At 69.6% G+C, this 168,507-nt stretch carries 156 protein-coding genes, 6 tRNA genes and 2 pseudogenes (1 of these 164 running past the window's edge); 61 read left to right on the top strand and 103 right to left on the bottom strand.

Features of this window, described 5'->3' with window-relative positions; genetic code table 11:
- Positions 1-158 precede the first annotated feature (158 nt).
- Together ASD66_RS19205 and ASD66_RS19200 are read right to left on the bottom strand one after the other, a co-directional pair.
- Positions 159-677, bottom strand: coding sequence for a hypothetical protein (locus ASD66_RS19205; RefSeq protein ID WP_056891893.1), 519 nt, complete (start codon positions 675-677; stop codon positions 159-161).
- A gap of 31 nt (positions 678-708) precedes the next feature.
- The gene (locus tag ASD66_RS19200) at positions 709-1,902 is read right to left on the bottom strand and encodes a trans-sulfuration enzyme family protein (protein WP_056891892.1); all 1,194 of its coding nucleotides are present in this window, start codon (positions 1,900-1,902) and stop codon (positions 709-711) included.
- A gap of 113 nt (positions 1,903-2,015) precedes the next feature.
- Here ASD66_RS19200 and ASD66_RS19195 point away from each other — a divergent pair, with 113 nt between their 5' ends.
- A complete protein-coding gene (locus ASD66_RS19195; RefSeq protein ID WP_056891891.1) occupies positions 2,016-2,489 on the top strand; it encodes an Lrp/AsnC family transcriptional regulator in 474 nt (157 codons plus the stop codon).
- Between the two features lie 35 nt (positions 2,490-2,524).
- Here ASD66_RS19195 and ASD66_RS19190 read toward each other — a convergent pair whose 3' ends face one another.
- Positions 2,525-4,687 carry a DEAD/DEAH box helicase gene (locus ASD66_RS19190; protein ID WP_056682202.1) on the bottom strand — a complete coding sequence of 721 codons (2,163 nt, stop codon included), beginning with the start codon at positions 4,685-4,687 and terminating at the stop codon, positions 2,525-2,527.
- 415 nt (positions 4,688-5,102) lie between these two features.
- On the opposite strand from ASD66_RS19190, the gene ASD66_RS19185 reads away from it, so the two are divergent.
- Together ASD66_RS19185 and ASD66_RS19180 are read left to right on the top strand one after the other, a co-directional pair.
- Complete coding sequence (locus tag ASD66_RS19185) at positions 5,103-6,860, top strand: FAD-dependent monooxygenase (protein WP_056891890.1); 1,758 nt, start codon at positions 5,103-5,105, stop codon at positions 6,858-6,860.
- An 80-nt stretch (positions 6,861-6,940) separates the two neighbouring features.
- A complete protein-coding gene (locus ASD66_RS19180) occupies positions 6,941-8,506 on the top strand; it encodes a peptide chain release factor 3 (RefSeq protein ID WP_082599613.1) in 1,566 nt (521 codons plus the stop codon).
- Here ASD66_RS19180 and ASD66_RS19175 read toward each other — a convergent pair.
- Positions 8,472-9,347 carry a CHAD domain-containing protein gene (locus tag ASD66_RS19175; protein ID WP_056682212.1) on the bottom strand — a complete coding sequence of 292 codons (876 nt, stop codon included), beginning with the start codon at positions 9,345-9,347 and terminating at the stop codon, positions 8,472-8,474. The two genes, ASD66_RS19180 and ASD66_RS19175, sit on opposite strands and share 35 nt — an antisense overlap.
- Before the next feature lie 66 nt (positions 9,348-9,413).
- Here ASD66_RS19175 and ASD66_RS19170 point away from each other — a divergent pair, with 66 nt between their 5' ends.
- The 3 genes from ASD66_RS19170 to ASD66_RS19160 all read left to right on the top strand — a co-directional run bounded on the left by ASD66_RS19170 (position 9,414) and on the right by ASD66_RS19160 (position 14,323).
- Entirely contained in the window at positions 9,414-10,310 is an 897-nt protein-coding gene (locus ASD66_RS19170) for a LysR substrate-binding domain-containing protein (RefSeq protein ID WP_056891888.1), read from the top strand.
- 84 nt (positions 10,311-10,394) lie between these two features.
- Positions 10,395-13,043: a pyruvate dehydrogenase (acetyl-transferring), homodimeric type gene (gene aceE, locus ASD66_RS19165; RefSeq protein WP_056682218.1), complete on the top strand. Its 2,649-nt coding sequence runs from the start codon at positions 10,395-10,397 to the stop codon at positions 13,041-13,043.
- An 11-nt stretch (positions 13,044-13,054) separates the two neighbouring features.
- Positions 13,055-14,323, top strand: coding sequence for a 2-oxo acid dehydrogenase subunit E2 (locus ASD66_RS19160; RefSeq protein WP_056682221.1), 1,269 nt, complete (start codon positions 13,055-13,057; stop codon positions 14,321-14,323).
- Positions 14,324-14,333: 10 nt separating this feature from the next.
- Here the strand turns inward: ASD66_RS19160 and ASD66_RS19155 are convergent, their stop codons facing one another.
- Genes ASD66_RS19155 through ASD66_RS19130 form a run of 6 tightly spaced genes read right to left on the bottom strand, consistent with a single transcriptional unit; the run spans position 14,334 to position 18,700 of the window.
- On the bottom strand, positions 14,334-15,704 hold the full coding sequence (locus ASD66_RS19155) for a cryptochrome/photolyase family protein (protein WP_056682224.1): 1,371 nt from the start codon (positions 15,702-15,704) through the stop codon (positions 14,334-14,336).
- Positions 15,701-15,970: a sigma factor gene (locus ASD66_RS19150; protein WP_056682227.1), complete on the bottom strand. Its 270-nt coding sequence runs from the start codon at positions 15,968-15,970 to the stop codon at positions 15,701-15,703. Before ASD66_RS19150 ends, ASD66_RS19155 begins: the two co-directional genes overlap by 4 nt.
- On the bottom strand, positions 15,967-16,698 hold the full coding sequence (locus ASD66_RS19145; protein ID WP_082563829.1) for a CPBP family intramembrane glutamic endopeptidase: 732 nt from the start codon (positions 16,696-16,698) through the stop codon (positions 15,967-15,969). Before ASD66_RS19145 ends, ASD66_RS19150 begins: the two co-directional genes overlap by 4 nt.
- Positions 16,695-17,588, bottom strand: coding sequence for an NAD(P)H-binding protein (locus ASD66_RS19140; RefSeq protein ID WP_056682231.1), 894 nt, complete (start codon positions 17,586-17,588; stop codon positions 16,695-16,697). Before ASD66_RS19140 ends, ASD66_RS19145 begins: the two co-directional genes overlap by 4 nt.
- The gene (locus ASD66_RS19135; protein WP_056891887.1) at positions 17,581-18,453 is read right to left on the bottom strand and encodes an FHA domain-containing protein; all 873 of its coding nucleotides are present in this window, start codon (positions 18,451-18,453) and stop codon (positions 17,581-17,583) included. Before ASD66_RS19135 ends, ASD66_RS19140 begins: the two co-directional genes overlap by 8 nt.
- Before the next feature lies 1 nt (position 18,454).
- Positions 18,455-18,700, bottom strand: coding sequence for a hypothetical protein (locus ASD66_RS19130; RefSeq protein WP_056682237.1), 246 nt, complete (start codon positions 18,698-18,700; stop codon positions 18,455-18,457).
- An 82-nt stretch (positions 18,701-18,782) separates the two neighbouring features.
- Between ASD66_RS19130 and ASD66_RS19125 the strand changes: the two genes are divergently transcribed.
- Positions 18,783-19,631 (top strand): DICT sensory domain-containing protein, encoded by an 849-nt coding sequence (locus ASD66_RS19125; protein WP_056891886.1) that lies wholly within the window; start codon positions 18,783-18,785, stop codon positions 19,629-19,631.
- An 8-nt stretch (positions 19,632-19,639) separates the two neighbouring features.
- Here ASD66_RS19125 and ASD66_RS19120 read toward each other — a convergent pair whose 3' ends face one another.
- On the bottom strand, positions 19,640-20,275 hold the full coding sequence (locus ASD66_RS19120; RefSeq protein ID WP_056682242.1) for an isochorismatase family protein: 636 nt from the start codon (positions 20,273-20,275) through the stop codon (positions 19,640-19,642).
- A gap of 127 nt (positions 20,276-20,402) precedes the next feature.
- Between ASD66_RS19120 and ASD66_RS19115 the strand changes: the two genes are divergently transcribed.
- Both ASD66_RS19115 and ASD66_RS19110 read left to right on the top strand, forming a co-directional pair.
- Positions 20,403-20,852 (top strand): nuclear transport factor 2 family protein, encoded by a 450-nt coding sequence (locus tag ASD66_RS19115; protein WP_235530165.1) that lies wholly within the window; start codon positions 20,403-20,405, stop codon positions 20,850-20,852.
- 10 nt (positions 20,853-20,862) lie between these two features.
- Positions 20,863-22,560 carry an FAD-dependent oxidoreductase gene (locus tag ASD66_RS19110; protein ID WP_082563831.1) on the top strand — a complete coding sequence of 566 codons (1,698 nt, stop codon included), beginning with the start codon at positions 20,863-20,865 and terminating at the stop codon, positions 22,558-22,560.
- Here the strand turns inward: ASD66_RS19110 and ASD66_RS19105 are convergent.
- Complete coding sequence (locus ASD66_RS19105) at positions 22,532-22,849, bottom strand: GNAT family N-acetyltransferase (protein ID WP_056682251.1); 318 nt, start codon at positions 22,847-22,849, stop codon at positions 22,532-22,534. The two genes, ASD66_RS19110 and ASD66_RS19105, sit on opposite strands and share 29 nt — an antisense overlap.
- A 90-nt stretch (positions 22,850-22,939) precedes the next feature.
- On the bottom strand, positions 22,940-23,575 hold the full coding sequence (locus ASD66_RS19100; RefSeq protein ID WP_056684956.1) for an isochorismatase family protein: 636 nt from the start codon (positions 23,573-23,575) through the stop codon (positions 22,940-22,942).
- A gap of 125 nt (positions 23,576-23,700) precedes the next feature.
- Between ASD66_RS19100 and ASD66_RS19095 the strand changes: the two genes are divergently transcribed.
- On the top strand, positions 23,701-24,672 hold the full coding sequence (locus ASD66_RS19095; protein WP_056682265.1) for a GlxA family transcriptional regulator: 972 nt from the start codon (positions 23,701-23,703) through the stop codon (positions 24,670-24,672).
- A 100-nt stretch (positions 24,673-24,772) separates the two neighbouring features.
- Here the strand turns inward: ASD66_RS19095 and ASD66_RS19090 are convergent.
- The 7 genes from ASD66_RS19090 to ASD66_RS19060 form a co-directional block, all read right to left on the bottom strand.
- Positions 24,773-24,845 (bottom strand) — tRNA-Ala (locus tag ASD66_RS19090).
- A 67-nt stretch (positions 24,846-24,912) separates the two neighbouring features.
- Positions 24,913-25,752, bottom strand: a complete 840-nt coding sequence (locus ASD66_RS19085) for a hypothetical protein (protein ID WP_056682268.1) — start codon at positions 25,750-25,752, stop codon at positions 24,913-24,915.
- Between the two features lie 101 nt (positions 25,753-25,853).
- Positions 25,854-26,438, bottom strand: coding sequence for a GNAT family N-acetyltransferase (locus ASD66_RS19080; RefSeq protein ID WP_056682271.1), 585 nt, complete (start codon positions 26,436-26,438; stop codon positions 25,854-25,856).
- Positions 26,435-26,932 carry a molybdenum cofactor biosynthesis protein B gene (locus ASD66_RS19075; RefSeq protein ID WP_235530164.1) on the bottom strand — a complete coding sequence of 166 codons (498 nt, stop codon included), beginning with the start codon at positions 26,930-26,932 and terminating at the stop codon, positions 26,435-26,437. The genes ASD66_RS19080 and ASD66_RS19075 overlap by 4 nt, the downstream gene beginning before the upstream one ends.
- Entirely contained in the window at positions 26,929-27,399 is a 471-nt protein-coding gene (moaC, locus tag ASD66_RS19070) for a cyclic pyranopterin monophosphate synthase MoaC (RefSeq protein ID WP_056682275.1), read from the bottom strand. The genes ASD66_RS19075 and moaC overlap by 4 nt, the downstream gene beginning before the upstream one ends.
- On the bottom strand, positions 27,399-28,631 hold the full coding sequence (gene glp, locus ASD66_RS19065; RefSeq protein WP_056891885.1) for a gephyrin-like molybdotransferase Glp: 1,233 nt from the start codon (positions 28,629-28,631) through the stop codon (positions 27,399-27,401). The genes moaC and glp overlap by 1 nt, the downstream gene beginning before the upstream one ends.
- Positions 28,624-30,003 (bottom strand): UTP--glucose-1-phosphate uridylyltransferase, encoded by a 1,380-nt coding sequence (locus tag ASD66_RS19060; RefSeq protein WP_056682281.1) that lies wholly within the window; start codon positions 30,001-30,003, stop codon positions 28,624-28,626. The genes glp and ASD66_RS19060 overlap by 8 nt, the downstream gene beginning before the upstream one ends.
- Positions 30,004-30,062: 59 nt before the next feature.
- Here ASD66_RS19060 and ASD66_RS19055 point away from each other — a divergent pair, with 59 nt between their 5' ends.
- Positions 30,063-30,626 carry a 5-formyltetrahydrofolate cyclo-ligase gene (locus ASD66_RS19055; protein WP_056682282.1) on the top strand — a complete coding sequence of 188 codons (564 nt, stop codon included), beginning with the start codon at positions 30,063-30,065 and terminating at the stop codon, positions 30,624-30,626.
- Between the two features lie 4 nt (positions 30,627-30,630).
- Here the strand turns inward: ASD66_RS19055 and ASD66_RS19050 are convergent, their stop codons facing one another.
- A complete protein-coding gene (locus tag ASD66_RS19050; protein WP_056891884.1) occupies positions 30,631-33,204 on the bottom strand; it encodes a penicillin acylase family protein in 2,574 nt (857 codons plus the stop codon).
- Between the two features lie 58 nt (positions 33,205-33,262).
- Positions 33,263-33,628, bottom strand: coding sequence for an FmdB family zinc ribbon protein (locus tag ASD66_RS19045; protein WP_056682285.1), 366 nt, complete (start codon positions 33,626-33,628; stop codon positions 33,263-33,265).
- Between the two features lie 134 nt (positions 33,629-33,762).
- On the opposite strand from ASD66_RS19045, the gene ASD66_RS19040 reads away from it, so the two are divergent.
- Positions 33,763-34,428 carry an SAF domain-containing protein gene (locus tag ASD66_RS19040; RefSeq protein ID WP_056682287.1) on the top strand — a complete coding sequence of 222 codons (666 nt, stop codon included), beginning with the start codon at positions 33,763-33,765 and terminating at the stop codon, positions 34,426-34,428.
- A gap of 74 nt (positions 34,429-34,502) precedes the next feature.
- Positions 34,503-34,844: an MscL family protein gene (locus ASD66_RS19035; protein WP_056682289.1), complete on the top strand. Its 342-nt coding sequence runs from the start codon at positions 34,503-34,505 to the stop codon at positions 34,842-34,844.
- A gap of 88 nt (positions 34,845-34,932) precedes the next feature.
- Here the strand turns inward: ASD66_RS19035 and ASD66_RS19030 are convergent, their stop codons facing one another.
- A complete protein-coding gene (locus tag ASD66_RS19030) occupies positions 34,933-35,121 on the bottom strand; it encodes a hypothetical protein (protein WP_056682293.1) in 189 nt (62 codons plus the stop codon).
- 2 nt (positions 35,122-35,123) lie between these two features.
- Positions 35,124-36,326 (bottom strand): LCP family protein, encoded by a 1,203-nt coding sequence (locus ASD66_RS19025; protein WP_056682298.1) that lies wholly within the window; start codon positions 36,324-36,326, stop codon positions 35,124-35,126.
- Between the two features lie 140 nt (positions 36,327-36,466).
- Between ASD66_RS19025 and ASD66_RS19020 the strand changes: the two genes are divergently transcribed.
- Positions 36,467-36,539: transfer RNA gene (locus ASD66_RS19020), tRNA-Arg, on the top strand.
- A 58-nt stretch (positions 36,540-36,597) separates the two neighbouring features.
- Here ASD66_RS19020 and ASD66_RS19015 read toward each other — a convergent pair.
- The 3 genes from ASD66_RS19015 to ASD66_RS19005 form a co-directional block, all read right to left on the bottom strand.
- On the bottom strand, positions 36,598-37,965 hold the full coding sequence (locus ASD66_RS19015) for an MFS transporter (RefSeq protein WP_056682301.1): 1,368 nt from the start codon (positions 37,963-37,965) through the stop codon (positions 36,598-36,600).
- A 167-nt stretch (positions 37,966-38,132) separates the two neighbouring features.
- Entirely contained in the window at positions 38,133-38,897 is a 765-nt protein-coding gene (locus tag ASD66_RS19010; RefSeq protein ID WP_056682303.1) for a hypothetical protein, read from the bottom strand.
- 83 nt (positions 38,898-38,980) lie between these two features.
- Positions 38,981-40,153: a saccharopine dehydrogenase family protein gene (locus tag ASD66_RS19005; RefSeq protein WP_056682305.1), complete on the bottom strand. Its 1,173-nt coding sequence runs from the start codon at positions 40,151-40,153 to the stop codon at positions 38,981-38,983.
- A gap of 92 nt (positions 40,154-40,245) precedes the next feature.
- On the opposite strand from ASD66_RS19005, the gene ASD66_RS19000 reads away from it, so the two are divergent.
- Positions 40,246-40,515, top strand: coding sequence for a DUF2277 domain-containing protein (locus ASD66_RS19000; protein ID WP_056682311.1), 270 nt, complete (start codon positions 40,246-40,248; stop codon positions 40,513-40,515).
- On the top strand, positions 40,512-41,372 hold the full coding sequence (locus tag ASD66_RS18995; protein WP_056682313.1) for a Sir2 family NAD-dependent protein deacetylase: 861 nt from the start codon (positions 40,512-40,514) through the stop codon (positions 41,370-41,372). The genes ASD66_RS19000 and ASD66_RS18995 overlap by 4 nt, the downstream gene beginning before the upstream one ends.
- Here the strand turns inward: ASD66_RS18995 and ASD66_RS18990 are convergent.
- On the bottom strand, positions 41,359-42,045 hold the full coding sequence (locus ASD66_RS18990; RefSeq protein WP_056684961.1) for a metal-dependent transcriptional regulator: 687 nt from the start codon (positions 42,043-42,045) through the stop codon (positions 41,359-41,361). The two genes, ASD66_RS18995 and ASD66_RS18990, sit on opposite strands and share 14 nt — an antisense overlap.
- Before the next feature lie 127 nt (positions 42,046-42,172).
- On the opposite strand from ASD66_RS18990, the gene ASD66_RS18985 reads away from it, so the two are divergent.
- Complete coding sequence (locus ASD66_RS18985) at positions 42,173-42,964, top strand: hypothetical protein (protein WP_056682317.1); 792 nt, start codon at positions 42,173-42,175, stop codon at positions 42,962-42,964.
- Positions 42,961-44,571 carry a glycoside hydrolase family 13 protein gene (locus tag ASD66_RS18980; RefSeq protein ID WP_056891883.1) on the top strand — a complete coding sequence of 537 codons (1,611 nt, stop codon included), beginning with the start codon at positions 42,961-42,963 and terminating at the stop codon, positions 44,569-44,571. Before ASD66_RS18985 ends, ASD66_RS18980 begins: the two co-directional genes overlap by 4 nt.
- Positions 44,572-44,949: 378 nt before the next feature.
- Here the strand turns inward: ASD66_RS18980 and ASD66_RS18975 are convergent, their stop codons facing one another.
- The 5 genes from ASD66_RS18975 to pdxH form a co-directional block, all read right to left on the bottom strand.
- Positions 44,950-45,837, bottom strand: a complete 888-nt coding sequence (locus ASD66_RS18975; protein ID WP_056891882.1) for a hypothetical protein — start codon at positions 45,835-45,837, stop codon at positions 44,950-44,952.
- 235 nt (positions 45,838-46,072) lie between these two features.
- Positions 46,073-48,055 carry an ABC transporter ATP-binding protein gene (locus tag ASD66_RS18970; RefSeq protein WP_056891881.1) on the bottom strand — a complete coding sequence of 661 codons (1,983 nt, stop codon included), beginning with the start codon at positions 48,053-48,055 and terminating at the stop codon, positions 46,073-46,075.
- A complete protein-coding gene (locus ASD66_RS18965) occupies positions 48,052-49,785 on the bottom strand; it encodes an ABC transporter ATP-binding protein (protein WP_056891880.1) in 1,734 nt (577 codons plus the stop codon). Before ASD66_RS18965 ends, ASD66_RS18970 begins: the two co-directional genes overlap by 4 nt.
- Positions 49,785-50,402, bottom strand: coding sequence for a TetR/AcrR family transcriptional regulator (locus tag ASD66_RS18960; RefSeq protein ID WP_056891879.1), 618 nt, complete (start codon positions 50,400-50,402; stop codon positions 49,785-49,787). The genes ASD66_RS18965 and ASD66_RS18960 overlap by 1 nt, the downstream gene beginning before the upstream one ends.
- 88 nt (positions 50,403-50,490) lie before the next feature.
- Positions 50,491-51,123 (bottom strand): pyridoxamine 5'-phosphate oxidase, encoded by a 633-nt coding sequence (pdxH, locus tag ASD66_RS18955; protein ID WP_056682332.1) that lies wholly within the window; start codon positions 51,121-51,123, stop codon positions 50,491-50,493.
- Positions 51,124-51,249: 126 nt separating this feature from the next.
- On the opposite strand from pdxH, the gene ASD66_RS18950 reads away from it, so the two are divergent.
- Complete coding sequence (locus ASD66_RS18950) at positions 51,250-52,353, top strand: citrate synthase 2 (protein ID WP_056682336.1); 1,104 nt, start codon at positions 51,250-51,252, stop codon at positions 52,351-52,353.
- A gap of 17 nt (positions 52,354-52,370) precedes the next feature.
- Here the strand turns inward: ASD66_RS18950 and ASD66_RS18945 are convergent, their stop codons facing one another.
- The 5 genes from ASD66_RS18945 to ASD66_RS18925 all read right to left on the bottom strand — a co-directional run bounded on the left by ASD66_RS18945 (position 52,371) and on the right by ASD66_RS18925 (position 58,288).
- Entirely contained in the window at positions 52,371-52,670 is a 300-nt protein-coding gene (locus tag ASD66_RS18945) for a ribosomal protein L7/L12 (protein ID WP_056891878.1), read from the bottom strand.
- Between the two features lie 159 nt (positions 52,671-52,829).
- Complete coding sequence (locus tag ASD66_RS18940; RefSeq protein ID WP_156388793.1) at positions 52,830-53,426, bottom strand: class I SAM-dependent methyltransferase; 597 nt, start codon at positions 53,424-53,426, stop codon at positions 52,830-52,832.
- Between the two features lie 9 nt (positions 53,427-53,435).
- A complete protein-coding gene (locus ASD66_RS18935) occupies positions 53,436-54,110 on the bottom strand; it encodes a response regulator (protein WP_056682344.1) in 675 nt (224 codons plus the stop codon).
- On the bottom strand, positions 54,107-55,216 hold the full coding sequence (locus ASD66_RS18930) for a sensor histidine kinase (protein WP_056891877.1): 1,110 nt from the start codon (positions 55,214-55,216) through the stop codon (positions 54,107-54,109). The genes ASD66_RS18935 and ASD66_RS18930 overlap by 4 nt, the downstream gene beginning before the upstream one ends.
- An 87-nt stretch (positions 55,217-55,303) precedes the next feature.
- On the bottom strand, positions 55,304-58,288 hold the full coding sequence (locus ASD66_RS18925) for an AfsR/SARP family transcriptional regulator (RefSeq protein WP_162254295.1): 2,985 nt from the start codon (positions 58,286-58,288) through the stop codon (positions 55,304-55,306).
- 133 nt (positions 58,289-58,421) lie between these two features.
- On the opposite strand from ASD66_RS18925, the gene ASD66_RS18920 reads away from it, so the two are divergent.
- Positions 58,422-59,348, top strand: coding sequence for an ABC transporter ATP-binding protein (locus tag ASD66_RS18920; RefSeq protein ID WP_056891875.1), 927 nt, complete (start codon positions 58,422-58,424; stop codon positions 59,346-59,348).
- The gene (locus tag ASD66_RS18915; RefSeq protein WP_056891874.1) at positions 59,345-60,199 is read left to right on the top strand and encodes an ABC transporter permease subunit; all 855 of its coding nucleotides are present in this window, start codon (positions 59,345-59,347) and stop codon (positions 60,197-60,199) included. The genes ASD66_RS18920 and ASD66_RS18915 overlap by 4 nt, the downstream gene beginning before the upstream one ends.
- Positions 60,200-60,221: 22 nt before the next feature.
- Here ASD66_RS18915 and ASD66_RS18910 read toward each other — a convergent pair whose 3' ends face one another.
- Complete coding sequence (locus ASD66_RS18910; RefSeq protein ID WP_235530163.1) at positions 60,222-60,710, bottom strand: GNAT family N-acetyltransferase; 489 nt, start codon at positions 60,708-60,710, stop codon at positions 60,222-60,224.
- A gap of 106 nt (positions 60,711-60,816) precedes the next feature.
- On the opposite strand from ASD66_RS18910, the gene serC reads away from it, so the two are divergent.
- Positions 60,817-61,935 carry a phosphoserine transaminase gene (gene serC / locus ASD66_RS18905; RefSeq protein ID WP_056891873.1) on the top strand — a complete coding sequence of 373 codons (1,119 nt, stop codon included), beginning with the start codon at positions 60,817-60,819 and terminating at the stop codon, positions 61,933-61,935.
- 117 nt (positions 61,936-62,052) lie between these two features.
- Here the strand turns inward: serC and ASD66_RS18900 are convergent, their stop codons facing one another.
- The 6 genes from ASD66_RS18900 to ASD66_RS18875 all read right to left on the bottom strand — a co-directional run bounded on the left by ASD66_RS18900 (position 62,053) and on the right by ASD66_RS18875 (position 69,793).
- Positions 62,053-63,054, bottom strand: a complete 1,002-nt coding sequence (locus ASD66_RS18900) for a hypothetical protein (RefSeq protein WP_056891872.1) — start codon at positions 63,052-63,054, stop codon at positions 62,053-62,055.
- Entirely contained in the window at positions 63,054-64,265 is a 1,212-nt protein-coding gene (locus tag ASD66_RS18895) for a class I SAM-dependent methyltransferase (RefSeq protein WP_056891871.1), read from the bottom strand. Before ASD66_RS18895 ends, ASD66_RS18900 begins: the two co-directional genes overlap by 1 nt.
- 95 nt (positions 64,266-64,360) lie before the next feature.
- On the bottom strand, positions 64,361-67,144 hold the full coding sequence (locus tag ASD66_RS18890; protein WP_056891870.1) for an FAD-binding and (Fe-S)-binding domain-containing protein: 2,784 nt from the start codon (positions 67,142-67,144) through the stop codon (positions 64,361-64,363).
- A 10-nt stretch (positions 67,145-67,154) separates the two neighbouring features.
- Positions 67,155-67,643, bottom strand: coding sequence for a DUF1648 domain-containing protein (locus ASD66_RS18885; protein ID WP_056891869.1), 489 nt, complete (start codon positions 67,641-67,643; stop codon positions 67,155-67,157).
- On the bottom strand, positions 67,640-68,905 hold the full coding sequence (locus ASD66_RS18880; RefSeq protein ID WP_056891868.1) for a hydroxyacid-oxoacid transhydrogenase: 1,266 nt from the start codon (positions 68,903-68,905) through the stop codon (positions 67,640-67,642). The genes ASD66_RS18885 and ASD66_RS18880 overlap by 4 nt, the downstream gene beginning before the upstream one ends.
- Before the next feature lie 9 nt (positions 68,906-68,914).
- A complete protein-coding gene (locus ASD66_RS18875; protein ID WP_056891867.1) occupies positions 68,915-69,793 on the bottom strand; it encodes an NUDIX domain-containing protein in 879 nt (292 codons plus the stop codon).
- Between the two features lie 67 nt (positions 69,794-69,860).
- On the opposite strand from ASD66_RS18875, the gene ASD66_RS18870 reads away from it, so the two are divergent.
- Together ASD66_RS18870 and ASD66_RS18865 are read left to right on the top strand one after the other, a co-directional pair.
- Entirely contained in the window at positions 69,861-70,934 is a 1,074-nt protein-coding gene (locus tag ASD66_RS18870) for an acyltransferase family protein (protein ID WP_056891866.1), read from the top strand.
- On the top strand, positions 70,888-71,865 hold the full coding sequence (locus ASD66_RS18865) for an acyltransferase family protein (protein WP_162254294.1): 978 nt from the start codon (positions 70,888-70,890) through the stop codon (positions 71,863-71,865). Before ASD66_RS18870 ends, ASD66_RS18865 begins: the two co-directional genes overlap by 47 nt.
- 63 nt (positions 71,866-71,928) lie before the next feature.
- Here the strand turns inward: ASD66_RS18865 and ASD66_RS18860 are convergent, their stop codons facing one another.
- Complete coding sequence (locus tag ASD66_RS18860) at positions 71,929-72,720, bottom strand: lysophospholipid acyltransferase family protein (RefSeq protein WP_056891864.1); 792 nt, start codon at positions 72,718-72,720, stop codon at positions 71,929-71,931.
- Between the two features lie 67 nt (positions 72,721-72,787).
- Between ASD66_RS18860 and ASD66_RS18855 the strand changes: the two genes are divergently transcribed.
- Positions 72,788-73,285, top strand: coding sequence for a hypothetical protein (locus ASD66_RS18855; protein ID WP_056891863.1), 498 nt, complete (start codon positions 72,788-72,790; stop codon positions 73,283-73,285).
- A 72-nt stretch (positions 73,286-73,357) separates the two neighbouring features.
- Here the strand turns inward: ASD66_RS18855 and ASD66_RS18850 are convergent, their stop codons facing one another.
- From ASD66_RS18850 to ASD66_RS18745, 22 genes are all read right to left on the bottom strand, one after another.
- Entirely contained in the window at positions 73,358-77,182 is a 3,825-nt protein-coding gene (locus ASD66_RS18850) for a DNA-directed RNA polymerase subunit beta' (protein ID WP_056682399.1), read from the bottom strand.
- A gap of 148 nt (positions 77,183-77,330) precedes the next feature.
- Positions 77,331-80,879 carry a DNA-directed RNA polymerase subunit beta gene (rpoB, locus tag ASD66_RS18845; RefSeq protein WP_056682402.1) on the bottom strand — a complete coding sequence of 1,183 codons (3,549 nt, stop codon included), beginning with the start codon at positions 80,877-80,879 and terminating at the stop codon, positions 77,331-77,333.
- A gap of 222 nt (positions 80,880-81,101) precedes the next feature.
- A complete protein-coding gene (locus tag ASD66_RS18840) occupies positions 81,102-82,013 on the bottom strand; it encodes a J domain-containing protein (protein ID WP_056891862.1) in 912 nt (303 codons plus the stop codon).
- On the bottom strand, positions 82,010-82,573 hold the full coding sequence (locus tag ASD66_RS18835) for a hypothetical protein (protein WP_056682404.1): 564 nt from the start codon (positions 82,571-82,573) through the stop codon (positions 82,010-82,012). The genes ASD66_RS18840 and ASD66_RS18835 overlap by 4 nt, the downstream gene beginning before the upstream one ends.
- A complete protein-coding gene (locus ASD66_RS18830) occupies positions 82,570-83,853 on the bottom strand; it encodes an MCE family protein (RefSeq protein WP_056682408.1) in 1,284 nt (427 codons plus the stop codon). The genes ASD66_RS18835 and ASD66_RS18830 overlap by 4 nt, the downstream gene beginning before the upstream one ends.
- The gene (locus tag ASD66_RS18825; protein WP_200950128.1) at positions 83,850-85,211 is read right to left on the bottom strand and encodes an MCE family protein; all 1,362 of its coding nucleotides are present in this window, start codon (positions 85,209-85,211) and stop codon (positions 83,850-83,852) included. Before ASD66_RS18825 ends, ASD66_RS18830 begins: the two co-directional genes overlap by 4 nt.
- 8 nt (positions 85,212-85,219) lie before the next feature.
- Complete coding sequence (locus tag ASD66_RS18820; RefSeq protein ID WP_056682413.1) at positions 85,220-86,332, bottom strand: MCE family protein; 1,113 nt, start codon at positions 86,330-86,332, stop codon at positions 85,220-85,222.
- Position 86,333: 1 nt separating this feature from the next.
- Positions 86,334-87,299, bottom strand: coding sequence for an MCE family protein (locus tag ASD66_RS18815; RefSeq protein ID WP_056684974.1), 966 nt, complete (start codon positions 87,297-87,299; stop codon positions 86,334-86,336).
- A complete protein-coding gene (locus ASD66_RS18810) occupies positions 87,296-88,339 on the bottom strand; it encodes an MCE family protein (RefSeq protein WP_056682416.1) in 1,044 nt (347 codons plus the stop codon). Before ASD66_RS18810 ends, ASD66_RS18815 begins: the two co-directional genes overlap by 4 nt.
- Positions 88,336-89,610, bottom strand: a complete 1,275-nt coding sequence (locus ASD66_RS18805) for an MCE family protein (protein ID WP_056682418.1) — start codon at positions 89,608-89,610, stop codon at positions 88,336-88,338. The genes ASD66_RS18810 and ASD66_RS18805 overlap by 4 nt, the downstream gene beginning before the upstream one ends.
- Entirely contained in the window at positions 89,607-90,434 is an 828-nt protein-coding gene (locus ASD66_RS18800) for an MlaE family ABC transporter permease (RefSeq protein WP_056682421.1), read from the bottom strand. The genes ASD66_RS18805 and ASD66_RS18800 overlap by 4 nt, the downstream gene beginning before the upstream one ends.
- 4 nt (positions 90,435-90,438) lie before the next feature.
- A complete protein-coding gene (locus tag ASD66_RS18795) occupies positions 90,439-91,224 on the bottom strand; it encodes an MlaE family ABC transporter permease (protein ID WP_056682424.1) in 786 nt (261 codons plus the stop codon).
- Positions 91,225-91,240: 16 nt separating this feature from the next.
- Positions 91,241-92,197 (bottom strand): ABC transporter ATP-binding protein, encoded by a 957-nt coding sequence (locus ASD66_RS18790; protein WP_056682427.1) that lies wholly within the window; start codon positions 92,195-92,197, stop codon positions 91,241-91,243.
- A 285-nt stretch (positions 92,198-92,482) separates the two neighbouring features.
- Entirely contained in the window at positions 92,483-92,872 is a 390-nt protein-coding gene (gene rplL / locus ASD66_RS18785) for a 50S ribosomal protein L7/L12 (RefSeq protein ID WP_056682430.1), read from the bottom strand.
- A gap of 81 nt (positions 92,873-92,953) precedes the next feature.
- Positions 92,954-93,619, bottom strand: a complete 666-nt coding sequence (gene rplJ, locus ASD66_RS18780; RefSeq protein WP_056682433.1) for a 50S ribosomal protein L10 — start codon at positions 93,617-93,619, stop codon at positions 92,954-92,956.
- A 259-nt stretch (positions 93,620-93,878) separates the two neighbouring features.
- Positions 93,879-94,694: a hypothetical protein gene (locus ASD66_RS18775; protein ID WP_056891860.1), complete on the bottom strand. Its 816-nt coding sequence runs from the start codon at positions 94,692-94,694 to the stop codon at positions 93,879-93,881.
- Between the two features lie 90 nt (positions 94,695-94,784).
- Positions 94,785-95,621: a hypothetical protein gene (locus tag ASD66_RS18770; RefSeq protein WP_056682439.1), complete on the bottom strand. Its 837-nt coding sequence runs from the start codon at positions 95,619-95,621 to the stop codon at positions 94,785-94,787.
- Between the two features lie 163 nt (positions 95,622-95,784).
- Positions 95,785-96,504, bottom strand: a complete 720-nt coding sequence (gene rplA, locus ASD66_RS18765) for a 50S ribosomal protein L1 (RefSeq protein WP_056682441.1) — start codon at positions 96,502-96,504, stop codon at positions 95,785-95,787.
- A 92-nt stretch (positions 96,505-96,596) separates the two neighbouring features.
- The gene (gene rplK, locus ASD66_RS18760; RefSeq protein ID WP_056682444.1) at positions 96,597-97,025 is read right to left on the bottom strand and encodes a 50S ribosomal protein L11; all 429 of its coding nucleotides are present in this window, start codon (positions 97,023-97,025) and stop codon (positions 96,597-96,599) included.
- A gap of 340 nt (positions 97,026-97,365) precedes the next feature.
- Positions 97,366-98,268 (bottom strand): transcription termination/antitermination protein NusG, encoded by a 903-nt coding sequence (gene nusG / locus ASD66_RS18755; RefSeq protein ID WP_056682447.1) that lies wholly within the window; start codon positions 98,266-98,268, stop codon positions 97,366-97,368.
- A gap of 64 nt (positions 98,269-98,332) precedes the next feature.
- Complete coding sequence (gene secE / locus ASD66_RS18750) at positions 98,333-98,575, bottom strand: preprotein translocase subunit SecE (RefSeq protein ID WP_056684977.1); 243 nt, start codon at positions 98,573-98,575, stop codon at positions 98,333-98,335.
- Between the two features lie 54 nt (positions 98,576-98,629).
- Positions 98,630-98,702 (bottom strand) — tRNA-Trp (locus ASD66_RS18745).
- A gap of 148 nt (positions 98,703-98,850) precedes the next feature.
- Between ASD66_RS18745 and ASD66_RS18740 the strand changes: the two genes are divergently transcribed.
- Both ASD66_RS18740 and ASD66_RS18735 read left to right on the top strand, forming a co-directional pair.
- The gene (locus ASD66_RS18740; protein WP_056891859.1) at positions 98,851-100,143 is read left to right on the top strand and encodes an aminotransferase; all 1,293 of its coding nucleotides are present in this window, start codon (positions 98,851-98,853) and stop codon (positions 100,141-100,143) included.
- A 21-nt stretch (positions 100,144-100,164) separates the two neighbouring features.
- The gene (locus ASD66_RS18735; protein ID WP_056682453.1) at positions 100,165-101,205 is read left to right on the top strand and encodes an adenosine deaminase; all 1,041 of its coding nucleotides are present in this window, start codon (positions 100,165-100,167) and stop codon (positions 101,203-101,205) included.
- 101 nt (positions 101,206-101,306) lie between these two features.
- On the opposite strand, the gene ASD66_RS18730 is transcribed toward ASD66_RS18735, so the two are convergent.
- The 14 genes from ASD66_RS18730 to ASD66_RS18665 all read right to left on the bottom strand — a co-directional run bounded on the left by ASD66_RS18730 (position 101,307) and on the right by ASD66_RS18665 (position 110,625).
- Positions 101,307-102,329 carry a UDP-N-acetylmuramate dehydrogenase gene (locus tag ASD66_RS18730; RefSeq protein WP_056682457.1) on the bottom strand — a complete coding sequence of 341 codons (1,023 nt, stop codon included), beginning with the start codon at positions 102,327-102,329 and terminating at the stop codon, positions 101,307-101,309.
- Positions 102,322-102,708: a MaoC/PaaZ C-terminal domain-containing protein gene (locus tag ASD66_RS18725; RefSeq protein ID WP_056682460.1), complete on the bottom strand. Its 387-nt coding sequence runs from the start codon at positions 102,706-102,708 to the stop codon at positions 102,322-102,324. Before ASD66_RS18725 ends, ASD66_RS18730 begins: the two co-directional genes overlap by 8 nt.
- On the bottom strand, positions 102,705-103,106 hold the full coding sequence (locus ASD66_RS18720) for an FAS1-like dehydratase domain-containing protein (RefSeq protein ID WP_056682463.1): 402 nt from the start codon (positions 103,104-103,106) through the stop codon (positions 102,705-102,707). Before ASD66_RS18720 ends, ASD66_RS18725 begins: the two co-directional genes overlap by 4 nt.
- 110 nt (positions 103,107-103,216) lie before the next feature.
- A complete protein-coding gene (rpmG, locus tag ASD66_RS18715; RefSeq protein ID WP_056682466.1) occupies positions 103,217-103,387 on the bottom strand; it encodes a 50S ribosomal protein L33 in 171 nt (56 codons plus the stop codon).
- Between the two features lie 63 nt (positions 103,388-103,450).
- Positions 103,451-103,524: transfer RNA gene (locus tag ASD66_RS18710), tRNA-Met, on the bottom strand.
- 50 nt (positions 103,525-103,574) lie between these two features.
- Positions 103,575-103,647: transfer RNA gene (locus tag ASD66_RS18705), tRNA-Thr, on the bottom strand.
- A gap of 64 nt (positions 103,648-103,711) precedes the next feature.
- Positions 103,712-105,112 carry an amidase gene (locus tag ASD66_RS18700; protein ID WP_056682469.1) on the bottom strand — a complete coding sequence of 467 codons (1,401 nt, stop codon included), beginning with the start codon at positions 105,110-105,112 and terminating at the stop codon, positions 103,712-103,714.
- A gap of 28 nt (positions 105,113-105,140) precedes the next feature.
- Positions 105,141-105,848 carry an LrgB family protein gene (locus ASD66_RS18695; protein WP_200950127.1) on the bottom strand — a complete coding sequence of 236 codons (708 nt, stop codon included), beginning with the start codon at positions 105,846-105,848 and terminating at the stop codon, positions 105,141-105,143.
- Positions 105,845-106,195: a CidA/LrgA family protein gene (locus ASD66_RS18690; RefSeq protein WP_056684983.1), complete on the bottom strand. Its 351-nt coding sequence runs from the start codon at positions 106,193-106,195 to the stop codon at positions 105,845-105,847. The genes ASD66_RS18695 and ASD66_RS18690 overlap by 4 nt, the downstream gene beginning before the upstream one ends.
- A 42-nt stretch (positions 106,196-106,237) precedes the next feature.
- A complete protein-coding gene (locus tag ASD66_RS18685; protein WP_235530162.1) occupies positions 106,238-106,837 on the bottom strand; it encodes a flavin reductase family protein in 600 nt (199 codons plus the stop codon).
- Between the two features lie 15 nt (positions 106,838-106,852).
- Positions 106,853-107,452 carry a hypothetical protein gene (locus tag ASD66_RS18680; RefSeq protein WP_057295369.1) on the bottom strand — a complete coding sequence of 200 codons (600 nt, stop codon included), beginning with the start codon at positions 107,450-107,452 and terminating at the stop codon, positions 106,853-106,855.
- 80 nt (positions 107,453-107,532) lie between these two features.
- Positions 107,533-108,384 (bottom strand): catechol 1,2-dioxygenase, encoded by an 852-nt coding sequence (gene catA, locus ASD66_RS18675; RefSeq protein WP_056682479.1) that lies wholly within the window; start codon positions 108,382-108,384, stop codon positions 107,533-107,535.
- A gap of 10 nt (positions 108,385-108,394) precedes the next feature.
- Positions 108,395-109,978, bottom strand: a complete 1,584-nt coding sequence (locus ASD66_RS18670; protein ID WP_056682482.1) for a 4-hydroxyphenylacetate 3-hydroxylase family protein — start codon at positions 109,976-109,978, stop codon at positions 108,395-108,397.
- An 86-nt stretch (positions 109,979-110,064) separates the two neighbouring features.
- Positions 110,065-110,625, bottom strand: coding sequence for a flavin reductase family protein (locus tag ASD66_RS18665; RefSeq protein WP_056682485.1), 561 nt, complete (start codon positions 110,623-110,625; stop codon positions 110,065-110,067).
- 144 nt (positions 110,626-110,769) lie between these two features.
- Here ASD66_RS18665 and ASD66_RS18660 point away from each other — a divergent pair, with 144 nt between their 5' ends.
- The gene (locus ASD66_RS18660) at positions 110,770-111,600 is read left to right on the top strand and encodes an IclR family transcriptional regulator domain-containing protein (RefSeq protein ID WP_056682488.1); all 831 of its coding nucleotides are present in this window, start codon (positions 110,770-110,772) and stop codon (positions 111,598-111,600) included.
- Here the strand turns inward: ASD66_RS18660 and ASD66_RS18655 are convergent.
- Positions 111,597-112,496: a LysR substrate-binding domain-containing protein gene (locus ASD66_RS18655; RefSeq protein ID WP_056682491.1), complete on the bottom strand. Its 900-nt coding sequence runs from the start codon at positions 112,494-112,496 to the stop codon at positions 111,597-111,599. The two genes, ASD66_RS18660 and ASD66_RS18655, sit on opposite strands and share 4 nt — an antisense overlap.
- A gap of 79 nt (positions 112,497-112,575) precedes the next feature.
- Here ASD66_RS18655 and ASD66_RS18650 point away from each other — a divergent pair, with 79 nt between their 5' ends.
- The 5 genes and pseudogenes from ASD66_RS18650 (at position 112,576) to ASD66_RS18635 (ending at position 115,991) form a co-directional block, all read left to right on the top strand.
- Positions 112,576-113,802: an acetyl-CoA C-acetyltransferase gene (locus ASD66_RS18650; RefSeq protein ID WP_056682493.1), complete on the top strand. Its 1,227-nt coding sequence runs from the start codon at positions 112,576-112,578 to the stop codon at positions 113,800-113,802.
- Positions 113,799-114,569: a 3-oxoadipate enol-lactonase gene (gene pcaD, locus ASD66_RS18645; protein WP_056682496.1), complete on the top strand. Its 771-nt coding sequence runs from the start codon at positions 113,799-113,801 to the stop codon at positions 114,567-114,569. The genes ASD66_RS18650 and pcaD overlap by 4 nt, the downstream gene beginning before the upstream one ends.
- Positions 114,566-114,794, top strand: a pseudogene (locus ASD66_RS25395) (CoA-transferase); the annotation flags it as partial. The gene pcaD and the pseudogene ASD66_RS25395, both read left to right, overlap by 4 nt.
- Before the next feature lies 1 nt (position 114,795).
- A partial coding sequence (locus ASD66_RS18640; RefSeq protein ID WP_235530161.1) for a CoA transferase subunit A occupies positions 114,796-115,339 on the top strand: 544 nt, incomplete at its 5' end.
- Between the two features lies 1 nt (position 115,340).
- On the top strand, positions 115,341-115,991 hold the full coding sequence (locus ASD66_RS18635; protein ID WP_321163511.1) for a 3-oxoacid CoA-transferase subunit B: 651 nt from the start codon (positions 115,341-115,343) through the stop codon (positions 115,989-115,991).
- 537 nt (positions 115,992-116,528) lie between these two features.
- Here ASD66_RS18635 and catC read toward each other — a convergent pair.
- On the bottom strand, positions 116,529-116,813 hold the full coding sequence (gene catC / locus ASD66_RS18630) for a muconolactone Delta-isomerase (RefSeq protein WP_056682502.1): 285 nt from the start codon (positions 116,811-116,813) through the stop codon (positions 116,529-116,531).
- Positions 116,813-117,664 carry a catechol 1,2-dioxygenase gene (catA, locus tag ASD66_RS18625; protein WP_056682505.1) on the bottom strand — a complete coding sequence of 284 codons (852 nt, stop codon included), beginning with the start codon at positions 117,662-117,664 and terminating at the stop codon, positions 116,813-116,815. Before catA (ASD66_RS18625) ends, catC begins: the two co-directional genes overlap by 1 nt.
- Positions 117,665-117,929: 265 nt before the next feature.
- Between catA (ASD66_RS18625) and benA the strand changes: the two genes are divergently transcribed.
- The 5 genes from benA to ASD66_RS18600 are packed head-to-tail and all read left to right on the top strand — an operon-like array spanning position 117,930 to position 126,606.
- A complete protein-coding gene (gene benA / locus ASD66_RS18620; protein ID WP_056682508.1) occupies positions 117,930-119,312 on the top strand; it encodes a benzoate 1,2-dioxygenase large subunit in 1,383 nt (460 codons plus the stop codon).
- A gap of 11 nt (positions 119,313-119,323) precedes the next feature.
- Positions 119,324-119,842 carry a benzoate 1,2-dioxygenase small subunit gene (benB, locus tag ASD66_RS18615; protein WP_056682512.1) on the top strand — a complete coding sequence of 173 codons (519 nt, stop codon included), beginning with the start codon at positions 119,324-119,326 and terminating at the stop codon, positions 119,840-119,842.
- 11 nt (positions 119,843-119,853) lie between these two features.
- Positions 119,854-122,676 carry a benzoate 1,2-dioxygenase electron transfer component BenC gene (benC, locus tag ASD66_RS18610; protein WP_056682515.1) on the top strand — a complete coding sequence of 941 codons (2,823 nt, stop codon included), beginning with the start codon at positions 119,854-119,856 and terminating at the stop codon, positions 122,674-122,676.
- 19 nt (positions 122,677-122,695) lie between these two features.
- The gene (locus tag ASD66_RS18605; protein ID WP_082563838.1) at positions 122,696-125,374 is read left to right on the top strand and encodes a LuxR family transcriptional regulator; all 2,679 of its coding nucleotides are present in this window, start codon (positions 122,696-122,698) and stop codon (positions 125,372-125,374) included.
- A complete protein-coding gene (locus tag ASD66_RS18600; protein ID WP_056682525.1) occupies positions 125,371-126,606 on the top strand; it encodes a benzoate/H(+) symporter BenE family transporter in 1,236 nt (411 codons plus the stop codon). Before ASD66_RS18605 ends, ASD66_RS18600 begins: the two co-directional genes overlap by 4 nt.
- 11 nt (positions 126,607-126,617) lie before the next feature.
- On the opposite strand, the gene ASD66_RS18595 is transcribed toward ASD66_RS18600, so the two are convergent.
- Positions 126,618-127,721: a mandelate racemase/muconate lactonizing enzyme family protein gene (locus ASD66_RS18595; protein WP_056682528.1), complete on the bottom strand. Its 1,104-nt coding sequence runs from the start codon at positions 127,719-127,721 to the stop codon at positions 126,618-126,620.
- Positions 127,722-127,890: 169 nt separating this feature from the next.
- Between ASD66_RS18595 and ASD66_RS24555 the strand changes: the two genes are divergently transcribed.
- The 3 genes from ASD66_RS24555 to ASD66_RS18580 are packed head-to-tail and all read left to right on the top strand — an operon-like array spanning position 127,891 to position 129,544.
- A complete protein-coding gene (locus ASD66_RS24555; RefSeq protein WP_156388790.1) occupies positions 127,891-128,205 on the top strand; it encodes an ArsR/SmtB family transcription factor in 315 nt (104 codons plus the stop codon).
- Positions 128,202-129,179: a TIGR03086 family metal-binding protein gene (locus ASD66_RS18585; protein WP_056682534.1), complete on the top strand. Its 978-nt coding sequence runs from the start codon at positions 128,202-128,204 to the stop codon at positions 129,177-129,179. The genes ASD66_RS24555 and ASD66_RS18585 overlap by 4 nt, the downstream gene beginning before the upstream one ends.
- Before the next feature lie 29 nt (positions 129,180-129,208).
- Entirely contained in the window at positions 129,209-129,544 is a 336-nt protein-coding gene (locus tag ASD66_RS18580) for a YciI family protein (RefSeq protein ID WP_056682536.1), read from the top strand.
- A gap of 18 nt (positions 129,545-129,562) precedes the next feature.
- Here the strand turns inward: ASD66_RS18580 and ASD66_RS18575 are convergent, their stop codons facing one another.
- Entirely contained in the window at positions 129,563-130,558 is a 996-nt protein-coding gene (locus ASD66_RS18575; RefSeq protein ID WP_056682540.1) for a pirin family protein, read from the bottom strand.
- Between the two features lie 71 nt (positions 130,559-130,629).
- On the opposite strand from ASD66_RS18575, the gene ASD66_RS18570 reads away from it, so the two are divergent.
- The 4 genes from ASD66_RS18570 to fahA all read left to right on the top strand — a co-directional run bounded on the left by ASD66_RS18570 (position 130,630) and on the right by fahA (position 135,097).
- Positions 130,630-131,745: a glycosyltransferase gene (locus ASD66_RS18570; RefSeq protein ID WP_056891857.1), complete on the top strand. Its 1,116-nt coding sequence runs from the start codon at positions 130,630-130,632 to the stop codon at positions 131,743-131,745.
- A gap of 65 nt (positions 131,746-131,810) precedes the next feature.
- Positions 131,811-132,905 (top strand): N-ethylmaleimide reductase, encoded by a 1,095-nt coding sequence (nemA, locus tag ASD66_RS18565; protein WP_056682543.1) that lies wholly within the window; start codon positions 131,811-131,813, stop codon positions 132,903-132,905.
- 75 nt (positions 132,906-132,980) lie between these two features.
- Positions 132,981-133,877, top strand: a complete 897-nt coding sequence (locus ASD66_RS18560; RefSeq protein WP_082563839.1) for a hypothetical protein — start codon at positions 132,981-132,983, stop codon at positions 133,875-133,877.
- The gene (fahA, locus tag ASD66_RS18555) at positions 133,874-135,097 is read left to right on the top strand and encodes a fumarylacetoacetase (RefSeq protein ID WP_056682546.1); all 1,224 of its coding nucleotides are present in this window, start codon (positions 133,874-133,876) and stop codon (positions 135,095-135,097) included. Before ASD66_RS18560 ends, fahA begins: the two co-directional genes overlap by 4 nt.
- Before the next feature lie 282 nt (positions 135,098-135,379).
- Here the strand turns inward: fahA and kynA are convergent, their stop codons facing one another.
- Positions 135,380-136,249: a tryptophan 2,3-dioxygenase gene (gene kynA, locus ASD66_RS18550; protein ID WP_056682550.1), complete on the bottom strand. Its 870-nt coding sequence runs from the start codon at positions 136,247-136,249 to the stop codon at positions 135,380-135,382.
- Between the two features lie 57 nt (positions 136,250-136,306).
- Here kynA and ASD66_RS18545 point away from each other — a divergent pair, with 57 nt between their 5' ends.
- Positions 136,307-137,224, top strand: a complete 918-nt coding sequence (locus ASD66_RS18545) for a phosphodiesterase (RefSeq protein WP_056682553.1) — start codon at positions 136,307-136,309, stop codon at positions 137,222-137,224.
- On the opposite strand, the gene ASD66_RS18540 is transcribed toward ASD66_RS18545, so the two are convergent.
- The 3 genes from ASD66_RS18540 to ASD66_RS18530 all read right to left on the bottom strand — a co-directional run bounded on the left by ASD66_RS18540 (position 137,198) and on the right by ASD66_RS18530 (position 141,239).
- On the bottom strand, positions 137,198-138,370 hold the full coding sequence (locus ASD66_RS18540; protein WP_056891856.1) for a glycosyltransferase 87 family protein: 1,173 nt from the start codon (positions 138,368-138,370) through the stop codon (positions 137,198-137,200). The genes ASD66_RS18545 and ASD66_RS18540 overlap by 27 nt on opposite strands.
- On the bottom strand, positions 138,367-139,818 hold the full coding sequence (mptB, locus tag ASD66_RS18535; RefSeq protein WP_056682558.1) for a polyprenol phosphomannose-dependent alpha 1,6 mannosyltransferase MptB: 1,452 nt from the start codon (positions 139,816-139,818) through the stop codon (positions 138,367-138,369). The genes ASD66_RS18540 and mptB overlap by 4 nt, the downstream gene beginning before the upstream one ends.
- Positions 139,819-139,889: 71 nt before the next feature.
- The gene (locus ASD66_RS18530) at positions 139,890-141,239 is read right to left on the bottom strand and encodes an MFS transporter (RefSeq protein WP_056684996.1); all 1,350 of its coding nucleotides are present in this window, start codon (positions 141,237-141,239) and stop codon (positions 139,890-139,892) included.
- A gap of 128 nt (positions 141,240-141,367) precedes the next feature.
- Between ASD66_RS18530 and ASD66_RS18525 the strand changes: the two genes are divergently transcribed.
- Both ASD66_RS18525 and ASD66_RS18520 read left to right on the top strand, forming a co-directional pair.
- Positions 141,368-144,217: an FAD/NAD(P)-binding protein gene (locus tag ASD66_RS18525; protein ID WP_056682561.1), complete on the top strand. Its 2,850-nt coding sequence runs from the start codon at positions 141,368-141,370 to the stop codon at positions 144,215-144,217.
- 133 nt (positions 144,218-144,350) lie between these two features.
- A complete protein-coding gene (locus tag ASD66_RS18520) occupies positions 144,351-144,647 on the top strand; it encodes a hypothetical protein (protein ID WP_056891855.1) in 297 nt (98 codons plus the stop codon).
- Between the two features lie 144 nt (positions 144,648-144,791).
- On the opposite strand, the gene ASD66_RS18515 is transcribed toward ASD66_RS18520, so the two are convergent.
- Positions 144,792-144,874 (bottom strand) — tRNA-Tyr (locus ASD66_RS18515).
- Positions 144,875-144,985: 111 nt separating this feature from the next.
- Between ASD66_RS18515 and ASD66_RS18510 the strand changes: the two genes are divergently transcribed.
- From ASD66_RS18510 to ASD66_RS18475, 8 genes and pseudogenes are all read left to right on the top strand, one after another.
- Complete coding sequence (locus ASD66_RS18510; protein WP_056682569.1) at positions 144,986-145,477, top strand: YajQ family cyclic di-GMP-binding protein; 492 nt, start codon at positions 144,986-144,988, stop codon at positions 145,475-145,477.
- Between the two features lies 1 nt (position 145,478).
- The gene (locus ASD66_RS18505) at positions 145,479-145,949 is read left to right on the top strand and encodes an SRPBCC domain-containing protein (protein ID WP_056891854.1); all 471 of its coding nucleotides are present in this window, start codon (positions 145,479-145,481) and stop codon (positions 145,947-145,949) included.
- 70 nt (positions 145,950-146,019) lie between these two features.
- Positions 146,020-146,322 carry an urease subunit gamma gene (locus ASD66_RS18500; protein ID WP_056682576.1) on the top strand — a complete coding sequence of 101 codons (303 nt, stop codon included), beginning with the start codon at positions 146,020-146,022 and terminating at the stop codon, positions 146,320-146,322.
- Positions 146,319-146,594 (top strand): annotated as a pseudogene (gene ureB, locus ASD66_RS25725) (urease subunit beta); the annotation flags it as partial. The gene ASD66_RS18500 and the pseudogene ureB, both read left to right, overlap by 4 nt.
- A 188-nt stretch (positions 146,595-146,782) precedes the next feature.
- A complete protein-coding gene (locus ASD66_RS18490) occupies positions 146,783-148,492 on the top strand; it encodes an urease subunit alpha (protein WP_056891852.1) in 1,710 nt (569 codons plus the stop codon).
- A gap of 9 nt (positions 148,493-148,501) precedes the next feature.
- On the top strand, positions 148,502-149,170 hold the full coding sequence (locus ASD66_RS18485) for an urease accessory protein UreF (protein ID WP_056892334.1): 669 nt from the start codon (positions 148,502-148,504) through the stop codon (positions 149,168-149,170).
- The gene (ureG, locus tag ASD66_RS18480) at positions 149,160-149,888 is read left to right on the top strand and encodes an urease accessory protein UreG (RefSeq protein ID WP_056891851.1); all 729 of its coding nucleotides are present in this window, start codon (positions 149,160-149,162) and stop codon (positions 149,886-149,888) included. Before ASD66_RS18485 ends, ureG begins: the two co-directional genes overlap by 11 nt.
- Positions 149,885-150,634, top strand: coding sequence for an urease accessory protein UreD (locus ASD66_RS18475; protein ID WP_056682588.1), 750 nt, complete (start codon positions 149,885-149,887; stop codon positions 150,632-150,634). The genes ureG and ASD66_RS18475 overlap by 4 nt, the downstream gene beginning before the upstream one ends.
- 12 nt (positions 150,635-150,646) lie before the next feature.
- On the opposite strand, the gene ASD66_RS18470 is transcribed toward ASD66_RS18475, so the two are convergent.
- The 4 genes from ASD66_RS18470 to ASD66_RS18455 are packed head-to-tail and all read right to left on the bottom strand — an operon-like array spanning position 150,647 to position 154,344.
- Positions 150,647-151,630, bottom strand: coding sequence for a sulfate/molybdate ABC transporter ATP-binding protein (locus tag ASD66_RS18470; protein WP_056682591.1), 984 nt, complete (start codon positions 151,628-151,630; stop codon positions 150,647-150,649).
- A complete protein-coding gene (locus ASD66_RS18465) occupies positions 151,627-152,478 on the bottom strand; it encodes a sulfate ABC transporter permease (RefSeq protein ID WP_082599607.1) in 852 nt (283 codons plus the stop codon). The genes ASD66_RS18470 and ASD66_RS18465 overlap by 4 nt, the downstream gene beginning before the upstream one ends.
- Positions 152,471-153,259, bottom strand: coding sequence for a sulfate ABC transporter permease subunit CysT (cysT, locus tag ASD66_RS18460; RefSeq protein ID WP_057295413.1), 789 nt, complete (start codon positions 153,257-153,259; stop codon positions 152,471-152,473). Before cysT ends, ASD66_RS18465 begins: the two co-directional genes overlap by 8 nt.
- A 56-nt stretch (positions 153,260-153,315) precedes the next feature.
- A complete protein-coding gene (locus tag ASD66_RS18455; protein ID WP_056682597.1) occupies positions 153,316-154,344 on the bottom strand; it encodes an extracellular solute-binding protein in 1,029 nt (342 codons plus the stop codon).
- Positions 154,345-154,591: 247 nt separating this feature from the next.
- Between ASD66_RS18455 and ASD66_RS18450 the strand changes: the two genes are divergently transcribed.
- Positions 154,592-156,535: a 2-oxoacid:acceptor oxidoreductase subunit alpha gene (locus ASD66_RS18450; protein WP_414858580.1), complete on the top strand. Its 1,944-nt coding sequence runs from the start codon at positions 154,592-154,594 to the stop codon at positions 156,533-156,535.
- Positions 156,532-157,620 carry a 2-oxoacid:ferredoxin oxidoreductase subunit beta gene (locus ASD66_RS18445; protein ID WP_056891849.1) on the top strand — a complete coding sequence of 363 codons (1,089 nt, stop codon included), beginning with the start codon at positions 156,532-156,534 and terminating at the stop codon, positions 157,618-157,620. The genes ASD66_RS18450 and ASD66_RS18445 overlap by 4 nt, the downstream gene beginning before the upstream one ends.
- Before the next feature lie 199 nt (positions 157,621-157,819).
- Here the strand turns inward: ASD66_RS18445 and ASD66_RS18440 are convergent, their stop codons facing one another.
- The gene (locus tag ASD66_RS18440) at positions 157,820-158,641 is read right to left on the bottom strand and encodes a hypothetical protein (protein WP_056891848.1); all 822 of its coding nucleotides are present in this window, start codon (positions 158,639-158,641) and stop codon (positions 157,820-157,822) included.
- 115 nt (positions 158,642-158,756) lie between these two features.
- On the opposite strand from ASD66_RS18440, the gene rarD reads away from it, so the two are divergent.
- From rarD to paaK, 3 genes are all read left to right on the top strand, one after another.
- On the top strand, positions 158,757-159,680 hold the full coding sequence (gene rarD / locus ASD66_RS18435; RefSeq protein ID WP_056891847.1) for an EamA family transporter RarD: 924 nt from the start codon (positions 158,757-158,759) through the stop codon (positions 159,678-159,680).
- Positions 159,681-159,773: 93 nt separating this feature from the next.
- The gene (gene paaI / locus ASD66_RS18430; protein ID WP_235530160.1) at positions 159,774-160,202 is read left to right on the top strand and encodes a hydroxyphenylacetyl-CoA thioesterase PaaI; all 429 of its coding nucleotides are present in this window, start codon (positions 159,774-159,776) and stop codon (positions 160,200-160,202) included.
- Positions 160,199-161,467, top strand: a complete 1,269-nt coding sequence (gene paaK, locus ASD66_RS18425; RefSeq protein ID WP_200950126.1) for a phenylacetate--CoA ligase PaaK — start codon at positions 160,199-160,201, stop codon at positions 161,465-161,467. The genes paaI and paaK overlap by 4 nt, the downstream gene beginning before the upstream one ends.
- Before the next feature lie 6 nt (positions 161,468-161,473).
- On the opposite strand, the gene ASD66_RS18420 is transcribed toward paaK, so the two are convergent.
- The 6 genes from ASD66_RS18420 to ASD66_RS18395 all read right to left on the bottom strand — a co-directional run.
- Entirely contained in the window at positions 161,474-162,406 is a 933-nt protein-coding gene (locus tag ASD66_RS18420; RefSeq protein WP_082599681.1) for a polyprenyl synthetase family protein, read from the bottom strand.
- A 71-nt stretch (positions 162,407-162,477) separates the two neighbouring features.
- A complete protein-coding gene (gene nuoN / locus ASD66_RS18415) occupies positions 162,478-164,061 on the bottom strand; it encodes an NADH-quinone oxidoreductase subunit NuoN (RefSeq protein WP_056685007.1) in 1,584 nt (527 codons plus the stop codon).
- The gene (locus tag ASD66_RS18410) at positions 164,061-165,629 is read right to left on the bottom strand and encodes an NADH-quinone oxidoreductase subunit M (RefSeq protein ID WP_056891844.1); all 1,569 of its coding nucleotides are present in this window, start codon (positions 165,627-165,629) and stop codon (positions 164,061-164,063) included. The genes nuoN and ASD66_RS18410 overlap by 1 nt, the downstream gene beginning before the upstream one ends.
- Positions 165,626-167,560 carry an NADH-quinone oxidoreductase subunit L gene (gene nuoL / locus ASD66_RS18405; protein WP_082563841.1) on the bottom strand — a complete coding sequence of 645 codons (1,935 nt, stop codon included), beginning with the start codon at positions 167,558-167,560 and terminating at the stop codon, positions 165,626-165,628. Before nuoL ends, ASD66_RS18410 begins: the two co-directional genes overlap by 4 nt.
- Before the next feature lie 28 nt (positions 167,561-167,588).
- A complete protein-coding gene (nuoK, locus tag ASD66_RS18400; protein ID WP_056891843.1) occupies positions 167,589-167,888 on the bottom strand; it encodes an NADH-quinone oxidoreductase subunit NuoK in 300 nt (99 codons plus the stop codon).
- Positions 167,885-168,507: the 3' portion of an NADH-quinone oxidoreductase subunit J gene (locus ASD66_RS18395; RefSeq protein ID WP_056682620.1), read on the bottom strand. The gene runs 226 nt beyond the window's last position; 623 of the gene's 849 nt are visible here — the last part of the coding sequence; its start codon lies off the right edge, out of view; the stop codon is at positions 167,885-167,887. The genes nuoK and ASD66_RS18395 overlap by 4 nt, the downstream gene beginning before the upstream one ends.

Raw genomic sequence — 168,507 nt, 5'->3', positions numbered from 1 at the left:
GCGCGGTCGATCGTGGGTTGGTTTCGAGACAGGCGCTGGCGCGCCTTCCTCAACCAACGAAGCGGCAGCGCGGGCACCGCAGACCACGAGAGCGCAGCACGCCTTCCTCAGCCAACGATGAGCCTGGCGCGATCAGCTTGCGTCGAGGGCCAGCCGAGTCACGAGACGACAGCCGTGGCTTCACGCTGAAGCGAACCGACCGCGACGGCCGCGAACAGCACGAACCCGGCAGCGACGGCAGCCAGCGGTACGGCATCGTCGACGCCGGCCAACGAACTGGCCATGCCGGCCAGCGCGATCGCGATCAACACCAGGCCCAGCCTCGCGAAGAGCGGAAGCCTGAACGCCTGGGCGAACGGCACGAAGTGCGTGCCGACCACGAGCAACACCCAGGCCGGTACGAGCTCGGCGTGGCCGAGCTGACGCAGCACGGCGGCTCCGGCCGGGATGGCCACCAGCTCGCCCAGCACGCAGGTCCAGTAGATGCGCAGTGCCGCGGGTGTGGGTGTCGGCGGCGCGGCCGGCGTACGCACCACCAGCCAGGCGACCAGCACCACGAAGCAGGCCACTCCCACGACGCGCAGCGCCGTCGCGCCCGGCAGCTCTCCCGCGTTGGCGAGCACGAAGACCAGTCCCCCGCCGGCGCCGATGAGGCCGCCGATCTGTCGTCCGTTCATGCCGGCCAGTCAACAGGAGAGCAACAGAGCGTCAGCCGGCGGTCAACGGCACGCGATCGCGGGAGGCGCTGAGACCGCGGTCGAGGTCCTCCATCAGGTCCTCGACGTCCTCGAGGCCGACCGAGATCCGCACGAGGTTCGCCGAGGGGCGGGCCTCCGGCGCGACCGGGCGGTGGGTCAGGGCAGCGGGGTGCTGCACCAACGAGTCGACTCCGCCGAGGGAGACCGCGTGGGTGAAGAGGCGCGTGCGCGTGGTCAGCGCCTCCGCCGCCGCGAACCCGTCGCGCAGGGTGAGGCCGACCATCGCACCCGGCCCCCACATCTGGGTCTGCAACAGGTCGCGCGGGTCTCCGTCGGTCCCCGGGTAGTGGACGGTGTCCACGGCAGGGTGCTCGCCGAGCCACTGGGCGATGCGGGTCGCGCTGGCCTGCTGCGCCCGCATGCGGATCGGCAACGTGGTCAGCCCTCGGTGCAGCAGATAGGCGCCGAGGGGATGCAGCAGACCGCCGGTCACGGCCCGCACCCGACGCAGCGCCGAAGCGGTCTCCTGGCCGCACGCGATCACACCGGCGGTGACGTCGCCGTGTCCGCCGAGGTACTTCGTCGCAGAGTGCAGTGACATCGCCGCACCCAGCGTGATCGGGTTCTGCAGGATCGGCGTGGCGAAGGTGTTGTCGACCAGCACCGGCACGACACCGGCCTGTGCCACGACGTGGCGAATGTCCACGAGATCCAGCGTCGGGTTCGCCGGGGTCTCCAGGATCACCAGCGCCGTGTCCGTACGGATCGCGGCCTCGACGCCCTCTTCGGTGCAGAAGTCCACCTCCACGCCGAGCAGCCCGGAGTCGAGCAGGTGGTCCGTGCCGCCGTACAGGGGTCGTACGGCGACCACGTGTCGCCGCTCGCCGAACGCCGTGGCCGACAGGATCGCGGCGGTCATCGCGGCCATGCCCGAGGCGAACGCCACCGACTCCCCCGCGTGCTCGAGCTGGGCCAGGGCCTTCTCGAAGCGACCGACCGTCGGGTTCCACAGCCGGGAGTACACATGGCCGCCCTCGGCCAGCGGGTGGCCGCCGGTGGCCATCGACTCGTAGGCCGCGCCCCCGGACTCGATGTCCGGCAACGGGTAGGTGGAGGAGAGATCGAGAGGCAGGGCGTGCACACCGAGGTCGGTGAGATCGTCACGACCGCAGTGGACAGCGAGGGAGTCAGGGCGCAGGGACATGCCCCCACGATGGTGGATTCAGCAGCCAGCCTCCATTGATTCTGTCGAATCAGCGAACTGAGCGCCTAGATTGGCCAGAAGACTCAATCCACCCGCATCGGAGGGCAGCAGACTTGCCGAAAGCCCAAGGCGTCGGACTCGACGACACCGACCTCGAGATCCTGCGCGCGCTCTCCATCGATGCCCGCCTGACCAACAAGGCACTGGCGTCCCGGCTCGGGATCGCCGAGTCAACCTGCGCCTATCGGGTGCGCGCGCTGCGCGAGCGCGGCGTGATCCGCGGAACCAGCATCCAGCTCGACCTCGCCGCACTGGGCCGCCCGATCCAGGCGGTGATCAAGGTGCGCCTGGGCAGCCACAACCAGGCCCACGTGACCAAGCTGTACGCCGCACTCACCCGCGCGCCCGGCGTACTCCAGGCCTTTCACGTGGCCGGCGAGGACGACTTCCACCTGCACGTCGCCGTCGAGAGCGCCCAGGCATTGCGCGACCTGGTGCTCGAGCACGTGACCGTGCACCAGGTCGTCCGCCAGACGGAGACCCAGCTGGTCTTCGAGCTGCGCGAGGGCGCCGGCGTGCTGGGCTGATCAGCCCAGGCGCCCCAATCAGCCCAGCACCCCGATCAGCCCAGGCGCTCCAACTCGTCGGTGAGCAGGGCGACCAAGGCCTCGAGCTGCACGTCGGACGAGTCGGCGATCTCCTCGTCGGACCCGTCGAGCGCACGCGCAGCCAGTCCTGCCTTGCTGTCGATCAGCTCGGCGATCTTGGTGTCGAGGGTCTGCGAGGCGATGATCCGCCACGCGGTGACCGGCTCGGCCTGGCCGATGCGGTGGATCCGGTCGATCGCCTGGGTCTGCTCGGCGTCGGTCCACGACAGCTCGGCCAGCACCATGTTGGAGGCGACCTGGAGGTTCAACCCGACACCGGCAGCAGTCAGCGAGCACACCACGATCGCGACGTCGGGATCGTTGATGAACGCGTCGATGTTCTTCTGCCGCTCACGCGGAGTCTGGTCGCCACGGATCGAGGCGTAGCGGATGTCGCGCTTGGCGAAGGTCTCCTGCGCCACATCCATCACGTCGATGTGCTTGGCGAAGAAGACCACCTTGCCGACGTTGCGGGCAAGCTGGGCGGCGTAGTCGGCGGCGAGACCAGCCTTGGCCTGGCCGATCCGGCGCATCATCGTGAAGACGTTCTCGCCCGAGCTGTTGTCGCTGTTGTCCTCGCGCTCCCACGTCGCGACGCGGCGTACGAGCTCGTGGTCGATGCCCTCGACGGTGACGCCGGACGTGCGGGTCTCGAGCGCGGTCTGGTAGCGCTTGAGCAGGCGCTTGGCCAGCTTGCGCTCGGAGTCGCGGATCGAGCGACCGAGGGCGTCGTCGAGCTCGACGGGCAGGTCGGCGACCCGGCGGGCGGGAATGTCGGAGGCGACGTCGACCTTGCGGCGACGCACGATGCCCTGGTCGATCACGGCCGCGCGGGCCGCGGCATAGAAGCCGGAGTCGACCGGCGAGAGACCGGTCTCCTCGAGGGCGGCCATCAGGCCGGGCCGCGGCTTCTTGTCGTCGATCCAGCCGAGGAACTGCCAGATCGCGCGGAAGTCCTCGATGTCGTTGATCAGCGGAGTGCCGGTCAGCGCCATCATCAGCGGTCGCGGCGTACGGGCTCGGATGCGGTCGGCAATCTCGAGCGCGTGCTGCGAGCGCTGTGACGACTTGTTCTTGATGAAGTGCGCCTCGTCGATGACCATGCCGCGGAAGCCGAAGTCGCCGAGCCAGCCGACGTGCCGGTCGAGCACCTCGTAGTTCACGATCACGATGTCGGCGAAGCCGTCGATCGTGTCGCCGTCGCCGTGGATCACGGTGGTGGGGCGCTTCGGCGTCCAGATCTCGGCCTCGCGGGCCCAGTTGGTCTTCACGACCGACGGCACGACGACCAGCAGCGGATAGGCCTCGGCGGCCTGCGCGGCGAGCAACGCCTGCGCGGTCTTGCCCAGGCCCGGCTCGTCGGCGAGCAGGAACGTGCGGTGGCCCTCGGCGGCAGCGGCGACGACCTCACCCTGGTGGTGCATGAGCTCCATGCCGCTGGCGGTCTTGAGCGTGCTCGGCTCCGGCAGGTCCATGCAGGACGAGGCGCCGCCGTACTCGAAGGACCGGAAGAGCGGGCCGAGCAGCTCCCACGACGCGAGGCGGTGCGTCTTCGGCGTCACGGGCGCGGGGGTGGAGAAGTCGGGAACGAGGAACGGGTTGGACAGCTGACGAGAGATCACGGACTGCGGCACGACACGGCGCTCTGTGTGCGCGCCGTTGGCCAGGGCCGGTTCCGGGGCCGCCACTTCCTCAGGGGGTACGTCGAGCCCGGCGGCCTCGAGCATCTCGCGCTTGAGGGCACGCGCCGCATCGGAGACCGAGGCCTCTTCGGTGAGCAGCTCGAGCAGTGAGGTGTCACGGGCCGTGGTCTTGGCGAGGATCGTGGCGATGCCGTCGAGGCGCTTGAGCTCGTCGGCTCGCTTGGCCTCGGTGGTCTCGGTGTCGGCCTTGATGCGGGCCCGCTCCTCACGCACCAGAAGCGCGACGACCTGGAACTTGGTGCGGTCAGGGCGCTGGACCGACCCCTTCTGCACCGCGATCTCGACCTCACGCACGGCGCGGGCGAGCACGGGGATGATCCCGTCGTTGTCGAGCGGTCGGTTGCGACGCTGGTTGTTGCGCTGACCGCCGCGCTGGTTGCTGCGCTGTGCGGTCCGCGTGTCACCGGTCTGGCGGCGCTGGCCTCGTCTTGCCAAGAATTCTCTCCTCTGGAGGGCCCGGGTCAGGGCGTGGAGGCCGGCTGTCGAGCAGCGCTCGGACGGCGAACAGGCCGGGGCCTGACGATCAGGCCGAGACCACCCGAGTCGATCCCGGCAATCTGCAGCCGGGGCAGTCGTTCCTGCGGCGCGTGATTCGGCGGCGCTTGATTCGAACCAGCAGAACCGAGGGGTTGGAAAACCTGACCTCTACGGCGCCCATTCTACGCACCGATCAGCGGGAACGGTGCATCCGGTGTCGACTGCTCGCTGCGCGGAGTCACCGATCCACCATTGATCAGTCGCTCATTCCATTATTTTCGAACATCTCTTGAATCTTCGCACGACGAATGTCATGCTCTGTGACAGGCATCACCGCCCCGCCCGCCCACTTGATCGCCCGAGGAGAACCGCCATGACAGAGCTCAACGCCATCGAGACCGACGTACTGGTCATCGGGGCCGGGCCCGCCGGCCTGGCCATGGCCGGCCTGCTCGCCGAGCTCGGGATCGACACCGTCACCGTCACGAAGTACGGCGGCACCGCGCACTCGCCCCGCGCGCACATCACCAACCAGCGCACGATGGAGGTCTTCCGCGACCTCGGCATCGAGGACGACGTGCGCGAGGTCGCCACCCCCAACGAGCTGATGGGCAACAACGTCTGGTCGACCAGCTTCACCGACCCCGAGATCGCCCGGCTCCTGACATGGGGCAGCGGCCCCGAACGACGCAGCGACTACGACCTGGCCAGCCCGAGCCAGATGTGCAACATCCCGCAGCACATCCTTGAGCCGGTCATGCTGCGCGGCGCGACCGGGCACGGCGCCGACGTCCGCTTCGACACCGAGCTCGTCGGCCTGACCCAGGACGCGGACGGCGTGACCGCGACCGTGAAGGATCGTGGCACCGGCGAGCAGCAGACCATCCGGGCGAAGTACGCCGTGGGCGCCGATGGTGGCCGCTCGACCGTGGCCGATCTGCTCGATTTCTCCATGGACGGCACGACCGGGCTCGGCGCCGCCGTGAACGTCTGGCTCGAGGCCGACCTGACGGCGTACACCGCGCACCGGCCCGGCACGCTCTACTGGATGTGCCAGCCGGGCAACGACTACTGGGTCGGCTCGGGCACCTGGATCTGCGTGAAGCCGTGGACCGAGTGGGTCATGCTCTACATGTACGACCCCGCCCAGGGCGAGCCGGACCTCTCCGAGGAAGCCGTGATCGCGCGGGCCCGCACCACCATCGGCAACCCGGACGTCGACATCAAGGTGAAGGCGATCAGCCAGTGGCAGATCAACCACGTCGTCGCCGAGACCTACCAGCAGGGTCGGGTCTTCCTCGCCGGTGACGCCGCACACCGACACCCGCCGGCGAACGGGCTGGGCACCAACACCTCGATCCAGGACTCCTTCAACCTCGCCTGGAAGCTGGCCTACGTGCTGCGCGGGCTGGCCGGCCCGGCACTGCTCGACACGTACGACGCGGAGCGCCAGCCGGTCGGCCGTCAGGTTGTCGACCGGGCGATGAAGAGCGTCGGCGACATGCTCCCGATCTCGCAGGCGCTCGGCTTCGCACCCGGTCAGAGCAGCGACGACGGCTGGAAGGCACTGGACGACCTGTTCCTCCCCGGGCCCGACGGCGAGGTCCGCCGCAGGGCCCTCGACGAGGCGGTCGCCTTGCAGAACTACCAGTTCAACTGCCACGGCGTGGAGCTCGACCAACACTACGAGTCCTCGGCCGTCGCCGACGATGACACTCCCTGGCCCACTCCGGACCGCGACCCCGAGCTCTTCCACCACCCGACCACACACCCCGGCGCGCGACTGCCGCACGCCTGGCTCGAGCACGAGGGGCGCCGGGTCTCCACGCTCGACCTCGTGGGCCACGGCGCCTTCACCCTGCTCACCGGCATCGGCGGAGAGGCGTGGGCGGACGCCGCCGCAAAGGCAGCCACCGAGCTCGGCGTACCCCTCAATGTGCGCACGCTCGGCCACCACTGCGAGTACGACGACGTGCTGGGTCGCTGGGCCGAGCTGCGCGAGGTCGAGGACACCGGCTGCCTCCTGGTCCGCCCCGACCACCACGTCGCCTGGCGCTCCACGCGGCTGACCGACGACCCGCAGGGCGACCTCGTCGCCGTACTCCGCCGGACGCTCGCGTCCGACGCCTGAGCGACCGGCGCCCCGGCGCGAAGGAGTCCGGAGGTTCTCCGAATGCCGTGGGACGGCGCCGCGGCCGGTAGATTCGCGGCGTGTCAGACAAGCGCCCCCGCCGTACCTTCGCCGTCATCAGCCACCCCGACGCCGGCAAGTCCACGCTCACCGAAGCCCTCGCCCTGCATGCGCGGGTGATCACCGAGGCCGGCGCCGTCCACGGCAAGGGCGGTCGCCGCGCCACGGTCTCGGACTGGATGGACATGGAGAAGGCCCGCGGCATCTCGATCACGTCCGCGGCCCTCCAGTTCGTCTACCGCGACCACGTCATCAACCTCGTCGACACCCCCGGCCACAGCGACTTCTCCGAGGACACCTACCGGGTGCTCTCCGCGGTCGACTCGGCAGTGATGCTGGTCGACGCCGGAAAGGGCCTCGAGCCGCAGACCCTCAAGCTGTTCAAGGTGTGCGCGCTGCGCGGCATCCCGGTGATCACGGTCATCAACAAGTGGGACCGTCCCGGGCTCTCCGCCCTCGAGCTGATGGACCTCATCGAGCAGCAGATCAAGCTGCGGCCCACGCCCCTGACCTGGCCGGTCGGCGAGGCGGGCGACTTCCGCGGCGTCCTGGACCGGCGTACGGGCGAGTTCGTGAAGTACACCCGTACGGCGGGTGGCGCCACGCGTGCCCCCGAGCGCCGGATGCCGCCGTCCGAGGTCGACGCGGCGGACGCCGACGTCTGGACCGACGCCGTGGAGGAGCACGAGCTGCTCGCCGCGGACGACGCCGACCACGACCAGGACCGCTTCCTGGCCGGGGAGACCACACCGGTCATGTTCGCCTCCGCGCTGCAGAACTTCGGGGTGGCCCAGCTGCTCGACCTGCTGCTCGACCTCGCCCCCGCACCGCACGTCACCGCCGGGGTCGACGGCTCGTTGCGACAGGTCGACGACGACTTCAGTGCCTTCGTGTTCAAGGTGCAGTCGGGCATGAACGCCGCCCACCGCGACCGGCTCGCCTACGCGCGCATCGTGTCCGGCGCCTTCGACCGCGGCATGGTCGTGACGCATGCGACCACGGGCAAGCCGTTCGCGACGAAATACGCCCAGGCGGTCTTCGGGCGCGAGGTGTCGTCCATCGAGCACGCCTACCCGGGCGACATCGTCGGGTTCGTCAACGCCCAGTCGCTGCGCGTCGGCGACACGGTGTACGTCGGCGACCCGATCGAGTACCCGCCGGTGCCGACGTTCGCCCCCGAGCACTTCATGACCGCGACCGCCAAGGACATCGGCCGCTACAAGCAGTTCCGCCGGGGCATCGAGCAGCTCGACCAAGAAGGCGTCGTCCAGGTGCTGCGCTCGGACCTGCGCGGCGACCAGAGCCCCGTGCTCGCCGCGGTCGGCCCCATGCAGTTCGAGGTCGTGCAGGAGCGCATGACCAACGAGTTCAACTCACCGATCCGGTTGTCGCGACTCGACTACCAGGTGGCTCGGCGCACCGACGCCGAGGGCGCGAAGGCCCTGGCCGGGGCACGGGGCTGCGAGGTGCTCCAGCGTTCCGACGGCACCTACCTGGCGATCTTCACCGACCAGTGGCGGGCCACCGCGACCGCCCGCGACAAGCCCGACGTCATGCTCGAGGCCTTGCCCGCCGGCGGAAGCTGACGCTCGGGCGCCGGGCCCGCAGCGAGTCGAGGGCCGGCCCGTACTGCTCGCGGGCTCGCTCGGCGCGGACCTGTTCGTGCACGAGCAGGCGCAGGAGGGCCAGTTCGGCGTCTCCGGCCAGCGTGGTCTCCGAGGCGAACTCCCGGAGGAGCTGCTGGCACCGCGCGCTGTCCTGGTGCTCACCCAGCGTCTTCTGCAGCCGCTTGGCCGCCGCCGCCAGATGGTCAGCCGGTGACCCGAAGACAGGTACGACGACCTCGGCCGCGTGGCGCAGCCGCTTGGTGGCCTTGCGCACCTCGTGCAGCAGCAGGTCGCGATCGGCGTCGGTGCGTGCACGACCCGCGGCCTTGGCGCGACGGGCGAGCCGCTTCCAGTCGCGGCGAACCCCCACTCCTAGGACGTCGTGGGCCGCGGCCTGCGCCTCCGGGGCCCACGGTGGCTCCTCGACCAAGGCGTCCAGGGCATCGAAGAGGTGGAGGCACGGCGGTGAGTCGAGCGCCTGTCTGACGTGTGCAATGCCTTCGTCGTGGCGCAGATCCAGGCGTGCCGCCAACTCCTGGGGTCCCAGCCCGGCCAACCGGTCACGCAACACCTCGGCGTCGCGCGCTTCGCCCAGCACTCCCGCAAGCCACTTCAGCTCGTCGCGCAGTGCCCGGGATGAGTCAGCCGTGAGCATCGGTCGGAACGTCGCGAGGGCACTGCGCAGACGCCTGGTGGTCACCCGCATCCTGTGCACGGCGTCCGGCTCGTCGGCCCGCACCGGGCCCCGGAGCTCACGAAGTTGCTGGACCTGTGTGCGGAGGTGGGGGTGCAGCACCTCGGCGGCCGAGAAGTGCCTCATGTCCGGAGGCTACTCGCGCCAGGTGTCCGGGAAGCCGTTCGATCCATGCACTGTCATCATGGGTGGATGGAGCTGGACACGATTCGCGCATTCCTGGCCGTGGCTGACGGCAGCACCGTGACCGAGACCGCCGAGCAGCTCCATCGCACGCAACCCGCGGTGTCCCGGGCGCTGGCCCGGCTCGAGCGCGAGGTGGGCACCCCGCTGCTGCAACGCGTCGGGCGCGGCCTGACGCTGACGCCGGCCGGCCGTGAGCTGGCCGGGCACGCCCGGGACACCCTCGACGCCTACGAGCGGGGCATGCGATCGGTGCAGGACATCACCGCACCGGACGGCGGCTTCGTCCCCCTCGCCTTCCTGCACACCCTGGGGACCTGGCTCGTCCCCGAGCTGATCCGTGGCTTCCGCGCCGAACGCCCGAACGTGCGGTTCGACCTGCGCCAGCACGGGGACGCGGGCCTGATCGACGACCTGTTCAACGGTGTCGTCGACCTCGCCATCACCGGTGATCGACCGCAGCTGAAGCAGCTAGAGAGCCGCCAGCTGTTCCAGGAGCCCCTGCGCCTCGTGGTGCCACCCGACCACCGACTCGCCTCTCGACGTACGGCGCGGCTCGGCGACGTCGCGCACGAGGAGTTCATCGTGCTGAAACGGGGATTCAGCCTGCGCTCGGTCACCGAGGACCTGTGCGCGCAGGTCGGGTTCACGCCACAGATCGGCTTCGAGGGCGAGGAGGTCGAGACCCTCCGGGGGCTGGTCTCGGCGGGCCTCGGAGTCGCCCTGCTGCCCGAGTCGCGCAGCGGCGCCGCGCCCATCGCGCCCTCCCTGCGCATCACCGACGTGCGCGCCTCACGAGAGATCGGTCTTGCCTGGGTCCGCGACCGCCACCTGCCGCCGGCGTCCGCGCAGTTCCGGGACCACGCGCTCCGCACCAGCTCGAAGATCCATGTGTCTGACGCATGAATTGATGTCCAACTAGGCATTAGACGCATTCCAGAACTGCCTTGAGGATGGTGGTGCACATCTCCATCGACCTGAGGACACGGGATGACAGACATCGACCCCGCCGAGACACAGGAATGGCGCGACGCACTCGCCGCCGTCCTGGAGTTCGAGGGCGAGGCGCGCAGCGAGTTCCTCCTGGACCAGGTCCTGGAGGAGGCGCAGCGCCTCGGCTCACGGGTGCCGTTCGTGGCCACGACGCCGTACGTCAACACCGTCGCGGCGAGTGACGAGCCGACCCACCCGGGCGACCGCGAGATCGAGCACAGCATCCGGTCCGTGATCCGCTGGAACGCGCTCGCGATGGTGCTCCGCGCCAACAAGGAGTCGACCGAGCTCGGCGGCCACCTCTCCAGCTTCCAGTCCGCCGCAACCCTCTACGACGTGGGCTTCCAGCACTTCTGGCACGCCGCGTCCGACGACCACGGCGGCGACCTGGTCTACGTCCAGGGCCACCTCTCCCCCGGCATCTACGCCCGTGCGTTCCTGGAGGGCCGGCTCACGGAGGCCCAGCTCGACAACTTCCGCCAGGAGACCGGCGGCGCCGGGCTCTCGTCGTACCCCCACCCGTGGCTGATGCCCGACTTCTGGCAGTTCCCCACCGTCTCCATGGGGCTGGGCCCGCTGATGGCGATCTACCAGGCACGCTTCCTGAAGTACCTGCACGCCCGCGGCCTGGCCGACACCGCCGACCGCAAGGTCTGGGCCTTCCTCGGGGACGGCGAGACCGACGAGCCCGAGTCGCTCGGCGCGATCTCCATGGCCGCCCGGGAGAAGCTCGACAACCTGGTCTTCGTGGTCAACTGCAACCTGCAGCGGCTCGACGGCCCGGTCCGCGGCAACGGCAAGATCATCCAGGAGCTCGAAGGCGTCTTCCGCGGCGCCGGGTGGAACGTCGTCAAGGTCATCTGGGGCTCGGGCTGGGACCAGCTCCTCGCCAAGGACACCACCGGTGCCCTCAAGCGACGGATGATGGAGTGCGTCGACGGCGAGTACCAGACGTTCAAGTCCAAGGACGGCGCCTACGTCCGCGAGCACTTCTTCGGTGCCGACCCCGAGCTCGCCCGGATGGTCGCGGACTGGACCGACGACGAGATCTGGCGCCTGACCCGCGGCGGGCACGACCCGCAGAAGGTGTACGCCGCCTACGCCGCCGCCAACGCCCACACCGGCTCTCCGACCGTGGTGCTGGCCAAGACGGTGAAGGGCTACGGCCTCGGCTCTGCTGGTGAGGGCCAGAACATCACGCACCAGGCGAAGAAGGTCGCCGAGCCCGCACTGCGCGCCTTCCGCGACCGCTTCTCGATCCCCGTCCCGGACGAGCAGCTCCCCGACCTCCCCTACGTCTCCTTCGAGGAAGGCTCCGTCGAGCACAAGTACCTGCACGCGCGCCGGCAGGAGCTCGGCGGCTATCTCCCCGAGCGGCGCCGCACCTCGACACCTCTGGAGGTCCCGGGTGTCGAGGCGTTCGCCGCCCAGACCGCCGGTTCGAAGGGCCGCGCGATCTCGACCACCATGGCCTTCGTCCAGGTGCTCACCAAGCTGCTGCGCGACAAGAACGTCGGCAACCGGGTCGTCCCGATCGTCCCCGACGAGGCACGCACCTTCGGCATGGAAGGCCTGTTCCGCCAGGTCGGGATCTTCTCGCAGGCCGGCCAGCTCTACACACCCGAGGACGCCGAGCAGCTGATGTTCTACAAGGAGGACATCAGCGGCCAGATCCTCCAGGAGGGCATCAACGAGGCCGGCGCCATGTCGTCGTGGATCGCCGCAGCGACGTCGTACTCCAGCAACGACACCCCGATGATCCCGTTCTACATCTACTACTCGATGTTCGGGTTCCAGCGCATCGGCGACCTCGCGTGGGCGGCCGGCGACATGCGCGCCCGCGGCTTCCTGCTCGGCGGGACCGCCGGGCGCACGACGCTCAACGGCGAGGGCCTGCAGCACGAGGACGGCCACAGCCACCTTCAGGCCGCGATGATCCCGAACTGCGTGGCCTACGACCCGACGTACGCGTTCGAGCTGGCGGTCATCGTCGCCGACGGGCTGCGGCGGATGTACGCCGAGCAGGAGGACGTCTTCTACTACCTCACGCTGATGAACGAGAACTACGAGCACCCGGCGATGCCCGAGGGTGTCACCGACGGGATCCTCAAGGGCCTCTACCGCCTGCAGCCCGGCAAGGGCCGCGGTGCCGCGAAGGTGAACCTCCTCGGTTCGGGCACCATCCTGCGCGAGGTGCTCGCCGCCGCCGACCTGCTGGCAGTCGACTTCAAGATCAAGGCCGACGTGTGGAGCGCACCCAGCTTCACCGAGCTGCGTCGCGACGGCCTGGCCACCGAGCGGTGGAACACCCTCCACCCGCTCGAGGAGCCGCGCATGTCGTACGTCGAGCAGTGCCTGGGAGACCGCAAGACCCCCGTGGTGGCGGCGACCGACTACATGAAGTCCTTCGCCGACCAGATCGCGCGCTTCGTCCCCGGCAGCTACACCGCACTGGGCACCGACGGGTTCGGCCGGTCCGACTACCGCCGCAACCTGCGCAGCCACTTCGAGGTGGACCGCCACCACATCACCGTCGCCGCACTCAGCAGCCTGGCAGCCGAAGGCATCGTCAGCAGGGACCTCGTCGCCCAGGCGATCGAGAAGTACGGCATCGACCCCAACCGGCCCGACCCGGCCCACGCGTGAGGACAGCAACGATGGAGATCAAGGTTCCCGACATCGGTGACTTCACCGACGTACCCGTCATCGAGCTCCTGGTCAGCCCCGGAGACGTCGTCCAGGCCGAGGACCCGCTCGTCACCCTGGAGACCGACAAGGCCACGATGGAGATCCCTTCCCCGGTCGCCGGCACGATCGTGTCGCTGTCGGTCAAGGTCGACGACCTGGTCAGCCGGGGCAGCGTGATCGCGATCGCCGAGACCGCCGAGGCCGGCCCGGAGACGGTCGAGACCCCCGAGACCCCCGAGGCCCCCGAGGCCGTCGAGACTCCCGAGCCCGTCGAGGTCCCCGAGACACCCACTCCGGCTGCCGTGCCCGCGCCGGTGGAACCCGCGCCGGCCGCGGACTCCGAGACCAGCGGCACCCTCCGTGCCACTCCCCTCGTACGCCGACTCGCCCGTGAGCTCACGGTCGACCTCGCGACTGTCACCGGCAGTGGCCCCGGACGCCGCGTGACGAAGCAGGACCTGCTCACCCACTACGAGCGCTCACTCGCGCCCTCGGCGGCGGGCTCGAGCGGCATCCCCGCCGTTCCGGAGGTCGACTTCTCGAAGTTCGGCCCGATCCGCACCGTGCCGCTCTCGCGGATCAAGAAGCTCTCGGGGCCCCACCTGCACCGCTCCTGGCTCAACGTCCCGCACGTCACCCACTCGGACGAGGCCGACATCACCGACCTCGACGCCTACCGCCGCGAGCTCGACGACACCGCGCGTGCCGAGGGATACCGCGTCACGCTCCTCAGCTTCCTGCTCAAGGCGGTGGCCGCGAGCCTGCGGAAGTTCCCGGAGGTCAACAGCTCGCTGGCCGGCGACGAGCTCGTGCTGAAGGACTACGTCCACATCGGTGTCGCGGTCGACACCCCTGACGGCCTCGTGGTGCCCGTCGTACGCGACGTGGACCGCAAGGGGGCGCTGGAGCTCAGCCGCGAGCTCGGGGACCTGTCCGCCCGGGCCCGGGAGGGCAAGCTCACCGCCGCCGACATGCAGGGCGCGACCTTCACGATCAGCAGCCTCGGTGGCATCGGCGGCACCGCCTTCACGCCCATCGTCAACGCCCCCGAGGTCGCCATCCTCGGCGTCGTGCGCTCGAAGATGGCGCCGGTCTGGGACGGCGAGGCCTTCGTGCCCCGACTGATGCTGCCACTGTGCCTGTCCTACGACCACCGTGTCATCGACGGCGCCCTGGCGGCCCGCTTCACCGCCCACCTCACGCAGCTCACTGCCGACGTGCGCCGCCTCGCGCTGTGAGTGGCTGCGCTCAACGGTCCCGGGCCTCGAGGAACCGGCGCCGACCCTCGGCCAGGTCGACGATCGGCTCCGGGTAGTCCAGCCGCGACCGGACCTCGTCGGGCAGCCTCCACGGCCGATGGACCGCACCGCCCTCGACGTCGGCGAGCTCCGGAACGTAGTGGCGCACGTAGTCGCCGTCCGGGTCGTGGCGGTCGGCCTGGGTCAGCGGGTTGAGCACCCGGTTGGGACGGCTGTCTGTTCCGGTGCCGGCCACCCACTGCCAGTTCAGCTGGTTGTTGGAGACCTCACCGTCCACGAGGTGGTGCAGGAAGTGCCGGGCACCTTCTCGCCAGTCGAGGTAGAGCGTCTTGGTCAGGAAGCTGCCCACGAGCAGTCGGGCCCGGTTGTGCATCCAGCCCTCTTCGCGCAGCTGCCGCATCGCCGCGTCGATGATGGGGAATCCGGTGCGCCCTTCCTGCCAGGCGCGCAGGTCGTCGGCGTCCTGGCGCCATCGGTCGCCGCGGTCGCGGTAGTCCGTGTGAGCGGCGTCGGGGCGGGCCGCCAGGACCTGCAGGTGGAAGTCGCGCCACGCCAGCTGGCGCACGAAAGCCTGCGCTCCCTGCGACCGTCCGGCGTTCGCCACCAGCTCGACCGGCGACACACAGCCGAAGTGCAGGTACGGCGACAGACGCGAGGTGGCATCGCCGGGAAGGTCGTCGTGCCGGTCCTCGTAGTCGGTGACCGACGAGTCCAGCCACGCACTCATCCGCCGACGCCCCGCCGTCTCACCGCCCACGGGCAGGTGACGGGCCAGCGAGTCGCCGGGGGAGAGCGTGTCGGCGGTCGGAATCCGTCCCCGCCGTACTCGTGGCGAGACGAGTCGGGGGCCCTGGCCCAGCACCGGACGAAGGGGCCGATCCGACCAGCGGCGGTGGTACGGCGTGAACACCGCGAAGTGATCGCTCTTGTCGGGGGTGACGACGCCGGGCGGTGACACCGTCAGGGTCTCGTCGTGCACGACCACGTCCACGGCGCTGCCGTCGACCGCGTTCCTCAGGCGCTCCAGGCGACGCTGTGCGTGCCGGCTCCAGTCGCCCGAGAGATGGACGCTGCTCGCACCGACCTCCCGCGCGAGCGCGGCGACTTCGTCGGCGGGGTCTCCGCGCCGTACGACCAGGCCGTCGGAACCACACCCCCGCAGCGACTCGTCCAGGTCGGACAGGGAGTCGGTCAGGAACGCCGCGCGGTTGGGAGCGAGGTACGTCGACCCGGCGATCGCATCGTCGAACACGAACAGCGGAAGCACGTGGTCGGCCTGGTCCGCGGCGGCCTGCAGTGTCGGGTTGTCGTGCACCCTCAGGTCGCGGGTGAAGAGCACGATGGCCGTTCGTGTCGTCATGGTCTCTCCTCATGGGTCTGTCGGGCCGACGACTGCACCAGGGACAACAACCAGGTGAGCGCCCGCTCGCGGGTCGGGTCGAATCGGGATGCGGACCGCCAGGCCGCGGCGTAGGCACCGAGCAGGAGGCTCTCGGCGCGTTCGACGTCCCCGGCCAGGCACCGGGCGAGCAGGTACGCCGGCGTGCACGTGGCGTCGTAGAACTCCGCGAAGGCGGCCCGGTCCGCGGAGCCCGCGCGGACGAGCAGGTCGCAGGTGGGCGTCATGACCGAGGCGCTCCTCCGGCCCTGCGGAACAGCGGCGGAAGGAACCGCACCATCAGGGCCGACCAGGCGACATGGGTCAGCGCGGATGCCTGCAGCCCGCCGGTGGCCCGGCGTTGCAGGCCGAACAGGGCGCCCATCACGCCCGCGGCCAGCACCAGCGCAGGGTTGCGGGTGCTGGCGGTCACGACGGAGTAGACCGCGGTGGACACGATGACCGGGTGGCTGTTGCTGGCCGAGTAGAGCGCACCGCGGAAGAAGACCTCTTCGGCGAGCCCGTTGGCCAGCGTGGTCGCCAGCACCAGCCCCTCCTGCCCTTCTTCGGCGAAGAGCAGCACCCGGGACACCGCACGGTCGAGCAAGGGGATGCGCCGGCTCACCAGGGTGGCGGCGTAGAAAAGGCAGAATGCGCCCGCGCCGGTCGCCACCGGAGTGACCAGCGGACGCCGGAGCCGGGTGTCCTGGCCCTCTATCCAGCCGAGGTGCAGGGGGCCGGAGAGGAGCCCGCCCGCGGTCCAGACCCCGGCCAGGCTGAGCGTCTCGACGTAGAACTCACGCGAGCCGGGCTTCGTCGAGAGTGAGCGTCCGAGCAGGGCACTCCCCACGACGAGGGTGCCGCCGACCACCCGTCTCCGTCGACGGCGCATCGCCGGGGTCTCTTCGTGGGTCTTCGGTACGACGTACGCGAGGTTCCGGGGCAGGCGGCCACGCAGTCGCTGCCATCGACTCATCGAGCGTCCCTCCGCTCGGCCAGGGCCCGCCGCACCGCCTGGTCGTACCCCAGCAGGTCACGCGGCACGAGCTCACGGATGCGGTGGTCCTGCACCACGACCTCGTTGGTCATCGAGTCGATCAGGTTGCGCCCGGCGGTGGTGTCCACATCGGTGACCAGCGTCAACCACAACGCGGAGAGTGCGGGGCTGAGCAGCGGGACGGGCAGGATCACCAGCGGCCGACCACGGATCGTCGCCACCCGACGCATCATGTCGGCGTAGCGGAGCACCTCCGGGCCCCCGATCTCGTAGGTCTCCCCGGCTGTCTCGGGGAGCTCCAGCACACCGACGAGATACCCGACCACGTCATCGACGGCAATCGGTTGGGTGCGCGTGGACACCCAACGTGGGGTGACCATCAGCGGCAGGTGGTCGACCAGCTGCCTGGTCATCTCCCACGAGAGGCCGCCGTGTCCGACCACGATGCCGGCCCGCAGGACCGTGACGGGAACCCCCGACTCACCGAGCAGGGACTCGACCTGGCGGCGACTGCGGAGATGCGCCGACAGGTCGTCGCCGTCGCTCCCCAGGCCGCCGAGGTAGACGATGCGACCGACACCGGCATCGGCACACGCCTTGCCGAACGCCCGCGCGGCCTCCGCGTCGAGTCGTTCGAAGTCGTCGGAGCCGAGGGAGTGCACCAGGTAGTAGGCGGCTGAGCAGCCGGCCAGGGCGTCGTGGAGGGAGGGCGCGTCGTGCACGTCGCCGGCGACCGGCTCACCCGCACCGTCGTACGCGTCCGGGCGGCGCGTCATCGCCCGGACCTCCACTCCCGTGGCGACCAGCGCGTCGACGAGCCGGCGTCCGACGAAGCCGGTCGCCCCGGCGACGAGGACCGGCTCAGTCATCGGGTCCCCTGTTGAGGACGTGGCGCGGCGGCTGGGGTCGCTGGTGCCCGAGCTCACCGCCGATGCGGCCGCCGTAGGGCCGGCCGTGGTCGGCGTACTCCTCGCGGGTGAAGACCAGCGTCCAGGCGCCGACCTGCAGGCGAGAGCCGGTCCGCAGGCGCTGGCGCTGCACGCGTGCGCCGTTGACCCGTACGTCGTCGGCGTGGGCGACGACGACGAACTCGTCCTCGTCGTCGTGCAGGACCTCGGCATGCAACGCGTGCAGCCCGTCGAGCCGGATGTCGCACTCGTCGCTGCCGCCGATGCTCGTGAGGGGCCCCCGGAGCCGGTGGTTCCGGCGCCTGCCCAAGGGGGCCCGGTCGTCGTTGCTGACCAGCACCAGACGGGGCTGCCCGCCCTTGGCCGGGTCGTGCGTGATCGTGACGCGCCGACGCGGCGGCCTCATGAACGTGGGGGCGATGGGCAGCAGGGTCCGGGGCGGCACGAGATCGCGGACGGGGAGCACGCCCTCTCCGTCGCCGGCAGCGAGCCGCGCCCGCCCGGGTGCGACCAGGCCCCGAACACTCCCGATGCGGATGTGCCGGGAACCGGTGAGGCGACGGTGCCACCACGGGACCCGCACCGCACCGAGGCTCAGCAGGATGCTGCTGCCCCGGGTCACGTCGATGACCAGGCCGCGCTTCGCCAGTCCGGCGGCGAGCGAGGCGAGCCCGACGGCGTCCGCCCGGGTGGCGAACGCCTCGGGATGATCGACCTCGAGACGGAGCCTGCTGCCCTCTCCGTGCAGTCGACCGTGCACCGTGCGCCCACCGGGCCGTTCGATCGTGAAGCCGAGGTCTGCCGCGATCTTCAGCCGGGTGGGCATGTCACGCCGATCGGAGGGACGCGTTGTCGTCGGTGGTCACCCGAAGCGTGCCGTTGAGCCGCCAGGTCGCCCGCGGGGCGTTGCTGCCGGTGTCGCGCGGGATCTCGACCAGCATGTCCTGGAACTCGTAGTTGATCGCGGCCTCGCGACCGGTGAGGAACGACCACATCCTCATGCCGAGGTCGGTCCAGTCGACCTCCTGGTCAGTGTTCTCGTCAGACCGTTGGGGGCGTTCGCTGGAGCTCATGATTACCTTCCCCATTCCTACACAGGTTCCTAAACACGTTGTTTAGGTTTATGCTCCAATGGTGCGCACAGGGAATGAGGAATTGCAAGACCTGCCGACCGGCTCCCTCACCATCGGGGAGCTGGCCCGACAGACGGGCCTCAGCCCCGCAACCCTGCGCATGTGGGAGGTCCGACACGGCTTCCCCACCGCCCGGAGACTGGCCAGCGGGCACCGGCGCTACGACCCCGGAACGGTCGAACGCGTGCGGGCGGTGCTGAACCGCCAGTCGGCCGGGGTCCGGCTCGAGGCCGCGATCGCCGACGTCGGAGAGCTGCCGAGAACCCCGTCGGTGCACGCCGCCCTGCGGGCCTCACATCCGCAGCTGACGACGCAGGTCCTGCGCAAGTCCACCCTGGTGGCGCTCTCCCACGCGATCGAGGACGAGCAGCTCGCCCGCGCCGACCATCCCGTGCTCTTCGGCTCCTTCCAGCGCGAGGCGCACCTGCGCAGCTCCCTGGCACGGTGGGAGGACCTGGCCCGGACGGCCCGGGCGACGTTCGCCTTCGCGGCGGGTCCGATCAGCGACCTCGACGGGGGTCGGATCGCCCACGTCCCCCTCACCGAAGACGCGCCGATGTGTCGCGAGTGGGCGCTGATCTGTGACGGCACCGCCCTGCCGGTGGCACTCTCCGCCTGGGAGCTCCCCGGCCAGGATGAGGTCGACGAGGGGAGCCGCAGGTTCGAGGCGATGTGGACGCTCGACCCCGTCGCAGTGCGCACCGCGGCACGCACCTGCGCCCGCCTCGCCGCAGACGCGGGAGTTCAGCCGGCCACGACGCTGGTCGACGAGCTGGCCGCTCCACCCCGCACCGACCACGGGGACCTGTCGGCCGCCAGCCGACTCTTCTCACGCATCGTGGCCTACATCGAGCAGGCCGCCCACCACTGAGGCTCCGGTCAGGCGAGACCGCGCCGCTGGCGCTCGGGGAAGTACCACCGCATCACCTGGCGCAGGTTGTCAGAGTCTGGCCGGGCCCAGTTGCGCATCAGCTCCGAGCCGAACGAGATCGCCGTCACCGGGTGCGCGCCGGCCGAGATCATCCGGTCGAACGCACGCTCGTGCGAGACGCGACTGACACCGCCCACCGCATCGGCGACCGGGTACACGTCGTAGCCCTCGGCCAGCATGTCGAGGGTCGGGAAGGTCAGGCACACCTCCGTCCAGAGCCCTGCGATCACCACCTTGCGGCGACCGGTGACCTCGATCGCCGCACGGAAGTCGGGATCCTCCCAGGCGTTCACACCGGTCCGGTCGAGCTCACTCACCCCCGGCAGCTCGTCGAGGATCACCTGACTGGTGCCCTGGTTCACGCCGAGGTCGACGCCGACGGTCGAGAGCACGACCGGGACGTCGTACAGCCGGGCCAGGCGAGCAAGTGCGACCACGTTGAGGTCGATCTCGTCCTTGGTCGTGGAGGTGATCGTGGAGTACTGCTCGGGCTGGTAGTCGATCAACACCACCACACAGTTCTGCGGCGTGAGCAGGTGGTCGGCACCAGGGTCCCGGATCGGTTCGGCTTCGGTCTTCGTCATGCGCCCCAAAGTAACACGCTCGCAGATTCCCTTATTTTCGAATATTTCTTGTTTGTGCGCACATCGAGTGCTACAACTGTGACCACGTTCACAGCCCAGCCCCCCTCCACCTCACGAAGGACAGACCATGCCCGAGACCACCAGCACGCCGATGACCCGCGACGACCGCAAGGCCGTGGCGGTGAGCTACTTCAAGCTCATGGACGCCGGGGAGTCGTTCCTCCACCTGTTCGACGAGAGCGCCTACGTCTACTTCCCCAAGCACGCAGCGGCCCGCGGGATCAAGGAGGTCGAGCAGCTCTTCGCCGACCTGTGGCCGATGTTCGCAGCCATCGTGCACGACAACGCCTACTTCAACTACGTCATCGAGAACGACATGGTCGTCGCCGAGGGCATGACGCACGGCGAGCTGGCCGACGGCAGCACCTGGCGCGGGGGTGTGGGCCTCGGGGGTCGCTTCTGCAACGTCTTCGAGATCCGCGACGGCAAGATCCAGCGACTGCACATCCACCTCGATCCCGACTACGTCGACGCCGACACCGCCCGCTACCCGTGGCTCGCCGCAGCCCAGGCCTGAGGGAGGCGTCGTGACGACCACGCAGACACCGAACCCGATCCCGCGCGAGTCCGCCCGCCCCACCGACCGCCTGGACTTCGACACGGTCACCGACGTGGTGGTCGTGGGTGGCGGGGGCGCGGGCCTGCCCACCGCCCTGTTCACCCGATGGGGCGGCGCCGAGGTGATCGTCCTCGAGAAGGCCGAGCAGGTCGGCGGCACCGCGCTCAAGGCGGCCTACTGGTACTGGGTGCCCGACAACGAGCCGATGCGCGCCGCTGGGCTGCACGACGACGAGACCGACTATCTGCGGTTCGTCGCCCGGCTCTCCTACCCCGCACGCTACGACGCCGGCAGCCCGACCTTCGGCCTGACCGACCTGGAGCTCCGCGGCCTGCGCGCCATCCACGAGAGCGCCTCTCCGGCGGCCGAACTGCTCAACGAACGCGGCGCCCTGCCCTACCGGCACGTGCCCGACGTCCCCGACTACCACTCCGAGCTGCCCGAGGACGTCGCCAACCGGGGACGCGTCCTGATCCACCGTGATGCCGCCGAGACCATGCACGACGGCGGCCGGGTCACCACGCGGAGCCTGGCCGAGGCCGCGGAGCGCGACGGTGTCGACATCCGCCTCCGTCATCGCGTCCAGCGTGCCGTCGTGCACGAGGGTCGCGTGGTCGGCGTCGAGGCCACGACCGCTGACGGCACGCCGGTCCGCATCGGCGCCCGCAAGGCGGTCGTCTTCACGAGCGGCGGCTTCACCCACGACGACGAGCTGCGTCGCAACCACCTGGCCCATCCGGTCTTCCCGGGGTGCGCCGCTCCGACGAACGAGGGCGACTTCCTCCGCATCGCCATGCCTCTGGGAGCACAGCCGCGCAACATGAATGCGGCGTGGATGTGCCCGCTGCCCCTGGAGAAGACCGTGGCCCGGCGTCCCGACCTCTCCGGGACGTTCACCATGGTCGGCGACTCGATGGTCATCGTGAACAAGGAGGGACGGCGCTTCGTCAACGAGAAGCTGCAGTACCACGAGATCGCTCAGAGCTTCTTCCGCTGGGACGGCGAGGCCGCGGAGTACCCGAACCTCGTCTCGGTGTGCGTGTGGGACCAGCGCACCGCCGAGACCGCCGGCAACGATCGGTTCGGAAGTGTCATCCCCGCGCCGGGATCGGAGGACACCGCCCACGTGATCGTGGGCGAGACGCTGGCGGACCTGGCCGAGCAGATCCGGCTCCGCTTCGAGAAGTACGCCGCCCACACCGGTGGCGCCCGCGTGGCCGACGACTTCCTGCCCACCCTGCGCAACACCCTCGAGACGTTCAACGCCGCTGCACACGCGGGCGAGGACGCCGAGTTCCACCGTGGCGAGCGCCCCATCCAGCACGTCTTCAACGGCGCGGTGCCCGACGACGACCACGGCGCGAACCCCACCATGTTCCCGATCAGCGACACCGGGCCCTACTACGCGACCCTGCTGACCGGCGGCACGCTCGACACCAAGGGCGGCCCTCAGGTGGACGAGGACGCGCGGGTCCTCGACGACTCCGGGGAGCCGATCCCCGGCCTGTACGGCGTCGGCAACTGCGTCGCGTCGTTCTCGGGCGGCTCCTACTGGGCCGGGGGCGCGACGCTCGGCCCGATCATCGCGTTCAGCTACCGTGCCGCCGCGTCGATCACCGGCTCGGTCGCCGACTCGGTCACTGGCGAGGCTGCGGCCAGTCGGTGATGTCGTCGTACTCCGGGTGGCGCTTGATCCACCCGGCGACGTACGGGCAGTGGGGGATGATCCGCTTGCCACGGGTCCGTACGTCGGCCAGGGCCGCAGAGACCAGCCGCGAGGCCAGGCCCTGGCCGCTGAACGCGTCGTCGATCTCGGTGTGCACGAAGTCGACATGCCCTTCGTCGGGCAGGCGGTACTGGGCGAACCCCGCGCGCACCTCCCCGACGTGGATCTCGTAGCGGTGCTTCTCGGGTGCGTCGTGGACGGTGATGTCCTGGTCGGTCGTCTCGGTCATCTCGGCCTCTCGTAGTCGGAGCTCAATCCTTGCCTCCATCCTCGTGGCTGTCACGCACCGAGGTCGAGGCGGCCGCCGAACCATCCAGGGCTAGGCCGAGAAGGCTGCGCGTCCCTGCACGGCCGACGTACCCAGATTGCTCTTGGGCAGGGGCGCACCGCTCTCGACGGCGGCGAGCCAGGCGTCGGTGGTGGCGACCGCGGCGAAATTGGAGTGCAGCAGGGTCAGCAGGGTCTCGTGGAGCCGCCGGGCCTCGACCTTGCCCTGCTCGTTGGCCAGGTGGATCGCACCCGTGGCGTCGGACAGCAGCTCCACCGAGAGACCCAGCTCCTCGGCCGCCACCGCGGTGGCGACGTCGCAGTTGTTGGTCATGAAGCCCACGACGGTGATGCTGTCCACGCCCTGCTCGGCCAGCCAGGATGCGACGTCGGTGCCGGCGAAGACGCTGGCGCAGCTCTTCGTCACCCGCTTCCACGACGCGGTGGCGCGCTTCTCGATCTCCGGGTGCAGCTGCCAGCTCGGGGAGCCCACGGCGAAGACGGGAGCACCCTCGGGGAGCTGGTGCTGGACCGCGACCACGGGCAGGCCCTGCTGCTCCGCGGCATCGATCGCGCGCACGATGTTGGCCAGCGACTCCTCACGCGGCGGGTACTGGATCTGCAGGATCCCCTCGAAGTACTCCTGCTGGACGTCGACGAGGATCAGCGCTCTGCGTGGTGCGGTCATCTCAACCTTCTCCTGGTTCCTCGGGTGCGTGAGCAGACGGCTCTGCTCGTGCACCCATCGTGTGTCTCGATGGTGCGCTACCGTGAGTGGCACAACTGACACACTTCGATGAGATTGGGCCAACCATGCGGATCGCCGTTCACGCCTTCGAAGGCATCACCATGTTTCACCTCGCCGCACCACTGCTCGTGTTCGGCGAGGTCACCCGCGCCGGCCTCGCCGACGACTGGACCACGACCGTGTGGACCGAGGACGGGACGGCGATCCGCACCGCCGAGGGGATCCTGATCGACGACGTCGCCGGGCCCTCCGCGATCGATGCCGACCTCCTCGTCTTCCCGTCGTGGCCGACCGACCTTCCCCCTGCCGACGAGCACCTCACCGACCGCATCCGAGCGGCGCATCGACACGGTGCCCGCGTCGCCGGCCTGTGCCTGGGCGCCTTCCCCGTGGCCGAGAGTGGCATCCTCGACGGCCGAGGTGCCTCGACCCACTGGAGCGCCGCCGCCAAGCTGGCCCGGCGGTTCCCCGCGATCGAGGTCAACGCCTCAGCGCTCTACCTCGACCACGGCGACGTCCTCACCTCCGCCGGCACCGCGTCGGCCATCGACGCCTGCCTGCACATCGTGCGCACCCACCTCGGCTCCACTGCCGCCGCCACCGTCGCCCGACACCTCGTCGTCGCACCCCACCGCGAGGGCGGTCAGGCCCAGTACGTCGAGCGACCGATCCCCGAGCCCGGAGGGGTGGGCCACCTGAGCCCCACCCTCGACTGGGCCCTGGCCCACCTCGACCAGGACCTCACCGTCGACACCCTGGCTGCCCACGCCCGGATGAGCCGGCGCAACTTCACCCGTCGCTTCAGCGAAGTCACCGGCACCACCCCCGCCACCTGGGTCCTGGCCCGACGCCTCGACGAGTCCCGACGACTCCTCGAGAGCACCACGTGGCCCATCGACCGCATCGCCCGCACCAGCGGGTTCCGCAGCGTCGTGACCTTCCGCCAGAACTTCACCGCGGCGTACTCCACCACACCGACGTCCTACCGTCAGCGGTTCGCGGATCCGCTCGGCCCGACGAAGGAGGTGCTGACGTAGGTCGCCACCGGGCTGCTTTCGGTGGCACGTGGTCGGCCACGGGAAAGACGAAAACCGCTCCTCCCGGCATCTCTGCAGGCGAGGAGCGGTTCTCAATCTGTGGAGCTGAGGGGATTCGAACCCCTGACCTTCTCATTGCGAACGAGACGCGCTACCAACTGCGCCACAGCCCCATCGCGTCGACGTACTCACGCGAGGAAAAAAGATATCACCAGCGTCCGGACGGTTCCGAATTGGGGATCAGGAGTTGACGGCCACCTTGCCGTCGCCCTGGTCGCGGTCGTCCCGCTCGGCCTTGTCCGCGGCGTCGGCCTCGCGGGCGATCGCAGCGTCCTCGTCGGTGCGACCCGAGGTCCAGGCCCCGGGCTCGCTCAGATTGATGGTGCGGACCGTGCGGCGTACGGCGGCGGGCTTGTTGACGTACGTCGGCAGGGTGACCGGCACCGGGTCCCAGAGCTCGGGGTCGATCGCGTTGATCGTGGCGGTCTCGGCCGAGGGTGCGACCTCGTCGAAGCCCTGGTCGTTGCGGTCCACGTCGTAGTCGGCCGGAAGGTCGTCGGCGTCGTCCTCGAGTGCCGCGTCCTCGACGGGCGCGTGCCCGAGGAGTACGGCGTCGGCGGCGATCTCGGACCGCACCATCAGGCGGCACAGCACGAGCCAGACCACCATCAGGCCGGCCGGTGCGGACTGCCACACCCAGCCGACCACACCGGCGGTGGCGACCGCGGCAACCGCGACGTTGAGGAAGAGCAGGATGCTGAACACGCGGCGACGGCGCGCGGTGGCCACCCGGGTGGCCTCGCGACGGGCGCGGATCTGGGCGGGCGTGGCACCCGGAGTCGACGCCGCCGCGCCCTTGACCGTCACCTCGGTGGCGTTGTCGGAGCGGCCGGGCTGGACAACCAGGCGTGCGCTGGAGCCGGTGACCGGCTCGCGGCGGGCCAGCACCCGCATCGTGTTCGAGAATCGCTCGACCGAGCGACTTCGCGACACCTCGTCGTGGTGTCGCAGGGCCTTGGGCAGCAGGTAGGCCGCCCAGGCAACGGCGAGGGCGACGAAGATGATTCCGGACAGTTCCACGCCTCAGAGGTTATGAGCCTTAGCGAACTGTGAGGCGGATGTCCATAGGTGTGTCGCAAAACAACTGGTGTGACGTGTGTGATTGGCCGGCGGGGAGACGCTCAGGACTCGAGCCGGCGGACCAGGCCACCGGGGCACTCCTCGGCGGTGATCGCGAACTGCCGGTGGTCGCGCCAGGCCCCGTCGATGTGCAGGAACCGCGGCGCATAGCCGACCTGCTGGATGCCGAGCTTCTCCACGACCCGCAGGGAGTTGGTGTTCTCCGGACGGATCGAGATCTCGATGCGGTGCAGCCCGGCCACCAGGAAGCAGTAGTCGATCGCCATCGCCACGGCCAGCGGGATCGCGCCGCGTCCGGCGAACCGCTGGTCGATCCAGTAGCCGATCGAGGCGAACTGCCCCGAGCCCCGGACGATGTTGCTGACGGTCACCTGGCCGGCGAACTCGCCGTCGACCTCGACGACGAACGGCATCGCCTCGTCGTCGCGGGCCAGCCTGGTGAGCCGCTTGACCATTCCCCGGAACGTGGCCGGTCGGGCCCGGGCGCCCGGCGGGACCGTCGCATCCCACGGCTTGAGCCACACGGCGTTGCGGTTGCGCGCATCGCGCCAGTCACGAGCATCGGACTGTTCGATCGGCCGCAGCGTCACCTCGCCGTGTTCCAAGGTGACGGGCCAATGGCTCATGTGTGGTCGCTTCCGATGATCTGCTCGACGGCGTGCCGCAGCAGGGGTTCGAGCACGGCCAGCCCATCCTTCACGCCGCCACGCGATCCGGGAAGGTTCACCACCAGGCAATTTCCCGAGACCCCGGCCAGGCCCCTTGAGAGGGCCGCGGTCGGCACGCCCTTGCCGACACCGTGCGCACGGATCGCCTCGGCGATGCCCGGCACCTCGCGGTCGAGGAGCGGGCGGGTCGCCTCGGGCGTGCGGTCGGTGGGCGTCAGTCCGGTGCCGCCGGTGGTCAGGACCACTCGCGCCCCGGCCTCCACTGCCGACCTGATGGCCTCGGCGACCGGATCACCGTCCGGTACGACGGACGGCTCGGAAACCGAGAATCCCCAACCCTGCAAGGCAGAAACGATCAGCGGGCCGGTCTCGTCGGCGTACACCCCGGCGGCGGCGCGGTTGGAGGCAACCACCACGGCGGCCCGCAGTGGCGGCGCCGGCGGAATGGTCAACGGGTCCACTCCCCCGACTTGCCACCGGACTTGGCCTCGATGCGCACGTCGGTGATCACCGCGCCCTTGTCGACGGCCTTGACCATGTCGATCACGGTCAGGGCAGCCACCGAGACCGCGGTCAGTGCCTCCATCTCGACGCCGGTGCGGTCGGTGGTGCGCACCGTGGCCCTGATGTCGACCGACGCGTCGCCGACGACCAGGTCGACCGTCACGCCCGAGATCGCCAGCGGATGGCACAACGGGATCAGCGACGGGGTCTGCTTGGCGCCCATGATGCCGGCCAGCCGGGCCACGCCGAGCGCGTCGCCCTTCGGCACGCCGTCGCCGCGCAACAGCGCCACGACGGCCGTGGAGACGAGCACCCGGCCCGAGGCGGTCGCCTCGCGCGCCGTGACCGCCTTCCCGGACACGTCGACCATGCGGGCCGCGCCGCTCTCGTCGACGTGGGTGAGCCGGTCGCCCATCAGAAGGCCTCGTCGAGCAGGAGCACCTCGACCGAGTCGCCGGGCTTGAGCGAGGTGACGTCGGCCGGCACGTTGATCAGGGCGTTGGACGCGGCCAGGTCGCCGAGCAGGTGCGAGCCGTGGCCGCCGACCGGCGTCACGACTCGGGCGTCGTAGTCGGCGCGCACGAACTGCTGGCGTCCCTCCGGCGAGGAGAGGCCATGGGTCAGCCGGGCGGTGCGCGTGGGCCGTTCGTACGGCGTACGCCCCTGCAGCTTGCGCAGTGCCGGCAGCACGAACACCTGGAACGAGATGTACGCCGACACCGGGTTGCCCGGCAACGTGAAGATCGGCACCTCGTCATCTCCGACGAGGCCGAAGCCCTGGGGCTTGCCGGGCTGCATCGCGACCTTGCCGAACCACATCGAACCCGTGTCGCGCAGGGCCTCCTTGACCACGTCGTAGTCGCCCTCGCTGACCCCACCGCTGGTGATCACCATGTCGGCGCGCACGAGCTGGTCCTGCAAGGCCTCGGTGAACCCGGCCGCGTCGTCGGGGACCGCACCGACGCGGAACGGGATGCCGCCGGCCTCGCGGACGGCCGCGGCCAGCATGAACGAGTTGGAGTCGTAGATCGAGTCGGGCGCCAGCGTCGCACCGGGGTCGCGCAGCTCGGTGCCGGTCGACATCACCACCACGCGGGGGCGTGGGCGGGCCTGCACCTCGGCACGACCGGCGGCGGCGAGCAGGCCGATGTGGCGCGGACCGAGCACGGTGCCCTCGGAGACCAGCACCTCGCCGGTCTCGACGTCCTCGCCGGCCCGCCGGATGTGCTCGCCCTCGCGCGGCGCCCGGGTGATCTGCACCTGGGCGACGCCCCGGTCGGTCCACTCGTAGGGCACCACGGCGTCGGCACCGTGCGGCACCGGCGCACCGGTCATGATCTTCACTGCCGTGCCGGGCGACAGGGCGACCAGCCGGGCCTGGCCGGCACCGATCTCGCCCACCACCGGCAGGTGGATGTGGTGGTCCTCGGCGGCGTCGGCGACGTCGTGGAACGCCACCGCGTAGCCGTCCATCGCGGAGTTGTCGAAGGGCGGCAGCTGCATCGGCGACGTGACGTCCTCGGCGATCGGCAGTCCGCCGGCGTCGAGCAGGGTCTGGCCGTAGACGCCCAGGGGCTCGATCGTGTCGAGGATGCGGGCAACGTGCTCACGCACGGGGATCGGCTGAGTCGAGAGGGGCTCAGCCATCGAGCACCGTCCCCGAGGCCACGCGCTGGGCACCCTTCTCCGCTGGCAGCTCCACCTCACCGGTCACCTTCACGTTGGACTCGAAGGTCCAGTCGCCGTCGATCTTCAACGACCCGGCGCCTCGCAGGGACGGCGCGCCCTGGGGGAACCGCTTGTCGAACTCGCCGACCAGTCGGTAGAACGACGGGTCGAGGGTGATCAGCGGGATGCGCTCACCGGCCTGCTCGAGCACGAAGTCGGAGCCGAGGTCGTAGACGTCGGAGCGCAGCACCAGCAGGTCGTCGGTGGTCTTCACCGGCACGAAGCGCTCGCGGCCCACCTCGATGGTGCGGGCCCCCTCGAACACCTCGATCGCGGCGCCCATCGCGGTCTCGACCTGGATCACCTCCGGCGACGTCTTGTCACCGGGGTCGACGTGCTTGATGTTGCGGATCAACGGCAGCCCCAGCACGCCGTGGCGCTCGGCCAGGGTCCGCTTCATCGCGGCCAGGTCGAACCACAGGTTGTTCGTGCTGGCGTAACGGTGCCGGTCGAGGTCGGCCAGCGCCGGTCGGTCGGACTCCAGGGTCTGCGCGGTCTCGCGGAGGATGATGCGTCCGTCTGCCTTGCGCCGGGCGAAGTGGCCACCCTTGCGGTCGGCGGCGGTGCGACGTACGGCCTCGATGGCGAAGGGGGCACCGGACTCGGCGAACCACCCGGCCACCCGCGCGTCGGGCACCGCGCCGAGGTTGTCGGAGTTGGAGACGAAGACCCGCTCGTAGCCGGCCTCGATCAGCTGGTCGAGCAGCCCGCTGCCGACCAGCGCGGTGTAGATGTCGCCGTGGCCGGGTGGGCACCACTCGAGGTCGGGGTTCTTCGGCCAGACAACCGGGGAGAGGTCCTTGGTCAGGAGCTTGGGCTCCTTGTTCTGCAGGAACTCCAGCGGCAGCCCCGGCACCGGGAGGTCCTCGTAGCGACCCAGCGCCGCCATGGTGTCCTCGGAGGTGCGGAAGCTGTTCATGAAGATCAGCGGCAGCGGCGCGCCGTACTCCTTGCGCAGCGAGAGGATCTGCCGACTGATGATGTCGAGGAACGACAGTCCGCGCCGCACGCACAGCAGCGACTTCGCACGGTCCATGCCCATCGAGGTGCCGAGGCCGCCGTTCAGCTTGATCACCGCCGTCGTGGCGATCGCCGCGGAGGCCGCGTCATCGGCGACGCTCACGTCGGCCAGCGACTCCATCTCCAGCGGCTCGATGGCGTCTTCAGGGATCATCCCCGTCTCACCCACCTCGAGCAGGCGGAAGTAGTGCGCGAAGACCTCACGAGCACCGGGCTCGATGTCTGCGTCGGCCATCTTGTCGAGTGCACGTCTCAGTGCGGAACTGCCCATGCCTTCGATCGTAGGCCGACCAGCGCCCGGGACAACAACCACGCCCTAACCTATGGGACATGACCGTCGCCAAGACCGCCCTGCGGGACCAGGTGGTCACCGCCCGCAACCGGCTGTCCCTGGCCGACGTGTCGGCCGGTGGAGTCGCCCTCGCGGAGCATCTCCTGGCCGCTCCGGAGGTACGCCGGGCGGCCAGCGTCGCGGCGTACGTCTCGATCGGCACCGAGCCGGGAACCGGACTGCTGCTCGACGGACTCGTCTCCGCCGGGAAGCGCGTGATCCTGCCGGTGCTGGCCCCCGACGACGACCTCGACTGGGCGGCGTACGACGGCTCACTTGAACAGGCCAGACGCGGGCTGCTCGAGCCGACCGGACCAAGACTGGGCCTGGATGCGATCGCCACGCCGGAGGTCGTGCTGGTGCCCGGACTGGCCGTGGGCCGCGACGGGATGCGCATGGGCCGGGGCGGCGGGTCCTACGACCGGGCACTGGCGCGGGTGCCGGTCGGCACGTTCGTCTGCGTGCTGCTCTACGACGACGAGCTGCGTGACCAGGTGCCCGTCGAGCCGCACGACCGACCCGTGACCGCGGCCGCCACACCCTCGGGCATCCGACGGTTCTGACGCGTCACGGCGGGGTGAGGGTGAGCGTGTGCTCCTCGGCCTCGTCGACGGCGTCCGGGCTGAACGCCCACGGAAGCGTGCGCCCCTCGACGTACAGCTCGGTCTGGTCGGTGTAGTTGGGGTGGAAGGCGTGGCCGGAGTTGCCGGTCAGGTTGATCCAGCGCGAGTCGTCGAAGTCGGCCAGCGAGACCACCATGCGCATCGACGGCGCGGAGGTGACCTCGTAGCCCTCCGCCGCGTCCCATGAGGTGGCGTTGACCAGCGAGCTGCCGCCGCCGACGCGGTAGTCGCGGTTGAACAGTGCCTCGACCGGGTCGATGCCGGAGGTGCCGAGGGTCTGGTTGCGCAGCTCGAGGCGGTGCAGCCGACCCCATTCCCAGTCGTGCGGGTCGCGCGCCATCAGCCGGATGATCTCGTCGCTGGCCTGCAGCATCGCCTTCCGCAGGATCTCGTCGCGGTCCTCGACGGTCCGGGTGCCGCGGTCGTCCCACCACGGGTTCGCCGGGTCCTCGAGCAGGTTCGAGACCACCGAGAACCAGCGACTGTCGCCGTCGGGGTGCAGGGACGTGCGCATCTCGTCGTGGAAGGTCAGCTCGAGCAGGTTGCGCCACACCACGTTGAAGTAGGCCGCGCCGGCGGACGTCGCACCCTGCACGTGGTTCCAGCGGGCGAGCACCTTCTGCCCGTCGCGTCGGTAGCCGCCGGGCAACCTGATGTCGAGCAGGTAGGGCACCAACACGTCGGCCAGCGCACTGCGGTCGTCGAGCTGGAGAGCGGTCATGTCGTCGATCGAGAGCTCGCCCTCGGCCTCGATCACGTCGCGGATCCGCTGCGACCGGTAGCCGCGGTCCCAGTCGTCGGTGAGGTACATCGGGTAGGAGTCGTCGACGACGGCCTGGTTCGCGGTCACCACGAACCCGTCCTTCGGGTCGTAGAGGGTGGGCAGCGCGTCGAACGGGATCGTCAGGCTGCTCCAGTCGTTCTCCCGCAGCCACCCGGCCACCGGCACGGAGCCGTCGTTGCCGGACTTGCGGATCGGGATGCGCCCCGGCGCCTGGTAGCCGATGTGGCCCTCACGGTCGGCGTAGACGAGGTTCTGCGCCGGTACGGCGAAGTCGGCTGCGGCGGCGCGGAACTCGTTCCAGTCCGAGGCCCGGTTGAGCTCGAGGATCGCGTCGGCCGTGGGCGCGGGATCGAGTGCCGTCCAGCGCAGCGCCACCGCGTAGCCGTTGCCACGGTCCTGGCCCTTCGGCGCCTCGGCGTTCGCCCCGACGGTGCTGAGCTCCTTCGACACGTCGGAGAGCAGTGGCCCGTGGTCGGTCTCCCGCACGGTCAGCTCGAAGTCCTCGCCGTCGTGCACCTTGATGGTCTCGGTGTGCGTCTTCAGCGGTCGGTAGCGGCCGTCGTACAACCAGGTGTTGCCGTCCAGCTTCTCGAGGTAGAGGTCGGTGACGTCGGGGCCCAGGTTCGTGAAGCCCCAGGCGATGTCGGCGTTGTGGCCGATCACCACGCCGGGCACGCCGGAGAAGCTGAAGCCGGACACCTCGAACGGGCAGGCCTCCGAGACGGTGCGGCAGTGCAGCCCGACCTGGTACCAGATGCCGGGGATGCTCGTGCCCAGGTGCGGGTCGTTGGCAAGCAGCGGCTTGCCGGTGCTCGAGTGCTCGCCGTCGACCACCCAACTGTTGCTGCCGATTCCCTCGCCCTTGCCGAGCAGCGCGGGCACGGCGTCCATGCCGCGTTGCGCGCTCGCCACGGCACGCACCTGTGCGGCGGTGTACGCCGGGCGGGCCGGGTTGCGGCTGCCCGGACGCGTGGCCTCCGGCTCGTAACGCCCGCCGACGAGGGCGCCCTGCCCGACGATCGGCGCATGCTTCTCGAAGTCGTACGGCGGGTAGAGCTCGTCGACCTGTTCGGGGGTGTGGTTGACCGAGAGCAGCACGCGCGAGATCTCGTCGTCCATGTTGCCGCGCAGGTCCCAGGCCATCGCCTTGAGCCAGGCCAGCGAGTCGACCGGGCTCCACTCCTCGAGGTGGTAGTCGAGCCCACCGGCGCGCAGGAGCGTGTATTCGAGGGAGATCTCCGACAGCGAGTGGTCCTCGAGGTAGGCGTTCACCCCGTCGGCGTACGCCTCGAGCGCGGCCCGGGTGTCGGGCTGCAACATCGCCAGCTCACGTTCGGCAACCCGGCGCCAGCCCATCGTGCGGATCGCCTTGTCCGTCTCGAGGGTGGTCTCGCCGAACATCTCCGAGAGGCGGCCGGCCGTGATGTGGCGGCGTACGTCCATCTCGTAGAAGCGGTCCTGGGCGTGCACGTAGCCCTGTGCCCGCATCAGGTCGGCCGTGGTGTCGGCGTAGATCTGTGGGATGCCGTGCTCGTCGCGGACGACCGTGACGTCACCCTCGAGGCCGGGCAGGGCGATCTCGCCGTCCATCTGGGGGAACGGCTTGCGCACCAGCACGACGCCGGTGACCAGGCTGGCGACCAGTGCCAGCACGAGAACCGCTGCGACGTACGACGCCCAGCGCGCGGCCCACGGCCATTGACGGAAGGTCGTCCAGCCCTGCCTGAGGTTCACGCTCGGCCCACTCCCGCCACGGCCCATTCCCACAGTGGCATTGTCCCCGTGGGGGTGCTCAGGAGCTGGAGGACGCGCTGGAGGTGGTGCTGCTGGACGAGCTGCTCGAACTGCTGGAGCTGCCCGAGTCCTTGGCGGACGAGCTGCCGGAGTCGCTGCTGCTGCTCGAGCTGCCCGACTCCTTGCTGCCGGAGTCCTTGCCGCCCGACTCCTTGCCGCCCGAGGACGGCAGCGACGAGCTCGACCCGCTTCGCGAGTCGGTGCGGTAGAAGCCGGAGCCCTTGAAGACCACGCCCACTGCGTTGAACACCTTGCGCAGGCGGCCTTCGCAGACCGGGCAGACGGTGAGCGCGTCGTCGCTGAACTTCTGGACCTGCTCGAAGGCGTGGTCGCACTCGGTGCAGGCGTACTGGTAGGTGGGCACGGGCTGGAAATCCTCCGGGAGAGCGGTGTGATCGGCTGGCACGCGGGCTGGCACTCGGCCGGGCCGACTGCCAATGGTACGACACCTGTGGAGAACCGATCCACGCTCGTCCGCGGCGACCTAGCCTCGCTGCCATGGCCAGCACACGCTCAGCTCCGTCCAGCCCCGACCTCCGCCGCCGCCTCGGCGACCTGCGCCACGGCGTGCGCCGGGCCGTCCTGGCCCGACGCCGCCTGCTCTGTGCCGTCTGTGTGGCCGGGGCGGTCTTCGCCGGCGTCCGCACGATGGCGCCGAGCCCCCCACCCACGGTCACGGTCACCGTCGCTGCGCGCGACCTGCCGGCCGGTGCCACCCTGTCCGCGGCCGACCTCACCACCGTCGACCTCCCTGCCGACTCCGCGCCCGACCGGGTGGCCAGCGCGTCGTACGCCGTGGGGCGCACGACCGCCGGTCCGGTGCGTCGCGGGGAGCCGGTCACCGACGTACGCCTGGTCGGCGCCGGCCTGCTCGACGGCTACCCCGGCATGGTCGCCGTGCCGGTGCGGGTGCCCGACGACGGGGCGGTCGCGCTGCTGCGTGTCGGTGACCGCATCGACCTGCTGGCCACCGACCAGCGCACGGGTGACACCGAGCGCGTCGGTGACGACGTGGCGGTGATCGCGCTGCCCGAGGAGGGTGCGCGGAGTGCCCGGATCGGCACGTCCGGTCGCCTGGTGGTCGTCGCCACGTCGACCAGCATGTCCGAAATTGTCGCTTCTGCTGCGGCGACGCGTTATCTCTCCGCCACGATTTCACGCTAGCGTGTTGCGCTGTCTAGTCCCCATATTGGGATTCCGGCGCCCTCGGGGGGCCGGATCAAGAAGGAGATAAATCAATGGATGGGTTCAAGAACTTCCTGCTCCGCGGGAACCTCGTCGAGATCGCCACCGGTCTGATCATGGCCCTGGCGTTCGCTGACGTCGTCAGCACTTTCACCAACTGGCTGACCAGCCTCCTCCCCGAGAGCGCCGAGGACGTCTTCAGCAACGAGCTGAACTCGTTCGGCGCCTTCCTCAACGCCGTCATCGCCTTCATCATCATGGGTGCCGTCGTCTACTTCTTCGTCGTGGTGCCCTACACGAAGGCCAAGGAGCGCTTCTTCCCGGGCGAGGCCGCCGGCCCGACCGAGGTCGACCTGCTCACGCAGATCCGCGACTCGCTCGCCACCAAGGCCTGAGTTCTCTTCACGCCTGAGTCAACGAGGCCCGACCCCTGGGAGGGGGCGGGCCTCGTTGCCATTTCAAGTCCCGTGAGATCGAACGCGGTCAGCCGTGGTGGGGAGGCACCTGGCTGCGGTACCAGTCGTCGGGCTTGCCGGACGAGTCCGCCCCGCGCTCGTCGCCGGTGGTCTCGGGCAGCACGTCACCGAAGATCGCGGCCAGGCGCTTGCGGCGCTGCCAGGCGGTCTCCTGTTCGGGAGCCGCCTCCTCCTCGGGTGGGTCCTGGGTAGCCATGATCAGGCGCAGAGGCCGTTGGCCTCGGCGGCCTCGGCCGCGTCGGTCTCCGCCTCGGTGGGCTCGGTCGCCTCGTCGGAGGGATCCGCGGACGGCGACTCGGTGGAGTCGGGGTCGGGCGTCGCGGTGGAACCCGGGCGCCGCGCGGCGGTGATCACGTCGGAGCTGAGCCGCTTGCTCAGCGGCTCGTCGAACTTCATCTTCTTCCAGAGCAGGTTCGCGTCCTCGGCCCAGACCAGGCGGTTCGGGTCGGGCTCGTAGAAGTCCCACGGCACGGTGATGAACTTGATGTTGTCGGTGCCGATGTTCTGGAACTGCTCGGCCAGGTTCTTGATCTTCACGACCGAACCGAGCCGCTGGTCGAGGGTGAGCGACTTGGTGGCCGCGTCGAGGAAGCTGAACAGGCGGTCAGGCCGGCCGAGGACGCCCTTGGAGCTGACCTTGTTCACCATCGCCGCGATGAAGGCCTGCTGGCGCTTCATCCGGCCGATGTCGCCGTTGTTGGAGATGTTGTGGCGGACGCGCACGTAGTTGAGCGCCTCCTGGCCCTCCAGCTCGCGGGTTCCGGCCTTGAGGTGGATGTTGCCGACGTCGTCGTCGACGTCCTCGGGAATGCAGACCTCGACGCCGTCGATGGCATCGACCATGTCCTTGAAGCCGTTGAAGTCGACGACGACGAAGTGGTCGATGCGCACTCCGGAGAGCTGCTCGAACTGGCGGATCGCACACGCCGGGCCGCCGTACGCGAACGCGGCGTTCCACATGTCGAAGCCCCCGGGGATCTCCTCCATGTCGTCGTCGTAGCAGGTCGGTCGCTCGACCATGGCGTCGCGCGGGAGGCTCACGCCGTACGCGAACTTCCGGTCGGCGGAGAGGTGCAGCACCATCGTGGTGTCCGAGCGCTGGCCACCACCGGTGAGGCCGTCGATGTTGTTGCCCGAGCCTTCACGGGAGTCGGACCCCATGACCATGATGTTCAAAGGCTTGCCGGACTTCTGCAGGTCAGCCTGGTCGGGTCGATCGTCGCCGAGCTGCTTGTCGACGTTGAGCACGTTGAGGTTCTCGTTGAGGTGCCGGTAGGTGTAGACCGCGAAGAGCCCGAACCCGAGGGTGAGGACGAGGATCCCGTATCCGAGCACGCTCAGCAGGCGATGCTTGTGCTCGGATTCGCCGCGGTGGCGGCCGGTCGGGTCGTCGTTGCTCACTCGAACTTCTCACTCGATGAATGGGGTGTCGTGCGCGGGCTGCGCCCGTTGAACGGTAATGCAGCCTCCCAAATTGTGCGGTTCAACCCTGAATCCGCCAAAACAACGACAATGGGGGCATGGCAGGATGTCTGCCGCCCGCCCCAGTAGCTCAGTGGATAGAGCAGCCGCCTCCTAAGCGAAAGGTCGCAAGTTCGACTCTTGCCTGGGGCACGTACGACGAGGGCCCGGCACCGGAATCGACTCCGGTGCCGGGCCCTCGTGCATCGCCTCAGGCCGGTACGGCGTCCCGGGCCACGGCAGCCTCTTCGTCGGGCGTGACCGCGGTCGACGTACGACCTCCGGCGACACCCCGCACGCAGAGCGTGACCACCGCGCCGACGACGCTGACCGCGGCGAACAGCTGGAACGCGGTGCTGCCGCCGACTCCGGCGCCGACCAGGATGCCGCCGATCACCGGGCCCACGATCCCGCCGAGGCGGCCGAACCCGGCACACCAGGCGACGCCCGCGGCACGGGCCGAGGTGGGGTAGTAGTTGGACACGAGTCCGTAGATCAGCACCTGGGTGCCGATGGACCCGACGCCGGCGACCGCAACGGCGGCCAGCAGCACGGTGAACGGCAGGTCGAACGGCATCAGGAGCAGCGCCACGGCGGCCAGCAGAAAGGTGGTCGCGACCACGCGCCGGGCGCCCTTGTGGTCGGCCACCCACGAGGCGATCAGCCCACCGACGATGGCGCCGAGGTTGAGCAGCAGCAGGAAGGCGAGCGCGTAGTCCTTGCCGTAGCCCTTGCCCTCCATGATCTGCGGGAGCCACGTGTTGAGGCCGTAGGTCAGCAGCAGGCCCGAGAAGCTCATCAGGCCGAGCAGGATGGTCGGCACCAGGTAGGGACGCGAGGCGAGCGCCGCGTAGCCGACCTTGTCGGCCTTGGTCGCCTGAGTGGCGGGAACGGTGCCGGCAGCCGGCAGGGCGACGCCGGTACGACGCGACACCGCGGCCGCCCGCTCGGTCTCACCGCGAGAGAGCAGCCAGAGCGGCGACTCCGGCAGCTTGGCCCAGGCCAACGGCAGCAGGAGGAGCACCGGCAGGGCACCGATCCAGAACAGGCCGCGCCAGCCGGCCACGTCGTCGAGCACGATGGCGGCCAGGGCGGCACAGACGCCGCCGGCCGGGATGCCGCTGTAGACGATCGCGTTGTAGCGGTTGCGCCGGTCGGCCGGAGCGAACTCCGCGACCAGGGCACCCACCGTGGCCACGAGCGCCCCGACTCCGATGCCGGTCAGGAAGCGACCGGCGCCGAAGGTGAAGATGCTGGTGGTCGTCGCGGTCAGCGCCATGCCGACCGAGAACCAGGCGATGTTCACGAGCATGATCCGGCGGCGGCCGACCAGGTCGCCGATGGCGCCCGCGGTCAGCGCACCCACGAGCACGCCGATCAGCGCCCAGCTACCGAGCGTGCCGGCCTGCTCGGGGGTGAGCGCACCGATCTGGCTCTTGTCGGCCAGCAGGGTGGGGACCACGGTGCCGTAGACGACCAGGTCGTAACCGTCGAAGAGCAGGGCCGCGAACGAGAGCCCGACCACCCAGTGGAGGGTACGGCTGCGGCGGGCTTCCGCAGAGGCTGAGGTGCTGGTCATGAGGGGACTCCGATTCAGGTCTTTTTCGGACATTCCCGTCACCCTGACAGCCCGTGGCGTGCGTCACACCGGGGCAATGCCTAGGGTTGACCACGGGCGCCTTTCAGCGCCCGCAGGTCTCAATCACCCCTGTTCGGGTCCTGGTCCCCACCCAGTGATCCGAGCCGTCACTTGATCGTGGTCTTGATCTCTCCCTCGGACTTCAGGTCGTGCTGGAGCTCGCCCTCGGCGTCGACCGGCGTGATGGTCACGTCGAAGGTGATGGGCGAGTTCTTCTGGTAGGCGAAGTTCTCGCCGAACGAGTAGGTCTCGCCGGTGCCGAACGTGTAGATGCCGCGCTCGTTGTAGCCGTCGGGGCCCAGGTCGTCCTGGTTGACACCCTGCGACTCGAAGACCGAGTCGTCGGTGTCGCTGTCCATCCCCTGCATCCACTTCCAGTCGTCGTAGCGCGCGCTGATCGAGACGCGGCTCGAGCCGAGGTCGATCGGGTCACCGTTGTTGGTGATCACGTAGTTGACGAAGATCAGGTCGTCACCCTTCTTCAGGATGGGCTTGTTCGTGTCGGGGTCGACGAAGTTGCCGTCGTCGGTCGCCTTCTCGTGGCCCACCTGGTAGACCGCGACGGTCACGTCGCCGACCTCGGCAGTGGTCAGCAGGTCGCCCGGCTTGGTGACCGGCAGCGCCCACGAGGGCAGGGAACCGGTCGAGCCGGCTTCCTCGGTGGTCGCCTCGGAGGGCTCCTCGGACGGCGTCTCCGAGGGAGTCTCGCTGGTCTCGTCGGTGGGCTCGTCGCTGCTCGGCTGCGCGGGTGAGTCGCTGGTCGAGGACTTGTCGTCGTCCTTGTCGTCGGACCCACAGGCGCTCAGTCCCAGCAGGGGGACGAGCACGGCGGCGACGACGGTGGTTCCGGCACGGAGGCGGCGGTTGCGCATGGGGGTAGTTCCTTCTCTGCGGGCCCTGGGTCAGGGTCTGGTGCCGACACCCTCCCCCACCGTCCCCGGGCGCAAACCGAGCCTCAACCAGTGATGGTCTCGAACCCCATTCCTGCGCTGCGCAGGCGGTCGAGCAGGCGGTCGCCCATGGCCACCGCCGGGGTCACCTGGCCCGCGGTCTCGGGGTTCTCGTCGAAGGCCAGGCACAGCGCCGACTCGGCGAGCATCTTCGAGGTCTCGGTGTAGCCGGGGTCGCCCCCGGAGACCCGCGTGTGCACGACCTCGCCGCCGGCCTCGCCGACGAAGTCGACGGTGAACCACGACTTGCGGCGTCGTCCTTCGGAGGGACCCTCCCCCTGCTTGACCTTGCCCTTCAGGAAGTTGCGCACCGGCCCGACCTGCGCGGCCGCCGCCAGCGCGGTGACCCCGACGGCCCCGCCCGCGGCGTAGCGCAGCGTCTTCGTGCCGGCGTAGTGCGAGTAGATGAACTTCGGGCCGTACGACGCCAGGGCCGCACCGCTGCGCTGCACCACCTGCGGGTCGATCGTCGGCAGCGGGAGGAGCCAGTAGCCGAGGAGCCTGTCGCGGTGCGGCTTGCCGGCCACGGCACGGCTCGACCGGCCTTCAGAGCGCCGTTCCTTGCGCCGACGCTCGGCGAAGGCGGCCTTCATCTGCCGGGCCCGCTCCATCGCACCGAGCGCGGAGTGGAAGGTGCCGCCGGAGAACGTCGCATTGCTGCGTACGACGCCCCGCACGTTCGCCGGCACGTCCGGCGGCAGGTGCCGCATCGTGTAGAAGACGCCGAGGTCGTGCGGGATCGAGTCGAAGCCGCAGCAGTGCACCAGGCGCGCACCCGAGGCGACCGCAGTGTCGTGGTGGGCCAGCCACATCCGGTCGACGAACTCGGGCTCGCCGGTGAGGTCCACGTAGTCGGTGCCCTTCTCTGCACACGCGGCGACCAGCGGCTCGCCGTACGCCAGGTAGGGGCCGACGGTGCTGATCACGACGCGGGCCCGGGCCGCCACCTCGCCCAGGGCGGCCGCATCGGCGGCGTCGGCGACGAGCAGCTCCATGACCTCGAGCCGCGGGTCGATCGCGACGAGGCGATCACGCACCGCCTCGAGCTTCGCCTTGCTGCGGCCGGCCAGGGCCCAGCGCAGGCGGGCCGGAGCGTGCCGCGCCAGATACTCGGCGGTGAGGCCTCCGGTGAACCCGGTGGCACCGAACAGGACGATGTCGAACTCGCGATCAGCCATGTCCACATCGTGCCCTAGAGCCGCAGCCTGGTTTCGAGTCGGTCGCAGAACGACCTCCTCAACCAGCGTGGGTCCGGCGTACCTTTGTGGGCATGTGCCGCAACATCCGACCCCTCAACAACTTCGAGCCGCCCGCCACTCCGGACGAGGTGACCGCCGCCGCGCTGCAGTACGTCCGCAAGGTCAGCGGGACCACCAAGCCGGCCCAGGCGAACCAGGCCGCCTTCGACGAGGCCGTGCACGAGATCGCCCACATCACCGCGCACCTGCTGGAGAAGCTGGTCACCAACGTCCCGCCGAAGAACCGCGAGGTGGAGGCCGAGAAGCGCAAGGCCCGTGCCGAGCTGAGATACGCCCGTTGACAGAGGCACCCGCGACGGAGGCGCTCGCGACGGAGGCCCTCGCCTTCCTCGCCGCGCGACCGCTCGTCGTCCTCACCGGGGCCGGGGTCTCCACGGACTCCGGCGTGCCCGACTACCGCGGCCCCGACTCCGTGGCGCGGACGCCGATGACCTACGGCGAGTTCGTCTCCGGCCCGCCGGCCCGACAGCGCTACTGGGCGCGCAGCCACGTCGGCTGGGGCCGCATGCACCACGCGCTGCCCAACGCCGGCCATCGCGCACTGGCCCTGCTCGAGGCCCGCGGCCGTGTCGACCTGCTGGTCACCCAGAACGTCGACGGCCTCCACGAGGCCGCCGGCAGCAACCCGATCGCCCTGCACGGCCGCATCTCCGACGTGATCTGCCTGTCCTGCCGCACGGTCAGCAGCCGGTCGGCGCTCCACGAACGGCTCGACCTGCTCAATCCCGGGTACGCCGACGCGCACGCCGACGTCGCGTCACGACCCGACGGGGACGTCGACCTCGACGACACGGCCGGCTTCGTCGTACCCGACTGCGAGGCGTGCGGCGGGGTGCTCAAGCCCGACGTGGTCTTCTTCGGCGAGAACGTGCCGGCCGCGCGGGTGCAGCGCTGCTACGACGCGGTCGAGGCCCTGGCAGAGCGCGACGGGGCGCTACTGGTGGCCGGCTCGTCCCTGACCGTGATGTCGGGCCTGCGGTTCGTCAAGCGGTCCGCGAAGCTCGGTGTGCCCGTGGTGATCGTGAACCGCGGGACGACCCGCGGCGACGACCTTGCGACGTACACGCTGCACGCCGGGACCAGTGAGTTCCTCGGTGCGCTCAGCGCTCGAAGCAGATCGGAGCTCAGAGACGCTTGACGAAGATGTGGTCGGCCGCCTCGGGGATGATCTCGGCGGTCTCGCCGCCCGAGCCGATCAGCACGCCGTCTTCGGTGGCGATCACCACGACGGTCTTGTCGGGCACGGCACCGACCCGGCGCAGCGCGCCCATCAGGTCTTCGTCCTTCTGCATCTCCTCGGAGATGCGGCGGATGTGCACCCGCGACTCGTCCGATCCGGCGACCGCTGAGAGCGACTCGACGCCCTCCATGAAGTCTTCGCCGACGCCGCTCTGGCCCAGCTCGTCGAGGCCCGGGATCGGGTTGCCGTACGGCGACTCGGTCGGGTGGCCCAACAGCTCGATCAGGCGGCGCTCGACGGTCTCGCTCATCACGTGCTCCCACCGGCAGGCCTCGGCGTGCACGAACTCCCAGTCGAGGCCGATCACGTCAGTGAGCAGCCGCTCGGCCAGGCGGTGCTTGCGCATCACGCGGGTGGCCAGGCGCAGGCCGTCGTCGGTGAGCTCGAGGTGGCGGTCGCCCTCGACGGTCAGCAGGCCGTCACGCTCCATGCGGGCCACGGTCTGGCTCACGGTGGGGCCGCTCTGGTGCAGGCGCTCGGCAATCCGCGCCCGCAACGGCACGATTCCCTCCTCCACGAGCTCGTAGATCGTGCGGAGGTACATCTCGGTGGTGTCGATCAGGTCGCTCACGTGCCCCATTGTTGCCTACCGGTGGGTGTTGCGTGAGCCCGGCACTACTGACTTGGCCCGGATCAGGCTACGTTCGACGTCGAGCAGCCACGACTGACGCACGAACACGCTTGGAGCGATCGACAAGATGTTGCACTTCCCCGCCACGGAGCTGACCATTCCCTCCCGGTTCTGCGGCCCGCCGAAGTCCGGGAACGGCGGTTGGAGCGCAGGCGCCCTCGCGGCGCTGGTCCAGCACGACTGCCCGGACAACCGGGCCGACCGGTGGCCGGTGATCGAGGTGACGCTGCGCCAGCCCCCTCCGCTCGACGCCGCGATGACCGTGGCCGGTGACGACGACGGCACGCTGGTGGCCTCCTTCGGTGGCCTGCCCGTGCTCTCCGCGCGGGTGCTCCCCGACGACACCCTCACCCCGGTCGAGCAGGTCTCCCCCGACGAGGCGCGCGCGGCCGAGGCGTCGTACGCCGGACTGCGCCAGCACCCGTTCCCGACCTGCTTCGCCTGCGGCACCGACCGCGCGGAGGGCGACGGCCTGCGCGTCTTCCCCGGCCCGGTCGGCGAGATCGACGGCCAGAGCCGGGTGGCCTCGACGTGGACCCCGCACCCCAGTGTTCAGGAGGACTACCACGAGTACGTCGACGAGCACGGCCGCGCCTCGCTCGGAGCCACCTGGGCCGCCCTGGACTGCATCGGTGCCTGGGCCGGAGACTTCGAGGATCGGGCCCTGGTGCTGGGCCGGATGACTGCCGCCGTCGACGCGCTGCCCGCGATCGGCGAGGAGCACGTCGTGGTCGGCCAGGCCCGGGGCACCGAGGGCCGCAAGACGTTCACCGCCAGCACGCTCTACGACGCCGACCGCCGCGTGGTGGCCCGCGCCGAGCACACCTGGATCGCGATCGACCCGGCCGACTTCTCGTGACCGACGAGGCCTGGTGGCGCCACGCCGTCTGCTACCAGGTCTACGTGCGCAGCTTCGCCGACAGCGACGGTGACGGCATCGGCGACCTGCCCGGCATCACCTCGCGGCTGCCCTACCTCGCCGAGCTGGGCGTCGACGCCGTGTGGATCACGCCGTTCTACACCTCGCCGCAGCACGACCACGGGTACGACGTGGCCGACTACCGCGACGTCGACCCGCTCTTCGGGAAGCTGGCCGACCTCGACACGCTGCTCGAGCAGGCGCATGCCCACGGCATCCGGGTGATCGTCGACCTCGTGCCGAACCACACCTCCGAGGACCACGAATGGTTCCGCGCGGCGCTGGCCGCCGGGCCGGGGAGTCCCGAGCGCGGCCGCTACCTGTTCCGCGACGGGCCGGACGCTGTGCCAGCCAACACTGTGCCGGCCAACGCTGTGCCGCCGAACACTGTGCCGCCGAACAACTGGGAGTCCGTCTTCGGCGGGTCGGCCTGGGCGCGGGTGCCGGACGGCCAGTGGTACCTCCACCTCTTCGACGCGACCCAGCCCGACCTCGACTGGCGCAACCCCGAGGTCCCCGCGATGTTCGAGGACGTGCTGCGCTTCTGGCTCGACCGCGGCGTCGACGGGTTCCGCATCGACGTGGCGCACGGCCTGTTCAAGGAGCCCGGGCTGCCCGACCAGCGGCTGACCGATGCCGAGCGCGAGGCCAACCTGGCCGCCGACCTGCTCGGGCCGCAGCACCCCGAGCACGAGCCGATGTGGGACCAGCCCGAGGTGCACGACGTCTACCGCGCGTGGCGGCGCATCCTCGACTCCTACCCCGACGACCGGATGGCCGTGGGCGAGGCGTGGACCCGGGACGCGGCCTCGTTGGCGCGCTACGTGCGGCCCGACGAGCTGCACCAGTCGTTCAACTTCCACTGGCTCTCGGCGGACTGGTCGGCACCGCAGTTCGCTGCCGTCATCACCGAGACCCTGGCCGCCGTCGCCCTCGTCGGCGGCTCGCCCACCTGGGTGCTGAGCAACCACGACGTGATCCGGCACGTCACCCGGTACGGCGGCGGCACCGTCGGCCTGGCCAGGGCGCGGGCCGCCACGATGACGATGCTGGCACTGCCCGGGTCGTCGTACATCTACCAGGGCGAGGAGCTCGGTCTCGAGGAGGTCGACGTCGACCGGGCGCACTGGCAGGACCCGCAGGCCCTGACCACCGGCAAGCCCGGTCGGGACGGGTGCCGGGTGCCGCTGCCGTGGTCGGGCGACGCCCCGCCGTTCGGCTTCGGACCCGGCTCCGACCAGCCGTGGATCCCCCAACCGGCCGGGTGGTCGTCGCTGACCGCCGAGGCCCAGGCCGAGGACGCGGAGTCGACGCTGGCGTTCTACCGGCGTGCCCTGAGCGCGCGGCGTACGTTCGCGACGACGGCCGGCGACCAGGTCGAGTTGCTCGACCTCGGCGCAAAGGTGCTCACGTTCCGTCGCGGTCCGGTCACCGCCGTCCTCAACTGCGGTACGACGACCGTCGCGATGCCCGACGGAACGGTGCTGCTGGCCAGTGGTCCCCTCGACGACGGGTTGCCGCCGGACACCGCCGCCTGGCTCGTGTGAAGAGGTTTTGCCGGACCCTCGAAAACCCCTTGTGAGGGCGGCCCCACAGTCGTACCTTTGCAGGACACGTGAAAGGAGGTGGTCCAGAAGATGCATTCTTACCGGACTTGTGAGGTGGCTGCCCGCTAGCAGCTTCCCTGCCGACAGGATTCACTGCGCAGCGTTGCAAGCGGCCAGCGAATTCAAGGCAGTCACCCGACCCGCAGGCGCTTCCGGACTTTTTGGTCCGCCGGAAGACGACGAGAAGGTCCCCTCGGGGAAACCGTTCGTCAACGCCTGCGGGTCGTTCCCATTTCCTGGCGTCGTACCCCTCCACCGGACCGGCCCGTCAACAACTGCGGCAGTTCACCCTCGACAGGGGAACTGCACGCTCGAGCGTCAGGCAGGGTGCCTGAACTGCCGTAGTTCTTCACACATGGCCACCACGTCTGCGAGCACCTCGCGCACGACGTCCGGGTGGAACATCACGTCGGACCAGGTGAACCGGACCACGACCCAGCGGTTGCGCACCAGCCGGGTGTAGCGATTGACGTCAGCCTCGAAGGCCCACTTGTCGCCGTGGTAACGCCACGACTCGGCCTCCACCACCAAGCGGAGTTCTTCGCTGCCTAGATCAACCTGGATGTACGGCAGGCAGGTCAGCTGCGGCGTCAGGCACAGGCCCATCTCGATCGTGATCGCGCGGAGCACCGACTCGAACGGGTTGGCGGCGCGCGCGTCGGCGAAGCGCGCCACCTTCAGCGCGGCCGGACGACCGCTGCGTGGCGCTGCCTGCGCCGCGGCGATCAGCTGGTCGTGGCTGATCCGGCCCGAACGCAGGGCAGAGTCGGCCACGGCCAGGGCGGCGTCGAACGGCAGGACCCGCGCGCAGTCGATCACCGTGCGCAACGGACTGGTGACACCGTTGCGCACCTCGTCGGGTGTGAGGTCGGCGTAGTGGACAGAGAGGTCGTGTCGGCGCGGGAGCGTGAGGTTGCGCCCTCGTGGCACGGTGACCATCGGTTTCTCGGGCGGCAGCTTCACCCGCCATCCCCAGTGCAGCGCAGCACTCAGGTGCGACACGACCCCGTTGACCCGAGCGGCACCGGCTGCAGCGGCCGGCACGGTGGGCAACGCGAAGCGTCCGCGGGTGAGCCTGACTATTGCCCCGGCCTCGACCGCTGCTGTGATCTGCCGATCGGTGAGGGCCCCGCGCAGCTCCGCAGAGCCGGCCAGACCGCCCCATTCGGTGAGCAGCTCGGCTGCCTTGGGGTCCGGTGCCGTCATGGGTCAAGCCTCGGATGCGTGGTCCAGCGGCGCAAACGGTTCTCCACAGGCCCGCCGCACGCTCGGCATACGGCGGCCGCGCTGCGCTCGCCGCCCGCCGGACGCCAGGTCGGCGTCGACAACTGCGGCAGTCCGCGCGCTGCAGCCCCGGTCCACGCCTGACCCGCCGTGGCGACCGCACCAACTGCCGCAGTTGTTCACGGCAGCCCGTCTGCCACCCAGCCCGATGCCTGCCTCAGGCGACTGGCGCCGCGAACTGCGACTGGTAGAGCGTGGCGTACGCGCCGTCGGCCTCGAGCAGCTCGTGGTGCGTGCCCTGCTCGACGATCGCGCCGTCCTCCATCACCAGGATCAGGTCGGCGTCGCGGATCGTGGAGAGTCGGTGGGCGATCACGAACGACGTCCGGTCACTGCGCAGGGCCGCCATCGCCTGCTGGAGCAACAGCTCGGTGCGGGTGTCGACCGAGCTGGTGGCCTCGTCGAGGATCAGCAGCGCCGGGTCGGAGACGAACGCTCGAGCGATGGTGATCAACTGGCGCTCACCGGCACTGATGTTGCCGCCGTCCTCGTCGATGACAGTGTCGTAGCCGTCGGGCAGCGAGTGCACGAAGCGGTCGACGAACGTGGCCCGGGCGGCCTCGAGGATCTCCTCCTCGGTCGCGTCGGGGCGGCCGTAGGCGATGTTGTCGCGGATCGTGCCCTCGAAGAGCCACGCGTCCTGCAGCACCATGCCGATCTGGTCGCGCAGCTCGGCGCGCGGCATCGCGGAGACGTCGACGCCGTCGAGCGTGATGCGCCCGCCGGTCACCTCGTAGAACCGCATCACCAGGTTGACCAGGGTGGTCTTCCCTGCGCCGGTCGGGCCGACGATCGCGACCGTCTGACCGGGCTGGGCGACCAGGCAGAGGTCCTCGATGAGTGGCTTGTCCTCGTCGTAGCGGAACGAGACACGGTCGAAGACGACCTCGCCGTGACGCTCGCCGGGGGCCGCCGGAGCGACCTGGCCGTCGGGGCGCTGCTCGTCTGCGTCGAGCAGCTCGAAGACCCGCTCGGCCGACGCGACACCCGACTGGAGCAGGTTCATCATTGACGCGACCGCGGTCAGCGGCTGGGTGAACTGGCGGGTGTACTGGATGAACGCCTGCACCTCACCCAGGCTCAGCGATCCGCTGGCCACCCGCAGGCCACCGACGACCGCGATCACCACGTAGTTGAGGTTCCCGATGAACATCATCAGCGGCATGATCAGCCCGCTGACGAACTGGGCCTTGAACGAGGCCTCGTAGAGCCGCTCGTTCTCCTCCTCGAAGCGCTGCTCGACCTCCTTCTGGCGGCCGAAGACCTTGACCAGGGCGTGGCCGGAGAAGGTCTCCTCGATGTGCGCGTTCAGCTTGCCGGTCAGCCGCCACTGGGCGATGAACTGGCTCTGCGATCGCTTCATGATGAGCGAGGTGGCGTACATCGAGATCGGCACCGAGACCAGCGCGATCAGCGCCAGCAGTGGCGAGATCCAGAACATCATCGAGATCACCGCGACGACCGTCAGCAACGAGGTGAGCAGCTGGCTCAGGGTCTGCTGCAGGGTCTGGCTGATGTTGTCGATGTCGTTGGTGACCCGGCTGAGCAGCTCGCCGCGGGGCTGGCGGTCGAAGTACTCCAACGGGAGCGCGTTGACCTTGTCCTCCACGTCGGAACGCATGTCCATGACCGTGCCCTGCACGACGTCGTTGAGCAGGAAGCCCTGGATGAACGACAGGATCGATGCGCCGGCGTACAGCCCGAGCACGATGAGCAGCACCGCACCGACGGCGCCGAAGTCGACGCCCTGGCCGGGCACGAAGTCCATCGACGCCATCATGTCGGCGAGCCGGTTGTCGCCGCGGTCGCGCGCCCCCTGCACGACCTGCTCCTGGGTCAGGCCGGCGTCGAACTGGTTGCCGAAGAGCCCGTCGAAGATGAGGTCGGTGGCGTGGCCGAGGATGCGCGGGCCCAGCGCGGTCAGCACGACACTGCCGATCGCCAGCACCACCAGGGCGATCGCCTTGACGCGGTACGGCGCGATGCGGCCGATCAGGCGCTTGGCGGAGGGCACGAAGGTCATCGCCTTCTGGCCGACCATGCCGCCGCCCATCGGGCCGCGCCCGGGGCCGGGGCCGGCCGTGATGCGCTCGGTCTCCTTGAGGGTGCCGCCCTTGTCGGTCTTCTCCGTCGTGCTCATGCTGCCTCCTCCGCCGTCAGCTGCGACTCGACGATCTCCTGGTACGTCGGGCAGTCGGCGAGCAACTCGTCATGGGTGCCGCGGCCGACGACGATGCCGTCCTCGAGCACGAGGATCAGGTCGGCGTCGCGGATCGTGGAGACCCGCTGGGCGACCAGGACCACCGTCGCGTTGCGGGTGACCGGCCTCAGTGCGGCGCGGAGCCGGGCGTCGGTGGCCAGGTCGAGGGCCGAGAAGGAGTCGTCGAAGAGGTAGATCTCCGGCTCCCGGATCAGCGCCCGGGCGATGGCCAGGCGTTGTCGCTGGCCGCCCGAGACGTTGGTGCCGCCCTGCGTGATCGGCGACTCGAGCCCCTCGGACATGGCTTCGACGAAGTCACGGCCCTGGGCGATCTCGAGCGCACGCCACAGCTCGTCGTCGGTGGCGTCGGGCTTGCCGTGGCGCAGGTTGCTGGCCACCGTGCCGGAGAACAGGAACGCCTGCTGCGGGACGAGCCCGATGCGGTGCCACAGCGACTCCGGGTCGAGGTCGCGCACGTCGACGCCGTCGACCTTCACGCTGCCGGTGGTGGCGTCGAAGAGCCGCGGCACCAGGTCGACCAGGGTCGACTTGCCGGAGCCGGTCGAGCCGATGACCGCGATGGTCTCGCCGGGCCGGGCCTCGAAGCTGACGTCCTGCAGGACCGGCTGCTCGGCGCCGGGATAGGTGAACCCGACTCCGTCGAGGACCAGGTGACCGGACTGATGCACCGAGATGACCGGCTGCGCGGGCGGCACGACGCTGGTGTCGGTGTCGAGCACCTCCGTGATCCGGTCGGCGCAGACCGCCGCGCGCGGGATCATCATCAGCATGAAGGTGCCCATCATCACCGACATCAGGATCTGCATCAGGTAGGACAGGAACGCGGTCAGGGCGCCGACCTCCATCTGACCGCTGTCGACGCGGTGTCCGCCGAACCACAGCACCGCGACGCTCGAGACGTTCACGATCAGCATCACCAGCGGGAACATCGTGGCCATCCAGCGGCCGGCCTTGACCGAGACGTCCGTCAGGTCGTCGTTGGCCTTCTGGAATCGGCGGGTCTCATAGGGCTCACGCACGAACGCGCGCACCACGCGGATGCCGGTGATCTGCTCGCGCAGCACCCGGTTGACGCCGTCGATGCGCTCCTGGACCAGCCGGAAGTTGGGCACCATGCGCGAGACCACCACGCCGACGGCCAGGAAGAGCGCGGGTACGACGATCGCGAGCAGCCACGACAGACCGAGGTCCTCGCGCATCGCCATCAGCACGCCGCCGACCATCATGATCGGCACGGCGACGGCCATGGTGCAGGTCATCAGCGCCAGCATCTGCACCTGCTGCACGTCGTTGGTGTTGCGGGTGATCAGCGAGGGCGCACCGAACTGCCCGACCTCGCGGCCGGAGAACGTGCCGACGCGGTGGAAGACGGCCGCGCGCAGGTCGCGGCCGAACGCCATCGCCGTACGCGCCGAGAACCAGACGGCGACCACGGAGCAGACGATCTGCACGAGCGAGACGCCGAGCATGATGCCTCCGACGCGCATGATGTAGCCCGTGTCTCCTTCGGCCACACCCTGGTCGATGATGTCGGCGTTGAGACTCGGCAGGAACAGCATCGCCACGGTCGAGATGAACTGGAGCGCGACCACGATCGCGATCCAACCCTTGTACGGCGCGAGATAGGTGCGCATGAGACGGAGCAACATCAGGCTTCCTCCCCGGGGAGCATGACTCCGCCGACGATGATGTCGGCGATCTGGTCGGACGTGAGATCGGCGTCGAGCTCCATGCCGGGATGGCGGGACCCGAAGACCAGGGAACGGAGGACGACCGCGGCGGTCGCGGGTGGCACGCGCATCTTGTCGGCGTACGGCGCGAAGAGCGTGGCCAGCATCTCGAGCAGGTCGCGGTTGGCGCGGACCAGGAACTCGGGTGGACGCGGCGGGTCATCGGGATCGGGGCGCGGGCCGTGCTTCATCAAGTAGGAGCGGACCGCGAACATCACCGTCAACGACCGCCGCATCTGGACGGCCAGGGACTCCGCGGCCCGGCGGACGCGCTCGTGGAGGTCGTCGGTGTCGGCCAGCATCGCGTCGAACTCCTCGCGCCCGTGGGAGGGGTTGATCGTCTCTTCGGCGACCGCCCACATCAGCTCGGTCTTGTCGGCGAAGACCCGGAAGATGGTGCCCTCGGCGACCCCGGCCGCCTCGGCGATCAGCCGGGTGCTCAGGTCTCCGCCGTGCTCGATGACCAGCGGCACGACGGCGTCGAGGATCGCCTGGCGTCGGTCCGCGGGCGACAGGGGTTTGGCGCGAGGAGTCACGCCGGAAAGAGTAAATGAGTGAGCACTCACTCACAAGTGTTTTTCACGTCGACCCGTCGTGAGTCCGACAGAACTCACGACGGGTCGATCAGGGGGCTAGGCGCTCACGGCGCCAGTGGTCCCCCGAACGGCGGTAGCGCCACCGGTCGTGCATGCGGTTCTCGCGTCCCTGCCAGAACTCGATCGACTCCGGCGCGACGACGTACCCGCCCCAGTGCTCGGGCACCTCGATCTCCCCCGGCATGCGCGCGGCCGCGTCGTCGTACCGCTCATGGAGGCCGGCCTCGGTGACCACCTGCGACTGCGGCGAGGCCCACGCGCCGAGCTGGGCTCCGCGCGGCCGGGTCGCGAAGTACGCCGCCACCTCGTCGCGTGGCAACAGCACCGCCGCGCCCTCGACACGGACCTGCCTCTGGAGCGCGTGCCATGGGAACAGGAGCGCGCACCGCGGGTTCGCTGCGAGGTCAGATCCCTTGTGGGACTGGAGATTGGTGAAGAAGCAGAAGCCTCGGGGGTCGAGCCCCTTCAAGAGGACGGTGCGCGCCGAGGGCTGCCCGTCGGCAGAGACGGTGGCCACCACCATCGCGTTCGGCTCGGGCAGGGTGCCTGCGTCGCCGTACCAGGAACGGAAGAGCTCGAGCGGGTCTTCGGGCAGGGCGCTCTCGACGATGCCGATGCGGGAGTACTCCTGGCGCTGCGTCGCCCACGGTGCTGATTCCACACCGCGAGCCTACGGGCGCACCGGCGGCCGCGGACCACGGGTCGAGACCCCGTTCTGTCGCTGCTTCGAGGCTGGGGGCAGAATGCAAAGGTCCGACACTGCAGCACGGCAAAGGAGCCACCCGTTATGACCGAGGTTCACCACGGCCTTGAGGGCGTCATCGCATTCGAGTCCGAGATCGCCGAACCCGACAAGGAAGGCTCCGCGCTCCGTTACCGCGGTGTCGACATCGAGGACATCGTCGGACGGGTCCCGTTCGAGAACGTCTGGGGCCTGCTGATCGACGGCTCCTACACCCCCGGCCTGCCGGCCGCCGAGCCCTACAACCTGCCGATCCACACCGGCGACGTGCGCGTCGACGTCCAGGCGGCCGTGGCGATGCTCGCGCCGGCCTTCGGCTTCGGCCAGACCTACGACATCTCCGACGAGCAGGCCCGCGAGGACCTCGCCCGCGTCGCGGTCATGGTGCTGTCGTACGCCGCCCAGTCGGCCCGCGGCCTGAACCAGCCCGTCGTACCCCAGAAGCTCGTCGACGAGGGCAGGACCCTCGCCGAGAAGTTCCTGATCCGCTGGAAGGGCGAGGCCGACCCCAAGCACGTCAAGGCGATCGACGCCTACTGGAGCTCGGCTGCCGAGCACGGCATGAACGCCTCCACCTTCACGGCCCGCGTGATCACCTCCACCGGCGCCGACGTGGCCGCCGCGTTCTCCGGCGCGATCGGCGCGATGAGCGGCCCGCTGCACGGCGGCGCCCCCTCGCGCGTGCTCGGCATGATCGCGGACGTCGAGGAGTCGGGCGACGCCACGGCGTACGTCAAGGGACTGCTCGACCGCGGCGAGCGACTGATGGGCTTCGGCCACCGCGTCTACCGCGCCGAGGACCCCCGCGCCCGCGTGCTGCGCCGCACGGCGAAGGAGCTCGACGCACCCCGCTACGCCGTCGCCGAGGCACTGGAGAAGGCCGCTCTGGCCGAGCTCCGCGAGCGTCGTCCCGACCGCGTGCTCGAGACGAACGTCGAGTTCTGGGCCGCCATCGTCCTCGACTTCGCCGAGGTCCCGGCGCCGATGTTCACCTCGATGTTCACCTGCGCCCGCACCGGCGGCTGGTCGGCGCACATCCTCGAGCAGAAGCGCACCGGGCGCCTGATCCGCCCGTCCGCGATCTACACCGGACCCGACCCGCGCCCGGCCGACTCGGTCGAGGGCTGGAACACCGACTGGGCCAAGTAACACCCGCCGACAGTCGCTCAGAGGGACTCGACCGCGTCCTTGGCCTCCTTGAGGCCGAGGCCGGTCTCCTCGCGATGGACCTTGATCGCCTGGATCTTCTTGCCCTCGATCGCCAACTGCCGGACGCGAGCCGAGATCGGTGTCCCCGTGGCATGCGGTGTGGAGGCGGTGGGCACCGTCGGGCCCATGACCTGGCTGATCTCGTGCTCGGAGATGCCCTGGTGGCGGGCGAGCAGCTCGACCAGCGCCTCGAGCCGGCCGATGCGGGCGCGCAGCGCCTCGATGTCCCGGGCGGATGCCGCGTTGAAGATTCCCATGACCGGCAGGCTAACCGCCGTCACGGGTCGTGGTGTGCCGTCCGACAGGCAAGTGGCCTCGATCGTGATCGTCGGCACGCTCAGCAGGGCGTGCGAGCACCCCGGTTGCCTGTCCTACGGTCCGCTCGCCCGTGGACAGCCGCGCGGGTCGCGCGTCGGTCAGCGGGTGCTGACCAGCAGGTAGCGCTCGTCGGTGATCTCCTTGCCCCACAGCACCGGGTCGGTCAGCGGGGTGATCTTGGCGCGCAGCCGGTGCACCCGCACGGCCTGCGAGGCCTCGTCGGCGGTCAGGCCCGCGCCGGTGGACCAGGACCCCTCGACCAGCACGAGGATGCCGCCCGGGCGGAGCAGGTCGCACCACCGCGCGATCGTCTCGACCGGGTCCTTCATCGCCCACAGCACGTGCCGGCTGAGCACGACGTCGTACGCCCGTCGCGCCAACGTCGGCGCACTCGCGTCGTCGACCGTGAACCTGGCGCTGACGCCGCGCTCACGGCCCTTGGCCTGCGCGCGGGCCACCATCGACGACGAGAAGTCGATGCCGTCGACCTGGTGGCCGCTCTCGGCGAGAAGCACCGACAGCGAGCCGGTGCCGCAACCGAGGTCGGCGATCTTCGACGGTTCGTCCGGGAGTACGCCGAGCAACAGCCGGCGCCACGCCTCCCTGGTGGCCGGGTCCCGAAGCCCGTGATCGGCCTCGTCGTCGAACGTGTCTGCTTCCGCATCCCAGAGTGCTGGGGTCTGTCCCGAGATCATGCGACGAATCTAACGGCTGGGTGGGGACTCCGGTGGTTCGAGGCCCGACTGGATCGCGAAGACGACGAGTTGGGCCCGGTCGCGCGCGTGCAGCTTCACCATCGCGCGGGACACGTGCGTGCGCACGGTGTCGGGGCTGACCACCAGCTCTTCGGCGATCTCCTGGTTGGACCTGCCGGTGGCCACCCACGCCACCATCTCGCGTTCCCGCTCGGTGAGCTGGCCGAGCTGCGGGTGCGGCGTACGGCGGGTCTGCGCGCCGGTGCCGAAGTGCTCGATCACCCGCCGCGTGACCGAAGGTGCGAGCAGGGAGCCGCCTTGGGCCACCACCCGGATCGCGTCGAGGAGGGCGGTCGGCTCGGCGTCCTTGAGCAGGAATCCGGAGGCGCCCAGGCGCAACGCCTCGAAGACGTACTCGTCGAGCTCGAACGTGGTCAGCATGACCATGCGCACGTCGGCCAGGTCGGCGTCCTGGCCGACGGAACGCAGCAGCTCGAGGCCGTCCATCACCGGCATCCGGATGTCGCAGAGCACCACGTCGGGCCGTTCGCGGCGGATCATCATCAGCGCGCCGCGACCGTCCTCGGCCTCGCCGACCAGCTCGAGGTCGTCCTCGCCGGCGACCAGGGTGCGCAGGCCGACCCGCACCAGTGCCTGGTCGTCGACCAGCGCGACGCGGATCATGCGCCCACCGGCAGCACGGCATGCACCCGGAAGCCCTGGTCGGTCGGGCCCGCCTCGAAGGTCCCGCCCAGGGCGGTCACCCGCTCGCGCATGCCCCGAAGACCCATGCCCTCATCGTGCACCACTCCCCCACGCCCGTCGTCGGAGATCGAGACCTCCAGTGCGTCGCCGGACCGCTCGAGGGCGACGCTCACCGTCGACGCGTCGGCGTGGCGCAGCACGTTGGTCAGCGACTCCTGCACGAGGGCGTAGGCCGCGGCGTCGACGTCGTCGGGCAGGTCGCCCGCGGTGTCGTTGACCCGCACGGTCGGGCCGGCCGCCTGCACCCGCTCGACCAGCGTCGACAGCTCCGCGAGCCCTCGACGCGGTGCGCGGGGCGCCGCGTCGCCAGTCAGCTGCGAGAGCTCGCTGCGCAGGGCGTCGAGCGACTCGCGGCTGGTGTCGCGGATCGCCTCGAGGGCCTCGCGTACGGCGGCCGGGTCCTTCTCGAGCACGTGCAACGCGACGCCGGCCTGCATCGCGATCACGGCCAGTCCGTGACCGACGCCGTCGTGCAGGTCCTGGGCCATCCGGAGCTGCTCCTCGGTGGCCGCGCGCTGCCTGTCGATGACCCGGGCCTCGTCGCGGGTGCGCACCGCGGTGGCGATCGACGCGGCGGCGGAGACCAGGGCCCCCACTCCGATCGACTGCCACATGCCGACGTCGAACTCGTCCCACCGGAGTCCACGGACCAGGAGCCCCGCCCACACCAGCACACCCGAGCCGAGCACCAGCGGCCACCACGCGCGGAAGCGGCGCCGCGTCGCGACCAGGAAGGCCGCCGCCACGACGGTGAAGAAGATCGGCCCGTTGTTGCCACCCACCGCGAAGTACACGCCGACCAGGAGCCCGTTGGCGACCACGGCCGACGGCCAGCGGTCGATCAGGAACAGCACGGCGGCCGAGAGCACGGCGAGCACGACGGCGGCAATGCCCCCCGCCAGCTCCGAGCCGGGGTGGAAGTCGCCACGCTCACCGAGGTTCACCGCGCCGGAGCCGCCGGTGACGATCACCAGGACAGGGACGAGCCACCACCGGCGCCAGAGCACGGACAACGTCGAGTTCATGCCCACGACGCTAGGGCAGTCGGGCGCGTTCGTCGTACGACCCGACGCGGTGGCGGCGTACGCAATCGCGCGTAGGCCGCCCTGCCGTCACTCTGCGAGCTCGGCACGGATGCGAGCCACCTCGCTGACCAGCCGGTCGTCCGACCCCTCGCACAGCGCAGCGGCCCGGTCCACCTCGACCAGTGCGCCGGCGCGGTCGCCGCGACGGTCCAGGTGCCGTGCCAGGTCGAGCCGCACGGTGACCTCGACGCGGGTCAGCCCGTTGGTGGATGCGTAGTCGACGGCCTCACGGCAGTAGGCAAGCCCGCCCGCCGGGTCCTCGCCGGACACCGCGCGCGCAAAGCCACGCAGGCACACGGCGACCGTCAGCACGTGTCCGGACATGTGGGCACCACGTAGGGCCGTGCGAAAGATCTCCTGCGCCTCGCGGAAGTCTCCCCGGGCATGCGCGATGTCGCCGAGGGTGGCCTGGGCATCCGCTTCGATCTCGTGGAACCCGTGGTCCGACGCAACCTTCGAGGCCTCCACTGCCAACGCGGTGGCGGCGTCGAGGTCGCCGGCCTCGTAGCGCAGGTCGGCCAGACTGTTCAGCCCCGTCGACAACTCCGCCCACAGCCCATCGGCGCGCGCTATCGACACCGACTCCGCGACCAGCTCACCCGGCCGGACCGTCTCGCCCTGTGCCTTCAGGATCGAGGCCAGGTTCGTGGCCTGAAGCGCAGTGCGCCTGCGCTCGCCGGCCGCCTCGAAGGCCGACCTCGAGCTCTCGGCAAGCCGGGCGGCCTCTCCCAGGTCACCACGCACGTAGGCCAACGCACCCAGGTTGCCCTCGAGCGCGGCTCGTCCGACGGGGTCGTGCGTGCGGTGCTCGTGGATGGCCAGGGAGCGCAGGAAGTGTTCCCTGGCGGAGCCCGGATCACCGCTGCGGGCCCGGTTGACCCCCAGGGACGACTCGGCCAGCGCCTCACTGCGTGGATCGCCGTGATCGCGCGCGATGTCTCGAGCGCGCCGATGCAACCGGTCGCCCTCCTCGATGCGCCCGTGGCTGCTGAGCAGATCGGAGAACGACTGGGCCAGCTCGACCACGCGATGGGCGTCGCTGGGTCCGACGTCATCGACGGCGGCCAGCACGTTCGGCAGCTCCCGCGCCATCCACGCCAGTGCCTCGGATCTCCCGGCGAACTCCGGGACCACAGGGTGCGGCTCACGGATCCGGGCCTTGCTGAACGTCTCGGCCGGCCGCAGCAGGTCGTCGGCCAAGGCAGCCCGGCGCGAGTAGTGGCCGAGCAACCTCGACCGCGCAGCCCGTCGGGCGTCGTCGGACTCGAGAAGGCGCGCTCCCTCACCGGCGTACGCGCGCAACAGGTCGTGTTGGAAGTAGCGCCTGGCCGGCGACTCGGTGATGAGGTGGGCGCGGAGCAGGACCGCAAGACTGCGGCGTACGTCGTTCGCGTCGCGATCGCTCAACGCGGCCAGGGCGTGGAGCCCCGCGTCCTTTCCCGGCAACATGCCGAAGTGGCGGAAGAGTCGCGCTGCCTCGGCGGGGAGCGACTCGTAGGACCACGAGAAGACCGCGCGTACGTCGGTCGCGGGGCCGTCGCCGGCATCGAGCAGATCCAGGCGGTCGTGTTCTCCTGAGAGTTCGGCGACAAGGGCGGCAACCTTGCGGTCGGGATGTGCGCGCACCTGCTCGGCGGCAATCCGCAGCGCCAGCGGAAGGCGCGCACACAGACGCACGAGCTCGGCGGCGGGCGCGGACTCTTCGCGCACTCGGTCGTCGGTCAGCTCAACGAGGAGATCCAGGGAGTCCTGGTCGTTGAGTGGCGGCAGGTCCACGGTCTGCGCACCCTCGCGAACGGCGAGACCGGTCAGGCTCTCACGACTCGTCACCAGCACACAGCAGCCCTGCGTCGCGGGCAGCAACGGGCGCACCTGATCAGCCGACCGCGCGTTGTCGAGCACGATCAGCAGGCGGCGACCGTCGACCATGCTCCGGAACAGGGCGGCTCGCTCGTCCTCGTCCTCGGAGAGGCCGGCCGTGTCGAAACCAAGGCCGCGCAGGAACACGCCCAGCACGTCGGCCGGCGCGGCAGGGTTGTCGGCGCTGAATCCGCGCAGGTCGTAGAACAGCTGGCCGTCGGGGTAGTCGGCGCGATGCTGGCGCGCCCACTGCACGGCGAAGGCGGTCTTGCCGACACCTGCGGTTCCGGTGATCACCCAAACACCAGCCTCATCGGTCTCACCCCACTGCTTGTCGAGCCGGGCGAGGTCCTGGTCACGCCCGAAGAGACGGGAGGCGCCAGCGGGCAGCTGCGCCGGCGTCGGCCGTGGCTTGGCCGGTGGCTCGGCCTCGTCGCCGGCGAGGATCCGGGCCTGCAGGTCGCGGAGGGCGGCACCCGGTTCGAGGCCGAGCTCCTCACCCAGGCTCGCGTGCGCAGCGGCGTACGCCCCGAGCGCGTCGGCCGGGCGCCCGGCAAGGTGCAGCGCCCGCATGAGCAAGAGCTGGAGGCCTTCGTCCAAGGGGTGTTCCCGAGCCGCCAGCTCCAGCTCGGGCAGCACCGCGCCGTGGTTTCCGAGGGCCAGGTCGGCCTCGGCCAGGGACTCCAGCACCATCAGGCGGCGAGCGCTCCAGCGCTGCAGCTCAGGTGCCAACGCCAGCTCCTCGACATCGGCCATCGGCGCCCCCCGCCACAGGTCGAGCGCCTCACGGGCATGTCTCGACACCGCCGCCGGATCTCCCTCGAGGGCCAGCACCCGGGCAGCCAGGTCGTCGAACCCCGCCACGTCGTACTCGTCACGCTCGACGCGCAGCCGGTATCCGAAGGTTTCGCGCGAGAGTCGCTCGGGATCGTCGAGCATCGCCCGCAGCCGGTGGGTCAGCACCTGCAGCCGGGCTGGGGTGCGGGCAGCGACATCGCCAGGCCAGAGCGCCTCGATCAGGAGGTCGTCGCGCACGGTCTGGTTCGCTCGGAGGAGCAACCAACCCAGCATGATCCGCTGCAGCCTTCCGGCAGGCGTCACGTCCTGGCCGTCGTCGAGAACTCGCAGAGGTCCGAGTGCCTCGAAGCGCATCTGCATCACTCCCGAGTTCGAATCGAGACTCAGCCTAGACCCGTGGGCCGCGGGTGCTGTACGCGTTTTTGCGTAGCGGGGCGCCTCTTCCGGGCTGACGCCGTACGGCGGGATCCACGGAAACCTCGAGGGCATGAACGAAAACGTGGTGGAGACACACGGGTTGACCAAGAGGTACGGCGACCGCCTGGCCGTCGACGGGGTCGACATGACCGTGAAGACAGGCGAGGTCTACGGCTTCCTCGGGCCCAACGGCGCGGGCAAGACGACGACCTTGCGCATGATGCTCGGCCTGATCCGGCCCACGGCCGGCTCGGCGAGTGTCCTGGGGCAGCCCGCCGGGCGTCCCGACGTGACCGCACGCATCGGCGCGCTGATCGAGGGGCCGGGCTTCTACCCCTACCTCTCCGGCCTCGACAACCTCCGGGTGATGGCCCGCTACCGCGGCCTTCCGGAGTCGGCGGCCGCCGCGGCCCTGGCCCGGGTCGACCTGGCCGACCGGGGTAGCGACAAGTTCAAGTCCTACTCCCTCGGAATGAAGCAGCGCCTCGGCGTTGCCTCGGCACTGATGGGCGACCCCGAGCTGATCATGCTCGACGAGCCGACCAACGGGCTCGACCCGGCGGGCATGGCCGACATGCGGTCGTTGATCGTCGAGCTGGCCCGCGGCGGGCAGACCGTGCTGCTCTCCAGCCACCTGCTGGACGAGGTGCAGGAGATCTGCGACCGGGTCGGCGTGATCAACAAGGGCCGGCTGCTGCGGGAGTCGACCGTGGCCGACCTGCGCGGCGGTGCCTCGCTCGTCGTACGCGGGTTCCCCGTCGACGCGACGCTCGCGGTGGCGATGGAGGTCGCCGGCGAGGACGCCGTCCACCTCGACGGGGAGGACGTGCTGCTCGATGTCGCACCCGATCGGGCCCCTGGTCTCACCCGGGCACTCGTGTCGCGCGGGGTCGACGTACACCGGATCGGGTCCACCGAACGGACCCTCGAGTCGGTCTTCTTCGAGATGACGGCCGACTCGCAACCCGACGAGAACGACATGGAGGCAGCGTCATGAACGCCCTGATCGCAAGCACCCGCGCAGAGGTCCTGCGCCTGCGGAAGTGGCCGGCGGTGTGGGTCACCATCGGCGCCTGGATGGCGCTGAGCCTGATGTTCGGCTACCTGTTCAACTACCTGTCCTACACGAGCGGGGACAGCAGCTTCAGCAACGAGGGTACGACGAAGGCGGCCCTGCTCGCGGAGATGATGCCGGCCAACGTGCCCGACGTCTTCGTGCAGGGAATGCCGATGTTCGGCGGGGCGCTGATGATGGTGCTCGGCGCGATCGTGGCCGGCAACGGCTACGGCTGGGGCACGTGGAAGACGGTCTTCACCCAGGGCCCGTCACGCACCTCGGTGATCGCCGGGTCGCTGGTCTCGGTGACCGTCGCCGTGCTCGGCGTGATGGTCGCGTCCCTGCTCCTCGACTTCGGCTGCTCGCTGGTGATCGCCGGCACCGAGGGACAGTCGGTCGTGTGGCCCTCCCTCGGCGCCATGGCGGAGTCCTTCGGGGCCGGGTTCCTGGTCCTCGAGATGTGGGCGCTGGCGGGCTTCGTGCTCGGCACCGTGGCTCGCGGACCGGCGCTGTCGGTCGGCCTGGGCCTGGTCTGGGCGCTGGTCATCGAGAACCTGCTGCGCGGCGTCGGGCAGCTGCTCTCGCCGGTCGACGCGTTCACCCAGGTGCTGCCCGGCACCGCGGCGGGCTCCCTGATCGGTTCGATCGTGGGCGTCGAGCGCGGAGGCGACGGCACGCCGGGTGTGCTGGACGTGCTCTCCGGGACGCAGGCGACATGGACCGTGCTGGCCTACGTGGTGGTGCTGCCGGTGATCGCCCTGTGGCTGGTACGGCGACGCGACGTCGTCTGAGGATCCGCTCCCCGGCGAATCGTCAGACCTGCTTGGCGAAACACCGTGAGATCGGCGAGTCCCGGTAGTAGCCGAAACCGTCGATGGGCGTGTAGCCCGAGGTCTCGTACAACGCGATGGCCTCGGGCTGACGCTCACCGGTCTCCAGGATCAGCACCTCGGCCCCGGCCTGCGCCGCCGTGGTCTCCAGATGGGCCAGCATCACCCGCGCCAGGCCGCGATGGCGAGCCCGCGGCACGACGAACATCCGCTTGATCTCGGCGGTGGTGCGCGACCCGAGCGCGAGTACGTCGTCCCGCCTGCGCCACGCACCCGAGGCCACCGGCTCGTCGTCCACGTAGCCCACGAAGAAGCTGCCGCCCGGCGGTTCGAACATGGCGGGGTCGAGTGGGGTGTCGTCGCGGCCGCCGTACCTCTCGACGTACTCGAGCTGCACGTCCTCGATCAGCCGCAGGGCGTCGCTGTGGCCGAAGCCGACCCGTGCGATGCGCAGGTCAGCGGATGCCGTCACCGTGTGGACTCCATTCGTCAGTGGCTTGAGCCGGATGACACAATAGGGCTTCGCTGACAGCGTGGTCAGGTAACTCACCCCTGAACGAAGATGAGGTTGTCCGATCGTGACCGACATCCAGATCCCCGCTGACCTGCTCCCCGCCGACGGACGCTTCGGCGCCGGGCCCTCCAAGATCCAGACCTCGCACCTCGACGCGCTCGCCGCCACCGGCGACAAGCTGCTCGGTACGTCGCACCGCCAGGCCCCGGTCAAGAACACCGTCGGCCGGGTGCGCGAGGGCCTCGCCGCACTGTTCGACCTGCCCGAGGGCCACGAGGTCGTGCTCGGCAACGGTGGCGCGACCGCCTTCTGGGACATCGCCACCTTCGGCCTGATCCGCGAGAAGAGCCAGCACCTCACCTTCGGTGAGTTCTCCTCCAAGTTCGCCAAGGCCGCCAAGCAGGCGCCGTGGCTGGCCGACCCGTCGGTGATCGAGGCCCCCACCGGTTCGCGTCCCGACGCGGTCGCCGAGGACGGCGTCGACGTCTATGCCTGGGCCCACAACGAGACCTCGACCGCGGTGATGGCTCCCGTCGTCCGCCCCGCGGGTGCCGCCGACGACGCGCTGGTGCTGGTCGACGCGACCTCCGGCGCCGGCGGCCTGCCGGTCGACCTCAACGAGGTCGACGCCTACTACTTCGCGCCGCAGAAGTGCTTCGCCTCCGACGGCGGCCTGTGGATCTCGATCATGTCGCCGGCCGCTCTCGAGCGGGCCGCGTCCATCGCGGCCAGCGGTCGCCACATCCCGGCGTTCTTCGACCTGCCCACCGCGATCGACAACTCCGCGAAGAACCAGACCTACAACACGCCGTCGGTCGCCACGTTGTTCCTGATGGCCGAGCAGCTGGACTGGATGAACGCCAACGGCGGCCTCAAGGGCATGGTCGAGCGCACCACCGCCTCGTCCGACGCGCTCTACGGCTGGGCCGAGAAGACGGCCTACACCACGCCGTACGTCGAGAACCCCGACCACCGCTCACTGGTGATCGGCACCATCGACTTCGACGACGCGATCGACGCGGCGGCGATCGCTGCGACCCTGCGGGCCAACGGCATCGTCGACACCGAGCCCTACCGCAAGCTGGGCCGCAACCAGCTCCGCATCGCGATGTACCCCGCGGTCGACCCGTCGGACGTCGAGAAGCTCACCGCCTGCATCGACCACGTCGTCGGCCAGCTCTGACCTCTCGATAGTCCCTGACGTTTCGGTCCTCGCATCTCGATAGTCCCTGACGTTTCGGTCCCTCCAAGGGCCGAAACGTCAGGGACTATCCCGGTTGTGGGGCCGAAACGTCAGGGACTATCTCGGTTTGAGGGAGCGGAGGAGTACGACGACCGCGGCGAGACCGAAGAGTCCGCCGACGGCCCAGGGCCAGACGTCGCGTTGGGAGTCCTCGTCGGAGTTGGCTGACGTCGTGTCGCCGTCCGACGCGCTGGCGTCCGGGGACGCGGTGCCCGACGCGCCGGCGTCCGGGGACGCGGCGCCCGAGGGGCTGGAGCCGGCGTCCATGGCCTCACGGATCGGCCGCGGCACGTCGACCCGCAGCACTTTGGCGTGGACGCCCTCCGAGCTCAGGTAGATGCGGTCGTCGGGGCCGACCGCGAGCCCTTCGCCCTGCTGTTGCGAGGGCAGCTCGAAGTCGCCGATCTCGCTCATCGTCGCGGTGTCGTAGACGTAGGCCTTGCCGTAGTTGCGCAGCACGAAGTGCAAGCCGTCGGGGAAGAACGCCCCGTCGGTGATCAGTCCCGAGGTCTCCCCCACGGGCTTGAAGACATTGCGGCCGGGCCCGAGAGTGGCCGGGGCCTCGAGGACCTGGCCGCCGAGGACTCCCTTGGTCACGGCGTAGAGCCGCCCGGTGACGGGGTGCACCATGAGCGTCTCGGCGTCCTCGGGACCGCCCTGCCAGGAGACTTCGTGGCGATCCGTCGAGGAGCCGTCGAACGGCACCCGCACGACGGCAAGGTCGTGCCGGCTGGCCCGGTTGTCGCCGATGTCGGCCACCCAGACCGCCTGCTCGCCGTCCGCGGCCGGGGCGATCGCCTCGACGTCCTTCGCGATGCCGGGGTAGTCACGTTGGGACGTGGTGGAGCAGTCGTCCGGATCGATGAAGAAGACCCTGGCCGTGTCGCCCGAGTCGTTCATCGTGATCATCGTGTCGGGGCGCACGACCAGCCCGCTGGACTCGTTGATCGCCGGGTCCTTGAACGAGCAGACCACGTCGGGCCTGGGCCCGGTGTCCGCGGCGGCGACACCCATGGCGAAGGGCGCGACGATGACCGCCGCCGCGAACCATCCCCGCATCAGACCTCCACCAGGTCGGCCAGCTTCGGGCGCACTCCCCAGGTCTCGGTCAGGTCGTCGTACTCCTTGCGCACGCTGCCGCCCTTGACCCGGCCGCCGGCACGCACCGCCCGCAGCAGCGTGTTGCGCGGTGTGTGCTGGCTCTCGACGAACTCGACGACGTCGACCTTGTAGCCGAGCACCCGCAGGATCGAGGCGCGCAACGCGTCGGTGAGGGTGTCGGCGAACCGCTCACGGAGGATGCCGTGCCGGGTCAGCATGGAGTACGGCGCGGGCGTGGGGTTGCGCCGCAGCTGGGCGGAGATGTCGTGGTGGCAGCACGGCGCGGCCAGCACCAGCGCGGCCTCCCAGTCGAGAGCCCTCGCCAGGGCCTCGTCGGTCGCGGTGTCACACGCATGCAGGGCGAGTACGACGTCGGGCCGTCGCTCCAGTGACGCACCCGCGATGGAGCCGACCACGAAGTCGGTCTCGTCAGAGATGCCCAGGCCCTCCGCGACGCCGCTGTTGTGGGTGGCCGACTGCTGCTTCACGTCGACGCCGGTGAGGTGCACCGGCAGCCCGCGGACGTGGCTGAGGTAGCGGTGTGCGGCGAAGGTCAGGTAGGCGTTGCCGCAGCCGAGGTCGACGATGCGCAACGGCTCGTCGGCGGTCGCCTTGCGCAGGGCGCCCTTGGCCACTGCGTCGGTGATCGAGGCGTCGAGCAGTCGCAGGAACTCCTCCACCTGTCGGTACTTGGCCTGACGGGTCGGCTTGATCCGGCCCTGGGCGTCGGAGATGCCGAGGGCCACCAGGACCGGGTCGTCCTCGGGGAGAAGCCGCTGCTTGGGCTTGTCGTGACCGCGCTCGGCCTCGACCTCGGCCTCACGTGCACTGGTGTGCACCATCGCCTCGAGCTTCTTGGTCACCCGGATCTGGTGCTGCTCGGTGGTGGTCTCGACGTGCCAGTTCGCGAACGGCTGGTCCAACAGGTCGTCGACCGCATCCCTCGCGGCGTCACCGGCGTGGTTGGAGGTGTGCGCCTGCGTGTCGTCGTACGCCGTGACCTGCAGGTGGCGGCCGGCCTTGAGGTCGACGTAGCGCAGCTCGACGCGCTTGAACTTCGTCTCCTGGCCGCGCTGGCGACCAGAGGCGACGGCCCGCACCAGGACGGTGTCGTCGAGCATCAGCCCGCGCATCCGCGCCAGGGCCCGCAGCAGGGGTTCGGCGGCCATCACTTCACCAGCGCGGCGACGACGACGACGAGCAGCAGCCCCACCAGCGCCACAGGGATGACAAGACGGCGGTAGCGGGGATTCATGCCCAGATCCTACGTCCGCGCCCCCGCGAGCAGCTCGGCCAGGTGCAGGGCGCGCACGCCGGCCAGGTCGTCGAGCTGCACCCGGCACGACATGCCGTCGGCCAGGACCACCGCCTCCGGACCCGCAGCGCGTACGGCGGGCAGCAGCGTGTGCTCGGCCACGGCCACCGACACCTCGTAGTGACCGCGTTCCACGCCGAAGTTGCCGGCCAGGCCACAACAGCCGCCCAACCTCGTGACGGTGGCGCCCGCCCGGCGCAACAGGGCCTCGTCGGCCTCCCATCCGAGCACGGACGCGTGGTGGCAGTGCGGTTGGGCGACGACCTCGACGCCGGTCAGGTCGGGCGGCGTCCAGTCGATCGAGGTGAGGAACTCGGCCAGGGTCCGCACGCCACCTGCCACCGCGGTCGTGCGCTCACCGGGCACCAGCTCGGTCGCGTCGCTGCGCAAGGAGGCCAGGCAGGACGGCTCGAGCCCGATCACGGGAACCCCTGACGCGACGTAGGGGTGCAGCGTCGAGACGGCGCGCGCCACGATCGTGCGGGCCGCGTCGAGCTGGCCGGTGGTGATCCAGGTCAGGCCGCAGCAGGCGGTCTCGTCGATGACCCGTACCCGCAGGCCCGCCGCCTCGAGGACCCGGATCGCGGCCAACCCCGACGAAGGTGAGAAGTGGTCGGTGAACGAGTCGGCCCAGAGCCACACGTCGGGGGCAGCGGTCTCCTTCGCCCGGGTCAGGCGACGCAGCGACGACCGGGCGAAGGTCGGGAGGCCGCGCCGTTGGTCCATGCCGGCGACGGCGCGGGCCAGGTTGGCCAGCGGCTTGACCCGCAGCGACGCGTTGAGCGCCGGCGCGGCCCGCGACGCGAGTCGCGCCCACCGTGGAAGGCGACCCAGCGTGTAGTGGCTGCGCGGCCGGCGCTTCCCCTTGAACTGCTGGTGGAGGACCTCCGACTTGTAGGTCGCCATGTCGACACCAGTCGGGCAGTCGCGGGCACATCCCTTGCAGGACAGGCAGAGGTCCAGCGCCTCGGAGACCGCCGGGTCCGCCAGCCCGTCCACCAGCGACCCGTCGAGCGCCTCCTGCAGCACCCGGGCGCGGCCCCTGGTCGAGTCCTTCTCGTCCCTCGTCGCCGTGTACGACGGGCACATCACGCCACCCGGTCCGGTGTTGTCGGCCAGGCACTTGCCGACGCCGGTGCACCGGTGCACCGCGTTGCCCAGGGACCCGTCGTCGTGCGCCAGCGCGAGCAGCGGACGCACCGGGGCGACCGGGCGACCCGGCCGGAGATCGGCGTCGACAGGTGCCGGGTCGACCAGCACTCCGGGGTTGAGCAGGTTGTCGGGATCGCAGATTCGCTTCGCCGCGATGAAGAGTGCGATCGAGTGCTCGTCGTACATCATCGGCAGCAGCTCGGAGCGGGCCCGCCCGTCGCCGTGCTCACCGCTGAGCGAGCCACCGTAACGGCGCAGCGCCGTCGCGCAGTCGGTGAGGAACGACCGGAAGCGCGCTCCCCCGTCGTCGAACTCGAAGTCGATCCGCACGTGCACGCAGCCGTCGCCGAAGTGGCCGTAGGGCACGCCGTCGAGCCCGTGCGCGCGCAGCAGCTCCTCGAAGTCGCGCAACCAGGCGCCCAGGTGCTCGGGCGGCACGGCGGCGTCCTCCCATCCCGAGTACGCCGGCCGGCCGAGGCTGCGCGCCGCCAGGCCGGCGCCGTCCTCGCGGATCCGCCACAGGGCGGCCTGTTCCGGCGGCGCGGTGACGACGCGGTGGTCGAGGGCGTCGGCTTTGCGAATCACCAACCCGGCAAGGGATTCGGCCTCACCTGACGACGCAGCACTGACCTCGACGAACAGCCAGCCGGCGCCCCTCGGCAGGTCGGGCACCGGACGCCCCGATGCCCTGACCACGTCGACGATGCGCGCGTCGAGGCCCTCGCAGGCGACCAGCGAGCGGCCACCGGCGGCGAGGATCGCCGGCACGACGTCGGCGGCCTCGACCATCGAGGGATAGCCCAGTGCCACCAGGACCGTGCTCGCCGGCTCGGGCACCAGCTCAACGGTGGCAGAGGCGATCAGCGCGAGGGTGCCCTCCGAGCCGACCAGGAAGCGATCGAGTCGGCGCCCCTTCTCGGGCAGCAGGTGCTCGAGCGAGTAGCCACTGACCTGGCGTCCGAACCTGCCGAACTCCGTGCGCACGTGGGCCATAGACGCGTCCACCAACGCGAAGAGGTCTGCTCCGACGGCACTGGCTCGCACGGTGTTGGAGGGCGCAGTCTTGACCGCCTCGCCGGTGCCGAACACCACGTCGAGGCCGGCCACGTTGTCCGACGTACGCCCGAAGCCCAGGGCCCGGGAGCCGCAGGCGTTGTTGCCGAGCATGCCGCCGATGGTGCAGCGGGTGTGGGTCGACGGGTCGGGGCCGTAGCGCAGCCCGAGAGGCGCCAACCGGCGCTGCAGCTGGGCGTGCACGACGCCCGGCTGCACGTGGGCCGTACGGGCCTCCGCATCGACGGAGATGATCCGGTTGAGGTGGCGCGACGTGTCGACGACGATGCCCGGCCCCACGGCGTTGCCGGCGATCGACGTACCGGCCCCGCGCATGGTCACCGACGTGCCGGCCTCGCGCGCGACCTCGAGGACGGCGGCCAGCTCGTCAGGGTGGCGGGGTCGTACGACGGCCTGCGGGACCACCCGGTAGAGCGAGGCGTCGGAGGAGTAGAGAGCGCGGTCCAGGGTCGAGTCGGACACGTCGGTCACGCCCCGCCGGCGGAGACCGGCCAGCACGTCGTTCATCCGGTCTCCCTCAAGGCCGCGGCGGCCGGTAGCGCCTGGTGTACATCAGGATGATGTGGCCGCCGACGGCGACGAGGAACACGACAAGGGCAATGACCCCCACGGTGCCCAGGGACGGCTGCGGGTCGTCGGCGACCTTGACCGTGATCAGCAGCATCACGGTCATCAACGTCATCACACAGCCACCGATCCAGGCCAGGTCGTTGCGGAGCATCCGGCGCAACGTGTCGGTGTTCTGCGGCTGCAACCAGAAGGACTTGTGCGGCACGTTGATGTGCTTCAGGGAGGCGCGGGGGAAGTGGTGCAGGCACAGCCCGAGTAGACCGGTGAGGACCAGACCGATCACGGCCATCGACAGCACGGCGATCCCGCGGCCCTGGAAGGCGTCTGCGTTGCCGTTCACGTCGAAGTGCACGGGAACCTCGTCGGGATACCTCACGGCGGCGAGTGCCACCGAGGCGAAGTAGGTCAGCACGCTCAGTCTGAAGAACCAGATCACCAGTGCTCCATGGAGTTCCGGAAGACGCCGGCGAGGTCGTCCCCGGTGACCTCACGGGGAGCCGTGGCCAGGAGTCGCTGCTGCTTGAGGGCGCCCGCGACGAGATCGTCGACGTCGCCGTCGGCGTACCCGACCTCCGCGAGGCCGCTGGGCAGGCCGATGTCGCGCATCAGCGCGGTGAGCACGTCGGGCAGCAGGGCCGGCGAGTCCGCGGCGGACGACGCCGGGTCGAGCAGTCGCGCGGCGTGCAGGTGGCGCTCGGGTGCGGCGTCGAAGGTGAACCGGAACGCCTCCGGAGCAGTGAGAGACACCGCCATGCCGTGCGGCACCATCGCCTCGTCCTGCGGGTAGCCCGCCGGGCGGTAGTCGCGCACCCGGCCGGCGATCGGATAGGCGTTGGCGTGGGGGATGTGCACCCCGGCGTTGCCGAAGCCCATGCCGGCGAACGTCGCAGCCAGGGCCATCTGCTCACGTGCGGGGGCGTCGGAGCCGTCGCGCACGGCGGCCCGGAACGCGCCGGCCAACAGGGACAGCGCCTTCTCCGACCACATGTCCGCGATCGGGTTCGCCCCGCAGTAGGGCACCCGCTCGCTGGCCTGCTTGGCCGGGAAGTCGGCGAACCAGCGCGCGGTGTAGCTCTCGAGCGCGTGGCAGAGGATGTCCATGCCCGCCGCGGCGGTCACCATCGCGGGCTGGGTCATGGTCAGGTCGGGGTCGACGACGGCCAGGGTGGGCCGCAGCCGCGGGTGGCTGATGCCGGTCTTCACCTTCAGCGACAGCACGTCGAGCACGCAGATCGTGGTGCTCTCGCTGCCGGTGCCGGTGGTGGTGGGTACGGCGACCAGCGGCTTCAGGGCATGTTCAGGGGCGAGGGCGCGACCGACCGGCGCGTTGATGTAGTCCATCAGCTCGCCCTCGTTGGTGCCCAGGAGGTTGACCGCCTTGGCGGTGTCGATGGCCGACCCGCCGCCGACCGCGACGTACGCGTCGAACGGACCCTCGGACCGGCCGAACTCGACGGCCCCGGCCAGGCTCTCGTCGGTCGGCTCGACGTGGGCGTCCTCGAAGACGACCACCTCGATGCCCGTGGCCGCGATCTGTTCGGCGATGCGGGCCGGGTGACCGGTGGCGGCCACGCCGGGATCGGTGACCAGCAGGACCCGGCGCGCGTCGTACGTCGCGAGGTCGTGGCCGATCTCCGCGGACGCCCCGCGGCCGAACTTGAGCCCTGGTGCGCCGTAGGTGAAGACCGTCTCCGTCATGCAGCCAACCTAACGGTCGAGCGACAAGGCGTGGCGCACGACGTCGAGCACCGGGACGGCACCGGACTCGACGTCGGCGACCGGCACCCAGGCCACCCGGTCGGTGGTGCCGTCGACCTCGACCACCCGGGGTTCTGCGTCGGCGGCGACGGTCGCGTCGAAGATGAGGTGGATGCCGTGGAAGTCCTCGTGGCGGCCGCTCGGAGCGGTCCCGCCGAACTGGACGTCGTGCACGTCGAGGACCGTGCCGGGCGTGCAGTCGACGCCGCACTCCTCCCGCACCTCGCGGACCAGGGCGTCGGCCGGGCGCTCTCCGTGGTCGATGCCGCCTCCGGGGAGGGTCCAGTGGCCGGTGTGGAAGGCCCTCTCCGAGAGGCGGGTCAGCAACACGGTGTCGGCGCGCCGGATCACGGCGTACGCCGCGACCCGCTGCAGCTGGAACGGCCGGTGCTCGGCGAGCGCCTCGTGCACGAGGGAGGTCACCGAGACAAACCCGCGGCGTACGTCGGCCAGCGGCACCCAGGCCGCCTCGACGGTCGACCCGTTGACCTCGACGACGTGCGGCTCGGGTGCGTCGGTGGGCACCCAGCCCTCGAAGACGATGCGCAGCGCGTGGTAGTCGGCCGGGCGTTCGCCGTGGGTGGCCTTCGGGTTGTGCAGCGAGTAGACCCGGGCCTCCTCCGAGACCGTGGCGTCGAGCCCGGCCTCCTCGTGGATCTCGCGGACGACCGCCTCGCGGGGGTCCTCACCGTGATCGAGCCCACCACCGGGGAGCGTCCACAGCGGCGCCTTCGAGATGCGCGGGGCGAGGCGGGAGAGGAGGATGCGGTCGTCCCTGAGGATCACGGCGTACGCCGCGACACGCTGACGTTTCGGAAGTCGACCCATGTGGCCCGACTGTAGTCGTGTGACACCTCGACTTGCGCGAGCGGCTCGTTTCGCTACGGTGAATCGAATGGCCCGCGACCCCTGGCTCGACAACGTCAAGTTCACCCTGGTTACCCTCGTGGTGATCGGGCACTCGCTGGGCCTCCTCGGAGCCACGGCTCTCGACCTGCAGGTCTACGACTTCATCTACTACTGGCACATCCCCGCGTTCGTGCTGCTGAGCGGCCATCTCTCGAAGGACTTCGAATGGGACCGACGGCACTTCTCGTCGTTGTTCACCACGATCGCGCTGCCCTACCTGATGTTCGAACCGGCACTGCTCTACTTCCGCCGCGAGATCGACCAGCCCGAGGACGGGCCGATGTGGCTCGAGCCACACTGGGCGATGTGGTACCTCTGCGTGCTCTTCTTCTGGCGTCTCGCCACGCCGTTGCTCAAGAGGCACTGGGTCGCCTGCCCCCTCGCGGTCGGTGTGTCGCTGCTGGGCGGGCTGTCCGACGAGCTGATCTTCTGCCTGCCCCGCATCCTGGGCCTGCTGCCGTTCTTCGTGCTCGGCCTGCACCTCAGGCGTGAGCACCTCAAGCTGCTCACCGCGTGGTGGGTCAAGCCCTTCGCCCTCGCCGCCCTGGTCTGGATCTTCCGGTTCAGCGCACACACCGACGAGTGGGCGAGGTCGGCGTTCCTCTACTACGACCAGGGCTACGAGGCGCTCGGCTTCAGCGACGGCGACGCGATGGTGATCCGCGCCAAGGTGATGGCGATCGGTCTCCTCGGCCTGGCCAGCGTCCTGGCCCTGATCCCACGCCGGGCCTCCGTGATCAGCACGATGGGCTCATCGACCCTGGTGGTCTACCTCTTCCACGGCTTCGTCGTCCGGTACGCCGACTACCGCGGCTGGGTCGAGCCCTACCTCGACAACCAGTGGCTGTCACTGACGTCGGTGATCGGCTCGGCCATCGCGCTCTCGCTGTTCCTCGCCGCGCCACCAGTGGCCCGTGTGCTCACGTGGATCGTCGATCCGGTGGGTTCAGTGCGTCGTCTACGGTATGTCGGTGGCTCGCGATCCCTGGCTCGACAACGTGAAGATGACACTGGTGACAGTCGTCGTGATCGGCCACGCGTTGGTGCTGGTTCTCCATGAGGAGCGCACCCCACAGCTCTACGACTTCATCTACTTCTGGCACATCCCGGCGTTCGTCCTGGTCACCGGCTACCTCTCCAGGAGCTTCGCCTGGACCCGGCCCAAGCTGTGGGCGCTCTTCTGCACGATCGTGGTGCCCTATCTGATCTTCGAGTGGGCGATGCTCACCTTCCGGCACCACTACGGCGACCACGACACCACCGAGACCACGATGTGGCTCGATCCGCACTGGCCGATGTGGTACCTCTCGGCCACGTTCCTGTGGCGGATGGCCACCCCGATCCTGGTCAAGCACTGGTCGGCCATCCCGTTGAGCGTGGTGGCCAGCCTGGCGATCGGCACCCAGGACGCCGAGTGGACGACGTACCTCGACCTGCAGCGCACGATCGGGTTCCTCCCGTTCTTCGTGCTCGGCCTGCACCTCCGCTCGAAGGACCTGCAGCGCGTGCGGGGGCGGTTCACGCCGATCCTGGGCCTGGCCGTGGTCGTGGGCCTCTACCAGCTGGCCGGCCACTCGTCCGAGTGGCTGGTCTCGCACGGCACCTGGCCCTCGCGCTGGCTGTGGTACTCCCACCCCTACGACAGCTTCGGGATCAGCACCGGCGACGCGATGTGGATCCGCTTCCGCATCCTCGTGCTGGGTGTGATCGGCACCTTCGCGGTGATGTCGCTGGTGCCGCGCGGGCGCAGCTGGTTCACCGCCATGGGGGCCGCGACGCTCGTGGTCTACCTCTTCCACGGCTTCGTCGTACGCCGGCTCGAGTACGCCGACTACACCGAGTGGGCAGACGACCACGGCTCCTGGACGATCTGGTTCACCATCGGCGTCGCCGTGCTGATCGCCCTGGTGCTGGCCGCGCCGCCGGTGGCCCGCCGGCTCACCTGGTTCGTCGATCCCATCGGCTCGATCCAGCGCGCCCGTTCCCGCTGACCCGTCGCCAGTTCCGATCGACCTGTCGCCAGTTTCGAGAACAAACGACGGGTCGATCAGAACTCACGACAGGTCGATCGGGCCCCAGGTGGGGCGCACGGCGCTGCGCGGCACCTCGTCGAGCCGGGCCGCCTCGGCCCGGTCGGGGGCATGACCGCCCAGGTGCGCGGGGTACCAGGGCGCGTACTCCCCCGGCCGCGGCCGGTGGTGCGGCAGCCGTTGCAGCTCCTCGAGCAACGACGTGAGCGTGGCACCCAGCCCGCGGGTCCACTCGGTGATCTCCTCCCCCGGTGCCACGGTCAGGGGCTCGCCGAACGAGACGTCGACCCGCCGTCCCCGCGTCCAGTCGGGAGGCGGCTCGCGGCCGTCGACGGGGCGGCCCACCGAGTAGATCCGCTGCGACCCCCACAGCGCCACCGGGACCACCGCGGCACCGGTCTCCCGGGCGAGTGACGCGACGCCGCGCATGAGGGGTCGCACCGTGTAGGAGTAGGAGATGCCGGCCTCGGGAAACGCGCACACCGCCTCACCGGCGCGCAGCAGTGTCCGCGCCCGCAGGTACGCACCGGCCGGCGCCGTGCGGTCCACCGGGACGTGCTGCATCTTCTCCATGAACCACCCCGCCCACGGCACGTTCCACACGTCGTGACGGCACATGAACCGGACGTAGGGCCGTCGCTCCACGGCCGCCTTCTGCACGAACACGAAGTCCGGGTAGGACACGTGCGTGCAGGCCAGCAGCACCGGACCCGACGTCGGCAGGTGAGCGGCACCCCGTGACTCCACGTGTACGTCGAGTGCCCGGAGCGCGCCACGCCCCAGCAGGTTGACCGCTGCGTGGATGCGGTCGCTCATGACGGGAAGCCTGCAACACGTGACGCGTGTGGCGGTTCAGATCCCTGCCGTGGGGAACACTCTGCGCATGACGACTCCGATTGCCGCGCTCCGCGTGATCATCCTGCCGATGATGCTGTTCCCGATCTTCCTGCTGATCGCGATCTGGTTCGTGACGCCCGACGACCGTTTCGCCGCCGTCAGCGACTCCACCCAGTTCGTGATGGCCGGCGTGATCGCATTCAGCGTCCTCGCCATCCAGTTCTTCGGCTACCGCGCGGCACCGAGCCCCGACGGGGCCAGCGCGTCGCAGGCGGCCGCTGACGGCGTCGTCCGGTTCCGGACGCTGACCTTCGTGCGTCACGCCCTGGCGGAGCTGCCGCTGATCGCCGGGTTGGCGATGACGTTCATCGACAGCGGCAACGGGATGGTCCCGTTCGTCCTCGGCTGCGTGGCGACACTGGGCCTCATGGTGTGGCACGTACTACCCAACGACTCCCAGATCGCCAAGGTCGCCGCGCAGCTGGAGTCACGGGGCGCGCGCGTCCCCCTGCGTGAGGCGATGTACGGCCAGCTCGTCCACTGACCGGTCCACGGAGAAAATGCCACGAGGGCCCCAGCCGGATCGGCTGGGGCCCTCGATGCTGACTACGTCGGATCAGTTCTGGTAGGAACCGAAGTCGAAGTCGTCCAGTGCGACGGCCTGGCCGCCGGTGCCACCGAACTCGTAGTCGTAGTTGTCGTAACCGGAGACCGAGTACGCCGCGGCGCGGGCCTCCTCGGTGGGCTCCACCCGGATGTTGCGGTACCGCTCGAGGCCGGTACCCGCCGGGATCAGCTTTCCGATGATCACGTTCTCCTTGAGACCACGCAGCGAGTCGCTGCGGCCGTTGATCGCGGCGTCGGTGAGCACTCGGGTGGTCTCCTGGAAGGAGGCCGCCGAGAGCCACGACTCCGTGGCCAGCGAGGCCTTGGTGATGCCCATCAGCTCGGGACGACCCGAAGCCGGCTTGCCACCCTCGGAGAGAACGCGGCGGTTCTCCTCCTCGAAGCGGACCCGGTCGACCAGGTCGGACGGCAGCAGGTTGGTCTCACCGGACTCGAGCACCGTGACCCGGCGCAGCATCTGCCGCACGATGATCTCGATGTGCTTGTCGTGGATCGACACGCCCTGGCTGCGGTACACGTTCTGCACCTCGTCGACCAGGTGCTGCTGGGCACGGCGGACACCGAGGATGCGCAGGACCTCCTTGGGGTCCTCCGTTCCCTGGGTGAACTTGTCGCCGACCTCGACGTGGTCGCCGTCGCTGACCAGCAGGCGCGAACGGCGGCTGACGGGGTACTCGATGACCTCGGAACCGTCGTCGGGCGTGACCACGATCTTGCGGGCCTTGTCACCGTCTTCGATGACCACACGACCGGCGACCTCGGAGATCGGGGCCAGACCCTTGGGGGTCCGGGCCTCGAAGAGCTCCACGACGCGGGGCAGACCCTGCGTGATGTCGTCGGCCGACGCCACACCACCGGTGTGGAAGGTACGCATGGTCAGCTGCGTGCCGGGCTCACCGATGGACTGGGCGGCGATGATGCCGACCGCCTCACCGATGTCGACCAGCTTGCCGGTGGCCAGCGAGCGGCCGTAGCACTTGGCGCAGGTGCCGGTGCGGGCGTCACAGGTCAGCACGGAGCGGACCTTGACCTCCACGATGCCGGCCGCGACCAGCTCCGCGATCTTGACGTCGCCGAGGTCTTCACCGGCGGCGGCGAGAACCTCGCCGGACTCCGGGTGGGTGACCTCGCCGGCCGAGGTGCGGGCGTACGCCGCGGTCTCGGCGTTCTCGTGCTTGATGACCGTGCCGTCGGACAGCTTCTCGCCGATCACCTTGGGCAGGCCGCGCTCGGTGCCGCAGTCGTCCTCACGGATGATGACGTCCTGCGAGACGTCCACCAGACGACGGGTCAGGTAGCCCGAGTCGGCGGTGCGGAGCGCGGTGTCGGCCAGACCCTTGCGGGCACCGTGGGTGGAGATGAAGTACTCCAGGACCGAGAGGCCCTCACGGAAGTTGGCCTTGATCGGCCGCGGGATGATGTCACCCTTCGGGTTGGCCACCAGGCCACGCATGGCGGCGACCTGACGGATCTGCATCATGTTTCCCGAGGCACCCGAGTCGACCATCATGTAGATCGGGTTGGACCGGTCGAAGTTCTTCTCCATCGCCTTGGCGACTTCGTTCGAGGCCTGGGTCCAGATCTCGATGAGCTCCTGGCGACGCTCGTCGTCGGTGACCAGACCACGCTCGAACTGCGTCTGCACCTTGGCGGCCTGCGTCTCGTAGCCCTCCAGGATGGAGGCCTTGTCGGCAGGCGTGGTGACGTCGTCGATGGAGACGGTCACACCGGAGCGGGTCGCCCAGTGGAAACCGGTGTCCTTGAGGGCGTCGAGCGACGCGGCCACCTCGACCTTGGTGTAGCGCTCGGCCAGGTCGTTGACGATCACGCCGAGCTGCTTCTTGCCCACCTCGTAGTTCACGAAGGCGTAGTCGGCCGGCAGCGCGTCGTTGAAGATCGAGCGACCCAGCGTGGTCTCGACGGACACGCCGTCGAGCCGCAGCGTGATCTTGCTCTGCAGCGTGATCTCGAGGCGGTCGAAGGCCATGATCGCCTCGGCCTGCGAGGAGAAGGCACGACCCTCGCCCGGCTGGCCGTCACGGTCGGTCGTCAGGAAGAACAGGCCGATGATCATGTCCTGGGTGGGCATGGTCACCGGACGGCCGTCCGACGGCTTGAGGATGTTGTTGGTCGAGAGCATCAGGATCCGCGCCTCGGCCTGGGCCTCGGCGGACAGCGGCAGGTGCACCGCCATCTGGTCACCGTCGAAGTCGGCGTTGAAGGCCGAGCAGACGAGCGGGTGGATCTGGATGGCCTTGCCCTCGATCAGCTGGGGCTCGAAGGCCTGGATGCCGAGGCGGTGCAGCGTGGGTGCACGGTTGAGCAGCACCGGGTGCTCGGTGATGACCTCTTCGAGGACGTCCCACACGACCGGGCGCGAACGCTCGACCATGCGCTTGGCGGACTTGATGTTCTGCGCGTGCGACAGGTCGACGAGGCGCTTCATCACGAACGGCTTGAAGAGCTCCAGCGCCATCTGCTTGGGCAGACCGCACTGGTGCAGCTTCAGCTGCGGACCCGACACGATGACCGAACGGCCCGAGTAGTCCACGCGCTTGCCGAGGAGGTTCTGACGGAAGCGACCCTGCTTGCCCTTGAGCATGTCGGAGAGCGACTTGAGCGGGCGGTTGCCCGGACCGGTCACCGGACGACCACGACGGCCGTTGTCGAACAGCGAGTCGACGGCCTCCTGGAGCATCCGCTTCTCGTTGTTGACGATGATCTCCGGGGCACCGAGGTCGAGCAGGCGCTTGAGCCGGTTGTTCCGGTTGATCACCCGGCGGTAGAGGTCGTTCAGGTCGGAGGTGGCGAAACGGCCACCGTCGAGCTGGACCATCGGGCGCAGGTCCGGCGGGATGACCGGAACGGCGTCGAGGACCATGCCGATCGGCTGGTTGCCGGTCTTGCGGAACGCGTCGACGACCTTGAGGCGCTTGAGGGCGCGGACCTTGCGCTGGCCCTTGCCGGTGGCAATGGTCTCGCGAAGGTTCTCGACCTCCTGGGCGATGTCGAAGTCCTGGAGGCGCTTCTGGATCGCCGTGGCGCCCATGTGGCCCTCGAAGTACTTGCCGAACCAGGTCTTCATCTCGCGGTAGAGCAGCTCGTCGCCCATGAGGTCCTGGACCTTCAGGGTCTTGAACGTGTTCCAGACCTCGTCGAGGCGGTCGATCTCGCGCTGCGCACGGTCGCGCAGCTGCTTCATCTCACGCTCGGCACCGTCGCGGACCTTGCGGCGCGCGTCGGCCTTGGCACCCTCGGCCTCGAGGGTGGCGAGGTCTTCCTCGAGCTTCTTGGAGCGGTCGTTGATCGAGGTGTCGCGACGACCCTCGAGGCGCTTGCGCTCGAGGTCGACCTTGCCCTCGAGCGAGGACAGGTCGTTGTGACGCGCGTCCTCGTCGACGGCGGTGATCATGTAGGCCGCGAAGTAGATGACCTTCTCGAGGTCCTTCGGGGCCAGGTCGAGCAGGTAGCCCAAGCGCGACGGAACGCCCTTGAAGTACCAGATGTGGGTGACCGGAGCGGCGAGTTCGATGTGGCCCATGCGCTCACGACGCACCTTGGAACGGGTGACCTCGACGCCACACCGCTCGCAGATGATGCCCTTGAAGCGGACCCGCTTGTACTTGCCGCAGTAGCACTCCCAGTCCCGGGTCGGGCCGAAGATCTTCTCGCAGAAGAGTCCGTCGCGCTCGGGCTTGAGGGTGCGGTAGTTGATGGTTTCCGGCTTCTTGACCTCACCGTGGCTCCACCCGCGGATCTCGTCCGCGGTGGCCAGGCCGATCTGAAGCTGGTCGAAGAAGTTAACGTCGAGCACTTTGGCTGCTTTCCTCGTTCTTCCGAAGTTCTTGAATGAAGGATGGGGACTGTGTCTCGATACGCCCTCGCCTAGCGGCTCGGGCTACTCGACAACCGAAAACTCGGTGATCGAGTAGCGCCGAGGGACGAGGCGCGTATCGAGATCATCAGACTTCTTCGACGGAGCTGGGCTCGCGACGGGACAGGTCGATGCCGAGCTCTTCGGCGGCACGGAAGACGTCTTCCTCCGCGTCGCGCAACTCGATCGACGAGCCGTCCTGGGACAGCACCTCGACGTTGAGGCAGAGCGACTGCATCTCCTTGACGAGAACCTTGAACGACTCGGGAATGCCGGAGTCGGGGATGTTCTCGCCCTTCACGATGGCCTCGTAGACCTTGACGCGACCGGGCACGTCGTCGGACTTGATCGTCAGCAGCTCCTGCAGGGCGTAGGCGGCGCCGTACGCCTCCATTGCCCAGACCTCCATCTCACCGAAGCGCTGGCCACCGAACTGGGCCTTACCGCCCAGCGGCTGCTGCGTGATCATCGAGTAGGGGCCGGTGCTGCGCGCGTGGATCTTGTCGTCCACGAGGTGGTGCAGCTTGAGGATGTACATGTAGCCGACCGAGACCGGGTCCGGGAACGGCTCGCCGGAGCGACCGTCGAACAGGTCCGCCTTGCCGTTCTCGCCGATCATCCGCACACCGTCACGGGTGGGCAGGGTCGAACCGAGCAGGCCGGTGATCTCGTCCTCGCGCGCACCGTCGAAGACCGGGGTCGCGACCTTGGTGTTCGGCTCGCCCTTCTCGGCGTGGATGTTGATCAGGCGCTGCTTCCAGTCGGAGTCAGCCGGGTCCTCGTGCAGGTTGAGGTCCCAACCCTGCTTGGCGAGCCAACCGAGGTGCAGCTCGAGGATCTGGCCGATGTTCATCCGTCGCGGGACACCCAGCGGGTTGAGCACGACGTCGACCGGGGTGCCGTCCTCCATGAACGGCATGTCCTCGATCGGCAGGATCTTCGCGATGACGCCCTTGTTGCCGTGACGGCCGGCGAGCTTGTCACCCACGGAGATCTTGCGCTTCTGGGCGACGTACACCCGAACCAGCTGGTTGACGCCGGGCGGGAGCTCGTCGCCGTCCTCGCGGTCGAAGACGCGCACGCCGATGACGGTTCCGGACTCACCGTGCGGGACCTTCATCGAGGTGTCGCGCACCTCGCGCGCCTTCTCACCGAAGATGGCGCGCAGCAGGCGCTCCTCCGGCGTCAGCTCGGTCTCGCCCTTGGGCGTGACCTTGCCGACGAGGATGTCACCGTTGGTGACCTCGGCGCCGATGCGGATGATGCCGCGCTCGTCGAGGTCGGCCAGCATCTCGTCGGAGACGTTCGGGATGTCCCGGGTGATCTCCTCCGGACCCAGCTTGGTGTCGCGGGCGTCGACCTCGTGCTCCTCGATGTGGATCGAGGTGAGGACGTCTTCCTGGACCAGGCGCTGGCTCAGGATGATGGCGTCCTCGTAGTTGTGGCCCTGCCACGGCATGAACGCCACGAGGAGGTTCGTGCCGAGCGCCATCTCGGCGTCGTCGGTGCACGGACCGTCGGCGATCGGCGAACCGGCGCGGCCGGTCAGCGGGTCGCGACCCTCGACCCGGTCACCCTCGGCAACCAGCGGGCGCTGGTTGATGCAGGTGCCCTGGTTGGAGCGGCGGAACTTCGCGAGGCGGTACGACGAGTAGGTGCCGTCGTCGTTCATGACCTCGATCAGGTCGGCCGACACGTCCTTGACCACACCACCCTTGTCGGCGGTGACGACGTCGCCGGCGTCGACGGCGGCACGGAGCTCCATGCCGGTTCCGACGATCGGCGAGTCGCTCCTGATCAGCGGCACGGCCTGGCGCTGCATGTTGGCGCCCATGAGCGCGCGGTTGGCGTCGTCGTGCTCGAGGAACGGGATCAGGGCCGTCGCGACCGACACCATCTGGCGCGGCGAGACGTCCATGTAGTCCACCTCGGCGGCGAGGATCTCGGAGACCTCACCGTGGCGCTGGCGGACCAGCACGCGCTCCTCGACGAACTTGTTCTTGCCGTCGAGCGGGGCGTTGGCCTGCGCGATGACGTACTTGTCCTCGTCGTCGGCGGTCAGGTAGTCGACCTTGTCGGTGACGACACCGTTCTCGACCTTGCGGTACGGCGTCTCGACGAACCCGAACGGGTTGATCCGGCCGTAGGAGGCCAGCGACCCGATCAGGCCGATGTTCGGGCCTTCCGGGGTCTCGATCGGGCACATGCGGCCGTAGTGCGAGGTGTGGACGTCGCGGACCTCCATGCCGGCACGGTCACGGGAGAGACCACCCGGGCCGAGCGCGGACAGACGGCGCTTGTGGGTCAGACCGGCGATCGGGTTGGTCTGGTCCATGAACTGCGAGAGCTGCGAGGTGCCGAAGAACTCCTTCAGCGCAGCCACCACGGGACGGATGTTGATCAGGGACTGCGGCGTGATGGCCTCGACGTCCTGGGTCGTCATCCGCTCGCGGACCACACGCTCCATGCGGGCCAGGCCCGTGCGGAGCTGGTTCTGGATCAGCTCGCCGACCGTGCGCATGCGACGGTTGCCGAAGTGGTCGATGTCGTCGGCGCGGACTTCCATGTCCTTGCCGTCGGCGTCGAGGAGGACCTCGCCGTCGCGGTTGGTCAGCTTGTCGTCGCCGTTGTGCAGGCGGACGATGTAGCGGATCGTGGCGACGATGTCGGAGATCGTCAGCGTCTGCTGGTCGAACGCCTCGGTCTGCGCCAGCTTCTTGTTGATCTTGTAGCGACCGACCTTGGCCAGGTCGTAGCGCTTGGGGTTGAAGTAGTAGTTGCGCAGCAGCGTCAGCGCAGCCTCACGCGTGGGCGGTTCGCCCGGGCGCAGCTTGCGGTAGATGTCGAGCAGCGCGTCGTCGGGACCCTGCGTGTTGTCCTTCTCCTCGGTCAGCACGATGGATTCGTACTGGCGGAGCTCGGCCATCACGGCGTCGTAGTCGTACTCCTCGCCGGTGTCCTCGGCGACGGCCACCAGGGCCTTGAGCAGGACGGTGACGTTCTGCTTGCGCTTGCGGTCGAGGCGTACGCCGACCAGGTCGCGCTTGTCGACCTCGAACTCGAGCCAGGCACCACGCGACGGGATCACCTTCGAGGTGAAGATGTCCTTGTCGGACGTCTTGTCGGCGGCGCGCTCGAAGTAGACACCGGGCGAACGAACCAGCTGCGAGACGACCACGCGCTCGGTGCCGTTGATGACGAAGGTGCCCTTGTCGGTCATCAGCGGGAACTCGCCCATGAAGACCGTCTGGCCCTTGATCTCACCGGTGTCGTTGTTGGTGAACTCGGCGGAGACGTAGAGGGGTGCGGAGTAGGTGAAGTCCTTCTCCTTGCACTCGTCGACGGTGTACTTCGGGTCGACGAACTCGGGGTTCTCGAACGACAGCGACATCGTCTCGGAGAAGTCCTCGATCGGCGAGATCTCCTCGAAGATCTCGGTCAGACCGGACTTCTTGGAGACGTCCTCGCCGGCGGCGATGCGGGCCTGGACGACCTGCTGCCACTTCTCGTTGCCGACCAGCCAGTCGAAGCTGTCGGTCTGGAGAGCCAGCAGTTGCGGGACCTCGAGGGGTTCGCTGATCTTTGCGAAGGAAATGCGACGGTGGTTGTTGCTTGCTGCGTTGCTGCGCGCGGCCAAGAGTGTGTCCTTCTACAGGTTCGCTCTGGTGGAGTGGCGCCGACCCACCACAAACCAGGCCACCGGGCAGGCAGGAAGCATTTGAGGGCAGGCGCAAAGAAGAAGCCTAGCCGAAATGGGCGCGCGACACAACACCGTGGTCTGTAGAACTTCGGACCCGCAGACACCTGCTCCGCAAGATCATGAACCGGCAACCGGCTCAGGTCAAGCACCACGCGTGTTTCAGGGGGTCGGCGTGGTGCTTCCGGGCGTCTTCGAGTCCGATTCGTCGGTGACCTTCTGCGGCTCCCAGAGGTCGAGGTCGGCGACCAGCCACTCGCCGTTCTTCTCCACCATCTGCACGGTCAGCGGCAGCGGCGGCAGCTCGGTCGAGACGTTGCGGTTGGTCGTCCTGCTCGACAGCACGACCACGATCTCGACCCGCTCGCCGTTGCCGGAGGCCCGGACCACCCCCGAGCCGAGCGACTCCGAGACCGCTGTGGCCTTGGTCTTCTCGAGGTTCGGCAGGATCGCGTCGTTCCAGAGCGTGTCGTACTCGTCACGGAAGTCGCCGGTCAACAGGCGCATCGCCGCGTCGTGGTCACGGTCGGGGTAGCGGTAGTCGTAGGTGAGCACCTTCGGCACGGCCGCCTCGGCGGCGGTGCGGGCGGCGGCCACGTTGCTCTCGACGTCGGGGTCGTCGTTGCCTCGCTGCAGCACGGCGGCTCCCGCGGCGGCAGCCAGGGTGGCGACCAGAAGCACCACCAGCAGCCAGTTGGGCACGTTCACATCGAGGCGCGAACCGCTCGCCTCGCGGGTGGCCTCCGGCTCGTCCGCCTCCGACCGGTCGTCGCGGTCGTCCTCGGCGGTCTCGTCCTCGGTGGTCTCGTCCTGGGCGGCCGGTACGGCGGTGACGGCTTCCGACTCGTCGAGTCCTTCCGGCTCCGCGGGCTCCTCCGGTTCCTCGGGTGCCAGCGTCTCGTCGTACGCCGCGCGCTGCTCGTCGTCGAGCAGCACCCCGGCGGCCTCGTTGTAGACCTTGAAGCGGCGGTCGGTCGGCTCGAGGGAGCCGATCGACTCCTTCCAGGCGGCGCGGATCTCGTCGGTGGTGGCGTCACGCCCGACGCCGAGTACGTCGTACCAGCTGGCGCTCACTGCGGCGCCCCCTGACCGGAGTCCTGGCCGGGAGCCTGCTCGGACCCGAACTCCTCGAAGTCGTCGACCAGCCAGGTGCCGTCGACGTTCTTCAGGCTTATCGACCACGCATAGGGCACCGCGTCGGGCTGCTTGCCTCCGCCGAGGCGGATGGTGAGCTCGCCGCCGACGATGACCGTGGCCGTGTCGTCGCTGAGCGACTCGACGGCCGTGCGATCGACAGTGGCCTTGCTGGCGGACTGGCCCTGGGCCACCGCCGGCTCGACGGCCGTGGTCGCCTTGTCGAAGTCGGTCTTGAAGCGCGTGGTGATCAACGGCGTGACCCGGTCGCGGTAGGCGGTCAGCTTCTTGTCCGCGTCGAGGTCACCGGCATCGAAGTTGAACGCCGCGAGCATGTACTCGCGGGCCTTCAGCATCACCTTGTCCCGGTCGTCCTGGGCGGACGGCTGGTCACTCTCGCGGTCGCGGAGTCCCACCGCCAGCCAGACCAGGGAAGCCACCAGCGCCAGCGCGAGCAGGCCGGCAACGACCAACCGCAGACGGGGGGACCTCGGCTTCACTCCGCGTTCTGGAGCGCGCTGAGCATCAACCACGTCCACGACTCCTTTCCCTTGCCACGAGGGGCAAGGCTACCGTCGGCGGTCAACGTGGCCGGCTTGTCCAGCCATTCGACGTTGCCGGTCTCCGAGTCGTAGGTCCCCACGACGGGTGCGTCGTAGCTCGCCGGCGCCCGGTGCAGGTTCTGCGCGCCACGGGCGTTGGACTTGTCGGCCGACTCGCGGCACCCGAGGGAGGTGTTGAGCGGGCGGTTCTTCTCACGGTCGAACGGGCTGTGCTTGTCGGCACCCTCGTAGCCGTTGTGGCAGATCTGGTGCGGGGTCAGGATCAGGCCGAAGTGGGCGTCGTAGCGGCCGGTCTCGGGGTCCTTGTCGACGACCGTGAAGCCGCTCTCGACGATGTAGGGGTAGATCGACAGGACGTGCTCGACCCCGTCGAGGTTCGCGACCACCACTTCACCGGTGGTGCGCAGGTTGTTGAGCAGCGAGGCGATGTCGACCTGGTTCTCCTCGATGAAGGTGCGCAGCTCGTTGGCGGTGCCCGAGCCGGTGTCGATGACGGTGCGCAGGTCCTTGTCGGAGCCGGCCAGCGTGGTGCTGAACAGCTGCAGGTTCTTCGAGAAGTTGCGGATCGCCGACGCCTTCGACAACTGGCCCGTCAACACCGTGTTGGCATCCTTGATGAGCGCCGTGGTGAGGTCGAAGTTCTCGTTGGCGGTCTCGATGAAGGAGTTCGAGGTGTCGATGATCTGGCCGAGGTCCTCGCCGGTGCCGTCGAAGGCCGTGCCCAGCTCACTGACCACGGTGCGGAGATCGTCCTGGTCGACGCTGTTCACGGTGGCCGAGAGGTCGCCGAGCAACTGGGCGGTCGGGATCGGCAGCCTGGTGTCGTTGCGGTCGATCTCGGAGTCATCCTTGAGGTAGGGACCCTCGTCGACCTTCGGCTGGAGCTCGACGTACTGCTCGCCGACGGCCGAGCGGTTGCCCACGAGCGCCAACGTGTCGGAGGGGATCTTGTCCCACTTGTTCTCGATGTCGAGGTGCACGTCAACCCCGTCGTCGGTGAGCACCATCTTCTCGACCCGGCCGATCGTGACACCCCGGTAGGAGACCTCGGCGCCGGCGAAGATGCCACCGGAGTCGTCGAAGTGCGCGACCACGGTGTAGCTGCGGTCGAAGAGGACCCGGTCGAGCCGTGCGTAGCGGGCCCCCACGAAGGAGACGCCCAGCAGCGTGATGATCACGAAGATCACGAGCTGCACCTTGGTCCGGCGAGTGATCATTCGGACACCCCCGGGAGCAGGACGCGCACGAGCGTCGGGTTGTAGACCTGCATGAGCTGGTCGAGGTTGGCGGTGCCGCGCAGTGACGGCGTGCCCGGCGCGGCGCGACCCAGGCCGAGGTTGTCGAGGCCGAGGCCGTCACCGACGGTGCCCAGGCCGAGGTCGGGAAGCCCGTTGAGGAGCTTGCAGACCGGGAGGTTCTGGTTGGCGGGCTTCTTGCACAGCCGCTGGAGCTTGAGCAGGTTCTCCGGCGTGCGCAGCACCTTCACGCAGGCCTTGCTGCTCAGGCTGCCGCTGGTCAGGCAGCTGAGCAGGTCGTTGACCACCACGGTCGGGTCGATCTCGGAGGGCACGAGCGTCGGAACGGGCAGCGCCATGGACCCGTCGAGTCGGATGTCGAGCTTGAGGGACAGGTTGACGTAGTCACCCATGTGCAGGTTCTTCGCCACCTGCGGGTCACGGCCCACGGACTCGTCGACGAACGGATAGGTCAACAGCACGCTGAAGGAGTTGGCCAGGTCGTCACCGGTCTTGGCGAGCTCGGTGAGCACCGGGTTCAGCTGCGTGAGGGCGTCGATCGTGGAGGCCTTGGACGCCTTGATCACCCGGGTCCCGACGTTGCCGAGCCTGGCGAGTGACTTGAGCATCTTGACCAGGTCTGAGCGCTGCTTGTCGATCGACACGAGGGCAGCCGGCAGCTCGTCGAGCGCCGTGGTGATCGACGCCTTCTGGTTGTTGGCCGTGATCGAGAGGCGGTTCAGGGACTCGATGGCCTTGACCACGTCGGCCTTGTTGTCGTCGAGCTGCTTCATGAACGTGCTCAGTGAGGTCAACACCGACCGGGCACTGTCCTCGCGGCCGGACAGCGCCTTGTTCAGCTCGGTGGAGATGGTCTTCAGCTGCGCCACGCCGCCGCCGTTGAGCACGAGGCTCAACGCGCCGAGGACCTCTTCGACCTCGGGGTTCCGGTTGGTGCTGGACTCGGAGATCTTGTCGCCGTCGCCGAGCTCCTCGGCCGCCGGGTCTGCGGGGGCCGCGAGCGAGACGAACTTCTCGCCCAGGAGGCTGGTCTGCCGGATCTCGGCCTCGGCGTTGGCCGGCAGGTTGACGTCCTTGCGCAACAGCATGGTGACCACTGCACGGTTGTCGTCCAGGGAGATGTCGGTGACCTTGCCGACGGTCACGTCGGCGACCTTCACAGTCGACTGGGGCACCAGGTCGAGGGCGTCGGGGAACGTGACGGTGACCTCGATCGGGTCGTCCCCGACGTCGGCGCCACCGGGCAGCGGCAGCTTCTGCACCGAGAAGCCGCAACTGGTCAGGGCGGCCATCGCCAGCACGCACAGGAGCGCGATCATGCGTCGCATCATCGGGCCACCTCCAGGAGTGCGGCGAAGGTCGGGTCGTCGACCGCTGCGGCGCCGTACGTGCCGGCACGCTTGGGGAGCAGTGCGTCGATCAGCTTGCAGAGCGTTCCGCTGGAGTCGCTCTGGCCGACGATCGAGCAGAGGAAGAGGCCCGGGTTGTTCTGCACCTCGTGGGCGGCGTTCTCCAGGTTGGCCGACGTGTCGAGGGTTCCCGAGCCGGGGTTGTAGGTCAGTCCGAGGTTGTTCAGCGCCACCGGTGCCGTCTTGAGGATCTCGTCGAGCTCCCCCCGGCGCTTGACCAGCGTCGTCGACACCTTGTTGAGGCCCTTGATGTTGCGGCTGAGCAGGGTCTTGTTGTCCTTGACGAAGGTCTGCACCTTGCCCAGGGCGGTCGCCAGGTTGGCCAGCGAGGTGGACAGCTCGTCACGCTCCCCCGCCAGCAGGTCGGAGACCGAGGACATCGACGCGTTGAAACGGCGCACGACCTTGTCGTTCTTGGCCAGTGTGTTGACGAACTTCTCGAGCTCCTCGGCGCTGCCGAACAGCTCGTCCTTGTTGTTGTCGAGCGTGCCGGTGAGCTTGCCGAGGTCCTTGATCGTCTTGTTGACCTGGGCTCCCTGGCCCTTGAAGTTGGCCGCCGTGGTGCTCAGCAGCTCGGTCAGCGCGCCGTCGCTGTTCGCGCCGTCGGGACCCAACGCCACGGTCAGGTCGTCGATGCTCTTGTAGATCTCGTCGAGCTCGAGCGGGGTCGAGGTCGACTCCACGTCGAGGACCGCGCCGTCCTTCAGCTTCGGGCCCTCCTTGTAGACCGGCGTCAGCTGCACGAAGCGGTCGCCGACCACGCTGGGCGAGACGATCACCGCCTTCGCGTCGGCGGGGATGTCGACCTCGGGGTCGTAGGAGATCTCCACCTTGACCGTCGTGCCGTTGGGAGTCACCGAGTCGACCTGACCGACCGGGATGCCCAGCACGCGTACGTCGGAGCCCTCGTAGACCGACACGGTGCGGGGGAACTCGGCGGTCAGGTGCTTGCGGTCGTCTTCGTTGAACATCACGAATGCAGCCGCCGCGAGCAGGACGAAGATGATTCCGGGAACGATGAAGCGCTTCATCTCAGTTGCCTCCCGGGAGCGGCGGCAGGTTCGTGATCGTCGTGTCGAACCACGGTCCGTTGCCGAGGGTGCTGGCGAAGTAGCGGTAGAACGGAGCCATCGTCCGCAGGCTCTCGTCGAGGTTGTCCTGGTTCTTCAGGAGCACCTTCACCACGGTGTCGAGGTTGGTCAGGGCCGGCTTCAGGTCGGCCTTGGACTGGTCGACCAACGCGGTCAGCTCCTGAGACATCGTCGACGTGGCCACGAGCAGGTTGTGGATCGCGTCGCGGCGCGACACCAGCGCCGTGAACAGCACCCGGGCGTCCTTCATCAGCTGGATGATGTCGTCGTCGCGGGAGCCGAGGACGCCGGAGACCTTGCGCAGGTTCTTCAGCAGGGTGTTGATCTGCTGGTCGCGCGCGGCGAGGTTCTCCGAGAGCGCCGAGACCCCGGTGAGGGCGGACTTGAACTCGTCGGGGGTGTTGCGGGTGAGCTCGGCGAGCGTGCCCAGTGAGGCCTTCAGCTGGTCGACGTCGATGGCGTCGGACCGATCGGCAAGGCCCTCGAACGCGTCGATCACGTCGTACGGCGAGTGCGTGCGGTCGATCGGGATCGTGTCGCCCTCGTCCATCTGGCCCGAGCCGGCCGGTTCGATCTCGAGGTACATCGCACCCAGCAACGTCTTGACCTTGATGGAAGCCTGGGACTCGGGTCCGAAGTCGACGTCGCCCTTGATGCGGAAGGAGACCTTGACGTGGTCGCCGTCGAGCTCGAGCTTGTCGACCTTGCCGACGCGGACGCCGGCAACCCGGACCTCGTCGTTGGCCTTGAGCCCCCCGGCTTCGGAGAAGGAGGCGTAGTAGGTGTCGCCACCGCCGATGATCGGCAGCTGGTCGGCCCGGAAGGCGAGCAGGATCATCGCGGCGATCACGGCCATGCTGACCGCCCCGATGATGACCGGGTTCTTCTCGCGGAACGGAGTGCTCATGGCAGCGAACACCTCGCGTTCTCGTTGCCCTTGCCCGGGAAGGAGACCGGGATCTCCTTCAGGGTGCCGATCTTGACCGTTCCGGTGAAGTTGCAGAGGTAGAAGTTGAACCAGGAGCCGTAGGTCGCCGTACGCCCGATCTTGGTGAGCTTGATCGGCAGCACCTGGAGGGCGCGGTCGAGCTCGGCGCGGTTCTTGGCCAGGTTGCCGGCGACCGTGCGCAGCTGCTTCACGTCGCTGACCAGCGGCCCGCGGACACCCTTGACCAGGTCGGCGGTCTCGACCGCCAGCGACGAGATGGAGTCGAGGGAGCCCAGGATCGCGTCCTTGTCCTTGGCCAGTCCGCCGACCAGGTTGCGCAGGTTGATGATCAGGCTGGACAGCTGCTCGTCGCGGTCACCGACGGTGACCAGCACCTCGTTGAGGTTGTCGATGAGGTCACCGATCACCTGGTCGCGGTCGGCCAGGGTCTGGGTCACCGATGCGGTGTGTCCCAGCAGCCCCTCGAGCGTGCCGCCCTCGCCCTGGAAGACCTGGATGATCTCGTAGGAGAGCTGGTTGATGTCCTGCGGGGAGAGCGCCTCGAAGAGCGGCTTGAAGCCGTTGAAGAGGACGGTGAGGTCGAGCGCCGGCTTGGTGCGCGAGACAGGGATGGTGTCGCCCTCGTCCATCTTGGTGCCGCCGTCACCCTGCTGGGCCAGGGAGATGTAGCGCTGCCCGACGAGGTTGCGGTAGCGGATCGTGGCGAACGTCGTGCTGGTGACGTCGGCCTCGTCGGCGACGCTGAAGGTGAGCACGGCGCGGGTGCGGTCCTTGATCTCGATGCCCTTCACGGTGCCCACCTTGACCCCCGCCACGCGGACGTCGTCGCCCTTGACCACGCCGGCGACGTTGGTGAACTCTGCTTTGTACTCGCGACTGGACTGGAAGGTGATGTTGCCGATCAGCACGGCCAGCATGCCGGTGGCGATCGCGGTGACGACCATGAAGACCACGAGCTTCCAGGTGGCCGATGCGGTGCGCTTGTCGAGGATGCTCATCGCAGCGACACCTCCGTCCCGCGGACCATCGGGCCCAGGAGGAGCGCGCCCAGGTCGGACGGCTCGGAGCCGTTCATGCCGGCCAGCATGCCGCGGATCAGGTCGGCCTCGGTGGCGCCACCAGGCGTGGCCGCCAGGGTCAGGCCGCCGGGAGCGACCCTGCGGGTGCCCTTGCCGGTGTCCTGCTCGACGCCGTCGTTGAAGTTGGGAAGGCTCTTCACCGGGTTCTTCTGGCTGTAGGGCGAGTCGGGCAGGGTGCCGCAGTAGGCACCGTTCTTGGCGCCGTTGACCGGGGTGTCCTGGGGGCCGTACTCGCGCGGGCTGTTCGGCAGCACCTCGAGGTTGACGTGCAGCACGAAGCCGCGGAAGGCCTCGGCCTGCGTCTTCCCTGCCTTGATGATGCCGGCGGTCATGCACGGGAACTCGGGTGCGTACTTGGCGATCACGCGCAGCTGCTGGGCGCTCAGCTCACCGACCCGGATGAGGTTCTCCTCGTTGGCGTCGAGGAACGCACCGGTCACCTCGGAGAAGCGCGAGACGTCGGAGAACAGCTTCTTGAGCTTGTCCTCGCGGGAGAGCAGCGTGTTGCCGGTCTTGACCGTGTTGCGCAACGTCGTCGCGATCTCGGGCAGCACGTCGGCGTACAGGTCGGAGGTGCGCGCGGTCAGTCGCAGGTCCTCGATGAGCGCCGGCAGTTGCGGGTTGATCCGCTTGAGGTAGCTGTCGAGGATCTCGAGGTTCTCGCCGATGCGGTCGCCACGACCCTCGAGGGCAGTGGCCAGCGCGGTCAGGGTCTTGTTGAGGTCGGCCGGCTCGACGGCACGCAGCAGCGGGTAGAGGTCGTTGAGGGTCTGCTCGACCTGCGCGGCGACCTTGGTCTGGGTGATCGTGGCACCGGCGCGGATGTGTTGCGCGTCCGGAGATCCTGGGACCTGGAGTGCGACGTACTTCTCGCCGAAGAGGGTCTTCGGCTCGATGCGCGCGGTCACGTTGGCCGGGATGGTGTCGACCTGGTCGGGGTAGAGGCCCAGGGTGAGGACGGCCCCGTCGGAGGTCGCCTTCATGTCGAGCACCTCGCCGACCTGGACGCCGCGGATCTTGACGTCGGCACGTGCCGGAAGCTGCAGGCCGACGTTGCTCGACTCGAGCGAGACCCGGTCGTAGTCGGTGAACTGCTTGGAGAAGATCGCCATCGTCAGCCACAGCCCACTGGCGATCAGGGCCAGGAAGAGCAGGCCGACGATCTTGGTGTGTCCCAGGATCCTGTTCATCCTGCCAACCTCACCGTCGTCGTGGTGCCCCAGATGGCCATCGAGAGGAACAGGTCGATCACGTTGATCGCCACGATGGAGGTGCGCACCGCGCGGCCCACGGAGACGCCCACGCCCGCGGGGCCGCCGCTCGCGTTGTAGCCGTGGTAGCAGTGGATCAGGATGACGACGATGGCGAAGACCATCACCTTGCCGAAGGACCAGAGCACGTCGCCCGGCGGGAGGAACTGGTTGAAGTAGTGGTCGTAGGTGCCCGGGCTCTGCCCGAAGAACGTGGTCAGCGTGAGCCGGGTGGCGAAGTACGACGACAGCAGCCCGACGACGTAGAGCGGGATGACCGCGATCAGGCCGCCGATGATGCGCGTCGTGACCAGGAACGGCAGGGACGGGATCGCCATGACCTCGAGGGCGTCGATCTCCTCCGAGATGCGCATGGCGCCGAGCTGTGCGGTGAAGCCGCAGCCGACGGTGGCGGCGAGGGCGATACCGGCGACCAGCGGCGCGATCTCACGGGTGTTGAAGTAGGCCGAGAGGAAACCGGAGAACGCGGCGGTGCCGATCTGGTTCAGGGCGGCATAGCCCTGGAGCCCGACCTCGGTGCCGGTGAAGAAGCACATCGCGAGGATGACGCCGACGGTGCCGCCGATGACCGCCAGGGCTCCCGATCCGAGGGTGACCTCGGCCAGGATCCGCAGGATCTCCTTCTTGTAGCGGCGCACCGTGCGCGGAGTCCAGGCCAGGGCGCGCAGGTAGAACCCCAGCTGCTGGCCCATTTCGTCGAGCATCTGCAGGGGGCGGCGGTAGGCGGCCTTCAGGTCTGCCATCGCGTCAGCCTGTCTTTGGTGGGACGAGTTGCATGTAGATCGCACTCATCACGAAGTTGACGACGAAGAGAAGCATGAACGTGATGACCACGGACTCGTTGACCGCGTCACCGACCCCCTTGGGGCCTCCCCCGGCGTTCATGCCCTTGTAGCAGGCCACGATCGCGGCGATCAGGCCGAAGACGAGTGCCTTGGCCATGCCCTGCCACAGGTCGGGCAGTTGTGCGAGCGCGGTGAAGCTCGCTAAATAGGCCCCCGGTGTGCCGTCCTGGAGGACCACGTTGAAGACGTAGCCCCCGATCACGCCGACCACCGAGACCAGGCCGTTGAGGAACACCGCGACCAGCATGCAGGCCAGCACGCGGGGCACCACGAGGCGCTGGATCGGGTCGATCCCGAGCACCATCATGGCGTCGAGCTCCTCGCGGATCTTGCGGGCGCCCAGGTCGGCCGCGATGGCCGACCCGCCGGCCCCGGCGATCAACAACGACGTCGCGATCGGCCCCGCCTCGCGTACGACGGCGAGGACCGCGGCCGAACCGGTGAACGACTGGGCGCCGAACTGCTTGATCAGGCCACCGACCTGGAGGGCGATGACCGCACCGAACGGGATCGCCACCAGGGCGGTCGGCACGATCGTCACTGATGCGATGAACCAGGCCTGCTGGAGGAACTCCCGCAGCTGGAAGGGTCGCCGGAACAACCCGCGCCCGACGTCGAGACCGAAGGCGAAGAGCTTGCCTGCGGTGCCGATCGGGGCGAGTGCCCGGGATGAGGTCAGTGACGACATGTGTGCGCGTGTCCGGTCAGGAGCCCGGGGCCAGGCCGGCGTTGGCGGACTCGAAGGATCCGGGCGGCGGGATGATGCCGTTCTCGCGGCACCATTCGCCACCGGGGCGCTGGCTGCGGCGCGGGATGCCGTTGGACGGCTCGAGCTGGAGCGGGATCGGGGGCAGCGGCGGCATCTCGATGCCCTCCTCCGCGGCCAGCTCGTCGGCGTCCTTCTCCTCGGACATGCCGATCGGGCCGACGGTCTGGGCGTTCAGGAACTGGCGGACCACCGGCTCCTCGGAGCTGAGCAGCATCTCGCGCGGGCCGAACATGGCCAGGTGCTTGTGGTAGAGCAGGCCGATGTTGTCGGGCACGGTGCGGGTGCTGTTGATGTCGTGGGTCACGATCAGGAACGTCGCGTCGATCTGCGCGTTCAGGTCGATGAAGAGCTGGTTGATGAACGAGGTGCGCACCGGGTCGAGGCCGGAGTCGGGCTCGTCGATGAGCAGGATCTCGGGGTCGAGCACCAGGGCCCGGGCCAGGCCGGCACGCTTGCGCATACCACCGGAGATCTCACCGGGGAGCTTGTCCTCGGCGCCGATCAGGCCGACGAGGTCCATCTTCTCCATGACGATGTTGCGGATCTCGGTCTCGTTCTTCTTCGTGTGTTCGCGCAACGGGAACGCCACGTTGTCGAAGAGGTTCATCGAGCCGAACATGGCGCCGTCTTGGAAGAGGACACCGAACAGCTTGCGGATCTCGTAGAGGTCCTTCTCGGAGCAGCTGGCGATGTCGGTGCCCTCGATGAGCACCGAGCCCTTGTCGGGCTTGAGGAGACCGATCAGGGTCTTCAGGAACACCGACTTGCCGGTTCCCGACGGACCGAGCATCACGGAGATCTCACCGGCAGGAATGGTCAGGGTGACGTCACCCCAGATCAGCTGCTTGCCGAATGACTTCGTGAGCTCTTCGACTCTGATGTCTACGCCCATGGCGTCTCTTCTCCCTCGTGCATAGCTGGACTGGCTCCGCGCTCGGCCCGACCGAACGCGAACTCCCATGCCCGCGCCGACTTCTCAGTAACAACGCGAGCGCTCCGAGTAAGTTACGGGGTTTCCCCGGTCGCGTCACTAGCTGCGCGAACCTTTCGCGCGTCGTCCGAGGGGTGAGTCGAAGACTGCGTCGAAATGACGAACGGGCGGGCACCCCCAAAAGGGGATACCCGCCCGTGCTGCGCCGAGGCGCAACGATTCATCGCACGCGTGAGCGTGCTGGAATCACTTGACCGTGACGGTGGCGCCGGCGCCTTCGAGGGCTTCCTTCGCCTTGTCCGCGGCAGCCTTGTCGACCTTCTCGAGGATGGCCTTGGGAGCCGACTCGACGAGGTCCTTGGCCTCCTTCAGACCGAGGGAGGTCAGCGCGCGGACCTCCTTGATGACGTTGATCTTCTTGTCACCAGCGGCCTCGAGGACCACGTCGAACTCGTCCTGCGCGGCGGCCTCGTCGCCACCAGCGGCGCCACCGGCGGCCGGGGCAGCGGCAACGGCGACCGGAGCAGCGGCGGTCACGCCGAAGGTCTCCTCGAACTGCTTCACGAACTCGGAGAGCTCGATGAGGGTCATTTCCTTGAACGCGTCGAGCAGCTCGTCAGTGCTGAGCTTCGCCATGATGGCGTTTCCTTTCGGTACTGGCCCGCCCGCGGATCATTGCGGAGGGCCGGGTTTCAGGTGGTGTACGTCGGCCTTGAATCAGGCGTCAGTGGACTCGGCGGCCTCTTCGGCAACCGGGGCTGCCTCGGTGGCCTCGTCGGAAGCAGGAGCTTCCTCGGCAACCGGGGCTTCCTCCGCAGTGCTTTCGGCCGGGGCGGGAGCACCGGCACCACCTGCGAGGATCGAGGGGTCCTGCTGCGCCTTGGCCTCGAGGGCGCCGGCGAGCCGGGCAGCCTGCGAGATGGGGGCGTTGAGCAGGTAGACGGCCTGGGAGAGCGAAGCGAGCATTGCGCCCGCCAGCTTGCCCATGAGGACCTCGCGCGACTCGAGATCGGCCAGCTTGGCGATCTCCTTCGCGTCGAGGAAGCCGCCGTCGAGCACGCCACCCTTGATGATCAGGGCGGGGTTCGCCTTGGCAAAGTCACGCAGACCCTTGGCCGCCTCGACGACGTCACCGCTGATGAAGGCGATGGCGGTCGGGCCGGCGAGGAGGTCGTCGAAGCCTTCGATGCCCACCTCGTTGGCGGCGATCTTGGCCAGCGTGTTCTTGACCACGGCGTAGTTGGCGTTCTCGCCGAGGGTGCGCCGCAATTCCTGCAGCTGCGCCACGGTGAGACCGCGGTAATCGGTCAGCACAGCACCAGCGGCGTTGTTGAACGAGTCAACGACCTCCGCAACGGCTGCTGCCTTGTCTGGCCGCGCCATGGGTCTCCTTCCGAACTACGTCGAAGAGACCACCGCACACTCCCGGGAAATGTCGAACGCCCCGGCGCAGGGCCAGGGCGTGTGTCGATCCGGAGATCGTGCTCTGTACCTGCGCTGGCCGTCCGCTTCGCGGAACCTTCGGTCACTCACCCGATCTCCCGGGCAACCGACCACCGGCGGTCTCTGGTTACGAACGTGAAGTCTAGGCCCGCGGGCGACAGCCACCAAATCGACTGACGCCGACGCGTCCGGGGCGGCCCTACTGCCGGGCGCCGGGTGGCGCCTGGGTGGTCACCTGACCCGCGGGCGGGGCGGCGATCTCGAGCTGCTGCCCGTAGTTGGAGTAGACCAGCGTCGTGGTCGCGGTCTTGCCCTCGACGGTGTAGGACGTCACGGCCTGGACCGGGCGGTTCTCCTTGTCGAGCCACATCTCCATCTGCACCGGCTGGGTGCCGTTCTCCACCCCCTCGTCGTCGAGGGCGGCGGCCTCGATGCCGACCTTGTAGTGCACGGCCGGCCCGGCGTCGGTGTTCTCCACCCCGACCACCTCGAAGGACTTGGGCTCACTCAGGCTGCCGAGGAACCGGTCGGGGTCCGCGAAGAGCAGCAGGTCCTCGAGCTCGGGACTGGCCGGCGCCTGCCACCACGGCTTGACCGAGCCGCGGATCCCCTTGACGTAGAACGTGCCGTCGACGTACACGCCGATCAGGCGGCCCTGCGCGCCCGGGAGGCTGATCCGGATCGCAGGTTCGGACGACGCGCCCGCGATGTCCTGGATCGACGGGGCCGCGGCCTGGCCGTCGACCTCCTGGACCGAGACCACCCGCCAGCTGTCAGCGGCCTTCTGGGCGGCGATCACCGTCGTGAAGAACTCCTCCGCGGGGACGGTGACGAAGCCTCCCGCGAGCTCCTGCGGCTCGTCGGCCACCGAGCTGGACCCGGAGTCCTCGGCCTTCTCCTTGTCGGCCTCGTCGCGGTTGTGACCGCTCACGATCAGCAGCAGCATCACCCCGACGACCAGGATGGCGGCGAGCGCCGCCTGGGCGGACAGGGAGCGGGAGAGCTGGCGAGACATGGCGCAAAGGCTACGTCTCCCCCTCCACGTCGGTGACGGGAGGGAGAGACGTAGCCCCAAGTCGCGGCCGGCCGAGGCCCGGCGAACGAATCAGCTCGTGGCGACTTCCGACGCGGCGGGCTCCTGGATGTCGACGGCCGTGCCGTAGTCGGAGTACAGGATCTCCGTCGAGGTCTTCTGGCCCTGGATGGTGATCTCCTGCGTCATCTTGACCGGCCGGTTCTCGGCGTCCACCCACATGTCGTAGGTGAGCTCCGGCGGCATGAGGTCCTTGATCTCCGCGGGGAGGCCGAGCTTCTCGACGTACGACGCCGAGTCGATCGTCACCACGTAGTGGTTGGCGGCGACACCGTCGACGTCCTCCTCACCGACCAGCTCGAACTTCTTCGGGTCCTCCATGATCGAGAGGGACTTCTTCGGGTCCGAGAACTCGAGGAGCTGGCCGAACGGGTTGTTCGGGTCCGAGGAGTCGATCTTCTGCCACTTGCCGGCGGTCGCGCCCGGCAGGCCGTCGCCCTTGAGGTACATGACGCCGTCGACGAGCACGGCCTCGAAAGCCTGGGCCGCGCCCGGCTCCGTGGTCACGTGCGACGCGGTCTTGCCGTCCTTGTAGGAGGCTTCCATGTTCATCGTGATGGTCTGGCCGGCCGCCGTCGTGGTGGTCGTTCCCTTGAACGTCTCGGCCGCGATCTGCGCGTCGATCACGGTCTCGTAGAACTCACCGGCCTCGAGCTCGGTCAGTTCGCCGCCGGTGGACTCGGTCTCTTCGTCAGAGTCGGTGGAGGCGTCGTCGCTGGGGTCGGCAGCCTGGCTGCTGGACTGCTTGGAGTCCTTGTCGTCCTTGTCGCCGTCGTCGGAGCAGCCGGCGAGCAGGAGGGTGGAGGCCAGGACCGCGGCGATCGCGGTGCGGGGCAACTTGATGGACATGGATGAGTCTCCTCGTCGTGGTGGGTTCGCCCGCGCAACCTACCCAGCCCCGCAGCCACGAAACACATCGCCTTCCGCCGGTTCAGATGACGACGGCCAAATGACGTCGGCCGGCCACCCCGCAGTGGGGTGGCCGGCCGGTGTCGTGCACGACAAACGCAGATCAGGCCTGTGCGTCGTCCTCGCCCGCAACGTTGCGGGTGCGGTTGGGGTCGACCTGGACGCCGGGGCCCATGGTCGTCGACAGCGTGACCTTCTTGATGTAGCGGCCCTTGGAGCTGGCCGGCTTGAGACGCAGCACCTCTTCGAGGGCGGCGGCGTAGTTCTCGGCCAGCTGGGCCTCGCCGAAGGAGGCCTTGCCGATGATGAAGTGGAGGTTCGCGTGGCGGTCCACGCGGAACTCGATCTTGCCGCCCTTGATGTCGGTGACGGCCTTGGCCACGTCGGGGGTGACAGTGCCGGTCTTCGGGTTCGGCATGAGGCCACGGGGGCCGAGCACGCGGCCGAGGCGACCGACCTTGCCCATCATGTCGGGGGTGGCGACGACGGCGTCGAAGTCGGTCCAGCCGCCGTTGACCTTCTCGATGAGCTCGTCGCCACCGACGATGTCGGCGCCGGCCTCACGGGCGGCCTCGGCCTTCTCCGCGTTCGCGAACACGAGGACGCGGGCGGTCTTGCCGGTGCCGTGGGGCAGGTTGACGGTGCCGCGCACCATCTGGTCGGCCTTGCGGGGGTCGACGCCGAGACGCATGACGACGTCCACGGTCTCGTCGAACTTCTTCTTGCTGCCGTTCTTGGCGATCTTGATCGCGGCCAGCGGGGCGTAGAGCTCGTCCTGGTCGAACGTCTCGGCCGCCGCGCGGTAGGTCTTGCTGCGCTGCATGGTGTTCTCGTTTCTTCGAAAGAGTGTGTGGTGCACGGGCCAGCGCGGCCCTGCCACGTGGTGCTCGGGTCAGACTGTCTGGGCGCTGAGGCTCAGGCGGTCTCGACGCCCATCGAACGGGCGGTGCCTTCGACGATCTTCATCGCTGCGTCGATGTCGTTGGCGTTGAGGTCGGGGAGCTTGGTCGTCGCGATCTCGCGGACCTGGTCCTTGGTCAGCTTGCCGACCTTCTCCTTGTGCGGGACGCCCGAGCCCTTCTTCAGGCCGGCGGCCTTCTTGATCAGCTCGGCGGCCGGAGGAGTCTTCGTGATGAACGTGAAGGAACGGTCCTCGTAGATGGTGATCTCGACGGGGATGACGTTGCCACGCATCGACTCGGTCTGCGCGTTGTAGGCCTTGCAGAAGTCCATGATGTTCACACCGTGGGGACCGAGAGCGGTACCCACCGGCGGAGCCGGAGTCGCTGCGCCAGCCTGCAGCTGCACCTTGACGAGTGCAGCAATCTTCTTCTTGGGAGGCATGTCTTTCTCTTTCTTCGTGTGGTCATGACGGGGATGGATCCCCTGCCACTGGTTACCTGTTGCCTGGACAACCGGACCATTGTGCTCCGGATGCCGGGTGCTTGTGAAATCGTGCTGCTCTTTGGGCCGTCGAGAAGCCGGCTCGTCCTCGGTGGTCGAGCGGCCGGCTCATCCCTCGGTGGTCGAGTAGGTCGCTCTGCGACCGTGTCGAGACCAGGCCGAAACCTCGATTCCTGCCCTGCGCCTCTCACCGGTGTCTCGACACGCGGTCGCGGCTTCGTGCCTCAGCCGCGCGCTCGCTCGACCCAGCTCGGATCTGAGAGGCGAGCGAGCTCGACTCTCAGACTCGCTGAATCTGGGAGAAGGAGAGCTCGACGGGGGTCTCGCGGCCGAAGATCTCGACGAGCGCCTTGACCCGCTGGGACTCGGCGTTGATCTCGGTGATCGTCGCGTGCAGCGTGGCGAACGGGCCGTCGACCACCATCACGGAGTCGCTGACGTCGAAGTCGGCGACCTCGACGGGCTTGCGGGAAGCAGCGGTGCTGCCGGCCTTCGGGGTGCCCCCACCGGACTCGGCCGCGGCGGCCTCGGCCTCGGCGGCAGCGACGACGGCCGGGGCCAGCATGCTCTCGACCTCGGCCATGCTCAGCGGGACCGGCTGGTGGCTGTGGCCGACGAAGCCGGTGACGGACGGCGTGTGGCGCACGGTCGACCAGGACTCGTCGGTGAGGTCCATGCGGACCAGGACGTAGCCGGGGAGCACGGTGCGCTTGACCAGCTTGCGCTGGCCGTTCTTGATCTCGGCAACCTCCTCGATGGGGACCACGATCTCGTGGATGTAGTCCTCCATGTTGAGGGAGATGATGCGGTTCTCGAGGTTCGCCTTCACCCTGTTCTCCATGCCGGAGTAGGTGTGGACGACGTACCAGTCGCCGGGCTTGGCCCAGAGCGCGCGGCGGAACTCCTCGAGGGGGTCCTCGTCGACTGCGTCCTCTTCGGTGGCGTCCTCTTCGACTGCGTCCTCGTCGGCCTGGCCCTCGAAGGCGGCTTCGGCATCTGCCTCGGCGTCGACCTCGGACTCGGCCTCGACGGCGTCCTCGGCGAGAACCTCGGCCTCGGCCTCGGTGTCGGCGGTTGCCTCGACCTCGAGGTCGCCCTCGCCGTCGTCGATGACCTCGACCTGCTCAACGGTCTCGTCGACCGCTGCTTCGTCGTACTGCTCCGACACGTGATGCTCCGTCATTTCGTAGTGCGTGGTGCGTGCCCGGCGGGGCCGCCCGACAGGTCAGGGCGGGCCGGGGGCGGCGCTATTCCTTGGTGTTGGTCGCGAGGATCTCGAAGATCAACTTGCCGAATCCGAGATCCAGCAGCGACACCAGCGTCATCAGCGCGATCACGAAGACCATGACCACGATGAAGTACGTGACCAGCTGCTCCTGGGTCGGCCAGACGACCTTGCGCAGCTCGGCGATGGCTTGGCGCACGAACGTGACTGGTCCGGTGCGCTCGTTCTCGTCGCCCGAGCCGCGAACTGCGTCGCTGTCCGCCACGTCCTCCACCTTCCGATTGCTGTCTGTTCGATTGTTCGGTGCTGCTTGATGTTGCAGGGCACGAGGGACTTGAACCCCCAACCTTCGGTTTTGGAGACCGATGCTCTGCCAGTTGAGCTAGTGCCCTCCGGTGGGCCCAGGCCTCGCCCGCCGACTTCGCGGCATGGCTGAGCATGGGTGGGATCACCAAAATGGGAGTCTACGGGGAACACCAAGGTGGCGTCCAAACCGGGTGCGCATCAACCCCATCCCCTCCCGCGTGAAAACATGGGGCCATGACCGAGGCGAACCAGACCGTCCAGCCCCTCGCGGAGCGCTCCCCCGAGCAGATCGCAACGTTCCTCGACGAACAGCGCGCGACGTACGAAGCGCTCAAGGCCGGCGGCCTGAAGCTCGACCTCACGCGCGGCAAGCCGGCCCCGGCGCAGCTCGACCTGTCCGACGGACTGCTCTCGCTGCCCCACGGCGTGAAGGACGCCGACGGCGTCGACACCCGCAACTACGGCGGACTGGCCGGCATCTCCGAACTGCGCGCGATGTTCGCCGAACTGCTGTGGGTGGAGCCCGAGCAGGTCGTCGCCGGCGGCAACTCCAGCCTCGTCATGATGCGCGAGGTCCTCACCGACCTGTGGCTCAAGGGCGGTGTCGACAGTGAGCGGCCGTGGGGTGCGGAGGAGAAGGTCACCTTCATCTGTCCCGTGCCCGGCTACGACCGCCACTTCACCCTGCTCGACTGGTTCGGCATCGACACGGTCACCGTGCCGATGAACGAGGACGGCCCCGACGCCGAGGCGGTGGCCGCACTGGTCGCCGACGACCCCAGCATCAAGGGCATCTGGATCGTGCCGACGTACGCCAACCCGAGCGGCTCGATCGCCAGCCAGGAAGTGGCGGCCCGACTCGCCTCCATGCCGACCGCGGCTCCCGACTTCAAGATCTTCTGGGACAACGCCTACGCGTTCCACCACCTGACCGAGGACGAGGCCAAGAGCGCGGACATCCTCACCCTGGCCAGCGCGGCCGGCAACCCGCACCGCCCGATCATGTTCGCCTCGACCTCGAAGATCACCTTCGCCGGCGCCGGCGTCGCGTTCCTGGCCGGGTCGGTCGAGACCGTGAAGTGGTACACCACGCACCTCGGCAAGGGCGCCATCGGGCCCGACAAGCTCAACCAGCTGCGCCACGCACAGTTCTTCGGCTCGCCGCAGGGCGTGCGCGACCACATGGCCAAGCACCGCGAGATCATCGCCCCGAAGTTCGCGGAGGTGGAGCGGGTGCTCTCCGAGCGCCTCGGCGGCCTGGGTGTGGCCACCTGGACCAAGCCCGCCGGCGGCTACTTCGTCAACCTCGACGTCATGGACGGCACCGCGTCCCGGGTGATCGCCCTGGCCAAGGAGGCCGGCATCGCGCTGACCCCCGCCGGCTCCTCGTTCCCGCACGGCGACGACCCGCGCGACCGCAACATCCGGCTGGCGCCGACCTTCCCGGAGCTGGCCGACGTCGCCGCGGCGATGGACGGCGTGGCCACCTGCGCCTTGCTGGCCGCCGCGGAGAAGCTCGCCGACTGAGCCTCCTTGTAGCCTGCCCGCATGCGTGATCCGAGGCGCGACCTGACCAGCCTGCCCAAGGCGCACCTCCACCTGCACTTCACCGGATCGATGCGGCACGCCACGCTGCTCGAGCTCGCCGAGCGGGACGGCGTCGCGCTCCCCGACTCGCTGGTCGAGGAGTGGCCGCCGCAGCTGTCCGCGGCCGACGAGAAGGGCTGGTTCCGCTTCCAGCGGCTCTACGACGTGGCGCGGTCGGTGCTGCGCACGCCCGACGACGTACGACGGCTGGTGCGCGAGGCGGCCGAGGACGACGTCCGCGACGGCGGACGCTGGCTCGAGATCCAGGTCGATCCCAGCGGGTACGCCGCGAAGTTCGGCGGCGTCACCGCGTTCACCGACCTGGTCCTCGACTGCGTCCGCGACGCCTCGGCACGCACGGGCCTGGGCATCGCCGTGGTGATCGCGGCCAACCGCACCCGGCACCCGCTCGATGCGCGCACCCTCGCCCGGCTCGCGGCGCAGTACGTCGACCGGGGCGTGGTCGGCTTCGGGCTCTCCAACGACGAACGGCGGGGCACCACCGCAGACTTCGCGCCGGCCTTCGCCATCGCCGAGCGGGCCGGGCTCCTGCTGGCCCCGCACGGCGGCGAGCTGCGCGGGCCCGACAACATCAGGCTCTGCCTCGACCACCTGCACGCGAACCGGCTCGGCCACGGGGTGCGGGTCGGTGAGGACCCGGCGTTGCTCGATCGCGTGGTGCAGCAGGGCATCGCCCTCGAGATGTGCCCGGTCTCCAACGTGGCGCTGGGCGTCTACTCCGACCTCACGTCGGTGCCGCTCCCCCAGCTGATGGACGCCGGGGCCACCATCGCGCTGGGCGCTGACGACCCGCTGCTGTTCGGCTCCCAGCTCGAGGGCCAGTACGCCACGATGCGCGCCGCCCACGACCTCACCGACGCCCGGCTGGCCGAGCTGGCGCGCATGTCGTTCCGGGCCTCACGGGCGCCGTCCGACCTCGTCGCCACCGCGATGGCCGACATCGACGCCTGGCTGGAGAAACCGGACCAAGGAGTGCAGTGACCGGACCACAGGACAGGTAAGTGGGACTTGCCCGGCCCAGGCGTGCGCTCAGCCGATCACCAGCGACACTGCTCACCTGTCCTACGGTCCGCTGACGCCGACTAGAGCGAACAGCCGACCATCACGGGTTCGTTGACCAGGCGGATGCCGAAGCGGGCCTCGACACCGTCGCGGACCTCCCGGGCCAGCGCCAGCAGGTCGTCGGTGGTCGCGCGACCGCGGTTGGTCAGGGCCAGGGTGTGCTTCGTGGAGAGGCTGACCCGCTCGTTGCCGTGGCCCTTGGTGAACCCGGCGCGCTCGATCAGCCAGGCGGCGCTCGACTTCACGGTGCCGTCGGGCTGCGGGAACAGCGGCGCCCCCTCGGGGAGCGATTGCGCCTGCTCGGGGGTGAGGAACGGGTTCGTGAAGAACGACCCGGCGCTCCACGTGTCGTGGTCGGCGGCGTCGAGCACCATGCCCTTGCCGGCGCGCAGGCCCAGCACCGTCCGGCGTACGTCGGCCAAGGGTGCCCGCTCACCCTGCTCGACACCGAGGGTGCGGGCCAGCTCGGCGTACTTCACCGGGGCACCGAGGTCGCCGCAGGGGAACTGGAAGGTCACCTCGAGCACGACATGGCGGCCCGGGTCGGCCTTGAAGCGGCTGTGCCGGTAGCCGAAGCCGCAGTCTGCGTTCGTGAAGGTGCGTACGCCGCGCAGGGTGCGGTCCCAGACGCGGACGGAGACGATGGTCTCGGAGACCTCCTGGCCGTAGGCGCCGACGTTCTGGATCGGGGTGGCGCCCACGGAGCCCGGGATGCCGGAGAGTGCTTCGACGCCCACCCAGCCGCTGGTCACGGCGCGGGCAACGAGGTCGTCCCACACCTCGCCGGCGGCGACCGTGACGGTGACGCCGTCAGAGGTCGGCTCGGTCGTGATGCCACGGGTCGCGATGCGGACCGCGGTGCCGGGGAAGCCGTCGTCCGAGACGACCAGGTTGCTGCCGCCGGCGACCAGCAGCAACGGTTCGCCGCGTCCATCGGCGTCACTGACCGCGGCCACCAGCTCGTCCTCGGTGGTCGCCTCGACCAGCGTGGCCGCGGGGCCGCCCAGGTGCAGGGTGGTCAGGTCGGCCAGGCGGTCAGGCACGAATGACTGCCTTGGGCGCCCCGAGCACCTTGTCGTCGCCGCAGGTGACCTCGAGCGCGAGAGAGATGAGCCCGTCGGCCTCGCCGGTCACCCGGCCGGCGACGCGGACCACCACGCCCTCGTCGTCATCGGGGACCACGACCGGCTTGGTGAACTTGCAGCCGAACTCGACGACCCTGCCGGGGCCGCCGGCCCACTCCTCGACCGCACGGGCGGCCAGGGCCATCGTGAACATGCCGTGGGCGATCACGCCGGGCAGCCCGACCGACGTGGCCACCCGCTCGCTCCAGTGGATCGGGTTGAAGTCTCCGCTGGCTCCGGCATAGCGCACCAGGTCGGCACGGGTCACCCGGAACTCGCGGTCGGCGAACTCGCTCATGCGTCCTCCCCACGGTGGATCAACGTCGCCTTGGTCGTGCAGACCAGGGCGCCGTCGGCGTCGGTGATGCGGCTCGAGGTGCCGATGATGTCGTTGCCGCCGATCTGGCGCAGCGTGTCGACGGTCAGGCTCGCAGTGAGCACGTCACCGGCCTGCACGGCGCGCTCGTAGGCGAACCGCTGCTCGCCGTGCACGATGCGGAAGAGGTCGACCTGCACGTCGGCGAGGAATCCGTTCATCGCGTGGAAGGCCACGATGATCGGGAACGTGGGCGGTGCGATGCGTTCGTCATACGGCGCCCCGGTCGCCTCGGCGAACTCACGCAGCTTGACGGCGGTGACGGCGTACGGCTCCGTCGGCGGGAACTCGCGCCCCACCAGGGTCTGGTCGATCGGCATGGGTTCAACCTATCCATTCGATTCCACGCGCCGCGTGTGGGCCGTGAAATGGCGTCGAGGACGACACCCATGACGGGTGTCGTCCTCGACGGACGTGTGTGGAGACTTGTTCAGCGGGTCTCGCGGTGCGCAGTGTGGGTGCGGCAGCGCGGGCAGAACTTCTTCATCTCCATGCGGTCGGGGTCGTTCCGACGGTTCTTCTTGGTGATGTAGTTGCGCTCCTTGCAGTCCACGCAGGCAAGCGTGATCTTGGGGCGAACGTCAGAGCTCTTGCTGGCCACGGGAAGTCCTTCGCTGGATAGGTACTGCAGGGTGTTGCTGGTGTTGCCGGTCGTTCTGTCGAGTAGCGGGAGCGGGACTCGAACCCGCGACACCACGATTATGAGTCGTGTGCTCTAACCACCTGAGCTACCCCGCCACGGGGACGGGGTGTCCCGCCGGCGCAAACCGGCGGGACCCCACACCCAGAGCCCCTTTACGGAATCGAACCGTAGACCTTCTCCTTACCATGGAGACGCTCTGCCGACTGAGCTAAAGGGGCGCAGCGACAGTGAAGAATACACAGACCGAACGGCGAAGAGGAAATCGGGTGGGAGAGGCCTGGATCACACCGTGATCCGGGCGAACGGACGGGCCTCCTCGAGCTCGTAGGCGAGCTCCAGCAAGGTGGCCTCGCGACCCCATTCCGCGCCGAACATCATGCCCTGCGGAAGGCCCGCTGACGTGGTCGCCAGGGGCAGCGAGATCGCCGGTTCTCCGGTGGCGTTCTGCAGTGGCGTGAAGGCCACCCAGTCGAGCAGCTTCTCCATGATCTCGTCGAACTCCTGTGTCGGGTCGAGGTGCCCGACTTTGGGCGTCTCGTGGGCCAGGGTCGGGGTCAGCACCACGTCGTAGTCGCGGAAGAACCGGGCCGAGATGCGCTTCGACGCGGCGATGCGCGCGGTCGCGAGGGGCAGCCTGTGGAGGTTGCGCGTGCAGTGTCGGGCAAGTCCGAGGGTGAGGTTGTCGAGCTTCGACGGGTCCCAGGTGCGGCCGTACGTCGCCCGGCCGGTGCGCAGCACGAACATGCTCAGCAGCGACCAGTAGAGCAGGAAGTCGTCGGGGAACGAGTCCGGCACGGGTGGTGTGATCTGCTCGACCTGGTGGCCCAGCTCCTCGAGGAGGGCGGCCGTCTTCAGGGTCAGCTCGGCCACCTCGGGGGTCGCGGAGCGTCCGACCGAGTCGGTGGCGACCGCGATCCGCAGCCGCTTGCGGCCGGGGTGGGTGATGTCGCCGATCGGGGCGAGCTTGAGGTTGCGGTAGACCTTCTCGGCCTCGCGGTAGAACGCCGCCGAGTCGCGGACCGAACGGGTGACGACGCCGTCGGCGACGATGCGCACCGGCATGTCGCGCATCATCTTGTCCTGGGCGATCCGGTTGCGGGTCGGCTTCATGCCGACCAGGCCGTTCACCGATGCCGGGATGCGGATCGAGCCGCCGCCGTCGTTGGCGTGCGCGATCGGCAGTGCTCCGGCAGCCACGAACGCGGCGGCACCGGCCGAGGAGGCCCCGGCGGTGCGGCCGGTGTCCCAGGGGCTGCGTACGGCGCCCAGGCGCGGGTGCTCGGCGACCGCGCTGAAACCCCACTCGGACAGCTGCGACTTGCCGAGCGGGATCACGCCGGTGGCGCGGAACATGCGGGCGAAGTCGCCGTCGGACTTCTTCTCGCGTCCGGCGTACGCGTCCGCGCCCTGGTGGGTCGGCATACCCGCGACGTCGCAGTTGTCCTTGACCAGGGTCGGTACCCCGCAGAAGAAGCCGCCGTGCGGGTCCTTCGCCTCCAGGCGGGCGGTGTCGAAGGCGGTGTAGGCGAGGCCGTTGACCGCCGGGTTGACCTTCTCGATCCGGGCGATGGCGGCGTCGACCACCTCCGGGACGCTCACCCGGCCGGACTGGATCTCCTCCACCAGTCCGACGGCGTCGAGGTCGCCGAGGGCGTCATCGCTGAACGAGTGCACACGTGTCATGAGCCACAAGTTACCGCCCGGTTGCGGGTCATCCCAGGAGGTGGATCACCAACGGGACGAGAAGACTGGTGGCCAGGGCGGTCAGGCCCATCGAGAGCCCGGCGAAGGCTCCCTCGGTCGGGTCCTCGTGCAGGGCACGCGAGGTGCCGATGCCATGGGAGGCCGCGCCCAACGCCAGCCCACGGGCGCGGCGGTCACGGATGTGGAGCAGGGTCAGCACGGTGGGCCCGAGGACGGCACCGAGCATGCCGACCACGATGGTGAACACCGCGACCATCGACGGGTTGCCTGCGACGTGATCGGCGACCGCGATCGCGATCGGGGTGGTCGCCGACTTGGGAGCCATCGTGCGCTCGAGCACGTCGCCGCCGCCGAGCACGCGGACCATGAGGACGCCAGTGCTGATGGAGACGAACGCGCCGACCGGGATGGCGACCAGCATCGGCACCGCGAGCTCCTTGAGGTGGTGCGCCTCGCGGTGCAGCGGTACGGCGAGCGCCACCGTGGCCGGGCCCAGGAAGAACGCGATGACCGATCCACCGACCAGGTACTCGTCGTACTCGATGTCGAGGAGCCACATGGCCACACCGACGATCGCGATGGCCACCAGCACGGGCTGGGCGAGCGGGTGGTTCCGGGACAGGCGCTTCACCTCGAGCCCGCCGCGGTAGGCGGCCAGGGTGAGGACGACGCCCGTCAGCGGCGAGGAGCGCAGGTAGTCCATCGCCTCGCTCATGCCGCACTCCTGCGACGGGTGAGCAGTGCGACGAGGACGCCGACCGCGACCAGGCCGGCCAGCCACGAGACCAGCAGCGCGCCGGTGATCGGCAGCGCGTCCTCACGCACCGCGCCGAGGTAGGCCACGATGCCGACGCCCGGCGGGATGAACAGCAGTTGCAGGTGCCTCAGCACGCGGTCAGAGACACGCAGCAGGCCGGCGCCCGTGTCGGGGCGTCGCCACTGCAGCAGCCCGAAGAGGATCACCATGCCGATGACCGGACCGGGCACCGGCAGGTCGAGTGAGCGCACCATCACCTCGCCGACCAGCTGGCAGCCGAGCAACCACATCATTCCGTTGAGCACGGCGGTCACCCTACGCGCGAGATCCGGGTCACACGGGGGTCGCTACGGGGGCGGCTGCAGGGGCCTCTCGAGTGCGACGACCTCGGGCGGAAGGCCCCATTCGGCGCCACCCAGTCGCGACACGGGCTGCAGTCGGGACATCGATGGTGAGCCGTCGACCATGGCCTCGTCGCGGACCGTGACGGCGACGACCCGGCCGAGCACCAGGGTGCACGTGCCGACCTCGATCGTGGTGTGCAGGACGCACTCGATCGAGGCCGGTGCGTCGCTGACCCGGGGCGGCGCGACCAGCTCGCTGGGCTCCATCGCGATGCCCAGCGCGGCGGCCTCGTCGACACCGGCCTCGTAGGGAGCGCTGGTCTGGTTGACCGCGTCCATCTGCGGCAGACCGGCCAGGTTCACCACGAATTCACCGGTCGCCAGCACGTTGCGCAGCGTGTCCTTGACGCCGACCGAGGTGAACTGCACGACCGGTGGCCGGTTGCTGGAGACGGTGAAGAAGGAGTGCGGGGCCAGGTTGACGACGCCGTCACCGGAGAGCGTGGACACCCATGCGATCGGGCGGGGTACGACGAGCGCTGTCAGCAGTCGGTAGGGGTTGACGTCGGGGTCGTCGACGGCGAAGACGCGGCGTGGGTTCACGGGAGCCAGCATTGCTCAGACCGCGACGGCCGAAAGACGCGGGTCGCGCCTCCCGAGCAGCTGTGCCGCCGCGTCCACGTCGCCGTCGGCGAGCAGTCGGCGTACCTCGGTGGAGGAGCAGGTGCGTTCGCCGACCCGGACGAGGTCGAGCGCATCGACCCGGAAGCCGTGCCAGGCACCGGCGGCGCGCAGGTAGTCGACGTCGCCGGCGCCGGCCCGGCCGCACTTGAAGTTGCTGCCGACCACGAGTGAGCGCACCCCGAGCCGGGCCACGAGCCCGTCGGCGACGAAGCTCTCTGCCGGTGTGGCGGCCGTGGCCTTGGTGAACGGGAGCACGACGACGCCGTCGACACCGTGCGCCAAGGCCAGGTCGACCCGGTCGTCGACGTCGAGCAGCGCCCGCGGCGCTCGCTCCGGGCAGGTGACCAGCATGGGATGCGGGTCGAAGGTGACGAGGAGCGTCGGCAGTCGCAGCCGGGCGCCGTGCCCGACCGCGCGCCGGGCAAGTGCCTGGTGGCCGCGGTGGAACCCGTCGAAGACGCCCATCGTGACGACCGAGCCGTGCGGGTCGATCTCGTCCCGGGAGGGCCAGTCGTGCCATACGTGACCGCTCATCGTGCTCACCTTCATCGAAGTCTGGATACCCGCGGGGCCGGGCGGGGTGGAGCGCGGCCCCGCGGGTGTCTGTGGTCGGCTCAGCCGCGCTCGAGGACGAAGTCGTAGCTCTCGCGGTTGACGCCGTTGTCGTCGGCCTGCGGGTCCAGGACCAGCTCGGGCTTGGTGGCCTCGGCCACGTCCGAGTCGAGCCACTCGCCACCGGCGAAGTAGAGCTGCGTCGTGATCGTGCGGTGCCCCTCGGCCCGCACCTGGACGTGCAGGTGGGCGGGACGCCACGGGTGCCAGCCCGCGACCTCGATCATCTTGCCGGTGGGCCCGTCCGTCGGGATCTGGTACGGCGCCGGCTGGATGGTGCTGATCTCGAACCGGCCCTCGTCATCGGTGACGAAGACGCCCCGCAGGTTGCCGTCGGGGACGTGCGGCGCGAAGCCGGCGTAGTAGCCGTCGGAGTCGGCGTGCCACAGGTCGACCTCGGCGCCGGCCAGCGGCGTCCCGTCGAGGTCACGGACCTGGCCGGTGAGGACGAGAGGCGTGCCCTTCTCGTCGTCGCGGCGCGGCAGCTCCGCCTTGGCGGGCAGCCTCACCTGGTCGGGCAGGTAGTAGGGGCCGAGGATGGATCCCTTGGTGCCCTGCTGGGACTTCGCGACCTGCTCCTCCACAGCGTGCTCGACGAACACGTCCATGAACAGCGGCCACTCGCCTCCGTCGCCGACCTCCATCAGCCAGGCCTTGGCGGCCTGGAACTCCGGGTAGCTGACGTCGTACTCGGCGATGGCGTCGTGGACGCCCTTGAGCACGGCGGTGACGATCGCGGCGACCCGCTCGGGCGGGGTGTCGGCGACGTCGTGGGCAGCGGCCGAGGCCTTGAAGTTCTCGCTGGCGTTGGCGCCGGACCCGGCAGCCGTGGGTGAGTCCTGGAGAGTGCTCATCTGTCGTTCCTCATTTCCGGTTCAGGATGCGGTTGACGTCGGTGGGGTTGACCAGGTCCGGAACCGTCCAGCCGTCGAGGTCGTACTCCGCCATCATCGACTCGGCGAAGCCCTTCATCGCGTCGGTCTCCCCCTGGGCCTCGGCGGCGAAGAGGATCTCGGCCTTCACGTTCTCGTGGTTGCCGGAGTAGTTGCGCTCGTAGAGCTCGTGGCGGCCACCGAACTCGGTGCCGACGGCGTCCCACAGCGCCTTCATCACCTTGACCCGGTCGACCGCGTCGTAGCCGTTGGAGCCGCGGACGTACTTGTCGAGGTAGGGCCGGACCTCCGGGGTCTTGAAGTCGATCGAGCTGGAGTTCAGGTAGATCAGACCGGACGCGACGTCCTGCATGATGATCTCCTTCACCCGCGGGTAGGCCTCGATCATCAGCTGGCGGTAGACCAGCCCGTAGTCGAGCTTCGGGAGCACCGTGCCGTTGGGGCCCTCGTCGGGGTTCAGCGCCATCGCGTCGGCCAGGGCCCGGAACGCGTTGCGGTAGCCGATCACCTCACCGACCCGGGTCTGGACGCCGCGGAAGTCCTTGGCACCGGTCGCCTCGAGGGCCTTGAGCAGCAGGCCGGCGATGAAGTCGAGCTTCACGGAGAGGCGGATGCAGCCGTGGAACGTGAACCGCGGGATGAAGCCGGACTGCGGGAAGAAGCCGTTGATCTTCTCCACGTCGCCGTAGACGAAGATGTTCTCCCACGGCACCAGCACCTTGTCGAAGACGAAGATGGTGTCGTTCTCGTCCATGCGGCTCGAGAGCGGGTAGTCGAACGGGCTGCCCATCACGTCGGCGGCCATCGTGTACGACGGACGGCAGATCAGCTTCACGCCCGGCGCGTCCATCGGGACGGTGCAGACGATCGCGTACTCCTTCTTCTTGATCGGGAGGCCGTAGTGCGCGATGAAGTTGTAGTTGGTGATCGCCGAACCCGTGGCCACCACCTTGGCGCCGGAAACGATGACGCCCGCGTCGGTCTCCTTCTCGACCCGCATGAAGACCTCGCCGGCCTCGTCGGGCGGCAGGTCGCGGTCGACCGGCGGGTTGATGATCGCGTGGTTCCAGTAGGTGAGCCGCTCCTGGCTCTCCTTGTACCAACGCTTCGCGTTGTCCTCGAAGGGTGCGTAGAACTCGGTGTTTCCGCCGAGCGTCCCGAGGAAGCTCGCCTTGTAGTCGGGGCTGCGGCCCATCCAGCCCCAGGTCTGCCGGGCCCACGCCTCGATCGCGTTCTTGTCCTTGACCAGGTCGGCCGAGCTGTGCGGCGCCCGGAAGAACGGGTGCGTGAAGCCGCCGTTGCCGGTGTCGGTCGGCACGGTGAGTACGCCGGCACCCGTGACCGCGTCCTCGTGGAGCGCGTCGTAGAGCCGCGCGGTCATCCGGACCGGGTTGCGGAACGCCGGGTGCTCGGTGACGTCCTTGACGCGTTCTCCGTAGATCCAGATCTCGCGGTCGTCGCGGATCGACTCGATGTACTCGTCACCGGTCATCGGGCGGACGTCGTTGAGCCCTTCGGTGACGGTGCTGAGCTGGCGGTCCTGGGTGGCGGTCATGGTGTTTCCCTTCAGTGGTTGTGCGCTGTGCGGGGTGCGGTTGGGGGTGCGGTTGGGGGTGCGCTGTGTCGGGTGCAGTGGAGCGGTCAGACCCGCGTCGCCTCGGGCAACGGGGTGAAGCAGGCCGTGGAGTCGAACCAGCCGTGGGCGGGGTTGTCGATCGAGCCGTCCCAGTGGACGCCGGTCTCGAGCGGGCTGAGGTGGCGGAACGTGCCCGCGTGGAACAGCAGCGGGTCGCGGCCGGGGATCTCCACCGACTCGACCTCGCCGATGACGATCAGGTGGTCGCCGCCGTCGTACGTGCGCCAGGCCCGGCACGAGATCGTCGTGGCGGTGCCCTCCAGCACGGGTGCGGTCGGGCCCTCGACCCAGGCCGGCGCGTCGGCGGCCGGGCGGCCGGCGAAGTGCCAGGCCACGTCGAGCTGGTCGGCGGCGAGGACGTTGATCGCGAACGGCTTGTCCGAGAGGTACTCGCAGGCCTTCGAGTTGCGCCCGAGCGTGACCTGGGCCAGCGGCGGGTCGAGCGAGACCGCGGTGAAGGCGTTGACAGTGGCCCCGTGCGGTTCGCCGTCCCCGTTGGTGCACGTGACGACCGTGACGCCGGTCGCGAACTGTCCGAAGGCATCCCTGAGCTGACGGGGATCCATCTCGTTCACCTCCAGTGGTGTACGCTGTGCGTACGACTTGCACGCTTTGCGTTCACTAGACAGTGGCTCACGTCACAGTGCTACGTCAACGGGTGGAACCACCCGTTGCGATACCCATTTGGGCAGGATTGGGAGGCTGCACCTATGAATCAGCCGGACGAGGCGGGAACCGACCGCGATTTCATCCAGAGCATCGAGCGCGGCTTCACGGTCCTGCTCGCCTTCGACGAGGACGCACCGACCCCCTCGGCGACCGAGATCGCCGACCGGACCGGTCTGTCACGCCCGGCCGTACGCCGGATCCTGCTGACCCTGCAACGCCTCGGCTACGTACGCGGCTTGGGGAGCCGGTGGACGTTGACCCCGCGCGTCCTGATGATCGGGGCGCACTTCGCCGCGACGCACGACATCGTGAAGGTCGCCCAGCCGCACCTGCAGCGGTTGACCGAGCTGACCCACGAGTCCTCCTCGTTGAGCCAGCTCGACGGCACCTCGGCGGTGTGCGTCGGACGGGTGCACGTGCACCGGATCATGGGCCTGAACGTCGAGATCGGCACCCGCCTGCCCCTGCACGCCACCTCGATGGGCCGCGTACTGCTGGCCTGGGCCGACCCGTCCGTCGTCGGCGAGGCGGTCGAGGGCCAGCGCCTGGAGGCACTGACGCCGCACACGGTCACCGACCCCGTCGAGTTCCGCGACGTGCTTCACGACGTGCGCACGAAGGGCTACGCGGTGGTCGACAGCGAGCTCGAGATCGGGTTCCTGTCGGCGGCGGTGCCACTGCGCGCACCCACGGGCGAGGTCGTGGCCGCCCTGGCCTACTCCACCTCGCGGGTGCGACACACGGCGGCCGAGGTGGAGTCGGAAGCGGTTCCGCACCTCATCGAGATCGCCGCGGCGATCGAGTCCGACTACGCCGCCGCGGGCGACGTACGGAACCGGCTCACCTCCGGCCGGCGGGACGGGTTCTTCTAGGTGGACTTCGGGTCGTCGGCCAGGGAGATGCGCAGCTGCTCCAGCACCCGGTCGACGGCCGGCGTACGACGCTCGGGGTGCCAGCCGATCGCCAGCTCCACCGTGGCGTTGTCGGTCAGCGGCCGGAACGTGACGCCCGACAGCTGCAGCGCACTCACCGACTCCGGCACCAGCGCCACACCGAGACCTGCCGCCACGAAGACGACCAGGGTCGAGGTCTCGGCGACCTGCACGGCCTTGCGCGGGCTGAACCCGGCGCGCTGGCAGGCGGCCAGCACGGTGTCGTGCAGCACCGAGCGGTGCTCGGACGGATAGGTGACGAACGGTTCGTCGCGCAGGTCGCGCACCCGGACCGACTCGGCCTCGGCCAGCGGGTGGGTCGACGGCAGCGCGACGACCAACGGCTCGCGGCGTACGACGAACACCTCGATGTCCTCATGGGGCACGGGTGTGCGCATCAGCGCGATGTCGATCGTGCCGTCGCGCAGCGCGAGCACCTGGTCGGGCGTGAGCATCTCGCCCTTGACGTCGACCTCGATGTCGGGAAGGGCAGCGCGCAGGTCTCGCGCCAGCTGTGGCAGGAGCGAGTAGGTGGCCGAGCCGATGAAGCCGATCGAGACCCGGCCGACCTCACCGGCGTCCACACGCGCAGCCTCGACGCCGGCCTGGTCGACCGCGGCCAGGACGGCCCGCGTGCGTTCGAGGTAGCGGGCACCGGCCGGGGTCAACGCGACCTGGCGGGTGGTGCGGGTGAACAGTGCGACGCCGAGCTCGGCCTCGAGCTGGCGGATCTGTTGCGACAACGGCGGTTGGGCCATGTGCAGGCGTTCCGCGGCCCGGCCGAAGTGGAGCTCCTCGGCGACCGCGACGAAGTAGCGGAGATGACGCAGTTCCATATCCCCATCATATGAGTAGTTGCGGAATGGATATCCCCAACCTATGGAACTCGGGGCGTTGCCTTCCTAGATTGGGTACATGCCTGCATCAGCAACCGACATCGTCATCTGTGAACCCGTGCGCACGCCGGTCGGCGGATTCGGCGGAGCCTTCGCCGACGTCGACGTCAACGACCTCGCCGCCACCGTCCTGACCGAGCTCACTCGCCGCACCGGACTCGGCGAGGGCGACGTCGACGACGTCGTGCTCGGCCAGTGCTACCCGAACGGCGAGGCCCCGGCGCTCGGCCGGGTGGCCGCCCTCGACGCCGGACTCGGCACCGGCGTCCCGGGCCTGCAGATCGACCGGCGCTGCGGCTCCGGGCTGCAGGCCGTGCTGTACGCCGCGATGCAGGTCTCGACCGGTGCCGCGAACATCGTGGTGGCCGGCGGCGCTGAGTCGATGTCGCGCGCCGAGCACTACGCGCTCGGCCTGCGCCAGGGCGTCAAGGGCGACGGCGTCGAGCTGATGTCGCGCCTGGCCCGAGGGCGCGTCACCGCCGGCGGCAAGCTCCACCCCGTGCCCGGCGGCATGATCGAGACCGCCGAGAACGTACGCCGCGAGTACGGCATCACCCGTGAGGCCCAGGACGCACTGGCCGTCCGGTCGCAGCACAACTGGCGCGACGCCAACGAAGCCGGTCGGTTCAAGGACGAGATCGTCCCCGTCACGATCCCCGGCAAGCGGGGCAAGCCCGACACTGTCGTCGACGTCGACGACCACCCGCGCCCCGGCACGACCCTCGAGGCGCTGGCCGGCCTGCGCCCGATCATGGGCCGCACCGACGACGCGGCGACCGTCACTGCCGGCAACGCCAGCGGCCAGAACGACGGCGCCGCGATGTGCGTGGTGACCACCCGCGAGGAGGCCGACCGCCGCGGACTCGACGCGTTCGTCACGCTCCGCTCCTGGGCCGTTGCCGGAGTCGGCCCCGAGGTGATGGGCATGGGCCCCGTGCCCGCGACGGCCACCGCGCTGTCCCGCGCCGGCCTCACCCTGGCCGACCTCGACCTGATCGAGATCAACGAGGCCTTCGCCGCGCAGGTGCTCGGATGCCTGACAGAGATGGGAATCGACGCCGACGACCCGCGGCTCAACGTCAACGGCTCCGGCATCTCGCTAGGCCACCCGGTGGGCGCCACGGGGGCGCGCATCCTGGCCACACTCTCGCGCGAGATGCGCCGGCGCGAGTCGACGTACGGGCTCGAGACGATGTGCATCGGCGGCGGGCAGGGCCTGGCCGCGATCTTCGAGGCGGTCCGATGAGCCTCCACCACGAGATCACACCGGGCCCGACCGGCGCCCCGACCGTGGTCCTCTCCAACTCGCTCGGCGCCGACCTGCACATGTGGGACCGCACCATCGACGACCTGGCCGAGCACTTCACGGTGGTCCGCTACGACACCCGCGGCCACGGCAGGTCGCCGGTCGTCGAGGGCAGTGCGAGCCTCGACGACCTGGCCGACGACGTGATCGGCCTGCTCGACGAGCTCGACCTCGAGAAGGTCCACTTCGTCGGCCTCTCGCTCGGCGGGATGACCGGCATGCGCCTGGCCGTCCGCAACCCCGACCGCATCGACCGGCTCGTGGTGCTCTGCACCTCGGCGTACCTCGGCCCGGCCAGCAACTGGCTCGACCGTGCCGCGACCGTGCGCGCGAACGGCGCCTCCGCCGTGGCCGAGGCCGTCGTCGACCGGTGGTACTCCCCCGGCTTCCTGGCCTGCGAGACCGACCGCGTGGCCGCGGCCCGTGCGATGGTGTCGAGCGCGAGCGCCGAGGGGTACGCCGGGTGCTGCGAGGCGATCGCCGGCATGGACCTGCGTGACCAGCTGGTCTCGATCACCGCACCCACACTGGCGATTGCCGGCACCGACGACCCCGCCACGCCACCGCCCCACCTCAAGGCGATCGCCGAGACGGTGGTCGACGGCCGCGTGCTCGAGGTGGCCGACTCGGCCCACCTCGCCAACGACGAGCAGCCCGCCGTCGTCAACCCGGCGATCATCGCCCACCTGCAAGGAGAAGACTCATGAGCGTCCCGCTCGACAAGGTCGTCAGCTCGGCCGCCGAGGCGGTGGCCGACATCAAGTCCGGCAGCCAGATCGCCGTGGGCGGGTTCGGCCTGGCCGGCATCCCGTGGTTCCTGATCGAGGCCCTGCTCGAGCAGGGCGCCGACGAGCTCGAGATCGTCTCCAACAACTGCGGCGTCGACGGTGCCGGGCTCGGGCTGCTGCTCGAGGCCAGGCGGATCCGTCGCGNGTACGTCGGGGAGAACAAGGAGTTCGCCCGGCAGTACCTCTCCGGTGAGCTCGAGGTCGAGCTGACCCCGCAGGGAACCCTGGCCGAACGCATGCGCGCCGGTGGCGCCGGGATCGGGGCGTTCTTCACGCCGACCGGCGTCGGCACCGCGGTCGCCGAGGGCGGGCTGCCCTGGCGCTACCACCCCGACGGTTCGATCGCGATGGCGTCCTCGCCCAAGGAGGTGCGCTCCTTCCACGGCCGCGAGATGGTGCTCGAGGAGTCGATCGTCGCCGACGTCGCACTGGTGCGCTGCGCTGTGGCCGACCGTCACGGCAACCTGCGCTTCAACAAGTCCGCGCAGAACTTCAACCCGGCCGTCGCGATGAGCGGACGGCTCACCATCGTCGAGGCCGAGAGGGTCGTCGAGGCCGGCGAGATCGCACCGGACGACGTCCACGTGCCCGGCGTCTTCGTCGACCGGGTGGTCGAGCTGACCCCCGAGCAGGCCAGTCGCAAGCAGATCGAGAAGGCCACCACCACGCCGCGTCCGGAAGGCAACTGACATGACCGACACCTCCGTCAAGATCGGCTGGAGCCACGACGAGATGGCAGCGCGCGCCGCGGCCGAGCTCTCCGACGGCCAGTACGTCAACCTCGGCATCGGCATGCCCACGCTGATCCCGGGCCACCTGCCCGCGGACTCGTCGGTCGTGCTGCATGCCGAGAACGGCATCCTCGGCGTCGGCCCCTATCCCTACCCCGACGAGCTCGACCCCGACCTGATCAACGCCGGCAAGGAGACCGTCACGGTCAAGGCCGGTGCGTCGTTCTTCGACTCGCCGACCAGCTTCGCGATGATCCGCGGCGCCCACCTCGACGTCGCCGTGCTCGGCGGCATGCAGGTCTCGGTCACCGGCGACCTGGCCAACTGGATGGTGCCGGGCAAGATGGTCAAGGGCATGGGTGGCGCGATGGACCTGGTGCACGGCGCGAAGAAGGTGATCGTGCTGATGGACCACACCACGCGTGACGGGTCCTCTAAACTCCTGACCTCCTGCACGTTGCCGCTCACCGGCCGGGCCGTCGTACAACGCGTGATCACCGACCTGGGCGTCTTCGACGTCAACGTCGCCTCGTTCACCGTCGTCGAGCTGGCCCCGGGCGTGACGTTCGAGCAGGCGAAGGCCGCGACCGACGCCCCCCTGGTGGCCTGACCGCCGTACGCCGAACCGCCCCGGAAGGTTCTTCCGGGGCGGTTCGGTGATTTCGGGTCCGGCTGGTCACACGAGCGGGCCCGCGTGGGACCGTCCGACAGGTAAGCAGGCGGCGTCACCGGGACGATTCACGCTCAGTGCCGCCTGCGCCTGCCCCACTTACCTGTCCTACGGTCCGCCAGCGTGCGTGCCTGGCGAATCCAGAGCCGTCCGGTGCGTGCGATGGCAAGGCCGAGGAGGGAAGGCGGCCTTTTGAGCGGAGCGGCCGTCGACCGACGAGAACGCAGCCAGCGTGCGTGCCTGGCGACTCCAGAGCCGTCCGGCGCGTGCGATGGCGAGGCCGAGGAGGGAAAGCGGCCTTTTTGAGCGGAGCGGCCGTCGACCGACGAGAACGCCGCCAGCGTGCGTGCCGGACGGCTCGGCCAGGGTCGTCCGGTGCGTGCGCTGGCAAGGCCGAGGAGGGAAGGCGGCCTTTTGAGCGGAGCGGCCGTCGACCGACGAGAACGCCGCCAGCGTGCGTGCCGGGCGACTCTGAGGTCAGGCGTTGATGTCGGAGGGGTGAGTGGCCAGGGCCGTCACCTTGATCTCCATGTAGGGGAACAGCGGCAGCGCCGAGAGCATCGTGTGCAGCTCGTCGGCGTCGGCCACGTCGAGAATGGAGATGTTGGAGTACTCCCCCGCGATGCGCCAGATGTGCGGCCACTTGCCGGCCTGCTGGAGCTCCTGGGAGTAGGCCTTCTCACGGGCGACGATGTCGGCCCGGACGTCCGGATCCAGGTCGTGCGGGATCCGGACGTCCATGCGGGCGTGGAACAGGGCCATCAGGCGGGGTCCAGGACGAAGTCGTACGTCGTCTGGTTGCCGTTGCCGGACTCGGCGGGCTGGATGTCGAGCAGCAGCTCAGGCTTGACGGCGGAGGCGATGTCGTCGTCGTTGTGCGGGTCGCCCGGGAAGTAGAGTTGGGTGGTGATCAGCTGGTGCTCCGGCGCGGAGACCTTCAGGTGCAGGTGGGCCGGGCGCCAGGCGTGCCAGCCGGCCGCGCCGATCAGCTTCCCGCAGGAGCCGTCGGTGGGGATCTGGTACGGCGCGGGCTGCATCGTGTTGATCCAGTAGCGGCCCTCGTCGTCGGCGGTGATCGTGCCGCGCAGGTTCCACTCGGGGATGCCGGGGGCGAACTGGCTGTAGAAGCCCGCCTCGTCGGCGTGCCACAGCTCGACCTTGGCGTTGGGGACCGGCTCACCGGCCAGGTTGGTGACCTGGCCCTGGAAGAGCAGCGGGGTGCCCTGCTCGTCGTCGCGCATGGGCATCGTCGCCTCGGCGCCGAGCTCGGGTGCGCCGGGCACGTAGTAGGGGCCCTCGATGGTGCCCTTGGAGCCCTCGCGGTCGGCGTTGGCGACCTCTTCGACGACGTGCTCGACCCACACGTCGAGGAACAGCGGCCATTCGCCGTCCCGGCCGACGCCGATCAGCCACGCCTTGAGGGCGTTGAACTCGTCGTAGGTGACCTCGTGCTTGCGGATCGTCTCGTGGACGGCGTCGAGCACCTCGCGGGCGAGCAGGTCGACCCGCTCCTTGGGGGTGTTCGCGACGCCGGCGAGCTTGTCGGTCGTGAACCGCTCCGTGGCGGACGCACCCGAGGCGGCTGCGGTGGCGGTCTCAGTAGCGGCTGACATCTCTGTCTCCCTCTCGTTCGCTGTGCCGATGCGGTTCCGCCGGGAGTGACGGGCACCGGAAGTCCCTTCGAGGCTAGGCCCGAAAATTGATTCAGCACAAGGACTTGTTCTCGGAAGACAAAGAGGTACGACGTCTCAATGGCACCCTAGGCCAGACCTAGGGCTTTGCCGGGTGTGGCTCCGCTCACGACCTGTCAGTGTCGAGGGACACCACCGCCCCACGGCACCTTCGTCCCCGGGGCATCCACCGATCCGGAGGAACCCCATGAGCGAGACCTTGGCGCACGTGCGCGACACCCTCTCCAACGCGGTCGTCGATGACCGTGAGGCCGGCATCTACCGGGCCAACCGGAGCATCTTCACCGACGAGGAGATCTTCGAGCTCGAGATGAAGCACATCTTCGAGGGCAACTGGATCTACCTCGCCCACGAGAGCCAGGTGGCCGAGGCAGGTGACTACTTCACCACCTACATGGGCCGCCAGCCGGTCGTCATCACCCGCGACAAGGACGGCGAGCTCCACCTCCTGATCAACGCCTGCGCGCACCGCGGCGCGATGATCTGCCGCAAGAAGACCGACAACCGCACCACACTGACCTGCCCCTTCCACGGCTGGACCTTCCGCAACGATGGCAGCCTGCTCAAGGTGAAGGACCCCGACGGCGCCGGCTACCCCGAGACGTTCAACGTCAACGGCTCGCACAACATGACGAAGGTGCCGCGCTTCGAGAGCTACCGCGGCTTCCTCTTCGGCAGCCTGAACGACGACGTCAGCACGCTGGCCGAGCACCTGGGCGACACGACCAAGGTCATCGACATGCTCGTCGACCAGTCGCCCGAGGGCCTCGAGGTGCTGCGGGGCTCGTCGACGTACACCTATGACGGGAACTGGAAGGTCCAGGCCGAGAACGGCGCCGACGGCTACCACGTGACCGCGACGCACTGGAACTACGCGGCCACCACCTCACGCCGCGACACCGGCGAGTCCGCCAACGCGACGAAGACGCTGGACGCCGGCAGCTGGGGCAAGTCCGGCGGCGGCTACTGGTCCTACCCGAACGGCCACCTGTGCCTGTGGACCTGGGCCGGCAACCCGCAGGACCGACCGCTGTGGGACCAGATGGACGTGCTCAAGGAGAAGTACGGCGAGGCCAAGGGCGAGTTCATGGTGAAGGGCTCGCGCAACCTGTGCGTCTACCCGAACGTCTACCTGATGGACCAGTTCTCCACCCAGATCCGGCACTTCCGCCCGATCTCGACCGACCATACCGAGGTCACGATCTACTGCATCGCCCCGAAGGGCGAGAGCAAGGAGTCGCGGGCCTGGCGGATCCGGCAGTACGAGGACTTCTTCAACGCGTCCGGCATGGCCACCCCCGACGACCTCGAGGAGTTCCGCTCCTGCCAGCTCACCTTCCAGGCCACCAAGGCACCGTGGAACGACATGAGCCGGGGCGCCGAACACTGGCTGACCGGCCCGGACGACGTCGCCAAGGCCCTCGACATGCCCGGCGTCATCTCGGCCGGGTTGAAGAACGAGGACGAGGGCCTCTATCCCGTGCAGCACGGCTACTGGCGCGACGTGATGGTCGCCGCCGTCGAGGCCGAGGAAGCCGCAGCCGCCCGACGTACCGCCGACCAGGCCTGAGGAGCAACGCCATGACCACCACCGACACCGAGGGCACGAAGCTCATCACGCAGAACGCCATCGAGCAGTTCCTCTACCGCGAGGCGCGCTACCTCGACGACCGCGAGTTCGAGAAGTGGCTCGAGTGCTACGCCGACGACTGCGAGTACTGGATGCCCGCGTGGGACGACAACGACAACCTCACCGAGGACCCGCAGACCGACATCTCGCTGATCTACTACGCCAACAAGGGCGGCCTCGAGGACCGCGTGTTCCGGATCCGCACCGAACGCTCCAGCGCGACGTCGATTCCCGAGCCGCGCACGAGCCACAACATCAGCAACGTCGAGGTCATCGAGCGCCGCGGCGACATCGTCGACATCCGGTTCAACTGGCACACGATGTACTTCCGCTACAAGACGATCGACCCCTACTACGGGACCTCCTTCTACACGATCGACTTCTCCGGTGACCTGCCGTTGATCCGTCGCAAGACCGTGGTGCTGAAGAACGACTACATCCACCACGTGGTCGACGTCTACCACTTCTGAGAGGGAGCACCATGAGCCACCAGGTTGCCCTGAGCTTCGAGGACGGCGTCACCCGCTTCATCACCGTCGCGGACGACCAGACCGTCGCCGATGCGTCGTACCGCGCCCGCATCAACATCCCGCTGGACTGCCGCGACGGCGCCTGCGGGACGTGCAAGGCGTTCTGCGAGTCCGGCGAGTACGACGGCGGCGCCTACATCGACGACGCGCTCACCGCCGACGAGGCCGCCAAGGGCTACGTGCTGCCGTGCAGCATGAAGGCGAAGTCCGACCTGGTGCTCCAGATCGCCAGCACCTCAGCGGTCGCCAAGACCAGCGCGGCGACGTACACCGCGACGCTGACGCAGTTCGAGAGGCTCTCCGAGAGCACGGTGTCGTTCACCTTGGAGACGCCCGAGCGGAGCAAGCTCGCGTTCCTGCCCGGGCAGTACGTCAACCTGGCCGTGCCGGGCACGAACGAGACGCGTTCCTACTCGTTCTCCAACGCCCCCGACGGCGAGGGGCTCACCTTCCTGGTCAAGCTCGCCCCCGGCGGCCTGATGTCGGAGCACCTCGCGAACAAGGCCGCGGTCGGCGACGAGATGACCTTCACCGGGCCGAACGGCAGCTTCTTCCTGCGAGAGGCCGACCGGCCGCTGCTGCTGCTCGCCGGCGGCACCGGGCTGGCGCCGATCCTGTCGATCCTGCGCAAGCTGCGCGACTGCGGCACCGAGCGCGCGGTGCACCTGGTGTACGGCGTCAGCAACGACACCGACCTCGTCGAGCTGGAGACGCTGGAGGAGCTGGCCGGCCAGATCCCGACGCTGACCTGGGGGCACTGCGTCTCCGACCCGGAGACCAAGGCCGCCAACCAGGGCTACGTGATGAGCCTGATCGAGCCCGAGCACCTGCACGGCGGCGACGTCGCGGTCTACGTGTGCGGTCCGCCGCCCATGGTGGAGGCCGTGCGCACGCACTTCGCCGACGAGGGCGTCGAGCCGACCGGGTTCTACTACGAGAAGTTCGCGCTCTCCGGCACGCCGACCGCGAAGGCGGCCGACCCTGCTCCGGTGGTCGAGGCGGTTCGTCCCTCGACTCCTCAGGAACCGTCTCGGGACCAGGCCGAGGATGCCGCTGGTTTCGAGACAGGCGCTGGCGCGCCTTCCTCAATTCCGCTGGTGGAGGAGGTTGCGCAGCAACCGTCTCGAAACCAGGCCGACGAATCCCTTGGTCTCGAGACAGGCGCTGGCGCGCCTTCTTCAACCAGCGGACCGGCTGGCGCGTCGAATCGCCTTGCAGGGCAGGAGATCTTCCCGGCCCGCGAGGTGACCCCGCTCCACGCGACCGCTGCTCGGCGTACGCCGGACGAGGAGGCCGCGACCGCGCGCAGCATCGCCGGCCGACAGGTCGCCAAGGTCGGCTCGGACGCCGCGCCGACCCCCTTCGAGGCCACCGACGACGAGGACCTGCTGGTCACCGGAGGGCGCGGCATCGCCAAGCAGGAGATGTTCGCCGCCCGCGAGATCGCCCCGCTGCACGAACCCGTGCAGGAGGTGCCGGCCGCGGCCGCCGCGCCCCCCGGCACCTACGAGATCGGCGAGGAGCACCCGTCGGTGCACGAGTCCGACGCCCTCTTCGAGGCGCGTGCCGCACTCGAGCTCGGCGCCCTCGAGCTGGTCATCGGGCGGCTCTCCTCACGCCAGGTCACCGGCTACCGGCTGCTCGCCGAGGCCACCGTGCCGTACGTCGAGGGCGACCGCTTCGTCGACGCCGCGGCGTACACCGAGACCAACGCAGCCTTCCACGACTACCTGTTCACGCTGACCGGCAACGAGCACCTGCTGCAGGCCTACCAGGCACTCGGGGTCCAGGGGCACATGGAGGACGTGCTCCGGCACGCCACCTGGTGCCACCCGAGCTGCACCCAGGACCACCTCGACATCGTCGACGCCTTCGAGGCCGGCGACCGGGTGCGCGCCCGCGAGCTGATCACCGCGCACGCGGACCGCTCCAAGGAGACCACTCGACGCGCCATGGACGAGGCCCGCACCCGGGCGCTGCCGAAGTTCATCACTCCGGGCCGCTTCGCCGGCAAGGTCGTGGTGATCACCGGGGCCGCCCAGGGCATCGGCGAGCGCACTGCCCGCCGGGTCAGCGCCGAGGGCGGGTCCGTCGTGCTGGTTGACCGCTCCGACCTGGTCGGCGAGCTCGCCGCCGAGATCGGCAGCACCGCACGGCCGGCGCTCCCCGTCGTCGCCGACCTGGAGAGCTGGTCCGGCGCCGAATCCGTCGTCGCCGAGGCGCTGCGCCGCTTCGGCCGGATCGACGTGCTGATCAACAACGTCGGCGGCGCGATCAACTTCAAGCCGTTCACCGAGTTCACCGACCAGGAGATCCGCGCCGAGCTCGACCGCTCGCTGCTGACCACGCTCTTCACCTGCCGCGCCGTGCTGCCCGGCATGGTGGAGCGCGGCCGTGGCGTGATCATCAACGTCTCGTCGGCAGCCACCCGCGGCATCCACCGGATCCCCTACTCGGCAGCGAAGGGCGGCATCAACGCGATCACCGCCTCCCTGGCCGTGGAGTACGCCGAGGCCGGCATCCGCGTCGCAGCCACCGCACCCGGTGGCACGGAAGCCCCACCGCGCCGCATCTCGCGCGGCACCCCGGAGGCCACGAACGAGCAGGAGCAGGCATGGTTCCAGGCGCACATCGACCAGACCCTCGACTCCTCGCTGATGCGCCGCTACGGCACTCTGGACGAGCAGGCCGCAGCCATCACGTTCCTGGCCTCGGACGAGGCGTCGTACATCACCGGAAGCACGTTGCCTGTCGCCGGCGGCGACCTCGGCTGAGTCGGACTAGCGTGACGGGATGATCTCTCATCTTCCGGGGCACGTGTTCGTCGGACGGGAGGCCGAGCTCGAGGCACTGGGCCGGTTGCTCACCGCCGATCCCGGCCGTCCGGCCATCGTCGTGGTCGAGGGTCCTGCCGGCAGTGGGAAGACCACGCTGGTCGACGAGTTCCTGGCCCGCCAGCCGGGGCTGACGGTCGCGCACGCCGGTGCCACGGCCTGGGAGTCCGGCCACCCGTACGCCGTACTCGAGCAGCTCGGGGTCAGTGTCGACCCGGACGCCGACCCGGTCGTCGCGGCCCGCGCCCTCCTGCCCGAGCTCCGCGACCGTGCGGGTGACGGCCGGCTGATCGTGATGGTCGACGGTGCCGACAAGGCCGACGCCGGTTCGCTGATGGCACTGCACTCCGCCGCCCGCCGGTCCCCGACGACGGTGCGGGCGATCCTGACCGCACGGGGCCCGGTGCGTGCCGACCTGCCCGACCTGAGGCGGTTGCACATCTCCGAGCTCGACCGCACCGAGGTGCGCCAGATCGCCCTCCAGGCGGGGGTGGCGCTCACCGACCGCGACGCGAAGGCCCTCCGCGACCACACCCGCGGGAACCCGGCCCTGGTCATCGAGCTGCTCACCGAGGCACCGGATGCCGTGTGGACCGACTGGCAGCAGCCCCTGCCCGCCACCCGACGCCAGGTGACGGAGGTGCGCACACGACTCGAGGGTGCCCCGCCGTCCGCCCGCAGGTTGGTCGAGGCGGTCGCCGTGCTCGGCGACCGCTGCAGCGAGGGTGAGGCGACCCAGCTGGCCGAGGTCACCAACGACCCGGTCACCGCGCTCGACACCGCGGAGACGACCGGCCTGGTCCGGCGCGACCTGCAGCTGGGCGACCACGTGCTCCGCTTCGCGGACCCGATGACCCGCTCCGCCGTGCTCGAGACGATGCCCGTGCGTCGTACCCACCGGCTGCACGGCAAGGCCGCCGACCTGGTCGGCGACGAGTTCCGTGCCCTGTCCCACCGGGTGCTCTCCGGTCTCGCACCGGGCCAGGAGCTGCTGGGCGAGCTGCGCGCGTACGCCGACCGCCAAGCCGCCGAGGGCGCCTGGGGCCGGGCCGCCCATGCCCTGATCCGGGCCAGCCGGATCGAGCGCGACCCGGCCCGGCGAACCGCCCTGCTCGTCGACGGGGTCGACGCCCTGGTCGGTGCCGGCGAGCTGCCCGAGGCCAACCTGTTCACCGACGAGCTCGAGGCCGCGCCGCGGTCGGCCCGCATCGACGCCACCCTCGCCTACGTCTCGATCCTGCGCGGCCGCCCCGCCGAGGCCGACCTGCTCCTGGACCGCGCCTGGCAGGACTGGGACTCCGCGCAGCCGGAGGTGCGGGTCCTGGTCAGCGTGCGCCGGGTGCTGCACGCGCTCGGCATGTGGGACCCGCAGGCGCTGGTCGAGTGGTCGGACCGGGCGATCGACACCGGCGACCCCGACAGCCCGGCCGGGCTCGAGGCGGCCGCGATGCGCGGCATCGGCCTCGCCGCCTGCGGCCGGTGGGACGAGGCCCTCCGCGCGTACGACGAGCTGGTCCGGCGAGTGCCGACAGGTCCACAGTCACAACGGATCCGGATGGGACGCGGCTGGGTCGACCTGGCGCGCGGCGAGCAGGTCTCGGCGCGCCACGACTTCGAGGGTGCCGTGCCGACCCGGTTCCGGATGGGCTCGACGCGCATCTCGCTGTGGGCCCAGGCCTGGCTGGCCCGGAGCCTCTTCCAGCTCGGGGACTGGGACGAGGCCCTGGCCGTGGTGGCACGGGCCGGCCGTGAGGTCGCGGAGTCCGAGCACCACCTGATCCGCCCACTCGTGCACTGGACCGGCGTACAGGTCAATGCGCTGCGCGGCGACCAGGCCGCCGCCCGCGAGCACCTGCGCCGGGGCGCCGCCGCGTCGCAGGACTACCCGATCATGCAGATCCCGGCGGCGATCGCCCGCGCCAACTTCGCCGAGGTGGCCGCCGACTACGAGGGCGTCGTCCGGGCACTCGAGCCGCTGCTGGTCCTCTTCGCCGATCGCCCCGACGAGCCCGGCTTCTGGCCCTGGCGCGCCCTCTATGCGAACGCCCTCGTGCTCACCGACCGGGCCGACGCGGCGCGCGACTTCGTCGCCCACCACCTCGCCCTCGCCGTCGAGCGCAACCACCGGTCCGACCAGGCCGCCCTGTTGGCCGTCTCGGGCCGGATCCGCTGCGGCGACGGCGACATCGACGGGGGCGTCGGCGACTTCGAGTCCGCGCTCGAGCTGCTCTCCGGGATGCCCCTGCCCTTCGAGCGCGCCCGGGTCAACTTCAGCTACGGCCAGGCCCTGCGCCGCGCGGGACGACGACGCGAGTCGGCGATCATCATGCGCGCCGCCCGCGACTCCTACGCGACCCTCGGTGCGACGTCGTACGTCGAGCGCTGTGACCGCGAGCTGAACGCGGCCGGCCTCAACTCCCGGCGTACCGACGGCGTCACCGACCTCACGCCGCAGGAGACCGCCGTCGCCGACCTGGTCTCGCGTGGGCTGAGCAACCGCGAGGCCGCCGAGCAGCTCTACATCTCGGTGAAGACCGTGCAGTACCACCTGACCCGCATCTACACGAAGCTCGGCATCCGTTCCCGCGCCGAGCTCGCGGCCCGGCACCGGCCCCGAGACCCGGAAGACGACACGTGACCCAACCCACCGCTCCCCACCGCCACACTCGACCCGGTGGATCATGGCCCAGCCTGCGCGGGCTGCTCGACGACCTCGGGCCCACCCAGGCAGCCAACGGCCTGGTCGCGCTGATCTTCGCGGCCACCGGTCCGGTGGCGGTGATCCTGGCTGTCGGCACGGCCGGAGGACTCAGCCGCGTCGAGATCAGCTCGTGGATCTTCGCGGTGTTCTTCCTCAACGGCCTGCTGACCATCGTGGCCAGCTGGGCCTACCGGCAGCCGCTGTCGTTCTTCTGGACGATCCCCGGCACCGTCGTGGTCGGCAAGTCGCTGGACCACCTGACCTGGCCCGAGGTGCTCGGCGCGTTCCTCGTCACCGGAGCCGTGATCGCCGTGCTCGGACTGACCGGCTGGGTCGGCCGGGCGATGGCGGTGATCCCGTTGCCGCTCGTGATGGCCATGGTCGCGGGGGTCTTCCTGCGCTTCGGCACCGACCTCGTCGGCGCGGTCCGGTCGGACGCCGCCATCGCCGCGCCCATGGTGCTGGCCTTCGTCGTCCTGAGCCGGATGAGGTCACTGGGCCGCTGGATGCCGCCGGTCCTCGGGGCGCTGCTGGTCGGCGCGGCCGCGGTCGGGATCGCCGGGTCGTTCTCGCCGGCCTCGGGCCCGGCGCTCGCCGCCCCGACGTTCCAGGCACCGGTCTTCACGACGGGGGCGCTGCTCGAGCTCGTCGTGCCCCTCGCGATCACCGTGCTCGTCGTGCAGAACGGGCAGGGCGTCGCGGTGCTGAACCAGGCCGGCCACCGCCCACCGATCAACGTGGCCACGGTCCTGTGCGGCATCGGGTCGATCCTCAGCGCGACAATCGGCGGCATCTCCTCGTGCCTCACCGGCCCGACCAGCTCGCTGCTGGTCGCCTCCGGGAGGAAGGAACGCCACTACGCCGCGGCCGTCGTCTGCGGAGCACTCGCCCTCGTGGTCGGCCTGTTCGCCCCGCTGTTCGTGCGGTTGATGCTGGCCACCCCGCCGGCGTACGTCGCCACGCTCGGCGGGCTCGCCATGCTCCGCGCACTGCAGGGCGCGTTCGTCGCGTCGTTCGCGCACCGCTTCACCCTGGGCGCGCTGGTGACGTTCCTGGTCACCATCACCGACGTGACGATCTTCAACATCGGTGGAGCGTTCTGGGGCATCGTGCTCGGCCTGGCCACCTCATGGATCCTCGAGCCGGCCGACTTCGACGACCGGGAGTGACCCGGCCGGGCTCAGCGGTCCTGGCGGTAGCGCTCGAGCTTCTCGTCGTCGATCTCGATGCCGAGGCCGGGACCCTGGCGCACCAGGAGCTCGCCGTTGGTGATCTCGAGCGGCGTGGCCAGCAGGTCGTCGCTCATGTCGAGGAAGTTGGAGAGCTCGCCGGCCCGCCGCGAGGTGAGCTTGTACGCCGCCCCGAAGGCGGCGCTGCACAGGGAGCCGACCTGGCCGTCGATCTGGTTGCCCATCACGACCTCGACGCCGAGCGACTCGGCGAGGTGGTGCACGCGCTGCGACATCGTGAAGCCGGTGCGGGCGGTCTTGATGCTGACCATGGTGGCCGAGCCGCCGAGGATCTCGCGGGTGACCTCGGCGGGGGTGGCGACGGACTCGTCGGCCACGAACGGGATGTGGCACTGCTCGACGAGCCAGCGGCGGCCGAGCACGTCGTCGGCCGGGTTGAGCTCCTCGGCCATCGAGAGGTCGAGGTCTTCCATCAGGCGCAGGGCCCGGGCCGACTCCGACGCGGTCCAGCCGCGGTTGCCGTCGATGTAGAGCTCGATGCGATCGCCCAGGCGCTCCCGGATCGCCCGGCAGACGGCGATGTCCAGCTGGATCGGGGTGCGCCCCACCTTCACCTTGAAGGTGCTGATGCCGTAGGTCTCGAGCATCCGCTCGGCCTCGTCGGCCATCTTCACCGGGTCGTCGAAGCCGAGCATGTGGGAGACCTTCATGCGATCGGTGTAGCCGCCGAGCAGCTGTGACACCGAGACACCGGTGGACTGGCCGATGATGTCCCACAACGCCATGTCGACCGCGCCCTTCGCGGTCGGGTTGGCCACCGTGCGGCCGAGCCGGGCGTGGATCAGCTCGCGGTCGAACGGCGACTCGCCGTCCATCGCCGGCGCGAAGATCGAGTGGATGACCTCCTTGATCGAGGCCTGGGTCTCGCCGTAGGTGAACGGGCGGGGCGGGGCCTCGGCGGTGCCGACCAGCCCCTCGTCGGTGTGCACGCGCACCAGGATGTGCTCGGCCACCCGCACCTCACCGCTCGCGAAGACCAGGGGCTTGCGATAGGGGATGGCAAAGGGAATCGCCTCGACCTTGGTGATCTTCATCGTGGCTGCTCCTGGTGTGGCGGCGAATGTCGTCCCTCTCAGGCTAAGGCGCGGATTGATACAACACAAAGACTTTGTACGGCGCCATTAGGAGTCCCTGCATCTCGACGGAGCCTCAGGTCCAGGCTTCCTCTTGACCAATACGTTAGTCGTGGCTAACGTATTGCTCATGACCGACGCACTGTCCGCCGCTGCCGAGCCGAACCGGCGACGCATGCTGCAGCTGCTCGGCCGGGGACCCCGCACGGTCAGCGAGATCGCTGCGGAGTTCACCTCGACCAGGTCGGCCGTCTCCCAGCACCTGTTGCTGCTGGCGTCGGTCGGTCTCGTCGAGGCGGAGAAGGTCGGGCGCACGCGGATCTATCGCGTCGTGCCCTCGGGACTCCGCCAGCTCCAGGCCGAGATCGACCGGTTCTGGACCGACGAGCTCGACCAGCTCGTCGCCGACGCCCATGCCCACAACGCACGCAAGGAAAGCCCATGACCTACTCCAGGACCGTCCAGCTGCCCGTCACTCCCGACGAGGCCTTCGCCCTGATCACCGAGCCGGAGCGGCTGCGCCGCTGGCAGGCCGTCTCCGCATCCGTCGACCTGCGGGTCGGCGGCGACTACCGCTGGACGGTGACCCCCGGCCACCTCGCCGGCGGCACGTTCCGTGAGGTCGTGCCCGGCAAGCAGGTCGTCTTCGGGTGGGGATGGGACACCGACACCGACCTTCCCACCGACGCCTCCACGGTGACCATCACCCTCGAGCCCAACGCCGACGGCACCGCCGTCACGCTGGTCCACGAGGGCCTGAGCCCCGAACAGGAGGTCGGCCACGCCGAGGGCTGGAACCACTTCCTCGAGCGGCTCGAGACGGTGGCCGCCACCGGCGACGCCGGCCAGGACGAGTGGGCCTGGGCTCCGGAGAACCTCGACCCGTTCGTCGCGGCCGAGGCCGTCCTGGCCGCGATCCAGCCGGTGCTGCGCGGGCTCACCGCCGAGGACCAGCCCAAGCAGACGCCGTGCGCGGACTTCACCTGCCACGACCTCGCCGAGCACCTCTTCCACTCCCTCCAGCAGCTCGGCGGAATGGCCGGCGGCACGGTCACGAACCCGGAGGCCGGCTCCCTGGAGAACCGCGTCTCGGTGATGACCGACCAGGCGCTCACGGCCTGGCGGGCCCGCGGACTCGAGGGCACCGTCGCCGGACCCGGTGGCCGCGAGTTCCCCGCGTCGTTCTTCGCCGGCATCCTCCCGATCGAGCTGCTGCTGCACGGGTGGGACCTGGCCCAGGCCAGCGGCCAGGAGCTGAGGGTCTCTGACGAGCTGGTCGGCTACGTCCGCGAGCTGGCCGAGACCGTCGTGCCCGGCGGGCGCGGCTCCTCGTTCGGCGACGAGGTGGTCGCCGCCGAGGGCGCCTCCCCCGTCGACCGGCTGGCCGCGTTCGCCGGCCGTACGCCGATCGCCGCCTGAGCCATCCTGAGAACAGCAAGGAGATCGCCATGAGCAGGTTCGTCTTCATCTACCGGGCCGCCGGTCGTGGGCAGTCAGGGCTCGACCTCCCGGCCGAGCAGCTCGACGCCATCAACCAGGAGTGGCTCGCATGGTCACAGCGGGTCGGCGACCGCATGGTCGACTTCGGCAACCCACTGGCGTCGGGCACGCGGGTCACACCGGAGAGTGAGTCACCGAGCAGTTCGGACGTGGTCGGCTACACCATCGTCGAGGCCGACGACCTCGAAGCAGCGCTGGACCTGGCACGCGACCACCCCCACCTCAAGACGCCGGGCGACTGCACGATCGACGTGCAGGAGGCGCAGCCCGTGCCGGGCACCTGAGCCTCGGTCCCACCCAGGTCAGTGTCGTTCGCGCAACCGGGCGTTCGGCAGCGTCGGGGCCGGGATGGGCTGGAGGTGGTCGTCGACGACGATGCCGAATCGCCCGTCGGCGACCACTTGCCCATCCGGGACGACGGCACCCTCACGGGTGATCTGGGCCTGCCACTCCTCGCGGAACTGCACGATCTCCTCATGGGTGCGGCCGACGAAGTTCCACCACATCACGATCGCCTCACCCAGTGGCTCGCCGCCGAGCAAGAGCAGCCGCGAGTCGTCGTACGCCGTGAGCTCGATGCTGCTGCAACCGGGGGCCAGGTAGGCCAGCTCGGCCGGCTTGAGGTCCTGGCCGGCGACCGACAGGGAGCCCGAGTCGAGCAGGACGCCGTGCTCGAAGCCGGCCTCGACGTCGAGGGTGAGCGTGGTGCCCTGCGCGAGGAGCAGCTCCGCGCCGAGCAGCGGGGTGTGCGTCGGGACCGGCGAGGTGTCGCCGAGCAGGGAGCCCAGGAAGACGCGTGCCTCCCAGCCGGGCCCGGTGACCGGGGTCGGCGCGTGGTGGGCGAAGCCGGGCTCGGCGTCGCGAGTGGCCGACGGCAGGGCCACCCACAGCTGGGCACCGTGCAGCGTCGTGGTGTCGGGGGTGGAGACCTCGGAGTGGCTGATTCCCCGCCCGGCGGTCATCAGGTTCACCTCGCCGGGGCGCACCATCGCGTGGTTTCCCGCACTGTCGCGGTGCTCGATCTCGCCGGTGAACAGCCAGCTGACCGTCTGCAGGCCGGTGTGCGGGTGCGGGGCCACCGACATGCCGCCGGTGTCGGCGACCCGGTCGGGCCCGTAGTGGTCCACGAAGCACCAGGCCCCGATCAGGGACCGCTGTCGTTGCGGGAGCGTGCGTCGTACCGGCATCGCCCGAAGGCCGCCCAACGGCACCTCGCGGGGGGTCAGCACCTCGACCGGCGCGTCCGGTGCGGACTCCCGCAGGACGACTTCTCCCGGGTCGCGTTCCTGGTTGCTCATGTCTCCAGTCTTGCGCAGCCGTCAACCCGCCGCTCACACCCCGTTCACGGCCCCGGGGCATGGTGGCCACCATGCGGATCGCCCAGCTCGCCAACTTCGTCGGTCCGGCCTCAGGTGGCATGAAGACCGCGATCGCGGCCCTCGGAGCGGGCTACGCGGCGGCCGGCGCCGAGCGGCTCCTGCTGGTGCCCGGCCCGTACGACGCACGCGAGCACACGGACTCCGGTGAGGTCGTGCAGTTCCGGGCGCCGAAGGTCGGTGGCGGCTACCGGCTGATCCTCGAGCCCTGGCGGGTGATCAGCGAGCTCGAGGCGTTCGCGCCCACCTCGGTGGAGATCAACGACAAGTCCACCCTGCTGCCGGTCACCCGGTGGGCCCGGCGCAAGGGCGTCGGGTCGGTGCTGTTCTCCCACGAGCGTCTCGACGCGATGCTCGGCCTGCGCACCGGCTTCGAGACCTCGGCGAAGGTCTCGATCGGCCTCTACAACCGCCTGTTGGTGCGCCAGTTCGACACCGTCGTGGTCACGTCGCGCTACGCCGAGCACGAGTTCGGCTCGGCAGCCGCCGCGGTCGGGACACCGCTCGTGCGGGTGCCGCTCGGCGTGGACCTCGACCTCTTCACCCCCGGCCCGGGCACGACTGCCGGGCCGCTGCGCCTCGTCCACGTCGGCCGGCTCAGCCGCGAGAAGAGCCCGCACCTCGCCGTCGCCACGGCCGTGGAGCTGCACCGCCGCGGCGTACCCGTCCGGCTCGACGTGTACGGCGACGGCCCGCACCGCGACGAGCTCGAGGCACTCGCGGGCCGGGCGCCGGTGACCTTCCACGGCCACGTCGCCGACCGGGTGCGACTGGCGCAGCTGATCGGCGAGGCCGACATCGCCCTCTCGGCCTGTCCGGGCGAGACGTTCGGCCTGGCCGTGCTCGAGGCGCTGGCCTGTGGCACTCCAGTCGTGACGGCCTCCACGGGCGGCGCCAGCGAGCTCGTCGACACGAGGTCCGGCGAACACGGGGGCGCGGACCCGGCCAGCCTCGCGGACGCCGTGCAACGCCTGGCCGCCCGGGACCCGGCGACCCGGCGCACGGCGGCGCGCACGCGGGCCGAGTCGTTCCCGTGGCAGGCCGCGGTCGACCACATGCTCACCGTGCACGCCGGGCTCCGGACCGAGCGGACACTGGCCACGGCCTGAACGCGGGCGCAGTCGTGAGGTACTCCTCACGGAATAGTGGAGTCGGGGCGGCGAGTTGCCCCCACATGACGTCTTTGTTCGACCCCCTCGACCTCGGTGCCACCCGCACCGCCAACCGTGTCTTCATGGCGCCGCTGACCCGGATGCGCGCGACCGCTCCCGGCGACGTGCCCAACGACCTGATGCGCGACTACTACCTGCAGCGGGCCGGCGCCGGACTGGTGATCAGCGAGGGCACCCAGATCTCCCCCGAGGGCAAGGGGTACGCCGACACCCCGGGCATCCACAGCGCCGAGCAGGTGGCCGGCTGGCGCTCGATCACGGACGCCGTGCACGCGGCCGGTGGCCTGATGGCCGCCCAGCTGTGGCACACCGGCCGGGTCGGCCACGAGTCGCTGCACGACGGGGCCCTGCCGGTCTCGGCGAGCGCCCTCGAGTTCCGCAACCGCACCTCCCTGAAGGACGAGGACGGCAACGTCGTGCGCGCCAACTGCCCGACGCCCCGCGCGCTCGAGACCGACGAGCTGCCGCGCCTGGTCGACGACTACCGACGCTCGGCCCGCAACGCCCGCGACGCCGGCTTCGACCTCGTCGAGGTGCACGCCGCCCACGGCTACCTGCTCCACCAGTTCCTCGCCGAGGGCAGCAACCAGCGCACCGACGGCTACGGCGGCTCCCTGGAGAACCGGGCCCGACTGCTGCTCGAGGTCGTCGACGCGATCATCGACGAGGTGGGTGCCGACCGGGTCGGCGTACGCATCTCCCCCATCGGCAGCTTCAACGGCCTCGACTCCGACGACGACGGCGAGGGCGGGCTGTTCGTCGCCCGCGCACTCGCCGAGCGCGGCATCGCGTTCGTGCACCTCTCGGAGCCCGACTGGGCCGGAGGCCCGTCACTGGACGACCACTTCCGCAGCCAGCTGCGCGAGGCGTTCCCGGGAGTGATCGTCGGCGCCGGCAACTACGACCTGGCCAAGGCCCAGCGCCTGCTCGCCGCCGGGCTGGTCGACGCCGCCGCGTTCGGGCGCTCGTTCATCGCCAACCCCGACCTGCCGGCCCGGCTCGAGGCCGGCCTCCCTCTCAACGCGCCGGTGCTGGAGACGTTCTACGGCGGCGGCCACGAGGGCTACACCGACTACCCGGCCCTGGCCGACGCCTGATCCGTGAAGGGCCGTCCAGCGTCCCATGACCGGACACATGTGTCCGCTGTCACGGTCCTGCGCTAGCCTCCGAGCGTGTCCGACTCAACCGCTGTCCCCGTCCCACCGAACCTGTCCCCCGCCTTCACCGGACTGCTCGACGACGCCGCCATCTTCCCGCCCGGCAACAGCCCCCTGGAAGACGCAGTGCCGGCCTTCTTCGGCCGTCGCACCGAGCCCTGGGCCGACCTGGTCGGCTCGTTCGTGGTCAGCGACCACAAGATGCCCGACCTGCGGCCACTCGTCGGCGCCGAGGAGCTGCCGGTGAGCGTCGTGATCGGCGCGGGCGCCGGCGGCATCGCACCCGCGGCCAGCGCGGTGGACCGGCTCGACGGCCTCCGACTGGCCGGACTCGAGGTCGCCCTGCGCGACCCCTCCGACCTGGTCGGCAACGCGCGACGCGTGATCGCCGGCCTCGACCAGGCCCGCGACCTCGGCCTGGTCGACGACGAGGTGGTGGTCTGCGTCGAGCTCCCGCAGGAGGCACCGGGCGCCGGATGGCTGGCCGCTGCCGACGAGATCGCCGCCGCGGACCTGCACCTGAAGTTCCGCACCGGTGGCGTGGAGGCGCACCTCTTCCCGTCCCCCGACGTGCTCGGCGCGTGGATCACTGCGGCCCTCGACCGCGAGTGCGCGTTCAAGTGCACGGCCGGGCTGCACAACGCGGTGCGCCACACCGACCCCGAGACCGGCTTCGCCCACCACGGGTTCCTCAACGTGCTGCTGGCCACCCGCGCCTCACTCGACGGCGACGACCCGGTCGCCGTACTCACCGAGGACGACCCGGCGGCCCTCACGGCCCGCTTCCACGAGCACGGTCACGACACGATGGCCCGCACCCGACGCTGGTTCACCGGCTTCGGGTCGTGCAGCGTGGTCGAGCCCCTCGACGACCTGCACGCGCTGGGCCTTCTGACCAAGGAGTCCGCATGAAGACCTGGGTGCCCGGTGCCGCCGGCTCGGCGTACGACGTCGACAACCTGCCGTACGGCGTCTTCGTGGCCGCCGGCGAGCAGCCGAGGGTCGGCGTGCGCATCGGCGACCTCGTGCTCGACCTCGCACCCGTCGCTGCTGCGGCGATGCTCGAGGAGGCGCACGTCTTCGAGCAGTCGACGCTCAATCCCCTGATGGGGTTGGGGAAGGCCCGCAACGACGCGATTCGCCGGTGGATCGTGGGTCTGCTGGTCGAGCACGCGGGACGGGCAGACGTCGAACCGCATCTGGTACCTCTCGGCGACGTCGAGATGCGGATGCCGTTCGACGTCGGCGACTACGTCGACTTCTATGCCTCCGAGCACCACGCGTCGGCGGTCGGCAAGATCTTCCGCCCCGAACAGGAGCCACTGCTGCCGAACTGGAAGCACCTCCCGGTCGGCTACCACGGTCGCGCCGGCACCGTCGTGCCCAGCGGCACCGACATCGTCCGGCCGATGGGCCAACGGGTCTTGCCAGGCTCGACCACCGGCTCCGCACCCGCGCCGGTGTTCGGTCCCAGCGGCCGGCTCGACATCGAGGCCGAGCTGGGCTTCGTGGTCGGCACCGGTACGACACTCGGCGCGCGGGTGTCGACGGCTGCGTTCGCCGACCACGCGTTCGGCCTGGTCGGGGTCAACGACTGGTCCGCGCGCGACATCCAGGCCTGGGAGTACGTCCCCCTCGGCCCGTTCCTCGGCAAGTCGTTCGCGACCTCGATCTCCACGTGGGTCACTCCGCTGGCCGCCCTCGACGCGGCCTGGGTCGACCTGCCCGGCCAGGACCCCGAGCCGCTGCCGTACCTCCAGGTCGACGGCAGGGCCGGGCTCGACATCTCCATCGAGGTGTCGGTCAACGGCCACGTGGTCAGCCGGCCGCCGTATCGGTCGATGTACTGGTCCCCCGCGCAGATGCTGGCCCACCTGACCGTCAACGGTGCGTCAGTGCGCACCGGCGACCTGTGGGCCTCGGGCACCGTGTCCGGCCCGGTGCCCGAGGAGCGCGGATCGTTCCTGGAGCTCAGCTGGGGTTGGCGCGAGCCGTTCGCGGTCGGCGACCAGGAGCGCCTCGCGCTCGAGGACGGCGACGAGGTCACGCTCACCTACACGGCCCCCGGCACGCTCGGCGGCCGGATCGCGCTCGGCGAGGTGACCGGCCGGATCGTGCCCGCCCGCCCCTGACCCGGTCGGTCCGGGCGGTCGCGCCCGACCGAACCCAACCTGGCCGCCCCTAGGTAGTGCGGTCCGACTGGACCAACTCGCCTCGCCCACTCGGTCCGATCGGACGCAGTGCGAGGCCTACTCGGTCCAATCGGACCGAGTGAGGTCACCAGTTGGTCCGATCGGGCCCGAGCACCTAGCAGCGGCCGGGTCACTTCCTGGCCGACATTCCGTCGCACCGGACCTGCCATCGCCCGACCGGGCCGGCAGCGCTTGAGGCTTCGACCTGCCTGAAGCGCGGGGTCAGGTGCCGATGGTGGTGCGGACGGCGTACAGCTCGGGGAAGAACGTCAGCTCCAGGGCCTTCTTGAGGAACGGCGCGCCGCTCGAGCCGCCGGTGCCGGTCTTCATGCCGATGATCCGCTCGACGGTCTTGAGGTGCCGGAAGCGCCACAGCTGGAAGTTGTCCTCGAGGTCGACGAGCTCCTCGCAGGTCTCGTACGCCGACCAGTTGTGGGAGGCATCCGCGTAGATCGAGGCCAGGACAGGCACGAGGTCCTCGCGGAAGGTCCACGCCTTGGTGACGTCGCGCTCGAGGATGTCCGCCGGGATCGGGTAGCCGTGGCGCGCCAGGTAGCGCAGGAACTCGTCGTAGAGGGACGGCGCCTCGAGTGCCCGGCGGACGCCCTCCTGGGCGACGGGTTCGGCGTCGAAGACCTTGAGCATCGCCGCGTTCTTGTTGCCGAGGGTGAACTCGACCGCGCGGTACTGCCAGGACTGGAAGCCGCTGGAGTTGCCCAGCGCGTCGCGGAACTCGGCGTACTCACTGGGTGTCAGGGTGGCCAGCACCGACCACTGCTCGGTGAGCGTCTTCTGGATGTGCTTGACCCGGGCCACGCTCTTGAGCGCCGGGGCCAGGTCGTCGTCGCGCAGCAGGGCGCAGGCCCGCTCGAGCTCGTGGAGCACCAGCTTGAGCCAGAGCTCGGTGGTCTGGTGCTGCACGATGAACAGCAGCTCGTCGGGGTGCACCGGATCGCTGACCGGGCGCTGCGCCGAGAGCAGGGTCGGCAGGTCGAGGTAGCCGCCGTAGCTCATCCGCTCGCTGAAGTCGGTGACGACGGTGTCCTCGATGGCGCGGGTGTTGGCGTCGACACCTCGGTCGGATTCAGTCATGTGGCTCCCTCCGCGAGCCACCGTAGCGGGTGGGAGCCCGGGCGTAGGCTGCCGAGCGTGAAGCCCCTCGGCCAGCACCCGGCACCCAGCCACGTGATCGCCCACCTCAGTGACCCGCAGATGCTCGCCGGCCGGCCGCTCTACGGCAAGGTCGACACCGAGGCCCGGCTCCGTGAAGCCCTCGAGCGGCTGCCCGCGCTCGACCCGCCGCCGCAGGCGATCGTGTTCACCGGCGACCTCGCCGACCGCGGAGAGCCGAAGGCGTACGCCGCCCTGCGAGCACTGGTCGAACCGGTCGCGCAGCAGTGTGGCGCGCAGGTGATCTGGGTGATGGGCAACCACGACGAGCGGGCGGCGTACGCCGAGGGGCTGCTCGACCGCGCGCCCACCGACGAGACCCAGGACGAGGTGCACGACGTCGACGGGCTGCGGGTCATCTCTCTCGACACCAGCGTGCCGGGCTACCACCATGGCGAGATCAGCGCCGAACAGCTCGCCTGGCTGGCCGACGTGCTCGCCACTCCGGCGCGCCACGGCACCCTGCTCGCCCTGCACCACCCGCCGATCCCGGTGCCGATGCTGGAGGCGGCGGCGCTGATCGAGCTGCACGACCAGGCGGCCCTGGCCGAGGTCATCCGTGGCACCGACGTCCGCGGCATCATCGGCGGGCACTTCCACTACACCTCGTGGTCGACGTTCGCCGGCGTACCGGTCTCGGTGGCGTCGTCCACCTGCTACACCGAGGACCCGGCGGCGGTCGACCGGTTGACCTCCGGTGTCGACGGCCACCAGGCGTTCACGATGCTGCACCTCTATGAGGACGCCGTGGTGCACAGCGTGGTGCCGGTTCCGGGGGCACCCGAGATCGTCGGGCACCCCGCCGAGCTGGCCGAACAGCTCGAGGCGCTGGCCCCGGAGGAGCTGTTCGAGCTGGTGTCGAGCAAGGAGTCAGCGCTCTACGCCGACGGGCTCTGAGGCCTCGGTCCGGACCGCCGCACGGGTCCGCGCGAGGAGCAGCACCAGCGCCAGGGCGGCCCACAGGTAGGCGTTGCCGACCGCCTGCTGCAGTGGCGACCACGCCAGCTCGAGGTCGTCGCGGTGCGGTGGCCACCAGATGCAGCCGGACACGAACACGAGCGACCACGAGGCGGCCGCCCACCGGCGACCCGATCGGGCCAGCACGATCGCGGTCGGCACGGCCCAGGCCCAGTGGTGGCTCCACGAGATCGGTGAGGCCAGCAGCATCGCCATCGCCGCGACACAGGTGGCCAGGGCCGGGTCACCGCGACGCCACGTGCGGGCGGCCAGCAGCAGGACCGGTCCCGCGATCGCGCCGGCGACCAGGAACCAGACGGCCGTCGACGGCTCCCCGCCGGCCAGCCGGGTGAGCCCTCCCAGGACCGACTGGTTGCTGGAGTAGGGCACCCCGCCGACCCGGCCCGGGTCCCACAGCACGTGGCTCCAGTACGCCGAGGACGCGAGCGGCAGCAGGGCGAATCCGAGTGCGACGGTGACCAGGAAGGTGAGCCCGGCGATCGCGGCCTGGTGCCGCCGCCCGATGAGCACGAGGAACACCACGAACACCAACGGGGTCAGCTTGATGCCGGCGACCAGCCCGATCAGGGCCCCGCTCCACCGACGCCCCGGGCCGAGCAGGTCGACCAGGATCGCGGCCATCAGCAGCAGGTTGACCTGGCCGAAAAGCAGGTTCGCCCAGATCGGCTCGAAGGCCAAGGCACCCAGCACCAGCCCCGGGACGACGTACGACGACCGCGGTCGACCGTGCGACGCAAGCAAGAGGGTGATCGTGACGGCGAGGGCCAACACGCTGATGCTGGTCCACAGACCGACCGCGAGCGGGAACGGCAGCAGTGCCGGCCCGGTCATCAACAGCGCGGCGAACGGCGGGTAGGTGAACGGCAGGCCGGTGCCGGCCTCGCCCAGCTCGTAGAGCGGCAGGTCGTCGAGCACGGAGAGCCCGCCGAAGCGGTAGACGGCCAGGTCGACGAAGCCACCGTGCTCCGCCGCGACCATGGCCACCATCCCGGCCAGCCAGGCCAGGCTGCCGACGAGCACCAGCGACCGCCGCTGCTGGACACCGAGGCCGGACCGCGCCGTCATGGGACCGGCAGCCACTCGGCGTCGGCGATCTTCTCGAGGCGCTCACGGGCCCGCCTGGTGAGGAGCAGGAGCGGCACCAGCAGGGCGACGTACGAGCAGCCCATCACGATCGCCAGGTAGGCGCCGTGCAGCGAGGAGTCGAGCGGGGCGACCAGGCCGAGGATCACCGAGACCGCGAGCAGCGCGGTGGTGGCCAGCCGGGAGAGCTTGAGGCAGGCCAGGAAAGGCACCAGCCAGAGGAAGTACCACAGGTGCACGACCGGACTGAGCAGGATCGTGGCCGAGACCAGCACGACGACGGCCTGCACGGCCCCCTTGCGCCCGCCGGTCGGGGCCCGGAGGGCGACCCACGCGAAGGCGACGAGACTGAGCAGGGTGGCCAGGTGGCGCACCCGGTCCAGGAACCAGGCGGGCTCGAGACCGAGGCCGAGCTGCTGCGCCGACCAGTCGAGGAAGCCGCCGAGCACGGTGGGTGCCGACAGCGGCGTGTTCACGGTGCCGGGCACCGAGAGCGAGTCGACCCAGCCGGCGCCCAGGCCCCAGACCGCACCGAGGCCGAACAGCACGCCGAGCGAGATCGCACCGACCCCGGCGAACCGACGCAGCCGGGCGACCATCGATGCGGCCACCGGCAGCGAGACCAGCACGACCGCGATGCAGACCAGGCCACCGGGCAGCTTGACCGCAGCGGCCAGACCACCCAACAGGGCGCCCCACTGCCAACCGCGCTCGACGGTGACGACCAGGGCGGCGGCCATCAGGCCCACCATCAGCAGGTCGTTGTGCAGGCCGCCGACACCGTTGGCGACCATCAGCGGCGAGGCCAGCACGACGACACTGGCCAGTGCCGGGTTGGCACCGCACCACGAGGCCAGCCGCGGCACGGCCCAGGCCAGCAGCACGAGGCCGATGACGGCGATGCCGCGGTGGGCGACGACCAGCAGCCACGGGTTGCCGGTGAACCGGGCGGCCAGATCGCCGAGGATCAGGGGCAGCGGGCCGTACGGCGTGGGCGTGTCCATCCAGCGCGGGTCGACGGCGTTCACGATCGGGCCGCGCAACAGCGAAGGCCCGTGGTCGTACGGCGACACGTCGAGCGCGGTCAGCATGCCCTGTGCGGCATAGCTCCACCCGTCACGGGAGAAGAGCGGCGGCGCGATCATCAACGGTGTCGCCCACATCAGGCCGGCGTACCGGACCAGGCCGAGGGCGCCCTCACGCTCGACGCCCTCGGCGTGGGCGACGTACCGGCACAACGACAGCCAGGCCGCCGCGAGCAGGCCGAGTCCGGTCATGACGAGGGTGAGCCCGGCCATCCGGCCCAGCATGTGCTCGCGCAGCTCCACGACCACGTCGAGGTAGAGCAGCCGCGCCGTGTCCGGGAGCGGGGACACCAGCAGGCCACCGAGAAGGACCAGGAAGGACCCGGTCAGACCACGCGCGATCATGGCGATGACGCTAGGGACGTCCCGCTACCGCACGGGGTCGCCCGGGCGAACGACACTCCAACTTCGGACGATCAGACGCCCTCGTTGTCCGAGAAGCCCGGGTGCACGAAAGGCTCGCCGCGCTGCATCTTCTCGACCGCGCCGGGGTGGACCCGGTGGAGATGCGCGATCGCCTTGCGCCGGTAGCGCAGGATCTGCGAGGCGCCGCCGATCCAGAAGACGTACTGCGCGCACAGCGCGACCCGGAAGTCCCCCAGGTCGTACGCCGAGGCGCCGCGTGGTTCGCGCCAGTCGAGGATCACCCCGATCAGCGCCATGGTCAGCAGGGAGGCGAGGAAGCCGCCGATGTTGACCAGGCTGGTGGCCCGGCCGAGCGACTCCTCGGGGGTGAAGCTGCGGGCCAGGTCGAAGCCGACCATCGAGGCCGGGCCTCCGGAGCCGGTCAGGCAGACCAGGACGACGAGCAAGGGCAGCGGCGCCGGACCGTTCCAGAGCAGGACGACGGTCCACACGATCGCCATCGCCGCAACGATCGACAGCACGATCCAGGAGCGGTAGAACGGGTAGCGCGTCACCAGCTTGCCGAGCACGATGCCGCTGACCACGATCCAGCCGGTCATCACGGTCAGGAGGGTGCCCGCCATCTCGGCGGACAGTCCCTGACCACGCACGAGGAACGGAAACCCCCACAACAGGGTGAACACCGTCACCGAGAACTGCGAGGTGAAGTGCGACCACATGCCCAACCGGGTGCCCGGGTTGCCCCACACCAGCTGCACCGAGCGCGCGAGCGCCCGGACCTTGATGCGCACCGGCTCGGACCGCTGGTAGGGCGAGTCCTTGACCACCACCAGTACGCCGACCAGCAGCACCACGCCCAACGACGAGGCGAAGGCGAAGGTCTTCGTCCAGCCGAGGCTGTGCAGGGCCAGGGTCAGTGGGGCCGCGGCGACGATGGAGCCCATCTGCCCGATCTGGCCGGTCAGCTGGGTGATCATCGCGCCCTGCCTGACCAGGAACCAGGCGGTGACCAGGCGCAGCACGCTGACGAACACCATCGCGTCGCCGGCGCCGAGGATCGCCCGGGCCACCACGGCCAGGCCGAACGAGGTGGTGAAGGCGAACAGCAGCTGGCCCAGGGTCATCGTGACCAGGCCCGCGATCAGCAGGACGCGGGACCCGTAGCGGTCGAGCAGCACGCCGACCGGGATCTGCATGCCCGCGTAGACGACCAGCTGCAGCACGGTGAAGAAGGCCAGCTGGGTGCCGCTGATGTCGAACCGCTCGGTCGCGATCAGCCCGGCCACGCCCAGCGAGCTGCGGTGGAAGACGGCGAGGACGTAGACCGCCACCGCCACCGCCCAGATGCCCCAGGCCCGCCGTCGGCCGATGTCGTGCAGCTGGACGCGTTCCGGAGTCATGGCACCCATCGTCCTCCGCTGCGGAATCGGCGGTGAATCACCCTCTCGGATAAAGTGCAGAAAGTCACGTGAGTAACGTTATTTCAGCCGAACCTCAATCCAGCCGAACGCAAATCCAGGAGTGCGACATGGGTGCCAACCGACGTCATCGACCGACCGTGGTGATCGCCGGGGGCGGTGCGGCCGGATCACTCGTGGCGCTGCACCTGGTGCGCAGTGCCAACCGGCGCTCGGCCGGCCTCGACCTGGTCATGGTCGACCCCGTCGACCGCTGGGGCCGCGGCGTCGCATTCGGCACCACCCACGACCAGCACCTGCTCAACGTGCCCGCCTCCGGGATGAGTGCGCTTCCGGAGGACCCGGGCCACTTCGTCAACTGGCGGCACCGCGACGACCCGGAGGCCCCGCGTGCGGCTTACGTCTTCGCGCCGCGCAAGCAGTTCGGCCGCTACCTCGACGAGACCCTCACCGAAGCCTTGCAGGCCTCGCTCGGCGAGACCACGCTGCGCCACGTCCGCAAGCCCGCGACCGCGATCAGGCGCACCACCCAGGGTGCTGCCCTGGTCACCGGCGACGGCTGCGAGCTGTCCGGCGACGCCGTCGTCATCGCGACCGGGCTCCCTGCCGCCGGCCACGCCTGGGCGCCCGACTCCCTGCGCGACTCGGCGTTCTTCGTGCCCGACCCGTGGGCCCCCGGCGCGTTGGACGTCGTACGGCGGTCCGCGAGCGGTCCGGCCGACGTCCTGCTCGTCGGCGCCGGCCTGACCATGGTCGACGTGGCCCTGTCGCTGACCGGACCGGGCAACCGCGACGACCGGGTGCTGCACGCAGTCTCGCGGCACGGGCGGCTGCCGTCACCGCACGCCGCGGAGCTGCAGCTGGCGGCGATCCCCGACATCTCCGACTGGGGCAGCTCGCTTGCCGACCTGCGTCGCGAGGTGGCCCGGCACCTGGCCGAGGTCAGCGACACGACCGGCGACTGGCGCCCGGCGATGGACGGGCTGCGGTTCCGCATCTCGGCCTTGTGGGAGCGGCTCAGCGAGGCCGAGCGCGAGGAGTTCCTGGCCGACGACGCCGGCGCCTGGAACGTGATGCGCCACCGCATGCCGCCGACCAGCGCCTCGCACCTCGACGTCCTGCAGGCCGACGGACGGCTCCGCGTGGGCACCGGCCAGGTCGTCTCCGCCGAGGCGCTCCCGACCGGCGGGCTTCGCGTGGGCCTGGCCGACGACGGGGAGACGCGCTTCGTCGAGGTCGGCTGGGTGGTCAACTGCACCGGCCCCCAGGCCGACATCCGGCTGCTCGGCAACCCGCTGCTCGACGACCTGCTCCGCCCGCGCGGCGGTGGCGCCCTGGCCGTGGCGGCCACGGCGGGCATGGGCGTGCGCACCGAGCACGGCCGGATCCTCGACTCCTCCGGCAACGCCGACGCGCCGCTGTGGACGCTCGGCGCGCTGCGTCGAGGCGAGCTCTGGGAGTCGACCGCGATCCCCGAGATCCGCACCCAGGCCCTGGCCGTGGCGACGGCCGTCCTCGACGCGGTCGCGCCGCTCCCCCGCCGCCTGTCCGACGGACGCCTGGTCAGCGGGCACCACCCGGTGGCCCGCCCGCGCGACCCGCTCGGCCTCCCGCTGTCGACCACCGCCGAGGCGGCGACGGCGTACAACGCCGGCCTGGAGCGGGTGATGAAGGTGCAGTCCGGCGGCGAGGAGCTGATCCGTGAGGCCGCCCTGCTCGACCCCGACTTCGCGTTGGCGCACGCCGCGCTGGCCATGCTGGGCCACGAGGCCGGCGCCGACGCCGACGTGAAGGCGTCGCTGGAGGCGGCCCGCAAGGCGGTGCGCAAACGCGGCGACGACCGTGAGCGCAGCCTCGTCGACGTGGTCGGCCTGCGGGTCAAGGACGTACGCCGCACCGGCGCGCAGGCGTTGATGGCCCACATCAGCGAGCACCCACGCGACGTGCTGGCGGTGTCGGCCGCCGTGCCGACGATCGCGTTCTCCGGCGTCACCGACGTGCAGCAGGAGGCGTGGGACCTCGTCGACGGCCTCGCCCCCGCGTACGGCGACCACTGGTGGTACATCTCGCTGCTCGCGTTCACCCGCCAGGACCAGTCGCGCTTCGACGAGGCCGGACTGCTCGCGGAAAGCGCCCTGTCGTGCGAGCCGTCGTCGGGCCACGCGGTGCACGCACAGACGCACGTGCTCTACGAGACCGGACAGCACGAGACCGGTCGGGTCTGGCTCGACCACTGGGTCACCGAGAGCGGCCGGTCGGCCAGCCACGGCGCCCACTTCTCCTGGCACGCCGCGCTGCACGAGCTGGCCCTGGGCGACACCGAGGCGGTCCGGCGTCGCTACTACTCGCAGCTCGCACCGCCGACGGTGTGCGGCGTACGGTCCCTGATCGACGCGGCGTCCCTGCTCTGGCGCTGGCGGGTGACCACCACCGACTGGGACGCGGCGGTCGCCGCCGGGCTGCCCGACCGGGCGGGCTCGGCGTTCGCCGGCGAGGCCGCGCCGCCGCCGATCGAGCCAGTCCTCGAGGCGCTCGACCACGACCTGCTGGCGAAGCCGCAGACCCCGTTCGTGGCGCTGCACGCCGCCATCGCGTTGGCCGCCGCCGGCGAGCGCCAGCGTCTGGCCGACCTCGGACACCACTGCCGGCGCTCACGCGACAACACCGTCCGCACCATCGTGGCCGCGGTCTGCGACGCCCTCGGGGCAGCCGTGGAGGCGCGGTGGGCCGAGGCCGCCTCGCTGATCGCCGACGTGCTGCCGGTGCTGGTCAAGGTGGGCGGCTCGGCGGCCCAGCGCGACGTGATCGAGGAGACCATGCTGCTGTGCCTGGTCAACGCCGGTGATGCGGCGCGGGCCACGTCGGTGCTGAGCGGCCGGCTGGACCGGCGTACGTCGCCGATCGACCAGCGCCGCCTCGACTCCCTCACCCTCCACCGACCCGTCGTGAGTTCCAGTTGACCTGTCGCCAGTTCTGATCGACCTGTCGCCAGTTCGCGAAACTCACGACGGGTCACCAAGAACTGGCGACGGGTCGATCGGGCGTAGGCTCCGACGCTGCACCGCAAGACAGCAGGCAACGAGAGGGCACACCATGGTCGCCAGCCGGGCAGCGCGTGAGAAGAAGGCCGCCGCACAGGCGGGCCCTCTCGCACGGGTGAAGATCGACCTCGACGACGACGACCAGTTCGTCTACAAGATCACCTGCACCGAGTGCACGGCAAAGGGCCACCGCAAGTGGGCGGCGTACCGACCCGGCGGCGACAACGGCTTCATGGCCGCGATGGACCGTTGGATCTTCCACCTGCGCGAGAAGCACCCGGACGAGGACGCACCCTGTCTCGAGTTCCTGACGGCGGCGCAGGAGCGCCTGCACCAACGCCGCGGCTGAACGTTTCGTGCGTCTGGAGCGCCCCTGTTGACTCTGTGCACCCGGCCGGTGGGGTGCAAAGCGTCATGGACAGCGCGTTACTCGGGGCGAAATGACGAGGGGCCCGCACCCTGCTTGCGCAGGACGCGGGCCCTCGTGCTCACGTGGCAGATGAAGGATTCGAACCTTCGAAGGCGTAAGCCGACGGATTTACAGTCCGCTCCCATTGGCCGCTCGGGCAATCTGCCATGCTTCCCCGACTTGGCCGGGGCGCAGCAAGACGAAAGAATAGCGCAGCACCCGCACAGACGAAAAATGCCGTCGACCCACTCAGACCGACGGCCAACAGAGGAGAAGTCATGGCCGACTCGTCGTTCGACATCGTCAGCAAGATCGACCGCCAGGAGGTCGACAACGCCCTGGGGCAGGCGGCGCGTGAGATCGCCACCCGCTTCGACTTCAAGGGGACCGGCGCCACCATCGAGTGGCAGGGCGACGAGGCCATCGAGATCACCGCCTCGGCCGACGACCGGGCCAGCGCCGTGCTCGACGTCTTCCAGGGCAAGCTGGTCAAGCGCAACCAGAGCCTGAAGATCCTCGACGCCGGCGAGGTGCGCCAGTCCGGCCAGACCTCGAAGATCTCGATCACGCTCAAGGAGGGCATCACCTCCGAGGACGCCAAGAAGATCTCCAAGCTGATCCGCGACGAGGGCCCCAAGGGTGTGAAGGCGCAGATCCAGGGCGACGAGCTCCGCGTCTCCTCCAAGAAGCGCGACGACCTCCAGGCCGTGCAGCAGCTCGTGAAGAGCCAGGACTTCGACTTCGCGGTGCAGTTCACCAACTACCGCTGAGATGAGCCGCAACCCGGAGGCGTCGGTCGAGATCAACGCCTCGCTCGACGTCGTGTGGCGGGTCATGCTCGATACCGCGTCGTACGCCGAGTGGAACCCGTTCGTCGTACGCGCCGACTGCGCCGAACCACGCGTCGGCGAGCCCATCGTGCTGCACGTGCGGTGGGCCAACGGCAAGGGCACCCGGTCGCCCGAGCGGATCAGCGTCCTCGAGGCACCGTCGACGCAGGACGACGGCACCACCCGGGCCACGCTGGCCTACGTGTTCGAGGGCTGGCCGGCGAAGCTCGGCCTCGTGAGGGGCACCCGGTTCCAGCGCCTGACCCAACCACCCGGCGGGCCCACGACGTACGAAACCGTCGAGGAGTTCACCGGCCCGATGGTGAAGTACGCCGGGCCCGGTCGCGTCGCCGAGGGCTTCCGCAGGCACGCGCAGGCCCTGAAGGAGCGGGCCGAGTCGCTGACCACCTGAGCCCCAGCACCTCCACGACGGGGGCCGACGACTGCTAGGTTCGCAGGACCAGCGATGAGGAGGCCACGAGATGCACCTGACTCCTTCGGACATCGACAAGCTGTTGCTCAGCGTGGCCGGCATGGTGGCCCGCGACCGACGCGAACGTGGTGTCCTCCTGAACCATCCCGAGGCCACCGCCCTGCTGGCGTGCTGGGTGATGGAGCGTGCCCGCGAGGGCGCCCGGGTGGCCGACCTGATGAGCGACGGACGCCACGTGCTGACTCGCGACGAGGTGATGGAGGGCGTTCCCGAGATGATCCGCGACGTGCAGGTCGAGGCGACCTTCCCCGACGGGCGCAAGCTCGTCACGATCACGGAGCCGATCCAGTGATCCCCGGAGAGGTCCGCGTCTCGGCGGAGCCGCTCGAGCTCAGCAGCGGCCGCGAGCAACGCACGATCGTCATCGTCAACGACGGCGATCGCCCGATCCAGGTGGGCTCCCACATCCACCTGCCCGACACCAACCCGGCGCTCAGCTTCGACCGCGACCGGGCCCAGGGCTTCCGCCTCGATGTCCCCGCCGGTACGTCGATCCGCTTCGAGCCCGGCGTGAGCCGCACGGTCGACCTGATCGCACTCGGCGGCACCGCCACCGTGCCCGGTCTGCAGATCCGCGAGCTCGACGGCGAGCGGCCGACCCACGCCCGAGAGCCCAAGCAGGTCGTGCCCTTCGGCACACCCGGCACCCCCGTGGACAGTCCGAGCCGCGCCGGCGGAGTCGGCGTACGCCTCAGCGACGAACCGCCCCACCCGGAGCCCGGTGCAGCGAACGATCAGGACGAGGAGACATCGTGAGCCGGATCGATCGCCGCGAATACGTCCAGCTCTACGGCCCGACCGTGGGCGACCAGATCCGGTTGGGCGACACCGACCTGTGGATCCAGGTCGAGCAGGACCTCACCTTCGGTGGTGACGAGTCGGTCTTCGGTGGCGGCAAGAGCATCCGCGAGTCGATGGGCCAGGGCCTGACCACCCGCGACGAGGGCGCCCTCGACCTGGTGATCACCAACGTGGTCGTGCTCGACCACGGCGGCATCATCCGTGGGGACGTCGGCATCCGCGACGGACGCATCGTCGCGGTCGGCAAGTCTGGCAACCCCGACATCATGGACGGAGTCCACCCGAGCCTGCACATCGGTCCGAGCACCGACGTGATCGCCGGCGAGGGCAAGATCCTCACCGCCGGGGCGATCGACACCCACGTGCACTACCTCAACGAGACCGAGATGCTCGAGGCCCTGGCCACCGGCACCACCACGGTCGTCGGCGGCGGCACCGGGCCGACCGAGGGGTCGAAGGCGACCACCGTCACGCCGGGCGCCTGGTCGCTGGCGATGATGCATCGCGCGTTCGACCACATCCCGCTCAACGTGCTGCTCTTCGGCAAGGGCAACACGGTCAGCGCCGCCGCCCTCGAGCAGGAGGCGCTCAGCGGTGCCGGCGGCTACAAGGTGCACGAGGACTGGGGCGCCACGCCCGCGGCGATCGACGCCTCCCTGCGGGCCGCCGACGCGTTCGGCCTCCAGGTCGCCCTGCACGCCGACAGCCTCAACGAGACCGGCTACGTGCAGCACACCCTCGACGCCATCGCCGGACGGGGCATCCACCTCTTCCACTCCGAGGGCGCCGGAGGCGGGCACGCCCCCGACATCATCGTGATGGCCAGCGAGCCCAACGTGCTGCCCGCCTCGACCAACCCGACCCTGCCGCACACCGTCAACACCGAGGCCGAGCACCTCGACATGCTGATGGTCGCGCACCACCTCAACCCGCGCTTGCCCGAGGACCTGGCGTTCGCCGAGTCGCGCATCCGCGGTACGACGATGGCCGCCGAAGACATCCTCCAGGACATGGGGGCCATCTCGATCACGTCGTCCGACGCCCAGGCGATGGGCCGCATCGGCGAGCTGATCTCGCGCACCTGGCAGGTCGCCCACGTCATGAAGGCGCAGCGCGGGTCGCTCGGCACCTCGATGCCGGCCGACAACGAGAGGGCCCGTCGCTACGTGGCGAAGTACACCATCTGCCCCGCGGTGGCACACGGCGTCGACCACGAGATCGGCTCGGTCGAGGCCGGCAAGATGGCCGACCTGGTGCTGTGGGACCCGGTCTTCTTCGGCATCCGGCCCTCCGCGGTGATCAAGGGCGGCGCGATCGTGTGGGCGCCCATGGGCGACGTCAACGCGGCGATCCCGACTCCCCAGCCGGTGTTCATGCGCCCCGCCATGGCCGCCTCGCCCGGTTCGGCACCGCACCTGTCCACGTCGTTCGTCTCACCGCTCGCGGTCGACAACGGGCTCCGCGACCGGCTGGGCCTGCGACGCCAGCTGACCGGCGTACGCCCGACCCGGCATCTCACCAAGGCCGACATGCCCAACAACACCGCGCTGCCCGCACTCGACGTCGACCCCGAGACGTTCGCGATCACCATCGACGGCGAGCTGGTCCGCCCGCAGCCCGTCGACGAGGTGCCCCTCGCCCAGCGCTACTCGTTGTTCTGAGTGGTGCCCGTGTCTGCTGAGCTCGGCGCGCTGCTCCTCACCGACGGCAGGTTGCCGACCGGCGGCCACGCGCACTCGGCCGGACTGGAGCCGGCACTCGCGGCGGGGCTGCGCGCCGACCAGGTGCCTGCCTACATCGACGCCCGGCTGCGCACGGTCGGCCTGGTCGAGGCCGCCGCGGCGGTGGTGGCCCTGCGCATCGCCGTCGACGCACCCGCCCGTCTCGGCGACGTGCAGGCCGAGCTGATGGCGCGGACGCCGAGTGCCCCGCTGCGCCACGCATCGGAGCTGCTCGGCCGCGGCCTGGCCCGGTTGGCGCTGCGGCTCTGGCCCGACCACGCAGCGGTCTCGGCCCTGCACGGGCTCGGCCAACCCCCGTTGCGCCCGGTCGCCCTCGGGGTGGTCGGCGCCGCGCTCGGCATGAGCGCCGCCGCGATCGCCCGGGCCAGCCTGTACGACGACGCGCAGACCGTGGCCGCTGCCTCACTCAAGCTGTTGCCCGTCGACCCCGCCGACGCGACCGGCTGGTTGCTGGCCTCCGCGTCCACCATCGAGGCAGTCGTCTCACGGGCCCTGGCCACCACCGGCCCCGACGACCTTCCTGCCCTGACCGCACCCATGGTCGAGCTGTGGTCGCTCGACCACCACCACTCCACGAGGAGGATCTTTGTTTCCTGAATCAGGGCTTCCTGAACCATCAGCACCCGGCCCTGCCCGCCCCCTGCGCCTGGGCGTTGCCGGCCCGGTCGGCACCGGCAAGAGCACGATCATCGCGACCCTGTGCCGCGGGTTGTCCGCGCAGCTCGAGATCGCGGTGGTCACCAACGACATCTACACCGACGAGGACGCCCGCCAGCTGCGCGCGGCCGGCGTACTGCCCGTCGAGCGCATCCGGGCGGTCGAGACCGGGGCCTGCCCGCACACCGCGATCCGCGACGACGTGACCGCCAACCTGCTCGCCGTCGAGGACCTCGAGCGCGACTTCGCGCCGCTCGACCTGGTGATCGTCGAGAGTGGCGGCGACAACCTGACCGCCACCTTCAGCCCGGCCCTGGTCGACGCCCAGATCTTCTGCCTCGACGTGGCCGGCGGCGGCGACGTGGCGCGCAAGGGCGGCCCGGGCATCGAACGCGCGGACCTGCTGGTGATCAACAAGACCGACCTGGCGCCGTACGTCGGGGTCGACGCGGAGCAGATGGTCACCGATGCCGGCGCCGTGCGCGACGGCCTGCCAGTGCTGCCGGTGAGCCAGCACGACCAGGCGTCGGTCGACGCCCTGTGTGCCTGGGTCAGCGCGCTGGCCGTCGCCCACCAGCAGGGCCAGCACGTGCCACAGGACCCGGGCCCGATGGCTCCGCACTTCCACGCGCCCGACCACGACCACGCGCACGGGTGACCACTGACGCACCGCTCCGGATCCTGGTGGAGCGCACTCCCACCCACCACCGGATCACCCGGCTCGACGCCAGCAGGTTCGTCCGCCCGCGTGCCGTGCACACCGAGCCGGACCGGGTGCGGGTGGCCCTGGTGGCCGCCTGCGCCAGCCTGCTCTCCGGCGATGACGTGCGCCTGGAGATCGAGGTGGGCCCGGGCGCGCACCTCGAGCTGGTCGAGCCTTCGGCCACCGTCGCCTACAACGCCCGCGGCGGCTCGTGCACGTGGTCGGCGGCGATCCGGGTGGCCGAGGGCGGCAGCCTGGTCTGGGGCGGCGCCCCGTTCGTGGTGTCGCACGGCGCCGACGTCGAGCGCCGCACCACGATCGAGCTGGACGCCGGCGCCGCGTTGCTGCACCGCGAGACACTCGTGCTCGGCCGGAGCGCGGAGGACGGCGGCAAGGTGCGCTCGACGCTGCGGGCGACGTACGACCGTCGGCCGTTGCTGGTCGAGGACGTCGACCTGCGCGACCTGGCCCTGCGGTCGGCGCCCGGAGTGCTGGGCGGACACCGCGTCGTCGCGACGACCACACTGCTCGGGCTGAGGCCCGGTCCGGAGCCGGCGCTGCACGAGACCCTGCTCGCCGGGCCCGGAGCCCTGGCCCGCTCGGTGGCCGACGAGGCGCACCTGACCGAGCAGGCGCTGGAGCCGACCTGGCAGCGGTGGCGGGCCGTCATGGACGAACACCGCACACCGCTGCCGGCCTGAGCCCGGTTGGCCTCAGATCGCCGGGACTGCCCGCAGCGACGGCACGGTCAGGGCACCCTGCGCCGCACGCACCCACACCGTCTGGCCGGCCTGCAGCCCGAGGTGACGCGCGTGCGAGCGGGTCAGGACGACGGTGACCTCCTCGCCGTTGTCGGTGAGGACCTGGACACGCGCCTCGAAGCCGATCCGGAGCGAGCGCGACACCACGGCCTGGACCGCGTCGTCGTGCTGCGGCATGACGGTGATCTCGATGTCGTGCGGCCGGATCAGCTGGCCCTCGAGCGTGGTGACCTCGCCGAGGAAGCTCATCACGAAGTCGTTGGCCGGCTCGTCGTACAGCTGGTCGGGCGTGCCGATCTGCTCGACCCGCCCCTCGTTGATCACCACGATCTCGTCGGCGACCTCGAGGGCCTCCTCCTGGTCGTGGGTCACGAACACCGTGGTCACGTGCACCTCGTCGTGCAGCCGTCGCAGCCAGTCGCGCAGCTCCTTGCGCACCTTCGCGTCGAGCGCGCCGAACGGCTCGTCCAGCAGAAGCACCGAGGGCTCGACGGCCAGCGCTCGGGCCAGGGCGAGCCGCTGGCGCTGGCCACCGGAGAGCTGCGAGGGAAGCCGGTGTGCGAACTGGGAGAGGTGCACCAGCTTGAGGAGCTCGTCGACGCGCTCGGCGACCTCGGCCTTGGGACGCTTGCGGATCTCGAGACCGAAGGCCACGTTCTTGGCGACGGTCATGTGCTTGAACACCGCGTAGTGCTGGAAGACGAAGCCGACGTTCCGCTTCTGCGCCGGCAGCCTCGTGGCGTCGACGCCCTCGATGCTGACCGTGCCCGAGTCGGCGGTGTCGAGCCCGGCAATGATCCGCAGCAGGGTCGACTTGCCGCCACCCGACGGTCCGAGCAGCGCCGTCAGCTGGCCCGTCGGGAGCGAGACGTTGATGTTCTCCAGGGCGACGAAGTCGCCGTACTGCTTGTTGATTCCCTTGACTTCGATGCTCATGTTCGGTCCTCCGGACGGCGAATGAAGGTCACCACGACCAGTGCGAGGACGGCGGCGAGCACCAGCACGAAGGCTGCCGCGTAGGCCGTCGACTCGTCGTAGTTGTTGTAGCGGTTCTGGATGAGGAGGGTGGCGGTCTCGCCGCGGAACTCGGCGCCTGGACTGACGATCTTGACCGCGCCGAACTCGCCGAGCGACCGGGCCAGGCTGAGCACCACTCCGTAGGCGAGGGCCCACTTGATGCTGGGCAACGTGATCCGGCGGAAGCTCTGCCAGGCGTTGGCCCCGAGGCTGCTGGCTGCCATCTCGGCATCGGTGCCGATCTCCTCCAGCACCGGGATGATCTCCCGGATCACCAGGGGCAGGCTGACGAACGCGGTCGCCATCACCATGCCCGGAGTCGAGCCGATGATGAAGATGCCGACCGACTCCAGGGACTCGCCGAACCATCCCGACCCGCTCGAGTAGGCGAGCACGAGCGCGAGGCCCACGACCACCGGTGAGACGGACATCGGCAGGTCGACCAGCACCGAGAGGATGCGTCGGCCGGGGAACTCGTAGCGCACCAGGAGCAACGAGATGCCCAGGCCGAACACGGTGTTGATCAGCACGGCCCAGAACGCGCAGGTCACCGTCAGCCCGAAGGCGTAGGTCACGCTGGGGTCCTGCAGTCGTTCGAGGAACGCGCCGAAACCACCGGCGGCGTTCGCCTCGACCGGCGCGAACGTGCGTTGCACGACCTCGCTCAGCGGCCACACCACCAGCACGAACAGGTAGCCGATCACGAAGAACCGCAACAGGTAGGTCACGACGCTCTTGTGCTGGCGAATCTCCTTGACCTCAGGCACGGCGAGCCACCCGCCTCGAGAGGATGTCGAGCGCCACGATCACCACGACCGCCACCAGGAGGAGCAGTACGGCGACCGCCGCGGCCCCGGCCTGGTTGTCGCCCTCGAGGAACTTGAGGATCTTCAACGAGGCCACCTCGGTCTGGTAGGGCGTGTTGCCGGAGATCAGCACGAGTGAGCCGAACTCCGAGATCGCGCGGGCGAAGCCGAGCGAGGATCCGGCGGTGATGGCCGGCACCAGGCTGGGCAGGATCACCCGCCGGAAGGTGGTGAAGCGGGAGGCGCCCAGCGATGCGGCGGCCTCCTCGGCCTCCACCTCGATCTCCAGCAGCACGGGCTGCACGGTGCGTACGACGAACGGAAGGGTCACGAACAACAGCGCGAGGAAGATTCCGGTGCGCGTGTTGACGATGTTGAACCCGACAGGACTGTCGGGGCCGTAGAGGCTCAGCAGCACGAGACCGGCCACGATCGTCGGTAGGGCGAACGGGATGTCGATGACGACGTCCAGCAGTCGCTTGCCGACGAAGTCGTCGCGGACCAGCACCCACGCGACGATCGTGCCGATCACCGCATTGACCACGGTCACCAGGACGGCCTCGACGACGGTCAGCCGCAGTGCGGCGAAGGTCTGAGGATCGGTGAGCGTGCCGGCGAAGGCCGACCAGCCCCCTGCCGCGGCTGCACCCACCACGGCAGAGAGAGGCAGCAGCACCAGGACGCTGAACCAGACCAGGCCGATGCCGAGTCCGATGCCCGATGCCGTGGAGAGCCTGAACAAACCCCCGGAGGGCCGGCGCGTGCGCGCCGGCCCCGCGGGTGGAGCGATGACGTTGGTCACTTCTTGGTGGCCGCGTCGTACAGCTTGTCGAAGCGGAGCTTCTTGCCGTCCTTGCCGAACCACTCGTCGCTGACCGCCGGCCAGCCTCCGAGGTCGGCGATGGTGTCGAGCGAGCTGGGCACCGGGAACGGGTTGGCCGGGTCGTTGGCGCCCTGGACCTCGATGCCGCTGATGTCCACGTCGCCGACCGGACGGAAGCCCTTCTTGACGAACTCCTTCTGGCCCTCGTCGCTGAGCACGAAGTCGAGCCAGTCGGTGGCGATGCTGTCGGCGTCCTTGAGCACGGCGCCGGGGTTCTCGATCAGGAACGAGTGGTCGGGCACGATGTAGTCGAGCTCCTCACCGTTCTGCTTGGCGAGGATCGCCTCGTTCTCGTAGGTGATCAGCACGTTGCCGACACCCTTCTTGAAGGCCTCGGTCGCCTCGCGGCCGCTGGCGGCCCACGTCACGACGTTTCCGAAGACCTGCTTGAGGTAGGCGTCGGCCTCCGCCTCGGTCTTTCCCTGCGACTTGGCGTAGGTGTAGAGGGCCAGGACGTTCCAGCGGGCCGCACCGGACGAGGCCGGGTCGGCGGTGATGACCTTGACGTCCTTGCGGGTCAGGTCGCTCCAGTCCTTGATGCCGAGCGGGTTGCCCTTCTCGACCGCGATGACCGCGATGGAGGAGGAGACGATGCCCTTGTTCGGGCCCTTGTTCCAGTCCTCGGCGACCAGGCCGGCGTCGACCAGCCGGGTCACGTCGCCCTCGAGCGAGAAGTGGACGTAGTCGACGTCCTTGCCGTTGGTGTCGGCCACCTTGCGGCTCTGGTCGCCGGAGGCGCCGTACGAACCGGAGAGCCTGGCGCCGTCACCGGCGTCCGTCTCGGCGAACTTGTCGGCGATGGCGTCGTTGGCCGCCTCCGGAACCGCGAAGCCGACCAGGTTGATCGTCTTGTCGTCACCACTGCCGCCTGCACTGCTGCACCCAGACAAGGCCAGCACCCCGACCACTGAAGCGATCGCCAGAGCCTTGAACTTGTTCCTCATTGCCACTCTTTCCCCGCCCTCACGAGAAGGCGTGTATCTAAGTAATGTCGAGCAGTTTAGGCGAGATACTGTAAGAAGTGGGCATTTAGCCCGAATTGCGGGATGGTGAGGTGACTCACGAGCCTCCGTATGACCAGTCAGGGAGACGTGACGCGGGCTCTGCGACAGCGGACTAAGGTGGGGTGCGGCAGGCGTGTCCTCTCACCACGCGCCGGATTTCTGGAACGTGTTCCAGTTCTGGCATACGGTGAGTACGGACCCCACAAGACACAGGAAGCAGGTAGGTGAGGTGGCCAAGCAGGTCAGGCAGTTGGACCGGGTGATCATCCGGTTCGCGGGTGACTCCGGTGACGGCATGCAGCTCACCGGTGACCGGTTCACCCAGGAGTCGGCCGCGTTCGGCAACGACCTGGTCACGCTGCCGAACTTCCCCGCCGAGATCCGCGCCCCTCAGGGCACCATCCCCGGTGTCTCCTCGTTCCAGGTGCACTTCGCCGACCACGACATCCTCACCGCCGGGGACTCCCCCGACGTGCTGGTGGCGATGAACCCCGCGGCACTGAAGGCCAACCTGGGTGACCTCAACAAGGGCGCCGCCATCATCGTGGACACCCACGACTTCACCGCCCGCAACCTCACCAAGGCCGGGTACGCCGAGAACCCGCTGGAGGACGACTCCCTGGCCGAGTTCGACCTCCACAAGGTCGACCTCACCGGCATGACGGTCGAGGCGGTCAAGGAGTTCGGGCTCTCCCGCAAGGACGCCGCCCGCGCGAAGAACATGTTCGCCCTCGGCCTGCTGTCGTGGATGTACGGCCGCCCCACCGAGACCACGGTGGCGTTCCTGTCGAAGAAGTTCGCCAAGGTGCCCGACATCCGCGACGCCAACATCACCGCGTTCAAGATGGGCTGGAACTTCGGCGAGACCACCGAGACCTTCATCGTCCAGTACGAAGTGAAGCCGGCCGCGATGCCGCCGGGGGTCTACCGCAACATCTCCGGCAACCTGGCCCTGGCCTACGGGCTGGTCGCCGCGTCGGTGCAGTCCGGGCTCCCGGTCTTCCTGGGCTCCTACCCGATCACCCCGGCCTCCGACATCCTCCACGAGCTCTCCAAGCACAAGAGCTTCGGCGTCACCACCTTCCAGGCCGAGGACGAGATCGCCGGTGTCGGTGCCGCCATCGGCGCCTCCTTCGCCGGCCACCTCGGCGTCACCACCACCTCGGGCCCGGGCATCGCGCTCAAGGGCGAGGCGATCGGCCTGGCGGTGATGACCGAACTGCCCCTGCTGGTGGTCAACGTCCAGCGCGGCGGCCCCTCGACCGGCCTGCCCACCAAGACCGAGCAGTCCGACCTGCTCCAGGCGATGTTCGGCCGCAACGGTGAGGCCCCCGTCCCGATCGTGGCGCCGCAGTCGCCCGGTGACTGCTTCAACGCGGCGGTCGAGGCTGCCCGGATCGCGATCACCTACCGCACCCCGGTCATGCTGCTCAGTGACGGCTACCTCGCCAACGGCTCCGAGCCGTGGTCGATACCCGACGTCGCCGACCTGCCGGTCATCGAACCCAACTTCGCCACGGCCGACGACCTGGCCGAGGGCGAGGAGTTCGCTCCCTACAAGCGGGACGAGGCCACCCTGGCCCGTCCGTGGGCGATCCCCGGCACGCCGGGACTCGAGCACCGCATCGGCGGCCTCGAGAAGGGCGCCGGACACGGCAACATCTCCTACGACCCGGCCAACCACGACCTGATGGTCCGCACCCGGCAGGCCAAGGTCGACGCGATCGCCGACTCCCTGCCCCCGCTCGAGGTCGACGACCCCAGTGGCGCCGCAAAGGTCCTGGTCATCGGCTGGGGTTCGACGTACGGACCGATCGGGGCCGGCATCCGCCGGGTCCGCAAGGCCGGCTACCACGTCGCCCAGGTGCACCTGCGCCACCTCAACCCGTTCCCCAAGGACCTCGGCGACATCCTCGCCCGCTACGACAAGGTCCTGGTCCCCGAGATGAACCTCGGACAGCTCTCCCTGCTGCTGCGCGGCAAGTACCTCGTCGACGCCATCGGCTACAACCAGGTCCGCGGCCTCCCCCTCAAGGCAGCCGAGCTCGCCGGCGTCATCGGCGACCTCGTCTCCGAGGCAGAGGGCATCGAAGTCGACCTGACCCCCGTCCCCCAGGAGGCATCAAAGTGAGCACCGTCGAACTGCCCTTCCCCGGACTCCAGGGCGTCCCCACCACCGACGAGAAGCAGACCGGCAAGGACTTCACCTCCGACCAGGAGGTCCGCTGGTGCCCCGGCTGCGGCGACTACGCCGTGCTCAAGGCCGTCCAGAACTTCCTGCCCGAGCTCTCCATCAAGCGCGAGAACGTCGTCTTCATCTCCGGCATCGGCTGCTCCAGCCGCTTCCCGTACTACCTCGACACCTACGGCATGCACTCGATCCACGGCCGCGCGCCGTCGATCGCGACCGGCCTGGCCACCGCCCGCGAGGACCTCTCCGTCTTCGTGGTCACCGGTGACGGCGACGCCCTCTCCATCGGCGGCAACCACCTCATCCACGCGTTGCGCCGCAACGTCAACATGACGATCCTGCTGTTCAACAACCGCATCTACGGCCTCACCAAGGGCCAGTACTCCCCCACCAGCGAGACCGGCAAGGTCACCAAGTCCACGCCGATGGGCTCACTCGACCACCCGTTCAACCCGGTCTCCTTGGCCCTGGGCGCCGAAGGCTCCTTCGTGGCCCGCACCATCGACTCCGACCGCAAGCACCTCACCTCGGTGCTGTCCGCGGCCGCGGCCCACCGCGGCACCTCGTTCGTGGAGATCTACCAGAACTGCCCGATCTTCAACGACGGCGCCTTCGACGCCATCAAGAACCCCGACACCAAGGCCGACGCGATCATCCCGCTGGTCCACGGTGAACCGATCACCTTCGGCGCCCGCGACGAGACCACCGGCCTCGGCGACAAGGCACTCGTCCGCGCCGCGTCCGGTGGCGTCGAGGTCGTCCCGATCGCGTCCGTGGCCGCCGACCAGGTGCTGGTCCACGACGCCCACAACCCGGACCCGTCGACCGCCTTCGCGATCAGCCGGCTCACCGACTCCGGCTACCTCAACCAGTCCCCCATCGGCATCTTCCGGCAGGTCGAACGACCGGCGTACGACGACCAGGCCCGCGACCAGATCCGGCTCGCCTCGGAGCCGGTCACCGCACCCGCGGCCGAACGACTCGCCGGCCTGATCAACGGCGGCGACACCTGGACCGTGGTCTGAGCGGACCCGGTCCGCTGCGAGCCGTTCGACATACAGTTCGCCATTCACTGGCCCGAGCCCACGCTCAGCGAGCACGACGTACCGCGAACTGCATGTCGAAACGAACATAGGCCTTCATGGCCAAAGAGATCGGCCCCCAGCCACTGTGGCTGGGGGCCGATCTCGTTGTGTGCTGCGCTCAGATCAGTGCTGGGTCAGATCAGCGCTGGTAGGTACGCCAGACACCGGTGACGGTGACGGCCCAACGCGGCGCAGTGGCCGGAACCACGGCGCGGTAGTACCAGTAGCCGGTGCTCGGCGCGGGGAGGCGCAGCTTGAAGCCGCCGTACCGGTTCGTGCGGGCGTAGCTCCAGACGCGGAAGGAGCCGCTCTTGCTGGCCTTGCGCTGGATGATGACGCGCTTGCCGCCCCAGCCCGGGTCGATGTTGCCCTGCATGTAGACGCGACCGCGGCTGGAGTAGACGCGGGTGTGCGGGTGACGCGAGCCCTTGATCGTCTTGCCGGAGGACGCGGCCGGAACGCTGCCGACACCGCTCCAGACCACCTTGTAGGCCGCGGTGCCGAGGGACGGCGTCGAGAAGACGAAGTGCGACGACGAGTCCGTGGCGCGGTTGGAGACCAGCTGGTACGACGAGGTGCCGCCGATGCGACGGTAGAGCTTCACGCTGGTCTGACCGACGTGGCACCACTCGACGTCGCAGCTCGGGTTGGCGCTGTCGTGGGCCTGGACCTGGCCCGAGATGCGGATGCTGGTCTTGTACTTGTAGATGCCGAGGGCCTGGCGGGCCACCGCGAGGCGGCTGGTGTAGGCCTGGGCGGAACGGGCGTTGACGGTCGAGACCGTGATGCCGGTCGTGGCGTCGGAGGCCAGGTCCGTGCTCCGGGCGGCCGGGGCCTCGGACACCTCGGAGGCACGGTCGCGAGGAGCGTCCTGTGCCTGGGCAGTCGTGGAGAGTGCCAGCGGAGTGACGACCACGAGGGCCGTTCCGATGGCGCCGACGAGAAGTCGCTTGATGCGCATGAGTGGGTAACCCCCAGGAAGATGAAAAGTGGATGAGTACTACGGGCACCTTCGTACCCCGGGACATTGTGCGGGAAACATCCGCCTCCTGCTCACGCGCCCTATTGTTTGACGCATGACTCGCGCATCCATGACGGAGTCGCGACTCGGCTTTCTCCTGGGCGTCGCGGCGTACGGCCTCTGGGGGGCATTCCCGCTCTACTGGCCGCTGCTCGAGCCGGCCGGCGCGATCGAGATCCTGGCCCACCGGGTGCTCTGGTCGATGATCACCATGGGGGTCCTCGTCGTGCTCCTGCGCAAGGGCACGCAGCTGGTCACGATCTTCCGCACACCACGCACCCGGCGTCTCCTCACCGTCGGGGCCGCCGTCATCGCAGTGAACTGGGCGACCTACATCTGGGGGGTCAACAACGGCCACGTCGTCGAGGCGGCGCTGGGCTACTTCATCAACCCGCTGGTGACGGTGCTGATGGGCGTGCTGCTCCTGCGCGAGACGTTGCGGCCCTTGCAGTGGATGGCGACCGGCGTCGCGGCCGTCGCGGTCGTCGTACTCACCATCGACTACGGCCGCCCGCCCTGGGTGGCACTCGTGCTGGCCTTCTCGTTCGGCACCTACGGGTTGGCGAAGAAGCAGGCGAACACCGGTGCCGTGGAGAGCCTCACCTTCGAGACCATCGTGCTGGCCCCGGTCGCGGCGGCGTACATCGCCTTCCTGGTGGCGACCGGGAACTCCGAGTTCGGTGCGCACGGCGTCGGGCACGCGCTCCTGCTGACCACCACGGGCGCGGTGACCGCGGTTCCCCTGATCTGCTTCGGGGCCGCGGCGATCCGGCTGCCGATGGTGACGCTCGGGCTGTTGCAGTACCTCGCCCCGATCATCCAGTTCGCCCTGGGTGTCCTGCTCTTCCACGAGGACATGCCGGTCGGCCGCTGGATCGGCTTCGCGCTGGTCTGGCTGGCGCTGTCCGTGTTCACCGTCGAGGCGATCCGCCACCGGCACCGCCAGCTCCGTCTGACCGCCGAGGCCTGCGCGGTCTGAGCCGGCCGGACAGCGTTCGCTGAACCGCCCACTGACCCCGCCTGCTCACCTGTCGTACGGTCCGCCAGCCCCGTCACGCGATACGTTGCTGTGGTGACCCCCGAGGAGACTGCCCGCAGGTCCGCGGACGCGATGTGGGCCGGCGACCGGGCCAGCCAGGCGCTCGGCATGACGATCACCGACGTCGGGCCCGGGCGGGCCACGGTCTCGATGCCACTCCGCGCCGACATGGTCAACGGCCACGCCATCGGCCACGGCGGCTTCACGTTCACCCTGGCCGACACCGCGTTCGCGTTCGCCTGCAACTCCTACAACCGCTCCACGGTCGCGGCCGGGGCCAGCATCAGGTTCCGGGCCCCGACTCGCGAAGGGGACCTGCTGGTGGCCGAGGCGGTCGAGCGGGAGCGCAGCGGTCGCGACGGGACGTACGACGTCACGGTGCGCCGCGGCGACACGGTGGTCGCCGAGTTCGAAGGACGCAGCAAGGAGATCGGCGGCACCCTGTTCGAGGAGGAGTCATGACCGGCGAAGTCCCCGAGATCGACCGGGCGGCACTCGAGGCACTCCAGCTGGAGAGGCTGCGCGAGACCCTCGAGCGCGCGTGGGCGCATGTCCCCCACCACCGTCGCGCCTTCGAGGCCGCGGGGGTGCAGCCGCGTGACCTGACCAGCCTGGCCGACCTGGCCCGGTTCCCGTTCACCACGAAGGCCGACCTGCGGGCCAACTATCCGTTCGGGATGTTCGCCGTGCCACGCGAGGAGGTGAACCGGATCCACGCCTCGAGCGGCACCACCGGCAAGCCCACCGTGGTCGGCTACACCAGCGACGACATCGAGACGTGGGCCGAGCTGATGGCGCGGTCCATCCGGGCCGCGGGTGGCCGACCGGGCGACGTGGTCCACGTGGCCTACGGCTACGGGCTGTTCACCGGTGGACTGGGCGCCCACTACGGCGCCGAGCGACTCGGCTGCACGGTCGTGCCGATCAGTGGCGGCATGACCCCGCGCCAGGTGCAGCTGATCACCGACTTCGAGCCGCGCATCATCATGGTCACGCCGTCGTACTTCCTCGCCCTCCTCGACGAGATGGAGGCCCAGGGCATCGACCCGCGCAGCACCAGCCTCGAGATCGGCATCTTCGGGGCCGAGCCCTGGACCGACGAGATGCGCCGCGCCATCGAGGAGCGGGCCGGCATCAGGGCCGTGGACATCTACGGGCTGAGTGAGGTGATGGGTCCGGGCGTCAGCCAGGAGGCGGTGGCCACCCAGGACGGCCTGCACGTCTGGGAGGACCACTTCCTGCCGGAGGTGATCGACCCGGTCACCCACGAGGTGCTGCCCGACGGGAGCGAGGGCGAGCTGGTCTTCACCAGCCTCACCAAGCAGGCGATGCCGGTGATCCGCTACCGCACCCGCGACCTGACCACGCTGCTGCCCGGTACGGCGTACCCGGCGTTCCGGCGGATGCGCAAGGTCACCGGCCGCACCGACGACATGATGATCGTGCGCGGGGTCAACGTCTTCCCCACCCAGGTCGAGGAGCAGATCCTTGCCGTGCCCGGACTGGCGCCGCACTACCTCTGCGTGCTGACCCGGCCGGGGAACCTCGACGAGCTGACGGTGCGGGTCGAGGCCGAGGGCGCCGTCGACCCGGCGCTGGGTGTGGCGCTGGGCGACCGGATCAAGCAGCACATGGGCGTCAGCGCGCGCGTCGAGGTGGTCGAGCGGCACGCGCTGGAACGGTCGCTGGGCAAGGCGAAGCGCATCGACGACCAGCGGCGGAAGTAGCTCGAGTCAGGCGGTGCGGGTGGCGACCACGTCGGCGAAGGCCTCGAGCGCGGTGCGCACCGGACCCTCGGGGAGCACCTTGAGGAGGTCCTTGGCCTCGGTGGCCCGGGCCACCACGTAGGCACGGGCCTCGCCCATCGCCGGGTGCGCGCGCAGCAGCTCGAGCGCCTCGGCGAGCCGGGCGTCGTCGTCGAGGTCGCCGGCGAGGAGCTCCTGGAGCCGGGCGTCGGCGGGGTCGGTCGACCGCTGCACGAGCAGCACCGGCAGCGTCGGCACGCCCTCACGCAGGTCGGTGCCCGGCGTCTTGCCGGACTCGTCGCTCTCGGAGGCGATGTCGAGGATGTCGTCGGAGAGCTGGAAGGCTGCGCCGACGATCTCGCCGTACGCCGCCAGGGCATCCTCGATCTCGCGTGGTGCACCGCCGAAGCGGGCGCCGTACAAGGCAGACGTGGCGATCAGCGAGCCGGTCTTGCCGGCCACGACGCGCAGGTGGTGCTCGATCGGGTCGGCGTCGGGAGCCGGCTCGACGGTCTCGAGGATCTGGCCCTCGACGAGCTTGGTGAACGTGCGGGCCTGGATGCGCACGGCGTCGGCACCGAGCTCGGCGGTCAGCTCGGACGACTTGGAGAACAGGAAGTCGCCGGTCAGGATCGCGACGTGGTTGTCCCAGCGGGCGTTCGCCGAGTCTGCGCCGCGGCGCAGGTCGGCCTCGTCCATCACGTCGTCGTGGTAGAGCGAGGCCAGGTGGGTCAGCTCGACCACACAGGCCGCGGTGACTACCTCGTCGGACCCGGCATCAGGCCCCGTCTCGGCGGCCAGCAGCACCAGCAACGGGCGGAACCGCTTGCCGCCGGCATCCATCAGGTGGCGGGCCGCGGTCGTGACGAACTCGGCCTCGCTCCTGATGTGGCCGGTCAGGGCGGTCTCCACCTCGAGCATGCGGGCGCGGAGCCGGTCGGCGAGCTCCTCGTCGAGGACGGGGAGGGCGAGGGCCGGCGCGTTCTGGGCGGTCACCTGATGAATTCTCCCGCATGGGCCGCGAGATCGAGAACCGGGCCGGGTACGACGCCGAGCACGACCGTCGCGACGGCACCCAGGCCGATCGCCGTGGCGGTCATGAAGCTGGGCAGCGTGACCGCCGGACCGTCGCCGATCGGCTCGTAGAAGTACATCAGCACGATGACCCGGATGTAGAAGAACGCCGCCAGCGCACTGGTCAGCACCGCGATCACCACGACCGGCCAGGCGCCGGCCGACATGGCCGATGCGAAGACCGCCCACTTGCCGACGAACCCGGCGGTGAGCGGGATGCCGGCGAAGCCCAGCAGGAACAGGGCGAACACCCCGGCGACCAGGGGCGACTGCTTGCCCAGGCCGGTCCACCGCGACAGGTGCGTCGCCTCGCCGCCGGCGTCACGGACCAGCGTCACGATCGCGAACGCGCCGACGGTCATCAGGCCGTAGGTGACGAGGTAGAACAGCACGGCCTGGGTCGAGGAGAGCTCGCCCTTGGCCAGGTCGGAGGCCGAACGGGCGCCGATCAGGCCGGTGATGATGAAGCCGGTGTGGGTGATCGAGGAGTAGGCCAGCATGCGCTTGATGTCGCTCTGCGCGATCGCCAGGACAGCGCCGACGACCATGGACAGCACGGCGATGACCCACAGCATCGGGGCCCAGCTCCAGCGCTCGGAGCCGAAGGCCACGTAGAAGAGCCGCATCATCGCGCCGAACGCGGCGACCTTGGTGGCCGCGGCCATGAAGGCCGTGACCTGGGTGGGCGCGCCCTGGTAGACGTCGGGCGTCCACGACTGGAACGGCACCGCGCCGACCTTGAACAGCAGGCCCACCGAGATCATGCCGATGCCGATCAGCAGCATCGTGCGGCTGCCGGTGGAGTTGGCGATCGCCTCGTTGATGCCGCCGAAGTCCATCGTGCCGGCGTACCCGTAGACCAGGGCGATGCCGTAGATCACGAAGCCGGAGGAGAACGCACCGAGCAGGAAGTACTTGAGCGCGGCCTCCTGGCTGAGCAGGCGGCGTCGACGGGCCAGCCCGGAGAGCAGGTAGAGCGGCAGCGAGAGCACCTCGAGGCCGACGAAGAGCGTGAGCAGGTCGTTGGACGCGGGGAACAGCATCATGCCGCCGACCGCGAACATCATCAGCGGGAAGACCTCGGTGTGGTCGAGACCCTTGGTCGACGCCTCCCGCTCGGCGTCGGTGCCGGGCAGCGCCGCGGCCTGTCCGGCGAACGCGGAGACGCCGCCTTCGAGGCGTCGCTCGGCGAAGAGCAGGATGCCGGCCAGCGTGATCACCAGCAGCAGTCCCCAGAGGAAGACCGTGGGTCCGTCGACGGCCAGCGCGCCCATGGCCACGATCTCGCCGCGGGCCGGTCCGTGGTCGTCGAGGTTGACCCCGACGTAGATGACGCCGCCGAGGGCGGCCGCCGTGCCGGCCAGGGCCAGCACGGTCTGCACGAGGTAGCGGCGGGCGCGCGGCAGGAAGGCCTCGACGAGTACGCCGGCGCAGGCGACACCGAAGACCAGCAGCAGCGGCCAGAGGAGGTCGTACTCGAGCGTGGGCTTGGAGAACTCGATCACTTGTGGTCCTCCTCGGTCGCCTGGTCGTCGTGGGTCTGGTCGGCATCGACCGGTGCCACGACCGGATCGTCGTCACTCACCCCGACGTGGATCATGGTCGCCTCGACAGCCGGGTTGATGATGTCGAGCACCGGCTTGGGATAGAAGCCGAACAGCAGCATCGCCGCCACCAGCGGGGCGACCGCGGCGATCTCGCGCACGTTGAGGTCCTTCATGCCGCTGACCGCGGGGTTGGTCGGCCCGGTCATCAGCTTCTGGTACATCCAGAGGACGTAGATCGCGGCCAGCACGATGCCGGTCACCGCGAACGCGCCGGCCACCCAGTGGTGGGCGAACCCGCCGACCAGCACCAGGAACTCCGAGACGAACGGCGAGAGGCCGGGCAGTCCGAGGGTGCCGAGACCGCCGACGAGGAACAGCCCGGCGAGCACGGGTGCGACCTTCTCGACGCCGCCGTGGTCGCTGATCAACGTCGACCCGCGACGCCTGATCAGGTAGCCGGCGACCAGGAACATCACCGCCGTGGCCAACCCGTGGTTGAACATGTAGAACGTCGAGCCGGTCAGGCCCTGGCTGTTCATCACGAAGATGCCCAGCACGATGAAACCGAAGTGCGACAGCGAGGTGAGACCGATCAGCCGGAGCATGTCGTCCTGGCCGATCGCGATCAGCGCGCCGTAGACGATCGAGATGATCGCCAGCACCACCACGACCGGGGTGGCCCACTTCGACGCCTCCGGGAAGATGCCGAGGCAGAAGCGCAGCATGCCGTAGGTGCCGATCTTGTCGAGCACGCAGATCAGCAGCACGCTGGTGCCCGGGGTGGCGGCTGCCGTGGTGTCGGGCAGCCAGGTGTGCACCGGGAAGAGCGGCGCCTTGATCGCGAACGCGATGAAGAAGCCGAGGAACAGCCAGCGCCCGGTCTCCTTGTCCATCTCGATGCCGGCCAGGTCGCCGATGAGGTACGACGGGTTGCCGGCCTGCGCGGAGACGGCGTACAGCCCGACCACGGAGGCCAGCATGATGAGCCCGCCGGCCAGCATGTAGAGCAGGAACTTGACCGCGGCCTTGGAGCGCTGGGCCCGGTCGACGTGGCCGAAGCTGCCGATCAGGAAGTACGCCGGGATCAGCGTGGCCTCGAAGACGAAGTAGAACAGGAAGACGTCCTGGGCCATGAAGACGGCCAGGGCCAAGCCCTCGAGGGCCAGCATCCAGCCGAAGTACGCCGAGGGCGACGTGTCGTCGGCGTCGTTCCACGACGCGAGGACCACGACCGGCACCAGCAGCGTGGTCAGCAGCACCAGGGTCAGGCCGATGCCGTCGACGCCGAGCGCATAGTGGGCGCCGAACGCGGGGATCCAGTCGTGCAGCTCGACGAACTGCATGCCGTCGCCCGCGTCGTACTGGAAGGCGACGACCACCGACAGCACGAACGTGAGCGCGGCCGTGCCGACCGCCACCTGCTTGGGCAGCTCGGAGCCACCCTTCGAGGGCAGCAGGGCGGTGACCGCTCCGCCGACCAGCGGCACGGCGATCAGCAGGGTGAGCCAGGGGAAGTCGTTCATCCGAGGTTCACCGCCAGCAGGGCCAGGATGACCAGCAGGGCGCCGACCAGGACGGACAGCGCGTAGGAGCGGACGAAGCCGTTCTGCACCTTGCGGAAGACTCCGGCGAGACCACCCATGCCCGCAGCCTGTCCCTCGACGGCGCCGTCGATCACGGCTGCGTCGAAGGTCATCAGGCCGCCGACGAGCTGGCGTCCGGGGTTGACGACCAGGCCGTCGTTGATCGCGTCGCCGTAGAGGTCGGCGCGGGCAGCGCGGGTGAGGACGTTGACGTCAGTGGGTGCGGTGCGGGGCACCTCGGTCCTTCCGATCGTGAACCAGGCAAGGGCAACGCCGGCCGCGACGACCAGCACCACGATCGCGGTCATGGCCAGGGCGGGGAGCGGCGGCTCCTCGTGGGCGTGGTGGCCGACGACCGGTGCGAGCCAGTCGACGATCCAGTTGCTCAGCAGCAGGAAGCCGCCGAGCACGGAGAGCGCGGCCAGCACCATCAGCGGCACCGTCATCACCTTGGGCGACTCGTGCGGGTGCACCTCGGGCTCCCAGCGCTTCTGGGTGAAGAAGGTCATCAGCATCAGTCGCGTCATGTAGAACGCGGTGACGCCGGCGCCGACCAGCGCGCACAGGCCGACGAAGATGTTCTCGGTGAAGGCGACCTCGATGATCTTGTCCTTCGACCAGAACCCGGAGAACCCGGGGAAGCCGATGATCGCGAGGTAGCCCATCGCGAACGTCAGGAACGTGACCGGCACGGCCTTCTGCAGGGCACCGTAGTGGCGCATGTCGACGTCGTCGTCCATCGCGTGCATGACCGACCCGGCACCCAGGAACATGTTGGCCTTGAAGAAGCCGTGGGTGATCAGGTGGAAGATCGCGAACGCGTAGCCGGCGACACCGAGGCCGGCACCGAGCATCATGTAGCCGATCTGGCTCATCGTGGAGCCGGCCAGCACCTTCTTGATGTCGTCCTTGGCACACCCGATGACCGCGCCCCAGAGGAGCGTGACCACCGCGACGACCACGACCGTGGTCTGCGCGATCGGTGCGTTCTCGAAGATGAAGTTGGAGCGGGTGACCAGGTAGACGCCGGCGGTCACCATGGTGGCCGCGTGGATCAGGGCAGAGACCGGGGTCGGGCCCTCCATCGCGTCGAGGAGCCAGGCCTGCAACGGCACCTGGGCGCTCTTGCCGCACGCGCCGAGCAGGAGCAGCAGGCCGATCACGTTCATCGTGGCCTCGTCGGCACCGCTCGCCGCGGCACTGACGCCGGCGAACGCGGTTGTGCCGAAGGTGACGAAGATCAGCATGATCGCCAGGGACATGCCGATGTCGCCGACCCGGTTGATCACGAACGCCTTCTTGGCGGCCGCGGCCGCGGTGGGCTTGTGCTGCCAGAAGCCGATCAGGAGGTACGACGCCAGGCCGACGCCTTCCCAGCCGAGGAAGATGCCCAGGTAGTCGGCGGCCAGCACCAGCATCGTCATCGCGGCGATGAAGAGGTTGAGGTAGCCGAAGAAGCGGCGACGGCGACCGTCGTGCTCCATGTAGCCGATCGAGTAGATGTGGATCAGCGAGCCGACACCGGTGATCAGCAGCACGAACAGGATCGAGAGCGGGTCGACCAGGAGGTCCATCCCGACCTTGAACCCGCCCGCCTCGATCCAGGTGAACAGCTCGCGCCCGACACTGCGGTCACCGGAGTCGCGGCCCAGCAGGGCGATGAACATCGCCAGGCCGATCGCGAAGGACCCGAGGGAGGTCGCCGTACCGAGCAGGTGGCCCCAGCGGTCGGTACGTCGTCCGCCGAGCAGCAGGATCGCGGCACCGGCCAGCGGCAGCACGATCACCAGCCAGGCCAGCGAGAAGACACCGTCGGCGGCAGCGGGGTCGACCACGGGGATGTGGCTCTCCGCCGCGAGCCCCGAGAGCATGGCGATGTTGGAACTCAATGCAGTCACCTCAGTACTTCAGCAGGCTCGCGTCGTCGACCGAGGCCGAGCGTCGGGTACGGAAGATGGTCATGATGATGGCCAGGCCGACCACCACTTCTGCGGCGGCCACGACCATCACGAAGAAGGCCGCGATCTGGCCGTCGAGATTGCCGTTGGCCTTGGCGAACGTCACCAGCGCCAGGTTCGAGGCGTTGAGCATCAGCTCGACGCACATGAACACCACGATCGCGTTGCGACGCACGAGGACGCCGACGCAGCCGATCGTGAAGAGGATCGCGGAGAGGATGATGTAGGGCTCGGTGCTCACTCTTCCTCCTCCCCGTCGGTGGTCGAGGCGGTGTTCTGTTCCTCGGTGGAAGCCGCGGCACCGGACTTGCCGGACACCTCGGGCGCCTTCTCGGGCGCCTGCCCCAGCTGGCGCTTGATCTCCTCGATGTCGTCGGCCAACGCCGGCGCCGAGCGCACGGTGCCGCGGGCGGCCAGCACGCGTGAGATCGAGTCCTGGGCGACGGTGCCGTCGGGCAGGAGGGCCGGGGTGTCGACCGCGTTGTGCCGGGCGAAGACGCCGGGGGCCGGCAGGGGGCCGGGGTGGCGGCCGGTCTCGGCGTACTCGCGCATGCGGCGGGCGGCGGCGTCGGCCTGCGACTCCTTGGGCTCGAGCCGCTCGCGGTGGGCCAGCACCATCGCGCCGATGGCCGCGGTGATCAGCAGCGCCGAGGTGGTCTCGAAGGCGAAGACGTACTTGGAGAACAGCAGGTTGGCCAGGGCCGGGACGTTGCCGCCCTCGTTGGCGTCGTCGAGGCCGATCACCGTGCCGAAGCTGATCTGCGAGATGCCGATGACCAGGGTCAGGCCGAGCAGAAGGCCGAACACGGTGGCCAACACCCGCTGGCCGCGGATCGTCTCGACCACCGAGTCGGAGGCGT

This window comes from Nocardioides sp. Root151 (assembly GCF_001427925.1).
Classification (GTDB): domain Bacteria; phylum Actinomycetota; class Actinomycetes; order Propionibacteriales; family Nocardioidaceae; genus Nocardioides.
The sequence above is the reverse complement of the archived record's forward strand: the minus strand, read 5'-3'. Positions and strand labels throughout refer to the sequence as shown.

Excerpts from the sequence above, each read along its gene's own strand:
- ASD66_RS18605 (WP_082563838.1), top strand. The coding sequence starts at position 122,696 with ATGATCTCTCATCTTCCGGGGCACGTGTTCGTCGGACGGGAGGCCGAG.
- ASD66_RS18970 (WP_056891881.1), bottom strand. The coding sequence starts at position 48,055 with ATGAGCACGACGGAGAAGACCGACAAGGGCGGCACCCTCAAGGAGACC.
- ASD66_RS18770 (WP_056682439.1), bottom strand. The coding sequence starts at position 95,621 with ATGTCCATCAAGTTGCCCCGCACCGCGATCGCCGCGGTCCTGGCCTCC.
- ASD66_RS18635 (WP_321163511.1), top strand. The coding sequence starts at position 115,341 with ATGACCGACACCTCCGTCAAGATCGGCTGGAGCCACGACGAGATGGCA.
- ASD66_RS18540 (WP_056891856.1), bottom strand. The coding sequence starts at position 138,370 with ATGACGGCGCGGTCCGGCCTCGGTGTCCAGCAGCGGCGGTCGCTGGTG.
- kynA (WP_056682550.1), bottom strand. The coding sequence starts at position 136,249 with ATGACTGAATCCGACCGAGGTGTCGACGCCAACACCCGCGCCATCGAG.
- ASD66_RS18820 (WP_056682413.1), bottom strand. The coding sequence starts at position 86,332 with ATGAAGCGCTTCATCGTTCCCGGAATCATCTTCGTCCTGCTCGCGGCG.
- aceE (WP_056682218.1), top strand. The coding sequence starts at position 10,395 with ATGACAGACATCGACCCCGCCGAGACACAGGAATGGCGCGACGCACTC.
- ASD66_RS18695 (WP_200950127.1), bottom strand. The coding sequence starts at position 105,848 with ATGAGCGAGGCGATGGACTACCTGCGCTCCTCGCCGCTGACGGGCGTC.
- ASD66_RS19200 (WP_056891892.1), bottom strand. The coding sequence starts at position 1,902 with ATGTCCCTGCGCCCTGACTCCCTCGCTGTCCACTGCGGTCGTGACGAT.
- ASD66_RS18805 (WP_056682418.1), bottom strand. The coding sequence starts at position 89,610 with ATGAACAGGATCCTGGGACACACCAAGATCGTCGGCCTGCTCTTCCTG.
- ASD66_RS18795 (WP_056682424.1), bottom strand. The coding sequence starts at position 91,224 with ATGTCGTCACTGACCTCATCCCGGGCACTCGCCCCGATCGGCACCGCA.
- nuoL (WP_082563841.1), bottom strand. The coding sequence starts at position 167,560 with ATGCTCTCGGGGCTCGCGGCGGAGAGCCACATCCCCGTGGTCGACCCC.
- fahA (WP_056682546.1), top strand. The coding sequence starts at position 133,874 with ATGAAGACCTGGGTGCCCGGTGCCGCCGGCTCGGCGTACGACGTCGAC.
- rplA (WP_056682441.1), bottom strand. The coding sequence starts at position 96,504 with ATGCAGCGCAGCAAGACCTACCGCGCGGCGGCCGAGACGTTCGACCAG.
- ASD66_RS18800 (WP_056682421.1), bottom strand. The coding sequence starts at position 90,434 with ATGGCAGACCTGAAGGCCGCCTACCGCCGCCCCCTGCAGATGCTCGAC.
- ASD66_RS18670 (WP_056682482.1), bottom strand. The coding sequence starts at position 109,978 with ATGACCGCCACCCAGGACCGCCAGCTCAGCACCGTCACCGAAGGGCTC.
- ASD66_RS19060 (WP_056682281.1), bottom strand. The coding sequence starts at position 30,003 with ATGGGCAGTTCCGCACTGAGACGTGCACTCGACAAGATGGCCGACGCA.
- ASD66_RS18530 (WP_056684996.1), bottom strand. The coding sequence starts at position 141,239 with ATGACTCCGGAACGCGTCCAGCTGCACGACATCGGCCGACGGCGGGCC.
- paaK (WP_200950126.1), top strand. The coding sequence starts at position 160,199 with ATGACCGGCGAAGTCCCCGAGATCGACCGGGCGGCACTCGAGGCACTC.
- benB (WP_056682512.1), top strand. The coding sequence starts at position 119,324 with ATGACCACCACCGACACCGAGGGCACGAAGCTCATCACGCAGAACGCC.
- ASD66_RS19005 (WP_056682305.1), bottom strand. The coding sequence starts at position 40,153 with ATGGCTGATCGCGAGTTCGACATCGTCCTGTTCGGTGCCACCGGGTTC.
- ASD66_RS19015 (WP_056682301.1), bottom strand. The coding sequence starts at position 37,965 with ATGACCAGCACCTCAGCCTCTGCGGAAGCCCGCCGCAGCCGTACCCTC.
- ASD66_RS18860 (WP_056891864.1), bottom strand. The coding sequence starts at position 72,720 with ATGAGCGACCGCATCCACGCAGCGGTCAACCTGCTGGGGCGTGGCGCG.
- catA (WP_056682479.1), bottom strand. The coding sequence starts at position 108,384 with ATGAGCACTCTCCAGGACTCACCCACGGCTGCCGGGTCCGGCGCCAAC.
- ASD66_RS19055 (WP_056682282.1), top strand. The coding sequence starts at position 30,063 with ATGACCGTCGCCAAGACCGCCCTGCGGGACCAGGTGGTCACCGCCCGC.
- ASD66_RS18895 (WP_056891871.1), bottom strand. The coding sequence starts at position 64,265 with ATGGCCGCCGAACCCCTGCTGCGGGCCCTGGCGCGGATGCGCGGGCTG.
- ASD66_RS18940 (WP_156388793.1), bottom strand. The coding sequence starts at position 53,426 with ATGATCTCGGGACAGACCCCAGCACTCTGGGATGCGGAAGCAGACACG.
- benC (WP_056682515.1), top strand. The coding sequence starts at position 119,854 with ATGAGCCACCAGGTTGCCCTGAGCTTCGAGGACGGCGTCACCCGCTTC.
- ASD66_RS19130 (WP_056682237.1), bottom strand. The coding sequence starts at position 18,700 with ATGAGCTCCAGCGAACGCCCCCAACGGTCTGACGAGAACACTGACCAG.
- ASD66_RS18775 (WP_056891860.1), bottom strand. The coding sequence starts at position 94,694 with ATGTCTCGCCAGCTCTCCCGCTCCCTGTCCGCCCAGGCGGCGCTCGCC.
- ASD66_RS18595 (WP_056682528.1), bottom strand. The coding sequence starts at position 127,721 with ATGAAGATCACCAAGGTCGAGGCGATTCCCTTTGCCATCCCCTATCGC.
- glp (WP_056891885.1), bottom strand. The coding sequence starts at position 28,631 with ATGGCTGAGCCCCTCTCGACTCAGCCGATCCCCGTGCGTGAGCACGTT.
- rarD (WP_056891847.1), top strand. The coding sequence starts at position 158,757 with ATGACTCGCGCATCCATGACGGAGTCGCGACTCGGCTTTCTCCTGGGC.
- ASD66_RS19170 (WP_056891888.1), top strand. The coding sequence starts at position 9,414 with ATGGAGCTGGACACGATTCGCGCATTCCTGGCCGTGGCTGACGGCAGC.
- ASD66_RS18585 (WP_056682534.1), top strand. The coding sequence starts at position 128,202 with ATGACCTACTCCAGGACCGTCCAGCTGCCCGTCACTCCCGACGAGGCC.
- ASD66_RS18790 (WP_056682427.1), bottom strand. The coding sequence starts at position 92,197 with ATGGGCGTAGACATCAGAGTCGAAGAGCTCACGAAGTCATTCGGCAAG.
- ASD66_RS18580 (WP_056682536.1), top strand. The coding sequence starts at position 129,209 with ATGAGCAGGTTCGTCTTCATCTACCGGGCCGCCGGTCGTGGGCAGTCA.
- pcaD (WP_056682496.1), top strand. The coding sequence starts at position 113,799 with ATGAGCCTCCACCACGAGATCACACCGGGCCCGACCGGCGCCCCGACC.
- rplK (WP_056682444.1), bottom strand. The coding sequence starts at position 97,025 with ATGCCTCCCAAGAAGAAGATTGCTGCACTCGTCAAGGTGCAGCTGCAG.
- ASD66_RS18920 (WP_056891875.1), top strand. The coding sequence starts at position 58,422 with ATGAACGAAAACGTGGTGGAGACACACGGGTTGACCAAGAGGTACGGC.
- ASD66_RS18925 (WP_162254295.1), bottom strand. The coding sequence starts at position 58,288 with ATGCGCTTCGAGGCACTCGGACCTCTGCGAGTTCTCGACGACGGCCAG.
- ASD66_RS19185 (WP_056891890.1), top strand. The coding sequence starts at position 5,103 with ATGACAGAGCTCAACGCCATCGAGACCGACGTACTGGTCATCGGGGCC.
- ASD66_RS18740 (WP_056891859.1), top strand. The coding sequence starts at position 98,851 with ATGACCGAGGCGAACCAGACCGTCCAGCCCCTCGCGGAGCGCTCCCCC.
- ASD66_RS18680 (WP_057295369.1), bottom strand. The coding sequence starts at position 107,452 with ATGAGCGGTCACGTATGGCACGACTGGCCCTCCCGGGACGAGATCGAC.
- ASD66_RS18810 (WP_056682416.1), bottom strand. The coding sequence starts at position 88,339 with ATGAGCATCCTCGACAAGCGCACCGCATCGGCCACCTGGAAGCTCGTG.
- ASD66_RS18440 (WP_056891848.1), bottom strand. The coding sequence starts at position 158,641 with ATGCGCATCAAGCGACTTCTCGTCGGCGCCATCGGAACGGCCCTCGTG.
- ASD66_RS18525 (WP_056682561.1), top strand. The coding sequence starts at position 141,368 with ATGGGTGCCAACCGACGTCATCGACCGACCGTGGTGATCGCCGGGGGC.
- ASD66_RS19100 (WP_056684956.1), bottom strand. The coding sequence starts at position 23,575 with ATGACCGCACCACGCAGAGCGCTGATCCTCGTCGACGTCCAGCAGGAG.
- ASD66_RS19030 (WP_056682293.1), bottom strand. The coding sequence starts at position 35,121 with ATGGCTACCCAGGACCCACCCGAGGAGGAGGCGGCTCCCGAACAGGAG.
- catA (WP_056682505.1), bottom strand. The coding sequence starts at position 117,664 with ATGTCAGCCGCTACTGAGACCGCCACCGCAGCCGCCTCGGGTGCGTCC.
- ASD66_RS19140 (WP_056682231.1), bottom strand. The coding sequence starts at position 17,588 with ATGACTGAGCCGGTCCTCGTCGCCGGGGCGACCGGCTTCGTCGGACGC.
- ASD66_RS18720 (WP_056682463.1), bottom strand. The coding sequence starts at position 103,106 with ATGCCGATCGACCAGACCCTGGTGGGGCGCGAGTTCCCGCCGACGGAG.
- ASD66_RS18830 (WP_056682408.1), bottom strand. The coding sequence starts at position 83,853 with ATGATCACTCGCCGGACCAAGGTGCAGCTCGTGATCTTCGTGATCATC.
- ASD66_RS18420 (WP_082599681.1), bottom strand. The coding sequence starts at position 162,406 with ATGCTCGAGGTGGAGACCGCCCTGACCGGCCACATCAGGAGCGAGGCC.
- ASD66_RS18510 (WP_056682569.1), top strand. The coding sequence starts at position 144,986 with ATGGCCGACTCGTCGTTCGACATCGTCAGCAAGATCGACCGCCAGGAG.
- ASD66_RS18855 (WP_056891863.1), top strand. The coding sequence starts at position 72,788 with ATGACGACTCCGATTGCCGCGCTCCGCGTGATCATCCTGCCGATGATG.
- ASD66_RS18700 (WP_056682469.1), bottom strand. The coding sequence starts at position 105,112 with ATGACACGTGTGCACTCGTTCAGCGATGACGCCCTCGGCGACCTCGAC.
- ASD66_RS19080 (WP_056682271.1), bottom strand. The coding sequence starts at position 26,438 with ATGAGCCATTGGCCCGTCACCTTGGAACACGGCGAGGTGACGCTGCGG.
- ASD66_RS19145 (WP_082563829.1), bottom strand. The coding sequence starts at position 16,698 with ATGAGTCGATGGCAGCGACTGCGTGGCCGCCTGCCCCGGAACCTCGCG.
- ASD66_RS18655 (WP_056682491.1), bottom strand. The coding sequence starts at position 112,496 with ATGGAACTGCGTCATCTCCGCTACTTCGTCGCGGTCGCCGAGGAGCTC.
- ASD66_RS18870 (WP_056891866.1), top strand. The coding sequence starts at position 69,861 with ATGGCCCGCGACCCCTGGCTCGACAACGTCAAGTTCACCCTGGTTACC.
- ASD66_RS18660 (WP_056682488.1), top strand. The coding sequence starts at position 110,770 with ATGAATCAGCCGGACGAGGCGGGAACCGACCGCGATTTCATCCAGAGC.
- ASD66_RS18935 (WP_056682344.1), bottom strand. The coding sequence starts at position 54,110 with ATGATCCGCGTCGCGCTGGTCGACGACCAGGCACTGGTGCGGGTCGGC.
- ASD66_RS19000 (WP_056682311.1), top strand. The coding sequence starts at position 40,246 with ATGTGCCGCAACATCCGACCCCTCAACAACTTCGAGCCGCCCGCCACT.
- ASD66_RS18500 (WP_056682576.1), top strand. The coding sequence starts at position 146,020 with ATGCACCTGACTCCTTCGGACATCGACAAGCTGTTGCTCAGCGTGGCC.
- ASD66_RS19040 (WP_056682287.1), top strand. The coding sequence starts at position 33,763 with ATGGCCAGCACACGCTCAGCTCCGTCCAGCCCCGACCTCCGCCGCCGC.
- ASD66_RS18950 (WP_056682336.1), top strand. The coding sequence starts at position 51,250 with ATGACCGAGGTTCACCACGGCCTTGAGGGCGTCATCGCATTCGAGTCC.
- ASD66_RS18945 (WP_056891878.1), bottom strand. The coding sequence starts at position 52,670 with ATGGGAATCTTCAACGCGGCATCCGCCCGGGACATCGAGGCGCTGCGC.
- ASD66_RS18900 (WP_056891872.1), bottom strand. The coding sequence starts at position 63,054 with ATGCGGGGATGGTTCGCGGCGGCGGTCATCGTCGCGCCCTTCGCCATG.
- moaC (WP_056682275.1), bottom strand. The coding sequence starts at position 27,399 with ATGGGCGACCGGCTCACCCACGTCGACGAGAGCGGCGCGGCCCGCATG.
- ASD66_RS19115 (WP_235530165.1), top strand. The coding sequence starts at position 20,403 with ATGCCCGAGACCACCAGCACGCCGATGACCCGCGACGACCGCAAGGCC.
- ASD66_RS18725 (WP_056682460.1), bottom strand. The coding sequence starts at position 102,708 with ATGAGCGAGTTCGCCGACCGCGAGTTCCGGGTGACCCGTGCCGACCTG.
- ASD66_RS18575 (WP_056682540.1), bottom strand. The coding sequence starts at position 130,558 with ATGAGCAACCAGGAACGCGACCCGGGAGAAGTCGTCCTGCGGGAGTCC.
- ASD66_RS18965 (WP_056891880.1), bottom strand. The coding sequence starts at position 49,785 with ATGTTGCTCCGTCTCATGCGCACCTATCTCGCGCCGTACAAGGGTTGG.
- ASD66_RS18455 (WP_056682597.1), bottom strand. The coding sequence starts at position 154,344 with ATGAGGAACAAGTTCAAGGCTCTGGCGATCGCTTCAGTGGTCGGGGTG.
- ASD66_RS18570 (WP_056891857.1), top strand. The coding sequence starts at position 130,630 with ATGCGGATCGCCCAGCTCGCCAACTTCGTCGGTCCGGCCTCAGGTGGC.
- ASD66_RS19010 (WP_056682303.1), bottom strand. The coding sequence starts at position 38,897 with ATGCGCAACCGCCGCCTCCGTGCCGGAACCACCGTCGTCGCCGCCGTG.
- ASD66_RS18825 (WP_200950128.1), bottom strand. The coding sequence starts at position 85,211 with ATGATCGCGCTCCTGTGCGTGCTGGCGATGGCCGCCCTGACCAGTTGC.
- ASD66_RS19105 (WP_056682251.1), bottom strand. The coding sequence starts at position 22,849 with ATGACCGAGACGACCGACCAGGACATCACCGTCCACGACGCACCCGAG.
- ASD66_RS19035 (WP_056682289.1), top strand. The coding sequence starts at position 34,503 with ATGGATGGGTTCAAGAACTTCCTGCTCCGCGGGAACCTCGTCGAGATC.
- nusG (WP_056682447.1), bottom strand. The coding sequence starts at position 98,268 with ATGACGGAGCATCACGTGTCGGAGCAGTACGACGAAGCAGCGGTCGAC.
- ASD66_RS19150 (WP_056682227.1), bottom strand. The coding sequence starts at position 15,970 with ATGACGCCCACCTGCGACCTGCTCGTCCGCGCGGGCTCCGCGGACCGG.
- ASD66_RS19095 (WP_056682265.1), top strand. The coding sequence starts at position 23,701 with ATGCGGATCGCCGTTCACGCCTTCGAAGGCATCACCATGTTTCACCTC.
- ASD66_RS18930 (WP_056891877.1), bottom strand. The coding sequence starts at position 55,216 with ATGAACTCGACGTTGTCCGTGCTCTGGCGCCGGTGGTGGCTCGTCCCT.
- ASD66_RS18650 (WP_056682493.1), top strand. The coding sequence starts at position 112,576 with ATGCCTGCATCAGCAACCGACATCGTCATCTGTGAACCCGTGCGCACG.
- ASD66_RS19175 (WP_056682212.1), bottom strand. The coding sequence starts at position 9,347 with ATGAGGCACTTCTCGGCCGCCGAGGTGCTGCACCCCCACCTCCGCACA.
- ASD66_RS18875 (WP_056891867.1), bottom strand. The coding sequence starts at position 69,793 with ATGGGTCGACTTCCGAAACGTCAGCGTGTCGCGGCGTACGCCGTGATC.
- ASD66_RS18520 (WP_056891855.1), top strand. The coding sequence starts at position 144,351 with ATGGTCGCCAGCCGGGCAGCGCGTGAGAAGAAGGCCGCCGCACAGGCG.
- ASD66_RS18470 (WP_056682591.1), bottom strand. The coding sequence starts at position 151,630 with ATGAGCATCGAAGTCAAGGGAATCAACAAGCAGTACGGCGACTTCGTC.
- nemA (WP_056682543.1), top strand. The coding sequence starts at position 131,811 with ATGACGTCTTTGTTCGACCCCCTCGACCTCGGTGCCACCCGCACCGCC.
- ASD66_RS18985 (WP_056682317.1), top strand. The coding sequence starts at position 42,173 with ATGTTGCACTTCCCCGCCACGGAGCTGACCATTCCCTCCCGGTTCTGC.
- ASD66_RS18505 (WP_056891854.1), top strand. The coding sequence starts at position 145,479 with ATGAGCCGCAACCCGGAGGCGTCGGTCGAGATCAACGCCTCGCTCGAC.
- ASD66_RS18410 (WP_056891844.1), bottom strand. The coding sequence starts at position 165,629 with ATGAACGACTTCCCCTGGCTCACCCTGCTGATCGCCGTGCCGCTGGTC.
- ASD66_RS18815 (WP_056684974.1), bottom strand. The coding sequence starts at position 87,299 with ATGAGCACTCCGTTCCGCGAGAAGAACCCGGTCATCATCGGGGCGGTC.
- ASD66_RS18735 (WP_056682453.1), top strand. The coding sequence starts at position 100,165 with ATGCGTGATCCGAGGCGCGACCTGACCAGCCTGCCCAAGGCGCACCTC.
- ASD66_RS24555 (WP_156388790.1), top strand. The coding sequence starts at position 127,891 with ATGACCGACGCACTGTCCGCCGCTGCCGAGCCGAACCGGCGACGCATG.
- ASD66_RS19120 (WP_056682242.1), bottom strand. The coding sequence starts at position 20,275 with ATGACGAAGACCGAAGCCGAACCGATCCGGGACCCTGGTGCCGACCAC.
- ASD66_RS18915 (WP_056891874.1), top strand. The coding sequence starts at position 59,345 with ATGAACGCCCTGATCGCAAGCACCCGCGCAGAGGTCCTGCGCCTGCGG.
- rplL (WP_056682430.1), bottom strand. The coding sequence starts at position 92,872 with ATGGCGAAGCTCAGCACTGACGAGCTGCTCGACGCGTTCAAGGAAATG.
- ASD66_RS18880 (WP_056891868.1), bottom strand. The coding sequence starts at position 68,905 with ATGACGGAGACGGTCTTCACCTACGGCGCACCAGGGCTCAAGTTCGGC.
- ASD66_RS18665 (WP_056682485.1), bottom strand. The coding sequence starts at position 110,625 with ATGGATCCCCGTCAGCTCAGGGATGCCTTCGGACAGTTCGCGACCGGC.
- catC (WP_056682502.1), bottom strand. The coding sequence starts at position 116,813 with ATGGCCCTGTTCCACGCCCGCATGGACGTCCGGATCCCGCACGACCTG.
- benA (WP_056682508.1), top strand. The coding sequence starts at position 117,930 with ATGAGCGAGACCTTGGCGCACGTGCGCGACACCCTCTCCAACGCGGTC.
- rplJ (WP_056682433.1), bottom strand. The coding sequence starts at position 93,619 with ATGGCGCGGCCAGACAAGGCAGCAGCCGTTGCGGAGGTCGTTGACTCG.
- ASD66_RS19155 (WP_056682224.1), bottom strand. The coding sequence starts at position 15,704 with ATGACGACACGAACGGCCATCGTGCTCTTCACCCGCGACCTGAGGGTG.
- ASD66_RS19160 (WP_056682221.1), top strand. The coding sequence starts at position 13,055 with ATGGAGATCAAGGTTCCCGACATCGGTGACTTCACCGACGTACCCGTC.
- ASD66_RS18975 (WP_056891882.1), bottom strand. The coding sequence starts at position 45,837 with ATGACGGCACCGGACCCCAAGGCAGCCGAGCTGCTCACCGAATGGGGC.
- ASD66_RS19135 (WP_056891887.1), bottom strand. The coding sequence starts at position 18,453 with ATGCCCACCCGGCTGAAGATCGCGGCAGACCTCGGCTTCACGATCGAA.
- ASD66_RS18890 (WP_056891870.1), bottom strand. The coding sequence starts at position 67,144 with ATGAACGACGTGCTGGCCGGTCTCCGCCGGCGGGGCGTGACCGACGTG.
- ASD66_RS19205 (WP_056891893.1), bottom strand. The coding sequence starts at position 677 with ATGAACGGACGACAGATCGGCGGCCTCATCGGCGCCGGCGGGGGACTG.
- mptB (WP_056682558.1), bottom strand. The coding sequence starts at position 139,818 with ATGATCGCGCGTGGTCTGACCGGGTCCTTCCTGGTCCTTCTCGGTGGC.